Here is a 229,516-nt window from a genome sequence, read left to right as displayed (position 1 = left end):
ATCGCCTCGTGTACGAGCCCCATTCCGTGGGTGCGTCCGTGCGAGAGCTGACCTCCGTGGGTGTTCAATGGCAACCTTCCGTCGAGCGCGATGTTCGTTCCCCTGTCCAGGAAGTCTCTGGCTCCCCCGATGTCGCAGAATCCCAATGCCTCGATCCACGACAGGCAGTTGAAGGTGAATCCGTCGTAGAGTTCCGCGACGTCGACGTCGTCGGGACGCAGTGTGGTGCGGCTCCACATGTGCGCGGCCTGCCCGAGAACCTGAGGTTCGTGGGTGAGTGTGCTCTGGTCCCAGTCGAGCCGCTCGAGTATCTGTGTACCGACCGCTTCGACGAAGACCGGCGGTTGGGCGAGGTCACGCGCGGTGTCGCGGGCCGAGACGATGACCGCCACCGCGCCGTCGCAAGGCACGTCGCAGTCGTAGAGACCGAACGGCGTCGTGATCGGGCGGGCGCCCAGGTAGTCATCCATCGTGAGGGGATCGCGGTAGATCGCCTCTGCTGTCCGGGCGGCATTCGCACGTTGATTGAGCGCTATCCAGCCGAGCGTTTCGCGATCTGTCCCGTATCGATGGAAATGGCGCTGCGCGGTCTGGGCCAGCAGGTGTGCGGCCGACACCGCGCCGAACGGCGCGAACCACTCGTCCGACAGCGCTCCACCCGGCGCCGTGCGACCCGTACGCACGAGTTCGCTGTAGGTCGATTCCCACACCGTCCGGAAACACAAGACATGCCGCACGAGACCCGATGCCACCGCGAGCATCGCTGCGATCACCGATCCGCCAGGGCCGAACGTCTCCGCTGCGCCGTTGTGCCAGGTGGGTTCCAGTCCGAGTGCCGATTCGACCGCGGTGACCCCGCCTTCGGTGAACGGGCCGAGCGACCCAGCGCCCGGGTAGGTGGACAGTCCGTCGATGTCGTCGACGGTGAGACCCGCGTCGTCGATCGCGGCGCGGCAGGCATCGACGGTCAGCGACAACGGATCGGCCATGAGCCGACGGCCGAGGCGCGACATCCCGATTCCGGTGAGTGCGACCCGGTCCTCGAACTTGTCGGGACACGTCATCGGTCGAACCTTGCGTCGGAGCGCATCGACGTCCGGGTCGCTCACGGGCAACTCGGCGATCTCGCCGCACTCGGCCGGACGGAACAGCGGAAGCCACACGTCCTCGGCCCGTTCGAAGACCACTTCCATCCGCATTCCGAGCACAAGGGCATCGGCGTCGCAATCCACTGTGTTGGTGGTCAACCGCACGCGTGGATCGTCTTCGAGGGCCACCTGCGCAACGACATACGGTGGGGGCATTCCGGGTGGAGCGAAGCGATGATTGACAGTGAAACCCACGAGGGTCGCGAATCCCGACACGACGCGGATTCCCATGTCGTTGCCGTGGCAGTACCGGCAGACCGGGCGCGGTGGATGGATCAGCGCAGAGCAGCCTCGACATTCCTGGATCCGCAGGCTGCCGTCTGCACCGGATACCCAGAAGAACTCGGTTTCCGGAGATACCTCCGGACCCGGCCGAGTGGTCGGTGCGTTCACGACAGCACCGCTCCTCGAGCCTGCACTTGCTGAGCGGCCCAACGATAGTCCGGCTTCCCGTTGCCGAGTCGCTGTATCGAGGGAACGAACATGAACTGCTTCGGAATCTTGTACCTCGCGAGCGATTCTGCGCATGCGCTCTTCAACTCTTCTGTGGGGCACTGTGCCTCGTCCGCCGCGTGCACCAGCGCGACGACTTCTTGTCCCCACCGCTCGCTGGCGCGCCCGACCACCAGGGCGTCGATCACGGTCGGATGTGCCCGCAGGACTTCCTCGACCTCTTCGACGAAGACCTTCTCACCGCCGGTATTGATCACGAGAGAGTCCCTGCCGAGCAGTCGAAGCGACCCGTCGTCCGCGAGCCTCACGCGGTCGCCCGGTATCGCCATCCGCACGCCGTCGACCACGGGGAAGGTGCGGTCCGTCGCTTCTCGGTCGCGGAAGTATCCGAGGGGGACGCGGCCCGAACGGGCAGCCCATCCGATCTCGTCGTCGCCCGGCTTCAACAATCGGGTACGATCGTGCGACACCGCCGAACCCCCGGGCATCGGGGCGAACGTGTCGACCTCGGCACCGCGGCTGCTCCGCCCGAATCCCATACCACCGGTCTCGGTCGATCCGTATCCTTCGACGATCGTCGCGTGCGGGAGCAATTCGAGGAATGCCTTCCGGTGGACGGCATTCGTTGCGGCTCCACCACTCGCGATGACCATCAGAGAATCGAAGTTGTGTCTGCGCTTGCGCATTTCGTCAACGAGGGGTCCGGCATACGCGTCGCCGACGATGGTCATCAGCAGTACCTTCTCCTTCTCGACGATTTCCAGGGCCGACCGCGCGTCGAACGCACCTCGATCGTCGTAGAGCACGACGGTCTGGCCCGCCAGCAGTCCCGAGAACGCGGTCCAAGTCCCAGCCGCGTGCGACAGCGGCGAAGCGGCAAACCAACTCTGGCCTGTCAGTGCGGTGAGTGCCTTGATCGGCTCGGCCGATTCGTGGTCGGAACCGTTCATCGACGACACGTACGCGTCGCCCTGTCGCCAGAGCACTGCCTTCGGACGGCCCGTGGTGCCGCCGGTGCACATCATCAGCAGGTCGTCGGGCGATCCTGCGATCCTTCGGTGCGGGTCGCCCTGCGCGACGGCGTCGTCGAACGAGACGGCACCGTGCAGCTCGGGAGTGTCGGTGCCGTCGTCGACCGACACCAGCAGCTCTACACTGCCCTTCAGTTCTGCACTGCCGTCGACTACTTCGGCAAGCGCCGGACCGAACGACCGGTGATAGACGATTCCCCGTGGCGCAATGTATTCGAGGAGACCGCGGATTTCCTGCGAGGTGTAGCGAGGGTTGATGTTGACCGGTACGACCCGTGCTTTGAGGCAACCGATGAGCACATCGGGGTAAAGATCGTTGTACATGAGCATGGCGACGCGATCCTGGCCGCACTCCCAACGCTCGAGCCTGTCACTGGCTGTGTGGGCCCCGAATCCGCGTTCGGCGAGGAAATTCCCGAACTGTCGGGTGCGCAGGGCGGATTCGCCGAAGGTGCTCCTTCGACTCCCGCAAACGGTCATGGTCCGGTCGGGTACTGCATCTGCGACGGCGTCGAAGACTTCGCCGAGAGTCCATTCTGTCAACGCATTTCTCCTCGTGGCACTGTAGATCAGCGAGAGTCGGTCGGCAGCGAAGATCAAGGGATGATCGCGCAGCGGCTGACGGGTTCCGCCACTGCTTGTCGTGCATAGATTCCCCGCTGCAGCGATGTGAGCAGGGCGTTGCGCGTCTCCTCGGGACTGATGAGTTCGTCGAAACCCATATGCTCCGCGGAACGATAGGACGCCTCGAGTTCCATTTCTCGAAGGGACGCCGCGAGGCCGTCATCCGCGTGCGACGCACCGCTGAGAGCATCGGCGCTCATCGCACCCATCGTCGCGCCGGGGTAGGCGTACGCGGCGACCTGGCCGTCGAAACCGATCAGCGACATCACCATGGACCCGAATCCGTACGCCTTCCTCAGGGTCACATGCATTTTCATCGTGGTGGCGGTGGTTTGTGCCACGAACATGCGGGCACCACTGCGCAGCACGCCGTCGCGTTCGGATTCACTGCCCGGCAACATCCCCGGATTGTCAGCGAGGAACACGAGCGGCAGGTGGAAGGCATCGGCGACCGAGATGAAATGGGCTGCCTTGTCGGCCGCGTCGGAATCGATCGAACCTGCGATCACCTGCGGCTGATTCGCGACGACCGCCACCGGGTGCCCTCCCAAATGCGCCAACGCGCAGATGATGGCCCGTCCGAAATCGGGTTGCACCTCGAACCAGTCCTTCGTGTCGACCACCGCGTCGATCACGGCTCTCATGTCGTAGGTGCTGCGGTTGTCGCGGGAGATGATGTCGAGAAGCTCGGGAGTGTCGCGCGGCTCGGAGAACTCGTCGGGCTCGGTGGAGATGGGGTACGACCACGCGCTCGGCGGGAAATACGACAGGTAGCGGCGGATCTCGTCGAGCACCTCTTCGTCGGTGTCGGCCACGTTGTGGATCAGTCCGCTGGCCACGGCCACATCGGGACCGCCGAGATCCTCTTTCGAGACATCCTCCCCGGTAGATACTTTCACGACCGGAGGGCCGGCGGTGAAGATCGCGCCCTGACGGCTCATGATGGCGAAGTCCGAGACGGGTGCGATGAGCGCGCCGTGCCCGGCAGAAGGACCCAGAACGGCGGTGACCACCGGCACCTTCCCCGAGCACTGCGCCTGTGCGAGCAGATCGGTCGGGGTTCTGCCGTAGTGATCTCCGGTGGGGCGAAACCCGGCGCCTTCGAGGAGCATGATGAGTGGAACTTTGTTCCGGACAGCCAGTTCCGCCAGTCGGTAGCGTTTGGAATTGCTACCGGGCGAGATCGTGCCGGCCAGCGTGGTGAAGTCCTCGGCCCCGACCATCACCGGCATTCCGTGGATGAGTCCCGAACCGGCGACGATGGCGTCGGCGGCGATCTCACCGCCGACCAGCGTGCCGAACTCGTGGAAGCTGCCCTTGTCGAGCAGGTGATCGATCCGAGCACGAGCATCGAGTTTTCCTTTGCCGCGATGCTTCGCCACTCGCTCCGGGCCGCCCATTCCGTGCGCGTGTGTCCTGCGCCGGGATAGGTCCTCGAGGGTGTCGTCCCAGATCCGCGCCTGTCTCATGTGAGGTCCTTCGGATGTCGTCATGTGGCCGTCGAGTAACGGATCGGCAGGTGCTTGAGCCCGCCGACGAAAGTAGTTGCGGTCAGTTCGGGCTCGCCTGCGAGTTCGATCGATCCGAGGCGGGGCAGCAATTCGGCAAAGAACTTCTTCATCTCCATCCGTGCCAGGCCCGCGCCCAGGCAGAAGTGCACACCGAACCCGAACGCGACATGGTTGTTCGGGTCGCGCCGGATGTCGAATGTGAAGGGATCGTCGAAGACGGCTTCGTCGCGGTTGGCCGAGGCGTAGGACAGCAGAAGGGAATCACCCGCCGCAATGCGAACACCTCGGATCTCGGTATCTTCGGCCGCGGTGCGCATGAATGCCTTGACGGGCGTGACCCAGCGGATCATCTCCTCCACCGCGTGCGGCAGCAGGTCGAGGTCGGTGCTCAGCGCCCGACGTTGGTCTGGATTGTCGATCAGTGCATGAAGACCCCCGGAGATGGAACTGCTGGTGGTGTCGTGGCCTGCGGTCGCGATGATCGTGTAGTACGACATGGTGTCGATGTCGGAGAGCGGTTCGCCGTCGATACGCGCGTTCGCGATCGCGGACGCCATGTCGTCGGTGGGGTTCTCGCGCCGGGATGCCGTGAGAGCGCTGAAGTACTCGAACATCTCGAGGAGCGCGTTCATGGTTTCGTCCGCGGGCTCGGTGCGCTTCAGCTCGTCGTCGTCGCTCCCCACAAGCTCCTGCGTGAGGCGCAGCATTCGGGGAAAGTCGGATTCGGGCACCCCGAGCAGCGACATGATGACGTAGAGGGGGAAGTTCACCGCGACCTCGGATACGAAGTCGCATTCGCCACCGGCCGCGAGCATCCGATCGACGTGATGCTTCGCGAGTTCCTCGATTCGAACCTCCATGGCTTTCATGGCCTTCGGGCGAAACCAATCTGTTGCGATCGAACGAAGCACACGATGTTGCGCACCGTCGAGATGAATGAGGGTGCGAACACCGACCGCGGCCTGCATATCGTCGGACTCGGCTGTCATGAGCACCGGGCGGGGCCAGTTGGTGAAGAGTGTGTTCTCGCGTTCGACGGCCATGATGTCGGCGTGTTTGAGGAGGGCCCAGAACGGCCGATAGGACGGCGCCTGTACCCGAACCACCGGCTCCGTCGCGCGGGCCTCTGCAAGTACCGCATGCAGGTGGCTCTCGTCTTTGTATGCGGCCGGGTCCGCCAGGACCTCGGCACCTTCTCCGACGATTCGCTGGTTCACGAACGATGCTCCGTTCCCGCGCATTGAGGCGGCGTTTTCATCGACGCCGCAGGCCGTCGAACCCTGGCCTTCTTGCCCCAGAGTGATTTATAGTGTGCCTTACTGTCAAGCATTCTATATAGCTTTCGTCGGGTTGTTCCCGGAAAGGCGTGCAGCCACATGGCAACTGATCAGCGCAGGATCGTCGTCGTCGGAGCCGGGTCGGGAATCGGTGCCGCCACCGCCGCACATTTCCACGAACGGGGCGACCACGTACTCGCCGTCGATCTCCGACCGGACGGTGCAGCCGCATCGGACCATGCACAGCTCGACCTACGTGATGCGACACAGATCGAGACACTGCTCGGCACGATCGGAGGAGACTGGGATCTGCTCGCCTACGTCGCCGGAGTGCCCGGAACCGCACCCGCTGCCGACGTATTGAAAGTCAACTACCTCGGTATGCGACTGTTCGTCGAAGGCATGCTGCCGCTGCTACGCGAAGGTGGATCCGTCGTCACCGTCGCATCGGTCGCGGCACTCGGCTGGCAGGACCGCCTGAACGAACTCACCGGGCTCCTCGAAGCGACCGACAGCGAAAGCGTCGAACGCTGGCAGGCAGAGCAGGATCCGAACTACCCCGTGTACAGCACCTCGAAGCAGGCGGCGATCATCTACGCAAAGCGTCTCGCCCCCGCTGCGTGGCAGAAGTACGGAGTCCGGGTGAACACCGTGAGCCCGGGGCCCACCGAAACCCCCATACTCGGCGACTTCGAGGAATCGATGGGCAAAGATGTTCTCGACTCGGTGAAAGCCACCATCGGCCGTCACGCCACCGTCACCGACATCGTGCCGGTCATCGCGTTCCTCGGGTCACCGGCGGCGCGGTGGGTGAACGGTCAGGACATCCATGTCGACGGCGGGTTCGTCGCCCCGCTCACCGTCGGCGCACCGATCCAACTCTGACCACTCTTCGACATCCCGAGGTGACCATGCCCGACAACGCCGTGAGCTCCCCCGGACCGCTCCTCGCCGAACAGCACGCCGGCATCCTGACACTCACTCTCAACCGACCCGAACGGAAGAATGCGATCACGCCCGAGGTGTGGGCGCGTCTCCGCGACCGTCTCCGCGAAGTGAGCGCGAGCAACGAGGTCCGCGCAGTGGTACTCACCGGTGCAGGCAGCACGTTCTGCAGCGGCGCCGACATCGCCGACACCGCGGGCATGGACGAGTTCCCCGACCCGTCCGATCTGATCGACACCATCAACGACACCATCCGCCTACTCCACGAACTTCCGGTACCAACCGTCGCGAAGGTACGCGGGGCCGCAGTCGGGGCAGGCTGGAACCTCAGTCTCGCATGCGACCTCGTGGTGGCCGCGTCGGATGCGCGGTTCTCCCAGATCTTCGCGCGACGCGCGTTGTCGCTGGACACGGGCGGGTCGTGGCTGCTTCCACGCCTCATCGGACTTCAGCAGGCGAAACGGCTGACCCTCCTGGCCGAGATGATCGGAGCCGACGAAGCGCATTCACTCGGCCTCGTCACGTGGGTGACACCGCCCGACTCGCTCGACGAGTTCACCAACGACCTCGCGACAAGGCTCGCAGCCGGGCCCCCGCTCGCACTTGCACAAACCAAAGACCTGCTCAACCGCGGACTCGACAGGTCGCTGCCCGAAGCGCTCGAGTACGAATCACGAGCGCAGTCGGCGAACCTACAGGGTCCTGATGTATTGGAGGCTTTCGCCGCATTTGCGGAGAAGCGCAATCCCGACTACACCCGCGCCGCGGCCACGCGGTGAGTTCACCGGACCCCGACCTCGTTGCAGAAGGAAGCACAGTGACGTTCGAGACCATCGAGTACGCAGTCGACGGCCACACCGCGACCCTCACCCTCAACCGGCCGGAGGCACTCAATGCGCTGAGCCCGCACATGATCACCGAGCTGCGTGCGGCGTACGACGAGGCCGAGAACGACGACAAGGTCTGGACTCTCGTCGTCACCGCCAATGGCCGGGCATTCTGCACGGGTGCGGACGTCAAAGAGATTCCCGGCGACGGCAAGGTGATCAACGAGCGACCATATCTGTCCACCTACGAGCAATGGGAAGCGCCGCAGGAAGGCACGCCTCCGTTCCGTTCGATGACCAAACCGATCATCGTCGCCGTCAACGGAATCTGTTGCGGCGCCGGCATGGACTGGGTCACCACCGGCGACATCGTCATCGCCTCCGAGAAGGCCACCTTCTTCGACCCCCACGTCAGCATCGGACTTGTCGCGGGACGCGAGGTGGTGCGCGCCGCACGAGTTCTCCCGCGAACCGTTGCGTTGCGCATGGCTCTGATGGGCAAGCACGAACGGATGACCGTCCAGCGTGCATACGACCTGGGCATGATCACCGAGATCATCGAGCACGACCTCCTGTTGGAGCGGGCACACGAGATCGCCGACATCGTGAACTCCAATGCACCACTGGCGGTTCGGGGAACCCGACTGGCCATCCTCAAGGGCCTGGACATGCCGCTGCACGAGGCCGAGATGCTCGCCGAATCGTTCCGCGAGCGCGTGACGCGTACCGAGGATGCACTCGAGGGCCCCCGCGCATTCGTCGAGAAGCGCGCACCCATGTGGCAGTGCAGATAGACGCCTCAGGGCAGATCGACGGTCACGTGAAATCCGAGCCGCCGTCGATGTTGATGTCGGCTCCGGTGATGTACGAGTTGCGCCGCGAGGCGAGAAATGCCACCAGTGGGCCCACCTCTTCCGGCAAACCCGCACGCGGCATCTGCGCGGGGTGCCCGAAATGCGTTCCGATAGCGTCCATCAAGGCGTATGGATCATTCGACTCGACTCCCACCGACCGCGCCCACTCGATCAGCGACGGGGTGACGATGGTTCCGGGGGAGACGACGTTCACCAGGATTTCGTCGGGCGCCAGGAGCTGCGACAGGTTCTTCGAGGCACTCGACAGCATCGATTTCGCCGCCGTGTATGCCACGAGCGGAACACTCTGTCGCTGAGTGGATTGCGCGGAGAAGTTGACGATACGTGCCCATTCCGCAGCTCGCAGGAACGGGAGGGACGCTCGCACGCACCGCACCATCGACAACACGCCGTCTTCGACGGCCTCCCGCCATTGGTCGTCGGTCAGGATGTCGAATGCCCCCTGCACGTTCGGCCCCACCGTGTTGACGAGCACGTTGAGCCTCCCACCCCAGCGTTCTCCGAGTTCGGTGAAGAGCCCCGATATCGCATCGCCGTCGCGCGCATCTGCGACGAGTCCGACGGCATCGGGACTTCCGTACTGGGACAGGGCCTCCGCCGCAAGCTTCACATCCTCCCGAGACCGGCCGACGACTGCGACGCGCGCACCCTCTTCTGCCAGGCACCGGGCGGTCGCGAAACCCATTCCACGACTTCCGCCCACCACGACCGCCGCAGCATCTTCCAGCCCGAGATCCATGGGAATCCTTCCCGCAATCGCAATCCAGATCGATACCGAAGACTATACGGTAAGCATATCCACAAGTGAGTGCGTCGGCACACTACAGACGGAACGTACAAAGGCGGCATCCATCATGGCGAAGCGGGCACGGCTCGAGCGAGGGTCCCTCAATCCCGACGACATCCTCCGGGGCGCATTCGAACTCGCGGCGGAGGTCACCGTCGACAATCTGAGCATGCCCATGCTCGCGCGACACCTCGACATCGGCGTGACAAGCATCTACTGGTACTTCCGCAAGAAAGACGAGCTCCTCACCGCGATGGCCGACCACGTGCTGCGCGAATCCACACGTTCCATGCCCGCCGTGGAGGCAGCGAACTGGCGCGACACCCTGCGCACCCACGCACGCACGGTCCGCCGCACGTTCCTCGACAGTCCGATCCTGTGCGACCTCGTCCTGATCCGGCCGTCCCTGAGTTCCAATGCCGCTAGACTCGGTGCCAGACACAACGAAAATGTGATCACCGGTCTCGTCGAGTCGGGTTTCACACTGGCCGACGCGGTGAACGTCTACTCCTCCGTGCAGTTGCACGTCCACGGCATGGTCGTACTCCAGCGACTACAGGACAAGAATCGGCAGTCGCAGGAACCGTCCGGGGCGTACTACGAGATCCTGCCGATCTCTCCCGAGACCACTCCCCTGCTCGCAGAAGCGAGCGAGTGCGGTCTCCAGAGTGGCGAGCCCAACGACCGGAACTTCGAATACGGGTTGGAGTGCATCCTCGACCATGCCGCGCACGCTCTCCGGACGCCGGACCATCAGGACGCGATTCGAGCGGCGTCCGAATAGTAGCCCGGCATCAACGCTCCTCCGCCCGGCTCGAGTACATCTCGTGCACGGTCATTTCGCGGTGAAGCGGGTTGCGTCGAGGATCATGACCACGCGGTCGTCGACATCGCCGGGTGGCTGCGGATCGGTCTGGCCGTACCGCCTCGCCAGTGACACGTAGAACGACCCCTCGCGGTCGCCTTCCACCGTCACGAGCCACCCGCGCACTTCGAGGCACCGCTCCCGATCTTCGGGGTCGGTGATCAGGAACGAGTAGTTGGGATTCGCCTGCAGACTCACGAATTTCTTGCGAGGGATGGTGTGACTCACCCTCAGATGCGCCCCATCCCAGGTGAATCGCATCGGAGTCAGGCTCGGCGACCCATCGGGACTGACCGTGCCGAGCACGCCGACGATCGGCCGTTCGAGAAGGTCCTCATACCCCGGCGGCACTTTCGACATCATGTCCCCAAGTTACCGTAAGGCCGACTGTTGACATAACCGTTGTGCGCTGCAAGGCTCGAAATCACACGCGGGCACGAACGAGGAGGCCTCCATATGACCGGGTCCGGCGACGCACCGATCTTCGATGCCGACACGCACATGTACGAGACATCCGAAGCACTGACTCGGTACCTACCCGACAAGTACGCACATGCCGTCCAGTACGTACAGATCGGACGTCGCACCCGCCTGGCGATCAACGGCAAGATCACCGACTTCATCCCGAATCCCACATTCGACCGGGTCGCCGCCCCCGGCGCCCACGAGAAGTTCTTCGCCGGGGAGAACGTCGACGGACTCACACTTCGCGAAATGCAGGGCTCCGCAATCGACTGCCCGCCCGCCACTCGCGGTCCCGAAGAACGCATCGCGGAGATGGACCGGCAGGGAGTACGGGAATCTCTGGTCTTTCCCACACTTGCCAGCCTTGTCGAACACTCCTCCGCCGACGATCCCGAATTGACGCTCGCAATCGTTCACGCCCTGAACCGATGGATGCTCGAGCATTGGGGCTTCGCTCACCAAGGCAGAGTGTTCACCACCCCCGTGATCAACTGCGCGGAAGTCGACGGTGCCCGTCGCGAACTTGCATACCTTCTGGAGAACGGCGCGAAGGTGGCGCTGATCAAGCCCGCTCCGGTCAAGGGCCTGCACGGTTGGCGCTCTCCGGCCCTCCCCGAATTCGACCCCTTCTGGCGCGAGGTCGAAGAATCCGGCCTGCCGATCGCGCTTCATGCGAGCCAGCCGCCGCTCGACGAGTACGTCAACAAATGGGAACCACCGAATACCCAGAACTTCATGTCCATGAGCGCATTTCGCTGGCTGGCACTCGGTCACCGCGAGATCGCCGACATGCTCGGCAGCCTGATCTGCCACGGAACCCTCACCCGCTTCCCTCGACTGCGGATCGCCAGCGTCGAGAACGGAAGTTCGTGGATCCGTCCGCTGTTCCACGACCTCGAAGATCTGACCAAGAAGATGCCTCAGAACTTCCCGGAAGATCCGCTCGAAGTATTCCGACGCAACGTCTGGGTCAGTCCCTTCTGGGAAGGGTCGGTGGCCGATGTCGTCGACATGGTCGGCTGGGACAAGGTCATGTTCGGCTCCGACTATCCACACCCCGAAGGACTTCCCGAACCCAAGGGCTACTGGAAGTACGCGGAGGGAATGGACCGCAGGCGCACATGGGATTTCATGGGCGACAACGCTCGCCGTTTCATGGGCCTGCAGATCGCTAATCCTGATCCGGATGCCGCGCAGCCACCGAAGCTCGCCACAGCAATGTAACCACCGACGAAGTGCACCAGCCCGCGTACGGCCCTCGGAAGGAACGAGCATGGACAAGAACGACATGATCCTGGTCAGCGTCGACGACCACATCATCGAACCGCCCGATATGTTCGCCAACCACCTCCCCAAGAAGTACGTGGACGAGGCACCGCGCCTGGTGCATATGGACAACGGCGCGGACATGTGGAGATTCCGCGATCGCGTCATTCCCAATGTCGCGCTCAATGCAGTGGCCGGACGGCCGAAAGAGGAGTACGGCCTCGAACCCGAAGGCCTCGACGAAATTCGACCGGGTTGTTACGACGTGCACGAACGCGTCAAGGACATGAATGCGGGCGGCGTTCTGGCGCAGATGAACTTCCCGTCGTTCCCCGGATTCGCCGCGCGCCTCTTCGCGACAGAGGATTCGGAGTTCTCGCTCGCACTGGTACGAGCCTACAACGACTGGCATCTCGAAGAGTGGTGTGGCGCGTACCCCGGTCGGTTCATCCCGATGGGCCTGCCGGTGATCTGGGACGCCGAACTGTGCGCTCAGGAGGTTCGGCGGCTCGCAAAGAAGGGCGTGCATTCCCTCACCTTCACCGAGAACCCGGCTGCACTCGGATACCCGAGTTTTCACGACGAGTACTGGAATCCATTGTGGAAGGCGCTCGTCGACACCGACACCGTGCTGTCGATCCACATCGGATCCTCGGGCAAGCTCTCGATTCCGTCGACGGACTCTCCGCCGGATGTGATGATCACGCTCCAGCCGATGAACATCGTGAACGCCGCCGCGGATCTTCTGTGGTCGCGGCCGGTGAAGGAATACAAGGACCTCAAGATCGCGCTGTCCGAGGGTGGTACGGGCTGGATTCCGTATTTCCTCGAACGCGTGGACCGCACCTTCGAGATGCATTCGACGTGGACGCTGCAGGATTTCGAGGGCAAGCTCCCGAGCGAGGTGTTCCGGGAGCATTTCCTCACGTGTTTCATCAGCGACCCGCTCGGTGTGAAGCTTCGTCACGACATCGGAATCGACAATATCGCGTGGGAAATGGACTATCCGCACAGCGATTCGATGTGGCCGGGTGCACCCGAGGAGCTGAGCGGTGTCTTCACCGACGAGCACGTGCCCGACGGGGAGATCGACAAGATGACCCACCTGAACGCGATGCGCTGGTATTCGTTCGACCCCTTCGCACATGTTCCCCGTGAGCAGGCAACTGTCGGAGCACTGCGCGCTGCAGCGGCGGGTCACGATGTGAGCATCCGTGCGCTGAGCCACCACCAGACGAGCGCCGAGGAAAAGCTGGCGGCCTGGGAGCAGCAGATCAGCGCCGCCTCCCAGATGCAGCGATCGAGCTGAGCTCACCTCACCGGACCGTCAGGAGCATCCGTTGGACGTACCGTTCACGTGGAAGGTCACCGGCTGGTTCGTCATCGGCTGGTCGGAAGAGTTCGAGTCGGGACGCAGCAGAGCCCTCCGGTACTTCGGAGAAGACCTCGTCGCATACCGGGACGACTCGGACGAACTGCACGTCATGACCGGCCACTGTCGGCATCTCGGCGCACACCTCGGGCACGGCGGGAAAGTCGTGGGTGACTGCATCGAGTGCCCGTTCCACGGGTGGCGATGGGGACCGGACGGCACCAACCGGTACATCCCCTACGACCCCGACCGTCCCAACAAGGCATTGAAGCTGCGGGTCTACCCGATTCAGGAACAGCACGGAATCGTCTACATGTGGCATCAGCCCGACGGAAAGCCCCCGCAGTGGGAACTGCCCGACCCGTTCACGAAGTTCCCTGAGATCACAACCGGGCCCGACAGCTACTACCGCATCTATCCGGAATTCTCACGCCGCGCCGAATACGAACCGGTGCACCCGCAGATCGTGGCCGAGAACGGGCCCGACAGCGCACATTTCCGGTATGTGCACGGCGCGAGCGTGACGCCGGTGTCGCTCGGGTGGGAGGCCGTCGACAACGAATGGCGGTTCCTCACCGGCTGGCCGGACACCACCAGCGACGACCCCGACAAGATGGCTCTTCGTATCCACAGCCACTTCTCAGGACTCGGGTACGCCATGAGTGCATTCGAGGGCACCCAAAACTATCGGCTGATCTTTGCCTGCACACCCGTCGACGACGGACATTCCGATCTCTTCTATTCGATCTGGTGGCCGCGCAACGACGGGGACACATCAGAGGTTCCGCCGCCGGCCGTGCAGGAGAAGGTCGAACGCAGATTCCTTCACACCGTCTTCGAAGATCTCAGCATCTGGCGCTATCAGATCTACATCGAGAATCCCCCGCTCGGTCGTGTCGACGCCAAGCCGTACATGGCGATGCGCCGGTGGGCGAAGCAGTTCTACGAGGTACCGGCTGAGAGCAACGTCGAGGAGCCGGTGTGAGCGCACCGCCGCTGGCCGAGCTCGTGGATCCGGATCGCACAGCGATCGTCACCCAGGAGTTGCAGGGCGCGGTCGTCGGTCCGGATTCCGGAATGCCGGCACTCGCGCAGGAAGCGGGACGTCACGCTCTTCCCAATATCGCCCGGCTCCTGCCTGCGGGGCGACAAGCCGGTGTTCGGATCGTGCACTGCCTCGTCCACCGCCGCGAGGACAACCAGGGATCGAACCACAACGCAAGACTGTTCGCGTTCGGGCGCCGCACGACGTCGATGGCCCCTGGAAGTCCGGGAGCAGCCCTTCTGCCGCAATTCGGTCCTGCCCGATCGGATCTGGTGTTGACCCGGATGCACGGTCTCGGTCCGATGGGAGGTACGGATCTCGATGCTGTCCTCCGCAATCTCGGCGTCGACACGATCGTGGCGGTCGGGGTGTCGTTGAACGTCGCGATCCCCAACCTGGTTATGGACGCGGTGAACAAATCGTATCGGGTGGTGGTCCCCCGCGACGCCGTCGTGGGGATCCCCGCCGATTACGGCACCGCGATGATCGACCACACCCTGAGTGTGCTGGCCACCGTCACCACGACCGACGACGTCCTCGCCGCGTGGGGACGATGACCTGCGTGGTGCAGGTCCGACGCTCCAAGCGAGTACCCGTCTTGATCATCCGCCTACTCTCCGATTCTCACTCGTCAATGCAATCGGGCCTTCTCCCACCACAGAACCGATCCAGCCGAGGTCGACACCGGCGTCCTTCGCGGCTGCGTCACACGCGGCAACGTCCTTGCGCAGGAACGGAGACGCAACCTCGGAGAATGCTTCGACGCCACCGATCTTCCGGATCGAGGCGAGCGCATGACTGCTGCCACTACTCAACGACACAGCGTCGAGCAGTTCCGTGTGTCCGATTCCGAGCCGATCGCCGAGTTCCACTGCCGCTGCCGCAAGTTGCGCGTTCGCAGCAAAGAGAAGATTGTTGACCAGTTTCAGATTCAACGCAGTGCCGAACTCCCCGGTCCTGATCACCGGATCGGCATAGGCACTGACCACGGGTTCCACCCGGTCCAGCACGTTCTCGTCGCCGCCCAACAGGACGGTCAACGTTCCGGCCGCGATGTCGTCGGCCGAACCGCTCACCGGCGCATCGACAAGCACTGGTCCGCTCGGATGATCGGCGCGGATCTTCGCGAGTGTGCCGACGGTGCCCGTGGTGTGCGATACGACGATTGACGTCTCCTTCGCGTTCTCCATGAAACCGTCGGGGCCGCCGGCCAGGTCGATCAGTTGCTCATCCGAGAACAGGCAGACCAACAGGATGTCGGCTTGTCGTGCCACGTCGGCCACCGAGTCGGCGAGGTATGCGCCCGCGCTCCCGAGACGCATGCGTACCTCCTCGCGGCGGGCGTAGAGGCGGACGTCGTATCCGGCGACGAGAAGTCGGCGGACCATGGGTTCACCCATCTGTCCGGCCCCGAGGAATCCGATGACTTCGGGCATGGCGATACTCATCCTTTCCAGGGCACGGACTTCACATAGCCGCCGGCATCGATCCTCAGCTGGGTTCCGGTGATGAAACGCGACGCGTCGCTCGCGAGGAAGAGCACGGCCTCGGACACGTCGCGCGGTTCGATGTACGGAACACGCATCGCCTGCATGGCCGGAAACGCCATCTCCGCCTCCTCCCGGGTCGGGTGCTCGAGGTCGGGCCTGAACACCCGGTACATGCCCTCGTTGTGGAGCATGTCGGTGTTCACATTCGTCGGGTGCACCGCATTGATTCGGATGTCCTTCTTCGCCAACTGCACTGCGAGGTCGTTGACGTAACGTGCCACCATCTGTTTCGCGAGGCTGTACGCCGAACCGCCCGGCCCCTGATTGGTGGCGCTACCCAACTGTGCGGCCAGAGAGCCGGTCGCGATGATCGACGCGCCATTGCCGAGATGGGGAATGCTGCCCTGCACCACGTTGAATACGCCGGCCAGGTCGGTATCGATGGTGTCGGACCAGGATTGCAGCGTCTGCCCGTCGCCCATCGGGCAGATTCCCGCGTTGGCAACGACGATGTCGAGCCGTCCGAGATCATTCACTCCCTCGGCAATCGCGTGCCACACGTCGCGTCGTTCCCGCACATCGGCGACCACGGGGTGAACACGGACTCCTTCCTTCTCGACGAGACGTGCGGTCTCGTCGAGATCCTCTCGGCGCGCCAGGGGGTATGTGTTGCCGTCGAGGTCTGCGCAAAGGTCGAGAGCGATGATGCTTGCGCCCTCCGCGGCCAGGTGGACCGCGTGAGATCTTCCCTGTCCGCGGGCTGCTCCCGAGACCAGTGCAACCTTGTTGTCCAGCTTGCCCATCCGTATGCCTTTCGTAGCCGTATGATCAGCTCCCGCGCGGCAGCCTGCCTGCGACAGTTTTCGTTTCGAGATACTGATCGAAACCTTCTATCCCGCACTGCCTTCCGATACCGCTGTTCTTGTATCCACCGAACGGCGCGTCGGCCCCGTAGAACATTCCACCGTTGACGCCGACAGCTCCGGTACGCACGCGCCGGGCAAGTGCCATTCCTCGTTCGGCGGTGTCCGACATGACTGCGCCGGCAAGACCGAAGCGACTGTCGTTGGCGAGCCGTACGGCTTCGTCGTCGTCCGCGAACGGGATCAGTATCGCGACCGGACCGAACACCTCGTCCTGGGCGATGGCGGCGCTGTTGTCGACTCCGGTGACGAGGGTGGGCGCGACGAAGTGGCCTCCCCGCAGGTGCTCGGCCAGACCGTCGACCTCACCACCGCCGGTGAGGAATCGCGCACCGTCTGCGCGTGCCTGATCGAGCATGCCGAGCACCTTCTGTTTCTGGGCGGCGCTGATGAGTGGCCCCACGAACGTTCCCGGATCCACCGGGTCGCCGACCGGAATCTGCTTGTACGCCTCGGCCGCACCTGCCGCCAAGTCGTCGAACAAAGACTTGTGCACGAGGATTCGCGTATTGACTGCGCAGGCCTGCCCCGCGTGGGAACACGCGCCGATCGTCGCCATGACAGCCTTCGACAGATCGGCGCCGTCAGTCACGATGAGAGCGGATTTACCGCCGAGCTCGAGAAACGTCCGCTTCATCGTCGCGGCTGCTCGCTGCATCAGAATGCGCCCGACGGCGGTCGATCCGGTGAACGAGATGAGATCGACCCGGGGATCGTCGACGAGTAGACCTGCAACGTCATTGTCGGGTGTGGTCACCACATTGAATACGCCAGGGGGAATATCGGTCTTCTCCGCTACTAGCCGACCCAGACGAGCCGCGTTCCACGGTGTATTCGGATCAGGCTTGAGAATCACAGTATTGCCCGCAGCCAGGGCGGGTCCGATCTTGTTGAGGATCACTTCGATCGGGTAGTTCGACGGCGTGATGGCTGCGACCACTCCGGCGGCTTCCTTGACGACGGTGCGCACATTGCGCGGGCCGAACAGGCCCCCACCGTCGAGGGTCCGCTCCCATTCGAAGGTGTCGATCAGCGACGCAGGGTAACGGAGCGAATCAGTCAGTGGCCAGTCCAGCTGTGCGTCGGAGGTGGCCATCACCGGGCATCCCACCTCCGCGACGAGTTCGGCACGCAGGTCTTCCTTCTCGGATTCGATCGCGGTCTGCAGCTGTTCGAGGCAGTGCCGCCGCAGACCGCGGTCGGTCGACCAGGAAGTCTCGTCGAATGCACGTCGGGCAGCGCCGATCGCCCGTTCCATGTCCGGTGCGCTCGCCGCGGCAGCATCTCCGAGTACGAGCCCGGTGGCAGGACTGAGATTTCGATAGGTCGCACCGCCTGTCGCTTCGGTCAGCGCTCCGTCGATGAACAGACGGGTTTCTGCTCGGTGCGCGACGCGACGGCCCAATTCCACACTTGTCGCGGTCGCGAGGCTGTCAGCGACTCCACTCATACATCCTCCTCGACCCACAGACCGGATGACTAACTGTAATCAATACAGTAATGTCTTGGGAAGCTGTGCAGCCGACTTTCCGCAAGAAGGGAACGCCGATGTCCGATCTCCTCAACGGTGTCACTGTGGTGGAACTTGCTTCCTGGACCTATGTTCCGAGTGCCGGTGTCGTTCTCCGGGATTGGGGGGCCGATGTCATCAAGATCGAAGACACCCGCGGCGGCGACCCCTGTCGTTACCTGACTGTCGGTGGCCTCGACCCCGCGGAGTCGCGCGTGAAGGCGAACTTCATGATGGAAATCGGCAACCACGGAAAACGCAGCATCGCGATCGACATCAAGACACCCGAGGGCCGTGAGATCTTTGCCAAGCTCATCGCCAAGGCCGATGTCTTGTTGACGAACTGGCTTCCCGGCGCGCTCGAACGCGCCGACCTGTCGGTGGACACCCTCCGCGCGTACAATCCGAAGCTGATCATCGCGCGTGGCAGCGGCCAGGGTCCCCTCGGCCCCGACCGCGACAAAGGCGGATTCGATGCCTCCGGATATACCGCTCGCGCAGGCGTTGCTTATGCACTCACCCCGGACGGCCAGGAGTTCCCGTTCGCCCAGGGCCCCGCATTCGGCGACTTGCAGGGCGGCAGCACCCTTGCCGGTGGCATCGTCGCCGCCCTGTTCCATCGAGAACGGACCGGAGTTGCACGCACGGTCGACGGATCTCTTCTGGCCCAAGGAATGTGGGCCGTGGCGCCGGACATCTGCGCTGCCGACTACTACGGCATCGACCGCATCCCTGCCTACGCGCCGGGCGAAGCACCGAATCCCGTCGTGAATCGGTACAAGACCCGCGACGACCGGTGGCTCCAACTCGTCTTCCTGCAAGCAGACCGCTACTGGAAGGGATTCTGCGAGCGGATCGGACATCCCGAACTCTCGGACGACGAGAGATTCACCCCGCTGGCCAATCTCATAGCCAACAAAGACGATGCCACCGCCATTCTGCGCAAGATCTTCGCCGAGCGCGATCTCGCAGAATGGCAGGAGATCCTCGCCGACGAGCCCGGCGTATGGGCGCCGCTCGCAACACCGGCGGAAGCACTCACCGACGCGCAGGCCGTCGCAAACGGGTATCTGATGACAGTCGCCGACGACGACGGCGAATTGTTCAAGACGGTCTCCGCCCCGATCCAGTTCGACGAGACGCCCCCGAAACCGGGGCGCTCACCCGAGCACGGGGAACACACCGACCAGATCCTCGAGGAGCTGGGGATGAGCTGGGACGACATCATCGCCGCGAAGGTCTCCGGCGCCGTTCTGTAAACCCCTTACACACAACTCCGGCCGGACCATACTGGTCCGGCCGGATTTCGCGTCGCGACGATTCAGCTCTTCACCGGCGCGTACACCGGCCGACCCAAGCCCAGCATGTACTGGCCGATCATGTTGCGGAACACTTCCAGTGTGCCGCCGTATATTCCACACAGAGGAGCCCACCGGTACAGGTACTCACTCGCGCCGTCGTCGATTGCCCCGTCGGTCTCCACCGGCAACACGGATGCGGGGCCCAGGATGTCCATCAACTCGGGGGCGACATCGCGCATCGTCTGTGCGATCGCCACGCGGCCGTACATGTTCGATGTACTGAGCGCCACCTCGATCCGGGCGACGGCCTTGCCCAGACGGTGTGCGACGGACTCGTCGTCGATGCGTCGCCGCCCGTCTGCCCCGGGGCGCTCGACGATGGTCGCGACCTTGTCGACAGCGGTACCCATGAACATGCCCTGATGCTGGAGGATCGCGATGTCGTCGAGACCGTCGGCGTCCGCCGCGACCACACCGTGCTCAGCGTCGAGCGGGCCGCGCAGAACGGCCCAGCCCCCGTTCACTTCTCCGAGCCGATACCTGTCGGGAATCCGCACCTCGTTGTAATAGACGATGTTGGTGCGATCGCCGTCGACGGTCCGCAGGCCCTGTATCTCGATACCCGGCGTATCCAGCGGGACCAGGAACATCGTCAGGCTCTTGTGCTTCTTCTCCGCGTTCGGATCGGTGTTCGTGATCAGGAAGACATACCGGCAATTGTGCGCGCCGGTGGTGAACATCTTCGAACCGTTGATCACCCACTCGTTGCCGTCGCGCACCGCCCGGGTCTTGCAGGTCGCGATATCCGAGCCGCCCTCGGGCTCCGTGTAGCCGAGGCACATTCGCACGTGACCGCTGAAGACACCGGGCATCACTTCCTCACACAGCTCCGGGGAGCCGTATGCCTCGACGGAATGCGAGACCAGGATGGTGGTTCCCCACGTCACCCACGGAACATGAGAACGTCGACGCTCGAGAGCCCACAGGCGACTCTCGACCCGCGAGAAACCGCCCTCGTCCGCCTTGCGGTACTCGCGTTCCAGATAGCCGGCTTCGCCCATTGCGAGGTGGACACCCTCATCGAAGTTGTCGCCCGTTTCGCGATCACGTCGCCGGACTTCGTCGGTGACATTCTTGTCGAGAAATGTGCGGATCTCATCGAGAAACGCCTGTCCGTCGCCCGTCAGCTCAACCCGTGAAAAATCCATGGTCCCCTCCTCTACACCGCGACCGGAGCCGCATGAGCACTCGCCGACCGCTTCGCCGCCACGATCCGAGCAACGTGTCGGGCGGTGTCGGCCGGATCTCCGCCCGCCAGCGACCAGCCCCGCGCCCGCACCAGATACGAACTTGCCGCGGCCTCGGTGGATACTCCGAGACCGCCTTGAACATGTACCGACATCGTTGCTGCGCGCGACGCCTCGTCGGCCATGAAAACGAATGCGGCTCCGGCAAGCTCGGGGCGCACCTCCGGCTCGTTGTCGAGGAACCACGCTGCCTTGCGTGCCAGCGCCCGGCCACCCTCGACCGTGATCGCCATATTCGCCAAGGGGTGAGAGATGCCCTGCAGCGACGAGATGGGAACTCCCAGTGTGTAGCGCGACTTGGCGAACTCGGCCGCGATACGCATGGACTGCTCCACCAACCCGACGAGAGCCGAGGCCGTCAGCAGACGCCATTCGGCGAGAGCTCGATCGAATTCTTCGAGGGCAGCGGGCCCGCATGCAAGAGGGGTCCTGCGAGTTGCCTCGGCGGGGTCGACCCACGCCATCGGAAGCTTCCCGAGATTCTCGACCCGGTCCGGAGCGGGGTCGAACGTGAGAAGCACGATGTCGTCGCCGTCGCGGACGATGAGATCGTCGGCGACCGACGCGGTGGGTATCAATCGCGGGCCGGACAAGGCGCCGAGGTGCGGGTCGAGCCCGACGATTCGCTTCCCCGATGCGATCGCACCGAGGTCCTGGACGTCCAGACGCGCCAACAGACGTGCGGCACAGACGTGGTCGATCCACGGCACGGGTGCCAAGTACCGGCCTACTTCCTCGGCGACCAGCGTCAGATCGACCAGGGTCGCTCCGTCGCCACCTGCGTCCTCTGGAAGGGCCATCGTCGTGGCACCGGTCGAACAGAGCCGTTCCCAGAGCACGCGATCGAGCCCGTCGATTTCGGCTGCGTGCACCGTATCGATCGTGCAATGGGTCTCGAAGAACCTCGCATACGCGTTCTGCAGATCCAGTTGGTCCTCGCTCAGGCTGTAGTCCTCGCGCCGTAGCTCGTACCGATCCATCTCTACTCCTCTGTGTCTTGTCGAGATCAGGCTCGTGCCGAGATCAGGTGAGGGGCTCCCGGTCGCCGAAGAAGAATTCCTCCGCGTTGTTGAACAGGTAGTTGTCGAGCACGACCTCGGGTAGATCGAGCTCGAGCGCTTCGGGAACGATCCTGCGCTGCGTAAGAACCGGCCAGTCGGATGCGAAGATCACTTTGTTCTGTCCTCGTGTCCGCATGAAGTGCAGCAGATTCTCCGGCAGCCGCTTCGGCGACCACGCCGATGTCATGAGCCTCAGGTTCGGGAATCTGATCAGCATTCGGATTGCGACGTCCCACCACGGGTCCGCTCCGTGGATCATGCAGAGTTTCAGTTCCGGGAAGCGCACGCACACCTTGTCGAGATGTATGGGGTTCTGTGCTTCAGCGGGGAGCGGCGGGCCCGGGATCCCGGTGTTCACGCACAGCGGCAGGCCCATTTCGGCACACTTCGTGTACAGCGGGTAGTAGACCGCGTCGCTGGGCGGGTAGTCACCGTCGCCCCAGAAACTCGGTCCGATCGCGGCGTAGCTGACCGGCAGGCCCTGTGTTACCGCGGTGAGTTCGCGCAACATCCCGATCGGCCGGAGCAGACTGCCGACCCCCATCGCCAGGGAAAACCGTTCCGGGTGGGCCTCGGCGAATTTCCGGGCGGTCACGCGTGGCGTGACCAGGGAGTCCATCAAGATCGCCTTCTGGACGCCCATCTCGTCCATCTCGTCGAGCAGTTGCGACATGTCGACGGCCTCGAACATCGACTTCGGTCCCTTGAAATAATTGTCGCGGACCGCGGTCATCCACTTCGGTTGCGTCTCCGTCTCCCCGAAGTGGACGTTGACCAGACAGTCGATGACCTTGCGCGGCATATGAACTCCGTTCATGCGGAAGTGTGGACGATCGCGCGATAACCGCTCCTACTGTATACCTATCGGTATGATATACCGCAATATCTGACCAGGTGGCCCGCACGCCACCATTGCCAGTGCCAGCAACCCGAGGACGGACCGTGCAGAGAGCAATCGCCCCAGAGATATCGACTTGGCCCGACGACCGACCACAACTCCTCGCGAGCACGTGCGACGACTGCGGCGCTACGGTTTTCCCCGTGCAGCCGCTGTGCCCCCGATGCAGCCGCGATCAGATGACGGACGTCGCGCTGCCACGCACGGGGACACTCGTCGCCTGGACCACGCAGGGCTTCCTTCCGGGCGCGCCGTATCTCGGCGACGAGACTCCTGAGACATTCGTGCCGTTCGGCGTCGGACTCGTGCAGTTGGGCGACGTGGTCCGAGTGGAGGGGCGGCTCACCCAGAACAGCCCGGCGGTCCTCGAGTTCGGCATGGAGGTGGAACTGACGATGATTCCGCTCGGACACGACGAGAACGGCGACGAAGTCCTCACTTTCGCGTTCCGGCCGATCGATCCGAAGGGAGTATCGCAATGAACGAGGTAGCCATCATCGGAGTCGGGATGCATCCCTTCGGGCGATTCGACAAGACAGCGATGGAGATGGGCACCGATGCCGTCCGCGCAGCCCTCTCCGATGCCGGTCTCGAATGGAAAGACATTCAGTTCGCCGTCGGTGGCAGCTGGGAGGTCGCGAATCCCGACGCGATCGTGGGCCTGATGGGACTCACCGGGATCCCCTTCACCAACGTCTTCAACGCCTGCGCCACGGCGGCAAGCGCCACCGAGGCATGCGCGGATGCGATCCGGCTCGGCAAGTACGACATCGGCATCGCCATCGGACTCGACAAGCACCCCCGCGGCGCCTTCACCGTCGACCCCACCCTGGTCGGGATGCCCTCCTGGTACGGCGAGAACGGACAGTACCTCACCACACAGTTCTTCGGGATGAAGGCGAACCGGTACCTGCACGATCACGACATCTCCGTGCGTACCCTGGCGAAGGTCGCCGCGAAGAACTATCGGAACGGTGTGGACAACCCGAACGCGTTTCGGAGAAAGCCGATATCGGAGCAGCAGATCCTGGATTCTCCGATGCTCAATTACCCGCTCACGCACTACATGTTCTGCGCACCGGACGAGGGTGCAGCCGCGGTGATCATGTGCCGGGCAGACATCGCCCACCGTTTCACTTCGAAGCCGATCTATGTGCGTTCGGTGGAAGTGCGCACGCGGACCTACGGCGCGTACGAGGTCAACACCACCTATGCGCCCGTCGAGGAAGTCCCCTCGCCGTCGGTGTTCGCCTCTCGCGCTGCCTTCGAAGCCGCCGGGATCGCGCCGCAGGACGTCGGCGTTGTCCAACTCCAGGACACCGACGCCGGTGCTGAGGTGATCCACATGGCAGAAGCCGGCTTCTGCGCCGACGGCGACCAGGAGAAGCTGATCGCAGACGGTGCCACCGAAATCGGCGGAAGCCTCCCGGTCAACACCGACGGCGGACTGATCGCCAACGGCGAACCCATCGGCGCCTCCGGCCTTCGACAGCTGCACGAACTCGTTCTCCAGTTGCGCGGCGACGCAGGCCCACGTCAGGTTCCGGGCAGACCGACTGCAGGATTCGCCCTGCTCTACGGTGCTCCGGGCACCGCCGGCGCGACCGTGGTGTCCACATAGGCAGTGTCCACATAGGCCGTGTCCGCTTAGACGCGATCACACCTCACAGCGGGAGTAGACAGAAACAACGTTCCGGGCAGGTTGTTTCTGTCTACTCGCCGTGTGATCACCGTCCGTATCACTGCCGGGCGCGAACCCTGACCGGCACGTGGTCGTACCCCGCCACGTTCTGCATGCTCACGCGGGTGCAGTTATCGAAGTCGACCTCGAACTCCGGCATGAAATCGAGTAGATGGTCGAGAGCAAGGGTGCTTTCCATCCGCGCGAGTGCTGCCCCGAGGCAACTGTGGATTCCCAGGCCGAAGGCGAGACTCGGCGGCCCTGAACGATCCCGCTCGATGTCGAACACGTCGGCGTCCTCGAACGCAGCTGGGTCGCGGTTCGCCGATCCCAGAAGCAGGAATACCGGCTTGCCTGCGGGAATGGTGACCCCGTGCAGTTCGACATCGCGCATCGAATACCGCACGTTGTACTGATTCGGCGACTCGAAACGCAGCAGTTCTTCGACTGCATCCGGAATCAAGGAGCGGTCCTCGCGCAGCTGGGCCCACTGGTCCGGATATCGAGCAAACGTCACCGGGGCTCCACCTATCAGCTTGGCGACCGTCTCCGCCCCGGCTCCGCCGAGCAGCGACGCGAACATCGCGATCTCCATCGTGGTCAACTGCGGAGGCTGATCGCCGTCGCGTTCGATCTCGGCCGCGATGAGCTTGCTGATCATGTCGTCCCGGGGATTCTCACGACGTTCTTTGACGAGCCCATAATAGAAGCGCATCGCTTCGACGACGGCATCGGTTCCGGCCTCACTCATCTCGATCTGACCGATCTCACGGTGCAGCGACGTATCGGTCCACAGACGCAACTGAGTCCGGTACTCCTGTGGGACACCGAGCATCTCCGAGATGATCTCCATGGGGAAGTATGCCGAGAAGTCCTGGACCATATCGAAACCCGCGGGATCCACACGGTCGAGAAAACGGACGATCTGCGCGTCGACCATCTCGCGCAGGTCGTTGATTGCACGAGGCGTGAACACCTTGCTCACGAGACGTCGCATGTGACGGTGCTCGGGCGGGTCGAGGACGATGATGGACTTGAACGACGAGATCTCGCCCTTGCGCACAGTGGACAGATCGAGTCCTCTTGCCGAGGAGTATGTTTCGAAGTCCCGGTATGCCGGGGCGACGTCCTCGTACCGGCTCAGCGCATAGAAGTCGTATTCTTCGCTGTAGTAGACGGGGGCCTCGTCGCGCATCCGGGCGTAGGTGTCGTACGGACCGTCGAAGAACTCCTGCGAGAACGGGTCGAAGACGAGCTTCGTGTGGGTCACTGAATCCTCCTGTGGGAACTCACGTCAGGTCCGGTTCGGGGACGTGGAAGTGCTCGTCACGAAGACGGAATGCGTCCTTCGTCCCGTGCTGGGCGCGTGTCTTCACGAAATTGAACTCGCCGGAGGCGAACTGGAGATTGGTGCCGAATGCGTGGAAGAGGTAACTCGCGACCTCCTCCCCCTGGTACGCCTGGCTCTGCTCTACCAGCCGGAATGCCTCCTTGGCGATGACGACCCCATCGGCGGGCATCTTCGCCGCCTTCTCCGCCCAGTACCGTGCGCGTGCCGTCACGTGTGCGGGCTCGCAGGTTTCGGTGAACACACCGCGGTGCTCGACGGATTCTGCGGTGACGATGTCGCCGGTGAGGAGCAATTGTCGTGCCAGGACCGGGCCGAGGCGATGGAAGAACATGTGCAGGCTCCCGAGCGCCGGACCGAGGAAGCGGGTCGCGGGCATGCCGATTCGCGTATCGCGCGCGATGACCGAGATGTCTGTCATCAGGGCCATCTCGAATCCGCCACCCAGCGCGAATCCGCTGATCTCACCGACCGTGACCTTCGGGAAGCCCAGGAACTCGTGATAGAAGCCGAAGGTCTTACGGTCCACCGTCAAACGGCGCCGTTGACTCGGTCTGCGCTTCTCGGAGATCGGAGTGTCACCATTGCCGTCGCCGTACCAACCGTAGGCGTTGTTCATGTTTGCACCCGTGCTGAACACACCTTCGGCTCCCCTTAGCAGCACGACGGTGATGTCGTCGTCGTCGACAACGATGTCCAGATACCGCGCGAGGTCGTCGCGCATCGCCTGGTCGTAGGAGTTCCGCTGCGCCGGATTGTTCAATGTGACGGTTGCGATTCGGGTATCGCGATCGATGTCGAACAGCACTCTGCCGTCGGACGCACTGGCCTCGGTCATCTGACAATCCTTCCGAATAGTGTGTTCCTGCGGCGAGATACGGTCGGATGCCGCGTCATCGGCGACAGCCGAAACCCGTGGTCTCCAGGTGATCGATCTGCTTCGCAACCGAGTCGAGTTCGGCGACACACAACACCTCGCCCTCCCGGATGAGACGTGCTTCGGACACGAGGCCTCGCTCGGTGGTCCGGCGGACGACATCGAAATCCAACGTGGTGAGCAACGGAGTGGGTCGCCGGTAACGGATGCTGAGCAAGCGCGTCTTACCCGCGACGCCGACCTCGCAATTGTGTTGCTGGATTACGCAGTCGAAGAACACTGCGAGAAATCCACCGTGGACGAGACCGGGTGGCCCCTCATACACCACGGGGAAATTCACCGTACCGGACGCGGTGTCGGTGTCGAACGTCCGCAGTTCGTATTCGGGAAAGGTCGGGTTGAACGCGCCGATGTCGATGGCATGGTCGAGGTAGACGCGCCGCTCGCCGCTGGCGTCGTCGGCGCGGCGGAGCCGAGAACTGGCCGGCACGGCCGCTGCCAGAATCTGCTCCCACTCCGCGAAGCGGGTGAGCATCTCGTCGACCACGTCGTGTTCGTGTTCGAGCGACAGCAGCAACCCGGTGAGCCTGCGGAGTGACGCCGCAGCTTGTTGCGTCTGCGGCAGGGGTGCCTCGCCGAACCGCCCCGGAACATAGCGTCCGCCCGGGTGGGATGTCGGCTCCACCTCATTGCTGGTCATTGCGTCTCTTTCGGCCGACCCGGTTCCGTCGGCCCGGGTTCCTTGCTAACTTGTGTAGAACGCAACGGTACTACATACCGTATACGTAACAGTATAGGTTGTGAGGGGTGGTTGCCACGGTGAGGAACGAAGACGGTTCGCCCGGAAGATCCGGTGAAGTGCGCGTCGAACACGACGGGCAGATCCTGCGACTCACCCTCGATCGCGTCGACGCACTCAACTCGCTGAACCCCGCGATGGTGCAGACTCTCATCCGCGAACTCACCGAGGCGGCACACGATGATTCGCTCCGCGCGGTGCACATCACCGGTGCCGGCCCGAACTTCTGCGGCGGCGCCGACTGGGTCGCGACGAACCGGAAGAATGCGCCCCGACCGCGCGCTGGGAATCTGGTGCGCCGTGTCCCTCACCAGGCTCACCGCATCGTCGAGCTGGTCCACGACCTTCACCTACCCGTGGTCTGCACTGTCCGCGGGTGGGCCGTTGGGCTGGGCTGCAACCTCGCGTTCGCAGCCGACTTCACGGTCGCAGCCGACGACGCGGTGTTCTGGGAACCGTTCATCACGCGCGGGTTCAGCCCCGACTCGGGCGCCACCTGGCTCATCCCTCGACTCGCCGGAACGGCGAGGGCAAAGCAGATGCTGTTGCTCGGCGAGAAGATCGGCGCATCCGACGCGTGCGACTGGGGCCTCATCTACCGCTCGACTCCGGGAGCCGACCTCGACGCTGCCACATCCGAACTGTTGAATCGGCTCGCGTCCGGCCCCACCGTTGCCCTCGGCCTCGCCAAGCAGGCCATCAACCGCAGTCACACGACGTCGTTGACCGACGCCATGAACCAGGAGCTCTACTCGCTGGAGTTGGCGTGTCGTACCGATGATTTCAAAGAGGGACTACGCGCGTTCAAGGAGCGCTCCGAACCCGAATTCCGTGGCCGATAGCCCACCGCCGACCTGATCGAGAATCGGAGACCCGCAATGGCACAACCGACGACCGTCGACGAGTCGACGATTCCCGAGTTCGAGACGATCCTCCTCGAGGTCGATTCCGACGAACACGTCGCCACGATCACTCTGAATCGACCGGATCGGTTGAATTCGTTCGACCGCACGATGTGCAACGAGATGCGCGAGGCGTGGCGCATCGTCAAGTTCGACGAGCGGGTGCACGCGGTGGTCCTGCGCGCCGCCGGTGACCGCGCGTTCAGCGCAGGCCTCGACATCAAGTCCTCCTACGGTCAACCCGACAACATCTGGAACCACGAGGATCCGGGTGAGCTTCTCAGCCCGAAATGGCAGAAGATGTGGAAGCCCGTGGTGTGCGCCGTCCAGGGAATGTGCACGGCGGGCGCGCTGTACTTCGTCAACGAATCCGATGTCGTCATCTGCTCCAAAGACGCCACCTTCTTCGACTCTCATGTCTCGGCCGGGTTGGTCTCCGCTCTCGAACCCGTCGGGTTGATGCGCCGCGTGGGTCTCGCCGAGACCCTGCGGATCGCACTGATGGGCAACGACGAGCGTGTCGGGGCCGAGACGGCCCTCCGAATCGGGCTCGTCACCGAAATCACGTCGCGCGAACAACTGTGGACACGCGCTCGTGAGATCGCTGCCGGGATCGCAGCCAAGCCCCCGACGGCAACGCAGGGGACCGTGAAAGCCATCTGGGAATCCCTCGACAAGCCGTATCGGGCAGCGATGGATCAAGGCCTGATCTACACACGACTCGGCAATCCGATCGCGAAGGACGAACTCGCCACCCGCGACCCCGAGACGCAGGCATCCCGCGTCACACACTCACCGAGGATTCGATGATGACCCGAACCGTGCTCGGCGAAGCCGTCACCGACCACCGGCTCACCCGCCGCATCGCGGCCGTGCTCGGCCTCGATCCCGGCGCAGGCGCGATCGAGTACGACGGTGAATGGGTCACGTGGGCACAGATTGCCCGGTTCGCCGACCGTATCAACACGATCTGTCGACAGTACGGTCCCGCCGATGGAGCGGGAATCGGCGTGCTGCTGCGCAACCGCCCCGTGCATGTGGCCACGCTCCTCGGAGTGCTGCTCTCCGGGCGGTGCCTCGTGGTCGTCAACCCGTCGCGCGGGGACGAGCGGACCCGCACCGACATCGCGGAGCTGGGCCTACCCGTGGTCATCGGTGAGGCCGACGACCTCGGCGCGCTCGTCGGCAGGCCGCCCGGTACGACCACGGTGACGGTCGGCGAGGTCTCGCACGAACCCGAAGTCGTGCCCGCAACCGAACGCCCGGGACCATCCGAGAACCGCCCCGGGACGGCGGTCCTCATGCTGACCAGCGGCACCACCGGACCCCCCAAGCGCGTCGAACTCACCCACGACATGCTCGCCCACAGTGTGCTCGGGCCTCCCACGGCCGGCGACACGCCTCCCCGCAAGCTCAGCTCGGGTGTTGCGATCGTCAACGCGCCACTCGTCCATATCGGCGGGGTGTATCGAACGTTGCAGTGCATCGTCGCGGCACGACCGTACGTTCTCCTGCCACGGTTCGAACTCGCAGCATGGGCGGACGCGGTCCGCCGACACCGCCCCCGCGCCGTCTCCCTCGTCCCGACGGCACTACGGATGGTGCTGCACTCCGATCTCACCCGCGACGACCTCTCGAGTCTCCGGGTGGTCACCTCGGGCACCGCCCCGCTGTCGGCAGACGACGCCGACGCCTTCACCGACAAGTTCGGTATCCCGGTACTGACGTCGTATGCCGCAACGGAGTTCGGTGGTGGTGTGGCCGGATGGAGTCTCGCCGATCACCGGCAATACTGGTCGACGAAGCGAGGGAGCGTGGGGCGCGCCGAATCCGGTTCTCTGCTGCGCGTCGTCGACGAGTCCGGGGCCGAGGTCGATACCGACACCGTCGGGCTGCTCGAGGTCAAACCCGCGCAACGCGGCGAGGCAACGGACTGGATGCGGACCACCGATCTCGCACGCATCGATGCCGACGGGTTCCTCTGGATCCACGGTCGCGCCGACCAGGCAATCATCCGAGGCGGATTCAAGATCATGCCGGACGCCATCCGGACAGCACTCGAAACCCACCCCGCGGTCGAGAACGCCGCTGTCGTCGGTCGCCCCGATGAGCGATTGGGAGAAACTCCCGTTGCCATGGTCGAACCCCGCCCCGATGCACACGTCACGTCGGCCGATCTGGTGGTCTACCTGTCCACCCGGCTCGCCCGCTACGAGATTCCGACCGCGATCGCAGTCGTCGACACCATCCCGCGCACCCCCTCGGGCAAAGCAGACCTCACAGCCGTCCGCAGCCGGCTCCTCACACAAACGCGCGCGGGGGACGGGGCGCAGCATGCCTGATCTTCCCCCGGGGGCTACGGTAGCGTCGCTGGTCCGCACACGGGCATCCGAAACACCGACGAAGGACATGGTGGTGGACCCGGTGAACAGGGTCGGCTACCGCGAACTCGACACCTCCACGCTCCGCATCGCCGCAGCACTCATCGAGGGCGGAGTCAGCGCAGGCACCCGGGTCGGGCTGATCATGCCGAACAACACCGGGTGGGTGCAGATCGCCGTGGCGATCACTCGGATCGGCGCCGTACTGGTTCCACTGAGCACTCTGCTCACGGGAGCCGAACTCCGCGCACAGATCCGGACTGCGTCGATCGCCCACCTCGTCACCGTCGACGAGTTCCGCGGTCGCCGCTACCTCGACGCCCTCGCCACCGAAGTCGGACTGCCCGAACTCGAACCGGGCAATGTTCTCGACCCCGAACTGCCGTCCCTGCGGAGGATCTGGCGAGTCGCGGACGTACTCGACACGCAGCCGGAGACCCGTTCTCACGCGGTTGCCGCTGCAATGGGCGACGCCGTGGTGCCGTCCGACACGATGGTCATCGTCTTCACCTCCGGAAGTAGCGGTGCACCCAAGGGCGTCATGCACTCACACGGCAGTGCACTCGGTGCCGTCGCCTCCGGCTTGGCCGTTCGCTGCATCACCTCCGACAGCCGGCTCTATCTGCCGATGCCGTTCTTCTGGGTCGGGGGTTTCGGTGCAGGGATCCTCTCGGCGCTGATGGCAGGCGCCACCCTCGTCACCGAGGAGATACCGGTGGCCGCCACGACCCTGCAACTCCTCGAACGAGAACGGGTGACCTTGTTCCGGGGGTGGCCCGACCAGGCCGAAGCCTTGGCGCGCGCGGTCGACGAAGCGGGAGCCGACCTTTCGTCGTTGCGGCCCGGCAGCCTCGCTGCACTGTTACCTGTCGGCGAACGCGGCGAACCCGGATCCCGCGCGAATCTGTTCGGGATGACCGAGACCTTCGGACCCTACGTCGGCTACCCCCTGGACACCGATATGCCGCGAATGTCCTGGGGCAGTTGCGGTATACCGTTCGACGGCATGGAAGTCCGCATCACAGACATCGAATCGGGCACGCAGGCTCGCACCGGCCGAGAGGGCCGGATCGAGGTCCGAGGACCCCATGTCCTGCAAGGTATCTGCGGCCGCAGCCGCGAGGATGTCTTCACACCCGACGGCTTTTATCCCACGGGCGATCTCGGCTGTATCGACGATGCGGGTTTCCTCTTCTACCGCGGACGGATCGACGACATGTTCAAGGTCAGCGGAGCTACCGTGTATCCGAGAGAAGTTCAGGCGGCCTTGAAAAGGATCGACGGAGTGGAGAACGCCTTCGTCACGCAGGTCGGCGACGATACCGGTCCACGAGTGGCTGCCGCGGTGATCTGCTCACGCCCGTTCGATCCGTCCGAATTACACTCGGCAGCAAAAGAACTGTTGAGTTCGTTCAAAGTTCCGACGGTGTGGCTCGTACTCGATTCGGACGAGACCATTCCGCGCGGAGGCACAGGGAAAGTCGACGCGACTCGACTTCGACGCCTACTGACGACCGGCAATACATAAACCACAGCCCCGGCCAGACCGAAAGGACGACATGAAGAAACGATTGACCTGCCCATGCGGCGTGTACGTGCGCGGTACCGACGAGGACGATCTCGTCGAGAAAGTGCGGCAGCACCTCGGTGAACGCCACCCCGACCACGAGTACAGCCGCGACGAGATTCTGTTCATGGCGTACTGAATATGAATTCCACCGATCCGGAAAGGAGTGACACATGCGTGTCGAAGTCGACAGCGACAGGTGCGTCGGCCACGGCTTGTGCGAGGCCACCGCACCAGACGTGTTCGAGGTAGGCGACGGAGGTTACGTGATCATCGATGACGAGGCCGCGTCTTCCTGCGCCGAATCAGACCTGCGCACAGCAGTGAACAACTGCCCCTCTGCTGCACTGCGTGCCATCGAATGAGCTGACTTCCCGGCGGTGTTCCGGTATGCGCTACAGTGAGCCACCATGGGGTCGGCAGCACTCGGTGCCACCGGCAGTCCGTACTACCGCGGGCCGCTTCAGGCCTGCGCTGCCCGACTCTGCGGATCAACTGTGGACGGAAGTCGGAGAGCAATGGCGCGAAAAGTAGAACCTCAGAAACGCGAACGGCGTGAGCGCGGATCCATCAACCCCGAGGACATCATCGCCGGCGCGTTCGAACTCGCCGAGGAGATCCCGGTCGACAATCTGAGCATGCCGCAGCTCGCGAAGCACCTCGGGGTCGGCGTCACAAGCATCTACTGGTACTTCCGCAAGAAGGACGAGCTCCTCAATGCGATGACCGATCGCGCCCTCGAGCAGATGCAGGTCGAGGCCGTGATGGGCGACTCGGGTTCGGACTGGCGGGAGCGTCTCTACAATCACGCGCACGCGGCGCGCAAAGCCTTCCTGGAGAACCCGATCCTCTGCGACCTGATCCTCATCAGATCGTCGCTCAGCCCCCGAAACGCCACGTTGGGCGCGCGCGAGATCGAGCACATCATCGCCGATCTCGTGAAGGGCGGGCTGTCGCTCGACGACGCATTCGACGCGTACTCGGCCGTCCAGCTACATGTGCGCGGATCCGTCGTGCTCGCACGTTTGCAGGAGCGCGGCAAGAAGTACGACCCGACATCGCAGGCGTACTACGAGAATTTGGTCATCACCCCGGACAGCACACCGCTTCTGGCGGAAGCCGCAGCACGCGGCCGGGTCGGCGGGGCACCGAACGACTACAACTTCGAGTACGGCCTCAACTGCATCCTCGACTACACGAGCCGACTCCTCGAGCAGGAGAAGCCGGCTGCGAGCAAGACCAAGAAGACCACCGCGCGCGCATCCCGGGCAAAAACCGCGCCCGCAGAATAGGAGAGCAGTGTGTGCTCGCCGGGGGCGAGCACACACTCCCCGGAATCAGCGGGTGTACGAGATACCCAGGTAGTCGAGAACGTTGGTACGCATGATCGCGTCCTTCTCGGTCTCGTCGAAATCGTCCAGTTCTTCGACGAAATCCGTCGGCTTCGCGAGGCCTTCACCGTGCGGCCAGTCGGAACCGAACAGGACGCGATCTGCACCGACGAGGTCGGCCAGCGCTCGAACGTCGTCCTCGTAGTACGGCGCGACCCACAGATGCCGACGGATCGTGTCGGCCGGCGCCTCCGTGAATGCCCACGGGGTCTGGTTCGCCTGTTTGTTCAGTCGCTTGACCAGCAGCTGCACCCAGTCCGAACCGTTTTCGATGCTGGCGATGCGCAGCTTCGGATGGCGTGTGAACACACCGCCGAGGATCAAGCTCGCCATGGTGTCGTGAATGGCGCGATCGGAGACGACGATGTTCGCGAGTGGGTTCGACGTCTTGAACGGCACGAACCGTTCCGGCGCACCCCACGCTCGTGCGATCGAGCCGTTGTATCCACTGTCGCTGAGATGGAACGCGACCGGAATATCGGCTTCTTCCAGTTTCGCCCACACCTTGTCGTAGGTCAGGTCGCCCAGCGACTTCGATGTCCCGTGGCCGGCGGGCACCGGCGCGGGACGGATGTAGACGAGTTTCACGTCGCGTTCGAGAAGCCTGTCGATTTCCGCGACGGCCTCGTCGGGGTCTGCCAGCGCCAGCATGGGCGCGGAGAAGATGCGGCCCTTGTAGTTGAATCCCCAGTCCTCGTCCAGCCACTTGTTGAATGCCGTCACGCTCGCCATGGTTGCGGGGATGTCGTTCTTGAGCGCCTCCTCGACACCGCATGCGAGCGTCGGAAGCAGAATGACCCCTGACATTTCCTGTTGCTCGATCATGTCGAGGCGAACGTCGCGATCCTGGTAGGCGGGGTTGAGCGGCTCTACCTTCATCAGGCTTCGCGGGTCGACATCGTCCGGGACCTGCCCGCGGAACAGCAGGTCCAGCGCTCCGGGGACGATCACAGGATCGAAGGTCGGGTTCGGTACGAACTCGAAAAGCTTTCCACCGGCCAGTAATTCGGTGTGGGTGCCACGTTTGATCACTTCGATGCCGCGATCCTTGAATGCGGGATCGAGGTGCCGTGTGAATGCATCGATCTTTTCGTAGTAGTGGTTGTCGCAGTCGACAGGCCGGTCGTACACGACTTCGTCGATGCGGGTTGAATTCTCGGACACGACGGTCATCGTCGTTCACCTCCGGTCGAAGTTTCAGTACACGGTGCGCGCGCAGATCAACCCCCGCGTCGAACCCAGAATACACCCTTACTGTTGTCAATACAGTATGTTGCCCCGCAGGCGCTTTGCGCTGCGGCGTCGGGCAATCCGCATCGTCAGTGACACGATCGCGCGCGGCACCCACCCGAACGGCGGTACAGCGCTCGACGTCGCGAGCATGAACGGGAGATCTGTCCCCACGACAGACCTGTGGTGGCTGAACGTGTCGAAACCCGCCTTGCCGTGATAGGCGCCCATCCCGCTGTTCCCCACACCACCGAACGGCGCGGCAGCCGGAAGCATGTGAATTCCGAACTCGTTTCGCGCCACCCCACCGGTGCGGGTACTACGAACGAACCTGCGGAAGTCCTCGTCATCAGGCCCGAACCAGTAGGCGACGAGCGGTGAAGGGTGCGTGTTCACGTAGTCGGCAACCTCGGAAAGATCGCGATAGGTGAGGAGCATCAGCGCCGGACCGAAGATTTCCTCCTGGGTGATCCGCATGTCGTCCGAGACACACGACACGAGGGTGGGGGGAATTTTGCGCGTCTCCGGATCGGGAAGCCGTTCACCGCTCGGCGCGACCGACTGCACGACCGCACCTCGGGATCGTGCGTCGTCGATCAAATGCACCACGCGACCGTAGTTCGCGGGGTTGACGCACGAGGGATATTCCGGGTTGGTGATCATGGTGGGGAATCTCTTACGCCACGCGGACAGCACTGCCGTGGAAAATCTTTCGGCCTCGTTCTCATGCACCATCACGTAGTCGGGACAGATGCAGACCTGACCGCCGTTGACCATGCGCCCGAGAGCCACTCGTTCGGCAGCCCGCTCTACATGTGCACGTGGCCCCACCACGACGGGGTTCTTTCCACCGAGTTCGAGCGTGACGGGCACCAGATTCTGCGCCGCCGCAGCTTGGATCTGCTTCCCGACACCCGGCGAACCGGTGAAGAAGAGATGGTCGAGCGGGAGGGCCGAGAATGCGGCACCCACGTCGGCTCCGCCGGTCACGACCGCCAGTTCCGCCTCGTCGAAATACTTCGGAGCGAGGGAGGCGAACAGGTCCGATGTTGCAGGGGTGATCTCGGACATCTTGATCATCACGCGGTTTCCCGCCGCGAACGCTGCCGCTGCGGGCATGATCACCAGATGGAGCGGAAAGTTCCACGGCCCGATGATCCCGACCACCCCGAGAGGCGACGGCACCACCTCGGCGCGCAACCCCGCCAGTCGTCCCGCGCGCATCAGCGGCGCGGTTCTCATCCACTTCGCCACGTGCGCGCGGGTGTGCTCGATCGCGTCGATGATGCCGACGAATTCCATCGACATCGTGCCGAGCCGCGATTTACTGCCGAAGTCTCGAACCAACGCATCGACGAGCGCATCGGCGTTGTCGAGCATGAGTGCGACAAGCCGGTCGATGCGATGGCGCCGTATCTCCGCCGACGGAAAGCCGTCGGCGATGAACGCATCCCGCTGCAGCGCGAGGATGCGCGGCAATCCCCCGCCGGAATCGCCCGGTGTTGTGCGGTCGAGGCTCTCGATCGTGCTCATCGCAATCCCCGTTCGACTGTGAATCTCCCAGCACCGAACCCTACCGCAATAGTTGCCGTATACATTACAGTCTGGCTCATAGTTCATGTGACGGGTTAGCTGATCTCACAGGAGTCACCTTGACCGACCTCACCGCCCAGTCCGCGACAGCCACCAGAGAATTCACCATCCCGGAACTCGTGGATGCTGTCGCGTCGTCCATCCCGGACAGAGACGTCGTCGTCTTCCGCGACCGGCGGATCACACAGGCCATGCTGGCCGATCGATCTCGCCGACTCGCCGCCTACCTGGCTTCCCGTGGGCTCGGCGCCCACACCGAGCGCGACCGACTCGACGGACACGAGATCGGCCAGGACACCCTCGGCATCTACGCCTACAACGGCAACGAGTACCTCGAGACGATGCTGGGTGCATTCCGCTCGCGTGTTGCACCGTTCAACGTCAACTACCGCTATGTGGAGAAGGAACTCGAATATCTGCTTGCCGACGCCGAGGCGAGCGCCATCGTCTACAACGCGGCGTTCGCGCCCCAACTGGCTCGGGTCCTGCCGGCGCTTCCCCACATCCAGGTCCTCATCCAGATCCCCGACGACTCGGGCAACCCGCTACTTCCCGGCGCCGTCGACTACGAGGCCGTACTCGCCGAAACCTCGCCCGACACAGCGCCGACCGCGCAGTCACCGGACGATCTCTACATCCTCTACACCGGCGGCACCACCGGTATGCCCAAGGGTGTGCTCTGGCGCCAGCACGACATCTACATGGCTTCGTGCGGTGGCCGGAACGTGTACACCGGCGAGTGCATCACCTCACCCGGTCAGGTGGCGCAGGCCGCGGCCGAGAATGCCGGATTCACGATGCTCGTGCTGCCCCCCTTGATCCACGGCGCTGCTCAGTGGGCGTCACTGACAGGCATCCTCACCGGACAGACCCTGGTGTTCTCACCGGTGGTCGACCGATTGGATCCGGCGGCAGTGGCGCAGACGATCGAAGCGGAGCGTCCCACCGCGGTGATGATGGTGGGCGACGCCATCGCACGACCACTCGCCACCGAGTTCGAGCAGACCGATGCCGACCTGTCGTCGCTGTCGATCCTGGCGAACGGCGGAGCGGTCCTGTCGCCCCCGGTCAAGCAGCGCCTCCTCGACGTCGTACCGGGCGCCGTGGTGATCGACGGTGTCGGTTCCTCGGAGGCCGGAACGCAGATGACGCACGTCTCGAGCGCAGGTTCTGTGTCGACCGGCCTTTTCACTCCCGGGTCGAACACCTGCGTCCTCACAGAGGATCTCGACGGACTCGCCGAACCCGGGCACGACGACCTGGGCTGGCTCGCCCAACGCGGGCATGTTCCGCTCGGCTACAAGGGCGATGCGAAGAAGACCGCGGCAACCTTCCCGGTTGTCGGGGGCGAGCGATTCGTACTGCCCGGAGATCGAGCGCAACGACTCGACGACGGATCGATCCACTTGCTCGGCCGCGACTCGGTGACCATCAACTCCGGTGGCGAGAAGATCTTCGTCGAGGAAGTGGAAATGGCGATCAGTTCGCACCCGGCCGTCGCCGATGTTCTCGTCGCCGGGCGTCCGAGCGACACGTGGGGCGAGGCCGTCGTCGCGATCGTCCAGCTTCTCCCCGACCACGCAGCAACGGCCGGCGAACTGATCGAGCACGCCGCGAAGTCAGTTGCACGATACAAGCTTCCGAAGTCGGTGATCTTCACTGAGGCGATCCAGCGGAGTCCCGTCGGCAAGGCCGACTACCGATGGGCACGGCAGCAAGCTGCATCGCTCGGTACCGAATGACCTCGGATTCATGACCCTCGGAGTATGCCACCAGAGCATGACCCCAGAGTCGGACTTTCCCCCTCTCCTCCGGGTTTCCGCCGGTTCAGAACCAACGGAAACCAGGAGGAGAGGGGGAAACTGCGTTTCGTAGGCGCCTCGTCTCAGCGAGTCTGGAACCGCTGCGCCCCGTCGAGACGCACGACCTCACCGTTGATGTACGAGTTCTCCAGCAGATGCTGGGCAAGGAACGCGTACTCATCGGGCGTGCCGAGGCGCTTCGGGAACGGGATGTTCTTGGCGAACTTCTCGAGCCCTTCCTCGCCGATCAACTCGAGCAGCGGGGTACGCATGGTGCCCGGCGCGATGGAGTTGAGCCGGATCCCGACCGAGCTCAGATCACGGGCGCCCGTCAGCGTCAGGCCGATGACACCTGCCTTCGCCGCCGAGTAGGCCGACTGCCCCATCTGCCCTTCGAAACCGGCGATGGAGCTGGTCATGACGATGGCGCCCCGCTCACCGTTCGGCTTGGGCTCCAGCTTCGCGATCTTCGCCGCGGCCAGTCGGAGCACGTTGTATGTGCCTGTGAGGTAGAGCGAGATCGTGTCGGTGAATCCCTTGCGCGTATGCGGAGTGCCGTCGCGGTTGACGACTTTCTCCAACACCCCGATTCCGCCGTGCGCGATGACCGCGTACCTGAGGGTGCCCAGTTCATCGGCTTTCGCGAGTGTCGCCTCCACGGAGTCGTCGTCGAGCACGTCGGTCCGCATGTATACGGCCTTGTTGCCGAGTTCGTCGGCCAGCTTCTGCGCCTGCTCGTCGGCAATGTCGGCGATCACCACAGACGCCCCCTCGGCGTGCAGCTTCCGTACCGTCGCTGCCCCCAGACCACCGGCGCCGCCCGTGACCAGTACAACTTCACCTTCGAACGACATATGTTCCCCTCCTATGAGATCGATTGCTCTTGCGCCGGTCAGCTACCGGTCCAGTTCGGTTTCCGCTTCTCCGCGAACGCCTTCGCCCCCTCTGCGGCGTCTTTGGACATGAACACCGGGATGAGCAGGTCCATCTGTTTCTTCCACTTCTCGTCGTCCGACCAGCTCCGCGACTCGGCGAGTATCTGTTTGGTTGCGGCCACTGCCAACGGCCCGTTCTCGGTGATGCGTTCCGCCAACCGGATCGCTTCGGCCAGAGCCTGACCCGGCTCCGATACCACGTTGACGAAACCGTAGCCGGCGCCTTCCTCCGCACTGAATGTGTCGCCGGTCAACGCAAGCTCGACGGCCTTCTGATACGGAATCCGGTCGGGCAGCCGCAGGAGACCGCCACCGCCGGCCACGAGACCGCGCTTGACCTCCGGCAGACCGAACTTCGCGCTCTTCGCCGCGACAACGAGGTCGGTGGCGAGGACGATCTCGGTTCCCCCGGCCAGGGCGTTACCTTCGACAGCCGCGATCAGCGGCTTCCTCGGCGGCTTCTCGGTGAACCCGAGACCACGACCTTCGACAGCGGCAATCTCACCCGCCGCGAATGCCTTCAGATCCATTCCCGCGCTGAAGTTTCCACCGGCGCCGGTGACGATACCGACGGACAGTTCGGGACTCTCGTCCAACTCGTCCATCGCATCGGCGAGCCGCTGACTGACCGCGCGATTCACGGCGTTTCGTGCATCCGGCCGATTGATCGTGGCGATCAGTATGCGCCCGCGGCGCTCGACCAGTACTTCGTCCGACATACGGTTTCCTCTCAACCTTCGACTTCGAACACCACGGCACCGCCCTGGCCGCCACCCGCGCACATCGCTGCGACGCCGATCCCGCCACCACGGCGTGCCAGTTCGTAGACCATCGTCGTCACCATGCGTGCACCCGACGCCGAAATCGGATGCCCTAGGCTGCAACCACTTCCCGACACATTCACGATGTCTTCGTCGATGCCGAATTCTCGGCAAGCAGCAATCGGGACGGATGCGAACGCCTCGTTGATCTCCCACAGGTCGACGTCGGATACGGCGAGCCCGGCGCGGTCGAGGACCTTGCCGATCACCGCCACCGCGCCGAGTCCGCAGTCGCGCGGCGGCACTGCGGATGCCGCCCACGCCTTCACGGTCCCGAGCGCCTTCAGCCCCTTGTCGCGCGCGAGTTCGCGGCTCGCAAGAGCGATGACAGCCGCGGCGTCGTTGATACCACTGCTGTTGCCTGCGGTCACCGAGAACCCCTCGATCTCGGGGTGCAGGACGGGCAGAGCAGCGAGCCGTTCAACGGTGGTATCGCGGCGCGGGTGCTCGTCCACACTGAAGTCGACGAGAGAGCCGTCTGCGCTGGCAACCTTGAGCGGCATGATCTCGTCGACGAACTTCCCGGCGTCGATTGCAGCAACAGCACGCTGATGTGATCGTGCCGCCCACGCATCCATGTCCTCACGGGAGATCCCGACGGCTTTCGCGGTGTTCCAGCCCACCGTCACCGCCATGTCGAGGGTCGGCGCGTCGGGCGTCTCCGGGTGGCTCGGAGGAATCCACGGCTCACGGTATTCCGTACCACCGGGAGTCGGAACACGCCATTTCATCAGTGGGCCGGTCGACAGTGACTGGACACCGCCCGCGATGAGGGCTCGTTCCATACCGGAGCCGATCTGTGCCGAGGCGTTTCCGATCGCGGTCAGGCTGCCCGCGCAGTGCCGATTGACGGCCTGTCCCGGAACACCTTCCAGGCCCGCGGCAACAGCGGCGTACCGGGCGAGGTCGCCCCCGCCATAGTTCGCTTCGGCCAGGATGATGTCGTCGATGTCCGCGGCATCGAGGCCGGACCGGCGAATCACTTCCGGGAGGACGGCGGTGGCCAGTTCCTCCGCTGATGTGTTGACCAGAGAACCTTTGAAGGAACGTGCGATCGGGGTGCGGACTGCACCGACGATGACTGGTTGTGGCATGGGTGAACCTCACGTAGTCGGGGGCGAGTGTGCCCCACCTCGGTTGTCGAAGTCGATCGGTGAGAGGTCAGAGTTTTCTGACCGACATCCTCTTGATTCCGTGAACGAAGTCGCTGTGCACGTATTCGGGCTCGGCTACCTCGATCTCCGGAAGCCTCGACAGGAGCTCTCGGAAGAGGTGTTTCAGTTCCAGGACGGCCAACTGTTTACCGAGACAGAAGTGCGGGCCGCCACCCCCGAAACCGACGTGCGGGTTGGGTGTTCGACCCACATCGAACTCGAGGGGCCGGTCGAAGACTTCGTCGTCGAAGTTTCCGGAGCAGTAGAACATGACGAGCTTCTCGCCTGCCTTGATCGGCGTGCCCGCAACCTCGGTGTCGACCACTGCGTGGCGCGCGAACTCGATCACCGGCGTCGACCATCTGACGAATTCGTCGACGGCCTCCGCGCCGCGTTCGTCCCAGTCGTCCAGCAGCCACGAGATCTGCTCGGGATTGTCGGTCAGCGCCTTGAAGGCGTGAGAGGTGGCCTGTTTGGTGGTGTCGTTGCCGGCGGATGCCAGCAGAACCATGAACGATCCGGCTTCGTCGTCGGTGAGTCGGTGACCGTCGACTTCGGCCTGCACGATGTTGGTCATCAGATCGTCCTGCGGATCGGCCCTGCGCTTTCTGCGCGAGTTCGACGCCTGCCTGCGTCAGCACACCGAGTTGGGTCATCATGTGCGTTGCACGCTCTTCGATGCTCGCGTACTCGTCGTCGCTGGTGCTGAACAGCGCTTCCGCTGCGTAGGCGACGGCTTCGTGGTGCGCCGGATCGATACCGATCATCTGCGACACCGTCCTCATCGGCAGTTTCTTGGACACCGACCGGACGAAGTCGACGGGGTCACCCGAGTCGAGTTCGCGGAGAAACTCGTCGACGATTGCCGCGGCGTTCGCGATGATCTGCTCTTCGATCGTGCGCACCTGTTTGGGCGTGAACGCCATGCTGATTAAGCGTCGATAGCGCGTGTGCTCCGGCGGATCCATGGTGAGGAAGAAGCTGATCCCCTTCTGGATCTCGGCAGGCATGGGATCCATACTGATACCCGCCGACGAACAGAACAGCTCGGGATGGGCACTCACATAACGAATATCGGCGTGTCGCGTGACGGCCCAGTAGCCCTGTTCCTCATGGGGGAAGAGCGACTCGGTGGGGCGATGCCAGGTGAGCCCTTCGGCGGCACGCAACCGCGCGAACGTCTTCTCACGCTCGAAGAAATCCTGGTCCCAGAACCACGACGCGGAGATGTCCAGCGAGTGGTACGGCCGAGTCGACGCAGTGGAGACGTTGCTCATGCTACCTCCGGATACCGGTTGGTTATGGCGACGAAGCTGTGGGTGAAGCAACGGGCCCGCGCTCATCCGCGCGGGCCCGGACACCCATACCGTATACCATTCCGTAAGGAAGTCGATAGAACAACGGCTCACATTCTCCCGACCTGCTCCCGCGCGCCTTCCTGCTTCCCACAACGGCTACAACACGTGGCGGAAACTGGAAAGCGCGCGGGAAAGCCGATCGGCAATACCGAACGTCATGCCTCTCGACAGCGGCGCACCAGCCCCTTCGTCATATGCGCGAGCACCGCGCTCAGGCCCGCACCCGCAACCTTGTGCACAAAGGCAGGCCCTACCGGGTCCATCGCCGCACGCCAGGTGAAGCGGGTACCCACACCCTCGGGCTCGAGAATGTAGTCCTCTGCGAAGGCACGACAGATCGGCCGGCTGATGCTGTCGGCGGTGAACGTCATGCGACGGTTCTCGTCCCAGCGGTAGAAACGTTCCTCGACGGTTGCCGCGCCGAGAAGTGTCACGTTGCGAACGGCTCCGACGCCGCGGGTGACCGAGCCGTCCCACTCCGCCTGTGTCACTCCGGGGCTCCACGACTGCACGGCGTCGTCCGCAGACAGTTCCCGCCACAGTCGTTCAGGCGGGACCGGCACGAATGTGGTGTGGGAACCGCGCACAGGAGCCGTGTCGAAGAACGAGTCGTCGGTGGCGGTCAATGAATGCATACCGGTCATAGCGCTGTCCACTTCTGGGAGGTCTGTGTATTCGTCGAGTTCTCGAGGTTCGGAGCACAGGTGCCGACGCAGGAACGCGGCCGCGTCGACGACAGCGGCGTGCGCCTCGGGAAGCCGCCGGCACAGGGAGACGAACGAGTGCACCTGTCCGGGCACGGTGGACGTCGCGCTGGGAACACCCGCGTCGAGTAGCGCGGCATTCAGGCGCGCGGCGTCGGATCCGACGCATTCGGTGGAGCCGACGAAGCTGGCGATGGGTGGCATTTCGGCAAGCATCGACGGCGGGGCGTAGAACACGTCGATGTGCGGCGAGCTCCGATCCTCGTTGCCCACATAGACGTCCGCGCAGCGTTGCGCGAAGACCGGCGGCAGGAACGGGTCCCGGGCCAGGTTGTCGGCGCGCAGAGCCTCCTCACCGGATGTGTCGAGCAGCGGAGAGAACAACACGACCGCGCCGGGCCCGGCTTCGCCGTTCTCGATCAACGTGGTCAACATGCTCATCGCGAGATGCGCTCCGGCCGACACTCCGACGATCGCGATGCGGTCCGGTGAATGGCCGCGGGCGATCAGCGACCGGTATGCGGCGAGGGCATCTGTGCGAGCGGCAGGGAATCGATGTGCGGGCGCGAGCCGGTAGTCGAGTGCGAGCACCCGCATTCCGGTCGCAATGGCGAGATCCGAGGTGACCGCCCGCTCGAGTCGCGCCGACCCTGCGACGTAACCGCCGCCGTGCAGATACAGGATGATCTCGTTGTCGAGGGCATCCTCAGGCACGATCATCTCGCCGGGCACGACATCTTCGACCACCCTGGTCCCCGATGCGGCACTCATCCCTCCGAGCACGGAACCCGCAGCAACCGTGCTGCGCAGTACGATACGCCCGGGACCGGCCGGGTTCACGTGCTCGAAGATCGGGCGCAGTAGCATGCGGGTGGTTGCCGCGAGCGCTGTACTACGGCGACTCACGTTCATCGATCGGCTCCGGTCATCGCCCGACCGACTCACGTCGTTCGAGGTCCTCGATGAGGGTGTGCACCGTGCGGTTCCGCACGACCCACTCGTCGATCAGAGGGTTGACGATCCCACGCAACGCTGAATACGCAGACCACAGTCTCGGCGTGACGACCCGTGGCGCCCGCCGTTCGATCGCGCGCACAGTGACGGCAGCAGCGTGGTCGGGGCCCACCCGCCTGTTCATCGGCCACGGCAACAGCTGGCCGACACGCACTCCCAAGGGATCGCGGTCGAGCGTGTTGCGTGCCAGTTCCGTGTCGACGAATCCGTAGTAGGCCACCGTGACGGTCGCACCGGCGTGGGCCAGTTCGAGTCGCAGAGCGCGTCCGACCTGTTCGACGGCGGCCTTGCTCGCCATGTACGCGGAGCCGCCGAGACCCGGACTGAAGGCCGCAGCCGAGGACACGACGACGACGTGCCCTCTGCGCGCGACGATCCCGTCGAGAGCGGGGTGAATCGTATTTAGTGCGCCGGTGAGGTTGACCGCCATCACGCGGTCGAACTCGGCGAGATCGGAGGTGCGGATGGTCGCGGGCGGCGGGGTGATACCCGCGTTGGCGATGACCACGTCGATCGGCCCGAAGTCCACCGCGGCTCGGGTGACGACGTCGGCCATCGCGTCACGGTCTGTGACGTCGGCGACCGCGACGAAGGTCGAGTTCACGTCGAGCGTGTCTGCGGCGTTCTTCAGCGTGGTCTCGTCGCGGTCGACGAGCACCACCCGGGCACCTCGTCCGAGAAGCTCTCGGGCCATGGACAATCCGATGCCCTGCGCAGCCCCGGTGACGAGTGCGACTTTGCCCGCCAGGTCGAGTGAGCGCGTCATACCGTCGCCTCCTTCGAAGCGCGCCGCGCGGTGGAGCCGAGGACCTTGCCGAGCCGGTAATCGGCGAGGTCGAATGTCGACATCCGTCGCCGGAACGACGCGTTGAAGCCGGGCCAGAACGTGAAGTTTCGGCCCGACGGACTCAGGTAGTAGCTGCTGCATCCGCCGGAGTTCCACACCGACCCGGTGAGACGACGGTCGGTGTCCTCGACGAAATCCTGCTGGACATCGGCGCGTACCTCGACACTGTCGATTTCGGCGGCATCCATGGCATGTAGGCCCGCGAGTAGGTAGTCGATCTGCGTCTCGATGGTGACCACCTGGGAGGTGTAGACCACGGAGTTCGGGCCCAGCAGCATGAACATGTTGGGGAAATTCTCGATCGTCGTCCCCAGGTAGGCGCTCATCTCACCGCCCGCCCACTGCTCCGACAGCAGGCGGCCGTCACGGCCGCGCAGTCGGGAGAAGCCACTGTTGTTCGTGAGCTTGAATCCGGTGCCGAACACGATGGTGTCGACCTCGTGCCTGGCGCCGTCGACGGTCACGACCGCGTCGCGTTCGACGTGATCGATCCCGGCGGTGACGACGTCGACGTTGTCGGACGCGAGAGCCGGGTAGTACTTGTTGGAGAAGGTGGGCCGCTTACATCCGAATGCGTACGTGGGGGTGAGCTTCTCGACCAGCGCCCGGTCTTCGACCTGACGACGCAGGTGCCAACGTCCGAGTGCCGCAGCGCCACTGAGCAATCCGGGTCGGTAGACGAGCCCGGGCACGAGGGCTTCCTGGACGAGATCCAGGGCCTTGCGCGCCGCCCGCTGAGTGGCGGGCACCTTCGCGAAGAGTCGCTGTACACGCGGGGCCACCGGCCGGTCGGGGTGCGGGAGGATCCAGGTGGGTGTCCGCTGGAACACCGTCATGTGCTCGACCTGTGGTTGCAGGCGCGGGATGAACTGCACGGCAGACGCCCCGGTGCCGATCACCGCGACACGGCGTCCCGTGATGTCGTGCTCGTGGTTCCAGTCGGCCGAGTGGTAGGTGGAACCGTCGAACGAGTCGAGGCCGGGCAGGTCCGGCACGGAAGGTTCACTGAAAGGGCCCATCGCAGCCACGAGGATGTCAGCGGTGTAGTTCCCTCGACCGGTTTCCACACGCCAATGTTTCGCTGTGTCGTCCCAGGCTGCCTCGATCACCTCGGTCCCCAGATGCAGGTGGGGGCGAAGTCCGTGCTTGTCGGCGCAGTCCTCGAGGTACTGCTGGATCTCCTCTTGCAGCGGGTAGAGCCTGCTCCAGTCGGGCTTGGGCGCAAACGAGAACGAGTAGAGGATCGACGGTATGTCGCACTGAGCGCCCGGGTAGGTGTTGGCCTGCCAGGTCCCGCCGAGTGTCTCGGCGCGTTCGAAGATCGCAAAGTCGTCGATTCCGTCCTGCAGGAGCCTGATTCCCGCTCCCAGGCCACCGAATCCGGCACCGACGATGGCAACACGCAGGTGTGTATCAGTCATGATTCGGCTCGTTTCACAGATCGATTTCGAGTGCGGACCCCGCCGCGCGCGACACGCACGGGAGCATGGATTCCGCCCGTTGTTCGCCCAAGAGGCGCGTGTCGCGGTGATCGACGTCGCCGGACAGCACACGCACCTTGCAGGTTCCGCAGAACCCTTGCCTGCACGAGTAGGTCGCACCGGGGACGGCACGCCGGATGGCGGAGAGGGTGGTCTCGTCGGCAGCGACCTGGACGGTGCTGCCGGTCCGGGCGAGACGCATTTCGAAGGGTTCTCCTCCGACGACGGGAGGCGGGCTGAATCGTTCGGTGTGCAGCGAGCAGGTGGGCGCCACGAGCGGGGCCTGCTGGTGTGCGTCCTTGGCCAGGGGCGCCGGACCGCACAGGTAGATGGCACCGTGAGGTTGCGCGTGATCGAGTATTTCGGCGATCGGGGTGATGCCGAATTCGTCGTCGGGCCGGATCATGACGTCGCCACCGGGGAGTGCCGACAGTTCGTTCCGGAACGGCATCGTGTCGAGGGAGCGGCCGAGGTAGTACAACTTCCACGGCCTGCCGGCACCTGCGACACTGCGGATCATCGGGAGGATCGGGGTGATTCCGATCCCGGCGGCGACGAAGAGATACGACGGTGCCTCAGCGAGAGGAAAAGCGTTGCGGGGTCCGCGGACTCGGATCGTGCTGTGTTCGGCGATCGTCTCGTGGATCTCTGCGGAGCCCACGCCGTCGTCGACGCGGCGGACGGCGATTCGGTAGCGGGTGCGATCCGCGGGGTCGCCGCACAGGGAATATTGACGCTGTAGACCCGACGCCAGGAAGACATCGACGTGCGCACCGGGAACCCAGCTGGGCAGAACCCCGCCGTCCGGGGAGACCAGCGTCAGAGAGACGACTCCGTCGGCCTCCACGGTGCGCGTCTCGACGCGAAGCACTCGATCGTAGTCGCTGTGCCGCACGGGAGCGGGTCGAGACAGGATGGGCGCGAACCTGCTCTCGCTGAACAGCTTCGAGTAAGCTCTGGTTGCGTGCATCACCGCGCCGAGGAACGGCGACGGGGTGGTTGCGGTGCTCATGCTGCGGCCTCCCTGGCGGCAGGGGACTGCGCGAGGTAGCGAACAGCCTTGTCGATGTCGCCCATCCGCGACGGATGGAAGTCGCGCTTGAGATAGGGCGGGATCTGCTTCGCGAGGAAGGTCAGGGTCGGGATCATCGATGCCTTCGCCGAACGTCGATAGGCGCGGGGCCAGGACACACGACGCGTTTCGGTGGTGTCGATGCGGTACATGTAGGCGGTGGTGCTGAACCACAGGAGCGCCAGGCCCGCGAACGCGATGAATGCGGTGCGCACGCGGCGGGCGTAGCTGCCGTCGACGTACTGGAAGGCGTCGTACGCGACGTTGCGGTGCTCCATCTCCTCGGCGCCGTGCCAGCGCAGCAGGTCGAGCATCGTCGGATCGACACCGCGGCGGTCGAACGGTGTGTTGTCGATCAGCCACTCGCCGACGACGGCGGTGAAATGTTCGGCGGCGGCGTAGATGCCGAGGCGTTCGCGCAGCCAGAACCGTCCCGCGCGCCCTGTGAGGCCGTGGTCGCCGAAGATCTGGTCGACGATGTATCCGATTCGGTCGAGGACGGGCGCGATGTCGACGTCGTGCTCGGCGAGGTACCTGCGGAAGCTCTCGTGGGAGCTCGCGTGCGTTGCTTCCTGGCCGACGAATCCGACGACCTCTTCGTGCAGACGCGGGTCGTCGATGTAGTCCAGGGATCGACCGAAGACATCGGCCATGGCGCGTTCGCCTTCGGGTAGGACGAGGTGCATGACGTTCCAGAACTGCGTGGCGTACGAGTCGCCGGGAACGTACTGCAGGGGCACCCCCGACCAGTCGAAGCGCACGTTGCGGGCGGTGATCGCCAGCGCTTCCTCGGTGTAGGGCGTCGGAGCGCCGTGATGTGACGGCATGACATGTCTCCTCGGTCGGATACGTGTAACCACTCGATACACAGAAGATACATATGTACATCAGATGTTTCAATGTTCCAGCGCGACCGGAGGATAATCTGTATCGATGCCTGCCGAACAACCCGTCACACCCGCGCCACCCGCGATCGGCGCGACGAACCCTCCCGAGATCGAATCGATTCTCGACGCGGCAGAGGTCCAGTTCAGCGAGGTCGGTGTACGGCTCACGACGGTCAATGACATCGCGCAACGCGCGGGAGTCGGGCGGGTGACCGTATATCGCCGAATCGGAGGTCGCGACGAGATCGCGCAGGCCGTGACGGCACGCAGCGCAGCACGCCTGATCGAGGAGGTTGTCGCCACAGCCCGGGCGGCCGAGACCATCGACGACATGATCGGCAATGTATTCGCCGCCACCGTCCTGCGCATGCGTGAGCATCCGGTCTGGAACCGGATGCTCACCCTCGAGGCCGCGAGTTCCCTACCTCGACTGACGACCGACGGGGGTTCGCTCCTGACCACCGCGACCCACGCTGCCGTCGCCATCCTGGAGGAAGCAGTGAAATCAGGGCTGATGCCCGCCGTCGACGACCTCAGCGCACGCGCCGAGGTCGTCGTCCGGGTCGCCCACTCCGTAGTGCTCACTCCGCAGGCGGTGGTCCCCCTCGGATCGCGCGACGAACTGACATCCTTCGCGCGATCCCACCTGCTGCCGATCGTGGTTCCTCACCGGCCGTGACGCAGCCCCAGCACCCGCCGCAGCACCGGCAGCAGATACGCCTTGCGGCGAAGCGCGATCAACTCGAATCCGGGCAACGGGAAACGCTGACGCACCACACTGCGCGTACGAACGAACTCACGCATCCCGTCGATCCCGTGGACACGCCCGAACCCACTGTCTCCGACCCCACCCATCGGGACTGCACCCATACCCGCGAACGCAACGACGGAGTTGATCGTGACCTGGCCGGCACGCAACCGCTCGGCGATCTCGACACCGCGCCGAAACGAGAACACCGATGCACCGAGCGCGAAGTCGCTCGCATTGGCTGCCTGCACGGCCTCGTCGACGTCCGTGACCGTCCGCACGGTCACCACCGGACCGAACGTCTCCTCCCGGACCGCGACCGAGTCCTCGTTCGCATCGAGAATCACGACCGGTTCGATGTACCGCTGACCCACCGACTCGGGACCGCCGAGCAGCAGATGTCCACCGTCCTTCACGGCAGCTGCGATGTGACGACGTACCACGTCGATCTGGGCGGGCATCGTCATCGGCCCGTACGTGGCGTCATCACCATCGCCCGGGCGCACCTGGCCGAGCTGACCACGCAATTCCGCTAGAAACCTGTCTCGGACCTCACGAACGACGTAGACACGTTCGACACCCACACAGGTCTGCCCGGCATTGGAGAATGCTCCCCACGCGATGGCACGCGCAGCCGCCTTCACATCGGCGTCTTCCGCCACCACAGCCGGGTCCTTACCGCCGCATTCGAGCAGCACCGGCGTGAGGGTCTGCGCGCATTGCGCCATGATCTTCTTGCCGGTGCGCGTCGACCCGGTGAATCCGATCTTGTCCACCCCGGCGTTGCAGAGCAGGGCACCGGTCTCCCCGAACCCCGTGGTCAACTCCAGAACACCGGTCGGCGCAGCAGGATTCGCTCGATAGAATGCTTCGACGTACCACGCTGCGACGGCAGGTGTGTACTCACTCGGTTTCAGTACGACGGTGTTTCCCGCGGCGAGCGCGAACGACACCGAACTGTTCGGTGCGTAGAGCGGATAGTTCCATGGCGAGATGATGCCGACGACCCCGAGCGGCCTGTACTCCACGTCTGTCGCGTAATTGGCGAACAGCAGCCCCGGACCCGACTTCGGCGGACGCAACGCGGCGGCGGCATTGTCCTCGGCCCAGCGCATATGCTCCACGGCCAGAACGACTTCGATGAAGGCGTCGTCGCGCGGCTTGCCGTTCTCCCGGTGGATCAGGTCGATGATCTCGTCTGCGTTGCGCCAGATCCACCTGCGCCACCGTCGCAGGTGGGCAGCCCGACCTCTGATCCCCTGGTGCTGCCACCACGGAAGCGCCGATCTCGCGCGATCGACCCGCAGCCGTACCGCGTGCTCGTCGTGGACCCGGAAACGCTCGACCTCCTCGTCCGTCGCCGGGTCGAGGGAGCGGAATTCTTCCTGCGACAGTCGGATGTCTGCGGTCATCCGATGCTCTCCGGCACTGCGGCGGGCCTCCCCGCGAGCGTTTCCCGGAGCTCACGCTTGAGGATCTTGCCCGCACCCGACATCGGGATGGCATCGACGAAGTCGAAGCTTCGCGGGGTCTTGTAACCGGCGATGTGCTCCTTGCAGAACGCCTGTAGTTCCTCGGCCGTGACCTCGGCACCTGCTGCCAGGATCACCACGGCGTGCACAGTTTCGCCCCAGGTCTCGGACGGCAATCCGATCACCGCGGACTGCGCAACTGCGGGGTGCTTGCTCAGTGCGCTCTCGACCTCGGCGGAGTAGACGTTCTCACCGCCGGTGACGATCATGTCCTTGAGGCGGTCGACGACGAAGACGAATCCGTTCTCGTCGAGGTAGCCACCGTCGCCGGTGTGGTACCAGCCGTCGCGCAGGACGGCGGCGGTCTCGGCAGGCTTGTTCCAGTAGCCCTGCATGACATGGCCACCGCGCACACAGATCTCACCGACCGTGCCGGTGGGAACCGGATTGCCGTCGGTGTCGACGATGCGCAGTTCCGAGTGCGGTGCGGCCTGCCCACCCGAGCGCAATGTGGCACCCTTGTGGTCGTCCGGCAGCAGGAGCGAGGCGACGGGCGCAACCTCGGTCATGCCGTACGCCTGGGTCATTCGCACGCCCGGGAACATCGTCAGGATCCGATTGGCCAATCCCTCACCGATAGGCGAACCGCCGTAGAGGATCCGCTGCATCGCCGACAGGTCGTGCTCGCCGACAGCCGGATGGTCGACGAGAAGCTGCAGCATGGTCGGGACGAGCAGGACGTCGGTGGGGCGATGCTGCTCGATTGCCTTCAGCACCGCAACCGGTTCGAAGAACGGCACGATGATGTGCGGTCCCCCGAGCATGACCTGACCCGCCCACGCGGCCAGGTCCGCGAGGTGGAACATCGGCGCCGCATGCAGGAAACGCGCGTCACCGGACAGCAGTTCACCGGTGGCAACCGTTCCGGCTGCCGAGGTCACCATGTTGGTGTGGCTGAGCATCACGCCTTTGGGGAAGCCTGTGGTTCCACCGGTGTAGAAGATGCCTGCCAGTTCGTCGCCGGAACGTCGTGCGTCCTCGACCGGTTCGTGGGTGGCGATCAGCTCTTCGTATGACACGGTGCCTTCGGGAGCGTCGTTCTCCCCCGCGTACGCGACGGTGGTCAGGTCGGGGCATGCGGCACGCAGAGCCGGTACTGCTGCGGCGAATGCGTCGTCGACGAGGAGCACCTTCGTGCCCGAATCATTGAGCGAGTAGGCGATCTCGGCGGGGCTCCACCGGATGTTGACCGGGTTGAGGACCGCGTCGGCCCACGGGACCGCAAGGAGGTATTCGGCGTAACGGTCGCTGTTGAGTGACAGCATCGCGACGCGATCGCCGGAGGTCACACCGAGACTGTGCAGACCGGCGGCGAAACGAGCGATCCGGCCGATGTGTTCGCGGAACGTGTACGTGCGATCGCCGTAGATCGTGGCGGGCGCCTCGGGGGTGCACTGCAGGGCACGGTGCAAGCCTTGGGTCAGGTACATCGACGCTCCAGGTGTTCGGGAAACGGTGAGGGTCTCAGAGGGAACGGGCGATGATGTCTTTCATGACCTCGTTGGCGCCGGCATAGATTTTCTGTACGCGGCTGTCGGTGAACATGCGCGCGATCGGGAACTCGGTGGTGTACCCGTAACCCCCGAACAGTTGCAGGCATCGGTCGACGATCGCGCACTGCTGGTCGCTGGTCCAGTACTTCGCCATCGCGGCAGTGGGGACATCGAGTTCACCGCGTAGGAACTTGGCGATACAGTCGTCGACAAAGGTCCGTGCGATGCAGGTGACCGTTGCGCACTCGGCGAGCTCGAAGCGGGTATTCTGCATCGCCATCAGCGGCTTGCCGAAGATGTTGCGTTCCTTGGTGTATGCAGTGGTCAGCTCGACAGCGTGCTCCATCATCGCGACGCTTGCCACCGCGCAGATCAGGCGTTCGTTGGGGAGCTGCTCCATGAGCTGGACGAAGCCCCTACCCTCCGCCGGGCCGAGGAGGTTCTCCGCGGGGATCCGAAGGTTGTCGAAGAACAGTTCGGCGGTGTCCTGCCCTTTCTGCCCGATCTTGTCCAGCACACGCCCACGTTCGAAACCCGGTGTTTCATCGGAGACTTCGGCCACGAGCAGCGACATGCCCGACGCGCGCGCCTCGGGGTCGGTCTTCGCAGCGATGATCAACAGATCGCAGTTCCGGCCGTTGGAGATGAAAGTCTTGGCGCCGGAGACGAGGTAATCGCCCCCGGTCGCGACAGCACGGGTGCTGATGGCCTGCAGGTCGGATCCGGTTCCGGGCTCGGTCATCGCGATTGCGCCGATCCACTCCCCCGACGCCAGCTTCGGCAGCCAACGCTGCTTCTGCTCTTCGGTGCCGTACGCGAGAATGTAGTGCGGAACGATCCCGGTGTGCACACCGAGTTGCATCGCACTGTCGCCGGAGCGGATCTGCTCTTCGAACAGGACTGCTTCGTAAGCGAAACTGCCGCCGCCACCGCCGTACTCCTCGGGAACGGACATGCACAGAAGTCCGAGTTCACCGGCCTTGCGGTACACAGATCGGTCGGGATAACCCTGCTCGACGAACTTCGATTCGAGCGGCGCGACTTCCTTGGCGAAGAAATCGCGCGCGAGTTCCCGAACAGCTGCAAGTTCGCTCGCATCGGGTGTGGTGACGACTGCTGTGGACACGCTGCCTCCGGTGTCGCGCGATGATCGGGTTCGCATTCCGTCCCCGTGAATGCACCTAAGGTAATGTCCTTGTTGGCACACTGTCAATAATAGATTTCGGGCAGATTCTCGGCCGCTCCGAACGGTTACGAGCAGAAGTGAGAAGGTATTTTCATGAGCTTGGATGCCGAACCTCGGCGACAGCGTCTAGAACCCGACGCGCGTCGCCGCCAGATCCTCGATTGCGCGATCCGGTTGTTCGGCGAACGCCCGTACGCGTCGGTGTCCGCCACTGAACTGGCGAAAGAAGCCGGGGTCGCGCGGGGCCTGATCAATCACTACTTCGGAGGCAAGCGCGACCTCTACCTCGAGGTCATCAAAGCGATGGTGACCGTGCCACCACCGGACCGAGTCACCGTCCCCGACGGCACTCTCGCCGAGCGGGCGGACGCCTTCATCGATTGGTTCCTGACCATCCTCGAGCGACACGGCAAGACCTGGCTCGTCGCGGTCGCCGGCGGGGGGATGGCAAGCGACCCGGACGTCGGCAAGATCCTCAGCGACGCAGACGACCTTGCCGCAGATCGCCTGCTCGAAGCCCTGGGGCCCACCATCACCGAAGAAGAGTCCCTCGCACTTCACCCGATGATCCGTGCCTACGGCGGCCTGATCAAGTCCACCGGCCGGGAATGGATCGAACGCCGATCATTGACCCGGGAACAGGTGCACACCCTGCTCACCGACACCCTCGTCGTGATCGTCGAATCGACCACTTCGACATCCCGCTCCGCGCGAGGGCATCGTCGGACACACACGGTGGACTAACCTGGAAACATGTCGGATCGGGACCGGACCGCAGACGGGAAACCGCAGAACGCACGACCTCGCGACGCACTGGGTCGTCCCCTGCCTTACGGCGAAGAGGGAGTCGAGGGGATCCCTGAGGACGCGCGCTTCACCCCCGACGAAGCGATCACCGAAGGTCAACGACTCCTCGACCACGGGTATCCGTTCCACGCACACGAGGTGTTCGAGTCCGTCTGGAAGTCCTGCGAACCCGAGGAACGCCCGCTGTGGCAAGGACTCGCTCAGCTCTCCGTCGGCCTCACCCACCTGCTGCGCGGCAACCCGAAGGGCGCGACGTCGCTGTTGCAACAGGGGCAAGCGCGGATTCGCCATTACGAGGACGTGCCGCCTCACGGACTCGACATCGACGGCCTGGCCGCGTGGGCCGATCATCTGCTCACCGAGATCGAACGCGGCGACCCGATCCCCGAACCCCCGACACCACGGTTGAGGATGCCCTGATGCCGATTCGCCCCATGTTTCCGCTGGGTACAGCGCTGCTCCCCGGCGACCACCTTCCCCTGCGCGTGTTCGAGCCGAGGTATCAAGAACTGGTCCGCGACTGCATGGCCGCACCCGACGGTCCCCGTTTCGGGGTCGTACTGATTTCCCGCGGGCACGAGGTGGGTGGCGGCGACCAGCGCACCGACGTCGGCACCATGGCCCGCATCATGGTCGACAACGAGCTCGGCGGTGGGCGCCATACACTCGAATGTATTGCCGAAGAACGTATTCGAATCATCGAATGGCTTCCCGACGATCCGTACCCACGTGCAGAGATCGAGGCGTGGCCCGATACCGGCTCCGACGCTGTGGATCTGAGCGAACTCACCGTACATCTGGGCAGGCTCTACGGTTTGCTCGACAGGCTCACCGAGGGGCGCGCGACGCCCCCGCCGGACGATCTCCCGACCGACCCGGGCGAGCGGCTCTTCGCTCTCGCTCGGCACATTCCGATGGGCGAGGCCGATCGCTATGCAATTCTCAGCGCACCGGGACCCGAGGAGAGACTCCCTTTGCTCATCGACTCCATCTCGAGCACAATTGATCTCGCGGAGTGGCGGCTGAAGAACGGCTGAACGGTGCCCACCTGACAACCGCGAACGTTACAGACAGATACGCCCCGCCGACGTCGTGTATCTGTCCGTCAGGTACGCGGCGGTATCGCCGAGGTGTTCAGACGATCACCACATCGAGGGTCCGCGGACCGTGCACCCCCTCGACACGTTCGAGTTCGATGTCGGAGGTTGCCGACGGTCCGCTGATCATGGTGGTGGGCCGCTCCGGCACCAGCCTGGCCAGCGCCTCCGGCACCCCGACCTCGACGCTGCCCATCGGCACCACGCACACGTGAAGGTCGGGCACCAGCGTCAGTGCGCGGCGCCCCTGATCGGGGCTGCCGTCGAGGAAGATCGTGCCCGTCTCGGCACACGAGACCGTCGATGCCGTCACGACACCGTCGAGACCCTCGAGGGCCGGCGCCGGGACATCGACGCTGTCGACGACCACCTCGCCGTCGAACTGCGACAACCACGAAGAGTCCAGCCCCGCAGGTATTCCCACTCGGCGGACACCTCGAGCGGCCAGCACACGCGCGATCGTGGCGGGCAGTTCCTCCACAGTGCTGCGATGCACGTTGGCCTTGTAGTCGACGAGCCTATCGACGAACAGTTCGTAGCGTTCGTCGTCGGGAAGCCTTCGACCGGTGCGATACTCCCGCGGAACCTCCACGCACTCAGGAGGCGCGAGCACCGACGCGTCGCGGATACGGCCGAGGATCGTCTCGCGCGACGTCATTGCGCGTCTCCGTTCTCGCGCGCCTGCGCGATCGCTGCTGCACCCTCGTCGGACTGCCACCATTGCCGGAAGGTCTGTTTCGGAGGAGCCGGGATGTCGCGGGCTGCCGTCCATCCCGCGAGCGGCCCAGGCAGATTGGAGATCTTGCCCTTCTTACCTGCGACGATCCTCAACGCCCCAGCAGCCTTCTGCGCCGCAGTCCAGCGAGTCGACGACGACATTGCCATCGACGCCGCCTTCATTGCTGCCGCTTCGGGACCGAACTTGGCCTGTTCGACCTTCTGGTGCCGCAATTCGACCAGGAGCGAGGGTATGTCGATCTTCACCGGGCACGCGTCGAAGCACGCGCCGCACAGGCTCGAAGCGAACGGCAGGGTCGCGTTGGGATCCCCGGGTTCGCTCATGCCCGCCAGTTGGGGGCTGAGCACTGCACCGATCGGGCCGGGGTAAGTGGATCCGTAGGCGTGTCCGCCGGTGCGTTCGTACACGGGGCACACGTTCAGGCACGCCGAGCACCGAATGCAGTGTAGTGCTTCGCGTCCCACGCGGTCGGCGAGTGCTGCGGTGCGGCCGTTGTCGAGGAGCACGAGGTGGAAGTTCTGCGGTCCGTCGCCGGGAGTGACCCCAGTCCACATGGAGGTGTACGGATTCATTCGCTCACCGGTGGACGATCGGGGCAGCAACTGCAGGAACACTTCGAGGTCGCGATACGTGGGCAGCAGCTTCTCGATACCCATGACGGTGATCAGCGTGTCGGGCAGGGTCAAACACATGCGGCCGTTGCCTTCGGATTCGACGACGGCGAGGGTGCCTGTCTCCGCGATCCCGAAGTTCGCACCGGACACCGCGACGGGAACGGTCATGAATTTCCGGCGGAGGAACTTGCGGGCCGCTTCGGCGAGATGCGCGGGATTGTCGTCGAGATCCGGGTCCACATCGGCCATCTCGCGCAGGAAGATCTCGCGGATTTCGGTGCGGTTCCGATGGATGGCAGGCACGAGGATGTGCGAGGGCTTGTCGTGTCCGAGCTGGACTATGAGCTCGGCGAGGTCGGTCTCGTATGCGTGGATCCCCTCGTCTTCGAGATGCTCGTTGAGGCCGATCTCCTGTGTGGCCATCGACTTGACCTTGATGACCTCGTCGGATCCGGTCTCGCGGACGAGCCGCGTCACGATGGCGTTGGCTTCGGCGGCGTCCGTGGCCCAGTGCACGATTCCGCCGCGCGCGGTCACTGCGGCTTCGAGCTGTTCGAGTAACTCGGGAAGTCGGTTCAGTACATCGGTTTTGACAGCGGCACCGGCGTCGCGCAGCTGCTCCCAGTCGGGTACCTCGCCGGTGACGGCGAGACGTTTGGCGCGGATGGTGTGCGTCGCTTTGCCGATGTTGCGTCGTAGCTGACCGTTTGCGAGCTCGTGATGTGCTGCGGCCGGAAACGTCTCGGTTCCTCGTAGATTGCCGAATCCGCGCGGCGGGATCGAGGGCAGTCCGAGTGCTGTGGCCGGGCGGGTCCGGGGGGCGGGTCGGGAGGTTGTCATGCCGGAACCGCCTTCGACTCGGTGGCGCAGAGTATCTCTGCGAGGTGAATGGTTCGGGTTCCGGTCTGCAATCGCGACATGCCACCGCCGATGTGCATCAGGCAGGACGAATCGCTCGCGCTGCAGAATTCGGCACCCGTGGTCGAGACGTTGCGGATCTTGTCGGCCAGCATTGCGGTGGAGGTCTCCGCGTTCTTGAGCGCGAAAGTGCCCCCGAAGCCGCAGCACGAGTCGGCTTCGGGGAGTTCGACCAGGTCGATTCCCCGAACCGCGCGGAGAAGCTGCAGTGGTTTGTCTCCGACACGCAGCATCCGCAGTGAGTGACACGTCGGGTGGTACGTCACGCGATGCGGGAAGTAGGCGCCGACGTCGGTGACGCCGAGGACATCGACGAGGAACTCCGACAGTTCGTACGTCTTGGCCTTGACCGTATTCACGCGACCGCACAGGCTCGCGCTGCCGTATCGCGACGCGACGATCTCATGCTGATGCCGTACCGATCCGACGCAGGAGCCGGACGGCGCGACCACGGCATCGATGGAAGGGTCGCCGAACGTACCGGCGTAGTTTTCGACCAGCGGCAGCGCGTCGGGCTGGTAACCGGTGTTGACGTGCATCTGACCGCAGCAGGTCTGCGAGTCGGGGAACACGACCTCGTGCCCGAGCCTGGCCAGCAGAAGAGCTGTGGCTTTGACTGCATTCGGGAACAATGTGTCGCCCAGACACGTGGCGAACAGCGCGACTCGCATGGGAAACTCCGCATCGGCTTGTGTGGTCTGACCACACCCTAGCGGATGAACGTGGACGCCGTCACGGGATTTCGAATTTTCACGATTTCGCCCCCGGGGCTCGATTGTGACACGCATCATGGTGTAGCTTCCCCTGTGGTCTGACCACGTGGTCCGACCACACAGCCAGTCGCCGCACACTGCGGCCGCGATCTCAGGAGCCCCCTTGTGGAAACCGACCTGCTCGCGGTGACCTTCACACCGTCGACGACCGCCGTCGCCGACAGTCTCACCGCCTCCGCACTGCTCGGCCTGGTGCCGCTGCTGACATTCTTCGTCCTGCTCGCGGGATTCAAGCTCAAGGCCTGGTATTCCGGCCTCGGCGCGCTCGCCGTTGCACTGGTCGTCGCGGTACTGGGGTTCGGGATGCCCGCACAGCTCGCCGGACTATCGGCCCTGCAAGGCATTGCGTTCGGCCTGTTCCCCGTGATGTGGATCGTGGTCACCGCGATCTGGTTCTACGAGCTCACAGTCGTCAGCGGCCGGTTCGAAGATCTCCGGCAAGTGTTCAATTCGGTCGGCCGCGGCGACATGCGCGTGCAGGCGATGCTCATCGCGTTCTGCTTCGGCGGAATGCTAGAGGCACTCGCCGGTTTCGGCGCACCCGTGGCGATCACCGGCGCCATGCTCATTGCCATCGGAATGCCTCCCATCCGCGCCGCGGTCACCGTCCTTGTCGCGAACACCGCGCCGGTCGCCTTCGGCGCGATGGCAATTCCGATCACCACCGCCGGCAACCTCACCGGTATCCCGGCCACTGAGATCGCTGCCGTCGTCGGACGCCAGACCCCACTGCTGGCGTTGTTCGTGCCGATGCTGCTGCTCTTCCTCGTGGACGGTCGTCGCGGCTTCCGTCAGGTGTGGCCGATCGCGCTGGTCACCGGCGCTGCGTTCGCGCTTGCCCAGTTCTGGTGCTCGAGCCACTTCTCCTACGAGCTGACCGACGTCGTCGCCTCCCTGGTGGGCCTGGCCGCCGCAGTGATCATGCTGCGCTTCTGGGGCCCTCGCACCCCTGATGACCAACTCTCGCAGGCGTCGGCCGAAGCCATCGGCCCGACCCGCACGATGTTCGCCCTGTTCCCGTACCTGCTGGTGATCGTGGTGTTCGGCATCGCCAAGCTCTGGACACTCGGCGTGGACATCCCGAAGTGGCTGGCATCGACCGATATCAAGATCGAGTGGCCCGGCCTGTACGGGAATCTGCTGAACGAGGACGGCTCCGCGTCGACCGGCGCGATCTACACGCTGCCATGGCTGTCCACTCCGGGCACGCTCCTGCTCATCTCGGGCGCCATCGTCACCGCTGTCTACGCGATATGGAACAACGCCGGAAAGTTCCCGATGGGCGCACGCCTGGCCGTGGTCACCCTCGGGAGCACCGCATGGAAGATGCGCCTGGCCATCGCCACGGTCGCTACCGTGCTCGGCTTGTCGTACGTGATGAATCAGTCCGGGCAGACCGTCGCAATCGGCACGTGGCTCGCGGGCACAGGGGCCGTCTTCGCACTGTTCTCGCCGATTCTCGGCTGGCTGGGTACCGCCGTCACCGGATCCGACACCTCGGCCAACGCACTGTTCGCCCGCCTGCAGCAGGCTGCAGGTCAGACCGCCGGGATCGACCCGACACTGCTGGTTGCCGCAAACACCTCCGGTGGTGTGGTCGGCAAGTTGATCAGTCCGCAGAACCTCACCATCGCGGCCACCGCCGTCGACCGGCCCGGTAGCGAGCCGGAACTGCTGCGCAAGGTGGTCTGGTACAGCATCGGCATGCTCGCCGTCCTGTGTGTGCTTGTGTACCTGCAGTCGACGCCAGTGCTGTCCTGGATGCTGCCCTGACCTGCCCCGACACATAGGCTGTCGAGTCATGTCGCCACAGTCCGAGCCACGCGCGTGGGAACACGTGCTGAACCATCTCGAGCAGATGCTGGTCTCCGGGGAGCTCTCCCCGGGCCAGCGTCTGCCGGGTGAACGCGTACTCGCCGCCGAGCTCGGAGTGGGGCGGTCGTCGGTCCGGGAAGCGCTGCGCGTGATGGAGGCGCTGGGTCTACTCAAGTCGCAGACCGGGTCGGGGCCCACCTCCGGAGCGATGATCGTCTCGCGGCCGACGGGCGGGATGACGATGCTCATGCGGATGCAGGTCGCGGCCCAGAACTTCCCGGTCGCCGACGTCGTGCAGACCCGCCTCGTCCTCGAAACCGAGGTGATGCAGCTGCTCGCCACCCGCAACCCCACACCGGATCTGAGCAACGCCGAAGAACTGCTCGACGCGATGGACGACACCGCGCTGGAGGCGAACGAGTTCCTGGTACTCGACTCGCAGTTCCACATCGCTATGGCAGACGCCGCAGGCAACCAGGTGATCGCGGCGATGATGGCGGGGCTGCGCGAATCCATCGAGGGATACGTCCTGGCCGGGGCACCGCTCGCGATCTGGCCCACGACGTGCGGGCGGCTGCGGCACGAGCATCGTGGTCTGGTCGAGGCAGTGCGTGCGGGAGATGCCGAACTCGCGCGCCGACGGATCGAGGGTCATATCCGCGGGTACTACTCCGAAACGATCGGCGCTCCTCGCCTGTAGAGCGGCCCTGGTAATTGCTCCCCGAAACATCGTGTACTGTAGGTCAGNTTGCTCCCCGAAACATCGTGTACTGTAGGTCAGGCAACGCGGGGTGGAGCAGCTCGGTAGCTCGCTGGGCTCATAACCCAGAGGTCGCAGGTTCAAATCCTGTCCCCGCTACCACGACTTCAGGCCCGGCTTCCCACGGAAGCCGGGCCTGAAGTCTTTTTGTGTCCACTCCCGCCGGGTGAATCCGAACGGTCCGCCCTATTACTTATTACTAGCAGTTACTGTAACCTTCGCTCACATGAACAACCGCAGCCGCGCGCACGGGCCGGACCCTTCCGTGAGCACTGTGATGCCCGTCGCACCCGATCGCGTACTCCTGCACGCCCGCGACGTCCATTTCGACTGGAGTGCGTTGCCCGCGCATTGGGTCCCCGGTGATCCGTTCAGCACCCACGTGCTCAACGTGCTGCATCTTCTTCTTCCCGCCGGTGAGGAGTGGTTCGTCGAGACCTTCGAAGAAGCGCTCCCGCACATCCACGACGAGGAACTCCGCGAGGACGTCCTCGGGTTCATCGGGCAGGAAGCGGTCCACGCCAACGCACACCGCGGTGTTCTCGAGCACCTCCATGCCCGAGGACTCGATCCGACGCCGTTCACCGACCAGATCCAATGGCTGTTCGGACGTCTCCTCGGACCACGCCCCCTGACCGGCTTGCGCGCCGAGAACTACCTCGTCGAGCGACTCGCCATCATCGCAGCAATCGAGCACGTCACGGCGTTCCTCGGCGACTGGGTCCTCAACGCACGAGGACTCGACGCAGCGGGAACGGATCCCACGATGCTCGATCTACTGCGGTGGCACGGCGCGGAAGAAGTCGAGCACCGCAGCGTCGCCTACGACCTGATGCGCTACTTCGACCCCAGTGAGGCACGCCGCCTGCGGACGCAGATCATCGTCGCCCCGATTCTCACCTGGTTGTGGATCCGCGGAACCCGATTCCTCATGTCGCACGACCCCGAGCTCACCGATGCTTCCGGGAGGGCGCGCACACCGCACGTCTCGGATTGGCTCGCCGCGAGCCGGCGCGGCACCATGCCCGGACCGTCCGACCTCGTCAGGCGACTGTCCCGGTACTTCGATCGCACGTACCACCCCAGTCGGGAGGGGTCGACCGCCCAGGCCGTCCGCTACCTCGCCTCCTCCCCCGCGGCCCGCGGAGCACACCGGTGACCGGCCTCCCCGTTCGGCAGGAACGTCCGCACGACCTCCGTGGACGTAGACGGCCCGACCGCGCGATGAGGCTCCTGAAAGTGCTCGTCGACCGGTACGTCGGCGTGGTTGCCCCACTCGGTGGCGGGACCGGACACCTTCCGCAGACGGACCCGGAGATCCGACTCACCGTGTCGCGCAAGGAGGTCGTGGCCGCCGACGAGGACGTGGTGCAGTTGACATTGCAGGCGCCGGATGGCGCAGCGCTGCCACTGTGGCACCCGGGGGCGCATCTCGACGTGCACCTGAAGTCCGGACGGCGCAGGCAGTATTCGCTGTGCGGTGATCCTGCCGACACCGGCAGCTACGTCGTGGCGGTGCGCCGTGTGCCCGACGGCGGTGGCGGATCACTCGAAATGCACGCGCTCGAACCAGGAGACACAGTGTCTGTGCGGGGTCCCCGCAACGGATTTCCGTTCGTGGCCGACGAGCGAGTGCTCTTCCTCGCGGGCGGCATCGGGATCACGCCGATCCTGGCGATGATTCGCGCTGCGGAGCTCACCGGTATCGACTGGCTCCTGACATACACGGGCCGAACTCGCAGCGCGATGCCGTTCGTCGACGAGCTCGAACAGCGCTACGGTGAACGGGTTTTCATTCGTCCCGACGACGAGTACGGTGCCCCCACCGGCGACGACCTCCTGAGCGCGGCGCCTGCCGGAGGTGCCGTCTACTGCTGCGGTCCCGCGCCGATGCTCGACACCGTGCAAAACGGATTCGGCAATACCGGTGCCCACGCGCTGCACTTCGAACGGTTCGGCGCACCGCCCATCGTCGACGGCCGCCCGTTCGAGGTGCAACTGGCGAGCACCGGGGCAGTTCTTCCGGTGGCCGCAAACGAATCTGTACTCGACGTGATCCGCCGACACCGTCCCGACGTCCCCTACTCGTGCAGGCAAGGTTTCTGCGGCACGTGCCGCACACGCGTCCTGTCCGGCAGCCCCGACCACCGCGAGAACCGGCTCACCGCAGACGAACGCCGCGAAGAGATGCTCGTCTGTGTCTCCCGCGCCGACGGCCGGCTCGTACTCGACCTCTGAGGAACCGCATGCGCACACGTATCGTCACCAATGGGCCGATCCGCCTTCATACCGTCGAAGAGGGAAACCCCGAGGGGCCGGTCCTGATCCTCGTCCACGGCTGGCCCGACACGCATATGCTGTGGGACCGGGTAGTGCCTCACCTGGCCGATGAGTTCCGCATCATCCGATTCGACAATCGCGGTGCGGGCGCCTCCACCGTTCCCCGGGATGTCGCCGCCTACCGGTTGACGCACCTCGCCACCGACCTATTCGCGGTGATCGACGCGATGGGCCCCGATACCCCCGTTCACCTGCTCGCACACGACTGGGGTGCAGTGCTGTGCTGGGAAGCGGTGTGCGAACCGGGGGCCGCCGAACGCATCGCGTCGTACACCTCGGTGTCGGGACCCAATCTCGACCATCTCGCGATGTGGATGCGTCGACGCCTCCAGCAAGGACGCCCGCTCGGGCCACTCGAGCAAGCACTGGCTTCCGCCTACACCGTTCTCTTCCAGATTCCGGGGCTACCCGTGCCCGCGCTTCGTTGGTGGTTCTCCCGCCACTGGCCGAGCTTCGTCGGGGCCTTCGATCGCACCGATTCCGCGGCGATCGGGCCGCTCGCACCCACCGTCGCCGACGACATGGTGCACGGACTGAAGCTGTACCGGGCGAACGTGCGCCAGCGTCTGCTCCGGCCGCGCGAACGTCGAACCGACGTTCCGGTGCAGCTCGTCCAGAATCTTCGTGACCTGGCAGTGCGCCCTGTCGGGTACGAGGACACCGAACGGTGGGTGACGGATCTGCACCGCGAGCCGCTCGACGCAGGCCACTGGTCGCCGCGGTCGCACGCCGGCGAACTGGCGGAGCTCACAACCCGCTTCGTCCGGTCTGTCGACGCCGGTACCGCCGCGCAAAGCAGGAACGCCGAGTAGATTTCGCGTCAGAGCAGATCGCCCGAGGAGGTGCGATGAGCAATGACGCCGATGCTGCGGACCGTCCACGTGCACCTCGGTGGTTACGACCGACGATCATCGCGGTGTTCTTTGCGATCGCGTTCTACCAGATGTCGGGCTGGTTGTTCCACAACCTGAAAGGCTTTCTCGGCCTGCTCTTCCTGGCGTGGCTATTCAGCGTCACCATCGAGCCGATCGTCGACCTGCTGGAGCGTCGAGGCCTCCGACGAGGGGCCGGTACCGGGTTGGTCATGGTGAGCCTGTTCGTGCTCACCGTCGGGTTCTTCGCGCTGTTCGGCACCATCCTCGCCGAACAGGTGGCACAGTTGCTCACCACACTTCCCGACGCTCTGTCGCGTGTGACCGATTGGGCGAACCGCACATTCGACACCAACTTCAAGACCGGCGACGACCTGCTCCACCTCACGCCGGACACGATCCGCGATCTCGCGCAGCGATTCACACCGGGCGTGCTCGGCGTCGTGAGCACCCTGGTCGGCGCGCTCTTCCAGTTGCTGACGATCCTCCTGTTCGTGTTCTACATGTCTGCAGAGGGCCCGAAGATGCGGCGGGCGATCTCGAGTTGGTTTCCCGCGCGGCAGCAGAAAGTGATCGCGGAGGTATGGGAAACGTCCGTCGAGAAAGCAGGCGGCTACGTCGTGTCGCGGTTGATCCTCGCTGCGGCGAGCACCATCGCGACCGGGATCTTCCTGCTGATCATCGGTGTGCCCTACTGGTTACCGCTCGCGATCTGGACCGGAGTCGTCTCCCAGTTCATCCCGACGCTCGGTACTTATCTGGCGATCGCACTGCCCGCGATCATCGCTGCCGCATCGCAACCACTCGATGGGGTGTGGGTGGTCGTGTTCGGCACGCTCTATCAACAGGTCGAGAACTATGTGCTGCATCCCCGGATCACGGCACGCACCGTGTCGATCCATCCTGCGGTGGCCTTCGGTTCGGTGATCGTCGGGGCGACCCTGTTCGGCGCGGTCGGAGCACTCGTTTCGGTGCCGGTGGTCGCAATCCTGCAGGCTCTCGTCGAGTCCTACGGAACGCGCTACGCGCTGATCGAACAACCCGACTCGACGGCGCCACCCCCCGATCCGGACAGCACAGCGCCTCCGGGCCCAGAGGACCCGAAGGCGCGCTGACGCGGCAAGGCCAGGCCGTCAGACGATGAGCTTCGCGGCCGTCGCAGCGACCACTTCTTCGGTGGTGACACCGGGCGCGGTCTCGACGAGCTTCAGCCCCTCGTCGGTGACATCGATGACGGCGAGATCGGTGATGATCCGCTGGACGCACCGTTTGCCGGTGAGCGGCAGTGCGCATTCCTCGAGAATCTTCGGGTCGCCCTTCTTGGTGACGTGATCCATCATCACGATGACGCGCTTGGCGCCGTGCACGAGGTCCATCGCGCCGCCCATGCCCTTGACCATGGCGCCCGGAATCATCCAGTTGGCGATATCGCCCCTGGCCGAGACCTGCATCGCACCGAGCACTGCGACATCGATCTGACCGCCGCGGATCATGCCGAACGATTGCGACGAGTCGAAGTACGAGGCACCGGGGATCGCGGTGATCGTCTCCTTACCCGCGTTGATGAGCTCGGGATCGAGCTCCTCCTCGGTGGGGTACGGACCGACGCCGAGCACACCGTTCTCTGCGTGCAGGATGACCTCGATGCCGGGCTCGATGAAGTTCGGCACCAGCGTGGGCATGCCGATACCGAGGTTGACGTACTGACCGTCGCGCAGTTCTCCGGCGACGCGCGCGGCCATCTGTTCGCGGGTCATGCCCTTTGCCGACTGTGTCATGAGCGCACCGTCCGATTCTCGATTCCGACCTCGATCTTGCCGACGTGCACCACTCGCTGCACGTGGATACCGGGGGTGTGAATCTCGTTGGGATCCAGTTCGCCCGGCTCGACGAGGTGCTCGACCTGAGCGATCGTGATCCGCCCCGAGGCCGCGGCGGGCGGGTTGAAGTTGCGGGCCGAGGCCCGGTAGACGAGGTTGCCGTGCCGATCGCCCTTCCAGGCGTGCACGAGTGCGTAGTCGGCGGCGATACCGCGTTCCATCACGTAGGTCTGGCCGTCGAACTCGCGGGTTTCCTTGGGCTGCGAGGCAAGCTTGATGCCGCCGTGCCCGTCGTAGCGCAGCGGCAGGCCGCCTTCTTCGACCGCGGTACCGACACCTGCGGGAGTGAAGAACGCGGGGATACCGGCGCCACCGGCCCGCATCCGCTCGGCGAGTGTGCCCTGCGGGGTGAGCTCGACTTCGAGCTCACCCGAAAGGTACTGACGGGCGAATTCCTTGTTGGCACCGACGTACGACGAAATCGTGCGACGGATACGGCCCTTCTCGAGAAGAAGACCCAGACCGAAACCGTCGGTACCGCAGTTGTTGCTGACAGTCTCCAGGTCGGTTGCGCCCTGCTCGAGAAGCGCGTCGATGAGGATCTCGGGGATGCCGACCAGGCCGAATCCACCGACGGCGATGGTCACACCGTCGGGGATGTCGGCTACTGCCTCGGCGGCGGAGGCAACGACTTTGTCCATGCATGCCAGAATAACCGGCGACGTACGTAATGTGAACCCTCGTCCGCAATACGAACATCTCCGCCCAAGACCGTTGCTTCACGCTCAGGACCGCACTAGCCTGTCCGCATAGCGTCCATCCGTCCTCATTGCGAACAAATGGAGCATGCATTGACTGTCACGCTGCACTACGAACAGCACGGAGACCCGTCCGCGCCGACTGTGCTCTTTCTCGGCTCGCTCGGATCCGACCTGTCGATGTGGCAGTCGCAGATCGACGCACTGTCCTCGACCTGGCACGTCGTCGCTGTCGACCACCGCGGGCACGGTTCGTCGCCCACACCGCCCGGCCCCTACACGATGAGCGCACTGGGAGCCGACATCCTCGCGCTGCTCGACTCCCTGGACGTGCAGTCCATGCACTACGTCGGACTCTCCCTCGGGGGTGCCGTGGGCCAGTGGCTCGCGGCGAACCATCCCGAGCGCGTCGACTCGCTCACGCTGTTGTGCACGTCGTCGGCGTTCCTGCCCGCCCAGCCGTGGCTCGATCGCGCCCGCACCGTGCGCGCCGACGGACTAGGCTCCATCGCCGCATCCATCGTGTCGCGCTGGTTCAGTCCCGGTCGCGCCGAGAGCGATCCAGACCTCGTCAGCAGGCACGTCGCGATGGTCGAGGGCACCACCGACGAGGGCTACGCCGCATGCTGCGAAGCCCTCGCGACCTGGGACGGCCGCGACGGTCTTGCCCGCATCACCGCACCCACTCTCGTGATCGCAGGCGAAGAAGACCCCGCCACCCCGCCCGCCGTGATGCAGGCCCTGGCCGACGGCATCGCCACCGCCGAGTTCCACGTCGTCGCACCCGGCGCGCATCTCGCGAACGTCGAACAGGCAGACACGGTCACGCAGCTGATCACCGAGCACTTGAAGAAGAACCTGTCGTGACCGATACCGATACGAGCCCGGTCGTGAAGGACGCCTCCCCCGACTACGTCCAATCGCTCGCCCGCGGGCTGTCCGTCATCAAGGCGTTCGACGCAGAGAACCCGCGCCGTACCCTGTCCGACGTCGCGCGCGCAACCGATCTCACCCGCGCGACCGCGCGCCGTTTCCTGCTCACGTTGACCGAGCTCGGGTACGTGCGCACCGACGGATCCCATTTCTGGCTCACCCCGAGGGTCCTCGAACTGGGATACAGCTACCTGTCGGCACTGTCGTTGCCCGAGGTCGCGCGACCGCACCTCGAGTCGCTCGCCCAGAGAATCCACGAGTCGACGTCGGTGTCGGTGCTCGATCGCGACGACGTCGTCTACGTCGCCCGTGTTCCGGTCAACCGCATCATGACCGTCACCATCACCCTCGGCACGCGCTTCCCCGCCTACGCCACGTCGATGGGCCGTGTCCTACTCGCAGGCTTGCCCGACGGCGAACTCGACGACTACCTCGCCCACGCCGACCTGGAACCCATAACCGGTACCACCGTGCAGACCCGCGACACGTTGCGCACAGAACTCGAGAAGGTGCGCCGCGACGGATTCTGCATCGTCGACCAGGAACTCGAAGAGGGACTGCGGTCGCTCGCCGCACCGATCCGCGACGCATCCGGCGCCGTTGTGGCCGCGGTGAACATCTCCACCCATGCCGCCCGCTACTCGATCGAAATCCTCCGCGACCGGCTGGTCCCCGCCCTCGTTTCCACGGCGGACGAGATCTCGTCGGATTACGCCCGCACCCAGACGAATTGATCGGAGAGAGAACTGATGACCGACGTAGTGATCTGCGAACCGCTTCGCACCCCGGTCGGCCGCTTCGGCGGCGCCCTGAAGGACATCGCACCGGAAGACCTTGCTGCCACCGTCATCCGCGAGATCGTGTCGCGTACCGGTATCTCGGGATCCGACATCGACGACGTCATCCTCGGGCAGGCGTCCCCGAGCGGCGAGAACCCGGCGATCGGACGTATCGCCGCACTCAACGCCGGCCTCGGCGTCGAGGTTCCGGGCATCCAGGTAGATCGACGCTGCGGCTCCGGTCTCCAAGCGATCCTGCAGGCCATCATGCAGGTGCAGACCGGCGGCAGCGATCTGATCCTCGCCGGGGGCGCCGAGTCCATGAGCCAGGCAGAGTTCTACGCGACCGGGATGCGCTGGGGCGTCAAGGGTGAGGCAGTCGCCCTCAACGATCGGCTCGCGCGTGCCCGTGTCACCGCCGGCGGCCGCGACTTCCCCGTCCCCGGCGGCATGATCGAGACCGCCGAGAACCTGCGCACCGAATTCTCCATCAGCCGTGAAGACCAGGACGCGCTCGCCGTGCAGTCGCACCAGCGTGCCGTCGCCGCACAGAAGAACGGTGTGTTCGCGCAGGAGATCGTGCCCGTGTCGGTGCCGCAGCGCAAGGGTGAGGCGCTGGTCGTCGACACCGACGAGCATCCCCGCGCCGACACCACCGTCGAGACCCTCGCGAAGCTGCGCCCGATCCGGGGCAAGATCGATCCCGAGTCCACCGTCACTGCGGGCAACGCGAGCGGCCAGAATGACGGCGCCGCACTCGCGATCGTCACCACCGCGGACAAGGCCGCCAAGCTCGGCCTGCGTCCCCTCGCCCGGCTCGCGAGCTGGGCGGTGGCCGGAGTTCCGCCGCGCACCATGGGAATCGGTCCGGTCCCTGCCAGCGAGAAGGCGCTGGGCCGTCTCGGCCTGACTCTCGCCGACATGGACGTCATCGAACTCAACGAAGCATTCGCCGCGCAAGCACTCGCCGTGACCCGCACGTGGGGTATCGGTGCGGACGACAGCCGGCTCAATCCCAACGGTTCCGGCATCTCGCTCGGTCATCCCGTCGGCGCGACCGGCGGCCGAATCCTCGCTACGCTGCTGCGCGAATTGGACCGCCGCGAAGGACGTTACGGGCTCGAAACGATGTGCATCGGCGGCGGGCAGGGTCTCGCTGCGGTATTCGAACGCATCGCCTGATCGGTGCCCGGTCGTGCCGGCGCGGACGTCACCGCTCCGGCGCGACCTGCACCAGCAGCTTCCCGAAGTTCTTTCCCTCGAGCAGACCGATGAACGCCTCGGGGGCGTTCTCCAGACCGTCGACGATGTCCTCGCGGTACTTCAGATCGCCGCTACGCACCCAACCCGACACGTCGCGTAGGAAATCGCGGTACATCTCGGACACGAACTCCGATTGGATGAATCCCCGGATCGTGAGGCTCTTGACGAGCACGAGCGAGAAGAACCCGGGCAGCCGGTCGCGACGTTCGAGGTCGGCGCCGTTGTACTGGGCGACGAGCCCGCACACCGGAATCCGCGCATAGAGATTCAGCAGCGGCATCACCGCGTCGGCGACATGCCCGCCGACGTTCTCGAAGTACACGTCGATGCCATCGGGTACCGCGTCGGCGAGTTTCTGCGCGAAGTCGGGGTCGCGGTGGTCGACAGCTGCGTCGAATCCGAATTCGTCGAGCAGCGCCTTGCATTTCTCCGGTCCGCCCGCGATACCCACTGCGCGGGCACCCTTGCGTTTCGCGATCTGGCCGACCGCGGATCCGACAGGCCCGGTCGCAGCCGCCACGACGACGGTCTCGCCTTCCTTCGGCTGCCCGATCTTCAACAGTCCCGAGTAGGCCGTGAACCCCGGCATCCCCAGTACACCGAGTGCCGTGGACAACGGCGCTGCACCGGGGTCGAGCTTGCGCACCTCGTCACCATTGATGACTGCATGGGATTGCCAGCCTGCGCCCGCGAGGACATAGTCGCCGACAGCGAGGCCCGAGTGTCGCGATTCGACGACCTGGCCGACCGTGCCCCCGACCATCACGTCGTCGAGCTCGACCGGCTCTGCATACGACTTGGCGGTACTCATCCGGCCGCGCATATACGGATCGAGAGACAGGTAGACGGTCCGCAGCAGGACCTGCCCGTCGGACAGGGCGGGGAGGCCGACGACCTCGGTTCGGAAGTTGTCGGTCGTGGGCGTCCCGTCGGGGCGAGACGCAAGGACGATACGTGTGCTCTGGATCTCCGACGATGCGCTCATACTCTCGCAGTCTGCCCTAACTGTCTCGTCGACGTCAGGCCGCTCCGGGACGATCACCTCGCGGAGGCTCGTAGTTCGAGAACAAGCGGGAATGGATGGCCTCGGTGAACGAAGGACCGTCGTGCTCGACGGTGCGGTGCGGACGCTGATGCTGGGTCTGCGACCTGACCTTGGCGTTGGACGTGGATCGGATCGACACATCGACTCCTCTCGGATATGGGAGGAGGGTGCTGACTACCGCACACCATGCGTGACCTGGTGTGCGCCCCCCTTTCGCATACATATACCCGGTCGGGTCGCGGGGCGCACACGTCAGTCCCGCACCGCACTCCCATCAGCCGATCAACGTCTCCAAGCATTCACGGCCTCACACGGATTCACGTGCGATAGGCATCGGCGCGGTGGGAAGTCGCCAGCGCACCGAGCGCGCCATCACCAACCGATACCGGTCATCTGGCGGCGTAGTCACTCTCCCGACGACCGGGCATCGCGCATCATCCGGGACAGGTCCTGAGCATCGACTACTTCCCCGCTCTCGACTTCGTCCCGCCCGGTGCGATGCGCCGCCAGCAGGTCGGTATCCGACAACACTGCGATCGTCTCCCGCAACGCGTCGTAGTCGTCGGCACCCAGTAGGACCGCAGCACGGCGTCCGTTGCGGGTGATCTCGAATCGTTCATGGGTGTGTTCGGCCGCATCGACCAGGCGCGACAGCTGCGCCCGGGCATCGGCAACAGGAAGAGTCGACATGTACATAATTCTGGCCTAACCCTCGCGCACGTCGCTCCGAACTCAACGGCCGCCTACACAAAACGCTCGGCTGGGATACCCAGCCGAGCGTCTTCGCGATCTGATCACCACCGACCGGCAGCAGTGTCGGGTGGCCCCTTGCAACTGTCTGCGATCGGGCCTCGTTCGTGGAACTTTCGTTGAGGCGCCGGGGTTCCTACGAGACCGGGACAGGTTCCCGTGCGGCCGCCGCAGCCTTCTTCTTCGCCCGTTTGCTCAGGTTCTTGGTTGCGCCCGTCTTGGGCGCAGCAGCCTTCGATGCGTCCGACTTCGGCGCGTCGGCCGGCTTCTCTTCTTCGGCAGGGGCTGCCGGTTCGAGTTCCTGCGCGTAGTAGAAGTGCGGGCGACGGTGGCCGAGGAACGAACCGCACCACGACATCACCGCGATGTACCGGTTGCGGAATCCGACGAGGTACACCAGGTGCACAGCGAGCCACAGGACCCACGCGATGAACCCGGTGAGTTCGATCTTGCCGACGCGGGTGATCGCGCGGAAGCGGTTGATGATCGCCATGCTGCCCTTGTCGCGGTACTGGAACGCGGTCCCCGCGGGCGCCTTGCCGAGGATCAGCTTCGCGACATGCCGGCCGCCCTGCATCGCGAACGGCGACTGCGCGGGCAGGTTGTCGAGCGTGACCATGTCGCCGATGGCGTAGATGTTGTCGGCGCGTCCGACGGTGAAGTCGTTGTCGACGAGAAGTCGCCCGCTCCGGACGGTCTCGCAACCCGTGCGCTCGGCGAGCACGTCGGCGAAATCGTTGGCCTGGATTCCGGCCGACCAGATGATCGTCTCGGCCGTGAGGCGGCGGCTCTCGCCGGTGTCCGCCGTCTTCAAGGTGGCGCCGTGTTCGTCGATGTCGGTGACCATCGTGCCGACAACGACATCGACACCGGCCTTCTCGAGCGATTCCTTCGAATACTCGCTGAGCTTGCCGCCGAACGGCGGGAGCACCTTGTCGGCGCCCTCGACGAGCGTGACGGTGACGTCCTCGCCCTTGATGTTGCCGATCGACTCCGCGAAGTAGCGCTGGGCGAGTTCCTTGATCTGCCCGGCCAGTTCGACACCCGTCGGGCCTGCGCCCACGACGATGAAGCTGAGCAGGTTCTTGCGGAGCTCCGGGTCGGTCGTGATGTGCGCTTCCTCGAAGCAGCGGATGATCTGGCGACGCAGGCGTTCGGCGTCGTCGACCGTCTTGAGAGCGAAGGTCAGGTCGGCGAACTCGTCGCGGCCGAAGTAGGCCTGCCGAGCGCCGGTCGCGGCGACGAGGTGCTCGTAGCCGAGGGTGTGACGCTTGCCGCCGGCCTCGTACACGACGGTGTTGTCGTCGGGGTTCACATCGACCACGCGGCCGAGACGCACATCGGCGTTCGGGTACTTCGCGAGGATGGCGCGCACGGAGGGAGCGATCTCGCCGGGCGAAATGACGCCCGTCGCGACCTGGTACAGCAGGGGCTGGAAAAGGTGCTCGGTGGTCTCCGAGATGAGGACGAACGGCGTGCCTGCCTTGCCGAGCTTCTTCGCCACGGCGAGAGCACCGAATCCGGATCCGACGATCACTACCTCGGTCCGGTCGACGACGGTCGTCACTCCCTTGTCTGCACCACCCATGCTGTCGATACCTCCACATTGAAGTTCATGTATGACCTCCAACCTAGGTATCTACCTCCCTTGGTATCCAGTAACCTGGGATATTCGAAAAACTGTTATCTGTTCTGCTCATAAATGAGGTGAGATGGACTTCCGGCAGCTACGTTATTTCCTCGCGGTCGGCGAGGAGTCCAGCTTCTCCCGCGCGGCCGAGCGGTGCTTCATCTCGCAGTCCGCGATCAGCCACCAGATCGCGAAACTGGAGCATGAGCTGGGCACGAGCCTGTTCGACCGCTCGACGCGATCGGTCAAGCTCACCGCTGCCGGCCTGCGGCTGATGCCGATCGCGTCGGAAGTTCTCAGCCTCGAAGCGCGCGCCTTCGAAGTCGCCACCGAACCTCGCGACAGCATCCGCATCACTGCCAACATGAGCTTCGCAACGCAGAGCCTCGACGCAATCTCCCAGGTCCGCGAGCGTTACCCCCACATCGACGTCGAGTTCGTCATCAAGGATTTCACCGACCGCGTCAACGCTGTCGCCTCGGGCGAAGCCGACCTCGCCCTGATCCGCGGCGAGGTGGATCGCCCGGGCCTCGAAACGGTGCGACTCGGCATCGAGGATCTGGTGATCGTGACCTCGGGCCACCATCCGCTGTCCGCATTCTCGACCGTCGACCTGGGCGAGCTGGCCCACTTTCCCCTGTTGCTGCCGCCGCGGAACAGCCAGGTGCTGCTGCACCGCGTCATAGAGGACGCGTTCGTCGAAGTGGGGCGACGTGTCCGCCTCGGTCCGGCGATCGCAAGCGATCACACGGCCACCCTCGAGGTCCTCACCAATCCGCGCGCCTGGACGGTGCTGTACGCCAGCACCGCCTCCGAGACCCCCAGCAAAGGGCTGAAGTTCATGCGCGACAACCGTCGTCTGCTGCGGGTGCCGGTATGCGGCGTGGTACGGAGCGGCACGGCCCCGACCCCCGAACTCGAGTTCTTGGTCCAGGCCCTCGCGTATTCGATCGTGCCTGCGAGCAACAGTGTTGTTCCCGCGCGCGACGCCGGTAGCTGACTCCTCCGACCGACGGTCCGTCCCCGAAGTCGGGACTTCCAGCTCTGGACGAGTGACCGAGCATCTGACAACATCAATTGTCACAGTTCGGACGCTGAAAGGCTGCGCATGACCACTCCGATTCCGTCGCGCCACCCCGACGCACCATGCGCTGTTCCCACAGGGATCAAAGCGTTCGGCCTGATCATGGGGCTGCGCAAGCCCGACGAGGCACAATTTCGCCGCATGGGCGAATGCCTTCTCGTCGGGGACGCACCCGCCGACCGCCTCGTCGACTGGATGTACTCGGTCGGATCGGCAGACACCAGACCGCTGTTCGAGAAGGCGCTCGCCGACGGCATCGACAGCATCGACGACGCGCCCCCGCCACTCCGAGATTTCTTCACCGAAGTCGAAACCGTGCCCGACTGGGTCGACTGGGACAAGATCGAACTCGGGGCGCGCGTGATGCGCAGCGGCGGCGCCGATGGTCTGTACATCGCCCGCGACGTCGCCTTGCTCGGCGGCTACATGTTCTCCGGATTCAACCGGACACTCCTGCGGACCGGAGCGCTCGAGAAAGGGTCGAACGCGCGATTCGCCGAAACATCCCAATGGGCGATCGACGTCATCAGCCCCGGCGGGCTCACCCCGCGAGGCATCGGTTACCGCTCGACCGTTCATGTCCGGCTCATCCACGCGATCGTCCGGCGCCATGTCTCGGCCATGCCCGACTGGAGCACCGAAACGTGGGGTATACCCATCAATCAGACCGACATGGCCGCGACCCTCGTCGGCGCGCTGGTCGCACCGGTCATGGGCGGAATCGGCATGGGCATGGTGAATCGCCCCGCAGAGTACGAAGCCGTCGCGCACCTGACCCGATACGTCGGGACGCTGATGGGAGTAGCCGACGAGTTCCTGCCCATCGGCTTCCGCGATTGCGTCCGAGTGCTTCTCCACACGTCGTATGCACTGTCGACGCCGGACGAGACCACGAAGCAGCTTTCCGTCCCCATGGCCGACGACCCACTGGCCTGGAACTATCCGACCGGGCAGAGCTTTCGCCGCCGGCTCGCGCGATCGCAGCACCTGTCGATCACGGCGGCCTTCCTCGGCCCCGGCGCCATGCGGGAACTCGGCCTGCCGATGTTCGTCCTGCCCTGGTACCCGGTACTCAAACTGCCACTCAACCTCCTGCGGTCGTGTGCTGCGCTACGCCGTGACGGACGCGAACGTGCCGCCGCGCGGGGTGTGCGCGAACAGCAGCACTTCATGAAGACGATGCTCGACGGGGGCGCGACCATCGGCCACTCGGCGACACTCACCCACCCCGCTGCGTAGGGTCTGCGGCCCGGGCTCCTGTACGAAGCCTTCCGCTCCACTGCTCAGTGCGAGTAGTCCTCTCGTCCTGCCCAGCACCGACTTCGAGATGATGACACCCCATATCAGCCTTCGGATGACATGATCCGACCATGACTGCACCCATCGCACTGCCCCGCATCATGCGCATCGGTGGCGGCGCCGTCGGCGAGATCGGCGACGTTGTCTCGGGCCTCGGCCTGTCACGCCCGCTGGTGGTGACCGATTCGTTCCAAGTGGGCACCGGCGCCGCCCAGAAGATGCTCGACAACCTCGAGGCAGCCGGCGCCACACCACGCCTGTTCGCCGACGCCGTACCCGACCCGACCACCGACTCGCTCGCGGCGGGTGTCGCCGCGCTCACCGAGCACGACGCCGACTCGGTGATCGGGTTCGGTGGTGGCAGCCCGATGGACACCGCGAAGGCACTCGGCATCCTCGGGCGGCAGGGCGGGCAGATGCGCGAGTACAAGGCCCCGCGCAACAACGTCGGGCCGGCCCTCCCGATCATCGCCGTACCCACCACAGCCGGAAGCGGCTCGGAAGCAACCCAGTTCACCGTCATCACCGACAGCGCCAACGACGAGAAGATGCTCTGCCCCGGTCTGGCGTTCCTTCCGGTCGCCGCGGTGATCGACTACCGACTGACTCTGTCGATGCCGCCGAGACTCACCGCCGACACCGGTGTCGACGCCCTCACCCACGCCATCGAGGCCTACGTCAGCCGCAAGGCCAACCCGTTCTCGGACAGCCTTGCGCTCATCGCCATCGGCACGATCGGTCGCATGCTGCGACGTGTGTATGTCGACGGCAGCGACGACGAAGCACGCGAGCAGATGATGCTTGCCGCCACCCAGGCCGGGATCGCGTTCTCCAACTCGTCCGTCGCCCTCGTGCACGGTATGAGCCGACCCATCGGTGCGCATTTCCATGTCGCGCACGGACTGTCGAACGCGATGCTCTTCCCTGCCGTCACCGCCTTCTCTGTCGGAGCAGCAGAATCCCGCTACGCCGACTGCGCGCGAGCGCTGGGCGTGGCCATCAGCAGCGACGACGACACAGCCGCGGCGAACAACCTCGTCGAGGCACTACGCGAACTGTGTCGCGATGTCGAGGTTCCCACACCGAAGGTCTACGGCATCGACAAGGCTCGGTGGGACGAACTGATCCCGCTGATGGCCGAGCAGGCACTGGCTTCCGGCTCGCCGAACAACAATCCGCTGGTTCCGACCGACGCCGAGATCCGCGACCTCTACGCACAGGTGTACGGCTGAGAAAGTGTGAATTCAGGAGACCTTTCCCAGTTCGAGATGCGGCCAGTCGGCGATATCGCGTCGCAGCTGCCGGTCGTGTGTCGCGAGCACGACCACCGCATCGGTCACTCCGAGCGCCTCGGTCAGCTCGTCGACGAGCGTGATCGACAGATGGTTGGTGGGCTCGTCCAGCAACAGCACATGGGGGCGGGCGGCGAGTACCATCGCGAGATCCAGTCTGCGTTGCTGCCCCATCGACAGATCCCGAACTCGTTGATCCAGGTCATGATCGGTGAACAGACCCAGCTCCTCGAGCGCCACCACCTCCGCGCCCGGCACGACACCTGCGGATTCGAGCGCGCCGACGTGCCTGTCGTAGACGTCTCTCACGGACGCCCCGGACGGCATCGGTGACTCCTGGGCGAGCCGCCCGACCCGCACGTGCTCGACGATCTCCAGATCTCCGGAGGTGGGCGGTAATTCGCCTGCGAGCACACAGAGGAACGACGACTTGCCGGCCCCGTTGGGTCCGGTCACCGCGAGCCGGCTGCCCGCGCCGAGCGTGAGTGAGACCGGCGTGCGGAGACGACCCGACACGGCAACGTCCTCTGCTCGAATCAGCGGGGCGTCGGTACCGATCCCGTCGAGCTCCGCGCCGAGCGCGGGCATCGAGAATTTCAGCGGCGGTGGTGGAGTGGTGACGGCATGCTCGTCGAGCGTCTCCTGTCGTCGATGCACCGACTGCACCAGGGCGGGGGCGCGGGTGGCGCGCTGGTGCTTGCCGGTCCCCTTGTCGGGGCGCCAGCCGGAGACGAGCCGGTTCCGGGCTGCCTCGAGATCGACGGCAAGACGCGCATGCTCCGCCTGCTGACGGTTGTACTCGTCGACCCACCGCTCGTACTCCGCGACTCGCCCCTTGCGATATCCGGCGTACCCGCCGCCGTACAGGCGTGGACGACCGTCGACACTGGGGTCGAGGTCGAGAATCGACGTCGCGACGTCAGTGAGCAGAGCACGATCGTGACTGACGAGGACGACGCCACTGCGGGTGGTACGCAGCCGCTCGGTGAGGTACTCGAGCCCTGACGCATCGAGGTGGTTGGTCGGTTCGTCGAGGAGCAGGAAATCGTGCTCGGCGCCGAGCAGAGCAGCCAGCCGAACGCGGTAGCGTTGCCCCACCGACATTTCGGTGAGCAGCCGCGACCGATCGGTTATCGCCCCCAGGGCATCTAGGGCGGAATCGACCCGGCGGTCGGCGTCCCACGCGTCAAGCTGCTCGGCGGCATCGAGGATGTCGGTATACACCTCCGCCGCACCGGGTTCCTGCTCGGCGAGGGCAACTGTTGCCTCGTCGAGCAGGCGCAGCACTTCACGAACATGGACGAGCTCGATGTCGATGAGGTCACCGACCGTGCGGGTCTCGGTGACGGCCATCTCTTGCTCGGCGACCCCGAGCGACCCGAAGCACCGCACTGTGCCCGAATCTGGTTCGAGCCGGCCTGCCAGCACATTGATCAGAGTCGTCTTACCGCGACCGTTGTCGCCGGCGACACCGAGCCTCGCACCGGGCGTCAAGGCGAGGTCGACGCCCTGCAGTACAGGACGGCCACCGCGTGCGACGTGCACGCCGGTCGCTCCGAGTTGCGCACGCGCACGTCGGGGCAGGGTGATAGTGATGGTCATTCTTCCTCCGGATGGAGGCGCGTCGACCACGGCAATATGGACGACTGCGCTTCTGACGAACGGCCGCGCGAGCGGCCTACGGACACACGTCGGCCCCGCCCGGCTACATCACGGGTCGCGGGGCCTGTGTCGTCAGTGGAAAAGAAGCGCTTGGATCACGTTGCCCAGAATACCGATCACTGCGACGACGTCAATCGAATTGATTGTTCATGCTTTCGGGCGAACACCTTCGAGAGCAGCGGTGAACCGCTCCTCGTATGCCGCGGCGAGCTCCCCGAGAGCCGCGACGCAGTCTTTTTCGTAGGCCGGTGCATGCATCGGCGCGAGCGTACGCGGCCGTAGATCGGCCAGAGCACGGATGGTGGGCGCCAATTCCGGCGTCAGGCACGTCGGGTGCCCCATGTCTTCCGCAGCCAGCGCAGGACCGACCACCTCACTGTCCGTCTGCGCCGGGTACTTCCCGAACGCTGTGAACAGGTCGCCGCAGAGCAGGGTCGACGTAGTCTCCTCGAACATCAGTCCGGCGTCCCATCCGTGTGGAACGTGGGGAGTATCGATGTGACGGACTCGGCGGAGGCCTGTGTCCAGCACGTCGCCGTCCTGCAGCGGCCGCGGTGGCCTGTCGGCAAGGTCGTTGACCTGAACGAAGCACGCCATTGCGCCGTGCGCGACTTCGGCAGCCGGTGCTACGGCGAGCCACGAGTTCATCGAGCCGCATTCGTCCGCTTCGACGTGGCCGAACGTGATCCACCGCAACCGATCCAGCGGGATCAGTCGCGTGACCGCATCAGAGACGGAAGGAAACAACGAGCGATACCCGGTGTGGAACAACAGCGGTTCGTCGCCACCTATCAGGAATTGGTTCATCGTCAGGTTCGCCTCGTCGACGAACGTGGACAGCCGGTAGACATCGGGAGCAATTTCGGTGATCACTGTGTCCATCACGATCTCTCTCGCTATGAGGTCCCCTTTCCGAGGTTCCTCCGGTCTCGTCGAGTCCACAAGCCCGGAAGGTGCCCCCGTGGAAAGATGCGGAGGACGGCCATGTGACCACCCGGTAGGAGATGCCCATGCAGCACACCGAGTCCTCGTTCAGCGGGGGCAACGACACTCGGATCGTGTACGACCGGTGGTCGCCCGACAACGCCGAGATCGCCGGGGTGATGGTGCTGGCACACGGACTCGGCGAGCATGCACGCCGCTACGATCACGTCGCTGAGCGCCTGAGCGAGTTGGGGCTTGCCGTGTTCGCGCCCGACCATCGCGGCCACGGTCGCTCGGGCGGCAAGCGACTGCACGCACGGGAGATGTCGGATTTCACCGGCGACCTCGATTCGCTGGTCGATATCGCAACGCAGGCGTATCCGGGTCTGCCGGTCTTCCTGCTCGGCCATTCGATGGGTGGAGCTATCGCGTTGGCGTATGCGCTCGACCACCAGGATCGTCTGACGGCGCTTGTGCTGTCCGGACCGGCGGTGATCGTCACGTCCGGGACGCCGAGCATCGTCGTGGAAATCGGCAAGGTGATCGGCCGGTTCCTCCCCGACCTGCCCGTGCAGAAACTCGACAGCAATGCTGTATCGCGGGATCCGGCGGTCGTCGCGGCGTACCAGGCCGATCCGCTCGTGCACCACGGATTGGTTCCCGCTGGGATCGCGCGTGTCCTGATCGACAACGAGCAGAGCCTGCCGCAGCGTTTGCCCTCGCTCACGTTGCCGGTCCTGGTGCTGCACGGCACCGCCGATGCTCTCGCCGACCCCGCGGGCGCTCAGCTCATCGCCGACCGCGCGGGATCGCAAGATCTGACGCTGAAGCTGTACGACGGGCTGTTCCACGAGGTGTTCAACGAACCCGAGAACGACAGGGTGCTGGGCGATCTCGTCGACTGGTTACGTCCTCGCATCGCCCCCGAAAGGTGAGACGCTCATGACGATACGCATGCCCGTCGCATTCATCGGCCACGGTAGCCCGCTCAATGCACTCGAATCGAACCGGTATACGCAGGCGTGGGCCGCGGTCGGTGAGTCGGTGCCGACACCGCGCGCGATCCTGTCCATCTCGGCGCATTGGTTCATCAACGCCACCGCAGTCACTGCAATGCCGTCGCCGCGCACGATCCACGACTTCTTCGGATTCCCGCAGGAGCTGTTCGACGTGGAGTATCCGGCGCCCGGGCTCCCCGAGCTGACGGAGGAGATCGCGGATCTCGCACGACCGAAATGGGTGGGCGGCGACGTCGATTCGTGGGGTATCGATCACGGCACGTGGTCTGTGCTCACCCACATGTTCCCGGATGCGAACGTACCGGTGGTGCAATTGAGTCTCAACGCGTACAAGCCGCTCGAGTATCACGTCGAGCTCGGGGCTTCGCTGGCGTCGCTTCGCGATTCCGGTGTGCTGATCGTCGGCAGCGGCAACATCGTGCACAATCTCCGCAGTATGGATTCGTCGAAGCCGAGCGAAGGGTTCGACTGGGCCCGGCGTTTCGACGAGGCAGCCGGCGAACTGCTGCGCGACCGGCCCGGCGACGCAGCCGCATTGCAGGACCATCCCGATTTCCCGAAAGCCGTACCTACGCCGGACCATTTCCTTCCGATGCTGCATTTCGCGGGCCTGCTCGCGGCGTCCGGGGAACAACCCGACACGCTCGTCGAGGGGGTCGACTACGGGTCGTTGTCGATGACGGCGTACACAGCCGGTGCGCAATGCCCTTCCGGTACTGGGAACGACGGACACGGTGCGAGGCTTTCCGATTCGACGGATCCGCCGAACACGAATCTGTGATGGGTCAGGCGGCGCGACCGTCATCGACGGCGACGACAGCGCGCCGCGCGAATCGGGTGCTCAGCCCGATGAGTTCCATCGCTTCGGGTAATGCTCGCGCGAGGACCGGCCACGCGTGGATCTGTTCGCGCCACAGGTGCGTCTCCACCACGTTTCCCGCCTCTGCGAGGCGTTCGGTCATGTCCTCGACGTCGGGTCGGGTGAGTTCGAATTCGGCTGCACACAGGAACACCGGAGGGAAGAGAGCCGGGTCTGCATCGACGGGGTTCATCTCGCCCTCGATCGCTTCCTGACCCGCGAGCCAGCGCGGGCGCAACTTCTCGAGTGCTTCGATCGGCAGGTAGGCGTCCTTCTTCATGTACTCGAGGTCGTGGCCGGAGTCGTCGAGGTCCAGGCTCAGCAACGGCGAATAACCGATGATGGCGGCCGGTCGCTGGAGGCCGCGTCGCGCAGCGAGTTCGGCGACCTTGACGGCGAGATACCCGCCGGCCGAGTCGCCACCGACGATGATCCTGGTGGGGTCGACCGCTGTCTCGACCAGAGCGGTGTACGCGTTCATCGCGTCGTGGACCGATCCCGCGATGGGGACAGTCGGGACCTGCCGATAGTCCATCGAATACACGGGCGCCCCGGAGTCGAGAGCAAGCTGCACACACAACTGCCGGTGTGTCGAGGGTCCGCAGAAGATGAAACCGCCGCCGTGGAAGTACAGGATGGTGGCATCCTCGAGAGGGTCGTCGACGGGCTTGGGCGAGATGATGCACTCGCCGGGCACTCCGCCGAGATCGGTGTCGACGATCTCCACCGACCGCGGCTTGGGCGTGACCTTGTCGACCACCCACGAAAGCCTGCCGAGGAGGCCGATCCCGAAGTCGTTGCTCGGCCAGATGCTCAGAATCGGTTTGACGAGAATCCGGACGACCCAGAGAAGAATCAGCGCGATCCGACTCGTGCGATCGTGCCAGGTCACAGAAGCACTCGAGCTCATGTGCACACACTATGTGACAAATGTGTTCGTGGGTACGCGACATTGCACACGTCATGGCCAGTTCTGCGGTTCACCACACTCGGCCCTTCACTGGAGATGCCCTGTCACTGAAGACACAGAAGTGGCACGAGCAGTTCGTCGTCGGTGAGTGCACCGTGTTGTCCGGGCAGTTCCGACATCACCCGTTCACCGTCCGTGCGGATCACCGACGACTCCCCCATTCCGATCGCAACGATATCGCCGATGCGGCCGACGAGCGACGGTGCAGGCTCGGAGCCGAACAGGCCGGCGGCGAGAACTTCGTCGCGGGTGCCGACCCACATGTCGTCGCCGAGTTCGTTTCGCCAGCGCTCGAGCACCTCGCCGACGCTGTCGGTGTAGACGTGCCTGCAGCGTGGCTCACCTGCAATGACGCTCACGTCCTCACCGAGCCCTGGGGTGTGGTCGAAGTCGATGCGTCGCCCGCGGGACGCATCGATCATGCCGTGATCGGCTGTGACGAGCAGCCGGGTGTCGCGGGGAAGCGCACCCGCAAGTTGCTCGACGAACCGGTCGACGACAGTGAGCTGCGCGAGCCACGCATCGGATTCGGGCCCGTACACGTGGCCGAGTGTGTCGACCTCACCGAGATAGCAGTAAACGAGGCTGCGTTCGTCGGCACCGATCGCCGACACGACACGGGCGAGCAGATCACCGTAGGCGGAGACCCCGACGAATGCGCCGCCGCGCAGAACCGCGCGGGTCAGGCCGCTGCCGTCGAATTGCTTCGGAACGACGGTGGTGACGGCGATGCCCGCATCGGCGCCACGTTCGAACGCCGTCGGGTGCGGTTGCACGTCCTCGGGGACCAGTTCGTCGCGCTTGTCTATGGCGGTGCCCGCGAGTGTCCAGCGCAACCAGTTGAGGGGTGCTTCGATCTCGTCGACATACGACTGGTAGCCGGTGATGCCGTGACGGCCGGACGGGAGGCCGGTGCCGAGCGATGCGATGCTCACCGCGGTAGTGGTGGGGAAGCCGGCGCGGATCGAGTGTCCGGGCACCGAAGTGAGGAACGGTGCAGCCTTCTTGTTTCGTTGCAGCAGTTCCCAGCCCATACCGTCGACGAGAAGCACGACCGTTCGGGAGCACTCGGCAAGCCGGAGACGGTTCATCTCGCCGGCGACGCCCGCGGAAGCGAGCACCGATGGCAGGAGGTCGGCGAGGGTGGGTTCGGCGTACACATCGCGCAGCGGCAGGCTCATACCCCGAGTATGGCCCGAGCACCCGCATGCCGTCAGTACTCGCTCGACAGCTCCCCTCTCTGCCGGCACCTCCCTCGACGACCCCTATCCGGCCCATGCACTGCGGCCCGGATAACTATCCGTACGGCAACATCATTGATCCGTTGCCTTCTGGTGAGCAAACGTGAGTCGAGCAGTTCTCAACCCTAACGAGGACCGACTCCCGGTACGGTCATTTCCGATGGTCGGGGCAGCGTATGGGGGGCGGAATGCCCGAGCAGCTGAGCGAGGCACAGATCGTGGGATTGTCGCTGGTGATCCTCGGCGCCGTACTGGTGTTCGCGTGGTTCGTGCGAAGTCGGGTGCGCGCGCTCAGCGCGCTCTTCATACCGGCGAGTGTCGTCGCGGGGTTCGCCGTGTTGCTGCTCGGCCCACAGGTGCTCGGGGAACTCACCGGCACCAACGGCCTGATCCCCGAATCCGTCATCGAGGTCTGGCGGATGATCCCCGGACTGATGATCAACGTCGTGTTCGGCGCGATCATGATCGGAAAGACGCTGCCGAAGCCTCGGCAATAGTGGGACGCCGCCGCGCCGCACGCCCTCTTCGGCGCATTCCTGTCGTTCGGCCAGTTCGCACTCGGCAGACTGGCCGTCATCGTGCTGCTCCAGCCTGTGTTCGGGCTACCTGCCGAGGCAGGCTCCCTACTCGAAATGTTGTTCACAGGCGGTCACGGAACGATCGCCGGCATGGGTCAACTCTTCGACGACACCTTGGGCGTCATCGAGAGCTCGCAGCAGTTCCCGCGGTGCCGAACCGCGGGCCGACACCGCATCTACAGGCACGTCAGGGAAGCGACGCCGGAAGGGTGCGAGGATCTCGGTAAGCCTCGTCTCCTCCGTGCGGGCGACAGCATCCCCAGTCCACGAGCAGAGAGGTCGGGCCCGACTGGCGCAGCGTTTCGGGTCTGGCGGCGCCGATCGCGTACTCGTCGGTCCAGGATCGAACCGCGGTGATGGGTACACCGAGCAGGTCTGCGAATGTGAGCGCAAACTCGGCGGCGGTAGACGTAGCGCTGCCGTCGAGCCCGACTACGAAAGCGCCCGTATCGGGCCCGCGATCGGCGGGGTCGCCTCGCCAGACGACGACAGGGCATTCAGCGTGGTTGACCACCCTCACCGCGGTCGATCCGAGCAACCAACGCTCGACGGTCCCTCGGCCCGTCGCTCCGAGCACAACCATGGTGGCGCCCTTCGCGGCAGTGAGCAGCGCTGTCGTAGCGGGTTCGTCGCCGAGCATCGTCGTCAAGCGACTGCCGGCCGCATACTCGCGAACGGCGGCGACCGCAGAGGAAAGCACTTCGGCTCCCTCCGCGGCGAGACTGACGATCAACTGTTGCGTAGATCGTCGCCGGAGAAGTGAGCAGGACTCGGCGTGGAGTGCACGAGTTGCATTGGCTGACTCATTTTTTGGGCGACCGTCACGGCCCATTTCGCAGCGCCCAGCGAAGTGTCGGAGCCGTCGATTCCGACCACGACGTGCGTTCCGGTGTTCACGAACGGCTTGCCTCCGCATAGTCTCCGTACGGTGTGGCGCAGCCGCCCACAAGGCGTCCTATCCATCCCCGCTCTCAGGCTGTTCGGCTTGACAACCCATTCGGGCATCGATCAAGATCGACGGGAAACCGGCGGGAGGGGGGAAACCCGCCAGGTGACCATCAGGGGAATTGGACTCAGCAGGCAGCCCGGCATCTGCCCAGGCACTGCGCCAGTCAAGACAAGCCCGCCAGACCGGCGGGCGGGCGGGCGGGGGGAAGCTTGAATACATCCGAATCATCTGTGCCGTACGGAAATGTCCTCGTCGACGGCCTACGAGCACAGCGCGACAACCGACCCGAGCACACGGCGGTAACGGACTTCCGGACATCGACGCAGCGCTCGTTCTCAAACCTGTGGCTCGCCGCCGAATCGGCAGCGATGCACCTGTACCGTTCCGGCGCACGACCAGGGCAACACGTGGTGATGACGCTGCCGCTCGGCTCCGAACTTATCGCATACTGTTACGGCGCAGCAATACTCGGTGCTGTTCCCGCATTCGTCGACCCCAATCAGCCTCTGGAGTCACTCGCCCCCTGTTTGGCTGATCTCGATGCTGCAGTATGGGTATCGTCGATTCCCGATCCGGCGCGAGGACTGTACCGCGGCTCCATATGCCCACCCGACAACACCATCTTCGACGCGGGTGACAGCGCCTCGACCAGCAACAAACAGCCCTGGGAACAGCGCGCGTGGAGTGTAAACGACACCGTCCTGATGCTCTACACCTCCGGTACCACAGGGATTCCCAAAGGAGTGCCCTGGACCTCCCGGGAGCTCTCCTCTCAGATGCGGTACTACGGCGACAATGACATTCGCTCAGAATTCTGTCTTTTCCCTCACCTGGCCTTGGTATCTCTGGCGATCGGTCGCCGAGTCGTATTACCTGACCTATCCAACGCTCAGCCGGCTCATCTCGATATCGACGCGTTCTATCGCCAACTGGCCGGCTCGGGCAGTGATTATCTCTTCGCCTCGCCTCTGGTATGGCACCGCCTCGTCGCCCACATGCAACGCCACAGTCTGCCTGCTCCGACTCTTCGTCGGGCCGCGACCGCCGGCTCAGCGATCGGCGTCCGGTTGATCGAACGAATGCGCGCCGCACTCGATCCGACAGACGTGGTCGTCCCGTATGCAAGCACCGAAGCGTTGATGCCGATCACTGTCGTCGGCGCCGACGAACACATCTACCTGTCGCAGTTGAAAACCTGGAACGGCAAGGGGACACCGCTCGGTCGTCCAACCGAGGAGATGCAAGTCCGCATCATCTCCCCGTCGTCGAAGGGCGCGAATTTCGACGTGACAACTGCAAGTCTCGACACCGGCGTCGCAGGTGAGATCATCGTTGCGGGACCGCGGGTGGTCAGAACCTATCATCGCCGTGACGATGCCGTGGCCGCATCGAAGTTGCGGGATTCTCCAACGGGCGAAATATGGCACCGCACTGGAGATCATGGATATATCGACGACTCCGGGCTTGTCTGGTACCTGTGCAGGAACAGGGATGTGGTCGACTCCCCGCATGGGCCCATCTACCCCGACGCACTCGAGCAGATGTGGAACATGGTGACAGGGTTTGCACTCAGTGCTGTGGTCTACGATGCCGATGCGGACCGGCTCTTTTATGTCTTTCCTCATGACGAGGATCCGTCAGCCGTCGACATCGGCACCATGTCCATCCTCGCACAGCGCTTGCATTTTCCCGGCCCCACACCGCTACAGTTGCCCGGCGCGTTGCCAACAGATCCTCGCCACAACAGCAAGATCGACCGCGATGCTGTGACTAGGCTGGTCAGGCAGATCACCGCGTCGGGGTGCTCGTGACAAACACATTCGCCGTGGATCATCCGGCCGAGGTCATCGATATCTATCTGAATGTCTGCGCCGACGAGAATCGCTTTGTCGCACAATCGATCGCGGCATTCGACACAATCGGATTGAACGGGCCTGTCCTCGATTGCGCTGTCGGAACGGGGTTCGGGACCATCAGGCTCCTGGAGTTGGGCTATTCCCTCGTATGTTCCGACGGAAGCACCGAGATGCTCGACCGATTTCGACACAACTGCACCGAGGCAGGGCTTTCCAACGATGCGATCTGCGCTCGCTGGGAAGACCTCGGCCGGATGTTTCCCGAGGTGTTCGACATGGTGATGTGCCGCGGAAACTCCCTCGCATACGCCGACACGTGGGATTCCGACTCAGCGCTCGAGTTCGACCCCGGTCGCGTGATCACCCATGTGGCAGGTATGGCAGGCGCCCTCCGTCCCGGCGGCGCACTTCTGGTGGATCTGCCGTCCGCTCGGCCGGACACTTCCCCCTCTGTTCTCGAGCATCAGGGGTTCTGCCCTGCGGGACGACCGGTAACCGTCATCGAAGAGATCTCCACCGACCACGAGACCCGCATCCGGCATTGGGATGTCGCGATGACCGTGGGACATCGAAACTACCGGTTCGCGCGATCGTCTTATCTTCTCGATCTGAACACTCTGCGAGATGCACTCGACGCATGCGGATTCACATCGGTCAGGTCACTTCCGGGCTCATCGGTGCGCGATCACTACCAGACTGTCGTTGCGATCAAACAGCGATCACAACCGACCCGCCGGATCGCCGCAGGGCGGTGACGTCACTACTCCGACCGCGGCGGTCGAGTCAGTCCTTGACGTCCGACCCGTGCTTCGTCAGCGCCATGACCTCGATGTCCATGTACGGGAAGAGTGGCAGGTTGAACAGGATCTCGTGCAGCTCGTCGGCCGAGTCCACGTCGAAGATGGAGATGTTGCTGTACTTGCCGACGATGCGCCAGATCTCGGGCCACTTACCGGCCCGCTGGAGTTGCTGACTGTAGGCCTTCTCCTTGGCGATCGTCTCGGCGCGCACCTCGGGGTCGAGGTCGCGGGGAATGTTGACGTCCATCCGAACGTGGAACAGTGCCATGGGTTTTCTCCTTCTTCGAGTGTGGGTTCAGTCTCGCGCGTACTTCTTGACGACGTCCATGTCGAGTTCGACACCGAGGCCGAGGCCCTCCGGCAGGTGCACCTGGCCATCGGAGTATTCGAGGGGCTTCTTCAGCAGCTCGACCGCGAACAGCTGAGGACCGAACAGCTCGGTGCCGTAGTTGATCCCGGGCTCGGAGCATGCGAAATGGATGGACGCGGCGGTACCGATCGGGCCTTCGATGGACGTCGCGCCGTGGCAGCGCAGACCAGCGGCCTTGGCGACCGCGACCACTTCCTTGCTGCGCTGCAGACCACCGCACTTGGTGGTCTTGAGGGCGATGACGTCGGCCGCGGCGAGCTTGGCGACCTCGTATGCGTCGTGCGGGGTCTGGACGGATTCGTCGGCCATGACGGGGGCCGAGACGCGGCGGTTGATCTCGGCGAGGACATCGAGCTGGTCGGCCGGGGTCGGCTGCTCGATGAGTTCCACACCACCGTCGACGAGCTGCGGTACGTGACGCAGCGCGGTGAAACGATCCCAGCGCGCGTTCACATCGATGCTGAATCCGACCTTGCCGTCGAACGCCTCCACGATCTTCACCACGCGGTCGGTGTCGACGACGGGATCGAGCGCACCCATCTTGAGCTTGAACGAGAAGTTGAGGCGCTGCTCCATCTTGTGGGTGACCTCTTCGACGATCTCCTCGAGAGGCGCCGCGCCGAGCGCCCAGCGTACGTCGACTCCGGTGCGGAACGCGCCACCGAGCAGTGATGCGACCGGCACGCCGAGGCTGCGGCCCCACGCGTCATGCATCGCCACATCGACCGCAGCCTTCGCGAAACGCGCGTTCGCGACGATCCGTTCGATGTCGAGCATCACGCCGCTGATCTCGTCGACACCACGACCGATGATGTAGGGACCGATGTAGCGATCGACGATCTGCTTCATCGTCTCGACGGATTCGCCTCCCCACCACGGGCCTCCGGGCACGACGCCTTCGCCGTAGCCGGTGACTCCGCCGGCAGTGGTAACGGCGACGAAGAGGATCGGTTGCACTTCCGATGTCGTGGTCGCGAACTTGTGCGGACGAATCAGGGGCACGTCGACGATCGTCGATTCGACGGAGACGATCGCCAGGTCGGGGTCGGACATCTTCGGTCAGCTCACAATCAGTTCTGGGTGTGACGGTCGATACTGTGCAGGTGCACTCGCGGCGAATGCCGGCGCCCCTGTGGGACACCGGCATTCGAGATCAGATGTGGATCACGCTTCGGGATCGAGAGCGAAGTTGTACGTCACCTCTGCGATGCCGTCGGCGTTCGTCTGCGGATCCAGGATCAGCTCCGGCTTGGTTGCGGTCGCGACGTCGTTCTCGACCCACTCACCGCCCTTGAAGTAGAGCTGAGTGGTGACGGCACGCTTGCCCGGGGCCGACACCAGCAGGTGCAGGTGGGCGGGACGCCACGGGTGGCCACCGTACGACTTGATGAACCAGCCGGTCGGGCCGTCGTTCGGAATCTGGTACGGAGCCGGCTTGAGGGTGGTGATCTCGTAGTTGCCGTCGTCGTCGGCCTCGATGGTGCCGCGCAGGTTCCACTCGGGGATGTCGGGGGCGAACTGCGAGTAGTAGCCGTCCTCGTCCGCGTGCCACAGTTCGACGGTGGCGCCGGCGATGCCGTTGCCTTCGAGGTCGGTCACCTTGCCCTTGAAGATCAGCGGAGGCGCGACCTTGTCCTTCTCGCGCATCGGCATGGTGCACTTCGACGGCAGCTTCGGAGCGTTCGGCACATAGTAGGGGCCTTCGATGGATCCCTTGGTGCCGGTGAAGTGCTTGCGGTTGTAGTGCACTTCCTCGACCTCGTGCTCGACGAAAACGTCCAGCCACAGCGGCCACTCGCCGTACTCGCCGACATCGATCATCCACTGCTTGAGCACCCGGTACTCGTCGTACGTCACCTCGTGTTTGTGGACGACGCCGGCGAGGGCCTCGAGCACGTCCTTGTAGATCGCGGCCGCACGCTCGACGGACGTGTCGGACGATGCCCGCTCGGACTTGAACTTGTCGGTGGCGGCGTTGCCGGAACCGTGAGCGGTGGGGTTCTCGGTGGTGGTCATGGACTCTCCTCGTCGGGGCTGAGAACGGTGTGGAAAGCGGTTGGCAAAAGCATTGGTCCGGTCGGTTCCAGGGCTTCGAACCGACGAAGTACGCTGTGCGTACTTGTGGATCGCAATGCGTACACCACATACTGTGCGTGTTGTCACATCGCTTGTCAACACCGAATGAGGCAACATCGACGAGTCCCGCAGGTAGGAGATGCAATGCCGAGCACCGACCTAGGCAACAGCCGGAGTAACGACCGCGATTTCGTTCAGAGCATCGAGCGTGGTTTTGCGGTATTGCACGCCTTCGACGACAAGGATCCGAAACCGACCTTGGCCGAGGTTGCGACCAAGACCGATCTGTCGCGGCCGGCGGTGCGTCGAATCCTGTTGACACTGCAGCGGCTCGGTTACGTCACATCGACCGGAACGCGCTGGTCACTGACTCCGCGAGTCCTGAGCATAGGGCAGCACTACACGGCCTCGCACACCCTTGTGGATTCCGCGCTGCCCAAATTGGTGGAGATCGCCGACCATACGCACGAATCGGCGTCGCTCGGCGTACTCGACGGGACCGAGGTCGTGTACGCGGCCCGCGTACCGGTGCGACGGATCATGAGCATCAACGTCTCGGTCGGCACTCGCGTACCCGCATACGCAACGTCGATGGGTCGCGCGTTGCTCGCCTGGTCACCACGCGAACAGCTCGACACCGTGATCGCAGAGACCCGGTTCGAGAAACTCACGCCCACCACCATCGACAACGCCGACGCCTTCCGCGTCGAACTTGCGGAGGTCCGCAGCCAGGGTTACGCGATGGCATCCGCCGAGCTCGAAGACGGCTTGATCTCGCTCGCGGCACCCGTGTTCGACCCCGCCGGCCATGCAGTGGGCGTGCTCGCGTGTTCGACGTCGACGGGACGCCACACCCTCGATTCCTTCCGGGATCTATGCGCCAAACGCGTGGTGGACTGCGCCGAGACATTGAGCGCAGAACTCGGCTACCGACACCGCTGACCAGTACCGATACCGAATCAGGCGCCCATCGTTTTCAGGAACGCAGCGTGGCGGAGGGCGCTAGTCCGTACTTGCGTTTGTACGCCGCAGAGAACCGCCCGGTGTGTGTGATCCCCCATTTCAACGCCACATCCGTCACCGACAGATTGCTACCGGATCCCGCGGAGAGTTCCTCGTGGATGCGCGACAACCGCAGATCGAGCAGGTAGTCGCGGGGGCAGACACCGAGGTACTCCCGGAAGCCCTCTTGCAGACGACGCACACTCACCCCGGCGACCTCCGCCATGTCCGCTGACGTCCAGGGCAACGACGGATCGTCGTGCACCCGGTCGAGGACCCGCTTGATGATCCGAGGCCGCGCACCTCCCGTCGGATCGGCGTCGTCGGGCATCACCGCGAGAATGAACGACGAGGTCAGGGCGCCGGAGAGTTGATCGGACACCAGTGGGTTGTGCCAGAGGGATTCGTCGGATTTGAGCTGCTCGATGACCGAACGCAGTAACGCCATCCAACTCTGCCCCGCGTCGGTCGACAGGTCGACCTGAGGGGGAAGGTGCAGGTCGGGGCGCCCGAGGATGCGGGCCATCTCCCGGTGCAGGTAGTCGCGTTCGAGCTTGACCCCGACGATCTCGCAGTCGCCACTCCACCGACGGATCGTCGCGTCGATGTCCGGTTCGAAGACGGTTGCCTGCCCCACCCCGGATGCGGTCTCGACGCCACTGGCGATCGACTCGATCGTGCCCGACAAGGGAATGTTCACGGCATAGGCGCCCGGGTGCGAACTGTGCACCGACGCCTCGGCACCCCAGCCGATCCGGGCCAACCGGATCGGCCCCAAAGGCAATGTGCGCAGGTTCAGGCGAGGTTCGACCTTCTCGAGGGGGGTGAGGTCATGCGAGAAGTACGCATGCGACACCACCTCTTCCACCTCGTCCCAGTCGGACGGGTGTCGAGTCGAATCCTCTGCCATTCTGTGATCCACCCTCGCGTTTTCGGATACCGGGGACCTTGATTCCAGTGTGATCAGGGACACGTCCCCTGGCAAACAAGGACTTTATACCTACCCGCCGCGCCAGGTGGATAGTGACCGCGCTCACTGGATCGCACATCCCTTCCGGTGTCCATATGGTCTGTGTCACACCAGATCGAACCGGACAGGGAGGACGCAGACATGGAACAGCGAGACCTGCGAAACATCTTCGGACAGTTCGCAAGTGGCGTCACCGTCATCACCTGCGCCAACCGGGACGGCGAACCGCACGGCGCCACTGTCACCGCGTTCACCGCAGTGTCGCTCGAGCCGCGACTGTGCCAGGTCACCTTGACTCGCACCTCGAAGGCGTGCGGGTTCCTGTCGGGTGCACCGTTCGCCGTGAACGTCCTCGCCGCCGACCAGGTCGACACCGCGATGCACTTCGCAGGCAGGCCGCAGTCGCCCGAGCCGACATGGGAGGACGGCCCCACCGCACCGGTCCTCGCCGGTACCGCCGCGACGATTTCGTGCATCCCGTGGCGCGAATACGACGGCGGTGACCACATCATCTACATCGGCGAGATCGTCGATGCCTCGAGCCGCGACGTCGATCCCCTCCTCTTCTTCCGCAGCACCTTCCACGACCTCGGCGCCCCCAGCGCGTCTGCGGCCTGGAACGGCTGCCTGGACGATCCGCACAGCGGATGGTTCGACGCCCAGACGAAGTTCACCCCGCTTCACCTGGCCACATCCCCGGCCTGACCACCACTGACACAGCGAATCCCTGCCCCACCGGACTAGGAGAAATTCCATGACCACCACCGAACCGCGCCCGGACACCCTCGACCGCTCCAAGGTCAATGTCGCCGCAGAGTGCGAAGCGAACCGGACGAAGAATTTCGCAACCCGCCCCATGACCGGCGACGAGTACATCGCCTCGATCGACGACGGCCGCGAGATCTTCCTGCACGGCGAGAAGGTCAAGGACTTCACGAACCACCCGGCGTTCCGAAACTCCATCCGGATGACCGCGCGCCTCTACGACGCGCTGCACACCGGCGAGCACGTCGACACGCTCACCACTCCCACCGACACCGGCAACGGCGGCGTCACGATGCCGTTCTTCCGCACCCCGAAATCCTCTGCCGACCTGGTCAAGGACCGCGATGCCATCGCCACCTGGGCACGCCTGACCTACGGCTGGATGGGCCGCTCCCCCGACTACAAGGCGTCCTTCCTCGGCACCCTCGGCGCAAACGACGAGTTCTACAACCCGTTCCAGGACAACGCGAAGCGCTGGTACCGGGAATCGCAGGAGAAGGTGCTGTACTGGAACCACGCGATCATCAACCCGCCGGTCGACCGCCAGCTGCCCCCGGACCAGGTCGGCGACGTGTTCATGAAGGTCGAGAAGGAGACCGACGCCGGCCTCATCGTCTCCGGAGCGAAAGTCGTCGCGACCGGCTCGGCCATCACCAACTACAACTTCATCGCCCACTACGGCCTGCCGATCAAGAAGAAGGAATTCGCGCTGATCTGCACGGTGCCGATGGATGCACCCGGCATCAAACTGATCTCCCGCGCCTCCTATTCAGAGAACGCCAACATCGTCGGCTCGCCGTTCGACTACCCGCTGTCGAGCCGCATGGACGAGAACGACGCCATCTTCATCTTCGACAAGGTCCTCGTCCCGTGGGAGAACGTCTTCATGTACGGGGACGTCGAGAAGATCAACCAGTTCCTGCCGGGTTCCGGCTTCCTCCAGCGCTTCACCCTGCAGGGCTGCACCCGCCTCGCCGTGAAACTCGACTTCATCGCCGGTCTGCTCATGAAGGCCCTCGACGCCACCGGCGCCGGCGGATTCCGAGGAGTACAGACCCGCGTCGGTGAGGTCATCGGCTGGCGCAACCTGTTCTGGTCGCTGACCGACTCCATGGTCAACAATCCCGAACCGTGGATCGGCGACACCGTCATCCCGAAGCTCGAATACGGCCTGACGTACCGGATGTTCGCGATGCAGGGCTACCCGCGCATCAAGGAGATCATCGAGCAGGACGTTGCCTCGGGCCTGATCTACCTGCCCTCGTCCGCCGCCGACTTCAAGAACCCCGACGTACGCCCGTACCTGGACAAGTACGTTCGTGGATCCGACGGCATCCAGGCGGTCGACCGTGTCAAGGTCATGAAGGCTCTGTGGGATTCGATCGGATCCGAATTCGGTGGTCGTCACGAGCTGTACGAGCGGAACTACGCAGGCAACCACGAGAACGTCAAGGCCGAACTGCTGTTCGCAGCCGAGACCCGCGGTGATGTGGCTTCCATGAAGGGCTTCGCCGAGCAGTTCATGAGCGAGTACGACCTCGACGGCTGGACCGTGCCCGACCTGGTCGGCAACGCCGACGTCTCCGCGTTCTACAAGTAACGACACCCCACACCACCGCGCGCAGGCGGACGACCCCCACCTACCCGCCTGCGCGCGGTACCCAACCATCCACCCCACGCGAAGGAGCGTCCGAGATGTCCGCCGCTTCGAATTCCGGTGCCCCTGCCCCTATCCCGGAGTTCGACGCCGTGATACTCGGGCGCTCCTTCGCTTGCCGGCGTGCGGCGGACCGCCTTCGTGACGACTTATATCTGTCGGTCTGCGAGCTGGTCAGCGTAACCTCGGCCACATACGACGACATCGACAATCGCTGGGAATTCCACTTAGGAAGGTTCGTCATCGCCCGCGCCAAGTTCGTGATCGATGGCGACGGCACGATCCACCTGCAGGGGCGTGAGGACACCGCCATCGATCCTGCAGCCGTGACCGCGCACGGATTTCCCAACCTGTTCCGCCCGGTCGGCACCGACCGGATCGATTCCCTCGGTTACACGGTGGCGTGCATCGAGTACATGCGCACGCACGGCCACGACTACTCGGAGCGGCGGTTGCGGACACCGGTCGCCGATGACGACTTTCCCGAGTTGTCCTTCGACCGGCCGATCCCGGCCATGTGGATCGGATAGAACGTGTCAGCGCCCGTAGTGATACCGGCACGCCGCAATACGCACCTCGGTGTCGGCGACCTTGTAGACAAGACGGTGTTCGTCGGTGATTCGCCTGGACCAGTACCCGGCGAAGTCGTGCTTCAGCGGCTCCGGTTTGCCGATGCCGGCGTTTCCGTTTCGTAGGATGTCCTGCACAAGAGAGTTGATGCGCTTCAACACCTTACGGTCCTGAGTCTGCCACCAGAGGTAGTCCTCCCAGGCGTTGACATCCCACACCAACCGCATCGTCAGTCGTCACCGTCGATCAGCTCGTGCGGCTGACCCTCTCCGGCTTCGAGTCGCTCCATCGCGTCGAGCAGGCGTCGCGCATTTGCCGGTGAACGCATCAGGTAGGCGGTCTCGCGAAGCGACTCGAAATCCGCCAGCGACACGATCACCACGGGCTCGTGGCCCGATCGGGTGATCACGATTTCCTCGCGGTCATTCACCACCGAATCCAGAACTTCGGCGTAACGAGCACGGGACTCGCTGTAACTCATGGTCCTCATGACAACCTCCTAACTGTACGGAAAATTGTACGTCTTATCGGACATGGCAGCAATGACCACGACACATCGGCACCGATTCCGCCGAGACGTCCGCGATCGGCTCGGATGACGCAGTCCTGCTGTCAGGAGTCGCGCAACGCTTGACTCGGCGTCATCCCGTACCGCTTCTTGAACGCCGCCGCGAATCGGGCGGGGCTGCTGAAACCCCACCGGAACGCAACGTCGGTCACCGTGACGCCGGAGCCACCGGCCGCGAGTTCTGCGTGCGCGCGGTCCAATCTGATGTCGAGCAAGGTCGCGGACGGGCTGCTTCCCACATAGTCGGCGAACGTCTCCTGCATCCGCCGCACGCTGGTGCCTGCAATCTCGGCCATATCGGCCGCGGTCCATGGACGTGACGGATCGTCGTGCAACGCGTCGAGGACACGTCGGACCATCCCCGGCCTAGCCGCCGGGGCGGCATCTTCGCTCGGAGGTGCCACCGCCAACACGAACGCGGTCGTGACGGCACCCGCGAGTTGCTGCGACACGAGGGGGTTGGCAAGCGAACCTGCGCCTTCTGAGAGCTGATCCGACAATGAGGCAACCAGGCGGCGCCAATCACCGGCCGAGCCGGTCAGATCGATCTGATCAGGCAGAACGAGCCGGGACCGCAAGGGGGCGCCCAGAATGCGGTCGGCCTCTCGCTCGAGATGATCGCGGTCGAACTTGACGCCCAGAACGGAACATGTTGCGTCCCAACGCGTGATCCGATTCGGAGTATCCGCACTGAACACGGTGGCCTGCCCCGGCCCGGAGACGACCTCACCGCCCTCACCCCTGGATTCCAGGGTGCCCGCGAGCGGAATGTTGATCTCGTACGCTCCGGGATACTCGCACTCGATCGCCACATCGACGCCCCACGCGAGCCTGCCGATCATCACCGGACCGAAATCCACCGACGACAAATGCAATTCGGGTCGCTCGGCGCCGGACATGACGGTCAATTCGTGCGGGAAGTACACGTCGGCGACCACTCGGGAGACATCCTCCCAGTCCTCGAACTCTGCCACCTCAATCACCTCCCGACTCCTGCTCGGCGACTTTCCGCGCGATGCGTATCGACTCCGCGCAATCGGTGTAGAAGCGAAGTGATCTGAATCATATGGTCCTCATCACAGCGTACGGAAGGCCCGAGCGACAGGGCCCCACGACCCACCCGAGGAGCATCACATGACGAGCACTCTCTCCTGGATCGACGAAGTCACCATGGCCCAGCTCGAGCGAAACCCGTACCCGATCTACGAGCGCCTTCGGGCCGAAGCTCCTGTCGCATTCGTACCCGTGCTGGGGGCATTCGTCGCGTCGACGACGCACGCGTGCCACACGATCGCGAACAGCGACGACTTCGAAGGAATCATCACTCCGGCCGGTGGCCGCACCTTCGGGCATCCGGCGATCATCGGAGTCAACGGTGATATCCACAAGGATCTGCGATCGATGGTCGAGCCTGCGCTGCAGCCCAGCGAAGTGGACCGCTGGGTAGAGGACCTCGTCCGACCGATCGCTCAGCGCTACCTCGAAGAGTTCGAAACGGACGGCAAGGCCGACCTCGTCACTCAATACTGCGAACCCGTCAGTGTCCGCGCACTCGGAGATCTGCTCGGTCTGAAGGACGTCAGCTCGGACAAACTTCGCGAATGGTTCCACAAGCTGTCCGACTCGTTCACCAATGCCGCCGTCGACGCCGACGGCAACTTCACCGATCAGAAACGGTTCGACGAGGGTGACGCCGCAAAGGCCGAGATCCAGTCGATCGTCGATCCTCTGATCGACCATTGGATCGAGCATCCGGACGACAGCGCCATCTCGCACTGGCTGCACGACGGCATGCCCGAGGGACAGACCCGCGACCGCGACTACATCTACCCGACTCTCTACGTCTTCCTCCTCGGTGCCATGCAGGAACCGGGGCACGCCATGTCGTCGACGCTGGCCGGACTGTTCACCCGCCCGGAACAGTTCGAGGCCATCGTCGACGAACCCGACCTGATTCCCCGGGCCATCGCCGAGGGAATGCGCTGGACGTCGCCGATCTGGTCCGGCACCGCCCGAATCGCCAAACGCGACACCGTGGTGTCCGGAATCGAGATCGCCGAGGGGTCGGTGGTCATCCTCTCGTACGGATCGGCCAACCACGACACCGACACTTTCGAGGCACCCACCGAGTACGACATGACCCGACCGCCGCTTCCGCATCTCGCGTTCGGCACCGGCAACCACGCGTGCGCCGGCATCTACTTCGCGAACCACGTCTGTCGTATCGGCTTGGAGGAATTGCTCGAAACCATCCCCAACCTCGAACGCGACACCGGTGCAGACGTCGAGTTCTGGGGCTGGGGCTTCCGCGGCCCCACCTCACTGCACGCAACCTGGGAGGTTTGACATGTCGTACACCGTCACCACCGGCACGACGTCGGTCGACTGTGGCCCTGAGCAACCGATTCTCGACGCGTTCCTGCGCAGCGGAGTGTGGATGCCCAACTCGTGCAATCAGGGAACGTGCGGCACGTGCAGGGTCAAGGTGCACTCCGGGTCGGTCGATCACCGGAACTCGCCCGAGGGCACCCTTTCGCAGGCCGAGCGATCCGACGGCTACGCACTCGCGTGCCAGGCCACACCGTGCAGCGACACGTCGATCGACCCCCCTGCCGCCGACGAGGTCGCGACCACTCACGCGCTGCGCGACTTCGTCGCCACGGTCTCCGAAGTACGAGACATCGCCGACGACACACGGCGGGTGCTGTTGACTCTCGACGAACCGCTCACGTTCTCGGCCGGACAGTACGTGGAGGTCACCGTCCCAGGAGGTTCGGCGAAGCGTCAGTACTCCCTCGCGAATCCTCCGACAGAACCGAAGCTGCTCGAACTGCATGTGCGTCGGCAGCCGGGTGGCGTGGCCTCCGAGTGGCTGTTCGGCACAGTCGAGGTAGGCGATCGGATCGACATCACCGGCCCGTACGGCGACTTCACGTTCGATGAGGACTCCACCGGCCCGATGGCGCTGCTCGGCGGCGGCACCGGCCTCGCACCGCTCAAGGGCATCATCCGTCATGCGCTCGCACTCGACCCGGAACGGGAGATCCTGCTTTACCATGGGATTCGGACCTGCGCCGATGTGTACGACGCCGACTTCTTCCGCGAGCTCGAGGACAAGCACCCGGGCCTGCGATACGTCACCTGCGTAAGCCGTGAGAACGGAGGCGACCGGGAAGGCTACGTCACCGATGCCTTCGTGAAGGATGTCAGCTCTGCGAAGGAGTTCACCGGCTACATCTGTGGGTCGGAGAAGTTCGTCGAAGCCGCGGTGAAGTCGTTCAAACGGCGCAGGATGTCCCCGCGCCGGATCCGGCGCGAGAAGTTCACCGCAGCCGGGTAAGGTCCCGCGCCCCGAATGGGCCGAATGTCACCTTCATGCAGCTCGAGCTCATGAAGGTGACATTCGGCCATTCTGTTCGTCCAGGGTCCTTCGTCCTCCGACCTCGGGGTCCTAGGTATCACTAGGCATTTACCCGGTGTGACCGCAAACACAGGATGTCAGGGTAGTAGTAATGCCGGACACAGCCCGTCCGAGCCCCACCCCGACACAGCCTGTCCGACCGCCGCCACGGCAACTGTGTTCGGACCGGAATCGGACACCGACGCTGTTCGTCCCGGGAACTACGCCGACACTGGAGGATCCCCATGACCGACATCGTGGAGCACGTGCGCACTCATCTCGACGGAGCCCTCGTCGAAGACCCCGCAACCGGACGGCACCAGGTCCGACGCGACGTCTTCACCGACGAAGAGATCTTCGAACTCGAGATGAAGTACATCTTCGAGGGCAACTGGGTGTACCTCGCGCACGAGAGCCAGATCCCGAATGTCGGCGACTACTTCACCACCAACATCGGTCGTCAGCCCATCGTCATCAGCCGCGACAAGGAAGGCGAACTGCACGCCCTGATCAACGCGTGCAGCCACCGCGGCGCGATGCTGTGCCGCCGCAAGACCGACAACCGCACCACCTTCACGTGCCCGTTCCACGGCTGGACCTTCCGCAACAACGGCAAGCTGCTCAAGGTCAAGGATCCTCGCGACGCCGGCTACCCCGAACAGTTCAACACCGACGGCAGCCACGACCTGCGCAAGGTGGCGAAGTTCGAGAGCTACCGCGGCTTCCTCTTCGGTTCGCTCAATCCCGACGTCAAATCCCTCGAGGAACACCTGGGCGACTCCGCCAAGATGATCGACATGCTCGTCGACCAGTCCCCCGAAGGACTCGAGGTGCTGCGCGGTTCCTCCACCTACACCTATGACGGCAACTGGAAGCTCCAAGCGGAGAACGGTGCGGACGGCTACCACGTTTCGGCGACGCACTGGAACTACGCGGCCACGACCGCGCGTCGCACCGCCGGTGAATCGGCCAACGAAACCAAGGCCATGGATGCAGGCACGTGGGGCAAGCAGGGCGGCGGCTACTACTCGTTCGAGCACGGCCACCTGCTGCTGTGGATGTGGTGGGGCAACCCGGAGGACCGCCCGCTGTACCCGCGCAAGGACGAGCTCGCCAAGGAATTCGGTGAGAAGAAGGCCGAGTTCATGGTGGGTGCATCGCGCAACCTGTGCCTGTACCCGAACGTGTACATCATGGACCAGTTCTCGTCGCAGATCCGGCATTTCCGCCCGATCTCCGTGGACAAGACCGAGGTGACGATCTACTGCATCGCACCCAAGGGTGAGAGCGCCGAGGCACGCGCAGGCCGCATCCGCCAGTACGAGGACTTCTTCAACGCCACCGGCATGGCCACCCCCGACGACCTCGAGGAATTCCGGTCCTGCCAGAAGACGTACCTCGCGACCGCAGCTCCGTGGAACGACATGAGCCGCGGCGCCACCCACATCCTCAACGGCCCGGACCAGGTCGCGAAAGACCTCGGCATGGACAACGTCCTGTCCAGCGGCGTGAAGACCGAGGATGAAGGCCTCTACCCGATCCAGCACGGCTACTGGCTCGACACGATGCGCAAGGCCGTCGACGCCGAAGCTGCAGCATCCGCCGCCGGCGAGCCCACCGCGCTCTGAGAGGTACGAAATCATGACCACAGCAACCAATTTGACGCAGACCGACATCGAACAGTTCCTCTACAAGGAAGCGCGGTTGCTCGACGACCGCGAGTTCGAGCAGTGGCTCGAGTGCTACCACCCCGAGGCCGAGTACTGGATGCCTGCGTGGGACGACAACGGCAAGCTCACCGAGGATCCGCAGTCCGAGATCTCGCTGATCTACTACCCCAACCGAGGCGGACTCGAAGACCGCGTTTTCCGCATCCGCACCGACCGTTCGTCGGCGACGTCGCTTCCCGAACCGCGTACCGGCCACAACATCACCAATGTCGAGGTCCTCGAGCGCCGCGGCACCGAGATCGATGTGCGCCACAACTGGTTCTCGTTGTACTTCCGCTACAACACCACGGATACCTACTTCGGCACGACCTTCATCACGCTCGATGTCTCGGGTGATCAGCCGGTCATCAAGAAGAAGAAGATCGTCCTGAAGAACGACTACATCCACCACATCGTCGACGTCTACGTCGTCTAGTACCCGGAATCACGAGAGGAGGCTTGGGCACCATGACATTCCAGGTGGCATTGAGCTTCGAGGACGGGGTCACCCGCTTCATCAAGGTCAAGCCGAACGAGACCGTCGCAGACGCGTCGTACAAGGCGCGGATCAACATCCCCCTCGACTGCCGCGACGGCGCGTGCGGCACCTGCAAGGCGTTCTGCGAATCCGGCACTTACGACGGCGGCGACTACATCGAGGATGCGCTGACCGACGAGGAAGCAGAACAGGGTTACTGCCTGCCGTGTCAGATGATGCCCGAGTCGGATCTGGTGGTGCAGATCGCCAGCACCTCGGATGTCGCGAAGACCGCGGCGGCCTCGTACACCGCGACGATCACCGAACTCAATCGATTCTCCGAGAGCGTCGTCGGCTTCACCGTCGAGATCGACAACCGGGACGACCTGGTGTTCCTGCCCGGGCAGTACGTCAACATCGGGGTTCCCGGTAGCGACGACGGCACCGGCAAGCTGGCGACGCGGTCGTACTCGTTCAGCACCGGCCCCCACGACAATTCGCTGGCATTCCTGGTGAAGATCACCGAGGGCGGCCTGATGTCGGAGTACCTGCGCGACCGCGCTCAGGTGGGCGACACTCTCGAATTCACCGGCCCCTTCGGAAGCTTCTTCCTCCGCGAGCGCAAGCGCCCGTCGCTGCTGCTCGCCGGCGGGACCGGACTCGCCCCGCTGTTGTCGATCCTGTCGAAGATTCAGAGTGAGGGCACCGATCATCCGGTGCACCTCATCTACGGCGTCACGTTCGACCACGACCTCGTCGAACTCGAGAAGCTCCAGGCCTATGCGGAGTCTCTGCCGAACTTCACGTTCGACTACTGTGTCGCCGACAAGGATTCGTCGGCCCCGAACAAGGGCTACGTGACCGGACTGTTCGAGCCGCAGCACCTCAACGACGGCGACGTCGACATCTACCTGTGCGGACCACCGCCGATGGTGGAAGCGGTGCGTAATCACCTGTCGGAGAACAGCATCACTCCCGTGAACTTCTACTTCGAGAAGTTCAACACCTCCGCTACCCCGGGCGGGGCGACCGCCCCGGCCCCCACCGACGCGGAGAAGGCAGCTGCCGAGAAGGCCGCTGCCGAAACAGGACGGCCCGTCGCACTCGAGACCCCTGCATCGCCGGGCAACTACGAGATCGGCGAGGAGCACCCGCCCGTCGCCGAGTCCGACGAGCAGTTCGACGCCCGCATGGCGCTCGAACTCGGTGTCCTCGAGCTCACCATCGGCCGCCTCACCCCCGAGCAGCTCGTGGAGTTCCGGATTCTCGCTGAGGCATCCGGCGCGTCCGTCGAAGGTGATCACTTCACCGACGCCGCCGCGTTCACAGACACCACCGCGGCGTTCCACGAGTACTTGTTCCGCTGCTGCACCAATCCGGTGCTGCTCGAGGCCTACAACCGCCTCGAGGTGACACAGTTGATGCACCAGGTGCTGCGTGACGCGCACTGGATCGAGGGACACATCATCGACGAGCACCTGCAGCTCGTCGAGGCGTTCGAGAAGGGCGACAAGGCCGCAGCACGCGACCTGATGATCGCGCATTCCGGCCACGCCAAGGAGACGATGCGTCGAGCGATCGCCGAGGGCGCAGCAGCGGGTGCACGATGAGCGACGTGAAGTTCTTCCCGGGACGGTTCGACGGCCGGTGTGTGACGATCACCGGCGCCGCACAGGGCATCGGTCTCGCAGTTGCGACCCGCGTCGCGGCCGAAGGCGGGGAGGTCGTCCTCGTCGACCGCGCCGAACTCGTCCACGAGGTCGCCGAAACACTGCGCGCCGACGGCGGCAAGGCACATTCCGTGACCGCAGACCTCGAAACCCTCGAGGGGGCGGAGGAGGCACTCTCGTTCGCGGTGCAGGCGGCCGGACGACTCGACGTGCTCATCAACGTGGTCGGCGGCACCATCTGGGCCAAGCCGTACGAGCACTACGCGCCCGACGAGATCGAGAAAGAGATCCGCCGGTCGTTGTTCCCCACGTTGTGGTCGTGCCGCGCGGCTGCGCCGTACCTGATCGACCAGCGTTCCGGCACGATCGTGAACGTGTCGTCCGTGGCGACGAGCGGGGTGAACCGGGTTCCGTATGCCGCGGCGAAAGGTGGCGTCAACGCCATCACCTCCGCGCTTGCGCTCGAGCTGTCGCAGTACGGCGTTCGCGTCGTCGCCACCGCCCCGGGCGGGACCGTCGCGCCGGAGCGGCGGGTCGCGCGGGGGCCTGCCCCGCAGACCGAGCAGGAGAAGGCCTGGTACCAGCAGATCGTGGACCAGACCGTCGATTCTTCGCTGCTCAAGCGGTACGGCACGCTCGAGGAGCAAGCCGCGGCGATTACTTTCCTGGCCTCCGATGAGGCCTCGTACATCACCGGTTCGGTCCTTCCCGTAGCCGGAGGCGATCAAGGCTGACAGCCGTTCGACCGGGCCTCGCCAGTGGGCCTTCCCCTGCTGGTGAGGCCACTTTTCTGCCCGAATTCATTTGTGACCTCTCACACAAACCGGAGCATGTAATGACCCGAACCACACAGACCTGGGCCAGCCCACAGCACAAACGAAGCGTCATCTGGATCGTCGCTCTCGCCACCGTCGCGATCATCTTCGACGGATACGACCTCGTCGTGTACGGAACTGTTCTTCCGACACTCATGGGCGACCCCACCCAGCTCGGCGAAATCTCCGCGCAGCAGGCCGGGGCACTCGGCTCCTACGCCCTGATCGGTGTCATGGTCGGTGCTCTAGTCACCGGCGCGTTCGGCGACCGCGTCGGCCGCCGCAAGATGATGCTGATCAACATCGTGTGGTTCTCGGTCGGTATGGGCGCAGCAGCCTTCTCGACGAGCATCGCGATGTTCGGTGGCCTCCGGTTCTTCACCGGTATCGGTGTCGGCGGCCTGGTCGCCACCGCCGGTGCCGTCGTCGCGGAATTCGCCCCGCCCGGCAAGCGCAACCTGTTCAACGCCATCGTCTACAGCGGTGTCCCCGCCGGAGGTGTCCTCGCATCACTGCTCGCGATCCTGTTGCGTGACGTCATCGGGTGGCGCGGACTGTTCCTGATCGGCGCTCTGCCGCTCGTCATCCTGTTTCCACTCGCGCTGGCCAAGCTCCCCGAATCACCCGCGTGGCTGGCCTCCCGCGGTCGCCTCGACGAAGCGAAATCCACCTGCGACAAGTTCGGCTTCCCGATGCCCACGGCCGCGCCTGCCGCACCCACCGAGAAGGTCGGCTTCGCTGCGCTCGCCACCAGGAAGTACGCGCTCGGCACCGGTCTGCTCGGCCTGATGAGCTTCGCCGGCCTGCTCCTGACCTACGGCCTGAACACATGGTTGCCGAAAATCATGGCCGACGCCGGCTACAACGCCGACGGCTCGCTCGCATTCCTCCTCGTCCTCAACGGCGGTGCCATCATCGGCGGCCTCATCGCATCGAAGATCGCCGACGGTCGCGGTCCGCAATCCGTCATCGTGACCACCTTCTTCCTCGCCGCCGTTGCCCTGGTGACGCTCACGCTCGGGTTCCCTCTGTCCGTACTCCTCACCGCCGTCGCGATCGCCGGTGTCGGCACGATCGGCACCCAGGTGCTCGTCTACGGGTTCGTGTCCAACTACTACGACACCCCCGCTCGCGCAGCCGGTGTCGCATGGTGCGCCGGGTTCGGCCGACTCGGCGGGATCTTCGGCCCGATCATCGGTGGCCTTTTGATCGGCGCCGGCTTCGCGAACAACGTGAACTTCTACATCTTCGCGGTGATCGCTCTCGCCGGTGGCCTCGTCACGTTCTTCGTTCCCCGACCGCTGCAGCACAACACGCGGATCGACGTTCCGGACGCCTCGACCGGGACTACCGTGGATGCGTGACGGACAATTCGATGCTGGTAGGACGTGACACCGAGCTCTCGCAGCTCGACCGACTACTCGACGGGGCGCGCGCCGGGTCTCCCGTGCTCGCCCTCGTCGAGGGTCCACCCGGCATCGGAAAAAGCGCTCTCGTGCGGTCTTTCACGAGCAGGCACCGTGATATACACGCACAGTTCGCATCAGGGGCGCCGTGGGAGTCGGACCATCCGTGGGCGGTCCTCGAACAGTTGACGCACGCCCCGGAGCCGGGGGCCGACCCCATCGATGCTGCGCATGCGTACCTGGACACGATCCACAGCACCACGATCATCGTCGTCGATGACGCCCACTGGTCGGATATCGAGTCGTTGCAGTCGCTTTCGTCGATGATCCGCCGCGCACACCAACGCCCGATCCTGATGTTGTGGGTGATCCCCGACGTCCTGCCCGACGGCATCGACGACACCACCGCACGAATCCTGTCGTCGCAACGGGCCGACACCATCCATGTCCGCGCCCTCACCTCCGGCGATGTCGCCCAGCTCGCGCTTCTCCGCGCGGGCGTGGACCTCTCACCCTGGACGGCTCAACGCCTGCACGAGCACACACTCGGGAGTCCCCGGCCGGTGTTGCAACTCCTCGACGAGATCCCGCGCGCCCAATGGCAGCGGTGGCAGGCGCGGTTCCCCGCACCTGCGCAACACGCCGCAGCAGTCCGACGCGTCCTCACCGCCTGCTCACCCGACACACGCGCCCTCATCGAAGCAGCGGCGATCCTGGGCACCGGATCGCCGCTCGCTCCGGCTGCCGCACTTGCCGAAGTCGACGACCCCACACCGTTGCTCGACGAAGCACACACCGCCGGTCTGCTGACGATGCGGGAACGGCAGGGCATCGTCACCCTGCTGTTCCCCGACCCGATGACCAGCGCCGCCGTCACCGACGAGATCGGGCCGGCGCGGTGGCGCGAACTGCATGCGCGAGCGGCCACACTTGTCGACGACGAGGGCAACGCCCTGTTCCATCTGGTGTCGGCCACACCCGCCGCCGACGGCACCCTCGCGGACAAACTCGATCGGTTCGCTCGGCAACGCGCTGCCGACGGTGCATGGGCGCAGGCCGCCGAGGCGCTCATCACGGCAGGTCGCATCACGCCCGAACGCGACCTCCGCACACAACGTTTGATCCGCGGGGTCGACGCACTCACCGGCGCCGCCGATCTCCCCCAGGCTCAGACCTTCGTTCCCGAGATCGAAAGCGCCCCCGGAGGTCCGATGCGCAACGCGGTCCTCGGCTACCTCGCAATCCAGCGGGGCCGCGCCGCCGAGGCGCACTACCTGCTCTCGGAAGCCTGGACGATGGTCGACGAGTCGGAGAGCGACCCCGAACTGGCAGCGATGATCTGCCAGCGGATGGTTCTGCACTCGCTGGCCAGGATGCGCGGCGACGAACTCGTGGCCTGGGCCGATCGCGCCTCGTCGCTGGTCCCGGGCAATGCACCCGCCGTCGTGGAGTCCAACGCCATCCGGGGCCTCGGCCTGGGCATGACCGGACGCATCGACGAGGCCCGTGCTTCGTACGCCGGCCTTGCCGACCACGTCCGTCTCGGAGCACAGAGCCAGCGCATCCGCATGGCCGAAGGCTGGCTCGCGTTGGCGTTGGATGCGCCCGATCGTGCCCGTACCGAACTGGAAGCCTCCGAACCCACCACGTTCCGCGGTGGCTCTCTCCGGATCTCCCTGTGGGCGCAAGCGTGGCTCGCCCGCACCCAGTTCACCCTGGGGGCGTGGAGCGATGCCCTGCGCACCGTGGATCGGGCCGCTGCACAACTCGATTCGACCGGTCTGGATCTGCTGCGGCCACTCGTCCATTGGACGGGAGCCCAGGTGCATGCGCTGCGCGGCAACTGGGATGCCGCGCGCGAGCACCTGCGGCGCGGCCGCGCCGGGAGCAATGACTACACGCTCATGCTCGTCCCCTCCTGCATCTCCGCAGCCCAATGCGCAGAGGTAGCAGCAGATTACGACGGGGTGCTCCGCCAACTCGACCCCCTCGTGACCCTGCGGCACAGAGAAGCCCTCGACGAACCCGGATTCTGGCCGTGGCCCGACCTCTACGGCAACGCGCTGGTGATGACCGGCCGCGTCGACGACGCCGACGCCTTCCTGCGCCCCCACGAAGAACGTGCCGCCGAGCGAGGTCACCGTTCCGCGAAAGCACGACTCGGGTACGTGCGCGGACGCATTCACGGCGCGCGCGGCGACATCGACGCAGCCCGCGACTCCTTCGAGAGTGCATTGTCCGAAATCGACACCCTCCCATTGCCGTACGATCGCGCACGCATCAATTTCGCGTACGGGCAGACCTTGCGCCGCGCCGGACGGCGACGTGACGCAGACAGTGTGATCCGCACCGCGCGGGAGCTGTATGCCGTGCTCGGCGCGGGCTCGATCGTCGCGCGCTGCGACCGCGAGCTCAAAGCGGGCGGGTTGAAGTCCGGCGACGCGGTGAGCATTCGGAATCACACCGACGTGTCCGCGTTGACACCGCAGGAACGTGCTGTCGCCACACTCGTCGCGTCGGGCCACACCAACAAGGAAGTGGCGGGAGAACTGTTTCTCTCGGTCAAGACCGTCCAGTACCACCTGACCCGCGTCTATGCGAAGTTCGGCATCCGCTCACGCAGCGAGCTCGCAGCACGTTTCCGCCAAGAAGAGTAAGGAAGAAGCAGCCCGATGACAGCTGTCGACGACGTCACACGCCCCGACACCGACCTGTTCGAGCGGCCCCCTCGGCCATGGCTCCGGCCCGCGGCGGTGTTGCGTGACTTCGGACCCAGGTACGTATCGAACGGGCTCATCGGACTGATCTTCTCGTGCACCGGGCCTGTCGCCGTGATTCTCGCGGCAGGCGCCACCGGCGGGCTGTCACAGGCGGAGTTGGCGTCGTGGATCTTCGGGGTCTTCGCGCTCAACGGCATCCTCACGATCGCCATGAGCCTCGCCTACCGGCAGCCGCTCGGCTTCTTCTGGACGATCCCCGGCACGATTCTCGTCGGCGGGTCCCTCACCCACCTGAGCTGGGCCGAGGTGGTCGGGGCGTTCTTCGCCACGGCCGCATTGATCACCGTGCTGGGAGTGACGGGCCTCGTCCGCCGCACAATGGAAGCGCTCCCCATGCCCATCGTGATGGCCATGGTCGCGGGTGTGTTCCTGTCGTTCGGGACGAACCTGGTGAAGGCCCTGGGCTCCGATTTCGCGATCGCAGTGCCCATGATTGTGGTGTTCCTGCTGCTCAGCACGGTAGGAGCACTGGGCCGGTGGATGCCGCCCATCCTGGGGGCACTGCTCGCCGGCGCCGTCGCGGTCGCGTTCTCGGGCCGGTTCGAACCGCAGCCCGGCAGTGGAAACGTCTTTGCAGCACCGGTCTTCACCGCGCCGGTCTTCACCTGGTCGGCACTTCTCGAACTGGTGGTTCCGCTCGCGATCACCGTCATCGTCGTTCAGAACGGGCAAGGTGTGGCCGTGCTGCGCTCGGTCGGGCACAACCCGCCGATCAACGTCTCCACGATCATGTGCGGGCTGTGGTCGTTCCCCGCTGCCTGCGTCGGAGCAGTGTCGACCTGCTTGACCGGCCCTACGAACGCGCTGCTGACCTCGTCCGGTGAGCGGTCCCGCCAGTACACAGCGGCGTTGACGTGCGGCGCGCTGGCAATCATCTTCGGGCTGTTCGCACCACTGTTCGTGCGTTGGATGATCGCGGCCCCGGCGTCGTTCGTCGCGGTCCTGGGTGGCCTCGCAATGCTCAAGGCCCTGCAGGGTGCGTTCGTCGCCGGGTTCAGTCGCCGCTACACAATGGGTGCGCTCGTCGCGTTCATCGTCACGGCGTCCGACGTGATGTTCTTCAACATCGGTGCGGCGTTCTGGGGGATCGTCGGTGGTGTCGCGGTGTCGTGGTTGCTCGAACGCCAGGATTGGACGGATCCCCACGGCGAGTAGGAAGTCCGGCTTCTGGCAGCATGCGTGAATGGCCTTCCGCTCCCGCGTCACAGCGCTGATCGTGTCGATCGTCGTGCTGGTACTGATCGTCGCCGCATTCACGGCGTATCGCCTCATGGATTCGAGGAGCACGCAACTGTTCGGCACCCTCGTCGACCGCGTGGACACCGACGAGAAGGTCGTGGCGCTGACGCTCGATGACGGGCCGAGCCCGCTCACACCCGAGGTGTTGCAGACTCTCGCGGACGCCGATGTACCTGCCACCTTCTACGTCACGGGCACAGAGATGGCCGAGCGACCCGAACTCGGTCGAGCGATTGTCGAGGCCGGTCACGAACTCGGGAACCACACCGCAACACACCGCAGGATGGTTTTCGTCGGCCGCGACACCGTCGCGGAGGAAATCGAGAGCACCGACGCTGCAATCCGCGACGCCGGTTACGACGGAGAGATCACCTTCCGGCCGCCCTACGGAAAGAAACTGATTGCGCTTCCCCGCTATCTCGACGAACACGACCGGACCACCGTCATGTGGGACGTCGAACCGGACTCGGCCTCGTCCGACACCGGCGAGATCGTCCGGACAGCACTCGAGGAGACACGCCCCGGTTCGATCATCCTGCTGCACGTGATGTACCCATCCCGGACGTCGTCGCTCGAGGCGATTCCCGACATCGTCGACGGTCTGCGCGCCGAGGGGTACCGGTTCATGACGGTGTCGGATCTGCTCGGCCGGTGAGCTCGACGCAGCGCGAACTGGACGAACAACGAAGGGGATACCGGCACGATGTCGGGTAAAGAGCACTCACGACAGCGCAGTGCCTGACAATCTGTTCTTCGAAGACCACCGACGGAAGGATTCCGATGGCACGTCCGGTTCGCGTCGTCGTTCTCGGTTCCGGATCGTGGGGCACCACGGTCGCGGGGCTCGCGGCTCGCAACACCCCGACTCTGCTGTGGGCGCGCAACCCCGACACTGCAGCCGAGATCAACGAGACCCATCGCAACAGCCGGTACCTCGGCGACCGGGAACTGCCGAAGGATCTGCGTGCGACATCGGATCTCGTCGAGGCGGCCCACGAGGCCGACGTGATGGTGGTGGGTGTGCCGTCGCACGCGGTGCGCGCGACCCTCGAACCGATCGCCGACGAAGTGCGGGCCTGGGTGCCGTTGCTGTCCCTGGCGAAAGGACTCGAGCCTGGCACCCGGCTGCGGCCGACGCAGGTGGTCTCGGAATGCCTGCCCGGGCACCCGGTCGGCCTGCTGTCGGGGCCGAACATCGCCAGCGAGATTGCCGACGGCATGGCTGCGGCATCGGTCGTGGCGATGCAGGCCGAGTCGGTGGCGACGGCGCTACAGCCGCTGTTCGCGTCGAAAGTGTTTCGTGTGTACCGCAACACCGATGTACTCGGGTGTGAACTCGGCGGCGTGTTGAAGAACATCATCGCGATCGCCGCGGGAATGGCCGAGGGGCTGGGGGTGGGCGACAACACCCGGGCGATGGTGCTGGCGCGTGGCCTCGCCGAAATGACCCGGCTCGGGGAAGCAATGGGTGCCGATCCGCGCACGTTCGCGGGCCTGACCGGGATCGGTGATCTGATCGCCACCTGCATGAGCCCGGCATCGCGGAACCGGCGTGTGGGCGAGTCGCTCGCACGCGGCCTGACATTGGACGAAACCCTCGCCGAGCTCGGTCAGGTCGCAGAGGGCGTCAAGACCGCACCGACGGTGATGGAACTCGCGCGCGAATACGACGTCGTGATGCCGATCGCGGCGGAGGTGGAGGCGGTGGTCGCGGAGAGGCGCTCGCCTGCCGAGGCGTACCGAGGGCTACGGAGGGTTGCGGCCGGACACGAGCAGGACATCGTGTGATTTCCACTGTCCGGCCGCTGCATGTCAACTGCGGGACCGTAGCCGCTCCACGACGGACGATAATGCGCTGATCTCACTCCGGTCCAACGCAATTCCGAGTTCCAGTACCGTGTCGACGACTTCGGCGACCGATAACTTCGTGTGTTCGGTGGCCCTTCCTGGGGTTCGGGTCGTGCGCGCAGCTTCGGTGAGTGTGACGTGAGCGTGCGGCATGTGGCGCATGACCATGAGGTGATTCACGAACGGCGAATTCTCCTCGCGCGAGGTGATGAAATGCCCGGTCCTGACGTCGGCTGGATGGACCGGGCTCTCGTCGACGTAGTGTTCGGCGTCGCCCTCCCGTGTGAGCGCCCAGACGGTGGTGCCCTGATCGGTGAGCCCTCGCACGCCGAACTGCCGGTCTCCCTCCGCGCGTGTAGCACCGTCCTTCAGCGCGATGGGTCCGGTAATGCTGAATCCGAAACCCGGGTCGCACAACCATCTCTCACCATCGAGCTCGACGTGGATCGTCATGTGGGTCCGGGTATTGGTCGGCTCGTGCACTCGCCCCAATGCCCGGCGCACAGAGAATCCGAGGTGTTCGAGCGCCGCTGCGAAGATCTGCGAATGCTCGAAGCAGTAACCACCTCGGCTTCGTCGCACCAATTGTTCCTGGATCGCGTCGGGCGCGACGCCGGGATGGGTGCCGAGCAGCACGTCCACGTTCCCGAAGGGAAAGGTACGCACGTGGGCGCCGTGCAATTCCTCGAGCAGGTCGAGGGTCGGCGCGGTGGGCCGAACTCCGACGGCGGCGAGATACTCCGGGACATCGAAGAGGTCGGTGCGCCACGACCGTCCCATGAGCGGCTGTTCGTCCATTCCCACGCCCTTCTGCGAGACATGCGGTCGGCGGATATTCCTGCAGTCTCACACAGCGTGGCTCTCGGCGACAGAACGCACGTCCCCATGGGAATATTCCAATATCTCAGCTGTGCGCTAGATATGCGTATATTCCTCGATTCTTCGCATGCAACCGGTGGTGGATCGAGGCGCAAGCCGAGGACGTCGACCATCCTGGTCCGCACGCCGGATCACCGACCCTGAACGAGCGCTAAGTCCTCGCTTGTGCCATCGTGGTCGACATGACCAGCAACGCAGAGATGTTGTCGACCCTCCTCGACTCCCGCTACAGCTGCCGCGGCTTCCTCGACAAACAGGTACCGCGCGAGGACATCGAACGCATGCTGCAGATGGGACAGCGCACCGCGTCGTGGTGCAACTCCCAGCCGTGGCGCGTGCATCTCGTCAACGGAGACGCCATCGAACGCCTTCGTGAGGCGCTCTACGCGCAAGCCTCGTCCGGCGAACTCGACCCCGATATCCCGGGTCCGGTCGAGTACCGGGGCGAGTACGCCGAACGCCGCCGCGGAGCGGGATACGCGCTGTACAACGCGCTCGGCATCGCCCGCGACGACTACGCGCGCCGCACCGAGCAGATGCTCGAGAACTACCGATTCTTCGGCGCACCGCACGTCGCGATCATCACCACCGACAAGGCCCTCGGTGTGTACGGTGCGGTCGACTGCGGTGGCTATGTCTCCACGCTGCTGCTCGCCGCGGAGTCCCTCGGCATCGCTGCCGTCCCGCAGGCCGCCGTACCCATGGCCGGGACGGCGTTGCGGCGCGAACTGAACATCGGCGACGACCGCGACGTCGTCTGCGCGATCGCCTTCGGGTACGCAGACGACGCTCATCCGGCCAACACGTGCCGCACCGATCGGGCATCGCTCGACGACACCGTCGAGTGGGTGGACGAATAACCCACCCGAGGGTCGGTATTGCTCGGCCACGCCGCGACGGAAGGTGGTGTGACATCCACACCACCCGAGAGGACCACCGCCGTGGCCGACAAGAACACCGAACTCCTGCTCCGCCACTGGGTACCGCGCGCCGTCGCCGGCGAGCCGCACGCCGTCGGCACCGTGGTGAGCTGTGTACGCCCGCACATCCTGCAGTTCTGCACCGCCCGCATGGATGAGCAGACCCGGGCACACACACCCGCCGAAGACGTCGCGCAGGAAACCTGCCTGGCCCTGGTACGCGCGCTGCCCCGATACGACGATCGAGGCGGGTCGGTGTTGCGGTTCGCCTTCGCGATCGCAGCAAACAAGGTCGTCGACGCCCGGCGCAAAGCACCGCGCCCGGTTGCGCCCGTCCACGAGGTACACGAACCCTCACCCGACGAGGATGTACTCGACAGCGAACTCGCCGCTGCTGCACGTCGTTTCGTCGACCTACTGCCGGAGCAACAACGCCAGATCGTGATTCTGCGAATCTTCCGCGGCTACAGCACCGAACGCACCGCACTCATGCTCGGCACCACACCCGGCGCTGTGCGCGTGGCGCAGCACCGTGCCTTGACGCGTCTACGCACACAGATCAGTCTGTTTGAGCACGAAGATACTTCCCGAAGTGCGGCACGGTGAAGCCGATGAATCCTCGTTCGGCTGAATAGATCAGGCCCTTCTTGATGAGTCCGTCGCGAGCCGGCGACAGCGACGCCGGTTTGCGTCCGAGTTCCACTGCGATCTTCGACGTGGGCACCGGGCCGTCGTCGCCGGAGAGTTCGGCCATTGCGCGCATGTATTCGCGTTCGGCGGGTGTTGCCCGCTCGTAGCGGGAGCCGAAGAAGCCGACGGCAAGTTCCTCCTCCGCGTCGGGGGACCCGACTCGCACATCGTCGGGGGTGATCGGACTGGCCGCGGCGACGTCCCACGTGGCTTTTCCGTAGGCCTGAACGAAATACGGGTAACCATCGGCCATTTCGTACAGCACGTCGAGCGCTTCCTGCGTGAATTCGACGTCTTCGCGTTCCGCAGGGGCGATCAGTGCGTGGTCTGCCGCTTCGCGGTCGAGTCGGTCGATGCGGTGATAGGTGAACAATCGCTCGGAGTACGACTTGGACGCCGACAGCACGGCGGGCAGATGCGGCAGCCCCGCGCCGACGACGATGAGCGGCGCAGCATCCTGACTCAATTCGTGGCACGCGCCGCAGATCGCGGAGACGTCGTCGGGGCCGAGGTCCTGCATCTCGTCGACGAACAGGGCGATCCCGACGCCCACGTCGCGCGCGAGTCCGGCAGCGTCGACGAGCAGTTCGACGAGATCGATCTCGATGTCGCCGGAGTCGGCGCGACCCTTGACCGCAGGGGCGTCGATGCCGGGTTGCCAACGTTCGCGCATGCCCTTGTCGGCGGTGGCGCGCAGCGCAAACGACTTGAGGACGCCGAGGAAGTAGTCGACCGATTCCGGATCCGGATGGCCCGCAGCTATCTCGCGGACAGCCATGTGGAGCGCGGACGACAGAGGCCGGCGCAGACCTTGATCGGGGCGGGCTTCGATCTTGCCGGTACCCCAGCTCTTCGCGATCGCGAGCGAGCGCAGGTGGTTGAGCAGGACGGTCTTGCCGACTCCGCGGAGGCCGGTGAGCACGACGCTGCGCTCGGGTCTTCCTCGTGCGATGCGTTCGAGCACCACGCCGAAGGCTGTGAGCTGTTTCTCTCGGCCGGCGAGTTCGGGTGGGCGCTGCCCCGCGCCGGGGGCGTACGGGTTGCGGACCGGGTCCATCGGTCGATGGTAACGACGATGTCAGGGGATTCTGAGTTCCTCTAGCGCGTGTCTTGACTTCCTCCTCCGCGTGAACACGAAGGATTCCTACGCAGCCTCACCATCCGGCAAGATCTGTTCAGCGGGTTCCTGCTTCACCGGGTCCGCGCATGCAAGCACACGTCTTACGCTCCCTCCACAAGCGTTTACCCTCTCCACCAGCCCAGCGGCGAGCATCACATTCACAGCGGCGTTGTAATCCCGATCCAGCACCAACCCACACGACGAGCACACCCACACCCGCACATCCAGCGGCTTCTTCCCGTCCCGCACCCCACAGCCCGCGCACACCTGCGACGTCGGTTCCCACTGACTGATCGTGTGCACCACCGCGCCATACCGGGCGGCTTTCTCCTCGATCAACCGCCTGAGGGTCGACCAGCCGGCATCGTGTACCGACTTCGCCAACCTCGTGCGCGCCAAACCCGCCACCGACAACCCCTCGAGGGCGACCGCTTGGTTCTCGCGGACCAACCTCAGTGCCAGCTTGTGGTGGTGATCCAGGCGGGTCTCCCGCACCTTCCGGTGCGCCGCCGCGACCTTCCGGCGAGCCTTATCCCGATTCTTCGACCCCTTCATGGTGCGTGAGTATGCCCGCTGCGCACGGGCCAATCCTCGCTCCTTCGACCGCAACCAGCGAGGATTGTCGATCTTCTCGCGAGTACCGTCGTCATAGACGATCGTCGCCAGATCCGTCAACCCCACATCCACACCGGCAGCCCGAGCCGGCGAAGCCGGAACCACCGCCGGCGCCGGCTCATCAACGACGAAGGACACATAGTGCCGACCGTCGGCCTCCCGGATCACCGTCACACTCGACGGGTCCGCCGGCAACGGCCGTGACGACTCGTACCGCACCCGCCCGATCTTCGGCAACCGCACAAACCCGGCACCGGCGCCCGGCTCGAGGACACCGAAACCCGCGTTACGGGTGAAACGAGCGGACTGGCGATGTGTCCGCCTCTTGAAGCGTGGCGCACCGACCTTGCGGCCCTTGCGTTTCCCGGTATGGGAATCGAAGAAATTGGCGTACGCGCGATGCAGGTCCGCCAGCGACTGCTGCAACGGCACCGAGGACACCTCGGCCAACCACGCCCGTTCGGGTGTCGCCTTCGCGGCGGTCAGCGCTGCCGACAACTCGCCTTTACTCGGGATCGGCCGGCCCGCCCTGCGGGCGGATTCCCGCGCGGCGAGGGCATCGTTGAACACCACCCGGCAGCACCCGAACAGTCGCGACAGCGCCCTGTGCTGCTCCCCTGTGGGGTAGGCACGGCAGCGGTATCGCTTGAGCACACCCCGACGATAACTTTTGGTGTCATGGATGAGATTGGGTTTGTCAGATGTGGCAGACACGCAGTGTGGGACTGTCACGCACATTTGGTGCTCGTCACGAAATATCGGCGTGGCGCGTTCACCGGCCCGATCTTGGCGGACTGCGAGGAGGTGATGCGGGAGGTGTGAGTGGACTTCGGATGCGAACTGCCGGAGTTCTACGGCGAGGACGATCATGTGCACCTGCTGATCAGCTCTCCCGCGACTGTGCAGCTGTCGAAGCTGGTGAACTCGCTCAAGTGTGTCATCGCGGCACTTGCGGCGCGATCACGCGGAGCACCTTTCCCGGTACCTGTGGGGCGGGCATTTATGGTCCCGCTCGTATTGCTGCGGGACCGCGGGCGGTGCCCGTTGTCGGTGGTAGCCGACTACGTGAAATCCCAACGTCGCCCTGGGTGACAGTAGAGACACGAATGCAAGAGTACGCATTATATACTTTGACATTCATTTTCATTAATGACTGAATTCTCACCATGAAACCGATCCACCACGGCAGCCTCGCGCTGTCTGCAGCGCTCGCAGCCGCACTGGTTGCAGGCTGCTCCTCATCGCCCCAGCCAGCCGATGCCGCACCGATCAACGCAGCACCGGCCGTCGAGGTCACCTCACCCGAGCCGCGATTGGCCCTCACCTACGACGGCGGCATCCTCGTCGTCGACGCGACAGAACTCGACATCGTCGCGAATCTGCCACTCGACGGATTCAACCGACTCGGTCCCGCGGGCGACGACCGCCACGTGTTCGTTTCCACCGCCGGAGGCTTTCGCGCCTTGGACACGGGCAGTTGGAGCGACGCCCACGGCGACCACAGCCACCACTTCGCAGGAACACCGGCGCTCACCGACCTGACGTTTCCCGCCGACAAGCCCGGCCACATCGTCGCCCACGCGGGCACAACCGCACTGTTCGACGACGGCACAGGAAATATCGCACTGTTCGATTCCGACGAACTCGACCCCAGCGGCCCACGCCCCGACACGGATACGTACACGACACCCGACGCCCACCACGGTGTCGCCGTGCCACTCGAAGACGGATCACTCCTCGTCACCGAGGGCGATAGCGAAAGCCGCAGCAGCGTTGTTCTTCTCGACGTCGACCGCAACGAAGTCGCGCGAACCGACGAGTGCACCGGAGTCCACGGAGAAGCCGTCGCAGCCGACTCGGTCGTGTTCGGATGTGAGGACGGCATGGTGACCTTCCGCGACGGCACCTTCACGAAGGTCACCGCCCCCGACCCGTACGGACGGCTCGGGAACCAGGCCGGATCCGACGAGTCACCGATCGTGCTGGGCGACTACAAGACCGACCCCGACGCCGAGCTCGAACGCCCCGAACGAGTTGCGCTCGTCGACACCCGCACCGCGCAGATGAAACTCGTGGATCTGGGGACGAGTTACACGTTCCGCTCGCTGGGACGGGGGCCGCACGGCGAGGCACTGGTGCTCGGTACCGACGGTGCGCTGCACGTGATCGACCCTGAGACGGGTGATGTCGTCGACCGCATCGCAGTCCTCGACCCGTGGACCGAGCCCGACGAGTGGCAGTCGCCGCGACCAGCATTGGAAGTGCAGGGCCACACCGCGTACGTCACCGATCCGGCGAACGACGAGTTGCACGCCGTCGACCTCGAGTCGGGCGGGATCCGCACGACGACCCTGCCGCACACCCCCAACGAGATCAGCATCCCCTGACCTCCACAGTCGGGGCGAGCGAAGCGAGGGGAAGCGCAACCGCTCGATGCGGTGGCAGACGCACCCGGTCGACAGGCGGTCTCTGCCACCGCACCGCGCGGCTGCGTATCCGTCAGCTTAAGTGGTGGACTTCCTGGAGCCCGTAGACAGGCGTCGGGATTCCCTCGTACCGCGCCTTGAGCTGGAGGGCGAGATAGAGCGAATAGTGCCGCGACTGATGCAGATTTCCGCCGTGGAACCACAGCCCGTCCTGCTGCGTGGGCTTCCACATGTTGCGCTGCTCGCCCTCCCACGGCCCCGGGTCCTTGGTGGTGTCCGAGCCCAGGCCCCAGCACTTTCCGACCTTGTCGGCGACGTCCTGACCGATCAGGTCGGCGACCCAGCCGTTCATCGAGCCGTATCCCGTCGCGTACACGACGAGGTCGGCTTCGAGTTCAGTGCCGTCCTCGAGGATGACGGAGTGCTCGGTCAGCTCCCGCACGTTGCCGTGGGCGAGCTTGATGTCGCCGTTCGCGACGAGCTCGGAGGCTCCGACGTCGATGTAATAACCTGACGCGCGGCGCAGGTATTTCATGAACAGGCCCGATCCGTCGTCGCCCCAATCATGAAGGAATCCGGCCTTTTCCAAGCGGTCGTAGAAGTCGGCGTCGCGTTCGGCAATCTTCTGATAGACCGGGATCTGGAACTCGTGCATGATCCGGTACGGCAGCGATGCGAACGTCAGATCGGCCTTGTGCGTGGTCACGCCGTTGGCGAGTGCACGTTCGGAGTAGAGGTCGCCGAGTCCGAGGTCCATGAGCGAATCTGATTTGACGATGTGCGTCGACGAGCGCTGCACCATGGTCACGTCGGCGCCGACCTCCCAGAGCGCACCGCAGATGTCGTGTGCGGAGTTGTTGGCTCCGATCACCACCGCCTTCTTGCCCGCGTAGGCGTCCGGTCCCGGGTGCGCACTCGAATGGTGCTGGTCGCCTTGGAAACGGTCCATGCCGGGGAAGCTCGGAATGTTCGGTTTACCCGACATACCCGTCGCGATCACGAGTTGCTTGGGCCGCAGCACGAGCGGTTCTCCGTCGCGCTCGACGTTCACGGTCCACTCGCCGGCCGCATCGTCGTACGACGCCGACGTGCACAACGTCTTCGACCAGTACGGCACTTCCATGATGCGGGTGTACATCTCGAGCCAGTCGCCGATCTTGTCCTTCGGCGCGAACACCGGCCAGTTCTCGGGGAACGGCAGGTACGGAAGGTGGTCGTACCAGACGGGGTCGTGCAGGCACAGCGACTTGTACCGGCCGCGCCACTGGTCGCCCGGGCGGTCGTACTTGTCGAGGACGAGCGCCGGTATCCCGAGCTGACGCATCCGCGCGCCGAGCGCGATACCGCCCTGGCCACCACCGACGATGACGACGTACGGCTGAGTCTTGTAACCGAGCTCGCGTTCCTCCGCTTCGCGCTGTTCCGACCACGTGACGCGGTGGCGGTCGGCGCCGTGCTTCGTTCCGCGCGGGCGGCGTTCCTTCTTCCCTTCCTCGTGCCCCTTCAACTCTTGGAGCGTGGTGAGCAGCGTCCACGCGCCCTCGTCGTTCAGACGCAGGTGCCCCTCGCCGCGACCGACGGCGGTCTCGAAAGCGATCCAGGCGCTGACCACGCCGTCGTCCTCGGTCGGCGTCTCGGTGGTGCGGAAGCCGCTGGGATCGGTATCGGCGAGGCGTTCGCGCAGCATCCCGGCGACACCGTCGCGTCCCTCGACAGTCTTGAGGTTCCAGGTGAAGGACACGAGATCACGCCAGAAGCTGTCGGTGGCGAACATGCCTGCGGCCGCCTCGACGTCACGTGCAGCGAGCGCCGCTTCGAAATCTCGCAGCCATACATCGACCCGCTGCTGCGGGCCGGTGACGCGATCCGAGGGGTGCTCGAGAATGTCGGTCATGGCCGATCCTTTCCGGTCGTTGATGTGATCCAGCACACTCTCGATGCAGCGGCGCGGCAAGCGTTGCATCACGTTGCGTGTGGCGCGCGACACAACGTGGGACCTATGCTGCGGAGACCAGCAGGAACACGGAGGGACAGTGACGCGGATGGACAGGAGTACGTTCAGCGCGATCACACCCGGCACCGATCTGTCCCGCTACGCCCGCGACCTGATGCGGATGCACGACACGGTCATCGGTGGCGGTAAGCCGACGATGCAGCCGCGCAGCGTTGTCGCCCGGTCGTGGTCTCGAGTCCTGCGCACAGGTCTCGACCCAGTGGGCAGCAACGTGCGCGTTCCGTATTCGCCAGAGGAGATCGAACAGCGTCGGCGGTCGTCGCCGCTGGCCTCGATCATCGGCGACCTCGAACAGGTGATCTCGCCGGTTGCCGACGCTTCACAGATGTTGCTCGTCGTGACGGACGCGGACGGCGTCATCCTGTGGCGCAGCGGTTCGGCACGCGTGCGGTCGCGGGCCGATGCGCTGGGGTTCTGCGTGGGGTCCGTCTGGACGGAAGAGAAGGTGGGCACCAACGCGATCGGCACCGCGCTGGCCGAGACCGCGCCGGTGCAGTTGTTCTCCGGCGAACATTTCGAGCAGTCGCAACACCCCTGGTACTGCACGGCAGCGCCGATACATGACCCCATCAGTGGCGATCTGCTGGGCATCGTCGACGTCAGCGGGCCGGCCATGACGCTGCATCCCGCAATCGGAGCGTTGGTCGACACCGCGGTGCGCCTCGCCGAATCGCAGTTGTGGCGGCAGCACGAACAACGACTCGATCGTCTGCGCACCGAGGCCGCGCCCCTGCTGGCGGCGGTCAGCGGTCCGGTTCTGCTGGTCGACGATCACGGTTGGGTCGCGCACGCGTCCGGGGTCGCCGCGACCCGTCGCGTCGGTGCTCCCCGTACCGACCGCGCCCTGACAGTGCCCGGTCTCGGACTGTGCGTGCCGGAGCAGTTGTCGCACGGATGGTTGATCAGGCCGTCCGAATCTGCGGCGACGATCCGCATGACGTTGCGGCTGTCATCGTCACCGACCGTCGAGGTAACGGGCACGGGGCGTCAGTGGCGCAGCGCTGTGACGGTCCGACACGCTGAGATCCTGCTGCTGTTACAGATGCGTGGCCGAATCGGGATGTCGGTGACGGAGTTGAGCCACACGCTGTTCGGCGATGCTGATCACGCCGTTGCGGTACGCGCGGAGGTGTCGCGGTTGCGCCGTGCGTTGGGCTCGGTCGTGGATAGCAGGCCTTATCGTCTGGCCGAGTCGGTGGAATTGTCGTTGGATCTCTGCGGAGCCGAGGACGTGAGCGAATCTGCATTCGTGCTGCACTGTGCCGGTTTCGGCGTGCGAACCCGGATCTCGGAGAAGTATTCGGCAGTCTAGTGATAGGCCGATACACCTGGATATTCATAGGTGGAGTACGCGCTATCGGAGTCTCTACCTATATCTAGCAAATATACGATAAATAGGTATATATCGGATACGCCTCCGTATCAAGCCTTCGGAAAACGCCTGAAAGGGATAAACCGAACAGCTTATGTGGCAGAACCGTCCGGACTCGGCTGCGCCGTACAACGTTTGTGTAACGTGACCACGGGGTCGCCCCGACGGGATCCCGAAACGTCGTCGTCCCCGGAGGTCTACCCCGTGCTGTTGTCCGAAGTCCGCGCAAGGCCCGTGCACTCCGCACTGATCGCCATCGGACTGTTGGTCACGGCGTACGCGGTGGCGGGATATGTCCAGGACGCGTTCACCGAATACCTCATGGATCTCGACGTCTTCCGCGACGCCGGGTACGCGTTCCTTCACCACACCCCCCTGTACACGGAGGGCTTCTACAGCCACTCGGGCTTCCGATTCATCTACCCACCGTTCGCCGCGTTCCTGTTCGCGCCGATGGCGATGGTCGGCAGCACAACATTGCAGGTGCTGTGGACAGCCGGCCTCATCGCCCTGGTGTGGTGGATCCTCAAGGTCGTCTACCAGCGTCTCGACGTCACCCGCGCGAGCCTCGTCGCGTCCGCCTCCCTCGGTGTGGTCCTTCTGCTCGAGCCGTTCCGGTCGAACTTCGCGTTCGGCCAGATCAACATCATCCTCATGGCACTCGTGGTCGCCGACGTCCTCGGCGTGATTCCCGCCCGCTTCCGCGGGGTCGGTATCGCAGTGGCCGCAGCAATCAAGGTGACGCCCGCCGCGTTCGGTCTGTTGCTCCTGCTCCGCAAGGACATCCCGTCGGTGGCCCGGGCGTTCGGCGCGTTCTTCGCGACGGTCGCGTTCGGCTACTGGCTGCGACCCGACTCCTCGGTGTTCTTCTGGACCGAAGAATTCTTCGCGACCGACCGCGCCGGCGACCAGGAATTCTTCCGCAACCAGGCACTCACCGGCTTGATCGCCCGGTTCGGATTCTCCGAGGGCACCAGCAAGATCCTGTGGATCATCGGCGCCGCGCTCATCGTCGCCGCGACCGCGTGGGCCGCGCACCGCTTCCTCCGCGCAGGAGAAACCGTGCCCGCCCTCGCCCTGGTGGGCCTCGCGACGCTGCTCGCCGCACCGATCGCCGTCACCCACCACTGGGTGTATTCGCTGTTCCTGGTGCCGCTGCTCGTCGCCCCGCGCTACCGCCGCTGGTGGCCCGTACTCGTGCCCGCGACGTTGATCTTCCTGTTCGGGCCCAACAAGCTGCTCACCGATGCGTCGTCGCGCGGCTGGGTGGAACAGATGGTGCTCGAGACCCTCGGCAACTCGCAGGCCATCATCGCGGTCGTCGTGTTCGTCGCCGCGGTCTTCGCCGCACGCACCCGCCGCGGCGAGATCATGACCCCGATCCCGCCGGTCACCATCCCGACAGCGGACGCTCAGCTCCAGAAGGCCGACGCCACCAAGTAGAGGCCGGTCCCTGCCACGGTGCTCAGTGCCGCGTTGCGCCGCCACAGGTGCATCGCGATCGTGCCGGACAACCCGATCGTCGCGGGGAGCCACGTCGTCGCACCCACGTCCCGCAGCGTGTACATGACGAGGATGATCATGACGCCGACGGGCATCGTCCGGCCCAGAAAGTCGACGACGGCCGAATGCTTCAGGGCGGACAGCGCCACGAATGGCGCGGCGCGCAGCGCGACCGTCACGACGAACATCACCAGCAGCGCGCCGAGCACATATCCGGCGCCGGGTACCGATTCAGGCACTGGCAGCCCTGTTCCGATAGACGAACCGCGCGAGCAGACACGCGACGAACAATCCGAGTCCGACGATGAGCATCTGTTCCTTCGCGATCAACATCGCCACCAGCCCGCACACCACCGCGATCACCGTGGCCGGAATGTCGCGGTTGACTCGGAACGCGTCGATCGCGAGCACCGTGAACAATGCGGTGAGCGCGAACTCGAGGCCCGTGAGGCCGGCCGGCAGCACCGCACCGATGAGTGCGCCGACGGTGCCCGACACCACCCACATGGCCTGGCACAACACCTGCACGGTCAGCACGCGGGTGCCGGCCAGCTCCTGACCGGCCTTCGGCGCAATGATTGCGTAGGACTCGTCGGTGAGCGCGTAGACGGCGTAGAGGCGGCCGATTCTGCTGCCGATCGAGTGCAGGGGAAACGACAGACCGTAGAACACGTGCCGGAAGTTCACGAGCAGCGTCGCCGCCGCGATCGATGCGAACGGTGTCACCGCGCTGACGAGACCGATCGCCAGGAATTCCATCGAGCCGGCGTAGATCACGATCGAGAAGATCGGCGCCCACCACCAGTCGAAGCCGCCCTGGGTGAGCACCACGCCGAACGCGAGGCCGAGCGGAATCAGTCCGAGTCCGACGGCCCACGAGTCCGCGATACCCGCGCGGACCGCGATGGCACGACTGTCAGGCATGCTCATGAGGCTATCGAGGCCGGCGACGTGTCGTGCCTCACCTGCACCCGACGAAAGGTGACCAGTGGCATCGAGCCCTGACTCGTCCACGAACACAGACTCGTTCACAGACGTGATGGAATCCGCATGGCAGGCCGTCTCTGCCGTCGACGAACCCGCGTCGACAGCGCTGGTGATCGTCACGGCGGTGATCGCGCTGATCCTGGTGACGGTCCGGCCGCTGTGGCTGAAAACCCGGCACGTGATCACGCAGGCGCACGAGGGTTCGCATGCGCTCGTCGCAGCGTTGGTGGGACGCAAACTGTCGGGCATCCGACTGCACAGCGACACCTCGGGTGTGACGGTGTCGTCGGGAAACCCGCGCGGCCCCGGCATGGTCGCGACGGCGTTCGCGGGGTACACCGGCCCGGCGGTGCTCGGTTTCGCCGCGGCCACACTGCTGACCCTGAACCGGCCGGCGGCGGTGTTGTGGTCGATTCTCGCTGCGTTGGCGCTATTGCTCCTGTTGATCCGCAATCTGTACGGGTTCGTAACCGTCGTGATCGCGGGTGCGATCGTGGGTGCCGCGGCATATCTCGGTGATCCGGTCGTGCGCTACGCCGCCGCGTATCTGATCACCTGGGTGTTGTTGCTCGGCGCGACCCGTCCGGTGTTCGAACTCGCCCGTACTCACATGCGAGGGCGTGGCCAGGGCTCGGACGCCGATCAGCTGAGGTGGCTGACGCGGATCCCGGCAGGTGTGTGGATCGTGGTGTTCGGCCTGATCACGGCGGGGACCGCGGTGTACGGGACGGCTCGTGTCGTGGTGACGCACCTGCCCTGACTTCACTGCGCGAGCTGCATCGCCACCGCGCGCACAGGCGCCCCGTCGGCGCCCTCGAACGGAATCGGCAGCATGCTCACCAGCGGGTCGTCGAAATCGATCCCCGCGAGGTTCTTCAGATTCTCACAGATCACGCCGCCCGCATCGGCGATCACGTGGTGCGCGGCAAGTATCTCGTCACCCGTCGGATCGATGCTCGGGGCGTCGATGCCGATGGTGCGCACACCGCGGGTCAGCAGCCACCGGCAGGTGTCCGGGCTCAGCGCCGGATGCCGGAAGTACTCATCGGTGCCGAAATACTCCGACCAGCCGGTGTGCACGAGGGCGATGTCGCCCGAGCGGAGTTCGGTCTCACCCCACTGGTCCGGAGTGATCAGCTCGCCCGGGCCGACGCGTCCGCGCACGTCCAGTACCACTCCCCTGCCCACGAACGCCGTGGGCGAGAGTTGCTCGACGGAGTCGCCGTCGTCGCGGATGTGTCGCGGTGCGTCGACGTGGGTGCCGGTCTGCGACCCCATCGCGATGTGCAGCAGGTTGTAGCCGTCGCCGGCGATGCTCGCGTGCGACGTGAATACGGGTGTCGGGTCTCCCGGATACACCTGCGTGCTCGGCGACACCGGGTGACTGAGGTCGATGACCCGCACTACTCGCATGGCGCACATGCTAGTTCGGCATCGTCGCCCTCAGCCGAAATCGACCTGCCGGTGCGGATCGGCCAGTGCGGTCACCGTTCCGGAACCGAACGGCCCGAGTCGATCGAACAGCACCGACGTGCCGACGGAGATGCCGTCGGAGCTGATGTGGTGGTCGGCCTCGACACCCACTTCCGGTCCGACGGGTAGCCGTGACAGTGTGATGGTGAGGTCGGCGTTGATGAATCCCACACCGCGGTCGCTCCAGTTGGTCACCAGGCTCGTTGCCTCCCCGACCGTCGCGGTGCGCACGAACGGCGACATTTCTTCGCCGACGACGACGGGCAGCTGGCGCGCCCACAAGCGCTTGCGACTCGCGTTCTGGTGTTCGGATCGCGTGGTCGACCACCCGTCGGGATGAGCGTCGCTACCGAACCAGGTGGGGAAGACGAATCCGGTCTCCGGATCGGCGGGGGTTTCCGCGGGCGGCTCCGGCCGGTCCTCACGGACCCACACCACACCCGGCGGCTGCTCCGATGGCCGCAGGAAGACGACGGTCGCGCGGGCGGAGATGTCGTCCCCCTGCTTCAGCAGCGCATCGGCGACACGGATCCGGTTACCGTCGCGCACGCGCGTGGTGGTGAATCGGATCTCGGCGTTGCGGACCGGCTTGAACAGGTCGACGGTCAGGCGCGCGGGCACCATCGTGTCGTCGCCGTGCAGGTTCTCGAGCTCGCGGGCGATCAGCCCGCACACGCACGGCCCCGCGAGCATCGTGGACGACCACGGACTCTCGGCGTACTTGGTGGGCAGGTATGTGCCCTCGGCGTCCGTGAAAAATCCCCAGGCCTTCTTCTGCATCGTCGAATGTTCCCAAGCCGGGATCGGCGGCAGACCGGGACCCCCGGGTGCACGATGCCGATGCGATGTCGCAAGATGTGTGCTGTGGGCTCCCCCGACCTCCCGAACACACCGGCTCGACTCGTCGTCGACGTGGACACCGGCATCGATGATGCCCTTGCGCTGCTGTATCTGCTCGCGAGCCCGGACGCCGACATCGCTGCGGTGTTGTGCACGGCCGGAAATGTTCCCGTCGATCAGGTGACCGCGAATACCCTTGCGGTGCTTGAAATGTGCGGCAGATCCGACATCGAGGTCGCGGTCGGGGCGCAGGTTCCGCTCGTCGCACCGTTGATGACCACCGAGGACACCCACGGACCGCTGGGGGTCGGGTACGCCGAGCTTCCGCCGGCATCGCGCGCGCCGTCGGCACGCAGCGCAGCCGAGGCATGGGTCGAGCTCACACGCACACACCCGGGCGAGCTGACCGGACTGGTGACCGGGCCGATGACGAATCTCGCGCTGGCGATACGGATGGACCCGGACCTTCCGAGACGACTGCGCCGACTGGTGATCATGGGCGGTTGTTTCAACCATCCCGGAAACACGACGCCGACGTCCGAATGGAATGTGGCGGTCGACCCGGAGGCCGCGCGCGAAGTGTTCGATGCGTTCTCCGGTCTACCCGACTCGCAGCGTCCGATCGTGTGTCCGCTGGACGTCACCGAGACCATCGAGATGCACGCCGTGCATGTGGCGAGGATCGCGGAGGCAGCGGAAAGCCTTCCTGCCGAAGTACTGTCGCCCGACGATCCGCGGGGGCTGCGGTCTCGGGCGTCGAACATGGTGGTGCGTCACCTGTCGGATTCCCTTCGCTTCTACATGGAGTTCCACCGCGACCAGAATCTCGGGTTCCTCGCGCACGTGCACGATCCGTTCGCGGCAGCCGTGGCGCTGGGAACAATTCAGTACACGACAAAGCCCGCGACCGTGGATGTCGAGCTGGAGGGACGCCTCACCCGTGGCACCACGATCGCCGACTGGGCGGGCATGTGGGGGCGCGAACCGAACGCGGATATCGTGACCGGCACCCGGCCCGAGGCATTCTTCGAGCACTTCGTCGCCCGGGTTGGTGCATTTGCCCGGAATTTGAAGCTACCCTTCAGTAACAACTAGCGTCTTGGTTGAAAGTTCGGGGACAAGGAGACAGTGTGGCGCAGCAGGTGCGTGTCGAGTATTACGACGATATCGACGGCGAACCGATTACCGACGGTCTGGCGCAATCATTCCGGATCACGGTCGACGACGTGGAATACGAGATCGATCTTCGCCCCTCCAACGCAGACAAGTTCTGGGCCGTTCTGCAGCCATGGCTCAGCGAGTCGAAGCGCAATCGGACACCGAAGCTACCCAGCATCCCTCCCACAGCCCAGGTAGCGGCACCCACTCCGGCACGGAAGCGAAAGCCACGCGATCGCAAGGTGATTCCCGGTCGCTCACCCGAGCAGCTGGCCGCGGTCCGTCATTGGGCACGGGGCCAGGGCTTCGATGTCAGTTCACGCGGACGAATTCCGTCGCACATTCTCGAGAGTTTCGAGGCAGCTCACGCGTGACCTCGGTCAGGTGAGCACGGTCGCCGCGCTGGAGGGTCAGCGCGGCGACGATCACACCGACCACAACGCCGATCAAGGTGTCGCCGACGCGACTGAGTGCGACATCCGGACCGAGACCGGTGCCCAGTCCGGTCAGCATCAGCGCCATCGCAGTGACGAACACCGACGCGAGCGCGTAATTTCGCGTGACGACCATTTCGGTGGCCGTCTGGAGCACCACGATGACGACGACCAGCGGCCAATAGCCCAGATCCAGCACGAGCAGCACCGCAGCAAGCATTGCTCCGAACGCATTGCCGATCAGTCGTTGGATCGCACGCTGCACGGTATGGCGGTAGTTCACGCCCTGTAGTGCGGCCATCGCGCCCATCGTCGCCCAAAGCGGATGGTCCATCCCGACGGCGGCGGCAAACCATCCCGCAAGCAGAGACGCGATCGCAACCCGTGCGACACCCATCAAGATCTCACCATCGCGTAGGCGCCGAACACCGTCTCCGACGAAACCCCAGAAGCGCCCGGCAACTCCGGCACCGCCGACCACGACCCCCTCCGCATCGATTCGGGGAATGTCGATGTCGCGCCGCACCTTGCGCAATTCCGTCTCGAACCGGCGGAAGTCGTCGCGCCGCGCACGCACCGTGTCGTGGGACCCACTGTCGAGCACGTTCTCGGCGGCGTCGAGCAGTGCGAGCAGCTCGCGGCTGTGAGTTCGTATCCGGCGGTCGCCACCGAGGGCGATCACCTCACGGGCAGCGGCGATGTTCCGGCGGGCCGTAGCAACTTCTGCCGCGCCGTCGGATTCCACCGCGACACTTTCGAGCGCAGAAACAGAGGCCAGCGCACGGGCAACTGCGACTCGCGCCGGACTCTGCGGGTGCGACAGCGCGGGGAGCATCGCGATAGTCCAACCGACCATCGAACCGATGGCGGCTGCAGCGGTGACGAGACCCACGTCCGCAGCACTGTGGGCGAAACCGGCCGCACCAGCTGCGGCGAAGATGAGGATCACGGGGCCGGGGCCAGTGAGACGGAAGGCTGTGAACAGCCAGAACGATACGCCGGCAGCTCCCGACAGAAGAAGAATCTGCAACCACATCGGCAGCCCCACGGCGCCGAGCGTGGCACCGAATGCGGTGAAAGCGATGAGTCCGCCGGCAACGCACGCAAGCTTCGTGGCGAGCCTCGGAAACGGTTCGTAGCGGAGAAAGGCCGAACAGAGCGCACCCAGCGCGGCGAATCCCGCAACTTCCGGGTGGCCGAGCAGGCCACCCCCGACCAGCGCGATCAAGGTGGCGACGCCGACACGAACGGCCACAGCGATCGTGGGATCACCCCTGCGTATCTCGAGAGCTTCCCGCCACGCGGTGGCCGACACCGAATGCGCCAGAGCGCCGCCCGAATCACGGAGGCGGTCGCGGTCGGAGAGTCGGCGTGTCGGAAGCATGATTCCAGGTTAATACTTCACAGGTAAAATATCTACGAAGTTGTTGGTTCTCGGACGTTAGAATGCACACATGCCCACGCACCCCACCCCGCCCGACTACGTCGAACGCATACGTCACGCGTGGGCGGCCCGCTACCCCGAACTCGATCTCCGCGCAATCGACGTGATCGGCCGTATCACCAGAATCGGCTCGCTCGCGCTTGCGCAGCTCGAGAAAGAACTCGAGCCGAGCGGCGTCGGACGCACCGAATTCGAGGTACTCAGCGCACTCGCACGCAGTGAACACCCACTACGTGCCAGCGAGGTCACCTCCGTCACCGGCATCTCGGGGGCCTCCACCACCAAGCACACCGAACGACTCGTGAAGATCGGCCTGATCGAACGTCAGCGTCTCGAACGCGACGGACGCGTGGTCCTGCTCTCGCTGACCGATGAGGGGCGCGAGGTCGTCGAGCGGGAACTTCCGCGCCGCGTCGCAAGCGAGAAGAAGATGCTCGACGGACTCAGCGACGACGAACTCGACGTGCTCACCGGACTGCTGCAGCGCATCGCGCGCAATGTCGAAGAGCAGACGCTGCGCTGACGCGCGCCCGGGACAGTGTCGGTCAGGGCATTTCCATGGTCTCGGACCGCTCGATCTCGGCGACAGCACGTCGCAGATACGGGCCCGGCGTAGATCGGCGCGCGGCAAGAAGGTCGGCGAGCACCAGTACACCCGCGCTCAGGTAGTCGGCCGGTCGCACTTTCGGCGCTTCCTCGTCGTGCACACCCAAGGTGCCGGTGAGCACGGCAACCACCGCGTCGGGCTGCAGCGACGGCAGCCAGCGCATCCCGTGCCGAAGGGCTCGCTCGAGCACGCTCTGGACATCCTCACCCGTCAATCCGTCCGGGTGAAGCTCCTCGAGCAACTCGCGCACCATCCCCGCGTGCACCGCGGTGACCTGCTCGTACGGAAACGCGACCAGCTCGGCGAGCGCTTCGTCGAACGCGGACACCGCCTCGCTGCGGGCCGCCGTCACCGCGGCGTCGGTCTCAGTGGCGATCTGCCGGGTGATCGTCGGCCAATGTTCGGGCCACACGTGCTACTCCTCCAGACGCTCGGTCCCGGCGGTTCCGGGTCGTAGCCGGCGCTGCGATGACAGCGCGTCGTACGGGGCGAATCCTTTCATGCCGCGCCCCGCGACTACGGCTGCATTGGTCCATCGGTATGACGGTCTCGATTTCCCCTACGAATCAAGGTAAGCCGACCTATTCTGAGGACCATCAACATCGGACCATCAAGATCGCGTCGTCATACGCAAGGAGCCGTCATGTCCGCGAATCCGGAGTCAGCATCCGACCTGTTCCGTTCGGTGTTCAAAACAGTGTGGTGGGTGGTGCTGATTCGAGGCATCCTCGCGGTCCTGTTCGGCATCGTCGCCCTGGTATGGCCGGGGATCACCGTGTGGGCCCTCGTTGTCGTATTCGCCGCGTACGCGATCGTCGACGGGGTGGTCCTCGTGTGGCATTCCATCCGCGATCGAGCAACGCTCGACGGCTGGGGGCTGTGGCTGGCCATGGGCATCCTGTCGGTTGTTGCCGGCCTGGTCGCGCTGTTCTGGCCGGGAATCACAGCGCTGGTACTGCTGTACCTGATCGCGTTCTACGCAATCCTGTTCGGCATCATCGGCATTGTCGGTGCCCTGCGGTTCCGTAAGGTCCCGGATTCCGGGTGGGTGTGGTCGCTGATCGCCGGGGTAGTTGCAGTGATCTTCGGCGTGATCCTGCTGATCTTCCCCGGCTCCGGCATCCTCGGCCTGATCGTCCTGCTCGGCATCTACGCGATCCTGTTCGGCATCCTGCTGATCGTCATGTCGTTCCAGGTTCGCAGCGCCGCCAAGAAGGCCGGCATCATGTGAGCAGGCCGCTCCCCGGCGCCGGCCTCACGCGTTCATCAACCGGCCCCACGCATGCCAGCGGTCGATCTCGATCCACGCGCTCACACGCTTACGGTCGCGAACATGATAGGGCTGCCCGGTGTAGTGCCGGGCGATCCGATCGATGTCGGTCAGGTCGGGGTCGTCGACGAATTCGACGACCCTGCCCTGAATGCTCACGTGGGTGACCCAGTCGTCCGGATCCATCGCACTCAAAGCCACTCGCGGATCATTGCGGAGATATTCGAGACGCTTGCGGCCCTCGTCCATGTTCACGAGGATGCGGCCGTTTTCGTAGATGTACCAGGTGGGGACCGAAACGGGCTGGCCGCTGGCGCGCAACGAAGCAATCGTTGCGTGGTTGGGACGAGCGAGTAGTTCTGCAACGGCGTCGGGAAGCGGGGGCTTCGGCACGGTGAAACTCCTCCAGGACGGTGGTCTGTTCGAGTTCGAAACCCGAGCGTAGCGAACACCGGTCTCGAGACCATGCCTCCCGCACGGTCATTTGGGGAGCGCAGCGAAACCGCCGTGTTCGGCCTGCTCCCCCGGATCCCGCAGCGCCTCGTCCACACCACTGCACGGAACGCCCCAGGACTTGGCGCGCTGCATCAGCGTGGCCTCCGCGGGAGTACACAGTCCGTCGAGGACGTTGTCGGTCGCGACCGCGTAGACGACCCGCTCATCGAGTTCCCGGGTCGGGGTGAGCCCGTGCTCGACCGCCCATCGCCGCACAAGTTCCCATCGGGTGAGCTCCGCCAGGCTGGCCGGGGTCCCGATCAGCAGCACCCGTGGTCGGGTTGCGCCCGGCCGCACGGGTTCCGGGGAGACGAATGTGTCGGGACGGACTGCGGTCATGAGTTGCCTTTCGGAGGTCTCCACGGATCCAACGTGTCAACAACTAATGGGTGAAATCACAAACACATTTCATTGTGATTGGCATTACACCACAATCGGGTCACACGCCACCCAGCCGACACGCCCAGGCTCCGGAAGGCTACACATCTCTCCGTCCTCCATCGGCAACCGTGGTTGCGCCGGCAACCTCTATCCGTCGGCAGCCGACGACGTCATGGCAGCCACCGCTGGGGCCATCCGATCCAGCGCCCACAACCATCGCGAGTACGGCGTCGGATGCTCCGGAGTGGAACCCATCGTGTCCCAGGTCCACAACGCCACACGCCAGGCGCTGAAAGCCAATTCCGCGTGGAGTCGCGCTTCGCCCGCGTCGAAACTCGGGGCCAGTGCACGCAGGACCGTGACGGCGACACGGGTCAATTCACCATCCTCGCTCGAGAGATGGGCACGCAGTTCCGGTTCCGCATCCAGCAGCGCGCCGATGCGCCGATGTTCGTGATGATCGATCGGATCGTCGCGGATGAGTTCTCCGAGCCTGCCCATCAAACGTCCTACGGCGTGCCGGGGAGTCAGCGCAGCATCGGCGTCCGGGGGGTGATTCGCCGCGAGGGCAAGCAGGGCCACCCTGAGTTCACCCTGCCCGGGCAGGATCGCAGCCTCCTTGGATGGGAAATAACGGAAGAAGGTCCGTGCGGAAACGCCGGCCGTCTCCGCGATCCGAGCCACCGTCGTCGCCTCCAGCCCATCGCGCTCCACGCAATCGACAGCGGCCTGGTGGATCAGCGCAGTGGTCTCGCGTCGGCGGCGCTCGCGCAATCCCCGCGCGGGTGCGGATTCAGACATATCGACATCCTGCCGCATCGATCCTGTGGGGCACCACACCATTCTGTCGCATTACGCCAACTTGGCAGAGTGTGTCATAATTTCCTGTCTCCGCATCCCACTCGGAAATCAGGTACCTCCTTGACCACGACGGCCCGAACCGCCGCACCCACAGCACTCGCGCCGGCTGTGAAGGGCACGATCACCGTGCTCGCCGTAGCCGCCTTCGTCATGATCCTCAACGAGACGGTCCTGGCAGTGGCCATGCCGCAACTCATGATCGACTTCGGCGTGGACGCCACAGCAATCCAGTGGCTCTCGACGGGATTCCTGCTGACCATGGCCGTAGTCATCCCGACGACCGGCTTTCTCCTGCAACGCTTCACGGTCCGCGCCCTGTTCACGAGCGCGCTCGTACTGTTCCTCGCCGGTTCGCTGATCGCCGCGTTGGCCCCCAGCTTCCCCGTCATGCTCGCTGCCCGTGTGGTCCAGGCCGGCGGCACCGCGATCATCATGCCGCTGCTCATGACCACCACGCTCACCTCGGTACCCCCGGCCCGACGCGGCGCGATCATGGGCATGAACACCATCGTCATCGCATGCGCCCCGGCCGTCGGCCCCACGCTCTCCGGAGCCATCCTGGGTTCGGTCGGCTGGCGCTGGATCTTCTGGATGATGGTCGCCATCGCCGCCGTGACGCTGCCGATCGGACTGACCTTCATCGCCAATGGCGGCGAGCCCCGGCGCGCCCCGCTCGATGTGCTCTCGGTAGTCCTGTCCGCGTTCGGTTTCGGTGGCATCGTCTACGCCCTGTCGGGCGCGGAGGCCGCACTGAGAGGCGCATGGATTCCCACGGCCATAGCCCTTGCGGTAGGAGCCGTCGGGCTGGTGCTCTTCGTCGCGCGCCAGCGGATGCTGCAGGACCGCGGCGCGTCACTACTGGATCTGCGCCCTTTCTCTGTGCCGACGTTCCGCTACTCCGTCATCACCGTGGCAATCGGCTTCGGCCTGCTCTTGGGTTCGGTGGTCCTGCTGTCCATGGTTCTGCAGCACGGACTCGGAATGAACTCGCTCGAGGTCGGACTGTTGTTGCTACCCGCCGGGCTCGTCCAGGCGGTGCTTGCACCCTTCGTCGGCCGGGCTTTCGATCGCGTCGGCCCCCGCCCTTTGGTCCTTCCCGCGACCGTCCTCCTGGCCGTGTCGATGTTCGCACTGGCCTTCATCTCCACCTCCACCCAGATCTGGTACGTGCTGCTTTTCAACACCCTGTACGGAGCCGGTATGGCCTTCGTGCTCACATCCCTGCTGACCGTCTCGCTCTCGTCGCTACCGCGCCACCTCTACGGCCACGGTTCAGCGATCATGAACACCTTCCAGCAGCTGGCCGGAGCTGCCGGCACCGCACTGTTGGTGGCGGCCATGACATTCGGTGCCTCCAAGGCGACCGAAACGGGACCTGCCGCGGAGATCGCGGGAGCCCGCTGGGCATTCCTGATCTCGGGGGTGCTCTGCTTGATCGCGATTCTCACCGCGACGAAGATCCACCCGGCAGCAGCCGAATCGTCTCGACCCGAGTCCCTGGTCCCCGTGGAAGACGACGACAAGGTTCGCATCGTCTAGGGAAGCGCACTCCCGAAGGTGCCTCGTCGACAGGTGGGTCTCTTTCCTCGAAACCACCGCGCGTTGCGCGCGAGGTGTCCGACCATGGAAGGCGACAGCAACGCCGGCCGAGGAAAGCAGGAACCATGCCGACATACCTGTGGCAGGTCACCTATACCGCAGAGGGCGCAAAGGGACTACTGAGCGACGGCGGGAGCGCCCGCCGCGATGCGATCGTCGCCATGGTCGAAAGCGTCGGCGGCACCGTCGAGTCCGTGCACTTCGCGTTGGGAGGGCACGATCTGTACGTGCTCGGTGAGGTGCCCGACGAAATTGCCGCCGCCACTTTGGAACTGCGCACCATCGCGTCGGGTGCAGCGCGGTCGAAGCCGATCGCGCTGCTCACCCCCGAGCAGGTCGATGAGGCTTCGCGCCGCGATGCGTCCTATCGAGCGCCCGGCAGCTGACCTGCTCCGAGCACCTCGGCGGTGTGCTCCCCGTGCCGAGGTGCTGGACGCGCATCGGTGTACCGGCCGTTCCAGCGCAACGGAGACCGCGCGGTGAGCACAGGGCCGATATCCGGCTGATCGATGTACTGCACCACCGAGTCGGGGCGGGCGGCGAGATCTGCGGCCACTTCGTCCATCGTGCGGTACGGCGCCCACAACACCCGCGTGCCCGCGAGGTCCGCTTCGATTCGAGCGAGGGTTCGTCGCGAAAACCAGGGTGCAAGGATTGCGGTGATCGCCTCGCGCGCCGCATAGCGGTCGCCCTCGAGATCGAAGTCGAGCCCGCGCTGCGCACCGAGCGCGTCGAACACCGCTCCGGTGCCGGTGACCTCGACAAGCGCCCGCCACTGTCCACGAGTCAGACCGACGATCATGACGTAGCGGCCGTCTGCGGTTGCGAACTCGGAACCGTAGCTGCCGTACAGGGCGTTGCCCTGCAACTCACGCCCCGACCCACGTGCCTGAGCTTCTGCAAGCCAGCCCATGCTCGCGACCGCAGCATGTGCGACGTCGTCGAGCGCGAGTTCGAGATACGCTCCCTCGCCGGTCTGTTCACGGCGACGCAGCGCGGTGACGATGCCGAGTGCGGCATGCACGCCGGTGAGCAGATCCCACGCGGGCAGCACATGGTTGACCGGTGCACCGAGACCGGTCGGGCCCGTCATCAGCGGGATGCCCGCGGCAGCGTTGACGGTGTAGTCGACCGCCGGGGTGCCGTCCGCATTGCCCGCGATATGCACGTGGATCAGGTCCGGCCGATGCGCGAGGAGCACATCGTGGGCGAGCCACGGGGCGTGCGCCGCGTTCTCGAGGACGATGCCTGCGTCGGCGATCAATTCGATGACGCGGGCGCGATCCTCGTCGCTGCGCAGATCCACCGCGATCGAACGTTTCGCCTGATTCAGCCCCGTCCAGTACAGGCTCGCGCCGTTCTCGGTCACTGGCCAGCGGCCTCCGTCGACGGCACCGCCGACCGGGTCGACGCGAATGACGTCGGCGCCGAGTTCGGCGAGCATCCGGCCTGCCGTCGGCCCGGCGACGAAGCTGGACAGATCGATTACGCGGACGCCGTCCAACGGCCGCACGGTCACGCGACCCGCTCGAAGATCGCGGTCAGGCCCTGACCACCGCCGATGCACATCGTCTCGAGGCCGTAGCGCGCGCCGCGACGATCGAGTTCACGCAGCATCGTCGCGAGGATCCGCACGCCGGTCGCGCCGACAGGGTGACCGAGGGAGATCCCGGATCCGTTGACGTTGGTGCGCTCGAAATCTGCTGCGGTGAACTTCCATTCGCGCGTCACGGCGAGGGCCTGTGCGGCGAATGCCTCGTTGAGTTCGATGAGGTCGATATCCGACAGGTTCAGTCCCGCACGATCGAGTGCTTTCGCGGTGGACGGCACCGGGCCGATGCCCATCTCGGCGGGCGCCACTCCGGCGGCAGCCCATGTGACGAGCTTGCCCAGCGGGCGCAGACCGAGCCGGTCCGCGGTCGCGCGGTTGGTCACGATGCAGGCTGCGGCACCGTCGTTCTGCCCGCTGGCGTTGCCCGCAGTGACGGTGGCGTCGGGATCCTGCTTGCCCATGATCGGGCGGAGCTTCGCGAGCGTCTCGACGGTGGTGTCGGCGCGCGGGTGCTCGTCGCGGTCGATCGTCTTCGGATCACCCTTGCGCTGCGGCACCTGCACGGACACGATCTCGTCGGCGAACTTCCCCGATTCGATCGCGGCAACGGCACGGCGGTGCGATTCGACAGCCAGTTCGTCTTGTTCTAGGCGGGGGATGTCGTACTTCCGCCGCAAGTTCTCGGCGGTTTCGAGCATGCCACCGGGCACCGGATAGTTGCGGCCACCGGCGGTGACACGGCCGCGGGCGAGGCGGTCGTGCAACGCGGCGGGCGCACCCTTCGCTCCCCAGCGCATCGATTCGGTGTAGTACTCGGAGCGGCTCATCGATTCGACTCCGCCGGCGATGACGATGTCGGCGACCCCGGTCTGCACGCGCATCGCGGCATCGAGCACCGCCTGCAGACCGGAACCGCATCGACGGTCGAGTTGCAGACCGGGGACGGTGACGGGCAGGCCCGCATCGAGTGCCGCCACACGACCGATCGCGGGTGCCTCACCGTTGGGATAGCACTGGCCGAAGATGACATCGTCGATCTTCCCGGGGTCGAGCGCTGTGCGCGACAGTAACTCCGAGATGACACGCGCGGCCAGGTCGGTGGCGGGCACGTCGATGTACATGCCGCCGTAGCGACCGACGGGGGTACGCAGTGGCTCGCAGATCACCACATCGTTCGCGTTGGAATCAGTCACGACGGAAATCCCTTTCACGGTCGGTCCAGTTCTGCGCCCATTCGCGCAGTTCTACGGCCCGGATCTTCGAGCCGTTCCCGCCCACAGTGGTGGGCATGCGGTCGATGACATGGATGGCCGCCGGCACCTTGAATGCGGCGAGTTCGCTCTTGCACCAAGCTTTCAGGTTCTCGGCATCCGTGTCGGCGGGCGCATCGTCCGTCGGTACCACGAAACCGACGGCCTGCGTGTAGCCACCGTCGCCGGTGATCCCGACGACCTTCACGACACCCACCCCCGGGTGCTGTGCGAGGCGACCCTCGATTTCGGCGGGGTCGACGAGGAACCCTCGCAGGCGCAGCACGTCGCCCATGCGGCACACGTAACGGTAGCCGCCGTCGCCCAGTGCCACAGCGAGGTCGCCGCTGCGAAACCAGCCGTCCTTCGTGAAGGCGCGCACCGCAGCCTCGGGATTACCCAGGTAGGCGTCGACGACGTTGGGGCCGCGGAACTGCAGTTCACCCTGCTCGCCGTCTGCGACCCGCGTGTCGTCGAGAGGATCCGCGACACGCAGTTCGATCGCAGGCTCGACCGCGCGGCCACCACCGTTCCAGCGCACCGATTCCGGGTCGTCTGCGTTCCACAACATCGTGAGAGCGAACACCTCGGACGACCCGAAGACACCGGAGGTGTGCGTGCCGAACTCGTCGCGCGCCCACCGTGCGATCTCGTGCGATCGTCCGAGGAAATCGGCGATCCCGATCCACCTCAGGGTCGACAGATCCATTCGCTCTCCGTCATGCCACTCGTCGTAGAGGCGGCCGAACAGGTCGTCGGCACCCACCGCATGGGTGACCTTCACCTGCCGCATGCGGCGGAGCACCGCCGACGGATCGAACACCGTTTCCATGAGCAGTGCTCCGCCCCCGGCGATCATCGCCATGGCGGTGCTGAAGCCGAACACACCGGAGACGGGAAGAACACACAGCCCCACGTCACCCTCCCCGACCTGCATGATCGCAGCATCGGCATGGCCGTGTCGCACGATGGCGCTGTGACGGTGGGCCGCGAGCTTCGGGACACCGGTCGAGCCGGAGGTCGTGAACGCGACAGCCAGCCTGTCGTCGGGGTCGTCGTCGACTCCGGCTGCGGTGAGGGTTGCCCGATCGGGTGTGTCGGGAACCCGGATGCCTCCCGTGACTCCGCTCCCAGCGATCCAGGATCCCCCGCCGAGATCGAATTCTCTGTCGATGGTGGAGGTTTCGATGGGTCCGTGCACCACCGCGACGACCGGGGTCGCCACATCGGGAACAGATGCGGCGGCTTCGGCGAGGCGACCGAACAGGTCCAAACCGTGGAATGCAGCCGGGACGGCGACCACGGCCGGACATGCAGCAGTGAGGATGTGGGCGACCTCACCGGTGTTGTACCGGGTATTGACACCGATGACGTGAGCGCCCACCGTGGCTGCGGCGAACTGCCAGACAAGCGCGTCGGACCAGTTGGGCAGCATCACCGCGATGCATTGGCCGGGACGGACTCCGACGGCGTCGAGTTCGGCGCACAGCGCTTCGGCGCGGTTGCGCAGATCGGCTCTGCTGCTGACGATGACGTCGTCGCCGACCACGTCGTACGTGATTGCCGATTCGGGGTTTTCGGAGACGAGTGTGTCCAGTAGCGCCGAGAGAGTCTCGGTTCTGGTGCTCACAGCACTACCTCCTCGGCGACAACCGACTGCTGCAATTCGTTGATCCAGGTATCGACGAGTACTGCGAAGTCGTCGATCTCTTCCATCGGGTAGTGGCCGATCCCGTCCAGTACGGTGAATCGTGCACGACCGGGCGTGGTTTCGTTGGCGATCTCTGCGACGCGCGCGATTTCGTCGACATTGATCCACGGGTCATCACGGCCCGCGACGACATGCAAGGGTGCCGTGACCTGGTTCAGCCGGTCGCGCACGTCATGAGTGCCCCAGCCGATCAGGTCGGACGACGAGATCTCCGGGTCTTCACGCTTGTGCATGAGCGCTATCAGGTGGGCCTTGCGCTCGGGAACCGAACGTCCCACCGATGCAAGAGTACCCAGGTACGTCCGTTCGGCACGAGCAGGACCGGCGACGTCTTCGAGTTCTCGACGGAGACCGTTGACGTTGACGCGACCGGGACCTGCTTCGGCCTCCATGGCGATCGCGCCGGAGAGTGGCCGCTCGGGGCGGGTTGCGAGTTCGAGGGTGAGTTTGCCACCGATCGAGCAACCGATCACGTAGGGGCGTTCGATCTCCAGAGCGTCGAGTACGCCGCACAGCCAGTCGCCGTAGTCGACGATACTGGTCACCGGACCGGACGGTGCAGGCTCGGAGCGTCCATGACCGGGCAGGTCGGGCACGATCACGCGGTAACCCCGGTCTGCGAGGTCGCGCGACACGTGCCGCCACTGCACGCCGCTCTGACCGGCAGTGTGGATGCACAGGACCGCAGGCAATGCCTCGACGTCGAGGTGGTCGGGTGTGACGATCTCGACGAAGCCGAGAGCGCCATCGATTTCGAGATAACGTGCCTCGATCATGAGTCGGCCTTCCGGGCGATGAGTCGCGCATGCGCGATGATCATGTTGAGCGGTTTGGTCAACCTCAGGTACTCGTATCCGTCTCCGGTGGAGGAGAACTCACCGCTGATCGCGCGCCGCATGAAATCGTCGGCATCCGACAGCACGAGGTCGACCCAGGTATGGGCCGGTGCGACGAAGGTGAACGTGGCGCCGTGAGGGACACGGCGGGTGACATCGATGATGTTGCCCTTGTAGACCCGGAGGTGGAGTTCCCTGTCGCCGCAGCGCAGACCGATCGTGCCGTCCCAGGTGGACAGTGACGAGGTAAAGCCCCGATCGTCTTCGAGGCTGTCGCTCAGAAGGTTTCCCCATTCAGCGCTGCAGAAGTCGAGTTCCGGGGCGGATACGGCCGCGGCGGGGTCGTCGAGAATCCATGTTTCGGTGCCGCTCTCGAGAATCGCCCCGGCTTCGTCGCGCAGCCTGATGTGCCGCTCGATGCGGCCACCGGCAACGCGGGTGATCACGGACTCGATGATCACCGTGTCGTTCACGCCCACTGGACGGTCCGTCTTCCATTGGGCTTGCGTCCGGTTGGCATCGGGTACGGCGGGGACGACGATGTCTGCGGCAGTCACACCGACACCGGGGGAGCCGGCGGGCAGGGACACCCCGGCAGCCGAGAGGATCTCGGACACGAGGAACGACTGCGGCCCGGTCCGGTCGCCGACCGCGGCAAGTTTCGGGGACATTGCGGTGCTCATGCTTTTTCCGGCCTTCCGAGCAGTTCGTCCGAGATGATTCGCATCTGGATCTCGCTGGTGCCTTCGAAGATCTTCGTCAGGCGGGCGTCGCGCCAATGCCTTTCGACCTGGAAGTCGGTGGTGTAACCGGCGCCACCGTGGATCTGCACTGCCTCGCTCGTGACCTGTTCGGCCATCTCGGTTGCCACCAGCTTGCACATCGACGCTTCGAGCGAGCAGCGGCGTCCGGAATCGATGTCGGTAGCCACCGAGTACATGAGCTGGCGGGCCGCTTCGATATCGGCGGCCATCTTGGCGATCTTGAACCGAAGATGCTGGAAATCGCCGATGGGGCGCCCGAACTGACGGCGGGTGTGCATGTATTCGATGGAGTCCTCGAGCGCGGCGCGGGCCAGGCCGATCGCGCGGGCAGCGGTGTGGGCGCGGCCTACTTCGAGGCCGGATACGGCAAGGTAGAAGCCCTTGCCTTCTTCGCCGAGCATCCTGCCTGCCGGGATGCGGTAGTTGTCGAACGCCAATTCCCAAGTGCTCCAGCCGAAGTAACCGATCTTCCGGACCTTCGTGCCCGAGATTCCGTCGGGGAATCCGCCGCGCTCCTTCTCGATGAGGAACGCGCTGATCCCGCGATGCGGCTTGGCCGGGTCCTTGTTCGGGTCGGTACGAGCGAACAGCACCATGTAGTCTGCCTCGTCGGCGTATGTGCACCACATCTTCGTGCCGTTCACGACCCATTCGTCGCCGTCACGCACGGCTCGGCACGAAATGTTGGCAACGTCGGAACCCGCTTCGGCCTCGGACAGCGCGTAGGCACCGAGGTATTCGCCGCGCGCGACCTTGGGGAGCAGGGCTTCCTGCTGTTCCGGCGTGAAGCCACCGCCCATACCGTTACCGCGCGCAAGCAGACCCGACACGCTCATCCATGCACGGGAGAGTTCCTCCGCGACGAGGCAGTACTCGAAGACGCCGAGCCCGAGGCCGCCGTACTCCTCGGGGATCATGATCCCGAAGAAGCCGATCTCGGCCATCTCCTTCTTCAGCGAATCCGGGATCGTGCCCTGGACGGGGTCGAGTTCGTTCGCCACGGGCAACACCCGCGTCATCGCGAAGTCGCGGGCGAGATCTCGGATCTCGAGGCGCTCTTCGGTCAAGTAGCGCGGCGAATCGGTGCGGGGCTGAGACGGCCGGTGAGTCATGGGTACTCCCTCTATGGACCGGAGTAGGTCATTAACGCTTGTTCACCCAGTACAGCACGAGACCTATCGGCCGTCAATGTCCCGGGGTCAGGCTTTCCGGTATCCCACGAGGTTGAGCGCATATCGCCCGTAATCGTCGGCCACTTCCTGCGCAGTGAGCGGGCCGTCCGCACGGAACCACAGCGGGATCCCCGCACACATCGTCAACACCGCCGTGACGGCCTGATGCACGTTCGGGAGATCGAATAACCCCTGTTGGGAGGCCGCTTCCGCAATCCCGACGAACAATTGCTCCTGCGCGTCACGCGACCCCACGACACGTCGGCGATTGAGATCGTCGAGATAACGCAGCTCCGTGTTGGCCACCAGACAGGCCCGCGGATTCCGCGCAGTGAACAGCGCATGGGCGACGACGGCGACCTTCCATCTCTCCGCCGGATCCGAACCGGCCTTCCGCAGAGCATTCCGGGTCGCGGTGAACTGCTCATCGCTCGCTCGACGCAGGATCTCGACCAGCAGTTCCGACTTGTTCTCGAAGTGGTTGTAGACATTTGCAGCACTACAACCTGCACTGTTCGCGATATTTCGCATGGTTGCACCGTGAAATCCGGAGGCATAGAACTCGTCGAGAGCGGTCTCGAGAATTCGCTCCCGGACGGACGACAGTGTCGCAGTTGACCGCGTGTTCATCTTTCGAAGGGTAGAGGTACATGCGTCGACCAGCAACAACGCCCTGGTTGACCGCATACCTACCCCTTGCTATGGTTCGCATCACATGAACATGCGTTAATCCAAGCGCTTCCGGAGGCTCTCCCGTGACCAACCCCGAATCCGATCGCTCTCTCATCGAGCGCATCACTCGCCTCGAAGACCTGGAGGCGATCCGCACGCTCGATGCCCGGTACTGCCGCCATCTCGACGACGGAAACTGGGACGCCCTGATGGACCTGTTCACCGAGGACGGCGAGTTCGACGGCCTATCACATCCCAAGGGCAAGGACGAGATGAAAACGTTCTTCGCCGGACTTGCCGACGGCGGCCTCACTGCGTTCTGGCATTTCATCACCAACCTCGAAATCGACCTCAACGGTGACCGCGCCACGGTCCGCTCGTTCCTGTGGCAGCCGTGCGTCACCGACGGCACGGCAAGCATCGCGGCCGGACGCTACACCGACGAGGTCGTCAAGATCGACGGCCGGTGGCTCTATCGCGTCAAACAGGTCCGATTCCATTTCTTCGGGCCCCTCGAAGCCGGCTGGGACGAGAACCTCTTCGCGCTCGACACAGCACGCCGGGCGGCGGTGCGGGCATGAACGGCACCGTCTCCAACCAGGGCACCTTCGCTGCGGACGATCTGATCTGGTCGCGGATGCTGCAGCTACCCGAGGTCGCCGAACTGCGGCATCGACGCAAGATGGTCACCACCACCCTCGGCGGCATCACCATCGCGTTGTTCACGGGCTTCCTCGTGGCCTGGATCGGATTCCCCGATCAACTCGGTTCCACATCCGTCCTGGGAATCCCGCTTTCGCTCTGGGTGGTTCTGAGCCAGTTCGCTGGAACCTGGGTCCTCGTATGGGCGTATTTCCGACTGTCCCGCACCTACATTCAGCCCGCCGCCGACGCCGCGATCCGCGCTGTCGCCGACAACCGGCCCGAGACCGAGGAGGTCGTCGCATGACCGGCGACGCCGATTACCTGGCCATCGCAATCTGCAGTGCCGTCATCTCACTGACCCTGTGGGTGACGTTCGCGGCATCCCGGCGCGCCAAGAGCGCCGATGGTTTCTTCGCGGCCGGCCGCTCGATCTCTAGTTGGCAGAACGGATTTGCCATCGCCGGTGAGTTCATCTCCGCCGGTAGCTTCCTCGGCACCACAGGCCTGATCTTCTCCAAGGGCGTCGACGGCACCGTCATCCTGTTCACGTCCGTCATCTCTTTCCTGCCGGTGCTGTTCCTGCTCGCTGAGAAGATGCGCAATCTCGGCAAGTACACCCTCGCCGACGTGCTCGTCTTCCGCACCGAATCCCGCAATGTGCGGGTCGTGGTGGCGCTCAGCACCATCGCGACCGGCACGTTCGTGTTGCTCGCCCAGCTCGTCGCCGCCGGCGTGTTGCTCGAATCGGTGTCCGGTATCCCGTTCTGGCTGTCGGTGATCGTCGCGGGTTCGCTCATGGGTATCTACGTGTTCGTCGGCGGCATGCTCGCCACGACCTGGGTTCAGGTCATCAAGTCGTCGATCCTGTCGGTCCTCGCGCTCATCGTGTGCTTCGGCATTCTCGCGCAGTTCGGCTTCAGCTTCCCCAAGGTTCTCGGCGACGCCACCGACAATGCTGTTGCGGGCGAAGCCATCCTGTCACCGGGCCTGATCTTCGGCGAGACCAGCGCGATCAACCTCGTCTCCTACGCCTTGGCGTTCGCACTCGGCACCGCCGGCATGGCGCACATCCTCATCCGGTTCTTCACCGTCCCTGAGGCACAGACCGCACGACGCTCGCTCGGCTGGACAGTCGCGCTGTGCAGCATGTTCTACCTCATCGTCATCGTGATGGGCTTCGGCGCCGCGGCGCTGCTCGGCCCGAACGGTACCGATCTCGTCGGCCCCGGCGGCAACCTCGCCGCTCCGGTCCTCGTCACCGAACTCGGCGGCGGCATCGGCACCACCGGCGGTTCGATCGCGCTCGCGCTCGTCGCCGCGGTTGCCTTCGCGTCCATCATCGCCGTCGTCGCAGGTGTGGTCATCTCCGCCGCAGGAACATTCGCCCGCGATGTGTGGCCGGCCCTGACCCGCAAGGAACCCGTCGAGCATCTCGACGTCGCGGACCGGCGGCGCGAGGAGAACGCCCAGGCGCGAATCGCCCGATACGGCGCGGTCGTATTCAGCATCATCGCCATCGGTCTGACCATGCTGATCGGCGACGACACCAACATCACGTTCTTCATGGGCATGGCGTTCATGGTCGCCGGTAGCGCCCATCTCCCCGCCCTGGTCCTGAGCCTGAACTGGCGACGGTTCAACAGCACCGGCGCGGTGTGGGGCGTGCTTACCGGGCTGATCTCGACCGTCGTGAGCCTGATGTTCACCGAGGCACTGTGGATGGGCAGCGGACCCGCGCCCTTGACGATCCAGCTGCCGGTGATCTTCACGATGCCGCTCGGCCTGGCCGCCTGTGTCGTCGGCTCGCTCGTGGCCGAGAAGCGCCATGGTCGCGGCGTCCACGACGACGAGAAGTTCGCCGAGATGCTCGTCCGGGCAGAGACCGGCATCGGCGCGGAGCTCGCCGGCACCCACTGACGTCTGCGAGAAGATCAGTCGAAGGTCATGCCGGCATCGGCGCCGCGTTGCATGGTGGTGTTCGCACCGTCGAGCGACTCGCGAATGATGTCGGCATGACCGCTGTGGTGGGCTGTTTCGCGGATGATGTGCAGCAACACCTTTCGCGCACTCCACCATTCCCGCTCCGGCGCCCACGGTGCGGTCGGGAGCGGAACCTGCAGGTCGAGGTCGAGGCGTGCGACGAATTGCTCGGTCGCGGCCGCCACCTTCGCATACTCGTCCAGCAAACCGGCCAGGGTCTCGTCGTCGCTCATGTGGTACGACTCCGCTGCAGAGTCCATGTCGAAGACGGCGTTCTCGTCGAGCTGGCGGATCCTGTCGATCCAGCCGCTCTCGGTGCCCGATACGTGCTTGATGAGTCCGCCGAGGGTGAGGTCGCTGGCGGTGCTTCGGGCGCGAGCGCCCGCGTCGTCGAGTCCGCGCACGGTGATGAGGAGCATGTCTCGTTGTTCCGCGAGCATGGCCAGAATATCGGCGGCTTCGACGGTCATGTTTTCGGTCATGCAGTCAATGTAAGAACAATCGCGGTCGATTTCGGTCCGCAATCCTTTGATCCGACGAAATCTACGCCGCGAATCCGACCGCGCCGATCACCGGGATGACCGTCATGAACACGATCGCGATGACGAACAGGGCGATCGTCAGCTTCCGGTTCCACTTGGCTCGCGCTCCGCTGGCCGCGGCGAGGAAGAATACGAAGCCCAGACAGATGGAGCCGATTCCGATGATCACAGGTGTTTCGAGCATGTGTCCATCATTCCGTACACCGGGCGAACCGATGCCACCGGTTGGGTAGTGCGATACGCGCACCGATATGCAACCGGGGGGTTGCAATAACGGCCATGCGCTGCAACCATGGAGTTGCACTTCATCCGGAGATCCACCCTCAGGAGGAATCATGACCGACCAACTCGGCACCATCGAACGACAGATCACGATCGACGCCCCGGCCGCACGAGTATGGGAACTCGTCGCCGAACCCGGCTGGTACATCAACGACAGCAGGATCACCGAACACCGGATCGAACGCAACGGCGACTTCACTGTAGTCCACGACCCCGTCCACGGCGCCTTCACATTCCGCACAGTCACGCTGGACGAACCGAAGTATGCAGCATTCCGCTGGCTGTCCGACCACACAGACCCCGGCAGCCCCTCCACGCTCGTCGAATTCCGACTCGATGCCGTCTCCGACACCTCGACCGTCCTGAGCGTGACGGAGACCGGGTTCGATTCACTCCCGGGTGACGCCGTCGAACGCCGCGCAAAGTACGAGGGCAATGTCGAAGGCTGGATCATCGAACTGGACCTCGCCAAGGCTCACCTGGAGAAGGGGAAAACGGTTGCAGCACACTGAGCCCGATCAGGAATCCGAGACCACACGCGTTTTCGCGGCTCTGGCCGACGAGACGCGGTGGCGGATCCTTCAACGCCTCGGGCGATCGCCCGCGTCCGCGTCGGGCCTCGCATCCGAGTTCACGGTGTCGCGCCAGGCCATCGCCAAACACCTGGCAGTACTCGAAGCATGCGAACTCGTCACATCCGAACGCGTCGGCCGCGAACTCCGGTTCTCCGCCGCCGGTTCCAGGCTGAGCGCGGTGGGCCGGGCATTGGACGCTGTCGGCTCGGGCTGGGATCGCAGGCTCGATGCCATCAAGGCGGCTGCGGAACGTTCTCGTTGAGTTCGGAGTAGCGTGAGAAAGCCGAACTTGTCGAGGGGGAGCGCATGTCGGAGTCGGGACTGACACAACTAGGCGACGGGGTGTGGGCGTTCCTGCGCCCGTCGGGCGGCTGGGGCGAGGCCAACACCGGGCTCGTCGTCGCACAGGGCACCGCGTCGCTCGTGGTGGATACCGTGTGGGACGTCGCGTGGGCAAAACGTGTCGCCGAAGTGCAGCAACCGCTCGTGGCCGACGCACCGATCACCGAGGCCGTCAATACTCACTCCGACGGCGACCACTGGTGGGGCAACGACACACTTCCCGCCGGGACACGCATCACGACCAGTGCGGCGGCACTGGACGGAATGCACGAGGATCTGCCTCCGGCGGCGCTGACCGCGATGGCCTCTGCCGGCGAGCTGATCGGGTGGATGCCCGGACCGGTCGGCGCGGCCGGGTCCTACATGGCCCGGGTACGGGCCGGCGCCCGGTTTCCGCGCCGGACGCCCCGCTTCCCCGACCACACCTTCGACGAGACCCACCGGCTCACGATCGGCGACCGAACCGTCGACCTCGAACGGCTCGGACCGTGCCACACCGCGGGCGACCTCGTGGCGCACGTGCCCGACGCGGGCGTGGTCTTCGCCGGCGACATGCTGTTCATCGGGACGACGCCCATCCTGTGGCACGGCCCGCTCGAGAACTGGATCGCGGCGCTCGATCGGCTGCTCGCGTGGGACGCCGACGTCTACGTTCCGGGTCACGGACCACTGTGCGGCGCCGACGAGATCCGTGAACTACGCGCGTACTGGGTGTGGTTGAGCGAGGCCGCCCGCGCACGATACGACCGCGGAATCGCGGCCCACCAGGCGGCACGAGAACTGGCTCGCAGCACCGAATTCGAACGATGGAACCACTGGAGCTCACCGGAGCGGATGGTGCTGAGCCTGAGCACCCTGTTCGACCAGTGGCACGGAAACCCACCCGGACCACCCACTGTGCTGCGCCGTGCACGGGCTTTCGCCGACGCCGAAACTATTCGGCGCGAGGGTGTGTTCTAGGACCAATACAGTTCAGTTCAGTTCAAGATGTTTCGGTAATTGAGTGATGGAAGGTCATAAGGAAGCCCGGTGTGGTCGAGGAAGCCGTGACACACGGTTCTAGTCCGACCCGATCCGGGTCAGCCCTGCCTCGGTGGCCACACGGACCTCGCCGAGGGTGTCGGGGCACAGGTTGGCCAGTTCAGTGGATTTCAGGCTCTCCCGACTTGATGGGGGTCTGACATGACCGATCCGGATCGTGTCGGTGATTGATCAGGGCTCGCGCCCTTGTGAACTGGGTGTTCCTACGCATCCAGCAGCAACAAAGGCGCGAGCATGCCCAACAGTAGTTCACGGCTGTTCGGTCCCGACGGCATTGTCGTCGAGACCGTTCGTGTCGATGGCGACGGAACCCGTGTGGTCGAGATCCGCACCGCACCCCAATGGGTCGGACGGTGCCCGAAGTGTGCGCACCGGTCGACGCGTTCGAAGAGGTGGGTCAGCACCCGCCCACGGGACATCATGATCGGTCCAGACCGGCCGAACCTGGTGTGGCGCAAGCGGAAGTGGTTGTGCACCAACATCGTGTGTGACCGGAAGGGGGTTCACCGAGTCGGTGCCGCAGATTCCACCGCGGTCACGGGTGACAGCGTGGGCGAAGTCCGAGATGGCACTGGCGGTCCTCGACGACGATCGGTCAGTGCAGGCGGTCGCCGCGTACGGCTGCACGTGGAACACCTGTCATCGTGCGGTGGTGGCGGTCGCCGACCCCGTCCTTGAAGTCGCTCCCGCACCAGTGCGGGTCCTCGGCATCGACGAGACACGCCGCGGCCGAGCCCGCTGGGAGATCTGCGAGGAGACCGGCCGCCGGACGCGGGTCGATCGGTGGGACACCGGCCTGGTCGACATCTCCGGCGATCAGGGACTGTTGGTGCAGGTGAACGGGCGCACCTCGGCGGTGGTCACCGACTGGTTCGCGGGGTGCGACCCGGACTGGAAAGCCCCGATCACCCACGTCGCCATCGACATGTCCGCCGTCTACGCGAAGGCCGTCCGTGAAGCTCTTCCGCACGCCCGCGTCGTGGTGGACCGCTTCCACCTGGCGAAGAAGGCCAACGAGATGGTCGACGCGGTGCGCCGGCGGATCACCCAGACCCGGCGAGGCCGCCGGGGCCGCAAGTCCGACGTCGAGTGGATCAACCGGCGCCGGCTACTGCGGGCCGCGGAACGGCTCACAGACGAGCAGCGGCGCGTCCTGTTCGACAAGCTCACCTCCGCGGACCCGAACGGGGACATCGCAGCGGCTTGGATCGTCAAGGAGTTGCTTCGAGATGTGTTGGCGTGCACCGATCGTGGTGGGCTTCGCTACGAGGTTCGAGATGCGTTGTATCGGTTCTACGAGTTCTGTGCCGCCTGCTCGGTGCCCGAGATCGCCGCGTTCGCGAACACCATCACCACGTGGCAGGACCCGATGGTCCTGGCGATCACCACCGGCCTGTCGAACGCCCGCAGCGAGGGCTACAACCGGATCGTCAAGCACGTCGGCAGGATCGCGTTCGGGTTCCGCAACCCGGAGAATCAACGTCGGCGGGTACGGTGGCCTGCACCCGCCAGTCTCGGCGGGCGTCAAGTGTCAGGCAGCTCCGCCCCTGCTAACTCGGAAGAGCCGGATTCGTGGGGCATTGGCACATCGAGAACAAGATCCACTACGTGCGGGATGTGACGTTCGATGAGGACCGCTCCACCGTCCGCACCGGTCATGGTCCGCAGGTGATGGCGACGTTGAGGAACGTTGTGGTCGGTCTTCATCGTCGGGCTGGGAATCGAACATCGCCCGGGCGTGCCGGCGATTGGCCGCCGACCCTCATCGCGCTGTCGACCTGGTCCTGTGTGCATGAAACCGCAGTTCACAGACCTGGAAGTCAACAACTACGGCACCCTGACGGTTACCCCGTGTGTGATTCGACCCGAACGTCTCGATCAGAAATATAAAATGCCATCAGGTCTTCGCCCACAGTCAATGGACCGTCGTATGTTTCGCGGGTGCGCTCGACAATCACTTCGATTGGCAGATCCGGGATCCGAGGCGGTGCCCCGTGCACGATGTGGGAGTACGCAGCCATCGCCGGTCGCGTACGAGCAAAAATCTCACCAGCCTGCTGGGGGTTGGTGTGATGCGAATACACATTCTGCAGAGCGGGAAGTGACGGATCGACGAAGTCTGCAACCTCGTGGATGAGCAGGTCGACGTCCTCACCGTACTTCAGTATATTCGGAGTCGGTCGGGTATCTCCGCTGATCAGAACCGAACTCTCGCCGTAGTCGATCCGGTAACCCACTGCCGGATCTATTGCGCCGGCCGCATCGTGTTCGACCTCGAACATCGTCACACGCACATCATCCCTATCAAAGATGACGCCTTCGTCGTCGAACTCATGGGGGGTGATGGCCGCGGTATCGCGAAGCAAATTCTCGTCCGCGACACGGACATCGATATCGTTCTGGTGCGTGAGCAGAAGGCCATCGCTGATCTGGCTGACGCCTGGAGGACCATATAGGTGGAATGAACCTTCACGACCGCCCAGCGCCGGAATATAGCCGGTGAGCCACAGGTCAGCGAGCCCATTGACGTGGTCAGAATGGAAATGGGTGAGGAACACTCCGTCGATTGTGCCGATCGGGACGCCCAGCTGATTCAAACGGATCGAGGCACCACGGCCTGCGTCGAAAACGAGGTTGAGCCCATTTGCCCGGACCAAGGTCGAATTACCGAACCTCTCGACGCTCGGAACGGGACTTCCGGTACCCAGAAGCACAACTTCGATGTCCGCTTGGTCAGCACCTGCAGCAGAGGCCAGCTCAGCCGGTGGCGAGGATGTTCGGCCCGATACGGCCCCGTCCTGCGAGGCAGGTTCGGACGTACTGCATGCGGCTAGCGTCAGACAGAGCGCGCCAGAAATGACCCCTGCAAGCCCGAGACGTGTTCCGATTCTCATTCGATTCCCTTCGCCAGAACGTTGACAGTGCTGCCGGCCGATGAAACACCGGGCAAATTGGGCCGACTCGGTTGGAAACCGAGAGTCGACAGCGCGAATGCGTACACCTTGCGGCGGCGATCGAAACCGTCAAGATGTACGCATTCGGGGGCGGATCGATCAGAGCGGAGACCCCGCGACCGCGCGCGAGCGGTCGATGTCGTCCGGAATCGCCTGTTCTGCCGCGATCACATCAGGATCCTCAACCGGTGTGCCCGGCCCGAAGTGGGAAAACTTCTCGATGTGATGATCCAGTTCGAGGGGGCTCGGCGTGCCGTAGGTGAAGTAGGTCTCCCACGGCAGCTTCGCGCCACCGACCGCCAGTCCGGTATCGATGTCGGACATCTGCCAGGTCTTGGTATCCGCATCCGGATCCAGATGAAGATATCCCGCCTCGCCGAACAGTTCGATGCGGTTGCCACCGGGTTCGAACACATAGAGGAACTGCCCTTGGGTGATGCCGTGCTTGTCCGGTCCGGCCTCGATTCGGATGTCGTAGTCGCGAAACATTTCCACCGCATCGGCGAGGTGCTGCCCGGTGCCGTAGTAGAAGGCCAGATGGTGCAGCTTGCCGTGTCCACCGGTCATGTCGCGCATGCACGCGACCTCATGGCCGAGCAGGTTCGAACTCATCCACGCCCCGATCTCGACGTTGCCGTCCACCACGCGCTCGGTGGTGCGGAACCCGAGGTGCCGTTCGAACGAATCCTTGATCGCTGTCACGTCCGAGGCCATGAGGTTGAGGTGATCGATCCGCTTGACCGGAATTCCCGACAGCGGCTTCTTCGAGGGGCGCGAGAGAATCTTGCTTCGCAGTTCGTCCGGAGCCTTGTACTTCTCCACTTCCCACAGCAACTGCAGGTTGTGGCCGTCGGGCGACTGGAACTCGAAGGTCTTGCCGTAGCCGTATTGGTCCTCGGTCCACTTGCCGTCGATATTTCCCTGCTTCAGCGACGCGACGCGGCGTTCGAGCGCATCGGGTGAGCTGGCCCGCAGCGCGGCGTGGCCCATACCGGACTCGGCGGCCTCGGTGACCTTGAGGCTCCACTGGTAGGGGTCCTCGTAACCACGGAGGTAGACGGACTGTCCCTCACGGTGTGTGACGTACATGCCGAGGAACTTCGTAAAGAAGTCCAGGGTCTCCTGCGGCTTCGGGGTGAACAGCTCTGCACGGGCAAGGTGCGCGATGTCGAAGCGGGCGTTCGGGTCGGTCATGATTACTCCTGATCTCCGCGGGCCGGGCAGATCTGCACCGGTTGTGGTCGATGTCACGAGCTTGCGATGAAGTGATTGCCCCCGGCGCCGCTGTTCCGGATAGCCGAACACCACTCGGATTCGCACCGCGCACGTCCGTACCAACCGGATTCGGGGCCTTCTGGCTGCTTATAGTCCCTAGCTTCGAGCTCATCACCTCGCGCTCAGGGAAGAAGGCACAAGATGAGTCGATTGAAAGCTGCGATCGTCGGTTCCGGAAACATCGGAACCGACCTGATGTACAAGTTGCTGAGGTCCCCGCACGTCGAGCCGGTCTGGATGGTCGGTATCGATCCCGCCAGTGAAGGCCTCGTCCGCGCCCGGAAAGAAGGACTCGAGGCGTCCGCCGAAGGCGTCGACTGGCTCCTCGCCCAACCTGAGCTACCCGACATCGTCTTCGAAGCCACCTCCGCAAAAATTCACGCTGCAGCGGCACCCCGTTACGCGGAGGCCGGCATCACCGCCGTCGACCTCACCCCCGCCTCGATCGGCCCCTACGTCGTCCCCGCAGTCAACCTCGACGCGCACCTCGACGCCCCCAACGTGAACATGGTCAGCTGCGCCGGCCAGGCCACCATCCCCATCCTCTACGCCATCAACGAGGCCGCCGACGCCTCCTATGGCGAGATCGTCGCCGCCATCGCCTCCCACAGCGCCGGCCCCGGCACCCGCCAGAACCTCAGCGAATTCAGCGAGAAGACCAGCAAGGCCCTCGCGCAGGTAGCTGGCGCCGACCACGCCAAGGCCATCTCGGTGATCAACCCGGCCGAACCGCCCATGAACATGCGCGACACCGTCTACGCCAAGGTCCGCAACCCCGACGCCGACGCAATCGAACGCGCCGTGATCGACATGGTCGCCAAGGTCCAGCAGTATGTCCCCGGCTATTCATTGCGCTTCGTCGACGTCGAAGGCGATCTCGTCACCGTCATGCTCGAGGTTGTCGGAGCAGGCGACTTCCTGCCCACCTACGCCGGAAACCTCGACATCATCACCGCAGCCGCCGTGCAGGTCGCCGACGTCATGGCACAGCAGAACCTCATCCAGGGAGCAGCCCAGTGAACACCGACAACACCGACGCTAGGCGCAAGGTCACGCTCGTCGACACCACCCTGCGCGACGGCATGTCGTCCGTTTCGCATCAATTCACACCGAGCAATGTCGCGGACATCGCCCGCGGGCTCGACAAGGCCGGTATTCCCACCATCGAGGTGGCCCACGGGATCGGCCTCGGGGCCTCGTCCATCCAGTACGGCTTCGCTGCCGCGACCGACCCCGAATACGTACGGGCTGCGGTCGACGCAGTGGACAACGCCGACATCGCCGCGCTCTACGTCCCCGGCATCGCCACTCTCCCGGAACTGCAGAAGGCCATCGACGCCGGAATCAAGACCGTGCGGGTCGCGGTGCACTGCACCGAGGCCGACTGCGGTCAACAACCCATCGAATGGTCCAAGGACAAGGGCCTGAACGTGATGACGTTCCTGATGATGAGCCACAAACTCGAACCCGAACCGCTCGCCGAGCAGGCCGCGAAACTCGACTCCTACGGCGCGGACGTCGTCTACGTCGTCGACTCGGCCGGAGCGATGGTGCCCCAGCACGCCGGCGACCGGGTCGCTGCCCTGCGACAGGCAATCTCCGCAGACATCGGATTTCACGCCCACAACAACCTCGGCGTGGGCATCGCCAACGCGCTCACCGCCGCCGAGAACGGCGCCACGTTCATCGACGGCTCGCTGCGCGGCCTCGGCGCCAGCGCGGGCAACGCCCAAACCGAAGTCCTCGCTGCCGCGTTCGAACGCGCAGGATGGGATACCGGCGTCGATCTGTTCCCCCTCATCGACACCGCCGAGCATGTTGTCGCCCCTTTGATGAAGGATCCGCAGATCGTGGACGAGACCGCCCTCGTTCTCGGCTACGCCGGGGTGTACTCGACGTTCTTCCACCCCACCAAACGCGCCGCGAAGAAGTTCGGCGTCTCCACTGGCGAGATCCTGCTCGAGCTCGGCCGCCGGGGCGTCATCGGCGGCCAGGAGGACATGATCATCGATGTGGCCTCCGAACTCGCGGGACGCACCTACGAGGTTCCGGCGCAAGCCGGAGTCTGACACCCACCAGGAGATCCCGAGATGACTCAGACACAGAGACCAGCGCAGGTCGGCGAAGTCCGCCACCTCATCGGCGGCGAATGGAAGCAAGCCTCGGACGGCGCGACCTTCGAAACGCGTGACCCGCACGATGGCTCGCTCCTCGGGCTCGTCCCGAAAGGCACCGCCGACGATGGCAGAGCAGCGATCACCTCGGCTCGCACCGCGTTCGACGAAGGTCCCTGGCCGCAGATGTCCCCGAAGGAACGGGCGAAGATCCTGCATGCGGTCGCCGACAAGGTCGACGAGCACCGCGACGAACTCGCCCTCCTCGAAACCCGGGACGGCGGCAAAGGAATCAACCAGTCGCTGCACGCCGAAATACCCCGTGTTGCCCATAATTTGCGGTTCTTCGCCGACTATGTCTCATTGGCAGCCAACGAGGCCTACCCGGATGGCGACCTGTTCTCCTATGTGCTGTATCCACCTGCCGGAGTAGTGTCGGCGATCAGCCCGTGGAACGCGCCGCTCATGCTGGCCACCTGGAAGATAGCGCCGGCCCTGGCCTTCGGAAACACGACTGTCCTCAAGCCAGCACCTCAGACGCCGCTGACCGCGCATCGTTTCGCCGAGCTCGCGCTCGAGGCAGGCCTGCCCGAAGGTGTCCTCAACGTGGTGCACGGTTTCGGGGGCGAGGCCGTCGCCGGGCCACTGACCTCCGACCCGCGGGTCGACCGGATCACCTTCACCGGCTCCAGCGCCACCGGGGTGAAGATCCTGCAGTCCGCTGCCCCCAACCACACGCCGGTGTCGGCGGAGATGGGCGGTAAATCAGCGAACATCATCTTCGACGACGCCGATCTCGATGTGGCGGTACCCATGTCGATCCGGGCGATCTTCGCGGGCAACGGACAGGTATGTCTGTCCGGGTCGCGGCTGCTCGTTCAGAACAGCATCATGGACGAGTTCCTCGCTCGTTTCACCGAGGAGGCGAGCAAGCTCACTGTCGGCGACCCGAAGGACCCGTCGAACTTCATCGGGCCACTCATCGAGCAGCGGCACCTCGAGAAGGTCCACAGCTACGTCGAGCTCGCGCAAGAAGAAGGCGGCAAGATCATCACCGGTGGAGCGCGCCTGACCGGTGCAGATCACGCCGCGGGCTTCTACTACCCGCCGACAGTCATCACGGGCTTGACCAACGAGTCCCGCACCGCACGGGAAGAAATCTTCGGGCCCGTCGAGACCGTCCTCGGGTTCGACACCGAGGACGAGGCACTTCGCATCACCAACGACTCTCCATACGGGCTCGCGGGAATGCTGTTCACTCAGAACCTCGACCGAGCCCACCGGATGGCTGCTCGATGGAAGGCCGGCACGGTGTGGATCAACACGTTCTTCGAACGCGACCTTCGACTGCCGTTCGGCGGTGAGGGCAGCAGTGGGCTCGGCCGCGAGGGTGGCCAGTACTCGCGCGACTTCTTCACCGAGCCGCGGGCAGTAACGATGCGCCTGCGCCACTGACCGAATCGACCGCACCTGCGCGGCCGACGCGAAGACACCGCGTCGGCCGCGTCGTTGTCTCACAGAGGAGCACTCCATGGACACCAGCCCCACATCGTGTGTGGTCGTGGGCGCCACAGGCGCGATGGGACGCGAGTTCACACGCAGGTTGACCCGCCAAGGGCTTCGTGTGGTCGCAGTCGCTCGCAACCACACCGAATTGGATGAACTCGCATCCGGAAACGCGCTGGTCATACCCTGCGTAGCCGATATCGCCGACGACAGTGCGATCGAGGCGATCGCCGCACAGCTCGATACTCCGGTGCGCATGGCCGTCTTCGCTGCCGGGCTGCCCGTTCGCGGATCTGCCGACACGATCGCGCCGAGCGACCTTGCGATCGGGGCGAACATCAAGGTCGGAGGGCTCGTACGGCTACTGCACGCGGTCCGCGGTCATCTCGTCCCGGGGTCGCGATTCGTCACTGTCGCAGGTTCGCTCGGACTCGAGCCGGGTCCGCTCGATGCCGGGCCCGGTACCGTCAACGCGGCAGTCTTCAACCTCATGCGGCAGCTCAGCGCCCTCTACGGCCCGAAAGGCATCACCACTCACACGATCGCCCCGGGCCCGGTCGATACACCGCGGCTGCACAGATTCGTCGACGCCGAAGCGGCCGAAACCGGGCGCGATCCGGAGGAGATCTGGAGTCGCTACCGCGCCAGGACAACACTCGGCAGACTCCCGACACTGGACGAACTCGGGTGGGTGCTCGAAACGTTGCTTGCTCCGGAAGCCGGAGTCCTCCACGGGAGCGTACTCAACGTCGACGCCGGTACCCAGCGCGGAATCCACTAGTTCGAACAGTCGACCACTCGAGGAGTTTTCATGCCGGTAGCCCATTTCCACCTCGTCGATGGTGTATACACGTCAGACCAGCATCGCCGTCTGCTGATCGAGGCAAGCCGCGCATATGCGGAGGTTCTCGGCGCTCCGATGGATCGGGTACGGATGTTCATCGTCCGATATTCACCCGAGGACGTCGCTACAGCCGGCACCATCGTCTCTGACGGTGGTGTTGCGGCACCCTATTTCACCGCCGTTGTCCTCGCCGGACGTCCCGTCGAGCAGCGGCAGGAACTCGCTGCCCGATTCACGAACCTGATCGTCGAGATCCTGGGATCGACGAAGGAACCGGTCCGTGGTCGGATCATCGAGGTCGATCCGGAGAATTGGTCCATAGCAGGAACCTCCGCTGCAACACTCCGCGCGGACGAGATCGCGACCCGTGCGGCCCGGTAACTTCGACAACGGATGGAAAACACCGAAGCGGCCGCGACATTCGTCGCGGCCGCTGCACTGCTGTGCTTGTCTCAGAACCCCCACGGGTCGTCACGAACCAATTCGAGCGAACGGAAACTACCGGTGTAGAAGACCAGCGGATGCCCATCGTCGTAACGGAGCTCTTCGACCCTCCCCACATGCAAGGTGTGATCTCCCGCCGGATGCGAATCGACCACGGTGCATGCAAGGTGAACCAACGCGCCTTCGAGCAACGGCACACCTTTTCGCCACACGAAGCGGACAAGATCGGGTTCGCTGGCGGCTCCCGCAAAGTGCAGCGACAAGGGCTCCTGGTCGCCGGCCAGAATGGATACCCCGTAGCGGCCTGTCTCGGTGATGCGTTCGTTCATCTTGGCCCGGTTGGCAATCGACACGAGTACCAGCGGCGGGTCGAGAGACACCGACGTGAATGCGTTCGCGGTCATTCCGTGCACCGCCGACTCGTCCTCACGCTCCGCCGTGGTCACGATGGTAACGCCACTGACGAACCGCCCGAGGGCCTTCCGCATATGCAACGGTGTGACGTCGAGTTCGGTGTCGACTGTTCCATCGGTCGTCATTGTGCTCCTCCTCCGTCGTACCGCTCAGCTCCGGATGATCTTCAGATCGTCGTTGTTGATCAGATCGGGGCGCTTCCAGCCGTCGACGCCGTACTCGGACATGCACTGTTCCGCAAATCCCTTGAGCTGCGTATCCAACCCCTGTGCCTGATAGGCGAACAGAGTCTGGAAGCGCACGGCCTCGTGGTCACCGCCGTAGTTGCGTTCGTACAGTTCGTGCCGGCCTCCGAACTCGGTACCGACGGCATCCCACAGCAGTTTGAGCAGCTGCACCCTGTCGATTGCGGCGATGCCGTTGGATCCGCGCACGTACTGGTCGAGGTACGGCCGGATGTCCGGGTTCGCCCAGTCGCTCGAATGAGAGTTCAGGTAGATCAGGCTGCTGCCCAGGGTCTGCTGGATGATCTCCTTGATCCGCGGGTAGCCCACTCCCATGAATGTGCGGTAGGCAAGACCGTAATTCAGGTTCGGTTGTACGGCCCCGTTCACCCACTGGTCGGGCGTCTTCGCCATGGCATCAGACAGTCCCCAGAACATGTCCCGCCAATTGAGGATCTCACCGATCTGCATCTGTACACCTCGGAACCCGTTGGTACCGGTCATTTCCACAGCCTTCAGCACACAGCCGGCGATGAAATCGAGCTTCACCGCGAGGCGGGCACATCCGTGGAACATGAACCGCGCCATGAAGCCCGACTTCATCACGAATCCGTTGGTGGTATCGGTGTCGTACGCGAAGACGTTCTCCCATGGCACGAGGACACGGTCGAACACCATGATCGCGTCGTTCTCGTCGAAGCGGCTCGACAACGGATTGTCGAACGGGCTGCCCATCACGGCAGCATTCATCTCGTACGAGGTCCGGCAGAACAACTTCAGCCCGGGAGAATCCATCGGAACGGTGAAGATCAGCCCGAACTCTTTCTTCCGCAGAGGAAGTCCGTAGTGGGCGATGAAGTTGGCGTTCGTGATCGCGGAGCCGGTCGCCACGACCTTTGCCCCGGAGACGATCAATCCGGCATCGGTTTCCTCCTCGACGTGGACGCAGATGTCGGCGGTCTCGTCGGCAGGCTTGTCACGATCGATCGGCGGGTTCACGATGGCGTGGTTGAGGTACAGCACCCTTTCCTGGGACTTCTTGTACCAGTCGAGTGCGTTCTGCTTGTAGTCGCCGTAGAAGTCGGCGTTTGCACCGAGCGTCCCCAGGAACGAAGCCTTGTAGTCGGGCGAGCGGCCCATCCAGCCGTAGACTTCACGCTGCCATGTTGCGATCGCGTCCCTGGCCAGCAGCAGATCGTCCGCCGACTTCGAGGTCTTGAAAAACGGGTGCGTGAAGCCGCCGTTGCCGGTGTCGGTGGGAACGGTGAGGATCCCGGCGGACGCCGGTTCGTGCAGCGCATCGTACATACGCGCGATCGATCGCACCGAGTTCCGGAAGGCCGGGTGTGTGGTGACGTCGTCGACACGCTCACCGCGGAAGTAGACCTCGCGGCCGTCCTTCAACGACTCGATGTATTCCGACCCCGTCATCGGCCGCACGTCGTTGGGTGTTGCGGCGACTGCGTCGAGGGGTGCTTGAATCGTCATGGGTGATCACTCCTGTTGTCGGTTCTCGACCGGGATCCCTTCGGTCTGTTCGAGTTCGGCTGCTGCGCACCGTTGTCTCCATCGCCGGACACGCGTGGATCCTGTGATATCGAACACTAGAAGGTGGAGGTGCAGGGCAACATGACTGAGCGCGAACATAACGATGACTCCACGCGCAACTACACGAAATCGACAGTCGTATCACTCGATACGCGCGAACTCGACACCACCGAGGGACGCAACAGGTGGGCCGATACGCTCGACACGCTGTACTGCGAGATGGATGTCGCGTGGCCCGAACGCACACCGTTCGATGGAGAGTGGGGCGGTCATCCGTTCGGAGGTCTGCACGTCAGCAGCATCCACGCCGGATTGCACACCGTGGTCCGCTCACCGGCGATGATCCGCTCCGACAGCGTCGACGGATTCCTCGTGTGCGTGGTCACCGAGGGAAGCGTGGCCGTGACACAACACGGTCGTACCACCCGCCTCGACCAGGGGGCACTCGCGCTCCTGGACCTGTCGGTTCCGTTCGACTTCGACGCGCCGACCGACTTCCGTCAGGCGGTTGTGAGGATTCCCCGGGAGCTATTGACAAGTCGGCTTCCCGAACGCGTTGTCGAGCACCTGACCGCTCGAACGATCCCGGGCACCTCGGGCGCCGGTAAACTCGTCGGCCGGTTTCTCGTCGAGCTCTCCACACTGGATCAGGAGGTTCCCGACGGTCCCGCAACAGCACTGTCCACATCAACGTTGGACATGCTGGTCACGGCCCTGTCCGGGGCTGCGGACACGACCAGATCCGTCGACTTGCATCATTCCCGCGATCTTGCGCGGGTTCAGCAGATCGTCGAGGAACGTCTCCATGATCCCGAACTCACGCTGAGCGACGTCGCGGCCGAGGCGAACATATCGGTGCGTCAGATCCAGAAGCTCTTCAGCGATGCGGGGACGACACCGCGCGCGTGGCTCTACCGCACTCGTCTCGAACGAGCACGCAGATACCTGCTGACCACCGCGTTCACCGTTGCAGAGGTGAGCATCGCATCCGGATTCCGAGATGTCTCACACTTCAGCAGAACATTCCGAGCCGCCTACGGCACCAGCCCCGGCCGATACCGGAGCCTTTCCATGTCGGAGAGTTAGATACGGCGTCCCCGACCGCCGAAGCTGCTCGGGGACGCCGCACAGTACTCGAGAATCCCATCACACCGGGACGGACACGACATCCTGCTGCGTGGTGAATGCTTCACGGAAGATCAGCCTCGGCGCCATCCGTCGCCGCTTGAGAGCCTTGACTGCGGCGGTGATCATTGCCGGCGGCCCACACAGATACCCGCGGTAGCCTTTACAGCTGGCGAAATTGTCGACGACGGCGCCGGTGACCATCCCGGTCGCCCCATCCCATTTCTCCTCGCTGAGCACCGGGTGATAGTGGAATCGGCAATCGGCCACTTCAAGTGCCCGAAAATACTCCACGTCGTAGAGGTCCGTCTCGCGCCTACCACCGTGGAACAGGTGGATCTCAGGCAGAAGATCGTTGCTCAACGCGTGCCGCACCATCGATTTCAAGGGTGCAAGCCCGGTTCCTCCGCCGATCAGGATGGCAGGTTCGGGGTACGTGTCTTGTATTACGAACCTCCCGAACGGACCCCGCAGATCCACCCGGTCCCCTTCGGCCAGAGACGCGAAGATCCATCGCTCTGTGGCCAACCCACCTTCTGTGAGCCGAATATGAAACTCGAGACGTGTGGACTCGGACGGCGGGTTGGCCATCGAATACTGCCGTGCGATCCCGCGTCCCGGCACGATCAGCTCAGCGTACTGGCCGGCCGAGAACTCCATCGGATCATCGAGTTCGATCACCAGACGTCTCGTGCGGCAGGCAATTTCGGACAGCTCCACCACAGTGCCGCGATGATCTCGGAGCATATGAACGGGGCCGTCCGGCGCTCCTTCATCGAGCGGCGCCACCGTGACATCGGTGCGTGGACTCGACTGGCAGGCCAGCGCCAACCCGGCCTGTCGATCCGCCTGCGACAGGATCGATTCGTCGGCAGTGCCGTACTCGACCTCACCGCAGACAACCCGGATCTTGCATGTACCACAGGTTCCCTGCGAGCATGCGTGGGGAAGCCACTGATTCGCCCGGAGCGCCGCTTCGAGCACCGACTGCCCAGAGCCGGCCGGGAATGTGGCGTCACGACCGGAAATAGTGATGGTGTGGTCCATCGTTCACACCTCCCACTTGATGTGGAGGCTCTGAGGTCCGCGGAAGGTCCATCCCCAGAACGTCGGCGTGTGTTCCGGGTCGGGTTCGATGTTCGGAATGGTCTCGAACAGCTCCTCGAGTGCAATCCGCACGACCGCAGATCCGAGATAGGTTCCGGCGCAGGCGTGCGCACCCGATCCGAAGGTCAGATGGGGCATCATCGGCCGATCGACGTCGAACACGTCCGGGTCGTCCCACGCGGATGTATCGCGGTTGGCCGAACCGTATGCAAGCATCACAGCCGTTCCGGCAGGCAGATCGACACCGGCCAGCTCGACGTCCCGGTTGGCGACCTTGACCGCAGCACTCCAGATCGGTGCAACCCAGCGTGCGCCCTCGTTGATCGCCCGGGGAATCAGCGTCGGGTCGTCGATGACCCGTTCCAACTGATCGGGATTTTCGAGGAGTCCGGCCAGGGTCGTAGTCATGACATGACCCGGCTCCTGCAGCGCCCCGAGCAGGAACACGTAAATGTTCGGGTAGATCTCCGCTCGATCTCTGGTCTGCCCGTCAGGCATCCCGTCATGCAGCCAGTGCGAGATGAGCGTGTGATCCGGATACACGGTCCAGTGGTCGAGCAGAGGGTCGACGGTCGCGATGATCTCGTTCTTGATTTCGTCGCCGGCCTCGAACGGTTCATGGTGGACGAACTGGCCGTTCTCGTCGACTTCCGCGTTGCCGTAGGACTTGGCCAATGTCTGGAACCACCGCACCAAGGTTTTCGAGGGCACCGTCGTCAAGCCCATAAGGTCGCCGACCGCGCGTACGCTGACCGGCGCGAAATAGGCTTCCTGGATGTCGACGGCACCGATCTCCTCGATCGCTTCGAGGATCGTGCGTGCGCCGGGCCGGACCAACGCCTCAATATAGGAGTCGACAGCGGTAGGGCGCAGTTGGGGATCGATCCATTCGCGTAGCTTCCGGTGCGTCTCACCGTTCGAGTCGAGCACCGTCCCCTTACCGAATGTCCGCCCCCCTGAAGGCGCGATCACTGTGGACCAGGCCTCCGAATCCTGGGTAATCTGCAGGCACAATTCGCGGGTGGCGACAACATGCATGCCGACGGCCGGGACGAAGGCGACCGGCGCCTCACGCCTCAGTCGCTCGTAGATCGGATTCGGGTCACGGTTCAGTTCCTCCATCGTGATCGCTTCGATCCAGCGGGTAGCGCTTACCGTCATGGTCTCGTCTCCTTCGGGCTCATCAGGATTCGTAGGTGTGCAATATCCGTGGAAGTGAGCGCATGGGCGGCGATGGTGTGCGGGATGCCCGTCGCTCGAACTCCTGTGATCTGGAACACTAGAAGGTGGAGGTAGGTATGGACATGACCGACAGTGCACCGATAGATGACTCCGTTTGCACCGACGCCACCGGCCGGCAAATAGTGCTGAGCACACATGAACTCGCATCGACAGAGCGGCGTGTGCTCTGGGCAGATACGCTCGACGCAACGTACTGCGAGATGGATGTCGACTGGCGCGACGGGATGAGTCCATTCGAAGCCGAACTCGCAGTGCGCCCGTACGGCGAGTTGACGATGAGCCTCGTGAAAGCCGATCCCCATACCGTCGTACGGACACCTGCGATGATCGCATCGGACCCGAACGACGACTACCTCCTGTGCCTGATAACCCGCGGTTCCGTGGCACTTCTGCAGAACGGGCGGGAGGCTGTACTCGAGCAAGGTGCGTTCGCGATCCTCGACGCAACGGCCCCGTTCGTCGTCGACGGTGTGACCGAATTCGAGCAGGTCGTAGTGCGCGCCCCACGCGAACTACTGGACGCGCGCTTGCCCCCGCACACCATGCACGACGTCACCGGTGCAGGATTCTCCGGCCGGGCGGGCATGGGTCGCATCGTGTCACGGCTTCTCGTCGAACTGGCAACCACCTCCGACCCGCTGTCGACGCGGTCGGCCGCGTCGGTCGCCGAATCGGCGCTCGATCTGCTCGTGACCACGATCGGAGATGCGGCACCTACGTCGAACTCCACACAGCGCGTGCACTATCAGGACCTTCAGAGTGTGCAGCGGATGATGGAACGGTATCTGCACGACCCGGACCACACGACTACCGAGATCAGCGCCGAATTGGGAATGTCTGTGCGGTACATCCACAAGCTGTTCAGCACAGCCGGAACGACACCGCGGACGTGGCTCTACGGACTGCGTCTCGACCGGGCCCGGACTCGGCTACTGACAACCGATCTCACAGTGGCGGAAATCAGTGAGCACGTCGGATTTCGAGACGTGTCCCACTTCAGCCGTGCCTTCCGACGCCGATTCGGCGCAAGTCCGGCTCAGTTCCGTCGCCACGGCACAGCCGCTCAGTCGAAACCACATTCCGGAGCAGTCGCTCGACCGGACGCACAACCATGACAGTCGCGTAGGCCGACCGGAGACACTTCCGGTCGGCCGACACGGCACACCTGACCTATCCCGTGTGGTCACGTCCGAAGATCTGCCGAGCCAGCACCCAACGCTGGATCTCGTTGGCGCCCTCGTAGATTTCTCCAATCTTACTGTCCCGATAGATCGCCTCCACCGGTCCCTCGGTGCCGTCCGCACCCAACTCACGCACGAAACCGAGCCCACCGAATGCCTGTACCGCATCACGTGCGATCCGGGCCGCGAGATCGGTTCCACGCAACTTCGCCATCGCTGCCTCCGGCTCAGGGAACCGCTCCCCCGCATCGAGCCTCAGGGCCGCCTTCAGATACAGAGTGCGCGCAACGTCGAGATCGGTCGCATAGTCGGCCATAAGGAACTGCCAATGCTGTTTGGACGCCAGCGACCCACCGAACGCGCGCCGTGATTTCAGGTGCGCGACAGTGCGATCGAACGCTGCCTGCGCCATCCCGACACCAGCGGCTCCGATGCCGATCCGGCCGTAGGTGAGCGTCTGCAGTGCAATACGCAGTCCGCCGCCGACCTCACCCAGTACCGCGTCCGGCCCGAGCCGCACGCCGTCGAGAATCACGTCTGCGGTGATCTGTCCACGGTTGCCCAGTTTACGGTCGGCGGTACCGATCGCCACTCCAGGAGTGTTCGTCGGCACGATGAACGTGGTCAAATTGTCCCCGGTACGTGCCAGGACCACCACGACCCCCGCGACCACCGAGTTGGTGATCCATCGCTTCCGCCCTGTGAGTATCCACTCGTCGCCGTCCGCCACCGCAACCGTCTGCACCGCGACGGGCGAGAGGTCGCTCGAGGCCCCCGGTTCGCTCGTCGCGAACGATCCGACGAGCTCACCCGCAACGATCGGGCGCAACCACCGACGGCGCTGCGATTCGTCGCCTTGATCGAGAGCAGTGCCCGCGAGGATGCAGTGGACGTCGAAAATCGCTGCCACGCTGTTCGAATGGTAGGCCAGCTCCTCGACGGCGACAGCCGTTGCCGTAGCGCGGTACGTCAGATCGTCACCGCCGACGTCGGCAGCGAAGGGGATGCGAAAAAGTCCGTCGCGGCCCATCGCTTCGAATGCATCCCGAGGGAAACCGTCCACGCGCTCGTCTCCGCCGGCAATACGCGCCGCGATCGGAGCGATCGCCCGCGTGGCAGACCGCCTCACCTTGGAGCGGATCTCCTGCACCTCCGGCGGAGACAGTAGGTCGTGGTACATCCGATCCGCGAGTCGCTCAGGAGCGGACTTCGGCTCGCCGATCGTCGGCACCTGCTGGTCTGTCGTCGTCATACTGGTCACTCCGGTTCGAAAGTCATGGAATACCCTGTCTATCGCCGTGGGACACATCGGAACGGACACTGGCACGATGACGGAATGCGCGCATCCGTTGAGCACTCGATATTCGGCATACTCGGATCCGGCCTACTTCGCCGCATGTCGTTCGGCGATCGTCACGTCGCCCGCCGCGAAATGTGTCAGCGGCGTTTCCCGCAGCACCACCCGGATATTGGCCAGTGGGGCGTCCAGGGCACGCTGCGCCGCAACCGTCAGTTCGTGGATCAGGGCCCTGAGCTGGTCGGGTGACCGCCCCTCCGAGATCGTCACATCGATGAACGGCATCATTCGACTCCCGTCACTGTCACGGTTCCGAGACTGGTGAAGTGCGCCGCGATCCCCACGCCGGGACGCACCGGGACCGCGTCGGTCATCCCGCCGGTGAGCACGACCCAACCCGGTTCGATCGCCAATCCACGCTCTGCGAGCGTATTCGCGGCGAACGCAAGTGCTTCGGCCGGATGACCATGGACCGCAGCGCCCGTCGCCGAGTCGACGACCTCGCCGTCGACCTCGAGTAGGCACGCCTCCAGCCCCAGATCCAGCGACTCCGGACGCACTGCGATCGGACCGGTCACGTACAGTCCGGACGAATTGTTGTCTGCGACGGCGTCCATCATCGAGAACTTGTAGCCGGAATAGCGGCTGTCGATGAGTTCGATCGCTCCGACCACGTGATCCACTGCCGCCAACGCCGTCGCCGCGGACACCCCTGGACCTTCCAGACGACGTCCCATCACGAACGCGATTTCCGGTTCGGCACGCGTGTGGATCATTCTCCCCAGCGGAACGGGCTCTCCGATCGGAAGGATCATCGCGTCGGTCAGCCACGCCGTCGACGGGGAATCGACCCCGACCTGCTGCTGTTTTGCCTTCGACGTGACACCCAGCTTCACACCGGTGATCGTCTCACCCCGGGCGACGCGAATACGCAATGCGATATCCTGTGCCTCGTAGGCCGTTTCGAGGTCGAGTCCGTCCCATTCGGCCAGAATCGATGCCTGGGCCGTCACGGTGCTTTCCGCCCGCAACAGTTGGTCCGCTATCCGAGCCGCGCTCCAGCCTTGTCCGCTCACTTCTCGTCCTTCCCGAGCACGGCGGTGACGCTGCCGAGTCCATTGATCGTCGCCACCACTGAATCCCCCGGCGAGACCGCATGTGCCGCGGTCATCGAACCCGGCAGCACTATGTGGCCGGGTTCGAGTGTCACGCCCAGAGGTCCGACGGTGTTGGCCAACCACACCAGAGCGTTGAGCGGCGAGCCGAGGACGGCGCCGCCCGCTCCCGTTGCGACAAGTTCGCCGTCGATGTGCAGGTTGCATCCGGCCAGCCGCAGATCCAGTGAGTCGAGTGCGACGGGTCGGCTACCCAGGATCACTCCACCCGACGATGCGTTGTCCGCGATCGTGTCGAAGATCCCGATCTTCCAGTCCCGAATCCGGGAGTCGACGATCTCGAGCGCAGGGAGCACGAAATCGACGGCGCGGGCAGCCTCCGCCACTGTGACGCCGGGCCCTGTCAGTGGCCTGCCGAGAACGAATGCCACCTCCGGCTCGATTCGCGGCTGCAGGAACGTCCCCTCAGGAATCGGGTGATGTTCGAGGTGGAACATGCTCTGGGTGAGGTGACCGAAGTCGGGTTGATCGACTCCCATCTGACGTTGGATCGCACGGGAGGCCAAACCCACTTTGTGGCCCTTGACGATATCCCCGGCGAGCACCCACTGCTCGACCTGCCTCTGCTGGATGCGATATGCGAGCTCGAGGGTCGCGTCGGGATGCTCGGGAGTGAGCGGGTCGATCGGCTCACCGGTGCGATACACCTCGAGCAGACGATCGGCGGCCTTCTGGACAGCGGTATCCATTGCTCCTCTGTTTCTGTCGGTACTGCCTGTTCGAGCTCCCCGCCGGGTCATGAGGCACGAATGTCCGGGACAGGCTGTAGCGCGGGGTAGTCGCGAGACACCGACGGCTCGGCATCTGCGGCGTCAGCGACCGCACGGGTGACCTCGTGCGCCGCCGCCACCACCGCACGTTCGAGCTGATGCCGGCGGGCAGTGAAGCGCGTGGCGGGCACGCTCAGGCTGATGGCTGCGACCACCGACCCGAGGTCATCACGAACCGGGGCCGCGACACAATGCACCTCCGACACCGTTTCACCCATGTCTGTAGCGAACCCGCTCGAGCGCACGGTGGTGAGTGCGTCGGCGAGGGCGTGGGGACTCGTGGTCGTCGAAGGTGTCAACCGGCGGAGCGGATGCTTCGCGAGGTAATTGGCCAACTCCGGCTTGTCGAATTGGGCGAGGAGAACCTTGCCCACCGCGGTGCAGTGGGCGTCGAGGCGGGCCCCCACCCGAGCACCCTGGACGGTGATGTTGTGGGTGCCGATCACCTTGTCGACGTAGAGGACGTTCCCGCGTTCCATGATCGCCAGATGCGTTGTCTCACCGAAATCATCGACCACTCGTTCGAGGATCGGTGCCGCGCACGAGCGAACGTCGACGGTGCTGCGCAACGCCTCGCTCATCTCGACGATCCGCCAGCCCAGCCGGTAGCGTCCCCGCGCCCGGCACTGCAACAAGCCGATGTCGACGAGGCTCGCAAGTAGGGCGTGGGCGCTCGATCGCGGAACCTCGATCGCCGCAGCAACCTCGGTGACACCCCATTCCGGTCGCTGGCTGGTGAAAAGGTCCAGTACCGGACCGATCTTCTGCACTGTCTGCAGGCTCGCCACGTCGAGACCCTCTCTTCCGGATCACCGGGCCGATCGATCCGGCCGGCACACGCCCTATCCTTGTGATGCATAACACTAGGTATCCGGAGGTGGAACGGGCCATGGCTGCAAATGCACGGATATATGACCCGGAGCGCACCGACGCGACGGCCGAGGCCGAGGGCTCCAAGTCGTTGAGCCTCACGACACGAGGCCTCGACACTCGCGAGGGCAAGTCGCGGTGGGTCGACACGTTGTGGAGCACGTTTTGCGAAATGGATGTGTCGTGGCCACTCTCGCGGAACGGTTTCGACGCCGCGATATCCGTGCAGCCGGTCGGAACGCTGGCCGTCACCCATGTCCGCGCCGACCCTCACACGGTGGTGCGCTCGCCCGCGATGATCGCGTCCGATTCCGATAGCGATGTGTTCATCTGCATGATCACGAAGGGATCCGTGCAGGTCGAACAGTCCGGGCGTTCTGCAGTCCTCGAACGGGGCGCCTTCGCGCTTCTGGACAGCACGATCCCTTTTGCTCACGTCCCAGGCTCGGAGTTCGAGCAGGTTGTCGTGCGAGCACCGCGTGACGCTTTTGCCTCCAGGATGTCGGAGCGTGTCCTCTCGGACATCACAGCGCGCGGTATATCTGCAGCCGGCGGAGTCGGAGCAGCGGGCGTCGTCAGCAGGCTCCTCCTCGATATCGCTACGACGAAGGCCCCCCTGTCGCAGATGACGGGGTCTGTGTTCGCGAGCTCGGTCGTCGATATGCTCGTGGCGACGATCGGTGACGTGATGGTCCCCGCGAACCGCGCCGAAGTTGCGCACGCCCGAGACCTGATGCGTGTGCGGCAAGTTCTCGAACAGCACTTGTCGGATCCGGATTATTCGCTCTCCGATGTCGCGACGGAAGTCGGCATGTCCGTCCGTTACATCCACAATTTGTTCAGCGGAACGGGCACCACTCCGCGCGCCTGGCTCTACCAGCAGCGCCTCGATCGGGCACGCGTCTATCTGGAATCCACGCCACTCACAGTGGCGGAGATCAGTATCCGGGTCGGATTCCGCGACGTCTCGCACTTCGGCCGAGCATTCCGGACACGGTTCGGTGTGAGTCCTGGCCGTTGCCGGAGGGTCGAACAGGAACCCGGCCGCAGGTAGTGAGCCGCGCCGAACCTCCTCTCACAGTTACTATCTCAATCTTCTGCATCGTCATCATCACGTCATGAGAGAAATGAACGACTCCGCACCGGCCGAAGGAAATGGATGCCCTATGGCAGGCTTTTGAACCAAGCCAGGATTTCCTCGAAAACCACACGTGCATTCTCTGGAAACAGGGCGTGGCTGGTATCAGGGACAACAGACACGGTTACCAGTTCAGGGAACCGGTCCTTCAGCTCGATTCCGGACGGACGGGTCGGCGCCGGCCTGAAGATCGAGTATGGGGCGTCTGCAAGACTCCTGATCGGTGGCATCGGAGGCAGCGAGTTGCTGCACAGCAGCAATCATCGTCACGATGTACCTGACGATTGCTCGCAACAAGAACTCGGCGCCGGCGGGGGTGGCCACACCGATGTCAGAGAGGCGGCGGCGGTCGTCAAGGCCGCCCCGATCATCGTCCTGTTCCTCGCTGTCGTCGGCTCGATCTATCTGGGTGCGGCGACCCCGACGGAGGCGGCGGCCCTCGGATGTCTCGCGGCGTTCCTGCTGGTGATCGTCAAAGGCCGATGCACGCTCATCGGGCTGGGCAGGGCGGTCATCGACACGGTCAAGTCATCAGCGATGATCTTCGCGTTTGTCATCTCGGCGCATGTGTTCGGGCATTTCATCACCGAAACGCAGGTGGCCCCGACGATCGTCAACTGGATCGAGGACCTGGCCTTTCCTGCGCTCGGTGTGATGCTGGTGATCGGCCTGTTCTACGTGGTCCTCGGGTTCTTCATGGATCAGATCGCGATCATCGCGTTGACGGTGCCGATCATGGTGCCGGTGGTCGAGGCGTTGGGGTACAGCCCGGTGTGGTTCGGTATTTTTGTGGTGTTGCTCGCTGAGATCGGGTTGGTGACGCCGCCGCTCGGGTTGAATGTGTTCGTGGTGGCGAAGTCGGCGAATCGTCCTGTCGGGGAGGTTTTCCGGGGGGCGTTGCCGTATGCGGTGGGTCTGTTGGTGTTGGGTGTGATTTTCCTGATGTGGCCGGACATCGTGATGTGGGTTCCGGAATCACGTTGAGCCGTCGACAGGTACTGATGCCGCTTGCCTACGCTTCTCCGTAGCGCTCACCGACACTCCCCGTCCATGTGCACTACAGAAGAGTCTCCTTCAGCGCTTATGGCCTCTGACCACCTACCAGCCAGTCGAAAGAGGCCCACATTCCGCGCTTCGGGTCCTCGGATGCCGGCAGGTGTGGGCGCGACGGTCCTCGGGCATGACCGGCGGCCGGGGGCATCCAGGTTCCGGCGGAACATGCGAATGCTCTGCTGAAGACCCGCTGGAAGGTCTTGCAACGAATCAGACTGTGTCCGTGAAGGATCGACACGATCACCGCTGCAGCCCGCTCGTGATCGAGGTTCCCGGAGACACCGCTGCCTCGTTCGACCCGCAGATCGTCAAGAAACGCCAACGACGCCTGACCGGGATGCCAAAGCGGACCCACCGTTCATCGGACACTCCCTCCTGCGGCCACCGGACGTTCGCACGGAGCACGTTGCGGAACCGGTGTCTCGGAATTTACGGCCACAGCACGCCGAATCCGCGCCCGAAAGGTCGGTTTTCCCTGATCAAGGGTGGGTTCAGGAAGGCCCGGCACGATGGCGGGTCTAATGTGCGACAACGTGAATACACGCACGAGCGCGTGGCCGCGGCCGCTGCGGCGGGTCGGCGCGCAGGTGATGCGCAGTCCGGCCCGGGTGGTGGCGTCGAGTTTCGCTCTCGCCCTGCTGGTGGGGACCGCCTTGTTGCTGGTGCCGGCCGCGACGCAGTCCGGGGTCGGTGCCGCAGTGTTGCCGGCGTTGTTCACCGCCACGTCCGCGGTGTGTCTGACCGGGCTGATCGTCGTCGACACCGCCACCTACTGGTCCGGATACGGGCACGCGGTGATCGTCGCGCTGATCCAGGTCGGGGGTTTCGGCATCATGACGATGGCCTCGCTTATCGGCTTGGTGCTGGCCAACCGCATCGGTTTGCGGGCCCGGCTCAACGCCGCCGCGGAGGTCCGTACCTCCGGACTGGGGGATGTGCGATCGGTCGTTGTCGGGGTGGTGCGCACCAGTGTGCTCATCGAAGCGGTCGTGGCTACGGCGTTGGCGGTCCGGTTCGTGATCGGCTACGACGAATCCGTCCCACGGGCGGTGTGGCTCGGGGTCTTCCACGCGGTCTCGGCGTTCAACAACGCCGGTTTCGCGCTATACAGCGACAACATCATCGGGTTCGCCGACGACCCCTGGATCTGCGTGCCACTGCTGGTCGCGGTGGTGCTCGGCGGTATCGGCTTTCCGGTGTTGTTCGAGATCGGGCGGCACCTGCGCGGCCGCAGTCGCCGGTGGTCGCTGCACACCCGGCTGACGATGACGGTGACCGCGGTGTTGCTGGTGCTCGGCCCGCTGCTGGTGATGGTGCTCGAGTGGGGTCACACCCTCAGCGGCCACCCGCTCGGGGCGAAACTGCTGATTGCCACTTTCCAGGGGGTCATGCCGCGCACTGCCGGGTTCAACAGTGTCGACTACGCCCAGATGGACGAGGCCACGCTGCTGGTGACCGATCTGCTGATGTTCATCGGTGGCGGCAGCGGCGGCACCGCCGGCGGTATCAAGGTCACCACCTTCGCGGTGCTGCTGTTCGTCATTCTCGCCGAGGTGCGCGGAGAGAAATCGGTGACGATCTTCGACCGGCGCATCGATCCGCGGGTGCAGCGCCAGGCCCTGTCGGTGGCGCTGATCGGGGTCGCGCTGGTGGTGTTACCGACCCTGGCCCTGCTCGCCGGCACCGGATTCGACCTCGACGCGCTGCTGTTCGAGGTGATCTCCGCGTTCGCCACAGTGGGACTGTCCACCGGCATCACCGCGCAGCTACCGGCCTGGGGACAGGTGATCCTTGCCATCTTGATGTATCTGGGCCGAATCGGTCCGATCACGCTGGTCGGTGCGCTGGCGGCCCAGGAGAACAATCGACGTTTCGAACGTCCCGTAGAAAGGCCCTTCATTGGCTAGAAAACCCGCTGCCGACGTCGTCGTGGTCCTCGGTCTGGGCCGCTTCGGCAAGTCACTGGCGCTCGAGCTGATGGCGCAGGGCACCGAGGTGCTCGGCATCGACTCCAGCGAAGCGGTGATCGACAAAGTGTCGAGCCGGCTCACCCATGCCGCGGTCGCCGACACCACCGACGAGGAGTCCCTGCGACAGCTGTCGGTGCATGAATACGACCGGGCGGTCGTGGGGATCGGCTCCGATCTCGAAGCCAGCCTGCTGACGGCCTCGGCGCTGATCAACATGGCGGTGCCGAACGTGTGGGCCAAGGCGATCAGCAATGCGCACGCGAAGATCCTCACCCAGATCGGGGTGCATCATGTCGTGCGGCCCGAGCACGACATGGGCAAACGTGTCGCGCATCTGGTGCGGGGCCGGATGATGGATTACATCGAGTTCGATGACGGTTTCGCCATGGTCAAGACCAGCCCGCCGGCGTTCATGGTCGGCCGGCCCTTAGCGCAGACCACCATTCGTAGCCGGTACAAGGTCACGGTGGTGGCGATCAAACGTCCCGGCGAAGGGTTCACCTATGCCACCGCCGACACGATTGTCGCCCCGGGCGACACCATCATCGTCTCCGGTCAGGTCCGTGACACCGAGCTTTTCGCCGAGCTGACCTGAGCTCCGTCTCGTTGTCGGATCGGGGGCTCTGCGGGTCGGGCTGGTCAGCGGCAGCAGTTCGGGTCGAGCACCGCGCGCAGGGCGTCGAGGGCTTCGGTGTGCACTCGGTGATAGACGTTCATGCCCCGGCGGGTCGAGTCGACCATCCCGGCTTTGCGGAGTTGTCCGAGGTGGTGGCTGACGGTCGATTCGGCCAGACCCACCGCGTCGGCGAGGTCACAGGTGCATACCTCGCCGTCTTCGGCAGTGAGCAGGATCGACATGAGCTGGATGCGGGTGGGATCGGCCAGTGCCTTCAGTCGCAGCGCGACCTCGAGAGCCGCTGCGGTGTTCATCGGAGCCGCCGAGACTGGGGTGCAGCAGATCGGCGCGGTGATGTCGACGACGGGCAGAGTCTTGGGCATGGTTTCCATGCTCCCACCTTCTTGACATATGTCAAAAAGGGGCGGACAGTGAATCTCGTTAATTCGATGTATGTCTCACAGGTGGAGGTTCTCATGTCCCGCGTTCAGCTCGCCCTCAACGTCGACGACCTGCAGCAGGCCGTGACGTTCTATTCGAAGTTGTTCGGTGCGGCGCCGAACAAGCTCGAGCCCGGCTACGCGAACTTCGCACTGACCGAGCCGCCGCTCAAGCTCGTGTTGCTCGAAAACCCTGGCAAGGGCGGCTCGATCAACCACCTCGGCGTCGAAGTGGAGTCCTCCGACAAGGTCCATGCGGAAATCGCACGACTGACCGGCGAAGGGTTGTTCACCGACGAGGAGATCGGAACCACGTGCTGTTTCGCCACCCAGGACAAGGTGTGGGTGACCGGCCCGGCCGGGGAGAAATGGGAGGTCTATACCGTCCTCGCCGACTCGGAGACGTTCGGTTCGAGCCCGCAGCATCTCGACGGCCCGCAGGCGTCCGAGGCCGGTGTGTGCTGCGGTACCGCTTCAGCAACCCCGGAACAGCAGGAGGAGAAGTCGGCGGCCACCGAGGCCTCTTGCTGTTGAAGTCGCGACCGTCAGCCTGCGGTTGGCCGCGTGGCCAGCTCCGCGATCAGGGCCTCGACCTTGGCTTTGATCTCGTCACGGATCGGGCGCACGGTCTCGACGCCTTGGCCGGCCGGGTCGTCGAGCACCCAGTCGCGGTAGGACTTACCCGGGAAGACCGGGCAGGTGTCCCCGCACCCCATGGTGATCACCACATCGGAGGCCTGCACAGCGTCGACAGTGAGAATCTTGGGGTTCTGCGCGGAGATGTCGATGCCGACCTCGGACATGGCCTCGACGGCGGCGGGGTTGACCTGGTCGGCCGGGGCGGATCCGGCGGAGCGGACCTCGACCCGGTCCCCGGCGAGGTGCGTGAGGAATCCGGCGGCCATCTGGGAGCGGCCGGCGTTGTGCACGCACACGAACAGCACCGAGGGTGTGGAGTTGGCGGTCGTGGAGTCGGTGGTCATGTAGGTAGAGGGCCCTTTCGTGAGGGAAGGTCCAGTGGAGACGGTGTCGAGTTCGGTGAGCAGAGCGCGCACCCTGGCGTCTCGGGCTACGGCGCGGTGGGGGTGGCTTGGTCGGCGAAGCGTTTGCGCAGCGCCAACGAGACATAGATCAGCGCAACCAGGATCGGCACTTCGATGAGTGGGCCGACCACCCCCGCCAGCGCCTGTCCGGATGTCACGCCGAAGGTGCCGATCGCCACGGCGATGGCGAGTTCGAAGTTGTTGCCTGCCGCGGTGAATGCCAGGGTCGTAGTGCGCTCGTAGCCCAGACCGATCGCGGCGCCGAACAGGAACCCGCCGCCCCACATCAGGATGAAGTACGCCAGCAGGGGCAGGGCGATGCGCACGACGTCGAGCGGCTGCGAGGTGATCTGCTCACCCTGCAAGGCGAACAGGACCACGATCGTGAACAGCAACCCGTAGAGCGCCCAGGGTCCGATCTTCGGCAGGAAGGTGTCCTCGTACCAGGTGCGGCCCTTCGCCTTTTCACCGAAGTGGCGGGTGAGGAACCCGGCCACCAGGGGGATGCCGAGGAAGATCAGCACCGACTTGGCGATCTGCCACGGCGAGACGTCCAAGGTGGTCTGCTCGAGGCCGAGCCACCCGGGCAGCACCGACAGGTAGAACCAGCCGAGGACGGCGAACATGAGCACCTGGAACACCGAGTTGATCGCGACCAACACGGCGGCGGCTTCGCGGTCACCGCACGCAAGGTCGTTCCAGATGATCACCATGGCGATGCACCGGGCCAGACCGACGATGATCAGGCCGGTGCGGTATTCGGGCAGGTCCGGCAGCAGCAACCAGGCCAGTGCGAACATCAGGGCGGGGCCGAGGATCCAGTTGAGGATCAGCGACGAGATCAGCAGTTTACGATCGCCGGTGACGGTGTCGAGTCGGTCGTAGCGCACCTTCGCCAGCACCGGATACATCATGATCAGCAGACCGAGGGCGATCGGCAGTGACATGTTGTCGATCTCGAGGACGCCGAGCGCGTCACCGAGGCCGGGGATCATCCGGCCGAGCAGCAGGCCGGCGACCATCGCGATGCCGATCCACACGGCCAGGAAGCGGTCGAGGGTCGACATCTTGCCGGCGACGGACCGCTTGTTGGTAGTGGTGGTCACGAGCGGGTCTCCTCGAGGACGATGGCCGGGGTGCAGGCCGAAGTGGGCAGCACGCCGGATTCGGTGGCGAGCACCGCGGACAGCTGTTCGAGCGCGGCGGGGATCACCCGGTAGTACACCCAGGTGCCGCGACGTTCGCAGTCGAGCAGGCCGGCTTCGCGCAGCACCTTGAGGTGGTGCGAGATGGTCGGTTGCGACAGGTCGAAGGCGGGGCTGATGTCGCACACGCAGCTCTCGCCGCCCTGGTGGCTGGCGATGATGCTGAGCATGCGCAGGCGCACCGGGTCACCGAGGGCCTTGAACATGCGGGCCAGGTCGCCGGCCCAATCGGAGGTGAGGGGCTCACGCGACAGGGGTGGGCAGCACGGCTCACCTTCACTCGGCAGCTGATTCGACATACGTCTATATTGACCATCATCAATTCAAGCGTCAACTCGAGTTCATCCCGGAAGGCCGCCTACCGCGAACGCATCGTCGGCCCGGTGCGGTCGAGGCGCTTTCGGACCGATTTCCTGACCGCAGGCCTGCGGACCCGAACGCCCGCCACAGCATTCGCTCTGGCGGGCGGGAAACGGGTGAACGCGCCTACTTGCGCCCGGCCTGCCACTGCATGCCCCATCCGTACTGACGGTCGAGGTCGGACTGGCTGCCGTTGACGTACTCGACGAGACGCTGCACAGTCACACCCTGCCCGGTGCTCTGCAGCATCGCGATCGCGCAGATGCGGGCGCCGTTGTTCGGCGAATCGAGACGGACCTCGATTTCCTGGCCCGAAGGCTGGGTGAGAGTGATGACGCCATCGACGGCGGCCCAATTCGCTGCGCCCTCGTAGATCATGGCGAAGATCAGCACGCGCTTGAACAGTTCGGGGCGTTCGAGGTTGATGTGCATGTTCTCGCCGCCCTGGGCGGAGCCGGTGCGGTCGTCGCCGTCGAGGTGGATATACGGCGCGGAGTTCAGCGCTCCGAAGCTGTTCCCGAGTGCCTGGATGACGCCCTTCGAACCGTCGGCCAGCTCGTAGAGGCACCCGAGGTCGAGGTCGACCCCGCCGGTGGCACCGGTGAGCTTGGCGAGGAAGCCCTTCTTCTGCTCACCGCGCGACCAGTTGAGATTCACGCGGACCACGCCCTGTCCCGCACCGCCCTTACTGAGGCTGACGGTCGGGGATTCTTTCGTCAGGTTGATCTTGCTGAGGTTCACTCCACTGGACCCTTGCTCGGGCTTCTTGTTGTAGTCGATGGCCATGTGCGTGCCTTTCGCTGAGTGGTGTGCAGGTGTGCAGGTGCCGGATACGGAAAATGGGAGCCCTCGGCCCGAAATCAGGTCGGGGGCTCCCATCGGGCTCAGTGCGATCAGACGGACACTTCCGCCTTCGCTTCCTTGCGGTTTCGGTAGATGCTCGACCCGAACGCCGCACCGATCAGGACGATGCCGACGAGGCCGGTGATGAGCTCCGGGACATGAGTACCGATCGAGTACAGCAGGATCAGTGCGAGCGCACCGATCGCCCAGTGGGCTCCATGCTCGAGGTAGACGTACTCGGACAGCGTCCCCTTGCGGACAAGGTAGATGGTGATCGACCGGACGAACATGGCACCGATGAAGCCCAGACCCAGCGCGATGATGATCGGGTCGGACGTGATAGCGAAAGCACCGATGACACCGTCGAACGAGAACGAGGCGTCGAGGACCTCGAGGTAGAGGAACAGGAAGAAGCCGGCTTTACCGGTTGCCTTCGCGAGGCCGCTCGGCCCGCCGGTCGGTTCCTCGTCCTCTTCGGGGATATGGAACATCTCGCCGAGGCCGTTGACCGCAATGTAGGTGATCATGCCGAGTGCACCGGCGATCATCACGGTCGAGACCTTGTCGTCCGGCGCGATGACCGTAGCCGTGATGAGGAGCAGCACGACCGCGATGACGACCTCGAGCTGCTCGAGTTTGCCTGCCTTCGCCAGTGGCCGCTCGAGCCATTCCAGCCACTTGATCTCACGTTCTTCGAGGATGAAGTGCAAGAACAGCATCAGCAGGAACATGCCACCGAATGCCGCGATCTGCGGGTGGGCGTCGGTGATCAGCGTTTCGTAGCTGGGGTCGCCGTTGGGGAAGTACGCCGCGCCATCCGCAGGGGGATTGAGCGCGAGGTCCAACGCTGCGATCGGTCCCAGGCCCGACGCAACCCACACGATGAGCAGCGGGAAGACCAGACGCATACCGAAGACGGCGATGAGAATGCCGATAGTGAGGAAGATCTTCTGCCAGAACTCGCTCATCCGCCGCAGGACGGTCGCGTTGATGACCGCGTTGTCGAACGAGAGCGATACCTCGAGGATGCCGAGGATCACACAGAGGAACAGGGCTTGGGGTCCGCCATAGAGGAAGGCAACCACCAGAGAGACGACGGTGACGGCGAAGGACGCACCGAATATTCGCAGTACCACGAAGCGTGGCCTTTCTTTTCGACTTCAGGGCTATGCAGGGTGGTTACTGCAATCCGGCGAATGCAGATCCGGTCCCGGCATCGAGGCACAGGACCGGATCCGATTTTCGGCGACTGTCAGACGTTGACGCCGTAGTCGCGGGCGATGCCCGACAGGCCGGAGGCGTAGCCCTGGCCGATCGCACGGAACTTCCACTCTGCGCCGTGGCGGTAGAGCTCACCGAACACCATGGCGGTCTCGGTGGAGGCGTCTTCGCTGAGGTCGTAGCGGGCCAGTTCGGTGCCGTTGGCGCGGTCGACGACGCGAATGTATGCGTTGCGGACCTGTCCGAACGACTGGCTGCGAGCGTCGCCGTCGTAGATCGACACGGGGAAGAAGATGGACTCGATGTTCGCCGGGACGGCAGCCAGGTCGACGTTGATGACCTCGTCGTCGCCTTCGCCCTCACCGGTGCGGTTGTCACCGGCGTGCTCGATGGAGCCGTCGGGCGACTTCATGTTGTTGAAGAAGACGAAGTGCTGGTCGGAGACCACCTTCTTGTCGGCGCCCGTCGCAATGGCACTCGCGTCGAGGTCGAAGTCGGTGCCGGTGGTGGTACGCACGTCCCAGCCGAGGCCGACCGCAACTGCGGTGAGGTTGGGGGCTTCCTTCGTCAAGGAGACGTTTCCACCCTTGGTCAAGCTGACGCCCATGCGGGGTCCTTTCGATCGGTCGTCGACGCACCGAGGCGGTACGTCCGGTTTCGCGCGTGTTCCACCACAGTAATAGGTGGGAATCAAGTACGCTCCCGTCCACTATGCCCAGTGTCGCGGGCCACGGTGGCGAAGACCGGACGACCAGTACCATTCGGTCTTGTGGCGAGCCGATGGACGCGCCGCCTCTTCGGCGGCGGGCACTCCGAAGACCCCGCGGCTCGTCGGGCCCATGACGCGATGGTGGCTGCGTTCCTCGACATGGATCGACGTCAGTCGGTCGCCGAAGCAGGCGTTGCCGAGTCTCACGAACTCGCTCCCGAGCGGAATCTGCGCCGGCAGTGGGAACCGATCAGACAGAGCTGCTATCGCGCAGCCGAAGAATACCTACAACTCGCGCACACCGAACCCGACCAGGAATTGGCGTCGACGGCCGACTACGAACACGCCATTCGTCGAATAGGCGACGCAACAAGAATTCTCGATGAATTCTACGAGAACAATCGCGGTCACCTCGAGCATGTTTCCGCACTTGCCCAGACGGTTCCCCAACTTGCACATCGGGTTCGGGCGGAAGCCCGAGTCGCGCTCGAGTCGTTGCAGGCCCCCGAACGCGCAGCGTTCGCGCACTATCGATCGGTGGCTATCGCCACCGAGACACTCGAGAACGCGCTGCGTTCCCTGGACTCCGCTCGCGGTACCAGCGCTCTGCGCGCAGGAGCACATGCGGTCGAGGAAGCCACGAACACTCTGCGGCAGGCTCTGGCCGACGCCCCCGGACGTCAGAATGAGGCGCGCAACACCGTGGCGTCGGTCACCACCAGGTTGAACGCGGTGCGTACCCGGGCAGAGGGTCTGCCACCTGCATATTCGTCATTGCTCCGTGAATTCAATTCCGCGAGCTCCGCCGATCTGTCCGACAATGCCCGACAGGCCGAGGCACTCCTCGAGCGCGCAGACGCACGCCTCGACGAAGCACGCCGAGCTGCGGACGACGCCCGGCCCGAACTCGCACTCGATCTCGCCACCGAGGTCCGCGTCGATCTCGCCGCCGCCGAAGAACTGGTCGACGCCGTAACCGGCCGACTGGCGACTTTGCGCGCCGTCCGGAAGAATCCGGAGGCCAAGGTCGACGAGGTACGGTTCCGCTTGCGTGATGCGCAGCTTCTTGCCGTACAGCGTGACCTGACCGCGGAGTGGGGGTCGGTTCTCGACGCTCAATTGGACCGGATCGACAGGGCGGTCGATTCGCTCACCGGCGTCCACCCGGATTACTGGGCCTACGTGCGCGATCTCGATGCGGTGTCGGATTTCATCGCCACAGTGGTAGAACGAATGAGAGGACGGGCCAACGGCCGATGACGGGGGCAACCTTCACGAAGGCGCAGACGATGCGCCATTTTCACCACTTGGATCGGACCACGCTCGAGAGGTTGTTCTTTCGTGCGCCGCAGTCGTTCGGCGATGGTGACGACCGCGAGCGCCTCGCGGTCGCTCTCGGTGCCACGCTGTACGTGCCCGCGACCCGCAGCGACCTCACCGCAACGATCCTGCGCCGGGCGAGCGAGGGCGTCACGTCGATGGTCCTCGATCTCGAGGATGCCGTCGCCGATCACGAGGTGGAGCAGGGACTTCGCAACGCGGTCGCCACGCTCGACGAGCTCGCCGCGCAGGGTGACGACCCGATGCTTCTGTTCATCCGCGTCCGCACGGCCGACAGCATCGACGGCATCGCGGACATCCTCGGCGACGGTGTGCGAGTGCTCACCGGGTTCGTGCTACCCAAGTTCGATTCCGCCGGCGGCCGCGAGTTCCTCGAAGCAGTGGTGCGCGCATCCGGCCGGCTCCGCAAGCATCTCTACGCAATGCCGGTCATCGAATCCACCTCGGTGGTGCACAGAGAGACCCGCGACGAAGAGTTGCGCGGCATCTCACAGTTGCTCGCCGAATTCCGGCAGCAGGTGCTGGCCGTCCGAGTCGGGGCGACCGACATGTGTGCGACGTTCGGAATTCGGCGCGACCGCGACCTGACCATCTACGACGTGCGGGTCGTCGTAGATGTGATCGCCACCATCGTCAACTATCTCGGCCGCACCGACGGCACCGGATTCGTCATCACCGGCCCGGTCTGGGAGTACTTCGCCGACCACGAGCGGATGTTCCGGCCGATGCTCCGGGCCACTCCGTTCGAGGAGCAGGACGCCGTGCTCTTCCGGCAACAGCTCGTCAGCCGCGACCTGGACGGGCTGCTGAGGGAGATCGCGCTCGACCGCGCCAACGGCATCCAGGGCAAGACCGTGATCCATCCGTCGCATGTCGCGGCAGTACACGCATTGTCCGCGGTGACACACGAGGAATACCACGATGCCATCGACATTCTCGAAGCCGACACCGGCGGTGTCCGAGCGTCCGGGTACGGGAACAAGATGAACGAACGTCGGCCGCACCGAACTTGGGCACAACAGACCCTGGTACGTGCATCCGTGTTCGGGGTCACCAACAAAGGAGTCTCGTTCGTGGACCTGCTGACCGCACTGGTGGTCCGATGACCGACACACTTCGTCCCAGCTGGGCAACAGAGACATTCGGGCTCGAGTTGCATCATGACCTGACGTCGACGGGATACACCGTCCCCGAACTGGTCGAGCCGGGCCTGCGCCGAAACCCGCGCCGCGCACACCTGCTGGTTTCGACAGTGCTCGGCAAACACCTGCCCACCGATCCCGCTGTGGTGCTCGCCGCAGGCGAAAGGCTCGGCGAGCTCGTCGCCGACGCGCTCGGCCTCGAGGCCTCCGATGCGGTTGTGTTGGGATTCGCCGAAACCGCAACGGGATTGGGCCATTGTGTTGCCGACAGCGTGGCGGCGGCGTGCTACCTGCACTCCACGCGCCGCCACGTTCCCGGTGCCGACGTGTTCGCAGGATTCGAAGAAGGCCACTCGCACGCCACGTCGCACCTGCTGCAGCCCACCTCGGGAGAATTGTTTGCAAACACTGCACCGTTGGTGCTCGTCGACGACGAGATCTCCACCGGCGCCACCGCACTCGACGCGATCCGGGCCCTGCACCGGCAGCAACCGCGGCCGCGCTACGTCGTCGCGTCCCTGGTCGATATGCGCTCGGACGGACACCGCCTGCGCACCGCTGCCGTCGCCGAGGAACTCGGCGCTCACATCGATCAAGTGAGCCTCGCCTGCGGACACACCGAAGTCCCCGACGGTCTGACCGCGCGTGTGACGGCACTCCCGGATCCGGACTTGAACCCCGTTGCACCACAGCGGGGAATCAGTCGATTCGTGACATTGCCGTGGCCGGATCACGTGCCCGACGGCGGTCGGCACGGCGTTTTGCGTGCGGACGTCCCGGCGTTCGACATCGCCATCACCGCCGCCGCCAATGCGCTGTCGGACGCGCGGGACACCACCCGTCCGGCGATCGTGATCGGTCACGAGGAACTGATGTATCTGCCGTTGCGGCTTGCGGATGCACTCACCTCACGTGGAACACCGACACGGTTTCAGACCACCACGCGGTCCCCTGCGTATGTCCTCGATGTTCCCGGATATCCACTGCGGCGAGGATTCACCTTCGCCGCACCGGAATACATCGACGTCGGCCTCGAAGCGGAATCACCTCGCTACCTGTACAACGCGCAGTGGACCGACGCCGACGCGCGTCCCGAACTGATCCTGGTGATCGACGACCCGGCCGACACCGAACGCTTGCGTGGCCCGGGCGGGATACTCGATGTACTGACGGCAGCGGGCGAAGACGTACTCGTCGCCGTGGTGCCGTCCACGGATCCGGTGAAGTTGCGCCGATCCAGGGAAGGTCGTGTCAGGGAGGACAACAAGTGACCACACCGTTGACCGGGCCCGATTTCGGGTCGTACGCCGCCGAGGAGGTGAGCTGGCTCCTCAAGGACCTGTCCCACGTCGACCTCGAAGGCGGCATCACCGAGCGGGAGGCCAGAATCCAGGCGGGACTTGCCCACTACGCCGAGTCCCTCCCCATCGAGTACCAACCCGACGCCGCCTACCGTGAGCTGTTCGACAAGGCCCTCGCCACTACCGCGCCCCGTCTTGCGCAGGCCGTCGGCACCGTCACCGAGTTGCTGCTCGCCGAACGCGGCACCGACCTGACCCTCGTGTCGCTGGCCCGAGCAGGCACCCCGATCGGAATTCTCATCCGGCGCTGGGCACAGCAGCATCACGACCTCGACCTTCCGCACTATGCCGTCTCTATCGTGCGCGGACGCGGAATCGACAGGGCAGCACTCGATTACATCACCGAGAATCACGACCCGAAATCCGTGGTGTTCGTCGACGGCTGGACCGGAAAGGGTGCCATCGCACGGGAGCTCGCGGCAGCGCTCGCCGAGTACAGCGCCTCTGGCGGTCCGGTCCTGTCGAGTGATCTCGCCGTACTCGCCGACCCCGGACATTGCGTGCGCACGTTCGGCACACGCGATGACTTCCTCATCGCGTCGGCGTGCCTGAACTCGACCGTGTCCGGCCTCGTCTCACGCACCGTGCTCAACGACGAGTTCATCGCACCGGGTGAATTCCACGGCGCCAAGTTCTATGCCGAACTCGCACGAGACGACGTTTCCGGTGTCCTTCTCGACACCGTGGCCGCCGAATTCGGCGATCGCGGCGCCGCCGTTGCGCAGGCCAGGAAGGTCTCGGACTCCGATCGCGAACCCACCTGGGCCGGTTGGGAATCGGTCGAGAAGATCCGCATCCAGTTCGGCATCTCCAGTGTCAACTTCGTCAAACCCGGTGTCGGTGAAACCACGCGTGTGCTCCTGCGGCGCGTACCGTGGAAGGTACTCGTGCGCGACATCCACGCCGACGAACACGCCCACATCCGGATGCTCGCTTCAGCTCGGGACGTGCCCGTGGTGGAAGTCCCCGACCTGGCCTATTCGTGCATGGGCCTGATCAAGGATCTCCCGTGACCGCCACCGCACTCATCGCGACCGATCTCGATCGCACGATGATCTACTCGCGCGGCGCGATGGGCGAAGACCGTTTCGCCGCAGGCGGGCTCGTGTGCGTCGAATACTACGAGGGTGCTCCGCTGTCGTATGTGACCGAGAAAGCGGCGCTGGGGCTCCGGGAACTCGCCGCGACTCTGCCGGTGGTGCCCACCACCACGCGCACTCCCGAACAGTTCCGCCGCATCGATCTCCCTGGCGGTCCCTGGCCGTACGCCATCACGAGCAACGGGGGAGCGATCCTCGTCGACGGCGACGCCGATGTGAGCTGGCGGCGAGGCATCGACGACACGGTGCGCGCATCCTCCGCGAGCCTCGACGAGGTCGTCACGGAGCTCAGGCGACGCATATCCGACGATTGGGTCTCGAAGCTCCGGATCGCCGAGGACCTGTTCTGTTATCTCGTCGTCGATGTCGCCGCCCAGCCCCGGGGCTTCATGAGCGACTGGAGCGCGTGGTGTGCGGGTCACGGCTGGAATGCCTCACAGCAGGGACGCAAGATCTACTCGATGCCCGACCCCGTGTGCAAGAGCCGCGCAGTCGCGGAGGTGCACCGACGGCTGACGGATGCGGGACTGCTCGCCTCTGGCGCGCAGGTGTTCGCGGCAGGCGACGGTGCACTCGATGCCGAGATGCTCGCGTCCGCCGACTCGGCGATACGCCCCCGGCATGGAGAGCTCGAGTCCATGAACTGGCAGCATCCGACGCTTACCGTCACGGAGAGCACGGGCATCACGGCCGGTGAAGAGATCCTCACCTGGTTCACCCGGTCAACAGCAGTACCCGTCGCTTCGTAGAGTTGGTGGCGGTGTCATCACCGCCGACCCCGCCCCTATGCTCAACCGTCCACCCGCCGACACAGTGAGGACTTCGATTTGTCCAGCCCGCTCGCCAAAGGCCAGAACGGCCCCCTCAGCGCAAACGACGTCGTCGTTTCCCTGGAACTGACGACACCGGCAGACCTGTCTGCACTGTTGGTCAAGGCCGACGGCAAAGTCCGATCCGACGCCGACTTCGTCTTCTTCAACCAGCCCACAGGCCCCGGTGTCAACCTTGTGCCCGGTGCGCCCGGACAGGCCGCGTCGCTCGCGGTGTCGCTCGGTGCGGTTCCGGCCGATATCGAGCAGGTACGCGCAGTGATCACCCTCGACGACGCGTCGAGCAGCTTCGGGCGCTTCGCGCCTCCCACTGCGCGAGTGTCCGACGCGAACGGCACGGTGCTCTACGAATACCGGATCGAGGGCTTGAGCAGTGAATCCATCGTGATCGCGCTCGAACTGTATCGCCGCCAGGGTGCATGGAAAGTCCGGGCGGTCGGCCAGGGTTACGCCGGGGGATTCGCGGCGCTGGTGACCGATCACGGTGTTTCCGTGGACGATGCGCCGGCAACCCCCGCTGCGTCACAGCCTGTACAACCCGTGGCGCCCCCGCCGCCTGCACAACCCGTTGCACCCCCGCCGCCTGCCTACAACCCGCCCCCACAGCAGCAGTTCAACCAGGCACCCCCCGCGCCCACCGGGCCGCCCGAGGTGAGCCTGACGAAGAGTCGTCCGGTGAGCCTGGTCAAGGGGCAGAAGGTCACGCTCCGCAAGGATGGCGGTGTCGCACTCACGTTCCTGCGGATGGGACTCGGCTGGGACCCCGTCAAGAAGAGCGGCCTGTTCGGCAGCCGATCGGCCAACATCGACCTCGATGCGTCGGCGGTGATGTTCGCCGATCACAACATCGTCGACGTCGCCTACTACGGGCAGCTCACCGCGAAAGACGGCTCGATCCAGCACCAGGGCGACAACCTCACGGGTGAGGGCGCAGGCGACGACGAGGTGGTCCTCGTCGACCTCACACGCGTGCCCCCGCACATCAACACGGTGATGTTCATCGTCACCTCGTACAAGGGCCACACTTTCGAGCAGGTCCAGAACGCATTCTGTCGCCTCGTCGACGGCACCACCAACGACGAACTCGCCCGCTACACACTGCAGGGCGGCATGCCGTTCACCGGCATGGTCATGGCGAAGGTCTACCGCCAGGGCAGCGAATGGAAACTGCAGGCCATCGGCGAGGGCATCCAGGCCAAGCACCCGGGCGAGGCGGCGCCGCAGCTCGGTCGCTTCCTGGCGTCGTAACCGTGAACGGAGTGTTCTCTCCGGGGCAGAACGCTCCGTTGACAGCCCGAGCCGTCCGTTTCACCGTCTCGGCCGACATCCCGACCGACCTGTGTGCGTTCGTGGTCGACGACCGCCTGCAGGTCGCTTCGTCGGACGACGTCGTGTTCTACAACCAGCCTCGGACGCAGGGCGTTCGACTCGACGGCGACGCGATCGTCGTCGAGTTGGACGCCCTGCGCAGCGGTGCTCGCGTGTTGTGCGCGGTGGGCACGGATTCGGCCGTCGCCGTCTCCACCTCGTTGACAGATCCGGCGGGTGCACCGCTCGCCGCATTCGATGTGGAACCATCGGGCACCGAAACCGCACTGTTGTGCTGGGAGCTCTACCCGCACAGCGGAAACTGGAAAATGCGGGCCCTCGGTCAGGGCTATGCAGGTGGTCTGGGCGAGATGTTCACCGCGCACGGAGTCGAGGTCGACGACGATCCGCCGCCGCGAGAGCAGCTGCAGCCATCCGCACCCGCCACGAGCGATGCCACACCGTCGTTCGAGTGGTTGTGGAAGATCTTCGAGGATGCCTCACGATCCGCGGCGGCCTACGTGGCGGCCCACGAATATGCGCAGCACCGCCTCGACGACGAACTCTCCGCCGCAGTCTCCGATCCCGCGACCCGCACCGGCGCGGCAGCGGAAGCAGCACGCGCACTGGCCCACCGACGGTGTGAGGAACTGAACGCTGCCGCGGAGAAGCGGCACCGTGAGGACACTGCGAGTCTCACCGACGAACTCCGCGCAATCGACGTCACGCTTCACGCGTCGCTGGCATCGTGGACGTCCCCGGCCTGGAACACACTGCGCACGACCAGTGACGGAATCCGAGTGGGCGAGCTATCGGCACCCGAACGCGGAACACTCCGGGTGCCGCTGTGCGTGCCGTTGCCCATGCGCCGGCCGCTGTGGATCGACGGCGATGATGCGGCCTCACAGCAGATCGTCACTGCACTCGCGTTGCGTCTGCTCGCCGCGCAGCCCGGCACACGTATCGACGTCATCGACCCTGCGGGTGCGCTCGTCGAGCTCAGGGAGCTGACTGCCCCGGTGCTCGCAGGACCACCCGTCCTCGGTATCGGGGGTGTCGCGGCGAAACTGAAGGGCCTGGCCGACAGCGCCGAGCTGACAGCCCTGTCGATGTCCACCGATCCTGCTGCAGCACACTTGGAACCGCGCGTTCTCGTATTGGCAGGCATGCCTCACGGATACAGCAGCGACGACCTCATGCAGATCATCCGCCTCACCCAACTGTCCGGTGCGCAGCACATCTCGATCGTGATCGCCGGCGCATCCGACTCCGTGGTCGATGATCCCGCATACCGGATCCTGCTCGAGCAATCCCAGCACCTGCCGTCGAGTGACGATGGGAATTTTGCGGATCCGTGGACCGGAAACGACTGGACTTTCACTCCCGATGTGATTCCCGCCGACGCGGTCCGGTTGCGACGCGTGGTCGCAACCCTCGGCACGGCGTAGCGCGAAGGGGAGGTTGTGTGCGACTTTCGTCGAATCTCCGCACACAACACCCCCTTCGGCTACGGTCACGGCACCGGCTCTAGCACCGCATCCATACTCGCAGCCCCCGTGTCGGGCACTCGGGGTTGATGCCATGCCTCCACGGGGAACGAGATGTTGATCAACGAGTAGCAGACGTGCAGGAGCCGGGTGGCGTCCTCGGGCAGGTTCTCGAGGTCGAACGTGTCGAGATACGCTGCGGCATCGGCGAGCCGGGGGAGAGCTGCGTCGTAGAACGCTTGCAGTTCGGGCATCGTGCTCTCGAGACGCCGGCCGTAGCGCTGCGCCTCGGTCGGTAGCGCCCAGTCGGCCCACGGCTCGAGGTCGGAGAACTCTTCGGGAAGCAACTGTGTCATAGCGGCTTTGACTTCCTATCCGGCCGAGGCCGTTGCAGGGGTGTGCGTCGCCCGGTACTCGTCGACGATTTTCTGCGCCGACGAATGCAGATGACGCAGCAGAATCTCCTGATCGCACAGTGGGAATTCCGATACCACACGGGTTTCGAGCATCTTCTGGGTCGCTTCGAGCGTGTTGGAATCCTGCAGTGCGAATTCCTTGAACGTCACCGCAGCGATCTCCTGACGCAAGCGGTCCGTGGCGTTGCGAGGCGGCGCCATGTACATAGTGCCTTCGAAGATGTGGCGGTTGTACGCGGTCGGCCAGTAGTGATAGGTCAGGAACCAGCCCGGCTCCCACATGACGAGCATGAAGTTCGGGAAGAACACGTAGGAGTCGAGGCCCCACGAGGGATGCCGAGCGGGATTGAGTCCGGTGGGCAGATCGGCGAGACCGGGGATGTCGGGCTTGTCCCACGGACCGAAATTGCCACTGCGCAGGATACGTTCGATGGGTTTGACCATCGAAGGGTCCTTCGGCGGAGCCATTCCGCCCCACGACGACACCATTCCGTGCGGGCCGTCCACGTCGTAGTGCAGGGCTTCGAAGCCGTAGCCCTGGAGTTTTTGCGCTTCCTCCGTCACGTACTGCTTCGAGTGGAGAACCGGGGCGTGGTAGAACTCGGCGAACGCGTCGATGTAGAGCTTCCAGTTACTTCCCACCTCCGACCGGTATGTGAACCGTTGGGTGAGTTCACCGAACGGGAACCCTTCGAGTCCGGCCGCGAACTTGCCCAGGCTCTCGCGCAGCGGGTTCGTGTTCGAGTCGTCGAGGTTGACGAAGATGAACCCTTCCCACACGTCGACCTGGACGGGAGTGAGGTCGGCTGTGGATGGGTCTTCACCGATCGGGAATCGGCAGGCAGCGATCGTCCCATCGGTGTCTTCGATGATCAGCACGGTGACCTCTGCGATCACGATGTCTTGCGTGTAGCGGCGTTTATCATTCCGGAGTTGGTTGATACGACCGACATTGAGCCACGAGCGCTCGAAAATTGCCTCGCGTTCGAGGTCATAGTGTTCGGGGCTGATCGAATCCTCGTACGACATCGGCGCGGTACCGAGTCCGTAGTGCTCGGTCCAGCTTCCTTCTTCTGGTTTCGGAAAGTGCGACATGTTCTCCAGGTCCTTCCGACCGGTGACGCTTGTGCGATGCAGTGTCTCGGGCCGGACTCGATAACATGACTGCCGGTCCAATTCGACGTGCAGCCGACGATATGGACCGACGGTCCAGTTGTCAACGGAAGGCTTCACGATGGCGGATCCACAGCCGAAGAAGGAGCGGAGCGACGCAGCACGCAATCGTCGCGCGATCCTCGACACCACCGACGCCCTCCTGGCCGCCCACGGCTCCGAGCACGTGTCGATCGACCAGATCGCGGCAGCGGCAGGCGTCGGCAAGGGCACGATCTTCCACCGCTTCGGAAGCCGTGCGGGCTTGATGCGAGAACTCGTGCGCGAGCGCGCCCTGGACCTGCGTGATGCCGTGACCGACGGTGAGCCGCCCCTCGGCCCGGGAGCACCTGCACCCGACCGGCTCCTGGCCTATTTCGATGCGATGTTCCGGCTCATCGTCGACAACGTCGAGCTCATGATCGCGTACGGCAATTCCACCAGCGAAGCTCAGGAAGACGAGATCAACGTGTTCTGGGCGCGACACATCGCCGCACTGCTGGCAGAAGCGCGGCCCGACGTCGACGCCACCGTCCTCGGTCGTCTACTCCTCGGCGCCCTGAACCCCGATGTGATCCTGCAGCACATCCGGGCGGGACAGACCGAACGACTCGCCCACGCTGTGCACAGCCTCGTGACGTCGGTCGTCGGTGAACCCGGACGCACCGACCGACGCACATAGGATTGCCCTATCGCTTGATGCGGTCGCAGGTCTTTGTCGCCGTCGTCACGGTCGTGATCGACTGGGAATCCCCGGACCGGTAGTCCGTGTGGACAGATGTCGACCAGGAGTGTCTCGTGAGCGAACTGCACCTTCCCAACCGTATCCGGCAGCTGGCGGTCTCCCAGCCGTCGGCGCCTGCGGTCACGGCCGAAGGCACAATCCTCACGTACGCGGAGTTCGACTCGTACACCAACAAGGTGGCCACAGCACTGACCGCGCTGGCGACGTCACCCGGCCGGGTCGGTGCACTGCTCCGCATGGGTCTACCCGGCGCGGCGGCATTCGTCGGTTGCGCGAAGGCCGGACTCGTCTTCACCCCCATCAACTGGCGCCTCAACCCCGACGAGATCGCGTGGATCGCAGCGGACGCGCAGCTCGGTGTGCTCATCGTCGAGGCAGACTTCGCCGACGCCGCCCGCGCTGTCGCCGCCGCGCTTCCGGATGTGCGCACCATCGTTGTCGGTGAGGCATCCCTCGACGGTGCCCGCAGCTGGGACGAACTTGTCGCATCGGGCGACGACACCGACCCGGGCCTCGGCGACGACCCTGAGACCGCGGTCCTGCAGCTCTATACTTCCGGCACCACCGGAAAACCCAAAGGCGTTGTCGCCGTGCATCGCAACCTCTACAACGTGCCCGAGAACCTCGAGCTCTACGAGTTCGACGACGATTCGGTGTCGTTGAATGCCCTCCCCCTGTTCCACATTGCCGGTTCCGGATGGACCAGCACATGCCTGTCCGCGGGTCTGCATCTGGTGCTGCTCGGCGAGATGCGCCCCGCGCTGGTGGCCGCGACGATCGCCGAGTACGGCGTCACCCACGCATTTCTCGTGCCCTCCGCGATCGGCATGATCCTCGAGTTGCCCGACCTCGCCGACTACGATCTGTCGAGCCTGAAGGTGGTCGCATACGGGGCGTCACCGATCACTCCGACGATGCTCGCGCGCACCATGGACACCCTCGGATGCCGCCTCGTGCAGCGCTACGGGATGACCGAGACGATGGGCGCACTCACCGCGTTGCGCGCCGAAGACCACGACCCGCACGGTCCACGCACGTATCTCCTTCGATCCGCAGGCACGCCGCTTCCAGGCACCGAGGTGCAGATCCGCGACATCGTCACGGGCGTGGCACTTCCGCAAGGCGAAACCGGCGAGATCGTCTCGCGATCGCGCAACAACGTCTCGGGGTACTGGCGCCGCGACCTCGAGAGCGCGTCGCTGTACACCTCCGACGGATTTCTGCGCACCGGCGACGCCGGCCACATCGACGAGGACGGCTACCTGTTCGTCACCGACCGTGTGAAGGACATGATCATCACCGGTGGGGAGAACGTGTACCCCGTCGAGGTGGAAGCGGTACTCGCCGAGCATCCCGCTGTCGCGGAGGTCGCCGTGGTCGGCCTACCCGACGAGCGCTGGGGCGAGGCGGTCACGGCGGTGGTGCGCTTGGTGAACGGCGTCGAGCGCCCCTCGGAAGCCGAACTCATCGCGTTCACGGTGGGTCGACTCGCGTCGTACAAGAAGCCGCAGCGGATTCATATCGTCTCCGAACTGCCGCGCAATGCGAGCGGCAAGATCCTCAAGCGCACTCTGCGCGACACTCTCGGCACCCGAGTGGAGGCAACATCATGATCATCACCGAAGACATCGGTGTCGCCCAGCGCGAGGCGTGGGCCGCAAAGACCCTCCCACCGGTCGAGGAGGTGCGGCCGGGGCTGTGGTCGATTCCCGTCCCCATGCCGGGAAATGCATTGCGCTACGTCCTGATCTACGCACTCGCACTCGATACCGGACTCGCGTTGATCGACGTCGGCATGGACACCGAGGAGTCCTGGCAGGCTCTCGTCGACGGCATCGCCTCGACCGGCCACCACATCTCCGACGTCCGGTATGCGGCGATCACACACTTGCACCCCGACCACTTCGGTCTCGCTCCTCGACTACGTGAGACCACGGGCGCTGCGATCGCGATGCACACCGCCGAGGCAGCAGCACTGGGCCACTTCACTCCCACCGATGTGGCCGCCGACGTGGAAGCCTGGCGGGTGGATCTGACCGACCTCGGCGCTCCACCGGAGGTCGTCGCGGCACCCCGATTCGACCTCGTCCGGTTCAAGGCGGGTGAGTCGGCCGATTTCGTGTTGTCGGGTGGCGATCGCCTCGACCTGCCCGGATGGAACATCGAGGCGGTGTGGACACCCGGGCACACTCCGGGCCACCTCGCCTTCGTCGACCGCGACCACGACCTGCTGTTCAGTGGCGACCACATGCTGCCGCGCATCAGCCCGAACATCTCGTCCGGTCCTGGCGAACTCGAGTCCCCGTTGCATCGGTACCTGTTGTCGCTGCATGCGACGACCTCGTTGCCGGACTGCGAGGTGCTGCCCGCACACGAATACCGGTTCCGCGGTGTTGCCGAGCGCGCCCGGGAACTGATGGGACACCACGACGATCGTCTCGAGGAGATCCGCGCCGCGATCGAGGCACGCCCGGAGTCGACGGCGTGGGAGGTCACCACGCACATCACCTGGTCGCGGCCGATCGATGCGATGGACCCGAGGCTGCTCCGGCTCGCCGTCCGCGAGACACAGGCCCACCTGATCGTTCTTTCCGAACGAAATGTCATTCTCTCTGATGGAGGGACTCCTTCTCGATGGAGTCTCGCCACACCCGTCGCCGACCAGTAACGAAGGAAAAGCAGACATGAGCGTTGTTCTCACCGAGTTCGCCGACGGCATCGCCGTCTTCACTCTCAATCGCCCCGAGGCCAAGAACGCCGTCACCCTCGAGGTGTCCGAGGCACTCGCCGCCGCGATGGACGAATTCGAGGCACGCCCCGACCTGACCATCGGCATCCTCACGGGCGCGGGCGGAACGTTCTGCGCCGGCATGGATCTCAAGGCGTTCTCGCGCGGTGAGCGCCCCTCGATTCCCGGTCGCGGTTTCGGCGGCATCACCGAGGCACCGCCCACCAAGCCGCTCATCGCCGCGGTCGAAGGCTGGGCACTCGCGGGCGGATGCGAACTCGCGCTGTCCGCCGACCTGATCGTCGCGTCGCGCGAAGCGAAGTTCGGCATCCCCGAGGTCAAGCGTGGCCTCGCCGCCGCGGCCGGTGGCCTGCTGCGCCTGCCGAAGATCCTCCCGTACCCGCTGGCCATGGAGATGGCCATCACCGGCGACCCGCTCACCGCCGAGGTCGCCCTGCAGCACGGTCTCGTCAACCGGGTCACCGAACCGGGTGAGGCGCTGACCGTCGCGAAGGAACTCGCTGCACGCGTGGCTGCCAACGGACCGCTCGCGGTGAAGGCAACCAAGCAGGTCGTGGCGATGTCCGCGAAGTACACCGACCCCGACGCGTTCGTCGCGCAGCGCAAGTTCATCGACCCCGTGTTCGCATCGAACGATGCTCAGGAAGGCGCCAAGGCATTCGCCGAGAAGCGTGCTCCGGTCTGGACAGGCGCATAGAAAGAGCTTCCCGATGGAGCATCCGGCGGTGCGTTCGTGCGCACCGCCGGGCACCACAATCCGCCGACCGCCTAACATGAACGGGTGGACCTGCATCTCGTGACTTATTTCGTGGCCGTCATCGACCACGGCGGAATCACGAAAGCAGCTCAGGCTCTGTATATTTCACAGCCATCACTGTCGCAGGCCATCCGCACCTTCGAACGAAGGCTCGGCACCACCCTGTTCGACCGGACAGGTAGGCGCCTCACCCTCACCGAGGACGGCCGCACCCTCGAGATCGCGGCACGCCGCATACTCGTCGACGTCGAACGCGCGAAGAGCAAGGTCGCTGCGGTCCGCGAGCTCGAGGCAGGCCGAATCCAGATCGTGACCTACTCCGCGTTCTCGATCCATCCCGTCGTCGAACTCGTCCGACGGTTCCGAAGCCGCCACCCCGGCATCATGGTGTCGATCTCCGACTCCGACGGACCGGCGGGTGTGCACTCCGCCCTCCGGCGCGGCGAGGCCGAGATCGGAGTGACCGATCTGTCGGCCGAGCACGCAGGCATGATCACCGTTCCACTTCTCGAGCAGGAGATGGTCCTCGCTCTGCACCCCGACCTCGCGGCCGGCCTTCCCGACCCCGTCCCGCGCGAGATCGTCCGCAAGGTTCCCCTGGTCATCGATCTGGGATCACCCGCCGATGCCGCGAAGACCGGCGAGCTGCTGGGCTCCGACAATGTCGTTGTCGATTGCGCCCACCCCACTGCCATCTGGGGGTTCGTGATGCGCGGCACCGGAGCGACTGTGGTGCCCCGGCAGGTCGCCGAGAAGCAGATCCCCGGCGCGACCGTCCTGCGCCTCGACCCGCAGCTGCACCGTCCCGTCGGACTCGTTCTGCGAGCCGGGGAGCCGTCACCGGCAGCGGCCGCATTCATCTCTGCCGCAACCGGCACGAAACCGGGAGCGTAGACACCATGGAATTCCGCCAGATCGAATACTTCCTCGCAGTCGTCGAGAACGACGGCATCAACGGCGCGGCTGCCGCGCTCGGCGTCGCGCAGCCGACCGTGTCACAGGCGCTGCGCAGCCTCGAACGCGAGCTGAGTGTGCAGTTGTTCCACCGCATCGGCCGCGGCATGGTGCTCACCGCTGCCGGACACAGCCTCATCGGGCCGAGCCGCCAGATCCTGCGTGACGTGGCCGGGGTCGAAGAGCTGCTGACCTCCTCGTCGGCCGAGGTCACGGGCCGTCTCGACCTGATGGTATTCCCGGCGCTCGCAACCGGCCCGATCATCGATCTGGTCGCCCAGTTCAGGCGTGCTCACCCGAAAGCCACGGTGCGCTTCGGTGATCTCCGCACCGAGGGCGACTCGGCTTCGTTGATCCGCGACGGGCACTGCGAATTCGTGGTCGCGCATCTGCCGCTCGAAGGCAGGCTCGGACTCGACGTCATCGAGCTGGGCGAACAGGAGTACTGGATGGTGTATCCGCCGGGAACCGAGCTGCCACCCGGCCCGGTCACGCTCTCGGCGATGCCCCCCATTCCGATGGTGTTCGTGCCGCGCGGAGGCGGAACGTTGAGCGACGAGTTCGATCACGAAATGCGCCAGGGAGGCCATCGGCCCCGCATCGCCGCACTCGCCAATCACCGCGAGGCGCGTCTGCCGATGGTGCTGGCGGGGGTCGGCGGGTCGCTGGTGGAGCGTTCGCTCGCCGAGTCCGTCCGTGATATTGCGGTCGTGCGGCCCTGCGAACCCACCTTCACCCGTACATTCGGCCTGGTGTTCGATCCCGCAGCGCTGTCGAAGGCCGGACGCGCGTTCGTCGACCTGGCAAAAACGGCAACGAACCGGACCTGAAGCGATCAGTGTTCCGTGAGCCACGCGAGGGCGGCGACGACGAGCGCTTCCACCCCGGTGTCCAGTGTGGGTTGCACGACCGGTGCGAACGCCGGTGAATGATTGACCGGGATGTCCTGCGCGACCCGGCCGCGTTCCACGGCGTTCCGATAGGCCGACGGGTCGATGCCACCGATACCCCAGTAGGTGTAGGGAACGCCGAGCGCATTCGGGATGTCGCTGAAATCCTCGCTGGCCGTCTGCCGGGGCAGTTCCCGGTACCGGTCACCGAAATGCTCCGCGAACGCGACCGCCACCCTTGCGGTCACTTCACCGTCGTTGCGTGTCAGCGGAAAACGTTCGTAGAGTTCGAATTCCGGTTCTATCGGCGAATCCGAGGCCTGACATTCGGCAATCACGATCCTGCGGATCGCGCGTAGCATCGTCTCGCGGGTGCCCTCATCGTAGGTACGCATGTTGAGTTGCAGCACCGCACTGTCGGGGATCACGTTGCCCTTGCTGCCCGCATGGACACTGCCCACGGTGAGCACTGCGGACTCGCCGGGCGCGGTCTCCCTCGATACGACGGTCTGGAGGCGCACGATGATCATCGCGGCGAGCACCACGGGATCGACCGCGGCCTGCGGCATGGAGCCGTGCGCTCCCCGCCCGTACACGGTGATGCGCATGCTGTCCGCGGCGGACAGGACCGCCCCGGATCTGGTGCCGACGTCGCCGGCCGGTGCCGGAAGGACATGCTGAGCGAGCGCGACGTCGACGCCGGGCAGCAGTTCGGCGAGGCCGTCGTCGACCATGGCACGGGCGCCGTCGCCGGTTTCCTCGGCCTGCTGGAACAGCGTCACCAAGGTGCCCTGCCAATGGTGGGAGCCCTGCCGGAGCAGATCCGCCGCCCCGAGCAGTGCCGTGACGTGCACATCGTGCCCGCACGCGTGCATCACCGGCACATCATTTCCGTCTCCGTCGACCGTCCGGACGGTACTGGCGTAGGGGAGACCGGTCGCTTCTGCCACAGGCAGGGCGTCCATATCGGCGCGGAGCAGAACGGTGGGTCCGTGCCCGTTGCGCAGAATCCCGACGACTCCGGTGCCACCGATTCCCTCGTGCACCTCGTATCCGGTGTCGCGGAGCCGGCTTGCGACCTTGTTCGCAGTGGCGTGTTCCTGATGTGAGAGTTCCGGGTGCGCGTGCAGATCGCGGTAGAAGTCCTCCAGCCCACTGCGCACACTCGGTAGTGCGTCGAGGACCGCTCCAGCACGTGAAGACGAGATCATGCCTGACCACGGTAGCCCTCCTGGACATGATTTGGACGGCGAACGACCGGTGACACAGGCCTGCCCGCGGACGACGATGGAAACAATCACTCGTCCTCCTGCACGGAGATGACCGCTATGTCCACATCGATACCCGAACAGCCCTCGGCTTCCGTTGCCCGAACCGAATCCGTCGACGACTTCGCACAGCGCATCCTCGATGCCACACTCGGCGCGATCGACGTGTTCTCCATCTATCTCGGAGACCGGCTCGGGTGGTACCGCAGTCTGGCCTCGGACGGACCTGCGACGGCAGACGAACTTGCCGACCGCACCGGCACGCATCCGCGGTATGCGCGGGAATGGCTCGAGCAACAGGCTGCCACGGGCCTGCTCTCGGTCGATGATGCGGAACCTCCGCGGTTCACCCTCTCTGCGGCCGGTGCGGAAGTACTCACGGACGAGCGAAGCCTGTCGTACATGACTCCGCTGCCGCGGATCCTCACCGGCGGTGCCATGCAGATGCCTGCGTTGCTCGAGGCGTATCGCACGGGCAGCGGCGTCGGCTGGGCGCAGTACGGCAGCGATGCCCGGGAGTCCCAGGCCGACGTGAATCGTCCGTGGTTCGAACAGGCCCTGCCCGGCGCATTGCACTCCGTACCCGATCTCGACGAGTTGCTGCGCACCCCTGGTGCCGCGATCGCAGACATCGGGTGCGGCGGCGCATGGTCCACTCTCACGCTCGCGCGCACCTACCCGGATGCCTCAGTGCACGGTTTCGACATCGACGCCGCGACCGTCGAAATGGCCCGGTCGAATGTCGCGTCCGAACCCGAAGTAGCACAGCGCATCACGATTACCGAGACGGACGCAGCCGGGCTGCCGGAGTCGACGTTCCTGGCGGTGTTCGCATTCGAGTGCATCCACGACATGCCGCAGCCCGTCGAGGTGCTCTCGGCGGCACGCCGGTCACTGGCTCCCGGTGGCGTGGTGATCGTCATGGACGAGGCCGTAGCCGACGAATTCACGGCGCCCGGCGACGAGGTCGAGCGGCTCATGTACGGATACAGTCTGATGTTCTGTCTTCCCGACGGTATGAACCATCAGCCCAGCGTGGGGACAGGAACGGTCATGCGGCCCGCGACGCTGCGGCGATATGCGCACGAGGCCGGATTCGCCCGGATGGATGTCCTTCCCATCGAGAATTTCGGTTTCTTCCGTTTCTACCGGCTGTCGGGCGGGTGAAAGTCTGCAGCGTCCGGTAGACAGACGACCATGCCCACCGACTCGACGCTGTTGCTCGTTCTGGATCTGACCGGCACCTTCGTCTTCGCCCTCAACGGTGCACTGACCGCGGTCCGCGTCGCACGGGTCGACATCGTCGGCGTGGTGACCCTTGGCATGTTCACCGCGCTGGGCGGCGGCACGATCCGGGATGTCCTCCTCGATGCACTGCCCCCGGCCACCTTCCTCGACTGGCGTTATCTCGCGATCGCCGCGGCGGGCGGGTTGATCGCGTTCGGTCTGAGTCGCGTGCTCGACCGCCTCTCGTTTCCCATCACGGTCCTCGACGCGATCGGCTTGAGCGTGTTCGCGGTCCTCGGCGCCGCGAAAGCCCTGGCTCTGGATTTCGGCGTCGTGCAGGCCGTCATCGTCGGCACGATCACCGCGGTCGGCGGTGGCACGATCCGCGATGTCATGGTCATGCGGATTCCGACGGTGCTGACCAGCGAGCTCTACGCCATTCCCGCGCTGGTCGGTGCGGCCGGATTCGCCACCGCCCACAGTCTCGGTTTCGGTGGAACGGTAGCTCTTCTCAGCTCTGCCGCATTGTGTTTCGCAATTCGGATGCTCGGCGTGCAATTCTCCCTGCATGCTCCGAGACCACCCGGACAACATCTCGATCCGTAGATCGATGTCGACCGTCGTTCATCGCCGCGTCATCGGATGAGCAGCTCCTTGAGCGTATTCAGGTGGGTACGGGTGAGGGTGGCTGCGAGCCCGGCATCACGTGAGTCGATCGCGTCGTAGATGCGTTCGTGCGTGGCCTGGTCGGCGTCATCGCCGTGATCGCCTCGGTCGCGGAGCATGTCGACCATCGCCCGCCGGTTGCGCGGCGCGAAATGAGTGAACAACTCGAGAAGGATCGGACTGTGCGCCGCACGGAGGATGCCACGGTGGAACGCCATGTCGGTGTCGACGTGTTTCTCGACGTCGACGCGATGGTGCGCGCGGTCGGTCAGCGCGCGGCGCAGGTCCTCGAGTTCCTCCGGTGTGCGACGTTCAGCGGCCAGTGCCGATGCCTCCACCTCGATCGCGATGCGCGCTTCGATGACGGCGACGATGTCGGCTCGACGCAGCACTGCATCCCAGTTCTCCGGAATATCGAGGGCGGTGACGAACACCCCTGCCCCTTGACGCGAAACGAGCACCCCCTGGCCGGCGAGTTGCCGGATCGCCTCACGCACGGTCGAGCGGCCGACTCCGAGCGCAGGGGCGAGTGTCGTCTCCCCGGGTAACTTGTCTCCCACGTTCCACTCGCCGTCTCTGATTCGCGACAACAGCAGGTCGGCAGCCTGTTCGGCGAGTGACTCACGACGGACGAGTGACATGTCGGCATTCTCCCATGCCGGACTCAGCACCCTCCAGCTCCTCAGCTTGTCTGAGTAGTTGTGGTAGCGTCGCCGCATGCTCATCCTCGGATTCCTCCTTCTTCGCCGCCACGGCGGGGTGTAGCCCGACCGGCTCCCGTCGTGGAGCCCGATCGCGCCGGTCGACATTTCACGACCCGTAGAAGGAACCACGAACATGACCGCCTTCCCCAGCATCAACACTCCAGCCGGACCGGTACCCGCCGATGCTCCGTCCTGGAATCGGCAGACGCACTCACAGATGCCCTCCCACCGTTACCGTGATGTGTACTCACGTGTGGAAGTGCCACTCACAGAGCGTGACTGGCCGTCCAAGCGCATGACGGCAGCTCCCCTGTGGGTGCCGGTCGACCTGCGCGACGGCAATCAGGCGCTGGCCGAGCCGATGGACCCCACCCGCAAGCGCCGTTTGTTCGAACTGATGGTCGCGATGGGTTACAAGGAGATCGAGGTCGGCTATCCGTCGGCCTCGCAGACCGACTACGACTTCATCCGTCTCATCGCCGACACCGACATCGCACCCGGCGATGTCACCATCGTCGTATTCACCCCTGCCCGCCGCGACCTCATCGAGCGCACCGTGGAGTCGATCCGCGGTGTCCGCAATGACGTTGTCGTCCACATGTACACGGCGACCGCACCGACATGGCGCGATGTCGTGCTCGGGCACGGCCGCACTGCACTCACAGAGTTGATCGTCTCCGGCGGACGCGACGTACTGGAGTTCGCCGGCGACCTGGAGAATGTGCGCTTCGAGTTCTCGCCCGAGGTCTTCAACCTCACCGAACCCGACTACGCCCTCGAGGTCTGCGACGACATGACGACGCTGTGGGATGCCTCGGCGCAGCGTCCCGTCATCGTCAACCTTCCCGCGACCGTCGAGATCGCAACGCCGAACGTCTATGCCGATCAGATCGAATACATGCACAAGAACCTCACTCGCCGTGATGCAGTGATCCTGTCCGTACACCCACACAACGACCGCGGTACCGGGGTCGCGTGTGCCGAACTCGCCGTCCTGGCCGGAGCACAGCGCGTCGAAGGCTGCATTTTCGGCAACGGGGAGCGCACGGGCAATGTCGATATCGCCACCCTCGCTCTGAACCTGCATGCGCAGGGCGTCGATCCGATGATCGACTTCTCCGACATCGACGAGATCCGCCGCACCGTCGAGCACGCCAACCGTATCGAGATCAATCCCAGACATCCGTATGTCGGAGACCTCGTGCACACCGCTTTCAGTGGCACTCACCAGGACGCGATCAAGAAGGGTTTCGCCGAGCACCATGCCCGCGCGGCCGCCGAGGGCCGTCGAGTCAGCGAGACCGAGTGGCGCGTGCCGTACCTGCCCATCGATCCCGCCGACCTCGGCCGCAGCTACGATGCCGTCATCCGGGTGAACTCGCAGTCCGGTAAGGGCGGAATCGCCTACCTGCTGGAAACCGAGTACGGCATCGAACTGCCCCGGCGTCTGCAGATCGACTTCGCCCGCCACGTACAGAAGCACACCGACGCCACCGGCAGCGAGGTCACCGCATCACAACTGTGGGACATCTTCGAGGCCGAGTACATCGTTACGCCGGGTGGCAAGCCCGCCATCGAACTGACGGGCTTCGATACCACCGAGGAAACCACGACTCTCACACTGCGCGTGGATAACTCCGAGCACTCCAGCTCGCATCACGGCGTCGGCCCGGTGGAGGCCGTCACCGAAGCACTCGCTCGTGTCGGGATCTCGCTGGACGTCCTCGCCCTGCATCAGACCAGCATCGGCTCCGGCAGCGGCGCTCCGGCGCCGTCAGCGCTCGAGGACAGCGACGCGCTCACCCTGATCGAGTACCGCAGGGGCACAGTCACGCGGTGGGCTGCCGGCAAAAGCCGATCCGTGCTGACCGCCACCCTCGAGTCCCTCATCGGCGCCGCGAACACCGGCCCGAGTGCAGCCCTCACAGGTGATCAGACCTCGGTGGTCACCGACTGCGTCAGTACCGATTTGGCCCACCGGTAATCTGCCTTGCCTGCGGGGGAGCGGACGATCTGCGGCATCACGACGACGTGCCGGGGGACCTTGTACCCGGCGATGACGGTCCGGCAGTGTTCGGCGAGCTCCTCCTGCGTCGGCTCGTGCGCACCCTCGCGTAGCTGTACGACCACCGACACCGTCTCGCCCAGACGGGGATCCGGTACGCCGGTGACGAGTGCATCCTCCACTGCGGGATGCCCCTTGACCGCCTCCTCGACCTCCTCGGCGTAGATCTTCTCGCCACCACTGTTGATGCACGCCGAGCCGCGGCCGAGCACGATGATCGAGCCGTCCGCCTCGACCGTGGCGAGGTCGCCGAGCAGCGACATCCGTGTGCCGTCCACGACGGGAAAGGTGGCGGCGGTCTTCTCGGGGTCGTTGAAGTAACCCACCGGTACGTGACCGACCCGCGCAAGGTAGCCGATGGCGTCCGAGCCCGGTTCGATCGTCGAATAGTCGGTGTCGACGACGCGCACCTTCGGGGACGCGGGCAGTCTCTGTTTGCCGTCCTCGCCGGGGGTGAGGGCACCATTGGCTCCCGATTCGGACGAGCCGAAAGAGTTGAGCAGCATGACGTTGGGGAGCAGTTCCTTCAGGCGGTCGCGCACGCTGACCGACCACAGCGCACCTCCCGAACCGATGACGATCAGCGAGCTGAGGTCGAACTCGTCGCGACGCTCCGCGAGGACGTCGGCGATGGGCCGGCTGATGGCATCTCCGACGACCATGAGCACGGCGGCCTTGTGCTCGTCGATCCGACGCAGCGCCTCCGCGGGTTCGAAGTTCCGCATGATCACCTGGGGGAAGCCCATGAACAGGCCCATGAACACGGCGTACATGGCAGCGCCGTGCATGAGCGGAGCGGTGACGACATACGTCAACGGGTGTTCGTTGGCGGCGGCCGCGGCAGCGAGCGATTCGGGGCTGTCGTGCGGGTCGCCGTACGCGTTGCCTCCGCCGAGTGCGGCGAAGTAGAAGTCCTCGTGCCGCCACATCACGCCCTTGGGCATGCCGGTGGTGCCGCCCGTGTAGAGGATGTAGAGGTCGTCGTCGCTGCGCGGAGCGAAGTCGCGCTCATCCGAGGCGTCCGCGACGGCGTCGTCGTACCGCACGACGGTGACCTCGGCGAGCGCTGCTGCGTCATCGAGCGCCGGCGTGGGAGCATCTCCGACGACCACGATGTGCCGCAGGTGGGGACAGTCGGGCAAAACCTCGGCGACGACGTCGGTCAGGTCTGCGTCCACCACGAGCGCGACGAGTTCGGCATTGTTGTAGAGGTAGTCGAGTTCGGCGCCCACGTATCGGAAGTTGATATTGATCGGGACGGCCCTGATCTTCATTGTGCCGAGCATCGTGTCGAGGTATTCGAGACTGTTGCGCATGTGCAGTCCGACATGGTCGCCGGGTGCGACCCCCGCTGCGGCGAGGTGATGACCGATCCGGTTGGCGGCGGCATCGTATTGCGCGTAGGTGTGCGATCGGTCGCCGCAGACGATGGCCGTGCGATCGGGAATCGCGTCGACCACCGCTTCGGTGAGGTCGGCCAGATTCAGAGACATTGTGCTGTTCCTTCCGATCGGTCGTGCAACGGCGCCGCTCGCATCTCTGCCCGAAATGTGCCGTACGCCACTCTGGGCAAAAGTAGAACACATATCAGTTCTGGCATCAATGGGTGCGTCCGACCAGCGGAAACAAGCAACGGTCGGCCGGCAGATGCCGGCCGACCGTTGTCGGGGGAACTCAAACGTGACGACGAATCAGGACACGCGTTCGAAGATCGCAGCGAGGCCCTGGCCGCCGCCGATGCACATGGTCTCGAGGGCGTAGCGGCCCTCACGTCGGTGCAACTCGCGGGCCAGTGTCGCGAGCATGCGACCACCGGTCGCGCCGACCGGATGACCGAGCGAGATACCGGAACCGTGGATGTTGGTGCGCTCGAAATCTGCGGCACCGAACTTCCACTCACGGGTCACGGCCAGCGCCTGCGCCGCGAACGCCTCGTTGAGTTCGATGACGTCGACATCGGCAAGCGTGATACCGGCCTTCGCGAGTGCGATCTCGGTGGCGGGCACGGGGCCGATGCCCATGATCTTGGGCGCAACACCAGCCACACCCCACGACACGATACGCACGAGCGGGGTCAAGCCGAGCTCCGCAGCCTTCTCCGGTGTCGTGACGATCGCCATCGACGCGGCATCATTCTGCCCGCTGGCGTTGCCGGCCGTGACGGTGGCGCCGGGATCCTGCTTGCCCATGATCGGCCGCAGCGACGAGAGGGTCTCGACAGTGGTGTCGGCACGGGGATGCTCGTCGGTGTCGATGGTCTGGTCGCCCTTACGCGAGGGCACGGTGACCGGGATGATCTCCTCGGCGAGGATGCCGGCCTGCTGAGCGGCCACCGCGCGGCGGTGCGACTCTGCGGCGAGCTCATCCTGCTCCTGACGGCTGATGCCGTACTCGGCGCGCAGGTTCTCGGCGGTCTCGATCATGCCGCCGGGCACCGGGTAATGCTTGCCGCCCGCAGTCGAGCGGGCCCGGACCAGGCCATCGTGCATCTGCACACCGGTGCGTGCACCGCCCCAGCGGATGTCCGTCGAGTAAAACGCTGCGTTGCTCATCGACTCGGTACCACCGGCCACGACGAGTTCGTTGTCGCCGTTGCCGACCTGCAGCGCGGCCTGGATCACGGCCTGCAGACCGGAGCCACACCGGCGGTCGATGTGCATGCCGGGCACGGTGACCGGAAGCCCTGCGTCGAGAGCGACGACACGACCGATGGCCGGGGCCTCGCTGTTGCCGTTGCAATGACCGAGAATGACGTCGCCGACCTCGTCGGGTGACACACCCGTCCGTTCGAGCAGACCCTTCAGTGCCGTGACACCGAGATCGACAGCGGTGAGGGACTTGAACATTCCGCCGTAGCGACCGATCGGGGTTCGGACGGGCTCGCAGATGACTACTTCGCGCATGATGACCTTTCGAGGTGTGGGTGACGGAACCGTCACATGAAACGGCCGCCGGTGACCTCGAGGACGGTGCCGGTCATGTAGGACGACATGTCGGAAGCGAGGAACAGTGCAACAGAAGCAATTTCATCGACCTCGCCCGGACGGCCCATCGGGATCTCGGCCATCTTGCCGTCCCATGCCTTCTGCGGCATGGCCTCGGTCATCGCCGAGCGGATCAGGCCGGGCTGGATCGCGTTGACACGGACGCCGTGGTGCGCCATCTCCTTCGCTGCCGCCTTGGTGAGACCCACGATGCCCGCCTTCGCCGCGGAGTAGTTGGTCTGGCCGACCATGCCGACCTTGCCGGACAGCGACGAGATATTGACGATCGCGCCGCGCTTGGCGTCACGCATGATCGCGGCAGCCTTACGGGTGCCGTGCCACGTGCCCTTGAGGTGCACCGAAATGACGAGGTCGAAATCCTCCTCGGTCATCGTGCGCATCGTCGCGTCGCGGGTGATGCCTGCGTTGTTGACCACGACATCGAGAGAACCGAATCCGTCGACCGCCTCCGCCAGGAGGGTGTCCCAATCCGCAGATTCGACGACGTTCGCCTTCACCGCACGGGCCACGTCACGACCGCCGAGCTTCTCCGCTGCTGCGGTAGCGGCGTCGAGATCGAGGTCGCCGATGACGACACGGGCACCGGCATCGACGAAGTTCTGGGCGATCGCGAAGCCGATACCCTGGGCACCACCTGTGATCACGGCGGTACGGTTCTCCAACAGCGACATCTGAAATCCTTTCGAGGGGACCTGAGTTGTCCCCGAAACGGGTCGATGTCTTCGAATATATCCACGCAACGACCCGAATCACCCCCCGGAATCCATCGAGACTGCCTATATGGGAATGGCGCCATTCGTATTGGACACGGCCCGAGGCGGCCTCGAAAGTGGTAGTCATGACACTTGCGACTCCGACCCCCGAGGTCGACGAAGACGACTTCCGCGAGATCCTCGCCCAGACCCGCGCATTCGTACGCAACGTCGTGGTCCCCCGCGAGCAGGAGATCGCCGACACCAACGCAATTCCAGACGACATTCGACAGGCCGCCAAGGACATGGGCCTGTTCGGGTACGCCATCCCGCAGGCGTGGGGCGGTCTCGGCCTCAACCTCCAGCAGGACGCCGAACTCGCCATGGAACTCGGCTACACCACCCTGTCGCTTCGCTCGATGTTCGGCACCAACAACGGCATCGCCGGTCAGGTTCTCGTCAATTTCGGTACCGACGAGCAGAAGCAGCAGTGGCTCGAGGGCATCGCCTCCGGCGACGTCGTCGCGTCGTTCGCGCTCACCGAGCCCGGCGCCGGCTCCAACCCGTCGGGCCTGCGCACCAAGGCCGTCCGTGACGGCGACGACTGGGTGATCACCGGCGAGAAACGCTTCATCACCAACGCGCCGCTCGCGAACCTGTTCGTCGTGTTCGCCCGCACCCGCCCGGCCGACAGCGACGGCACCGGTATCGCGGTGTTCCTCGTCCCCGCCGACACCGAAGGCGTGCAGGTCTCCGGCAAGGACGCCAAGATGGGCCAGGAAGGCGCCTGGACGGCAGACGTGCACTTCAACGAGGTACGTGTGCCGAATTCGGCTCTCGTCGGCGGCAGCGAGGACGTCGGCTACAAGGCCGCGATGGTTTCCCTCGCGCGCGGTCGCGTCCACATCGCTGCGCTGTCGGTCGGACAGGCACAGCGCGCGCTCGACGAGTCCGTCGAGTACGCGGCCACCGCGACTCAGGGTGGCAACCCGATCGGTAATTTCCAGCTTGTGCAGGCGATGATCGCCGATCAGCAGACCGGCGTGATGGCCGGTCGCGCCCTCGTGCGCGACGCAGCACGGGCATGGGTCGAGGAGACCGACCGCCGCATCGCTCCGTCGGTGGCGAAGCTGTACTGCACCGAGATGGTCGGCAAGGTCGCCGATCTCGCCGTGCAGATCCACGGCGGCACCGGCTACATGCGCGAGGTGCCGGTCGAGCGCATCTACCGAGACGTGCGTCTGCTACGCCTGTACGAGGGCACCAGCGAGATCCAACGCCTGATCATCGGCGGCGGGCTCGTGAAGCAGGCCCAGCGCTCGTAGGCGTTTCACACCCGTGCGCGGTTCCGGTAGTGGGGGCTACCAGAACCGCGCACGGGCAGCGGAGCTGCACTTACAGCTGAGCGCGCAGATCGGTCTTGAGGATCTTGCCCGCCGCCGAGGTCGGCAGTGCATCCAGGATGACGACCTGCCGGATCTTCTTGTACGGCAACACCCGTTCGGCGACGTAGGCCATGAGGTCTTCCTCCTCGACACTGACACCTGCGGCCGGCACGACGAACGCCACAGGCTCCTGCCCGGCCGCGCCGACCTCCCGCCCGACCACGGCCGAGCCGGTCACGATGGCTACCTTGTTCTTCAGAAGTTCGGACATGACAGATCTCTTTTGATCTGTCTCGTGGGGGAAGTGTCTGGGCGGAGGCCCTCGCGTGTGGAGCAGGTGTCAGCTCTGGATATAGGAGTCGCGCAGGACTTGCGTCCCCAGAAACTCGCACACCAGCAGTGCGAGAGCGAGATCGAGTTTGCTGTGACGGGACAGCCCAGTAGACGGGTCGCCGAGCATCTTGTTGATGCGGTACTTGATGGTGTTGCGGTGGAGGTTCAGGCGCTGCGCCGTGCGCAGGTGACTCTCGCCCGTCTCGAAATAGGTGCTCAGTGTCGTACGGAGAACGGCGGCCTGATCGGTATCGTCCGCCAGGGGACCCAAGAGGCCCCACACCCAGGCACGCGTGGAGTCGAGGTTGTCGGCGAGCAGTGCAACGACGGCTACCCCAGGATCACCGAAACTTGATACCCGCTTCTCCCGCGAGGAAAGCCGGCTGATCACCGAGTACGCGGTCCGGGCCTGCTCGTGGGACCGGCGAAACCCGGTGACTCCCTGCTCTCCGAGCCCAAGAACGACGCGAATGTCCTGCGGAACAACAGAGTCAAGCTCGGCGGTGTCGATCGACGGGTGTCGACGACCGAAAGGCACCCACGCCCATAAAGTGCTTCGGTCGATCGCCGTGACGACGGGCGCCCCATCGGCATGCAGCGCACGAGCGATGCTGTGCACAGCCCGGTCCAGGTGATTCAGGTCGGCCGTGTGGTCCGAGTCCGTGATCCACGCAATGACCGCAACGTGAGTCTGACCCAGGATGTAACCCAGCTCGCTCTCGAATGCATCCACTCCGGTATCGGTTCCATTGAGCAATCCGTGGATCGTCGAGGAGTGGACATTGCCCTTCGCCCCGAACCACTGCTGCCGCTCCTGCTCGTAGGCATCAAAGACATACAGGGTAATCCAGTCGATGTAGCTGTAGACCACCTCGGAGATGTGCTTGAGAACCGCGATAGCCTTGTCCACCGGCAGCGTCAGTTCTTCGACTTTGCGGTAGAAAGCGTGCATGAGGTTGTCCTGCCCCATGTGGTACGCACGAACAAGCGAGTGCGGGGACACGTCACGCTGCGCGAGCCGCAGTGCGTACTCTACCGCGGCAGTCGTGGGTTGAAGATGCTCCACCGAGATGTTGTTGCTCAGAATGTGCAGGATCGTAGAAACATTGCCGTGCACACTTGATTCGAGGAGTGCGACGAGCTGCGGATCCGTGTCGAGTTGCTCTATTTCCTCGGCGAGCAGACTCGTCATGGAGCGAACGAGGTCATCGCGCTGCTCAGTGAGATCAAGTGCGATACCGGCGACAACATCGAGCACATCGAGTTTCGCGGAAGCCGGTACGCGAGCAAGATGGCCGGTCCGTCCCCGATTGTGGCCTCGTGGCTCGGCGTTGTCCATGATCAGAGGTGTCCCTTCTTTCGCAGGTGGCGCAGGGCGGACTCGGCTGCGTTGTGACCGCACATTCCGTGCGCACCCGCTCCAGGGGGAGTCGATGCCGAGCACAGGTACACACCGGGAACCCCGATGCTGTACGGGTTCAGAGCCATTCGCGGACGGAAGACCACCTGGAGCCCCGCATTGGATCCCCCAATGATGTCGCCACCGACCTGATTGGGATTGTCCTGCGCCAGGCAGGACGGTCCCGTTACCGTCTTCGCCACGATCGTGTCACGGAAGCCCGGTGCGAACCTCTCGATCTGGCCGACGATCGCCTCGGTCGCATCTCCGGTGTAACCCGCGGGGACGTGCGCGTAGGCGTACACCGGGTTGATTCCACCCTCGGACCTGCTCGGGTCGGCCACGTACTGCTGCCCCACGAGCACGAACGGATGCTCGGGAAGTCGTCCTAGCGTGACGTCCCGCTCGGCACGGGCGATCTCGTCGAAGTCGCCACCCAGATGCACCGTCCCGGCCCGACCGCACTCTGGGTCCGTCCACGGGATGGGACCGTCGATCGCGAAGTCCACCTTGAATGCACCGGGAGCACGACGAAACTTACTGTACGCCTTAGCAATTCGCGACGGAACGGCATCACCCACGATGCGCAGCGCCGCATCCGGCGCGACGTCGAGTAGCACCGTGTCGGCGTCGGGCACATCCGCCAGGCTGCGGACGTGCACTCCCGTGTGGATCTTCCCACCGTGATCCGCCAGTTGCGCAGCGAGCGCCCGCGCGATCGCAACCGATCCACCCTCGGCCACGGGCCACCCGTAGCGGTGGCCGGCCGCCGCGATCATCAATCCGACGGCAGAGGTGGCCGGTCGATCCAGTCGGGTGTAGGCGTGGGCGGCGACGCCTCCGAACAGGGCGCGCCCGCGGCGCGTGCGGAACCACTTGGCACCGAACGTTGCCGGCAGGAGTGCACGCGGCCCGAACATCGCTAGCCGCACGGGATGTCTCGGGATGTTGAGGACAGGACGCATCAGGTCCGATGCGAGGTCGTCGAACCCGGCGGCGAGGTCGGACAGCAAACGTTGCCATCTCGGTCCGTCCGCGTCCAGGCCGGCGGCGGTCGTCTCGAGCGACCGGTACAGCAGGGCCGCGGGTTCGTCGTCCAGGGGGTGAGCACAGTCGATCTCCGGATACCTCCACCGCAACCCGTATCGCCCGAGATCGATGGTGGCCAGGTACGGCGATCCGGCCCCCATCGGGTGGAACGCCGAGCAGTGGTCGTGGATCAGGCCAGGCACGGTGAGTTCGCCGGATCGGGTTCCGCCCCCGATCTCGTCGGCCGCCTCGAACACGTCGACGTCGACGCCCTTGCGTGCGAGGTGGACCGCGGCAGCGAGCCCGTTGGGCCCGCTGCCGACGACGACCGCGGTGCTCACTGCCGAGTCCCAGGGTTGTCGAGCGATCCGGTGCCGACGGCGCCGCGTGTGACGGCGGCTTGCGAGCCGGAGTCGACGACCGGGCCCCGGTCGGACGCCGCGAGGGACCATTCGACGTCGAAGGGAATGGGGCCGTTGGGCAACCACGGCTGCTCGGCGACGGCATCGGACACCTTGTAGGTTCCGGACTCGATCACCCCGAGCGCCGCATCGATCACCAGATACTGCTGGACACCCTTGTGAATGGGCTGCGACTCGATCCACGCGACCACGAACTCTCCCGGAGCGAAGTTGCAGCGCTTCTGGATGGCATCGATGAGGTGCTTGTTGTGCAGGTGCCCGTCGCCGAAGTTGAAGGCGATGATCGAGTTGCACGAGAACTCGGCCTCACGCAGGATGTATCGGTCGATGTCGTCCCCCAGGTGCCGCGACATGAGGGAAAACAGCGCACGCCCCTGGCTGTGCAGCGACCGCCAGCCGAGCAACTGGTGCATGACCACGTCCGCCACCTCCGGTGGGTAGCTCTCGAGCAACTGCGTGCGCGTGTTCTTGGCACCCCTGACGATGTGCGTGTCCAGCTTGTCCTCTGCGCCGGGAGCGAAAGCCCACACCGCCGATGCCCAGTTTCCAGCGTACTGCCGCATCGAGGGCAGGAACGAGACCAGATCCGGGCGCAGGTTTCCGAGGATCGGAAAGAAGCACAGCGCGCCGGCGATCGCGAACATCAGCCACAACGACGACGAGTCTGCCAGGCCGAAACCGTCCCAGTTCGGGAAACCCCAGAACAGGAAGACCGTCGCGTAGGCGAAGAGCAGGTTCCACTCGAGGGGCACCGCGAGCGGGAACGTCGAGGCGATGAAGAGGTGGAACGCCACCATCAGCAGGACTGCCAGCAGGGTGACGGTGCGGTTGGTGGAGAACAGCAGCACGAGCGGAGTCGCGATCTCGACGAGAGTGCCCAGTACGTGTCCGACACCACCGGCCAGCTTCGAGGGCCGCAGGTCCTCGGGGAAGCTGCGGTAATGCGAGCGCTTCACGCTCTTCGCGCCCAGCCACGGGGTGTTGCTGATCATCGGCGGGATGACCAGCGAGAAGTGATGTCCGAACTTCGAGACACCCGCTCCGACCCACACCACGACGATGAGGAGTTTGAGAGCCAGAATCATGTCGACGAACGGCAGGAAGGTGAAGAACACCACCGCCGGCAGATACTGCTCACTCCGGCCGGCCAGGAAGATCACCTTGTCCCGAAGACCGATCACGACGTAGAGCGCGATGATCGAGTACAGCACTTCGGGACGCACCAGACCCGCATTGTCACCGAGAACCGAGTCGATCGACGCGGAGTTCACGCCCGGCAGCGTCACGGCGACGACCAGGTTGACGATAATCGCCACGTACACGGCAACATCGAAGACGGTTCTGGTGTCACCTGCGGTTCCCGGCACCTTCCCCGGCCAGGGTGGGAGCCGGATGGTCTTGGGCTTGAGCCAGTTGTGGAATCCACCGGTCATCGGTGTGAAGTGGCCGGCGAGCGGGCCCCAGGATCCGCCGAGGCCGAGGATTTCCAGCAGCATCGTCCAGAGCACGAGCTTCTGGTAGACGACCGGCTGGTTCCACCAGGACGCGACGTCGAACCACGACAGTCCGGAGGTCAGGGTCGCAATCGCGGTGCCTGCCCCGACATACAGGACGAGCAACTTGAGAACGTAGATGGTGTGCACCATCTTCGGCGTCCCGAATCCGTAGTCGACCCAGTGCGTGGACATGGCACGGATACGGTCGAAGAAGGGCCGGTCACCGAACGTGGCGGGGTCGACTTCGGGGAAGTTCCCGGTCTTGAATCCCATGGGGATCACTCCTGACGATGGTATGAGGGCAGGGGACATCGACTCGGTAACCGTCCGGTCTCGAGTCACGCCGTGGGTTGAGTGGGTCGCGCCGTTCAGATCTGGTCGACGCCGACCGTCGATCTCTTGCGCAGGGCTGGCTTGTCGATCTTCCCGACGGGGTTTCGCGGTAGTGCCTCGACCACGTGCACCGACTCGGGTACCTTCACCCTCGTGAGGCGTTCGGCAACGTGCGCGAGCAGTTCGGGTCCGGTGATCTCGCGATCGGGATAGGCGACGACGTAGGCGACGGGGACCTCGCCGTACGTCTCGTGGGGCGCGCCGATCACGGCGGCCTCGAGCACCGCGTCGTGACTGGCGAGGGCGTTCTCGATCTCCTTGGGGTAGAGGTTCTCCCCGCCGCGGATGATCATGTCCTTGATCCGGTCCACCAGGGTGAGGTAGCCGTCCTCGTCGAGGCGGCCGACGTCGCCGGTGTGCAACCACCCGTCGACCACCGTGCGCCCGGTCTCCTCGGTCCTGCCGAGGTAGCCACGCATCACGTTGGGGCCCTTGATGATCACCTCCCCGGTCGCGCCCACCGGAAGGTGTTCACCGGAGACGCCGGCGATCGCGATCTGCTGGCCAGGCAGGGCGGGGCCGACCGTGCCGAGTTTCCGCACCCCGGTCACCGGATTGCAGGCCGACGCGCAGGTGCCTTCCGTCAGTCCATAGCCCTCGACGATCGCGAGCCCGAACCGGTTCTCGACGCGGTCCAGGAGCTCCTTGGAGATCGGTGCGGCGCCGCAGACCGCGAAGCGCAGCGACGACGTGTCCGCCTCGGGGAGGAGCGGCTGCGAGGCCAGCAGGGCATAAATCGTTGGTACCGCGGAGAAGTAGGTCGGTCGCAATCGGGTGACATCGTCGAAGAATCGGCCGGGCGAGAAACGGCCCGTGATGCTGAGCTGCGCTCCGGCGAGCATCGGCGCCAGGAAGCTCAAGCAGATGGCGTTGACGTGGAACAGCGGAAGGATCAGCAGGCAGTGATCGGTCTCGGTCAGCTGCAGGTGATCACGGAACGTCTCCGCCATGAACTGGAGGTTCGCATGCGTGAGCTGAACGCCTTTCGGCCTGCCGGTCGATCCCGAGGTATAGATCAGCAGGGCGGTGTCGGCGCTCGCCGGCGCTCCTCGCCGGGGCCAGGTGGCCGGCGGCACCGTGGCCATCGACTCCACCGGAATGGTCGGCCGTCCACATCGATGCGACTCCGATCCCTCGGTCACGAGAATCACCGCGCCGGAGTCGTCGATCTGGTGCTGGGCTTCGATCTCTGTGAACGCCGGGTTGATCGGGGTTGCGACAGCGCCGACACGCCACGCCCCCATGATCGCGACGAGCAGCTCCACCCGGTTGGGCAGCATCACCGCGACGACGTCGCCGCCGCTCACTCCGACACTAGTCAGCTGTGCCGCGAATCCATCCACACGATCAGCGAATTGACCGTAGGTCAGATTCATCTGGTCGTCGCGCACCAACGGCTCTTCTGAACGCGATGCCGCGAGCGCCCAGGCAAAGTAGCCAATATCCAACACGAGGCAGATCACCCTTTCCAACGTCTTGTGATCCACAACACTAGATAGGCCCAAGTGTGAAAGATACGGCCCGGCTGGCTCAATTTATCCCCCTCATTTGGCCTTCGAGCACAATGCCCGAACGCTGCTTGGGGCGAATTGCGAGCAGTCCGCCGACACGGTACGAAGGGGGTGGAAGACACTGCAGTCAAAGCTGGTGCTCGTCGGCGCGATCAGGAGGTGCAGGCGGAGACTATCGCTGCCCGCACCGAAGTCGAACATAAGGCTGCCGTTGCGGCGGAACGTCCGCCCGTCGATCGCCCCAGCATTTCGCCGAATCCCTGGCTTTGCCCGAGGGCGAGCGAGATGGGTGCGGGCGTCGTATTCGCGTGGCTGTCATGCGCGGCCATCGCCGTGAACGACAGCTGCACTGTACACGTTTGTCGTCGCCGATGCCCTCGTGCTGAAAGTTCGAGCGAACGGGGCGCGTGGTGAACGTCCATGCCCTCGTCGCGGTCGGGCATCAACGCCGAAGGCTACCGTGAGATCCTGGGCATCGATGTCGCCTCCGCCGAGGACGGGGCCGGCAGGCTCACATTCCTTCGCGGACTAGATGATTGATTCCGTGGACGGGATCAGTGGTCATAGGCGATCAATGATCGCTTGGCGGGAGTGCCGGTATTCCAATTGTGCCAGATCGCGCCCGCCGTTGCGTAGCCCGTTCCATACAGGGGAGGTGACGCTTACGGTGAGCCCGCCGTCCATCACGAGGTCGAGGCCAGTGACATACTTTACACGGTCGCTGGCCAGGAACAGTGCGAGGTTGGCTACGTCCAGGGTCGCCCATACGCCCCATGGGCACCTGACCGTCGCGCTTGCGTCACATGTCCTCGATGTTGTGGCTGGAGTAGGCGTCCGCAACGCCAGCGACGTTCGAGACCATCGGAGTCTTGATCAGGCCGGGCAGAACCGTGTTGACACGGACGCCGCGGGAGGCGAATTCGACAGCGGTGGTGCGACTTAGGTGGTTGAGGGTGGCTTAGAGGGCATCTGAAAACTCCAGACCGAGGTCACGCATTGCGGGCGAGTCGGCGTGACATGGTCGCGATCATGGCGATGTAGACGGTGGCTTCGTGGTGGTCGGGTCGGGTCTCGTAGTCGCGGAGGCAGCGGCGGTGTTTGCTGATCCAGGCGAAGGTTCGCTCGACCACCCACCGCCGGGGCAAACCGTGAACCCTGTGACGTCGTCGGTGCGTTTGACGACCTGAACCGTCAGGGACAGAAAGTGTTTCGCCCAGTCGATCAGCCCACCGGCGTAGCCGCCGTCGGCCCAGACCAGGCTGATCGTCGAGAAGCGGGCCTGTAGCGCGGCCAGCAACCGGAAGGCGGCGTCCCGGTCCTGGATCCCGGCCATGGTCACCACGACCGCGAGCAGCAGCCTGTTGGTATCGACGGCGATATGGCGCTGCGGCCGTTCGTCTTCTTCCCCGCGTCGTATCCGTGACTCGACCGGGGGCACGGTGTCGGCGCCGGGCACCGATTGGGAGTCGACGATCGCCGCGGACGGCAGCGGAAGTCGGCCGGCAGTTGCCGCCAGGCGATCCCGCCTCGCACGAGATAGAAGATGGCGTCGAGTACCAGACGGCGACAGTGCTTTTCGGGACGACCGCCACGCCCTCCGGTGTTGCCGGGAGGTGGAAGCAGAGATTCGAGAATCGCCCCTGGGCATCGGTCACCGAGGAGGGCGAGTACACAGCGCGATGAGCGATGATGGCAAGTGAACTCCTGGTCGGTCGTGACGTAGACACTCACTGACCTACCAGGAATTCACCCATTCCTCACCCGTCACACGCCGATCACTCCGAGTATTCAGCCGCTCTCTTACTGGAGTAGTAGGCGGCGTATGCGACCCCGCCCCATCGGATGCCGGCCACTGACAAAATACTGACGATGCGGCCGCCGCCAGTGTGGATCATGTGTGGAATGACCTTGCGCATAGTGTTGAAGCGGAGCTGCACTTACAGCTGAGCGCGCAGATCGGTCTTGAGGATCTTGCCCGCCGCCGAGGTCGGCAGTGCATCCAGGATGACGATGTCCCGGATCTTCTTGTACGGCAGTACACGTTCGGCCACGTACGCCATGAGTTCGTCCTCATCGACCTCGGCACCCGCGACAGGCACGACGAATGCCACGGGCTCCTGCCCTGTCGCGCCCACATCGCGGCCGACCACCGCAGCGGTCGACACGGACGGATGCGTCACGAGGATCTCCTCGAGCTCACGCGGATACACGTTGTAGCCCTTGTAGATCAGCATGTCCTTCGCGCGGTCCGCGATGAACAGATAACCGTCGTCGTCGCGGTAGGCGATGTCACCGGTCGCGAGCCAGCCGTCCACGTACTGCTCCGCCGTGATCTCGGGGTGACCGAGATACCCGTCGGTGACCTGTGGGCCACGAACCCACAGTTCGCCACGTTCGTTCGGACCGGCCGTCGCCGTCATGTCACCTTGCGGCCGGATCTCGATCTCGGTGTCGAAGACAGGAAGGCCGACGCTTCCGATCCGATATCGGAGACCCCGGGCCAGTGGCATGGCGGTGACCACGCATGTGCCCTCGGTCAGCCCGTAACCCTCGGCAACGGTCGCGTTGGGGAACGCGTCGGCAAGTGCCTCGAGAGTGACATGGTCGATCGGAGCCGCGCCCGACGACACCACCCGCACCGTCGACAGGTCGCGGGTCGCGACATCCGGGTGCGTGGCAAGCGCGTGCCACATCGCGGGGCTGCCCGTGATGTAGCTAGCGCGATGGATCTCGATCAGTTCGAGCATGCGGGCCGGGTCGAAGCGGCCCGCGAGCACCTGTGTGAGACCGCAGGCCAGCAGGAACGACGTATTGATCAGCGCATGTGCGTGGAACAGAGGCGACACGACGATCGTCGACCCCTCGCCCGGAACGACGCCCGCGATGTCGAGGCCGTCGATCTTCTCGAGCGACACCAGACCATCCTTCACCACGGTCTGGTACCCGGCACGCCACCCGCACATCTGCGTCACGTTGCCGACGACGTTGCGGTGCAGAACCCGTACGCCCTTCGAAATGCCGGTGGTGCCACCGGTGTACGCGATGTGTGCGACATCGTCACCGCCGACCTGCGCAGGTGCGAACTCGGTGGCGTGACCGGCCAGCAACTCGTCGAACCGGACCGCCTCGACAGCACCGGTCTCGACAGGCTCGTCGGACACGACCGCGACGAGACGGATCGTGGTGCCTGCCGCAGCACCGAGCAGCGTGGGGAGCTGCTGCGGTTGGGACACGGCTGCGACGGCTCCGGTCTCCTCGATCTGACGCCGAAGACCCGGCTCGGGCTGAAGCGGATTCACAAGGGTCACGGCCGCACCGACACGCAACGCGCCGTAATACGCGATGTGGAACTCTGCGCAGTTGCCGAGATGCATGAGCACCACGTCGTGTTCGGCGACACCGGCGGCGCTCAACGCACCTGCGAACTGCGCCGACTTCTCGTCGAGCTCGCGGTACGACAGAACCCGATCACCATCGACGACCGCAGCGCGGTCGCCGTACATGGCGGCGAGACTCGGCGCCCACACTGCCATCGAAACCTGCGGGTAGGACAACGACGTGTCTGCCCAACCGAATTGAACGGAAGTCATCTTCGATCCCGGGATCAGCGCGGGGCCATACGGATGGCACCGTCCAGGCGGATGGTCTCACCGTTGAGGTAGCCGTTCTCGAGGATCGATGCGGCGAGACGACCGAACTCCTCCGGACGGCCCATACGCGACGGGTTCGGCACAGTGGCCTCGAGCGATGCACGGACGTCGTCGCGCAGACGCGCGAGCAGCGGCGTGTCCATGATGCCCGGGGCGATCGTGTTGACTCGGATGTTCTTGCTCGCAAGATCGCGGGCAGCGACGATCGTCATGCCGACGATGCCCGCCTTGGACGCCGAGTAGTTGATCTGGCCGATCTGGCCTTCGTACGCTGCTGCAGACGCCGTCATCACGACCACTCCGCGCTCACCGTCGATCGGCTCGAGCTGCGCCATGCGCTCGGCGCCCAGGCGCAGCGCGTTGAACGATCCGATCAGGTTGAGGCGGATGACGAACTCGAAGTCCTCGAGTGAGCCGGCCTTGCCTTCCTTGTCGAGGATCCGCATCTTGCGACCGGCACCGGCGCAGTGCACGACGCCGCGCAGTCCGCCGCGCTCGTGCGCGACATCGAGTGCGGCAGCGAACTGCTCCGCATCGGTGACGTCCGCACCCGCGAACGTCGCACCGTCACCGAGATCCTTGGCGACATCGGCGCCGTTCGACGACGGCAGATCGATGAGGGTGACGTTGCCGCCTGCGGCGAGCACGCGCTGGGCGGTGGCAAGTCCGAGCCCGGAGGCACCACCGGTGATTGCGACGGAAAGACCCTTGAGTTCCATTATTTTCGATCCTTGATGTGAGTTATGTGGATATCAGAGCAGTTCGAGGATGGTGGCGTTGGCCATACCGCCGGCCTCACACATCGACTGCAGTCCGTAGCGAATTCCGTTGTCACGCATGTGGTGTACGAGTCGGGTCATGAGGATCGCCCCGGAGCCGCCGAGCGGGTGCCCGACACCGATCGCGCCGCCGAGCGGGTTGAGCCGGTCGAGCTTCGCGCCGGTCTCGGCGAGCCAGGCGAGCGGCACGGGCGCGAAGGCCTCGTTGATCTCGAACGCGCCGATGTCGTCGATCGACAGACCCGAGCGCTTCAGCGCCTTCTCCGTGGCGGGAATCGGGCCGGTGAGCATGACGACCGGGTCGTCGGCCGCGACGACAGCAGTGTGGATGCGTGCGAGGGGAGCCCATCCCTGCGCGGCCGCGTACTCACTGGTGGTGACGAGCAGTGCGCCGGCGCCGTCGGAGATCTGCGACGAGTTACCCGCGTGGATGACGCCGTCGTCCTTGAACACGGTCTTGAGCTTGGCGAGCGACTCGAGGCTGCCGCCCCGGCGGATGCCCTCGTCAGTGGTGAGGCCGGCGAGCGGCGCGAGCTGCCGGTCGAATGCGCCTGCGTCGGTGGCCGTTGCCGAGAGTTCGTGCGAACGCAGAGCGAACTCGTCGAGCTGGGTGCGGGAGAAACCCCACTTTTCGGCGATCATCTCGGCACCGATGCCCTGGCTGAATCCGGAGACGCCGAACCGCTCGAGCACCTCGGCCGGGTAGTTCTCGTTGGGGGTCTTCACGGCGCTGCCCATCGGAACCTGCGACATGGACTCGACACCACCGGCGATCACCACGTCGGCCTGCCCGGAGATCACCGATCCTGCCGCGAACGACACGGACTGCTGGCTCGAACCGCATGCACGGTTGATCGTGGTGGCAGGCACCGTCTCGGGCCATCCGGCGGCAAAGACCGCGCTCCGCGACACGATTCCGGCCTGCGCTCCGACCTGGCTCACACAACCCCACTGGACGTCGTCGACGGTGGCGGGGTCGAGACCGGTGCGCTCGGCGAGTGCGGTGAGCACGTGTGCGGACAGGTTGACGGGGTGAACTTCGGACAGTGCACCGTTACGGCGCCCGATGGGGGTACGGACGGCATCGACGATCACGGCATCGCGCATGGGGATCGGGTCCTTTGTGAAAGCGAACAATCGGGTCTTGTGGGCAACCGGTGGAGCGAGCACCGGAGAAAAGCAGCCGGCCGGGTGGTGGCCCTCACTTCGAGGAGACCACGCACCCGGCCGGTGAGGATAAGTCTTTCGGCGGAAGCTTCCGTTAGGCGGAAGCTATGCCGACTTCGTTCAGGCCACGCCGCGGATGATCTTGCGGTCGCGTTCGGGGTTGGCGAACACCAGCACGAGCACCGCGGCGATCGCACCGAGGACACCGATGATCTGGAACGATGTCGCGTAGCCCTCCGCCGCGGTTGCAGCGTTGTCGACGATGAGGCCGGTGCCGTAGGGAGCGACGAGGCCACCGATCGCCATGAGCGCGAGGAACACACCCATCGTGCCTGCGGTCTGCTGCGGCGGGCACAGCTCGGAGATCGCGGCGTTGATCAGCGGGAAGGCGATGGCACCGAAGCCGTAGCCGATCGAGACGAGCGCGACCGCCAACGCCGGAGTACCGATCGACGGGAGGAACACCAGGACTGCACCGCAGACGAGGACACCGACGGCGGGAACGATGATGCGGACCACGCGGGAGGTGTGGCCGCGGCTGCGTAGGCGGTCGGTGACGGTGCCCGACGAGATCATCAGGAACAGTCCGACGATCGAGGGCAGCGCGAACATCGAGCCTGCCTGCAGAGCGCTGTAGCCGAGACCCAGTTCGAAGTACGACGGCAGCCAGGTGAGGACCACGGTGGTGAGCGCATACACGACGATGATCATGAAGGCGCAGCTCGCGAAGGTGCGGGTGAAGAAGATCTTGCGCCACGGCACGGACGGCTCCGTCGGAGCGGACGCCACCGCGGTATCGGCACCCTTGACTGCTTTGGACGTGAACGGACCCTCCTTGAAGCCGGGGATCCAGCACACCATCCACACCAGGCCGAGAACCGACAGCGCAACGATGGCCATCCGCCACCCGTATTGAACGGTGATGAAGGTCAGGACCGGAGCGAGCGCGATCTTGGCGACCGAGGCGGAGCCGGCGAGGAATGCGCCGGGCAGACCGCGTTTGGCCGGTGGGTGCCACGAATACGCGGCGGTGTGCATGAGGGCCGAGCTCGGGCCTTCACCCAGGCCGAGCAGCATGCGGCACACGACGAGGACCACGAAGCCCCCGGTGACGACGAGCGGCAGCATCACGACCGACCAGGTCAGGCCGAGCGCGAGCAGTGCCCACTTGAGGGTCATCTTCTTCTCGAGCGGCCCGGCCAGGAAGCCGCCGACGGTGAAGGTCACGAAGAACAGCGAGCCGACGAGGCCGATCTGCGACGAGGTCAGCCCGAACTCTCGAGCGAGCGGTTGAGCGATGATGCCGAGCACGGCCTTGTCGGCGTAGTTCACCACGTACAGGAAGATGACAAGACTGGTCATCCCCCACGCGCGGCCGGGAGTCACCTTGAACGGTGATCTGGATTCGGATGGCTGGGGGCCATCGTGGGTACTGGACGTACCGTTCACGATTTCACCTGTAGTCACGTGGGAGTCCCTTCAGACTCGGAGGATAACGACGCAGGCCGCACTCTGACTCGCACTCGGCGTGGACCGTCACGCCTGGCGTTGAATTCATTGAACGTGACCGAGCTCACCGAACACAAAGAGCCTTACGCGAACCAATCGATCACCAGAACCTATGACCCATCACAAGTGGTCGGGATATTGGTCTGCGCTAACCGAGCAATAGCCGATCCGGTGCTGGTCCGCCCCCGAAAGCTGTTGCATGCTGGCTGGGAACCGATTCGGGTCGCGTGTGCCCGGAACACGCGACGGACGAGGACAGGACGCCATGAATTCCACCGCTTCCACAGACGAGTTGCCCTCGTCCACCGCCCCCCTCGCGGGAGTCCGTGTGGTCGAAGTGTCGAGCTTCGTGGCCGCGCCCCTGTGCGGAATGACGCTCGCCGCTCTCGGTGCCGACGTGATCCGTGTCGACCCGATCGGCGGAGCCGCCGACTACAAGCGCTGGCCCCTCACTGCGGACGGCGAGTCGATCTACTGGGCGAACTTGAACAAGGGCAAACGCTCGTTCGCCGCCGACTTCCGAAATCCACAGGCGCACAAGCTGATCAGAGACCTCATCATCGACGCCGGTATCCTCGTCACCAATGCGGCCGGACGCGATTGGCTCGATTACGACGAACTCGCCGCCATCCGCCCCGACCTGATCCACGTACAGGTCCTCGGGCGCGCCGACGGCACCGGCGCCGTCGACTACACCGTCAACGCCGCAGCCGGATTCCCCCAGGTCACCGGACCCGAGAACCTCGACGGCCCGGTCAACCACGTACTGCCCGCATGGGACGTCTCGTGCGGCCTCTACGCCGCACTGTCCGTCGCCTCCGCCGTGTACCGCCGTGAGATCACCGGCGCCGGAACCAAGATCGTTCTCCCTCTCGAAGACGTCGCGTTCGCCACCGTCGGCAACCTCGGCTACATCGCCGAGGCCCAGCTCGGCCTGACCGGCCGCGGCCGGGTCGGCAACGCCGTCTACGGCACCTACGGGTGCGACTTCGCCACCAGCGATGGCGCCCGGTTCATGACCGTCGCACTGACCCCGCGACATTTCCGCGACCTCACCGAACTGACCGGCACGACCGCCGCCGTCACCGCCGTCGAAGCTGCACTGGGCACCGACTTTCGCGACGAAGGCGAACGCTACAAGCACCGCGCGGTCCTCAACGGCCTGTTCGCACCGTGGTTCGCCGCGCGGACGGCAGGAGAGGTCGAAGCCGCACTCGACGGCACCTCGATCCTGCACGAGCGCTACCGCACCTTCGCCGAGCTCGCCGCCGACCCGCTGATCACGAACAATCCGATGTTCCAGCAACTCGACCAGCCGCGCATCGGCACCTACTCCGCGGCCAGCACCCCCATGTCGTTCGACGGCGTGCACCCGGCCGTCCGTCCCGCCCCCGCCAACGGTGACGACACCGCCGGGATCCTCTCCGAACATCTCGGCCTCACCGACGACGAGATCGACGCACTCGCCGCCGCCGGCTCTGTCCGCACCCAGCAGAAGGACCACGCATGACCCGCCTCGCCCAGACCATCGGCCTGACCGAGTTCCAAACCGAGATCCTCGACAACGTACGACGATTCGTCGACCGGGAGATCATCCCGAACGCACAGGAACTCGAACACTCCGACACCTACCCGCAGGCCATCGTCGATCAGATGCGCGAGATGGGCCTGTTCGGTCTGATGATCCCCGAGGAGTACGGCGGACTCGGCGAATCGCTGCTCACCTACGCCCTGTGCGTCGAGGAACTCGCGCGGGGTTGGATGAGTGTCTCCGGCGTCATCAACACGCACTTCATCGTCGCGTACATGATCCGCCAGCATGGAACCGAAGCACAGAAGCAGCATTTCCTGCCGCGCATGGCCACCGGCGAGGTGCGCGGCGCGTTCTCGATGTCCGAGCCCGAACTCGGCTCCGACGTCGCCGCGATCCGCACCAAGGCCAAGCGCGACGCCGACGGCGACTACGTCATCAACGGCCAGAAGATGTGGCTGACCAACGGCGGCAGCTCCACTCTCGTCGCCGCGCTCGTCAAGACCGAAGAGGGCTCCGACAAAGCCCACAAGAATCTCACGGCGTTCCTCGTCGAGAAGCCCGCCGGGTTCGGCGAGGTGGCGCCGGGTCTGACGATCCCCGGCAAGATCGACAAAATGGGCTACAAGGGCATCGACACCACCGAGCTCGTCTTCGACAACTACAAGGCCTCCGCCGATACGATCCTCGGTGGCGAGCCGGGTCGCGGCTTCTTCCAGATGATGGACGGCGTCGAGGTCGGTCGTGTGAACGTGTCCGCTCGCGCGTGTGGTGTCGCGATCCGCGCATTCGAGCTCGCAGCGCGCTATGCGCAGCAGCGCACCACGTTCGGCAAGCCGATCGCACAACACCAGGCGATCGGGTTCTCTCTCGCCGAGATGGCGACCAAGGTCGAGGCCGCGCACCTGATGATGGTCAACGCTGCGCGCCTGAAGGATTCGGGTGAGCGCAACGACGTCGCGGCAGGTATGGCGAAGTACCTGACGAGTGAGTACTGCTCCGAGGTGACGCAGGCGAGTTTCCGCATCCATGGTGGCTACGGCTATTCGAAGGAGTACGAGATCGAGCGGCTCATGCGTGAGGCTCCGTTCCTGCTCATCGGTGAGGGCACCAGCGAGATCCAGAAGACGATCATCAGCAAGGGCATCCTCCGCGAGTACGCGCTGTAATCCAGCTGCTCTGTCATACATAACCCGGAAGGAAAATCCGTGCAGCGTACGGTGTTCAACGAGGATCACGAAGCATTCCGCGATACGGTTCGCACCTTCATCGCGAAGGAAGTCACGCCGGTCTACGAACAGTGGGAAGAAGAGGGACATCCCCCGCGTGACTTCTACCGCCGCATGGGTGAACTCGGTTTCCTCGGCATCCAGGTACCCGAAGAGTACGGCGGAGGCGGCGAGAAGTCGCTGAAGTTCAATGTGATCCTCGCGGAAGAGGCGTCGGCTGCGGGTGCGTCGTTCGGTTCGTCGTCGGTGCACTCGAACCTGATCCTGCCGTACATCATGCAGAATGCGACCGACGAGCAGAAGCAACGCTGGCTTCCCGGATTCGCTTCGGGCGAGCTGATGTTCGCGATCGCGATGACCGAGCCGGGCACCGGCTCCGACCTCGCGAACATTGCAACCAGCGCAAAGCTTTCGGAAGACGGCAGCCATTACGTCCTCAACGGATCGAAGACGTTCATCACCGGCGGCGCACTTGCCGACCGCGTGCTCGTCGTCGCCCGTACGACCCCGTACAACCCGGAAGACCGTCGCGGCGGCCTCTCGATCCTGGTGGTGGATGCCTCGAGCGAGGGCTACTCCGTCGGCCGCAAGCTGAAGAAGATCGGCCTCAAGACGTCCGACACCGCAGAGCTGTCGTTCGACGATGTCAAGGTTCCGGTCACGGATCTGCTCGGTGAAGAAGGTAAGGCCTTCTCGTACCTCACCCAGAACCTCGCGCAGGAGCGTCTGACAATTGCGTTCGGCGCGGCAGCCACCGCGTCGGCCGCGATCGCCCACGCCATCGCATACACCAAGGACCGCAAGGTTTTCGGTAAGCCGGTGGCGTCGTTCCAGAATTCGAAGTTCGTGCTCGCAGAGTGCTCTGCGGAGCTTCAGGCGTTGCAGATCATGGTCGACAACGCGATCGAGCTCAACGATCGTGACGAACTCACCGTCCCGGATGCCGCTCGCGCGAAGCTCTTCGCAACAGAGACGGCCGGCCGGATCATCGACAAGTGCCTGCAGCTGCACGGCGGATACGGCTACATCACCGAGTACCCGATCGCGCGCCTGTACGCCGACACCCGCGTCACCCGCATCTACGGTGGCACGAGCGAGGTCATGAAGACGATCATCGCGAAAGATCTCGGCCTCTGACCTGATCCGGCCGCGAACCGGAACCACACAGAAATCGCGGATCATGCTCCCTCACAGGAAACATGGTCCGCGATTTCTCGTCGGTGCTAGAGGAATGCCTGATCGATCACCAGCACCGCTCCGAGCACGATCATCACAACGCCCGACACTCGGCTCACGACACTCGCCAGCGACGGACGGGCGCGCAGCACCCTTCTCGCGCCGGCACCGACACCCAGATACACCACAGCACACGTGATCACGTGCACCACACCGAGCATCGCGATCTGCGCGGCGAGCGGCCACGGGCCCGCCGGATCGGTGAACTGCGGCAGCAGCGCCAGGAGCAACAGAAACACCTTCGGGTTGAGGCCGCTGACCCCCACACCCTTGACGGTCTGCCGCGCCCACGAGTCGGCGCCACCCGGTCCGCCTTCCTGCGGAGCCGACGGACTCGTGAACATCCCCACGCCGAGCCAGATCAGGTATGCGGCACCGATGGTCGACAGCACCGCGAGCAGGACCGGCGACTGTGCGAGCACAGCCGCGACACCGGCCGCGACGATCGCGGTCATCGCAAGGTGCCCGAGCAGCATTCCGCTGACGGCAGGCACGACACTCCGATAGCGCAGTCCCGCAGTGATCGCATAAGCCCAGTCCGCCCCCGGCGTCAGTACGAACAGTATCGACACCATCCAAAACGCAGCAACGACACCGGCAGCCATGGTCACCTCATTTCCGTGAATTGAACGGGACGATCAGCCCCAAGGAAAGATTAGGAATCCTTGCCTGGAATGTGTTTGCGAGTATTACCTCGACGAGGGTCATTTGAGGGAAGATCTTCGTCATGGACGCAATCGACAGGGAAATTCTTGCCGAGCTACAGAAAGACGGCCGCCTCACCATCACCGAGCTCGCCGACCGCGTGCGTCTGAGCATCTCGCCCTGCCACCGGCGCCTGCGCGCACTGGAGCGCGACGGAGCGATCAGCGGCTACCACGCCCAGCTCGACGCGAATGCCCTCGGCCTCACCTTCGAATCCCTGGTGTTCGTCACGATGCACACCGCGGAACGCATCACCCTCGACGCATTCGAGACGGCCGTGGCGACGATTCCCAACGTGATTCAGGCGCAACGCTTGTTCGGCGACCCGGACTATCTCCTGCGCGTCCTCACCCGCGACCTGTCGGCCTACCAGACGCTCTACGACGAACAGCTCTCCGCGCTGCCCGGCGTCCAACGCCTCAGTTCGACGCTCGTCATGAAACGTGTCGTGGAGAATCGGCCGCTGCCGCTGTGAACTGCTCCGTCGCCGAGTGGTAGGGGACCCGCAACGACAGCGTCACCACCAGCCGCTACTCTTCGCGCCATGCGACTGCTCGAGAAATCGAAACGGGTGATCGAAGCCCAGCTGAACAACTCCACAATCCGCGCATTGTCGGGGTCGATGGTGGCGTACGAAGGGCAGATCACGTTCAAATCTGCGGGGTTCGGCGGAGGTGACGGGGTACTCGCCGGCCTGCGCCAGCGCGCCGCCGGCGAAGGCCTGTCCCTCATGGAATGCACGGGTACCGGCGTCGTGTACCTCGCCCACGAGGCACAGGACACGACGGTACTCGAGTTGAACAACGAGACGTTGCAGGTCGAGTCCGAACAGTTGCTCGCCTTGAACGGAAACCTCAACACCAACGTCACATTTGCCGGTGTGCGCGGCGGGATGAGCGGGCAGGGCCTGTTCACGACGACGGTGTCGGGATCCGGACAGGTGGCCTTGCTCTCTGCCGGCGGCCCGCTGATCCACCTCGAAGTGTCTCCGCAGTACCCGCTCGTCGTCGACCCTGATGCGTTCGTCTGCGCGAAGGGGATGCTGACGCAATCGTTCGTGACAGATGTGTCGTGGCGGTCGGCAATCGGCCAAGGCAGCGGCGAGGCATTCTCGCTCCGCTGGGAGGGCTCCGGCATCGTGTCCATTCAGCCGGCGGAACGGTAAGGGGCAGGACATGGCATTCACGAAGATCAACAGCAAGGTCGTGCGGGTCGACCTCATGCAATCGGGGCCCATCGTCGCGCGCCGCGGCGCAATGCTCTTCTACACGGGCGAGGTGCAGTTCGCTCCACACGGCAGCCCGGGTGGGGCGGGTGGCGCTCCCGGCCTCGGAGGGATGGCAGGAATGGCCGGCCGGATGCTGCAGGGCGAGCACGAGGCCACGATGCTCGCCCAGGGCAAGGGCAGCGTGCACTACGGCTTCAAGGGGCTCGAAACACACGTCGTCGACATGTCGGCCGGCGGTGAGCTCCGCGTGGAAGCGTCGCGGATGCTCGCCCACACGGTCGGTCTGCAGAGTTCGGTGGTGTCGGCGAATGCGACGCCGTCCGGCGGTGGTGGTGGCGGCGGACTGTTCGGCGCCCTGCGTGGCGCCGCGACCGGCATGGTGACGGGACAGGGCATGTTCACCACCCAGCTGTCCGGCTACGGCGCAGCCGTACTGCTCGCGCACGGTGGGGTACTCGAACTGCAGGTGGGCGGGCCGTCCCCGGTGGTCGTCGACCCGCAGGCCTTCGTCGCCTCGTACGGTCCGGTGCGGACCGAGCTGAAGTCGTCGATGACCTGGCGCAATGCGGGCCGCACCGGCGGCGAGTCGATGCAACTCGAATGCACCGGTCAAGGAATCGTCTACGTGCAGGCATCGGAGGAGAAGCTGTGAGTGCCGTCCTGAATCCGTCACACCTGGTGGGCAGCGACAACGTCCCCGGCAACAACTATGCGTTCAGCATCGATCTGCAGTCGCCGTGGTTCCTGTCGAAGGGCGCGATGATCGCCTACTACGGTCAGGTGCAGTTCAATGCGCTCACTCAGTTGCACGGCCAGATGCTGCACATGGTGGCTCGGTCGTTCTCGGCGCCGATGTATCTCGGCGACTACGTCGTGGCAGAAGGTTTCGGAAAGCTGATCCTCGGGGATCGGGGATACGACATCAATTCGTTCGACCTCGACGATGGGAACCTCACCGTTCGGCAGGCCAACCTACTTGCGTGGGAGCCCGGTCTGGCACTGAAGCAGTCCATCGTGCCCGGGTTTCTCACCTTGATCGGGACCGGCAAGTTCCTGGCGTCGTCGAACGGGCCGGTGATGTTCGCCGAGCCACCGTTGCGCGTCGATCCGGAGGCGTTGGTCGGATGGGCGGACTGCCCGTCGCCCAGCCACCACTTCGACGAAGCGTGGATCACCGGGTTCATGTCTGCGGGTGCACGCTTGTTCGGGGTGCAGTCCGGCGAAGAGCGCCAGTTCGATTTCACCGGTGCGGGCACGGTGCTGATCCAGTCGAGCGAGAAGGTCATCCACGATTCGTCGCTCGTGCGCACCATCGAGGGACAGATCCCGGGCTTGTCGTCAGGCGGGTTGCAGCGAATCAACCAGGTGGTGTCACAACAGCTACAGCAGCAACAGGGGTAACACTCCCTGGGTCGATCCTGGGTCTATCACGGATCAGCTATTCCGATTTTGTGACTACGATCACACGCTAGGGTAGCCTAACCAGATGTAAGGTTTGGACAACCTAAGAAAGTGTCTTCGGCAACAGGAATGGTGGCTCATGATCGTCTGCAGTTGCCACGCACTCACGCATCATCACATCGAGGCGGAGGTCGCAGCCGGTGCGCGCTGCACCCGCGAGGTGAGTGCAGCCTGTCGAGCAGGCACCGATTGCGGCAACTGCGTCCGCAACATCTCGGCGATCATCCGGCACGCCCGCGCTCAGAGTGAGATCATCGAACTCGAGACCGCCGTGTAGCCAGCCCCTACCCGGCGGTGAAACCCGATGGTTCACCCGGGAGGTGCCATGAAGGGCGACAAGAAGGTAATCGAACTACTCAACGAGCAGCTCACTGCCGAGCTCACAGCGATCAACCAGTATTTTCTTCATTCGAAGATGCAGGAAGATCGCGGATGGACGAAACTCGCCTCGCACACGCGCGCCGAGTCGTTCGACGAGATGCGGCACGCCGAAAAGCTCACCGACCGGATTCTGTACCTCGACGGACTCCCCAACTATCAGCGGCTCGGGTCGCTGCGACTGGGCCAGACCGTGAAAGAGATGCTCGAATCGGATCTGGTCGTCGAGGTCGAGGCACGTGATCGGCTCCGCAAGGGATCCGAGTACATGCGTTCGGTCAGCGACATCACGTCGGCGAACATCTTCGAGGCGATCCTCGCCGACGAAGAAGAACACATCGACTACCTGGAAACCCAGCTCGACCTGCTGGAGCAGCTCGGTGAGCCGCTCTATCTGGCCAAGCACGTGACGCCGGAGGAATGACGGCGTAGCAGCAAGAACATGTGAGGGCGGCCCCATCGGGGTCGTCCTCACATGCGTCTGCGATGAGTTCCGGCCGATCCGACGGTCGGTATCCGGTGGATGGCACGGCACACCGCCGGGCCCCGTCCGGAAGGAGACCTCATGGCCGCACCCTCCCTCGGCAGCATGCTTCTGTCGAGCACGGATCCCGAGCGCCTACGCGACTGGTACACCAGCGCATTCTCGGTGAAGTCCGAGCGCACCCCCGGCGAACCCGCATACGACGTCCTCGATTTCGACGGCTTCTACGTCATGCTCGACCGTCGCGCCGATATCGGTGCGCTCAATCCCGAACCCGGACGTCTGATCATCAACCTCGAAGTGACCGGTGCGCGAGACATCGTTGCCCGCCTCGACGAACTCGGCACCAAGTGGCACTCGCCCCTGGAAGATCGCGACGGCAGCCTTTTCGCGACCGCGATCGACCCGGACGGCAACTACGTGCAACTCGTCGAGCTCAGCGACGAGGCAAAAGCTGCAATGACATGAGGTCGATCGCGTCGGACTGTCGGCGATGGCATCCTGGAGGACGTGACCGAGCGCAAGCGTCCGGACGTGAGTTTCGAGACGTGGGTCGAGCGACAGATCCGCGTCGCGCAGGAACGTGGCGACTTCGACAACCTTCCCGGCGCCGGAAAACCGATCCCGAACCACGGGAACGACGAAATGTGGTGGCTCAAGACCTATCTCGAGCGCGAGGGTTTGTCGGGGGAGGCGTTGCTGCCGCCGGAACTACAGTTGCGCAAGGAGATCGAACGACTACCCGAGTCGGTGCGGACGATTCCGACGGAGAGGGACGTGCGGCGGGTCGTCGCCGATCTGAACCGCCGTGTCGCCGCGTGCCTGCTCTCTCCGGAACGCCTCCCCGTTCCACTGCACAAGGTCGATGTCGACGACGTGCTCGAAACTTGGCGCACAGCGAGAGAGCGACGGCGCACGGAAGCGAAGAATTCCTTGGCCGAACAAGTGAGCGCTGCGCAGCCACCGGCGAGCACCGAACGCCGGCGACGGTTCCGATGGTTTCGGGCGCGATAAACCCGTAGGCATCCATCTCGCGTTCGATAGCGGCCCAATCCCCGGATGCCACACGATCAGGCCACGGGCACCCTACGGTGCCCGTGGCCCTGTTCGTTCGATCCGTCATGGGTCATGCCGAATGTGAGGTCGGTGCAAGTGTCCGACTCAAGCCAGGGAGGCTCCGGTGGCCGCTCGGACCTGCTCCTCGGACACGCCGGGCGCGGTCTCGACCAGCTTCAACCCATCGTCGGTGACATCGATGACGGCAAGATTCGTGACGATCCGCTGCACCACACCCTCACCCGTCAACGGAAGCGAACACTTCTCCACGATCTTCGGGTTGCCCTGCTTGTCGGTGTGCTCCATCAACACGATCACCTTACGGGCACCGTGCACCAGATCCATCGCACCACCCATACCCTTGACCATCTTGCCCGGCACCATCCAATTCGCCAGATCACCGGTGGCCGAGACCTCCATGCCACCGAGCACAGCCGTATCGATGTGGCCGCCACGGATCATGCCGAAGCTCAACGACGAATCGAAGAACGCCGCACCCGGATTGACCGTCACCGTCTCCTTACCGGCATTGATCAGATCAGGATCGATCTCCTCGTCCGTCGGATACCGGCCCGTGCCCAAGATCCCGTTCTCACTGTGCAACGTCACTCGCACACCCTCGGGCAGATAGTTCGGGATCAACGTCGGCAAACCGATACCGAGGTTGACGTACTCACCCGGAGACAGTTCCTGCGCGGCACGCGCAGCCATCTCGGTACGCGACCACCCGACGGTCTCGGCGGTGTCCACACTGGTGCTCATGCTCACGCTCCCTTTCCGGCG

Annotated in this window: 221 protein-coding genes, 1 tRNA gene and 8 pseudogenes (1 of these 230 cut by a window edge); 119 read left to right on the top strand and 111 right to left on the bottom strand. The window is 64.7% G+C overall.

The annotated features are described in order from the left end of the window. The 4 genes in view from HCA61_RS18070 to HCA61_RS18055 are tightly spaced (at most 53 nt apart) and all read right to left on the bottom strand, a layout consistent with a single transcriptional unit that may run on beyond the window. Positions 1-1,541, bottom strand: partial view of an OB-fold domain-containing protein gene (locus HCA61_RS18070; RefSeq protein WP_169689567.1) — the 5' portion only. The gene continues 115 nt to the left of window position 1, outside the view; 1,541 of the gene's 1,656 nt are visible here — the first part of the coding sequence; its start codon is at positions 1,539-1,541; its stop codon lies off the left edge, out of view. After that, entirely contained in the window at positions 1,538-3,175 is a 1,638-nt protein-coding gene (locus HCA61_RS18065; RefSeq protein WP_169689566.1) for an AMP-binding protein, read from the bottom strand. Before HCA61_RS18065 ends, HCA61_RS18070 begins: the two co-directional genes overlap by 4 nt. A 53-nt stretch (positions 3,176-3,228) precedes the next feature. Continuing rightward, entirely contained in the window at positions 3,229-4,725 is a 1,497-nt protein-coding gene (locus HCA61_RS18060) for a carboxyl transferase domain-containing protein (protein WP_169689565.1), read from the bottom strand. 20 nt (positions 4,726-4,745) lie between these two features. Further along, positions 4,746-5,984, bottom strand: coding sequence for a cytochrome P450 (locus HCA61_RS18055; protein WP_346777587.1), 1,239 nt, complete (start codon positions 5,982-5,984; stop codon positions 4,746-4,748). A gap of 159 nt (positions 5,985-6,143) precedes the next feature. Here HCA61_RS18055 and HCA61_RS18050 point away from each other — a divergent pair, with 159 nt between their 5' ends. Genes HCA61_RS18050 through HCA61_RS18040 form a run of 3 tightly spaced genes read left to right on the top strand, consistent with a single transcriptional unit; the run spans position 6,144 to position 8,610 of the window. Next, entirely contained in the window at positions 6,144-6,929 is a 786-nt protein-coding gene (locus HCA61_RS18050; RefSeq protein ID WP_169689563.1) for a coniferyl-alcohol dehydrogenase, read from the top strand. A gap of 26 nt (positions 6,930-6,955) precedes the next feature. Further along, complete coding sequence (locus HCA61_RS18045; RefSeq protein ID WP_169689562.1) at positions 6,956-7,768, top strand: enoyl-CoA hydratase; 813 nt, start codon at positions 6,956-6,958, stop codon at positions 7,766-7,768. A 38-nt stretch (positions 7,769-7,806) separates the two neighbouring features. Further along, positions 7,807-8,610: an enoyl-CoA hydratase-related protein gene (locus tag HCA61_RS18040; RefSeq protein WP_169689561.1), complete on the top strand. Its 804-nt coding sequence runs from the start codon at positions 7,807-7,809 to the stop codon at positions 8,608-8,610. 22 nt (positions 8,611-8,632) lie between these two features. Here HCA61_RS18040 and HCA61_RS18035 read toward each other — a convergent pair whose 3' ends face one another. Then, positions 8,633-9,430 carry an SDR family oxidoreductase gene (locus tag HCA61_RS18035; protein ID WP_169689560.1) on the bottom strand — a complete coding sequence of 266 codons (798 nt, stop codon included), beginning with the start codon at positions 9,428-9,430 and terminating at the stop codon, positions 8,633-8,635. Positions 9,431-9,545: 115 nt separating this feature from the next. Between HCA61_RS18035 and HCA61_RS18030 the strand changes: the two genes are divergently transcribed. Continuing rightward, complete coding sequence (locus tag HCA61_RS18030; protein ID WP_169689559.1) at positions 9,546-10,262, top strand: TetR/AcrR family transcriptional regulator C-terminal domain-containing protein; 717 nt, start codon at positions 9,546-9,548, stop codon at positions 10,260-10,262. 51 nt (positions 10,263-10,313) lie between these two features. On the opposite strand, the gene HCA61_RS18025 is transcribed toward HCA61_RS18030, so the two are convergent. Further along, positions 10,314-10,706 (bottom strand): pyridoxamine 5'-phosphate oxidase family protein, encoded by a 393-nt coding sequence (locus HCA61_RS18025; protein ID WP_169689558.1) that lies wholly within the window; start codon positions 10,704-10,706, stop codon positions 10,314-10,316. A 93-nt stretch (positions 10,707-10,799) separates the two neighbouring features. Between HCA61_RS18025 and HCA61_RS18020 the strand changes: the two genes are divergently transcribed. From HCA61_RS18020 to HCA61_RS18005, 4 genes are read left to right on the top strand one after another with little or no spacing between them, the layout of a single operon-like run. Continuing rightward, positions 10,800-12,032 (top strand): amidohydrolase family protein, encoded by a 1,233-nt coding sequence (locus HCA61_RS18020; protein WP_169689557.1) that lies wholly within the window; start codon positions 10,800-10,802, stop codon positions 12,030-12,032. 49 nt (positions 12,033-12,081) lie between these two features. After that, on the top strand, positions 12,082-13,383 hold the full coding sequence (locus HCA61_RS18015; protein WP_169689556.1) for an amidohydrolase family protein: 1,302 nt from the start codon (positions 12,082-12,084) through the stop codon (positions 13,381-13,383). A gap of 31 nt (positions 13,384-13,414) precedes the next feature. After that, complete coding sequence (locus HCA61_RS18010; protein WP_169689555.1) at positions 13,415-14,431, top strand: Rieske 2Fe-2S domain-containing protein; 1,017 nt, start codon at positions 13,415-13,417, stop codon at positions 14,429-14,431. Further along, positions 14,428-15,048, top strand: coding sequence for a cysteine hydrolase (locus HCA61_RS18005; RefSeq protein WP_346777586.1), 621 nt, complete (start codon positions 14,428-14,430; stop codon positions 15,046-15,048). Before HCA61_RS18010 ends, HCA61_RS18005 begins: the two co-directional genes overlap by 4 nt. 45 nt (positions 15,049-15,093) lie before the next feature. Here HCA61_RS18005 and HCA61_RS18000 read toward each other — a convergent pair whose 3' ends face one another. From HCA61_RS18000 to HCA61_RS17990, 3 genes are read right to left on the bottom strand one after another with little or no spacing between them, the layout of a single operon-like run. Next, positions 15,094-15,927 (bottom strand): NAD(P)-binding domain-containing protein, encoded by an 834-nt coding sequence (locus HCA61_RS18000; protein WP_169689554.1) that lies wholly within the window; start codon positions 15,925-15,927, stop codon positions 15,094-15,096. Positions 15,928-15,935: 8 nt separating this feature from the next. Beyond that, entirely contained in the window at positions 15,936-16,784 is an 849-nt protein-coding gene (locus HCA61_RS17995; protein ID WP_169689553.1) for a mycofactocin-coupled SDR family oxidoreductase, read from the bottom strand. A gap of 25 nt (positions 16,785-16,809) precedes the next feature. Next, entirely contained in the window at positions 16,810-18,354 is a 1,545-nt protein-coding gene (locus tag HCA61_RS17990) for an aldehyde dehydrogenase family protein (protein ID WP_169689552.1), read from the bottom strand. Between the two features lie 98 nt (positions 18,355-18,452). On the opposite strand from HCA61_RS17990, the gene HCA61_RS17985 reads away from it, so the two are divergent. Then, positions 18,453-19,673, top strand: coding sequence for a CoA transferase (locus HCA61_RS17985; protein WP_169689655.1), 1,221 nt, complete (start codon positions 18,453-18,455; stop codon positions 19,671-19,673). A gap of 62 nt (positions 19,674-19,735) precedes the next feature. Here the strand turns inward: HCA61_RS17985 and HCA61_RS17980 are convergent, their stop codons facing one another. From HCA61_RS17980 to HCA61_RS17970, 3 genes are read right to left on the bottom strand one after another with little or no spacing between them, the layout of a single operon-like run. Then, positions 19,736-20,923, bottom strand: coding sequence for an acyl-CoA dehydrogenase family protein (locus HCA61_RS17980; protein ID WP_169689551.1), 1,188 nt, complete (start codon positions 20,921-20,923; stop codon positions 19,736-19,738). Between the two features lie 11 nt (positions 20,924-20,934). Next, on the bottom strand, positions 20,935-22,002 hold the full coding sequence (locus HCA61_RS17975; protein ID WP_169689550.1) for an acyl-CoA dehydrogenase family protein: 1,068 nt from the start codon (positions 22,000-22,002) through the stop codon (positions 20,935-20,937). Between the two features lie 43 nt (positions 22,003-22,045). Beyond that, entirely contained in the window at positions 22,046-22,885 is an 840-nt protein-coding gene (locus HCA61_RS17970; protein WP_169689654.1) for an amidohydrolase family protein, read from the bottom strand. Between the two features lie 140 nt (positions 22,886-23,025). On the opposite strand from HCA61_RS17970, the gene HCA61_RS17965 reads away from it, so the two are divergent. Continuing rightward, positions 23,026-23,463: an OB-fold domain-containing protein gene (locus HCA61_RS17965; protein ID WP_169689549.1), complete on the top strand. Its 438-nt coding sequence runs from the start codon at positions 23,026-23,028 to the stop codon at positions 23,461-23,463. Then, positions 23,460-24,602 carry a thiolase family protein gene (locus tag HCA61_RS17960; RefSeq protein ID WP_169689548.1) on the top strand — a complete coding sequence of 381 codons (1,143 nt, stop codon included), beginning with the start codon at positions 23,460-23,462 and terminating at the stop codon, positions 24,600-24,602. Before HCA61_RS17965 ends, HCA61_RS17960 begins: the two co-directional genes overlap by 4 nt. A 118-nt stretch (positions 24,603-24,720) precedes the next feature. Here the strand turns inward: HCA61_RS17960 and HCA61_RS17955 are convergent, their stop codons facing one another. The 3 genes from HCA61_RS17955 to HCA61_RS17945 are packed head-to-tail and all read right to left on the bottom strand — an operon-like array spanning position 24,721 to position 27,587. After that, positions 24,721-25,932, bottom strand: a complete 1,212-nt coding sequence (locus tag HCA61_RS17955; RefSeq protein WP_169689547.1) for a cytochrome P450 — start codon at positions 25,930-25,932, stop codon at positions 24,721-24,723. A gap of 19 nt (positions 25,933-25,951) precedes the next feature. Next, a complete protein-coding gene (locus HCA61_RS17950; protein WP_169689546.1) occupies positions 25,952-26,848 on the bottom strand; it encodes an enoyl-CoA hydratase/isomerase family protein in 897 nt (298 codons plus the stop codon). A 55-nt stretch (positions 26,849-26,903) separates the two neighbouring features. Next, positions 26,904-27,587: a hypothetical protein gene (locus HCA61_RS17945; RefSeq protein WP_169689545.1), complete on the bottom strand. Its 684-nt coding sequence runs from the start codon at positions 27,585-27,587 to the stop codon at positions 26,904-26,906. 119 nt (positions 27,588-27,706) lie between these two features. Here HCA61_RS17945 and HCA61_RS17940 point away from each other — a divergent pair, with 119 nt between their 5' ends. From HCA61_RS17940 to HCA61_RS17910, 7 genes are all read left to right on the top strand, one after another. After that, positions 27,707-28,528, top strand: a complete 822-nt coding sequence (locus HCA61_RS17940) for an enoyl-CoA hydratase-related protein (RefSeq protein ID WP_169689544.1) — start codon at positions 27,707-27,709, stop codon at positions 28,526-28,528. Between the two features lie 36 nt (positions 28,529-28,564). Further along, a complete protein-coding gene (locus HCA61_RS17935) occupies positions 28,565-29,398 on the top strand; it encodes an enoyl-CoA hydratase/isomerase family protein (RefSeq protein WP_169689543.1) in 834 nt (277 codons plus the stop codon). Then, positions 29,398-30,930, top strand: a complete 1,533-nt coding sequence (locus tag HCA61_RS17930; RefSeq protein WP_169689653.1) for an AMP-binding protein — start codon at positions 29,398-29,400, stop codon at positions 30,928-30,930. The genes HCA61_RS17935 and HCA61_RS17930 overlap by 1 nt, the downstream gene beginning before the upstream one ends. Next, positions 30,923-32,497, top strand: coding sequence for a class I adenylate-forming enzyme family protein (locus tag HCA61_RS17925; RefSeq protein ID WP_169689542.1), 1,575 nt, complete (start codon positions 30,923-30,925; stop codon positions 32,495-32,497). Before HCA61_RS17930 ends, HCA61_RS17925 begins: the two co-directional genes overlap by 8 nt. A gap of 31 nt (positions 32,498-32,528) precedes the next feature. After that, positions 32,529-32,675, top strand: a complete 147-nt coding sequence (locus HCA61_RS17920; protein WP_169689541.1) for a DUF1059 domain-containing protein — start codon at positions 32,529-32,531, stop codon at positions 32,673-32,675. A 34-nt stretch (positions 32,676-32,709) separates the two neighbouring features. Further along, positions 32,710-32,901: a ferredoxin gene (locus HCA61_RS17915; RefSeq protein ID WP_169689540.1), complete on the top strand. Its 192-nt coding sequence runs from the start codon at positions 32,710-32,712 to the stop codon at positions 32,899-32,901. 153 nt (positions 32,902-33,054) lie between these two features. Then, the gene (locus tag HCA61_RS17910; RefSeq protein ID WP_169689539.1) at positions 33,055-33,828 is read left to right on the top strand and encodes a TetR/AcrR family transcriptional regulator; all 774 of its coding nucleotides are present in this window, start codon (positions 33,055-33,057) and stop codon (positions 33,826-33,828) included. A gap of 45 nt (positions 33,829-33,873) precedes the next feature. On the opposite strand, the gene HCA61_RS17905 is transcribed toward HCA61_RS17910, so the two are convergent. Together HCA61_RS17905 and HCA61_RS17900 are read right to left on the bottom strand one after the other, a co-directional pair. Next, complete coding sequence (locus HCA61_RS17905) at positions 33,874-35,100, bottom strand: amidohydrolase family protein (protein WP_169689538.1); 1,227 nt, start codon at positions 35,098-35,100, stop codon at positions 33,874-33,876. 87 nt (positions 35,101-35,187) lie between these two features. Beyond that, positions 35,188-36,627, bottom strand: a complete 1,440-nt coding sequence (locus HCA61_RS17900) for an aldehyde dehydrogenase family protein (protein ID WP_346777596.1) — start codon at positions 36,625-36,627, stop codon at positions 35,188-35,190. 182 nt (positions 36,628-36,809) lie between these two features. Here HCA61_RS17900 and HCA61_RS17895 point away from each other — a divergent pair, with 182 nt between their 5' ends. Continuing rightward, positions 36,810-38,492, top strand: coding sequence for an acyl-CoA synthetase (locus HCA61_RS17895; protein ID WP_169689536.1), 1,683 nt, complete (start codon positions 36,810-36,812; stop codon positions 38,490-38,492). A 143-nt stretch (positions 38,493-38,635) separates the two neighbouring features. On the opposite strand, the gene HCA61_RS17890 is transcribed toward HCA61_RS17895, so the two are convergent. The 9 genes and pseudogenes from HCA61_RS17890 to HCA61_RS17850 all read right to left on the bottom strand — a co-directional run bounded on the left by HCA61_RS17890 (position 38,636) and on the right by HCA61_RS17850 (position 48,765). Beyond that, entirely contained in the window at positions 38,636-39,406 is a 771-nt protein-coding gene (locus HCA61_RS17890) for an SDR family NAD(P)-dependent oxidoreductase (RefSeq protein ID WP_169689535.1), read from the bottom strand. A gap of 38 nt (positions 39,407-39,444) precedes the next feature. Continuing rightward, positions 39,445-40,206, bottom strand: a complete 762-nt coding sequence (locus HCA61_RS17885) for a crotonase/enoyl-CoA hydratase family protein (protein WP_169689534.1) — start codon at positions 40,204-40,206, stop codon at positions 39,445-39,447. 11 nt (positions 40,207-40,217) lie between these two features. Then, positions 40,218-41,402, bottom strand: coding sequence for a thiolase family protein (locus HCA61_RS17880; protein WP_169689533.1), 1,185 nt, complete (start codon positions 41,400-41,402; stop codon positions 40,218-40,220). A 67-nt stretch (positions 41,403-41,469) separates the two neighbouring features. Continuing rightward, a pseudogene (locus HCA61_RS17875) lies at positions 41,470-42,739 on the bottom strand (cytochrome P450). A gap of 236 nt (positions 42,740-42,975) precedes the next feature. After that, complete coding sequence (locus HCA61_RS17870) at positions 42,976-44,436, bottom strand: alpha/beta hydrolase fold domain-containing protein (protein ID WP_169689532.1); 1,461 nt, start codon at positions 44,434-44,436, stop codon at positions 42,976-42,978. Between the two features lie 13 nt (positions 44,437-44,449). Next, on the bottom strand, positions 44,450-45,304 hold the full coding sequence (locus tag HCA61_RS17865; protein WP_169689531.1) for a short-chain dehydrogenase/reductase: 855 nt from the start codon (positions 45,302-45,304) through the stop codon (positions 44,450-44,452). Then, positions 45,301-46,806 (bottom strand): NAD(P)/FAD-dependent oxidoreductase, encoded by a 1,506-nt coding sequence (locus HCA61_RS17860; protein WP_169689530.1) that lies wholly within the window; start codon positions 46,804-46,806, stop codon positions 45,301-45,303. The genes HCA61_RS17865 and HCA61_RS17860 overlap by 4 nt, the downstream gene beginning before the upstream one ends. Positions 46,807-46,819: 13 nt before the next feature. Then, positions 46,820-47,878 (bottom strand): PDR/VanB family oxidoreductase, encoded by a 1,059-nt coding sequence (locus tag HCA61_RS17855; protein ID WP_169689529.1) that lies wholly within the window; start codon positions 47,876-47,878, stop codon positions 46,820-46,822. Further along, positions 47,875-48,765, bottom strand: coding sequence for a metal-dependent hydrolase (locus HCA61_RS17850; protein ID WP_169689528.1), 891 nt, complete (start codon positions 48,763-48,765; stop codon positions 47,875-47,877). The genes HCA61_RS17855 and HCA61_RS17850 overlap by 4 nt, the downstream gene beginning before the upstream one ends. A gap of 106 nt (positions 48,766-48,871) precedes the next feature. Between HCA61_RS17850 and HCA61_RS17845 the strand changes: the two genes are divergently transcribed. After that, positions 48,872-49,504 (top strand): TetR/AcrR family transcriptional regulator, encoded by a 633-nt coding sequence (locus tag HCA61_RS17845; protein ID WP_169689527.1) that lies wholly within the window; start codon positions 48,872-48,874, stop codon positions 49,502-49,504. Here HCA61_RS17845 and HCA61_RS17840 read toward each other — a convergent pair. Genes HCA61_RS17840 through HCA61_RS17830 form a run of 3 tightly spaced genes read right to left on the bottom strand, consistent with a single transcriptional unit; the run spans position 49,492 to position 53,724 of the window. Continuing rightward, positions 49,492-50,985, bottom strand: a complete 1,494-nt coding sequence (locus HCA61_RS17840) for an aldehyde dehydrogenase family protein (RefSeq protein WP_169689526.1) — start codon at positions 50,983-50,985, stop codon at positions 49,492-49,494. The two genes, HCA61_RS17845 and HCA61_RS17840, sit on opposite strands and share 13 nt — an antisense overlap. Continuing rightward, positions 50,982-52,535: a long-chain fatty acid--CoA ligase gene (locus HCA61_RS17835; protein WP_169689525.1), complete on the bottom strand. Its 1,554-nt coding sequence runs from the start codon at positions 52,533-52,535 to the stop codon at positions 50,982-50,984. Before HCA61_RS17835 ends, HCA61_RS17840 begins: the two co-directional genes overlap by 4 nt. Before the next feature lie 34 nt (positions 52,536-52,569). Further along, on the bottom strand, positions 52,570-53,724 hold the full coding sequence (locus tag HCA61_RS17830) for an acyl-CoA dehydrogenase family protein (RefSeq protein WP_346777585.1): 1,155 nt from the start codon (positions 53,722-53,724) through the stop codon (positions 52,570-52,572). Positions 53,725-53,877: 153 nt separating this feature from the next. Here HCA61_RS17830 and HCA61_RS17825 point away from each other — a divergent pair, with 153 nt between their 5' ends. Genes HCA61_RS17825 through HCA61_RS17815 form a run of 3 tightly spaced genes read left to right on the top strand, consistent with a single transcriptional unit; the run spans position 53,878 to position 55,628 of the window. After that, positions 53,878-54,528, top strand: coding sequence for a TetR/AcrR family transcriptional regulator (locus tag HCA61_RS17825; RefSeq protein ID WP_169689523.1), 651 nt, complete (start codon positions 53,878-53,880; stop codon positions 54,526-54,528). Positions 54,529-54,537: 9 nt separating this feature from the next. After that, on the top strand, positions 54,538-55,011 hold the full coding sequence (locus HCA61_RS17820) for a DUF309 domain-containing protein (protein WP_169689522.1): 474 nt from the start codon (positions 54,538-54,540) through the stop codon (positions 55,009-55,011). Next, entirely contained in the window at positions 55,011-55,628 is a 618-nt protein-coding gene (locus HCA61_RS17815) for an LON peptidase substrate-binding domain-containing protein (protein WP_169689521.1), read from the top strand. The genes HCA61_RS17820 and HCA61_RS17815 overlap by 1 nt, the downstream gene beginning before the upstream one ends. 97 nt (positions 55,629-55,725) lie before the next feature. Here the strand turns inward: HCA61_RS17815 and HCA61_RS17810 are convergent, their stop codons facing one another. The 3 genes from HCA61_RS17810 to HCA61_RS17800 are packed head-to-tail and all read right to left on the bottom strand — an operon-like array spanning position 55,726 to position 58,630. Further along, on the bottom strand, positions 55,726-56,346 hold the full coding sequence (locus HCA61_RS17810) for an LUD domain-containing protein (RefSeq protein ID WP_169689520.1): 621 nt from the start codon (positions 56,344-56,346) through the stop codon (positions 55,726-55,728). Beyond that, a complete protein-coding gene (locus tag HCA61_RS17805) occupies positions 56,343-57,881 on the bottom strand; it encodes a LutB/LldF family L-lactate oxidation iron-sulfur protein (protein ID WP_169689519.1) in 1,539 nt (512 codons plus the stop codon). The genes HCA61_RS17810 and HCA61_RS17805 overlap by 4 nt, the downstream gene beginning before the upstream one ends. Beyond that, positions 57,878-58,630: a (Fe-S)-binding protein gene (locus HCA61_RS17800; RefSeq protein WP_169689518.1), complete on the bottom strand. Its 753-nt coding sequence runs from the start codon at positions 58,628-58,630 to the stop codon at positions 57,878-57,880. The genes HCA61_RS17805 and HCA61_RS17800 overlap by 4 nt, the downstream gene beginning before the upstream one ends. A 207-nt stretch (positions 58,631-58,837) precedes the next feature. Between HCA61_RS17800 and HCA61_RS17795 the strand changes: the two genes are divergently transcribed. The 7 genes from HCA61_RS17795 (at position 58,838) to HCA61_RS17765 (ending at position 65,634) form a co-directional block, all read left to right on the top strand. After that, positions 58,838-60,505: an L-lactate permease gene (locus HCA61_RS17795; protein ID WP_169689517.1), complete on the top strand. Its 1,668-nt coding sequence runs from the start codon at positions 58,838-58,840 to the stop codon at positions 60,503-60,505. 28 nt (positions 60,506-60,533) lie between these two features. After that, entirely contained in the window at positions 60,534-61,247 is a 714-nt protein-coding gene (locus HCA61_RS17790; protein ID WP_169689516.1) for a FadR/GntR family transcriptional regulator, read from the top strand. An 85-nt stretch (positions 61,248-61,332) separates the two neighbouring features. Beyond that, a tRNA-Met gene (locus tag HCA61_RS17785) sits at positions 61,333-61,409 on the top strand. A gap of 175 nt (positions 61,410-61,584) precedes the next feature. Continuing rightward, the gene (locus HCA61_RS17780) at positions 61,585-62,466 is read left to right on the top strand and encodes a metal-dependent hydrolase (protein WP_169689652.1); all 882 of its coding nucleotides are present in this window, start codon (positions 61,585-61,587) and stop codon (positions 62,464-62,466) included. Continuing rightward, positions 62,463-63,545, top strand: a complete 1,083-nt coding sequence (locus HCA61_RS17775) for a PDR/VanB family oxidoreductase (protein ID WP_346777584.1) — start codon at positions 62,463-62,465, stop codon at positions 63,543-63,545. The genes HCA61_RS17780 and HCA61_RS17775 overlap by 4 nt, the downstream gene beginning before the upstream one ends. Positions 63,546-63,553: 8 nt before the next feature. After that, entirely contained in the window at positions 63,554-64,459 is a 906-nt protein-coding gene (locus HCA61_RS17770) for an alpha/beta fold hydrolase (protein ID WP_169689515.1), read from the top strand. 35 nt (positions 64,460-64,494) lie between these two features. After that, positions 64,495-65,634 carry an AI-2E family transporter gene (locus HCA61_RS17765; RefSeq protein ID WP_169689514.1) on the top strand — a complete coding sequence of 380 codons (1,140 nt, stop codon included), beginning with the start codon at positions 64,495-64,497 and terminating at the stop codon, positions 65,632-65,634. Positions 65,635-65,652: 18 nt separating this feature from the next. Here the strand turns inward: HCA61_RS17765 and HCA61_RS17760 are convergent, their stop codons facing one another. Next, positions 65,653-66,297, bottom strand: a complete 645-nt coding sequence (locus HCA61_RS17760; protein ID WP_169689513.1) for a CoA transferase subunit B — start codon at positions 66,295-66,297, stop codon at positions 65,653-65,655. Then, on the bottom strand, positions 66,294-67,040 hold the full coding sequence (locus HCA61_RS17755) for a CoA transferase subunit A (RefSeq protein WP_169689512.1): 747 nt from the start codon (positions 67,038-67,040) through the stop codon (positions 66,294-66,296). The genes HCA61_RS17760 and HCA61_RS17755 overlap by 4 nt, the downstream gene beginning before the upstream one ends. 150 nt (positions 67,041-67,190) lie before the next feature. Here HCA61_RS17755 and pcaD point away from each other — a divergent pair. From pcaD to HCA61_RS17740, 3 genes and pseudogenes are all read left to right on the top strand, one after another. Beyond that, a pseudogene (gene pcaD / locus HCA61_RS17750) lies at positions 67,191-67,946 on the top strand (3-oxoadipate enol-lactonase); the annotation flags it as partial. 14 nt (positions 67,947-67,960) lie between these two features. Then, a complete protein-coding gene (locus HCA61_RS17745; RefSeq protein WP_169689510.1) occupies positions 67,961-68,764 on the top strand; it encodes an IclR family transcriptional regulator in 804 nt (267 codons plus the stop codon). A gap of 15 nt (positions 68,765-68,779) precedes the next feature. Next, complete coding sequence (locus HCA61_RS17740) at positions 68,780-69,991, top strand: acetyl-CoA C-acetyltransferase (RefSeq protein ID WP_169689509.1); 1,212 nt, start codon at positions 68,780-68,782, stop codon at positions 69,989-69,991. A 28-nt stretch (positions 69,992-70,019) separates the two neighbouring features. Here the strand turns inward: HCA61_RS17740 and HCA61_RS17735 are convergent, their stop codons facing one another. From HCA61_RS17735 to HCA61_RS17720, 4 genes are all read right to left on the bottom strand, one after another. Continuing rightward, positions 70,020-71,057, bottom strand: coding sequence for an NADP-dependent oxidoreductase (locus HCA61_RS17735; RefSeq protein ID WP_169689508.1), 1,038 nt, complete (start codon positions 71,055-71,057; stop codon positions 70,020-70,022). A 34-nt stretch (positions 71,058-71,091) separates the two neighbouring features. Continuing rightward, entirely contained in the window at positions 71,092-71,256 is a 165-nt protein-coding gene (locus tag HCA61_RS17730; protein WP_169689507.1) for a hypothetical protein, read from the bottom strand. A 266-nt stretch (positions 71,257-71,522) separates the two neighbouring features. Continuing rightward, a complete protein-coding gene (locus tag HCA61_RS17725) occupies positions 71,523-71,813 on the bottom strand; it encodes a type II toxin-antitoxin system Phd/YefM family antitoxin (RefSeq protein ID WP_169689506.1) in 291 nt (96 codons plus the stop codon). Between the two features lie 190 nt (positions 71,814-72,003). Further along, positions 72,004-73,455, bottom strand: a complete 1,452-nt coding sequence (locus HCA61_RS17720) for an NAD(P)/FAD-dependent oxidoreductase (protein WP_240959756.1) — start codon at positions 73,453-73,455, stop codon at positions 72,004-72,006. 124 nt (positions 73,456-73,579) lie between these two features. Between HCA61_RS17720 and HCA61_RS17715 the strand changes: the two genes are divergently transcribed. The 3 genes from HCA61_RS17715 to HCA61_RS17705 all read left to right on the top strand — a co-directional run bounded on the left by HCA61_RS17715 (position 73,580) and on the right by HCA61_RS17705 (position 77,112). After that, complete coding sequence (locus tag HCA61_RS17715) at positions 73,580-74,497, top strand: LysR family transcriptional regulator (RefSeq protein ID WP_169689505.1); 918 nt, start codon at positions 73,580-73,582, stop codon at positions 74,495-74,497. Between the two features lie 108 nt (positions 74,498-74,605). Further along, positions 74,606-75,820 (top strand): oxygenase MpaB family protein, encoded by a 1,215-nt coding sequence (locus HCA61_RS17710; RefSeq protein ID WP_169689504.1) that lies wholly within the window; start codon positions 74,606-74,608, stop codon positions 75,818-75,820. A 131-nt stretch (positions 75,821-75,951) separates the two neighbouring features. Then, the gene (locus HCA61_RS17705; RefSeq protein WP_169689503.1) at positions 75,952-77,112 is read left to right on the top strand and encodes an iron-containing alcohol dehydrogenase; all 1,161 of its coding nucleotides are present in this window, start codon (positions 75,952-75,954) and stop codon (positions 77,110-77,112) included. Positions 77,113-77,124: 12 nt separating this feature from the next. Here the strand turns inward: HCA61_RS17705 and HCA61_RS17700 are convergent, their stop codons facing one another. Together HCA61_RS17700 and HCA61_RS17695 are read right to left on the bottom strand one after the other, a co-directional pair. Further along, positions 77,125-78,774: an ABC-F family ATP-binding cassette domain-containing protein gene (locus tag HCA61_RS17700; protein WP_169689502.1), complete on the bottom strand. Its 1,650-nt coding sequence runs from the start codon at positions 78,772-78,774 to the stop codon at positions 77,125-77,127. Between the two features lie 207 nt (positions 78,775-78,981). After that, positions 78,982-79,716 carry an MBL fold metallo-hydrolase gene (locus HCA61_RS17695; RefSeq protein ID WP_169689650.1) on the bottom strand — a complete coding sequence of 245 codons (735 nt, stop codon included), beginning with the start codon at positions 79,714-79,716 and terminating at the stop codon, positions 78,982-78,984. Positions 79,717-79,844: 128 nt separating this feature from the next. Here HCA61_RS17695 and HCA61_RS17690 point away from each other — a divergent pair, with 128 nt between their 5' ends. Together HCA61_RS17690 and ygiD are read left to right on the top strand one after the other, a co-directional pair. Continuing rightward, entirely contained in the window at positions 79,845-80,693 is an 849-nt protein-coding gene (locus HCA61_RS17690) for an alpha/beta hydrolase (RefSeq protein ID WP_169689501.1), read from the top strand. A gap of 19 nt (positions 80,694-80,712) precedes the next feature. After that, on the top strand, positions 80,713-81,558 hold the full coding sequence (gene ygiD / locus HCA61_RS17685; protein WP_169689649.1) for a 4,5-DOPA dioxygenase extradiol: 846 nt from the start codon (positions 80,713-80,715) through the stop codon (positions 81,556-81,558). 4 nt (positions 81,559-81,562) lie between these two features. Here ygiD and HCA61_RS17680 read toward each other — a convergent pair whose 3' ends face one another. Together HCA61_RS17680 and HCA61_RS17675 are read right to left on the bottom strand one after the other, a co-directional pair. Continuing rightward, entirely contained in the window at positions 81,563-82,546 is a 984-nt protein-coding gene (locus HCA61_RS17680) for an alpha/beta hydrolase (protein ID WP_169689500.1), read from the bottom strand. Between the two features lie 104 nt (positions 82,547-82,650). Continuing rightward, on the bottom strand, positions 82,651-83,787 hold the full coding sequence (locus HCA61_RS17675; protein WP_169689499.1) for a nucleotide pyrophosphatase/phosphodiesterase family protein: 1,137 nt from the start codon (positions 83,785-83,787) through the stop codon (positions 82,651-82,653). A gap of 248 nt (positions 83,788-84,035) precedes the next feature. Here HCA61_RS17675 and HCA61_RS26395 point away from each other — a divergent pair, with 248 nt between their 5' ends. Beyond that, positions 84,036-84,344, top strand: a complete 309-nt coding sequence (locus tag HCA61_RS26395) for a hypothetical protein (RefSeq protein ID WP_240959752.1) — start codon at positions 84,036-84,038, stop codon at positions 84,342-84,344. A gap of 268 nt (positions 84,345-84,612) precedes the next feature. Here the strand turns inward: HCA61_RS26395 and HCA61_RS17665 are convergent, their stop codons facing one another. Both HCA61_RS17665 and HCA61_RS26640 read right to left on the bottom strand, forming a co-directional pair. Further along, positions 84,613-85,125: a universal stress protein gene (locus tag HCA61_RS17665; protein WP_169689498.1), complete on the bottom strand. Its 513-nt coding sequence runs from the start codon at positions 85,123-85,125 to the stop codon at positions 84,613-84,615. Positions 85,126-85,154: 29 nt separating this feature from the next. Next, positions 85,155-85,322, bottom strand: coding sequence for a universal stress protein (locus HCA61_RS26640; protein ID WP_169689497.1), 168 nt, complete (start codon positions 85,320-85,322; stop codon positions 85,155-85,157). Positions 85,323-85,604: 282 nt separating this feature from the next. Between HCA61_RS26640 and HCA61_RS17655 the strand changes: the two genes are divergently transcribed. Together HCA61_RS17655 and HCA61_RS17650 are read left to right on the top strand one after the other, a co-directional pair. Further along, the gene (locus tag HCA61_RS17655; protein ID WP_346777595.1) at positions 85,605-87,185 is read left to right on the top strand and encodes an AMP-binding protein; all 1,581 of its coding nucleotides are present in this window, start codon (positions 85,605-85,607) and stop codon (positions 87,183-87,185) included. Next, positions 87,182-87,985 (top strand): class I SAM-dependent methyltransferase, encoded by an 804-nt coding sequence (locus HCA61_RS17650; RefSeq protein WP_169689496.1) that lies wholly within the window; start codon positions 87,182-87,184, stop codon positions 87,983-87,985. The genes HCA61_RS17655 and HCA61_RS17650 overlap by 4 nt, the downstream gene beginning before the upstream one ends. 28 nt (positions 87,986-88,013) lie before the next feature. On the opposite strand, the gene catC is transcribed toward HCA61_RS17650, so the two are convergent. From catC to catA, 3 genes are all read right to left on the bottom strand, one after another. After that, positions 88,014-88,298 carry a muconolactone Delta-isomerase gene (gene catC / locus HCA61_RS17645; RefSeq protein WP_169689495.1) on the bottom strand — a complete coding sequence of 95 codons (285 nt, stop codon included), beginning with the start codon at positions 88,296-88,298 and terminating at the stop codon, positions 88,014-88,016. Between the two features lie 27 nt (positions 88,299-88,325). Then, positions 88,326-89,453 (bottom strand): muconate/chloromuconate family cycloisomerase, encoded by a 1,128-nt coding sequence (locus tag HCA61_RS17640; RefSeq protein ID WP_169689494.1) that lies wholly within the window; start codon positions 89,451-89,453, stop codon positions 88,326-88,328. Positions 89,454-89,564: 111 nt separating this feature from the next. Continuing rightward, positions 89,565-90,416 (bottom strand): catechol 1,2-dioxygenase, encoded by an 852-nt coding sequence (gene catA, locus HCA61_RS17635; protein WP_169689493.1) that lies wholly within the window; start codon positions 90,414-90,416, stop codon positions 89,565-89,567. A 204-nt stretch (positions 90,417-90,620) separates the two neighbouring features. Between catA and HCA61_RS17630 the strand changes: the two genes are divergently transcribed. Beyond that, a complete protein-coding gene (locus HCA61_RS17630; protein ID WP_169689492.1) occupies positions 90,621-91,418 on the top strand; it encodes an IclR family transcriptional regulator C-terminal domain-containing protein in 798 nt (265 codons plus the stop codon). 34 nt (positions 91,419-91,452) lie between these two features. On the opposite strand, the gene HCA61_RS17625 is transcribed toward HCA61_RS17630, so the two are convergent. Then, entirely contained in the window at positions 91,453-92,388 is a 936-nt protein-coding gene (locus HCA61_RS17625; RefSeq protein ID WP_169689491.1) for an AraC family transcriptional regulator, read from the bottom strand. Positions 92,389-92,589: 201 nt separating this feature from the next. Between HCA61_RS17625 and HCA61_RS17620 the strand changes: the two genes are divergently transcribed. The 3 genes from HCA61_RS17620 to HCA61_RS17610 all read left to right on the top strand — a co-directional run bounded on the left by HCA61_RS17620 (position 92,590) and on the right by HCA61_RS17610 (position 95,400). Beyond that, positions 92,590-93,153: a flavin reductase family protein gene (locus HCA61_RS17620; RefSeq protein WP_169689490.1), complete on the top strand. Its 564-nt coding sequence runs from the start codon at positions 92,590-92,592 to the stop codon at positions 93,151-93,153. A gap of 49 nt (positions 93,154-93,202) precedes the next feature. Beyond that, on the top strand, positions 93,203-94,813 hold the full coding sequence (locus tag HCA61_RS17615; protein WP_169689489.1) for a 4-hydroxyphenylacetate 3-hydroxylase N-terminal domain-containing protein: 1,611 nt from the start codon (positions 93,203-93,205) through the stop codon (positions 94,811-94,813). Positions 94,814-94,908: 95 nt separating this feature from the next. Further along, on the top strand, positions 94,909-95,400 hold the full coding sequence (locus tag HCA61_RS17610) for a hypothetical protein (RefSeq protein ID WP_169689488.1): 492 nt from the start codon (positions 94,909-94,911) through the stop codon (positions 95,398-95,400). A gap of 6 nt (positions 95,401-95,406) precedes the next feature. On the opposite strand, the gene HCA61_RS17605 is transcribed toward HCA61_RS17610, so the two are convergent. The 3 genes from HCA61_RS17605 to HCA61_RS17595 all read right to left on the bottom strand — a co-directional run bounded on the left by HCA61_RS17605 (position 95,407) and on the right by HCA61_RS17595 (position 96,982). Then, positions 95,407-95,667 carry a Txe/YoeB family addiction module toxin gene (locus HCA61_RS17605; RefSeq protein ID WP_169689487.1) on the bottom strand — a complete coding sequence of 87 codons (261 nt, stop codon included), beginning with the start codon at positions 95,665-95,667 and terminating at the stop codon, positions 95,407-95,409. Positions 95,668-95,669: 2 nt separating this feature from the next. Further along, positions 95,670-95,930: a type II toxin-antitoxin system prevent-host-death family antitoxin gene (locus HCA61_RS17600; RefSeq protein ID WP_169689486.1), complete on the bottom strand. Its 261-nt coding sequence runs from the start codon at positions 95,928-95,930 to the stop codon at positions 95,670-95,672. A 122-nt stretch (positions 95,931-96,052) separates the two neighbouring features. Next, entirely contained in the window at positions 96,053-96,982 is a 930-nt protein-coding gene (locus HCA61_RS17595) for an AraC family transcriptional regulator (protein WP_169689485.1), read from the bottom strand. A gap of 160 nt (positions 96,983-97,142) precedes the next feature. On the opposite strand from HCA61_RS17595, the gene HCA61_RS17590 reads away from it, so the two are divergent. The 11 genes from HCA61_RS17590 to HCA61_RS17540 all read left to right on the top strand — a co-directional run bounded on the left by HCA61_RS17590 (position 97,143) and on the right by HCA61_RS17540 (position 111,293). After that, on the top strand, positions 97,143-98,354 hold the full coding sequence (locus HCA61_RS17590) for a cytochrome P450 (RefSeq protein ID WP_169689484.1): 1,212 nt from the start codon (positions 97,143-97,145) through the stop codon (positions 98,352-98,354). A 1-nt stretch (position 98,355) separates the two neighbouring features. Continuing rightward, positions 98,356-99,348 carry a 2Fe-2S iron-sulfur cluster-binding protein gene (locus tag HCA61_RS17585; protein WP_169689483.1) on the top strand — a complete coding sequence of 331 codons (993 nt, stop codon included), beginning with the start codon at positions 98,356-98,358 and terminating at the stop codon, positions 99,346-99,348. A gap of 305 nt (positions 99,349-99,653) precedes the next feature. Continuing rightward, complete coding sequence (gene benA, locus HCA61_RS17580) at positions 99,654-101,036, top strand: benzoate 1,2-dioxygenase large subunit (RefSeq protein WP_169689482.1); 1,383 nt, start codon at positions 99,654-99,656, stop codon at positions 101,034-101,036. A gap of 13 nt (positions 101,037-101,049) precedes the next feature. Next, positions 101,050-101,553 carry a benzoate 1,2-dioxygenase small subunit gene (gene benB / locus HCA61_RS17575; protein WP_169689481.1) on the top strand — a complete coding sequence of 168 codons (504 nt, stop codon included), beginning with the start codon at positions 101,050-101,052 and terminating at the stop codon, positions 101,551-101,553. A 32-nt stretch (positions 101,554-101,585) separates the two neighbouring features. Next, the gene (gene benC, locus HCA61_RS17570) at positions 101,586-103,205 is read left to right on the top strand and encodes a benzoate 1,2-dioxygenase electron transfer component BenC (RefSeq protein ID WP_169689480.1); all 1,620 of its coding nucleotides are present in this window, start codon (positions 101,586-101,588) and stop codon (positions 103,203-103,205) included. Then, a complete protein-coding gene (locus HCA61_RS17565) occupies positions 103,202-103,999 on the top strand; it encodes a 1,6-dihydroxycyclohexa-2,4-diene-1-carboxylate dehydrogenase (protein WP_169689479.1) in 798 nt (265 codons plus the stop codon). Before benC ends, HCA61_RS17565 begins: the two co-directional genes overlap by 4 nt. A gap of 101 nt (positions 104,000-104,100) precedes the next feature. Then, a complete protein-coding gene (locus HCA61_RS17560) occupies positions 104,101-105,444 on the top strand; it encodes an aromatic acid/H+ symport family MFS transporter (protein ID WP_054715625.1) in 1,344 nt (447 codons plus the stop codon). An 11-nt stretch (positions 105,445-105,455) separates the two neighbouring features. Then, a complete protein-coding gene (locus HCA61_RS17555) occupies positions 105,456-108,143 on the top strand; it encodes a LuxR family transcriptional regulator (protein ID WP_169689647.1) in 2,688 nt (895 codons plus the stop codon). 15 nt (positions 108,144-108,158) lie between these two features. Then, the gene (locus HCA61_RS17550; protein ID WP_169689478.1) at positions 108,159-109,421 is read left to right on the top strand and encodes a benzoate/H(+) symporter BenE family transporter; all 1,263 of its coding nucleotides are present in this window, start codon (positions 108,159-108,161) and stop codon (positions 109,419-109,421) included. Positions 109,422-109,449: 28 nt separating this feature from the next. Further along, positions 109,450-110,160: a polysaccharide deacetylase family protein gene (locus HCA61_RS17545; protein WP_169689477.1), complete on the top strand. Its 711-nt coding sequence runs from the start codon at positions 109,450-109,452 to the stop codon at positions 110,158-110,160. A 125-nt stretch (positions 110,161-110,285) separates the two neighbouring features. Continuing rightward, positions 110,286-111,293, top strand: coding sequence for an NAD(P)H-dependent glycerol-3-phosphate dehydrogenase (locus tag HCA61_RS17540; RefSeq protein ID WP_169689476.1), 1,008 nt, complete (start codon positions 110,286-110,288; stop codon positions 111,291-111,293). A gap of 24 nt (positions 111,294-111,317) precedes the next feature. Here HCA61_RS17540 and HCA61_RS17535 read toward each other — a convergent pair whose 3' ends face one another. Beyond that, positions 111,318-112,151 (bottom strand): arylamine N-acetyltransferase, encoded by an 834-nt coding sequence (locus tag HCA61_RS17535; RefSeq protein WP_206040244.1) that lies wholly within the window; start codon positions 112,149-112,151, stop codon positions 111,318-111,320. A gap of 263 nt (positions 112,152-112,414) precedes the next feature. On the opposite strand from HCA61_RS17535, the gene HCA61_RS17530 reads away from it, so the two are divergent. After that, a complete protein-coding gene (locus tag HCA61_RS17530) occupies positions 112,415-113,092 on the top strand; it encodes a nitroreductase (RefSeq protein ID WP_169689475.1) in 678 nt (225 codons plus the stop codon). An 81-nt stretch (positions 113,093-113,173) separates the two neighbouring features. Continuing rightward, positions 113,174-113,758 (top strand): sigma-70 family RNA polymerase sigma factor, encoded by a 585-nt coding sequence (locus tag HCA61_RS17525; RefSeq protein WP_169689474.1) that lies wholly within the window; start codon positions 113,174-113,176, stop codon positions 113,756-113,758. Here HCA61_RS17525 and HCA61_RS17520 read toward each other — a convergent pair. Together HCA61_RS17520 and HCA61_RS17515 are read right to left on the bottom strand one after the other, a co-directional pair. Then, entirely contained in the window at positions 113,712-114,899 is a 1,188-nt protein-coding gene (locus HCA61_RS17520; protein ID WP_169689473.1) for an ATP-binding protein, read from the bottom strand. The two genes, HCA61_RS17525 and HCA61_RS17520, sit on opposite strands and share 47 nt — an antisense overlap. A gap of 87 nt (positions 114,900-114,986) precedes the next feature. Beyond that, positions 114,987-116,231, bottom strand: a complete 1,245-nt coding sequence (locus HCA61_RS17515; RefSeq protein WP_247273892.1) for a transposase — start codon at positions 116,229-116,231, stop codon at positions 114,987-114,989. A 24-nt stretch (positions 116,232-116,255) separates the two neighbouring features. Here HCA61_RS17515 and tnpA point away from each other — a divergent pair. The 3 genes and pseudogenes from tnpA to aztD form a co-directional block, all read left to right on the top strand. Beyond that, a pseudogene (tnpA, locus tag HCA61_RS26390) lies at positions 116,256-116,513 on the top strand (IS200/IS605 family transposase); the annotation flags it as partial. Then, positions 116,512-116,634: a transposase gene (locus HCA61_RS26385; protein WP_346777594.1), complete on the top strand. Its 123-nt coding sequence runs from the start codon at positions 116,512-116,514 to the stop codon at positions 116,632-116,634. The pseudogene tnpA and the gene HCA61_RS26385, both read left to right, overlap by 2 nt. Before the next feature lie 109 nt (positions 116,635-116,743). Continuing rightward, positions 116,744-117,964, top strand: a complete 1,221-nt coding sequence (gene aztD, locus HCA61_RS17505) for a zinc metallochaperone AztD (RefSeq protein ID WP_169689472.1) — start codon at positions 116,744-116,746, stop codon at positions 117,962-117,964. A 112-nt stretch (positions 117,965-118,076) separates the two neighbouring features. On the opposite strand, the gene HCA61_RS17500 is transcribed toward aztD, so the two are convergent. Then, positions 118,077-119,897 carry an NAD(P)/FAD-dependent oxidoreductase gene (locus tag HCA61_RS17500; protein WP_169689471.1) on the bottom strand — a complete coding sequence of 607 codons (1,821 nt, stop codon included), beginning with the start codon at positions 119,895-119,897 and terminating at the stop codon, positions 118,077-118,079. Between the two features lie 148 nt (positions 119,898-120,045). Between HCA61_RS17500 and HCA61_RS17495 the strand changes: the two genes are divergently transcribed. Beyond that, positions 120,046-121,329: a GAF domain-containing protein gene (locus tag HCA61_RS17495; protein ID WP_169689470.1), complete on the top strand. Its 1,284-nt coding sequence runs from the start codon at positions 120,046-120,048 to the stop codon at positions 121,327-121,329. A gap of 204 nt (positions 121,330-121,533) precedes the next feature. Next, entirely contained in the window at positions 121,534-122,832 is a 1,299-nt protein-coding gene (locus tag HCA61_RS17490; RefSeq protein WP_346777583.1) for a glycosyltransferase 87 family protein, read from the top strand. Here the strand turns inward: HCA61_RS17490 and HCA61_RS17485 are convergent. After that, positions 122,802-123,131, bottom strand: a complete 330-nt coding sequence (locus HCA61_RS17485) for an AzlD domain-containing protein (protein ID WP_169689468.1) — start codon at positions 123,129-123,131, stop codon at positions 122,802-122,804. The genes HCA61_RS17490 and HCA61_RS17485 overlap by 31 nt on opposite strands. Then, complete coding sequence (locus HCA61_RS17480; RefSeq protein WP_169689467.1) at positions 123,124-123,822, bottom strand: AzlC family ABC transporter permease; 699 nt, start codon at positions 123,820-123,822, stop codon at positions 123,124-123,126. The genes HCA61_RS17485 and HCA61_RS17480 overlap by 8 nt, the downstream gene beginning before the upstream one ends. A gap of 58 nt (positions 123,823-123,880) precedes the next feature. Here HCA61_RS17480 and HCA61_RS17475 point away from each other — a divergent pair, with 58 nt between their 5' ends. Further along, a complete protein-coding gene (locus tag HCA61_RS17475; RefSeq protein ID WP_346777582.1) occupies positions 123,881-124,639 on the top strand; it encodes a M50 family metallopeptidase in 759 nt (252 codons plus the stop codon). 2 nt (positions 124,640-124,641) lie between these two features. On the opposite strand, the gene HCA61_RS17470 is transcribed toward HCA61_RS17475, so the two are convergent. Both HCA61_RS17470 and HCA61_RS17465 read right to left on the bottom strand, forming a co-directional pair. Further along, positions 124,642-125,292: a cyclase family protein gene (locus tag HCA61_RS17470; protein WP_169689466.1), complete on the bottom strand. Its 651-nt coding sequence runs from the start codon at positions 125,290-125,292 to the stop codon at positions 124,642-124,644. Between the two features lie 30 nt (positions 125,293-125,322). Then, entirely contained in the window at positions 125,323-126,132 is an 810-nt protein-coding gene (locus HCA61_RS17465) for an acyl-CoA thioesterase domain-containing protein (RefSeq protein WP_169689465.1), read from the bottom strand. Positions 126,133-126,216: 84 nt separating this feature from the next. On the opposite strand from HCA61_RS17465, the gene HCA61_RS17460 reads away from it, so the two are divergent. Together HCA61_RS17460 and HCA61_RS17455 are read left to right on the top strand one after the other, a co-directional pair. Next, entirely contained in the window at positions 126,217-127,287 is a 1,071-nt protein-coding gene (locus tag HCA61_RS17460; RefSeq protein ID WP_346777581.1) for a nucleoside hydrolase, read from the top strand. Between the two features lie 35 nt (positions 127,288-127,322). Continuing rightward, complete coding sequence (locus HCA61_RS17455) at positions 127,323-127,724, top strand: Lsr2 family protein (protein WP_169689463.1); 402 nt, start codon at positions 127,323-127,325, stop codon at positions 127,722-127,724. Here the strand turns inward: HCA61_RS17455 and HCA61_RS17450 are convergent. Then, positions 127,663-129,168 carry an FUSC family protein gene (locus HCA61_RS17450; RefSeq protein WP_169689462.1) on the bottom strand — a complete coding sequence of 502 codons (1,506 nt, stop codon included), beginning with the start codon at positions 129,166-129,168 and terminating at the stop codon, positions 127,663-127,665. The genes HCA61_RS17455 and HCA61_RS17450 overlap by 62 nt on opposite strands. Positions 129,169-129,238: 70 nt before the next feature. Here HCA61_RS17450 and HCA61_RS17445 point away from each other — a divergent pair, with 70 nt between their 5' ends. Beyond that, on the top strand, positions 129,239-129,751 hold the full coding sequence (locus HCA61_RS17445) for a MarR family transcriptional regulator (RefSeq protein WP_169689461.1): 513 nt from the start codon (positions 129,239-129,241) through the stop codon (positions 129,749-129,751). A gap of 22 nt (positions 129,752-129,773) precedes the next feature. On the opposite strand, the gene HCA61_RS17440 is transcribed toward HCA61_RS17445, so the two are convergent. Next, entirely contained in the window at positions 129,774-130,247 is a 474-nt protein-coding gene (locus tag HCA61_RS17440) for a hypothetical protein (protein WP_169689460.1), read from the bottom strand. 231 nt (positions 130,248-130,478) lie between these two features. Here HCA61_RS17440 and HCA61_RS17435 point away from each other — a divergent pair, with 231 nt between their 5' ends. Next, positions 130,479-131,066 carry an HdeD family acid-resistance protein gene (locus tag HCA61_RS17435; protein ID WP_169689459.1) on the top strand — a complete coding sequence of 196 codons (588 nt, stop codon included), beginning with the start codon at positions 130,479-130,481 and terminating at the stop codon, positions 131,064-131,066. Between the two features lie 24 nt (positions 131,067-131,090). On the opposite strand, the gene HCA61_RS17430 is transcribed toward HCA61_RS17435, so the two are convergent. From HCA61_RS17430 to HCA61_RS17420, 3 genes are all read right to left on the bottom strand, one after another. Beyond that, positions 131,091-131,498: a TIGR03618 family F420-dependent PPOX class oxidoreductase gene (locus HCA61_RS17430; RefSeq protein WP_169689458.1), complete on the bottom strand. Its 408-nt coding sequence runs from the start codon at positions 131,496-131,498 to the stop codon at positions 131,091-131,093. Positions 131,499-131,585: 87 nt separating this feature from the next. Continuing rightward, a complete protein-coding gene (locus tag HCA61_RS17425) occupies positions 131,586-131,963 on the bottom strand; it encodes a hypothetical protein (RefSeq protein WP_169689457.1) in 378 nt (125 codons plus the stop codon). Positions 131,964-132,128: 165 nt separating this feature from the next. Then, positions 132,129-132,782: a TetR/AcrR family transcriptional regulator gene (locus HCA61_RS17420; protein ID WP_169689456.1), complete on the bottom strand. Its 654-nt coding sequence runs from the start codon at positions 132,780-132,782 to the stop codon at positions 132,129-132,131. A 120-nt stretch (positions 132,783-132,902) separates the two neighbouring features. On the opposite strand from HCA61_RS17420, the gene HCA61_RS17415 reads away from it, so the two are divergent. Together HCA61_RS17415 and HCA61_RS17410 are read left to right on the top strand one after the other, a co-directional pair. Then, the gene (locus tag HCA61_RS17415; RefSeq protein WP_169689455.1) at positions 132,903-134,381 is read left to right on the top strand and encodes a DHA2 family efflux MFS transporter permease subunit; all 1,479 of its coding nucleotides are present in this window, start codon (positions 132,903-132,905) and stop codon (positions 134,379-134,381) included. Between the two features lie 125 nt (positions 134,382-134,506). After that, positions 134,507-134,827, top strand: a complete 321-nt coding sequence (locus HCA61_RS17410) for a GYD domain-containing protein (protein WP_169689454.1) — start codon at positions 134,507-134,509, stop codon at positions 134,825-134,827. On the opposite strand, the gene HCA61_RS17405 is transcribed toward HCA61_RS17410, so the two are convergent. The 7 genes from HCA61_RS17405 to HCA61_RS17375 all read right to left on the bottom strand — a co-directional run bounded on the left by HCA61_RS17405 (position 134,806) and on the right by HCA61_RS17375 (position 142,356). Further along, entirely contained in the window at positions 134,806-135,960 is a 1,155-nt protein-coding gene (locus HCA61_RS17405; protein ID WP_169689453.1) for a CoA transferase, read from the bottom strand. The two genes, HCA61_RS17410 and HCA61_RS17405, sit on opposite strands and share 22 nt — an antisense overlap. Beyond that, a complete protein-coding gene (locus HCA61_RS17400; RefSeq protein WP_169689644.1) occupies positions 135,957-137,195 on the bottom strand; it encodes an acetyl-CoA C-acetyltransferase in 1,239 nt (412 codons plus the stop codon). The genes HCA61_RS17405 and HCA61_RS17400 overlap by 4 nt, the downstream gene beginning before the upstream one ends. After that, on the bottom strand, positions 137,179-138,873 hold the full coding sequence (locus tag HCA61_RS17395; protein WP_169689452.1) for an AMP-binding protein: 1,695 nt from the start codon (positions 138,871-138,873) through the stop codon (positions 137,179-137,181). Before HCA61_RS17395 ends, HCA61_RS17400 begins: the two co-directional genes overlap by 17 nt. After that, positions 138,870-139,730, bottom strand: a complete 861-nt coding sequence (locus HCA61_RS17390) for an alpha/beta hydrolase (protein WP_169689451.1) — start codon at positions 139,728-139,730, stop codon at positions 138,870-138,872. Before HCA61_RS17390 ends, HCA61_RS17395 begins: the two co-directional genes overlap by 4 nt. After that, the gene (locus HCA61_RS17385; RefSeq protein WP_169689450.1) at positions 139,727-140,473 is read right to left on the bottom strand and encodes a hypothetical protein; all 747 of its coding nucleotides are present in this window, start codon (positions 140,471-140,473) and stop codon (positions 139,727-139,729) included. Before HCA61_RS17385 ends, HCA61_RS17390 begins: the two co-directional genes overlap by 4 nt. Beyond that, positions 140,470-141,666: an acyl-CoA dehydrogenase family protein gene (locus HCA61_RS17380; RefSeq protein ID WP_169689449.1), complete on the bottom strand. Its 1,197-nt coding sequence runs from the start codon at positions 141,664-141,666 to the stop codon at positions 140,470-140,472. Before HCA61_RS17380 ends, HCA61_RS17385 begins: the two co-directional genes overlap by 4 nt. An 87-nt stretch (positions 141,667-141,753) precedes the next feature. Further along, positions 141,754-142,356 carry a TetR/AcrR family transcriptional regulator gene (locus HCA61_RS17375; RefSeq protein ID WP_169689448.1) on the bottom strand — a complete coding sequence of 201 codons (603 nt, stop codon included), beginning with the start codon at positions 142,354-142,356 and terminating at the stop codon, positions 141,754-141,756. Positions 142,357-142,481: 125 nt separating this feature from the next. Here HCA61_RS17375 and HCA61_RS17370 point away from each other — a divergent pair, with 125 nt between their 5' ends. Genes HCA61_RS17370 through HCA61_RS17360 form a run of 3 tightly spaced genes read left to right on the top strand, consistent with a single transcriptional unit; the run spans position 142,482 to position 144,960 of the window. Continuing rightward, positions 142,482-142,979 (top strand): nuclear transport factor 2 family protein, encoded by a 498-nt coding sequence (locus HCA61_RS17370; RefSeq protein WP_169689447.1) that lies wholly within the window; start codon positions 142,482-142,484, stop codon positions 142,977-142,979. Then, positions 142,976-143,347 (top strand): DUF485 domain-containing protein, encoded by a 372-nt coding sequence (locus HCA61_RS17365; protein ID WP_169689446.1) that lies wholly within the window; start codon positions 142,976-142,978, stop codon positions 143,345-143,347. Before HCA61_RS17370 ends, HCA61_RS17365 begins: the two co-directional genes overlap by 4 nt. After that, positions 143,344-144,960 (top strand): cation acetate symporter, encoded by a 1,617-nt coding sequence (locus tag HCA61_RS17360; protein ID WP_169689445.1) that lies wholly within the window; start codon positions 143,344-143,346, stop codon positions 144,958-144,960. Before HCA61_RS17365 ends, HCA61_RS17360 begins: the two co-directional genes overlap by 4 nt. 14 nt (positions 144,961-144,974) lie before the next feature. On the opposite strand, the gene HCA61_RS17355 is transcribed toward HCA61_RS17360, so the two are convergent. Further along, a complete protein-coding gene (locus HCA61_RS17355) occupies positions 144,975-145,505 on the bottom strand; it encodes a DinB family protein (RefSeq protein WP_169689444.1) in 531 nt (176 codons plus the stop codon). A gap of 61 nt (positions 145,506-145,566) precedes the next feature. After that, entirely contained in the window at positions 145,567-145,749 is a 183-nt protein-coding gene (locus tag HCA61_RS17350) for a hypothetical protein (protein ID WP_169689443.1), read from the bottom strand. A gap of 151 nt (positions 145,750-145,900) precedes the next feature. Between HCA61_RS17350 and HCA61_RS17345 the strand changes: the two genes are divergently transcribed. The 5 genes and pseudogenes from HCA61_RS17345 to HCA61_RS26380 form a co-directional block, all read left to right on the top strand. Continuing rightward, a complete protein-coding gene (locus tag HCA61_RS17345) occupies positions 145,901-146,359 on the top strand; it encodes an SRPBCC domain-containing protein (RefSeq protein ID WP_169689442.1) in 459 nt (152 codons plus the stop codon). After that, a complete protein-coding gene (locus HCA61_RS17340) occupies positions 146,346-146,684 on the top strand; it encodes a metalloregulator ArsR/SmtB family transcription factor (protein WP_240959745.1) in 339 nt (112 codons plus the stop codon). Before HCA61_RS17345 ends, HCA61_RS17340 begins: the two co-directional genes overlap by 14 nt. Before the next feature lie 44 nt (positions 146,685-146,728). Then, on the top strand, positions 146,729-147,724 hold the full coding sequence (locus HCA61_RS17335) for an MBL fold metallo-hydrolase (RefSeq protein ID WP_169689440.1): 996 nt from the start codon (positions 146,729-146,731) through the stop codon (positions 147,722-147,724). A gap of 269 nt (positions 147,725-147,993) precedes the next feature. Further along, positions 147,994-149,359, top strand: a pseudogene (locus HCA61_RS17330) (ISL3 family transposase). 33 nt (positions 149,360-149,392) lie between these two features. Beyond that, positions 149,393-149,494 (top strand): annotated as a pseudogene (locus tag HCA61_RS26380) (ISAs1 family transposase); the annotation flags it as partial. Between the two features lie 155 nt (positions 149,495-149,649). Here the strand turns inward: HCA61_RS26380 and HCA61_RS17325 are convergent. Continuing rightward, entirely contained in the window at positions 149,650-150,699 is a 1,050-nt protein-coding gene (locus tag HCA61_RS17325) for an MBL fold metallo-hydrolase (protein WP_169689439.1), read from the bottom strand. 159 nt (positions 150,700-150,858) lie between these two features. Next, the gene (locus tag HCA61_RS17320) at positions 150,859-151,953 is read right to left on the bottom strand and encodes a VOC family protein (protein ID WP_169689438.1); all 1,095 of its coding nucleotides are present in this window, start codon (positions 151,951-151,953) and stop codon (positions 150,859-150,861) included. Between the two features lie 222 nt (positions 151,954-152,175). Between HCA61_RS17320 and HCA61_RS17315 the strand changes: the two genes are divergently transcribed. The 5 genes from HCA61_RS17315 to HCA61_RS17295 all read left to right on the top strand — a co-directional run bounded on the left by HCA61_RS17315 (position 152,176) and on the right by HCA61_RS17295 (position 156,879). Beyond that, positions 152,176-153,054 carry an acetaldehyde dehydrogenase (acetylating) gene (locus HCA61_RS17315; RefSeq protein WP_169689437.1) on the top strand — a complete coding sequence of 293 codons (879 nt, stop codon included), beginning with the start codon at positions 152,176-152,178 and terminating at the stop codon, positions 153,052-153,054. Further along, positions 153,051-154,103: a 4-hydroxy-2-oxovalerate aldolase gene (dmpG, locus tag HCA61_RS17310; RefSeq protein ID WP_169689436.1), complete on the top strand. Its 1,053-nt coding sequence runs from the start codon at positions 153,051-153,053 to the stop codon at positions 154,101-154,103. The genes HCA61_RS17315 and dmpG overlap by 4 nt, the downstream gene beginning before the upstream one ends. 21 nt (positions 154,104-154,124) lie before the next feature. Then, positions 154,125-155,603: an aldehyde dehydrogenase gene (locus HCA61_RS17305; protein ID WP_169689435.1), complete on the top strand. Its 1,479-nt coding sequence runs from the start codon at positions 154,125-154,127 to the stop codon at positions 155,601-155,603. A 76-nt stretch (positions 155,604-155,679) separates the two neighbouring features. Continuing rightward, positions 155,680-156,435: an SDR family oxidoreductase gene (locus HCA61_RS17300; protein WP_169689434.1), complete on the top strand. Its 756-nt coding sequence runs from the start codon at positions 155,680-155,682 to the stop codon at positions 156,433-156,435. Positions 156,436-156,465: 30 nt separating this feature from the next. Next, positions 156,466-156,879, top strand: a complete 414-nt coding sequence (locus HCA61_RS17295; protein ID WP_169689433.1) for a tautomerase family protein — start codon at positions 156,466-156,468, stop codon at positions 156,877-156,879. 71 nt (positions 156,880-156,950) lie between these two features. On the opposite strand, the gene nphA is transcribed toward HCA61_RS17295, so the two are convergent. Together nphA and HCA61_RS17285 are read right to left on the bottom strand one after the other, a co-directional pair. Beyond that, the gene (nphA, locus tag HCA61_RS17290; RefSeq protein ID WP_169689432.1) at positions 156,951-157,481 is read right to left on the bottom strand and encodes an NADH-dependent flavin reductase; all 531 of its coding nucleotides are present in this window, start codon (positions 157,479-157,481) and stop codon (positions 156,951-156,953) included. A gap of 24 nt (positions 157,482-157,505) precedes the next feature. Beyond that, entirely contained in the window at positions 157,506-159,068 is a 1,563-nt protein-coding gene (locus tag HCA61_RS17285; RefSeq protein WP_169689431.1) for a 4-hydroxyphenylacetate 3-hydroxylase N-terminal domain-containing protein, read from the bottom strand. Positions 159,069-159,209: 141 nt separating this feature from the next. On the opposite strand from HCA61_RS17285, the gene HCA61_RS17280 reads away from it, so the two are divergent. Continuing rightward, positions 159,210-160,214 (top strand): AraC family transcriptional regulator, encoded by a 1,005-nt coding sequence (locus tag HCA61_RS17280; RefSeq protein WP_169689430.1) that lies wholly within the window; start codon positions 159,210-159,212, stop codon positions 160,212-160,214. Positions 160,215-160,274: 60 nt separating this feature from the next. Here the strand turns inward: HCA61_RS17280 and HCA61_RS17275 are convergent, their stop codons facing one another. After that, positions 160,275-161,300, bottom strand: coding sequence for a 2Fe-2S iron-sulfur cluster-binding protein (locus HCA61_RS17275; RefSeq protein ID WP_169689429.1), 1,026 nt, complete (start codon positions 161,298-161,300; stop codon positions 160,275-160,277). Between the two features lie 3 nt (positions 161,301-161,303). Further along, positions 161,304-162,521, bottom strand: coding sequence for a cytochrome P450 (locus HCA61_RS17270; RefSeq protein ID WP_169689428.1), 1,218 nt, complete (start codon positions 162,519-162,521; stop codon positions 161,304-161,306). 143 nt (positions 162,522-162,664) lie between these two features. Here HCA61_RS17270 and HCA61_RS17265 point away from each other — a divergent pair, with 143 nt between their 5' ends. Continuing rightward, complete coding sequence (locus HCA61_RS17265; RefSeq protein WP_169689427.1) at positions 162,665-163,717, top strand: helix-turn-helix domain-containing protein; 1,053 nt, start codon at positions 162,665-162,667, stop codon at positions 163,715-163,717. A 55-nt stretch (positions 163,718-163,772) separates the two neighbouring features. On the opposite strand, the gene HCA61_RS17260 is transcribed toward HCA61_RS17265, so the two are convergent. The 5 genes from HCA61_RS17260 to HCA61_RS17240 form a co-directional block, all read right to left on the bottom strand. After that, entirely contained in the window at positions 163,773-165,035 is a 1,263-nt protein-coding gene (locus tag HCA61_RS17260; protein ID WP_169689426.1) for an acyl-CoA dehydrogenase family protein, read from the bottom strand. Between the two features lie 132 nt (positions 165,036-165,167). After that, the gene (locus HCA61_RS17255; protein WP_169689643.1) at positions 165,168-165,365 is read right to left on the bottom strand and encodes a tautomerase family protein; all 198 of its coding nucleotides are present in this window, start codon (positions 165,363-165,365) and stop codon (positions 165,168-165,170) included. Continuing rightward, a complete protein-coding gene (locus HCA61_RS17250; RefSeq protein WP_169689425.1) occupies positions 165,365-166,156 on the bottom strand; it encodes a fumarylacetoacetate hydrolase family protein in 792 nt (263 codons plus the stop codon). The genes HCA61_RS17255 and HCA61_RS17250 overlap by 1 nt, the downstream gene beginning before the upstream one ends. Next, positions 166,153-166,944, bottom strand: a complete 792-nt coding sequence (locus HCA61_RS17245) for a 2-keto-4-pentenoate hydratase (protein WP_169689424.1) — start codon at positions 166,942-166,944, stop codon at positions 166,153-166,155. The genes HCA61_RS17250 and HCA61_RS17245 overlap by 4 nt, the downstream gene beginning before the upstream one ends. Positions 166,945-166,991: 47 nt before the next feature. Next, a complete protein-coding gene (locus tag HCA61_RS17240) occupies positions 166,992-167,813 on the bottom strand; it encodes an IclR family transcriptional regulator (RefSeq protein ID WP_169689423.1) in 822 nt (273 codons plus the stop codon). A gap of 101 nt (positions 167,814-167,914) precedes the next feature. On the opposite strand from HCA61_RS17240, the gene HCA61_RS17235 reads away from it, so the two are divergent. The 4 genes from HCA61_RS17235 (at position 167,915) to HCA61_RS17220 (ending at position 172,651) form a co-directional block, all read left to right on the top strand. Further along, entirely contained in the window at positions 167,915-168,949 is a 1,035-nt protein-coding gene (locus HCA61_RS17235; protein WP_206040240.1) for a helix-turn-helix domain-containing protein, read from the top strand. A gap of 327 nt (positions 168,950-169,276) precedes the next feature. Next, positions 169,277-170,017, top strand: coding sequence for a TRAP transporter large permease subunit (locus HCA61_RS17230; RefSeq protein WP_169689422.1), 741 nt, complete (start codon positions 169,277-169,279; stop codon positions 170,015-170,017). A 659-nt stretch (positions 170,018-170,676) separates the two neighbouring features. Continuing rightward, positions 170,677-171,993 carry a potassium transporter TrkG gene (locus HCA61_RS17225; protein WP_169689641.1) on the top strand — a complete coding sequence of 439 codons (1,317 nt, stop codon included), beginning with the start codon at positions 170,677-170,679 and terminating at the stop codon, positions 171,991-171,993. Continuing rightward, positions 171,986-172,651, top strand: a complete 666-nt coding sequence (locus tag HCA61_RS17220) for a TrkA family potassium uptake protein (protein WP_169689421.1) — start codon at positions 171,986-171,988, stop codon at positions 172,649-172,651. The genes HCA61_RS17225 and HCA61_RS17220 overlap by 8 nt, the downstream gene beginning before the upstream one ends. Positions 172,652-172,695: 44 nt before the next feature. Here the strand turns inward: HCA61_RS17220 and HCA61_RS17215 are convergent, their stop codons facing one another. Further along, positions 172,696-173,055 (bottom strand): Rv2640c family ArsR-like transcriptional regulator, encoded by a 360-nt coding sequence (locus HCA61_RS17215; protein ID WP_169689640.1) that lies wholly within the window; start codon positions 173,053-173,055, stop codon positions 172,696-172,698. 93 nt (positions 173,056-173,148) lie between these two features. Here HCA61_RS17215 and HCA61_RS17210 point away from each other — a divergent pair, with 93 nt between their 5' ends. Next, positions 173,149-173,646 carry an ArsI/CadI family heavy metal resistance metalloenzyme gene (locus HCA61_RS17210; protein WP_169689420.1) on the top strand — a complete coding sequence of 166 codons (498 nt, stop codon included), beginning with the start codon at positions 173,149-173,151 and terminating at the stop codon, positions 173,644-173,646. A gap of 11 nt (positions 173,647-173,657) precedes the next feature. Here HCA61_RS17210 and HCA61_RS17205 read toward each other — a convergent pair whose 3' ends face one another. The 6 genes from HCA61_RS17205 to HCA61_RS17180 all read right to left on the bottom strand — a co-directional run bounded on the left by HCA61_RS17205 (position 173,658) and on the right by HCA61_RS17180 (position 178,391). Continuing rightward, entirely contained in the window at positions 173,658-174,095 is a 438-nt protein-coding gene (locus tag HCA61_RS17205; protein WP_169689419.1) for an arsenate reductase ArsC, read from the bottom strand. Positions 174,096-174,181: 86 nt separating this feature from the next. Further along, positions 174,182-175,261, bottom strand: a complete 1,080-nt coding sequence (gene arsB, locus HCA61_RS17200; RefSeq protein WP_169689418.1) for an ACR3 family arsenite efflux transporter — start codon at positions 175,259-175,261, stop codon at positions 174,182-174,184. Next, positions 175,258-175,659 carry a metalloregulator ArsR/SmtB family transcription factor gene (locus HCA61_RS17195; RefSeq protein ID WP_169689417.1) on the bottom strand — a complete coding sequence of 134 codons (402 nt, stop codon included), beginning with the start codon at positions 175,657-175,659 and terminating at the stop codon, positions 175,258-175,260. Before HCA61_RS17195 ends, arsB begins: the two co-directional genes overlap by 4 nt. 187 nt (positions 175,660-175,846) lie before the next feature. Beyond that, entirely contained in the window at positions 175,847-176,506 is a 660-nt protein-coding gene (locus tag HCA61_RS17190; protein WP_169689416.1) for a tellurium resistance protein, read from the bottom strand. Between the two features lie 107 nt (positions 176,507-176,613). Next, complete coding sequence (locus tag HCA61_RS17185; protein WP_169689415.1) at positions 176,614-177,699, bottom strand: DUF475 domain-containing protein; 1,086 nt, start codon at positions 177,697-177,699, stop codon at positions 176,614-176,616. Positions 177,700-177,815: 116 nt separating this feature from the next. Beyond that, positions 177,816-178,391: a TerD family protein gene (locus HCA61_RS17180; protein ID WP_169689414.1), complete on the bottom strand. Its 576-nt coding sequence runs from the start codon at positions 178,389-178,391 to the stop codon at positions 177,816-177,818. 240 nt (positions 178,392-178,631) lie between these two features. Here HCA61_RS17180 and HCA61_RS17175 point away from each other — a divergent pair, with 240 nt between their 5' ends. The 7 genes from HCA61_RS17175 (at position 178,632) to HCA61_RS17145 (ending at position 187,023) form a co-directional block, all read left to right on the top strand. Then, entirely contained in the window at positions 178,632-179,753 is a 1,122-nt protein-coding gene (locus HCA61_RS17175; protein WP_169689639.1) for a hypothetical protein, read from the top strand. Then, entirely contained in the window at positions 179,750-180,940 is a 1,191-nt protein-coding gene (locus tag HCA61_RS17170) for an HpcH/HpaI aldolase/citrate lyase family protein (protein ID WP_240959743.1), read from the top strand. The genes HCA61_RS17175 and HCA61_RS17170 overlap by 4 nt, the downstream gene beginning before the upstream one ends. Continuing rightward, positions 180,937-182,247: a phosphoribosyltransferase family protein gene (locus tag HCA61_RS17165; protein ID WP_169689413.1), complete on the top strand. Its 1,311-nt coding sequence runs from the start codon at positions 180,937-180,939 to the stop codon at positions 182,245-182,247. Before HCA61_RS17170 ends, HCA61_RS17165 begins: the two co-directional genes overlap by 4 nt. After that, the gene (locus tag HCA61_RS17160) at positions 182,244-183,350 is read left to right on the top strand and encodes a cysteine protease StiP family protein (RefSeq protein WP_169689412.1); all 1,107 of its coding nucleotides are present in this window, start codon (positions 182,244-182,246) and stop codon (positions 183,348-183,350) included. The genes HCA61_RS17165 and HCA61_RS17160 overlap by 4 nt, the downstream gene beginning before the upstream one ends. Before the next feature lie 38 nt (positions 183,351-183,388). Next, positions 183,389-184,186 carry an HAD family hydrolase gene (locus HCA61_RS17155; RefSeq protein ID WP_169689637.1) on the top strand — a complete coding sequence of 266 codons (798 nt, stop codon included), beginning with the start codon at positions 183,389-183,391 and terminating at the stop codon, positions 184,184-184,186. Positions 184,187-184,264: 78 nt separating this feature from the next. After that, complete coding sequence (locus tag HCA61_RS17150; protein WP_169689411.1) at positions 184,265-185,515, top strand: TerD family protein; 1,251 nt, start codon at positions 184,265-184,267, stop codon at positions 185,513-185,515. A gap of 38 nt (positions 185,516-185,553) precedes the next feature. Beyond that, positions 185,554-187,023, top strand: a complete 1,470-nt coding sequence (locus HCA61_RS17145; RefSeq protein ID WP_240959741.1) for a TerD family protein — start codon at positions 185,554-185,556, stop codon at positions 187,021-187,023. Between the two features lie 65 nt (positions 187,024-187,088). On the opposite strand, the gene HCA61_RS17140 is transcribed toward HCA61_RS17145, so the two are convergent. Next, on the bottom strand, positions 187,089-187,418 hold the full coding sequence (locus HCA61_RS17140) for a hypothetical protein (RefSeq protein WP_169689409.1): 330 nt from the start codon (positions 187,416-187,418) through the stop codon (positions 187,089-187,091). 15 nt (positions 187,419-187,433) lie between these two features. Further along, positions 187,434-188,573 carry an SRPBCC family protein gene (locus HCA61_RS17135; protein WP_169689408.1) on the bottom strand — a complete coding sequence of 380 codons (1,140 nt, stop codon included), beginning with the start codon at positions 188,571-188,573 and terminating at the stop codon, positions 187,434-187,436. 139 nt (positions 188,574-188,712) lie between these two features. On the opposite strand from HCA61_RS17135, the gene HCA61_RS17130 reads away from it, so the two are divergent. The 6 genes from HCA61_RS17130 (at position 188,713) to HCA61_RS17105 (ending at position 194,665) form a co-directional block, all read left to right on the top strand. Then, positions 188,713-189,312, top strand: a complete 600-nt coding sequence (locus HCA61_RS17130; RefSeq protein ID WP_169689407.1) for a TetR/AcrR family transcriptional regulator — start codon at positions 188,713-188,715, stop codon at positions 189,310-189,312. Between the two features lie 116 nt (positions 189,313-189,428). Next, complete coding sequence (locus HCA61_RS17125; protein WP_169689406.1) at positions 189,429-190,988, top strand: long-chain-fatty-acid--CoA ligase; 1,560 nt, start codon at positions 189,429-189,431, stop codon at positions 190,986-190,988. After that, positions 190,985-192,043: an MBL fold metallo-hydrolase gene (locus tag HCA61_RS17120; RefSeq protein WP_169689405.1), complete on the top strand. Its 1,059-nt coding sequence runs from the start codon at positions 190,985-190,987 to the stop codon at positions 192,041-192,043. Before HCA61_RS17125 ends, HCA61_RS17120 begins: the two co-directional genes overlap by 4 nt. A gap of 16 nt (positions 192,044-192,059) precedes the next feature. Beyond that, positions 192,060-192,821: a crotonase/enoyl-CoA hydratase family protein gene (locus HCA61_RS17115; protein WP_169689404.1), complete on the top strand. Its 762-nt coding sequence runs from the start codon at positions 192,060-192,062 to the stop codon at positions 192,819-192,821. Positions 192,822-192,905: 84 nt separating this feature from the next. Further along, positions 192,906-193,775 (top strand): LysR family transcriptional regulator, encoded by an 870-nt coding sequence (locus HCA61_RS17110; protein WP_169689403.1) that lies wholly within the window; start codon positions 192,906-192,908, stop codon positions 193,773-193,775. 5 nt (positions 193,776-193,780) lie between these two features. Next, positions 193,781-194,665, top strand: a complete 885-nt coding sequence (locus HCA61_RS17105; RefSeq protein ID WP_169689402.1) for a LysR family transcriptional regulator — start codon at positions 193,781-193,783, stop codon at positions 194,663-194,665. A 5-nt stretch (positions 194,666-194,670) separates the two neighbouring features. On the opposite strand, the gene HCA61_RS17100 is transcribed toward HCA61_RS17105, so the two are convergent. Beyond that, positions 194,671-195,936 (bottom strand): amidohydrolase, encoded by a 1,266-nt coding sequence (locus tag HCA61_RS17100; protein ID WP_169689401.1) that lies wholly within the window; start codon positions 195,934-195,936, stop codon positions 194,671-194,673. A 108-nt stretch (positions 195,937-196,044) separates the two neighbouring features. Here HCA61_RS17100 and HCA61_RS17095 point away from each other — a divergent pair, with 108 nt between their 5' ends. Both HCA61_RS17095 and HCA61_RS17090 read left to right on the top strand, forming a co-directional pair. Beyond that, positions 196,045-197,160, top strand: coding sequence for a methyltransferase domain-containing protein (locus HCA61_RS17095; protein ID WP_169689400.1), 1,116 nt, complete (start codon positions 196,045-196,047; stop codon positions 197,158-197,160). A gap of 30 nt (positions 197,161-197,190) precedes the next feature. Continuing rightward, positions 197,191-197,826, top strand: coding sequence for a trimeric intracellular cation channel family protein (locus HCA61_RS17090; protein ID WP_169689399.1), 636 nt, complete (start codon positions 197,191-197,193; stop codon positions 197,824-197,826). 29 nt (positions 197,827-197,855) lie between these two features. Here the strand turns inward: HCA61_RS17090 and HCA61_RS17085 are convergent, their stop codons facing one another. Then, positions 197,856-198,527 (bottom strand): FadR/GntR family transcriptional regulator, encoded by a 672-nt coding sequence (locus HCA61_RS17085; RefSeq protein ID WP_169689636.1) that lies wholly within the window; start codon positions 198,525-198,527, stop codon positions 197,856-197,858. A gap of 196 nt (positions 198,528-198,723) precedes the next feature. Between HCA61_RS17085 and HCA61_RS17080 the strand changes: the two genes are divergently transcribed. After that, complete coding sequence (locus HCA61_RS17080) at positions 198,724-200,574, top strand: 2-isopropylmalate synthase (protein ID WP_169689398.1); 1,851 nt, start codon at positions 198,724-198,726, stop codon at positions 200,572-200,574. Here the strand turns inward: HCA61_RS17080 and HCA61_RS17075 are convergent. The 3 genes from HCA61_RS17075 to fabG form a co-directional block, all read right to left on the bottom strand. Further along, positions 200,523-202,148 (bottom strand): acyl-CoA synthetase, encoded by a 1,626-nt coding sequence (locus HCA61_RS17075; RefSeq protein ID WP_169689397.1) that lies wholly within the window; start codon positions 202,146-202,148, stop codon positions 200,523-200,525. The genes HCA61_RS17080 and HCA61_RS17075 overlap by 52 nt on opposite strands. 198 nt (positions 202,149-202,346) lie before the next feature. Continuing rightward, a complete protein-coding gene (locus tag HCA61_RS17070; protein ID WP_169689396.1) occupies positions 202,347-203,558 on the bottom strand; it encodes an acetyl-CoA C-acetyltransferase in 1,212 nt (403 codons plus the stop codon). A 32-nt stretch (positions 203,559-203,590) separates the two neighbouring features. Continuing rightward, positions 203,591-204,331: a 3-oxoacyl-ACP reductase FabG gene (gene fabG / locus HCA61_RS17065; RefSeq protein ID WP_169689395.1), complete on the bottom strand. Its 741-nt coding sequence runs from the start codon at positions 204,329-204,331 to the stop codon at positions 203,591-203,593. 167 nt (positions 204,332-204,498) lie between these two features. Here fabG and HCA61_RS17060 point away from each other — a divergent pair, with 167 nt between their 5' ends. Then, positions 204,499-205,677 (top strand): acyl-CoA dehydrogenase family protein, encoded by a 1,179-nt coding sequence (locus HCA61_RS17060; RefSeq protein WP_169689394.1) that lies wholly within the window; start codon positions 204,499-204,501, stop codon positions 205,675-205,677. Between the two features lie 70 nt (positions 205,678-205,747). Here the strand turns inward: HCA61_RS17060 and HCA61_RS17055 are convergent. The 5 genes and pseudogenes from HCA61_RS17055 to HCA61_RS17035 form a co-directional block, all read right to left on the bottom strand. Further along, positions 205,748-205,975, bottom strand: a pseudogene (locus HCA61_RS17055) (long-chain fatty acid--CoA ligase); the annotation flags it as partial. A 102-nt stretch (positions 205,976-206,077) separates the two neighbouring features. Continuing rightward, positions 206,078-207,409: a helix-turn-helix domain-containing protein gene (locus HCA61_RS17050; protein WP_169689392.1), complete on the bottom strand. Its 1,332-nt coding sequence runs from the start codon at positions 207,407-207,409 to the stop codon at positions 206,078-206,080. Positions 207,410-207,411: 2 nt separating this feature from the next. After that, the gene (locus HCA61_RS17045; RefSeq protein WP_169689391.1) at positions 207,412-208,839 is read right to left on the bottom strand and encodes an NAD(P)/FAD-dependent oxidoreductase; all 1,428 of its coding nucleotides are present in this window, start codon (positions 208,837-208,839) and stop codon (positions 207,412-207,414) included. After that, positions 208,836-210,689 (bottom strand): DUF3556 domain-containing protein, encoded by a 1,854-nt coding sequence (locus HCA61_RS17040; RefSeq protein WP_169689390.1) that lies wholly within the window; start codon positions 210,687-210,689, stop codon positions 208,836-208,838. The genes HCA61_RS17045 and HCA61_RS17040 overlap by 4 nt, the downstream gene beginning before the upstream one ends. Positions 210,690-210,784: 95 nt before the next feature. After that, positions 210,785-212,260: an AMP-binding protein gene (locus tag HCA61_RS17035; RefSeq protein WP_169689389.1), complete on the bottom strand. Its 1,476-nt coding sequence runs from the start codon at positions 212,258-212,260 to the stop codon at positions 210,785-210,787. A 412-nt stretch (positions 212,261-212,672) separates the two neighbouring features. Here HCA61_RS17035 and HCA61_RS17030 point away from each other — a divergent pair. Further along, a pseudogene (locus tag HCA61_RS17030) lies at positions 212,673-212,851 on the top strand (transposase); the annotation flags it as partial. 496 nt (positions 212,852-213,347) lie between these two features. Here HCA61_RS17030 and HCA61_RS17020 read toward each other — a convergent pair. The 6 genes and pseudogenes from HCA61_RS17020 to HCA61_RS16995 form a co-directional block, all read right to left on the bottom strand. After that, positions 213,348-213,776: a transposase gene (locus HCA61_RS17020; protein WP_346777580.1), complete on the bottom strand. Its 429-nt coding sequence runs from the start codon at positions 213,774-213,776 to the stop codon at positions 213,348-213,350. Positions 213,777-213,868: 92 nt separating this feature from the next. Beyond that, positions 213,869-214,051: pseudogene (locus HCA61_RS26850) on the bottom strand (hypothetical protein); the annotation flags it as partial. A gap of 206 nt (positions 214,052-214,257) precedes the next feature. After that, positions 214,258-215,910: an AMP-binding protein gene (locus HCA61_RS17010; RefSeq protein ID WP_240959739.1), complete on the bottom strand. Its 1,653-nt coding sequence runs from the start codon at positions 215,908-215,910 to the stop codon at positions 214,258-214,260. Positions 215,911-215,924: 14 nt separating this feature from the next. Beyond that, positions 215,925-216,689, bottom strand: a complete 765-nt coding sequence (locus HCA61_RS17005) for an SDR family NAD(P)-dependent oxidoreductase (protein ID WP_169689387.1) — start codon at positions 216,687-216,689, stop codon at positions 215,925-215,927. Between the two features lie 33 nt (positions 216,690-216,722). Continuing rightward, complete coding sequence (locus HCA61_RS17000) at positions 216,723-217,856, bottom strand: acetyl-CoA C-acyltransferase (protein WP_169689386.1); 1,134 nt, start codon at positions 217,854-217,856, stop codon at positions 216,723-216,725. 180 nt (positions 217,857-218,036) lie between these two features. Then, positions 218,037-219,383: an MFS transporter gene (locus HCA61_RS16995; RefSeq protein ID WP_169689385.1), complete on the bottom strand. Its 1,347-nt coding sequence runs from the start codon at positions 219,381-219,383 to the stop codon at positions 218,037-218,039. Between the two features lie 307 nt (positions 219,384-219,690). Here HCA61_RS16995 and HCA61_RS16990 point away from each other — a divergent pair, with 307 nt between their 5' ends. From HCA61_RS16990 to HCA61_RS16980, 3 genes are read left to right on the top strand one after another with little or no spacing between them, the layout of a single operon-like run. Further along, positions 219,691-220,935, top strand: coding sequence for a CoA transferase (locus HCA61_RS16990; RefSeq protein ID WP_169689384.1), 1,245 nt, complete (start codon positions 219,691-219,693; stop codon positions 220,933-220,935). Continuing rightward, a complete protein-coding gene (locus HCA61_RS16985; RefSeq protein WP_169689383.1) occupies positions 220,932-222,125 on the top strand; it encodes an acyl-CoA dehydrogenase family protein in 1,194 nt (397 codons plus the stop codon). Before HCA61_RS16990 ends, HCA61_RS16985 begins: the two co-directional genes overlap by 4 nt. A 39-nt stretch (positions 222,126-222,164) precedes the next feature. Beyond that, a complete protein-coding gene (locus tag HCA61_RS16980) occupies positions 222,165-223,322 on the top strand; it encodes an acyl-CoA dehydrogenase family protein (protein WP_169689382.1) in 1,158 nt (385 codons plus the stop codon). 86 nt (positions 223,323-223,408) lie between these two features. On the opposite strand, the gene HCA61_RS16975 is transcribed toward HCA61_RS16980, so the two are convergent. Then, positions 223,409-224,026: a LysE family translocator gene (locus HCA61_RS16975; protein ID WP_169689381.1), complete on the bottom strand. Its 618-nt coding sequence runs from the start codon at positions 224,024-224,026 to the stop codon at positions 223,409-223,411. Positions 224,027-224,148: 122 nt separating this feature from the next. Between HCA61_RS16975 and HCA61_RS16970 the strand changes: the two genes are divergently transcribed. The 8 genes from HCA61_RS16970 (at position 224,149) to HCA61_RS16935 (ending at position 228,691) form a co-directional block, all read left to right on the top strand. Next, complete coding sequence (locus HCA61_RS16970) at positions 224,149-224,601, top strand: Lrp/AsnC family transcriptional regulator (protein ID WP_169689380.1); 453 nt, start codon at positions 224,149-224,151, stop codon at positions 224,599-224,601. 69 nt (positions 224,602-224,670) lie between these two features. Then, positions 224,671-225,291 carry an AIM24 family protein gene (locus HCA61_RS16965; protein ID WP_169689379.1) on the top strand — a complete coding sequence of 207 codons (621 nt, stop codon included), beginning with the start codon at positions 224,671-224,673 and terminating at the stop codon, positions 225,289-225,291. Positions 225,292-225,301: 10 nt separating this feature from the next. Beyond that, positions 225,302-226,006 (top strand): AIM24 family protein, encoded by a 705-nt coding sequence (locus HCA61_RS16960; RefSeq protein WP_169689378.1) that lies wholly within the window; start codon positions 225,302-225,304, stop codon positions 226,004-226,006. Then, positions 226,003-226,755, top strand: coding sequence for an AIM24 family protein (locus HCA61_RS16955; RefSeq protein WP_169689377.1), 753 nt, complete (start codon positions 226,003-226,005; stop codon positions 226,753-226,755). The genes HCA61_RS16960 and HCA61_RS16955 overlap by 4 nt, the downstream gene beginning before the upstream one ends. 139 nt (positions 226,756-226,894) lie before the next feature. Further along, complete coding sequence (locus HCA61_RS16950) at positions 226,895-227,092, top strand: (2Fe-2S)-binding protein (protein ID WP_054718585.1); 198 nt, start codon at positions 226,895-226,897, stop codon at positions 227,090-227,092. A gap of 48 nt (positions 227,093-227,140) precedes the next feature. Beyond that, entirely contained in the window at positions 227,141-227,617 is a 477-nt protein-coding gene (gene bfr, locus HCA61_RS16945) for a bacterioferritin (protein ID WP_169689376.1), read from the top strand. A gap of 141 nt (positions 227,618-227,758) precedes the next feature. Next, a complete protein-coding gene (locus HCA61_RS16940) occupies positions 227,759-228,145 on the top strand; it encodes a VOC family protein (RefSeq protein WP_169689375.1) in 387 nt (128 codons plus the stop codon). A gap of 42 nt (positions 228,146-228,187) precedes the next feature. Further along, entirely contained in the window at positions 228,188-228,691 is a 504-nt protein-coding gene (locus tag HCA61_RS16935) for a DUF1992 domain-containing protein (protein WP_169689374.1), read from the top strand. A 147-nt stretch (positions 228,692-228,838) separates the two neighbouring features. On the opposite strand, the gene HCA61_RS16930 is transcribed toward HCA61_RS16935, so the two are convergent. Beyond that, the gene (locus HCA61_RS16930) at positions 228,839-229,495 is read right to left on the bottom strand and encodes a CoA transferase subunit B (RefSeq protein WP_169689373.1); all 657 of its coding nucleotides are present in this window, start codon (positions 229,493-229,495) and stop codon (positions 228,839-228,841) included. Positions 229,496-229,516: the final 21 nt, after the last annotated feature.

Origin of the sequence: Rhodococcus sp. HNM0563 (assembly GCF_012726195.1) — a bacterium.
GTDB lineage: Bacteria > Actinomycetota > Actinomycetes > Mycobacteriales > Mycobacteriaceae > Rhodococcus.
Note: the sequence above shows the minus strand (reverse complement) of the source record. Positions and strands in the feature narration are given on the sequence as shown.

Bases quoted from the DNA above. Each gene is read 5' to 3' on its own strand.
- HCA61_RS18060 (WP_169689565.1), bottom strand. From the start codon at position 4,725: ATGAGACAGGCGCGGATCTGGGACGACACCCTCGAGGACCTATCCCGG.
- HCA61_RS18050 (WP_169689563.1), top strand. From the start codon at position 6,144: ATGGCAACTGATCAGCGCAGGATCGTCGTCGTCGGAGCCGGGTCGGGA.
- HCA61_RS18045 (WP_169689562.1), top strand. From the start codon at position 6,956: ATGCCCGACAACGCCGTGAGCTCCCCCGGACCGCTCCTCGCCGAACAG.
- HCA61_RS18035 (WP_169689560.1), bottom strand. From the start codon at position 9,430: ATGGATCTCGGGCTGGAAGATGCTGCGGCGGTCGTGGTGGGCGGAAGT.
- HCA61_RS18030 (WP_169689559.1), top strand. From the start codon at position 9,546: ATGGCGAAGCGGGCACGGCTCGAGCGAGGGTCCCTCAATCCCGACGAC.
- HCA61_RS18025 (WP_169689558.1), bottom strand. From the start codon at position 10,706: ATGATGTCGAAAGTGCCGCCGGGGTATGAGGACCTTCTCGAACGGCCG.
- HCA61_RS18020 (WP_169689557.1), top strand. From the start codon at position 10,800: ATGACCGGGTCCGGCGACGCACCGATCTTCGATGCCGACACGCACATG.
- HCA61_RS18015 (WP_169689556.1), top strand. From the start codon at position 12,082: ATGGACAAGAACGACATGATCCTGGTCAGCGTCGACGACCACATCATC.
- HCA61_RS18000 (WP_169689554.1), bottom strand. From the start codon at position 15,927: ATGCCCGAAGTCATCGGATTCCTCGGGGCCGGACAGATGGGTGAACCC.
- HCA61_RS17995 (WP_169689553.1), bottom strand. From the start codon at position 16,784: ATGGGCAAGCTGGACAACAAGGTTGCACTGGTCTCGGGAGCAGCCCGC.
- HCA61_RS17990 (WP_169689552.1), bottom strand. From the start codon at position 18,354: ATGAGTGGAGTCGCTGACAGCCTCGCGACCGCGACAAGTGTGGAATTG.
- HCA61_RS17985 (WP_169689655.1), top strand. From the start codon at position 18,453: ATGTCCGATCTCCTCAACGGTGTCACTGTGGTGGAACTTGCTTCCTGG.
- HCA61_RS17980 (WP_169689551.1), bottom strand. From the start codon at position 20,923: ATGGATTTTTCACGGGTTGAGCTGACGGGCGACGGACAGGCGTTTCTC.
- HCA61_RS17975 (WP_169689550.1), bottom strand. From the start codon at position 22,002: ATGGATCGGTACGAGCTACGGCGCGAGGACTACAGCCTGAGCGAGGAC.
- HCA61_RS17970 (WP_169689654.1), bottom strand. From the start codon at position 22,885: ATGCCGCGCAAGGTCATCGACTGTCTGGTCAACGTCCACTTCGGGGAG.
- HCA61_RS17960 (WP_169689548.1), top strand. From the start codon at position 23,460: ATGAACGAGGTAGCCATCATCGGAGTCGGGATGCATCCCTTCGGGCGA.
- HCA61_RS17950 (WP_169689546.1), bottom strand. From the start codon at position 26,848: ATGACCGAGGCCAGTGCGTCCGACGGCAGAGTGCTGTTCGACATCGAT.
- HCA61_RS17945 (WP_169689545.1), bottom strand. From the start codon at position 27,587: ATGACCAGCAATGAGGTGGAGCCGACATCCCACCCGGGCGGACGCTAT.
- HCA61_RS17935 (WP_169689543.1), top strand. From the start codon at position 28,565: ATGGCACAACCGACGACCGTCGACGAGTCGACGATTCCCGAGTTCGAG.
- HCA61_RS17930 (WP_169689653.1), top strand. From the start codon at position 29,398: ATGACCCGAACCGTGCTCGGCGAAGCCGTCACCGACCACCGGCTCACC.
- HCA61_RS17925 (WP_169689542.1), top strand. From the start codon at position 30,923: ATGCCTGATCTTCCCCCGGGGGCTACGGTAGCGTCGCTGGTCCGCACA.
- HCA61_RS17920 (WP_169689541.1), top strand. From the start codon at position 32,529: ATGAAGAAACGATTGACCTGCCCATGCGGCGTGTACGTGCGCGGTACC.
- HCA61_RS17915 (WP_169689540.1), top strand. From the start codon at position 32,710: ATGCGTGTCGAAGTCGACAGCGACAGGTGCGTCGGCCACGGCTTGTGC.
- HCA61_RS17910 (WP_169689539.1), top strand. From the start codon at position 33,055: ATGGCGCGAAAAGTAGAACCTCAGAAACGCGAACGGCGTGAGCGCGGA.
- HCA61_RS17905 (WP_169689538.1), bottom strand. From the start codon at position 35,100: ATGACCGTCGTGTCCGAGAATTCAACCCGCATCGACGAAGTCGTGTAC.
- HCA61_RS17890 (WP_169689535.1), bottom strand. From the start codon at position 39,406: ATGTCGTTCGAAGGTGAAGTTGTACTGGTCACGGGCGGCGCCGGTGGT.
- HCA61_RS17885 (WP_169689534.1), bottom strand. From the start codon at position 40,206: ATGTCGGACGAAGTACTGGTCGAGCGCCGCGGGCGCATACTGATCGCC.
- HCA61_RS17880 (WP_169689533.1), bottom strand. From the start codon at position 41,402: ATGCCACAACCAGTCATCGTCGGTGCAGTCCGCACCCCGATCGCACGT.
- HCA61_RS17870 (WP_169689532.1), bottom strand. From the start codon at position 44,436: ATGAACGTGAGTCGCCGTAGTACAGCGCTCGCGGCAACCACCCGCATG.
- HCA61_RS17865 (WP_169689531.1), bottom strand. From the start codon at position 45,304: ATGACGCGCTCACTCGACCTGGCGGGCAAAGTCGCACTCGTCACCGGG.
- HCA61_RS17860 (WP_169689530.1), bottom strand. From the start codon at position 46,806: ATGACTGATACACACCTGCGTGTTGCCATCGTCGGTGCCGGATTCGGT.
- HCA61_RS17855 (WP_169689529.1), bottom strand. From the start codon at position 47,878: ATGAGCACCGCAACCACCCCGTCGCCGTTCCTCGGCGCGGTGATGCAC.
- HCA61_RS17850 (WP_169689528.1), bottom strand. From the start codon at position 48,765: ATGCCGTCACATCACGGCGCTCCGACGCCCTACACCGAGGAAGCGCTG.
- HCA61_RS17845 (WP_169689527.1), top strand. From the start codon at position 48,872: ATGCCTGCCGAACAACCCGTCACACCCGCGCCACCCGCGATCGGCGCG.
- HCA61_RS17840 (WP_169689526.1), bottom strand. From the start codon at position 50,985: ATGACCGCAGACATCCGACTGTCGCAGGAAGAATTCCGCTCCCTCGAC.
- HCA61_RS17835 (WP_169689525.1), bottom strand. From the start codon at position 52,535: ATGTACCTGACCCAAGGCTTGCACCGTGCCCTGCAGTGCACCCCCGAG.
- HCA61_RS17825 (WP_169689523.1), top strand. From the start codon at position 53,878: ATGAGCTTGGATGCCGAACCTCGGCGACAGCGTCTAGAACCCGACGCG.
- HCA61_RS17820 (WP_169689522.1), top strand. From the start codon at position 54,538: ATGTCGGATCGGGACCGGACCGCAGACGGGAAACCGCAGAACGCACGA.
- HCA61_RS17815 (WP_169689521.1), top strand. From the start codon at position 55,011: ATGCCGATTCGCCCCATGTTTCCGCTGGGTACAGCGCTGCTCCCCGGC.
- HCA61_RS17810 (WP_169689520.1), bottom strand. From the start codon at position 56,346: ATGACGTCGCGCGAGACGATCCTCGGCCGTATCCGCGACGCGTCGGTG.
- HCA61_RS17805 (WP_169689519.1), bottom strand. From the start codon at position 57,881: ATGACAACCTCCCGACCCGCCCCCCGGACCCGCCCGGCCACAGCACTC.
- HCA61_RS17800 (WP_169689518.1), bottom strand. From the start codon at position 58,630: ATGCGAGTCGCGCTGTTCGCCACGTGTCTGGGCGACACATTGTTCCCG.
- HCA61_RS17790 (WP_169689516.1), top strand. From the start codon at position 60,534: ATGTCGCCACAGTCCGAGCCACGCGCGTGGGAACACGTGCTGAACCAT.
- HCA61_RS17780 (WP_169689652.1), top strand. From the start codon at position 61,585: ATGCCCGTCGCACCCGATCGCGTACTCCTGCACGCCCGCGACGTCCAT.
- HCA61_RS17770 (WP_169689515.1), top strand. From the start codon at position 63,554: ATGCGCACACGTATCGTCACCAATGGGCCGATCCGCCTTCATACCGTC.
- HCA61_RS17765 (WP_169689514.1), top strand. From the start codon at position 64,495: ATGAGCAATGACGCCGATGCTGCGGACCGTCCACGTGCACCTCGGTGG.
- HCA61_RS17760 (WP_169689513.1), bottom strand. From the start codon at position 66,297: ATGACACAGTCGGCAAAGGGCATGACCCGCGAACAGATGGCCGCGCGC.
- HCA61_RS17755 (WP_169689512.1), bottom strand. From the start codon at position 67,040: ATGGACAAAGTCGTTGCCTCCGCCGCCGAGGCAGTAGCCGACATCCCC.
- HCA61_RS17740 (WP_169689509.1), top strand. From the start codon at position 68,780: ATGACCGACGTAGTGATCTGCGAACCGCTTCGCACCCCGGTCGGCCGC.
- HCA61_RS17735 (WP_169689508.1), bottom strand. From the start codon at position 71,057: ATGAGCGCATCGTCGGAGATCCAGAGCACACGTATCGTCCTTGCGTCT.
- HCA61_RS17725 (WP_169689506.1), bottom strand. From the start codon at position 71,813: ATGTACATGTCGACTCTTCCTGTTGCCGATGCCCGGGCGCAGCTGTCG.
- HCA61_RS17720 (WP_240959756.1), bottom strand. From the start codon at position 73,455: ATGGGTGGTGCAGACAAGGGAGTGACGACCGTCGTCGACCGGACCGAG.
- HCA61_RS17715 (WP_169689505.1), top strand. From the start codon at position 73,580: ATGGACTTCCGGCAGCTACGTTATTTCCTCGCGGTCGGCGAGGAGTCC.
- HCA61_RS17710 (WP_169689504.1), top strand. From the start codon at position 74,606: ATGACCACTCCGATTCCGTCGCGCCACCCCGACGCACCATGCGCTGTT.
- HCA61_RS17705 (WP_169689503.1), top strand. From the start codon at position 75,952: ATGACTGCACCCATCGCACTGCCCCGCATCATGCGCATCGGTGGCGGC.
- HCA61_RS17700 (WP_169689502.1), bottom strand. From the start codon at position 78,774: ATGACCATCACTATCACCCTGCCCCGACGTGCGCGTGCGCAACTCGGA.
- HCA61_RS17695 (WP_169689650.1), bottom strand. From the start codon at position 79,716: ATGGACACAGTGATCACCGAAATTGCTCCCGATGTCTACCGGCTGTCC.
- HCA61_RS17690 (WP_169689501.1), top strand. From the start codon at position 79,845: ATGCAGCACACCGAGTCCTCGTTCAGCGGGGGCAACGACACTCGGATC.
- ygiD (WP_169689649.1), top strand. From the start codon at position 80,713: ATGCCCGTCGCATTCATCGGCCACGGTAGCCCGCTCAATGCACTCGAA.
- HCA61_RS17680 (WP_169689500.1), bottom strand. From the start codon at position 82,546: ATGAGCTCGAGTGCTTCTGTGACCTGGCACGATCGCACGAGTCGGATC.
- HCA61_RS17675 (WP_169689499.1), bottom strand. From the start codon at position 83,787: ATGAGCCTGCCGCTGCGCGATGTGTACGCCGAACCCACCCTCGCCGAC.
- HCA61_RS26395 (WP_240959752.1), top strand. From the start codon at position 84,036: ATGCCCGAGCAGCTGAGCGAGGCACAGATCGTGGGATTGTCGCTGGTG.
- catC (WP_169689495.1), bottom strand. From the start codon at position 88,298: ATGGCACTGTTCCACGTTCGGATGGACGTCAACATTCCCCGCGACCTC.
- HCA61_RS17640 (WP_169689494.1), bottom strand. From the start codon at position 89,453: ATGTCCGACCCCGACCTGGCGATCGTCTCCGTCGAATCGACGATCGTC.
- catA (WP_169689493.1), bottom strand. From the start codon at position 90,416: ATGACCACCACCGAGAACCCCACCGCTCACGGTTCCGGCAACGCCGCC.
- HCA61_RS17630 (WP_169689492.1), top strand. From the start codon at position 90,621: ATGCCGAGCACCGACCTAGGCAACAGCCGGAGTAACGACCGCGATTTC.
- HCA61_RS17625 (WP_169689491.1), bottom strand. From the start codon at position 92,388: ATGGCAGAGGATTCGACTCGACACCCGTCCGACTGGGACGAGGTGGAA.
- HCA61_RS17620 (WP_169689490.1), top strand. From the start codon at position 92,590: ATGGAACAGCGAGACCTGCGAAACATCTTCGGACAGTTCGCAAGTGGC.
- HCA61_RS17615 (WP_169689489.1), top strand. From the start codon at position 93,203: ATGACCACCACCGAACCGCGCCCGGACACCCTCGACCGCTCCAAGGTC.
- HCA61_RS17610 (WP_169689488.1), top strand. From the start codon at position 94,909: ATGTCCGCCGCTTCGAATTCCGGTGCCCCTGCCCCTATCCCGGAGTTC.
- HCA61_RS17605 (WP_169689487.1), bottom strand. From the start codon at position 95,667: ATGCGGTTGGTGTGGGATGTCAACGCCTGGGAGGACTACCTCTGGTGG.
- HCA61_RS17600 (WP_169689486.1), bottom strand. From the start codon at position 95,930: ATGAGGACCATGAGTTACAGCGAGTCCCGTGCTCGTTACGCCGAAGTT.
- HCA61_RS17590 (WP_169689484.1), top strand. From the start codon at position 97,143: ATGACGAGCACTCTCTCCTGGATCGACGAAGTCACCATGGCCCAGCTC.
- HCA61_RS17585 (WP_169689483.1), top strand. From the start codon at position 98,356: ATGTCGTACACCGTCACCACCGGCACGACGTCGGTCGACTGTGGCCCT.
- benA (WP_169689482.1), top strand. From the start codon at position 99,654: ATGACCGACATCGTGGAGCACGTGCGCACTCATCTCGACGGAGCCCTC.
- benB (WP_169689481.1), top strand. From the start codon at position 101,050: ATGACCACAGCAACCAATTTGACGCAGACCGACATCGAACAGTTCCTC.
- benC (WP_169689480.1), top strand. From the start codon at position 101,586: ATGACATTCCAGGTGGCATTGAGCTTCGAGGACGGGGTCACCCGCTTC.
- HCA61_RS17565 (WP_169689479.1), top strand. From the start codon at position 103,202: ATGAGCGACGTGAAGTTCTTCCCGGGACGGTTCGACGGCCGGTGTGTG.
- HCA61_RS17560 (WP_054715625.1), top strand. From the start codon at position 104,101: ATGACCCGAACCACACAGACCTGGGCCAGCCCACAGCACAAACGAAGC.
- HCA61_RS17555 (WP_169689647.1), top strand. From the start codon at position 105,456: ATGCTGGTAGGACGTGACACCGAGCTCTCGCAGCTCGACCGACTACTC.
- HCA61_RS17550 (WP_169689478.1), top strand. From the start codon at position 108,159: ATGACAGCTGTCGACGACGTCACACGCCCCGACACCGACCTGTTCGAG.
- HCA61_RS17545 (WP_169689477.1), top strand. From the start codon at position 109,450: ATGGCCTTCCGCTCCCGCGTCACAGCGCTGATCGTGTCGATCGTCGTG.
- HCA61_RS17540 (WP_169689476.1), top strand. From the start codon at position 110,286: ATGGCACGTCCGGTTCGCGTCGTCGTTCTCGGTTCCGGATCGTGGGGC.
- HCA61_RS17535 (WP_206040244.1), bottom strand. From the start codon at position 112,151: ATGGACGAACAGCCGCTCATGGGACGGTCGTGGCGCACCGACCTCTTC.
- HCA61_RS17530 (WP_169689475.1), top strand. From the start codon at position 112,415: ATGACCAGCAACGCAGAGATGTTGTCGACCCTCCTCGACTCCCGCTAC.
- HCA61_RS17520 (WP_169689473.1), bottom strand. From the start codon at position 114,899: ATGGACCCGGTCCGCAACCCGTACGCCCCCGGCGCGGGGCAGCGCCCA.
- aztD (WP_169689472.1), top strand. From the start codon at position 116,744: ATGAAACCGATCCACCACGGCAGCCTCGCGCTGTCTGCAGCGCTCGCA.
- HCA61_RS17500 (WP_169689471.1), bottom strand. From the start codon at position 119,897: ATGACCGACATTCTCGAGCACCCCTCGGATCGCGTCACCGGCCCGCAG.
- HCA61_RS17495 (WP_169689470.1), top strand. From the start codon at position 120,046: ATGGACAGGAGTACGTTCAGCGCGATCACACCCGGCACCGATCTGTCC.
- HCA61_RS17480 (WP_169689467.1), bottom strand. From the start codon at position 123,822: ATGAGCATGCCTGACAGTCGTGCCATCGCGGTCCGCGCGGGTATCGCG.
- HCA61_RS17470 (WP_169689466.1), bottom strand. From the start codon at position 125,292: ATGCGAGTAGTGCGGGTCATCGACCTCAGTCACCCGGTGTCGCCGAGC.
- HCA61_RS17465 (WP_169689465.1), bottom strand. From the start codon at position 126,132: ATGCAGAAGAAGGCCTGGGGATTTTTCACGGACGCCGAGGGCACATAC.
- HCA61_RS17450 (WP_169689462.1), bottom strand. From the start codon at position 129,168: ATGCTTCCGACACGCCGACTCTCCGACCGCGACCGCCTCCGTGATTCG.
- HCA61_RS17445 (WP_169689461.1), top strand. From the start codon at position 129,239: ATGCCCACGCACCCCACCCCGCCCGACTACGTCGAACGCATACGTCAC.
- HCA61_RS17435 (WP_169689459.1), top strand. From the start codon at position 130,479: ATGTCCGCGAATCCGGAGTCAGCATCCGACCTGTTCCGTTCGGTGTTC.
- HCA61_RS17420 (WP_169689456.1), bottom strand. From the start codon at position 132,782: ATGTCTGAATCCGCACCCGCGCGGGGATTGCGCGAGCGCCGCCGACGC.
- HCA61_RS17410 (WP_169689454.1), top strand. From the start codon at position 134,507: ATGCCGACATACCTGTGGCAGGTCACCTATACCGCAGAGGGCGCAAAG.
- HCA61_RS17390 (WP_169689451.1), bottom strand. From the start codon at position 139,730: ATGATCGAGGCACGTTATCTCGAAATCGATGGCGCTCTCGGCTTCGTC.
- HCA61_RS17385 (WP_169689450.1), bottom strand. From the start codon at position 140,473: ATGAGCACCGCAATGTCCCCGAAACTTGCCGCGGTCGGCGACCGGACC.
- HCA61_RS17380 (WP_169689449.1), bottom strand. From the start codon at position 141,666: ATGACTCACCGGCCGTCTCAGCCCCGCACCGATTCGCCGCGCTACTTG.
- HCA61_RS17375 (WP_169689448.1), bottom strand. From the start codon at position 142,356: ATGAACACGCGGTCAACTGCGACACTGTCGTCCGTCCGGGAGCGAATT.
- HCA61_RS17365 (WP_169689446.1), top strand. From the start codon at position 142,976: ATGAACGGCACCGTCTCCAACCAGGGCACCTTCGCTGCGGACGATCTG.
- HCA61_RS17360 (WP_169689445.1), top strand. From the start codon at position 143,344: ATGACCGGCGACGCCGATTACCTGGCCATCGCAATCTGCAGTGCCGTC.
- HCA61_RS17355 (WP_169689444.1), bottom strand. From the start codon at position 145,505: ATGACCGAAAACATGACCGTCGAAGCCGCCGATATTCTGGCCATGCTC.
- HCA61_RS17350 (WP_169689443.1), bottom strand. From the start codon at position 145,749: ATGCTCGAAACACCTGTGATCATCGGAATCGGCTCCATCTGTCTGGGC.
- HCA61_RS17345 (WP_169689442.1), top strand. From the start codon at position 145,901: ATGACCGACCAACTCGGCACCATCGAACGACAGATCACGATCGACGCC.
- HCA61_RS17335 (WP_169689440.1), top strand. From the start codon at position 146,729: ATGTCGGAGTCGGGACTGACACAACTAGGCGACGGGGTGTGGGCGTTC.
- HCA61_RS17325 (WP_169689439.1), bottom strand. From the start codon at position 150,699: ATGAGAATCGGAACACGTCTCGGGCTTGCAGGGGTCATTTCTGGCGCG.
- HCA61_RS17320 (WP_169689438.1), bottom strand. From the start codon at position 151,953: ATGACCGACCCGAACGCCCGCTTCGACATCGCGCACCTTGCCCGTGCA.
- HCA61_RS17315 (WP_169689437.1), top strand. From the start codon at position 152,176: ATGAGTCGATTGAAAGCTGCGATCGTCGGTTCCGGAAACATCGGAACC.
- HCA61_RS17305 (WP_169689435.1), top strand. From the start codon at position 154,125: ATGACTCAGACACAGAGACCAGCGCAGGTCGGCGAAGTCCGCCACCTC.
- HCA61_RS17300 (WP_169689434.1), top strand. From the start codon at position 155,680: ATGGACACCAGCCCCACATCGTGTGTGGTCGTGGGCGCCACAGGCGCG.
- HCA61_RS17295 (WP_169689433.1), top strand. From the start codon at position 156,466: ATGCCGGTAGCCCATTTCCACCTCGTCGATGGTGTATACACGTCAGAC.
- nphA (WP_169689432.1), bottom strand. From the start codon at position 157,481: ATGACGACCGATGGAACAGTCGACACCGAACTCGACGTCACACCGTTG.
- HCA61_RS17285 (WP_169689431.1), bottom strand. From the start codon at position 159,068: ATGACGATTCAAGCACCCCTCGACGCAGTCGCCGCAACACCCAACGAC.
- HCA61_RS17280 (WP_169689430.1), top strand. From the start codon at position 159,210: ATGACTGAGCGCGAACATAACGATGACTCCACGCGCAACTACACGAAA.
- HCA61_RS17275 (WP_169689429.1), bottom strand. From the start codon at position 161,300: ATGGACCACACCATCACTATTTCCGGTCGTGACGCCACATTCCCGGCC.
- HCA61_RS17270 (WP_169689428.1), bottom strand. From the start codon at position 162,521: ATGACGGTAAGCGCTACCCGCTGGATCGAAGCGATCACGATGGAGGAA.
- HCA61_RS17265 (WP_169689427.1), top strand. From the start codon at position 162,665: ATGACCGACAGTGCACCGATAGATGACTCCGTTTGCACCGACGCCACC.
- HCA61_RS17260 (WP_169689426.1), bottom strand. From the start codon at position 165,035: ATGACGACGACAGACCAGCAGGTGCCGACGATCGGCGAGCCGAAGTCC.
- HCA61_RS17255 (WP_169689643.1), bottom strand. From the start codon at position 165,365: ATGCCGTTCATCGATGTGACGATCTCGGAGGGGCGGTCACCCGACCAG.
- HCA61_RS17245 (WP_169689424.1), bottom strand. From the start codon at position 166,944: ATGGATACCGCTGTCCAGAAGGCCGCCGATCGTCTGCTCGAGGTGTAT.
- HCA61_RS17235 (WP_206040240.1), top strand. From the start codon at position 167,915: ATGGCTGCAAATGCACGGATATATGACCCGGAGCGCACCGACGCGACG.
- HCA61_RS17225 (WP_169689641.1), top strand. From the start codon at position 170,677: ATGCGCAGTCCGGCCCGGGTGGTGGCGTCGAGTTTCGCTCTCGCCCTG.
- HCA61_RS17215 (WP_169689640.1), bottom strand. From the start codon at position 173,055: ATGCCCAAGACTCTGCCCGTCGTCGACATCACCGCGCCGATCTGCTGC.
- HCA61_RS17210 (WP_169689420.1), top strand. From the start codon at position 173,149: ATGTCCCGCGTTCAGCTCGCCCTCAACGTCGACGACCTGCAGCAGGCC.
- HCA61_RS17205 (WP_169689419.1), bottom strand. From the start codon at position 174,095: ATGACCACCGACTCCACGACCGCCAACTCCACACCCTCGGTGCTGTTC.
- HCA61_RS17195 (WP_169689417.1), bottom strand. From the start codon at position 175,659: ATGTCGAATCAGCTGCCGAGTGAAGGTGAGCCGTGCTGCCCACCCCTG.
- HCA61_RS17190 (WP_169689416.1), bottom strand. From the start codon at position 176,506: ATGGCCATCGACTACAACAAGAAGCCCGAGCAAGGGTCCAGTGGAGTG.
- HCA61_RS17180 (WP_169689414.1), bottom strand. From the start codon at position 178,391: ATGGGCGTCAGCTTGACCAAGGGTGGAAACGTCTCCTTGACGAAGGAA.
- HCA61_RS17175 (WP_169689639.1), top strand. From the start codon at position 178,632: ATGGTGGCTGCGTTCCTCGACATGGATCGACGTCAGTCGGTCGCCGAA.
- HCA61_RS17170 (WP_240959743.1), top strand. From the start codon at position 179,750: ATGACGGGGGCAACCTTCACGAAGGCGCAGACGATGCGCCATTTTCAC.
- HCA61_RS17165 (WP_169689413.1), top strand. From the start codon at position 180,937: ATGACCGACACACTTCGTCCCAGCTGGGCAACAGAGACATTCGGGCTC.
- HCA61_RS17155 (WP_169689637.1), top strand. From the start codon at position 183,389: ATGATCTACTCGCGCGGCGCGATGGGCGAAGACCGTTTCGCCGCAGGC.
- HCA61_RS17140 (WP_169689409.1), bottom strand. From the start codon at position 187,418: ATGACACAGTTGCTTCCCGAAGAGTTCTCCGACCTCGAGCCGTGGGCC.
- HCA61_RS17135 (WP_169689408.1), bottom strand. From the start codon at position 188,573: ATGTCGCACTTTCCGAAACCAGAAGAAGGAAGCTGGACCGAGCACTAC.
- HCA61_RS17130 (WP_169689407.1), top strand. From the start codon at position 188,713: ATGGCGGATCCACAGCCGAAGAAGGAGCGGAGCGACGCAGCACGCAAT.
- HCA61_RS17120 (WP_169689405.1), top strand. From the start codon at position 190,985: ATGATCATCACCGAAGACATCGGTGTCGCCCAGCGCGAGGCGTGGGCC.
- HCA61_RS17115 (WP_169689404.1), top strand. From the start codon at position 192,060: ATGAGCGTTGTTCTCACCGAGTTCGCCGACGGCATCGCCGTCTTCACT.
- HCA61_RS17105 (WP_169689402.1), top strand. From the start codon at position 193,781: ATGGAATTCCGCCAGATCGAATACTTCCTCGCAGTCGTCGAGAACGAC.
- HCA61_RS17100 (WP_169689401.1), bottom strand. From the start codon at position 195,936: ATGATCTCGTCTTCACGTGCTGGAGCGGTCCTCGACGCACTACCGAGT.
- HCA61_RS17095 (WP_169689400.1), top strand. From the start codon at position 196,045: ATGACCGCTATGTCCACATCGATACCCGAACAGCCCTCGGCTTCCGTT.
- HCA61_RS17090 (WP_169689399.1), top strand. From the start codon at position 197,191: ATGCCCACCGACTCGACGCTGTTGCTCGTTCTGGATCTGACCGGCACC.
- HCA61_RS17085 (WP_169689636.1), bottom strand. From the start codon at position 198,527: ATGTCACTCGTCCGTCGTGAGTCACTCGCCGAACAGGCTGCCGACCTG.
- HCA61_RS17080 (WP_169689398.1), top strand. From the start codon at position 198,724: ATGACCGCCTTCCCCAGCATCAACACTCCAGCCGGACCGGTACCCGCC.
- HCA61_RS17075 (WP_169689397.1), bottom strand. From the start codon at position 202,148: ATGTCTCTGAATCTGGCCGACCTCACCGAAGCGGTGGTCGACGCGATT.
- HCA61_RS17070 (WP_169689396.1), bottom strand. From the start codon at position 203,558: ATGCGCGAAGTAGTCATCTGCGAGCCCGTCCGAACCCCGATCGGTCGC.
- fabG (WP_169689395.1), bottom strand. From the start codon at position 204,331: ATGTCGCTGTTGGAGAACCGTACCGCCGTGATCACAGGTGGTGCCCAG.
- HCA61_RS17060 (WP_169689394.1), top strand. From the start codon at position 204,499: ATGACACTTGCGACTCCGACCCCCGAGGTCGACGAAGACGACTTCCGC.
- HCA61_RS17050 (WP_169689392.1), bottom strand. From the start codon at position 207,409: ATGGACAACGCCGAGCCACGAGGCCACAATCGGGGACGGACCGGCCAT.
- HCA61_RS17040 (WP_169689390.1), bottom strand. From the start codon at position 210,689: ATGGGATTCAAGACCGGGAACTTCCCCGAAGTCGACCCCGCCACGTTC.
- HCA61_RS17010 (WP_240959739.1), bottom strand. From the start codon at position 215,910: ATGACTTCCGTTCAATTCGGTTGGGCAGACACGTCGTTGTCCTACCCG.
- HCA61_RS17005 (WP_169689387.1), bottom strand. From the start codon at position 216,689: ATGGAACTCAAGGGTCTTTCCGTCGCAATCACCGGTGGTGCCTCCGGG.
- HCA61_RS17000 (WP_169689386.1), bottom strand. From the start codon at position 217,856: ATGCGCGATGCCGTGATCGTCGATGCCGTCCGTACCCCCATCGGGCGC.
- HCA61_RS16990 (WP_169689384.1), top strand. From the start codon at position 219,691: ATGAATTCCACCGCTTCCACAGACGAGTTGCCCTCGTCCACCGCCCCC.
- HCA61_RS16985 (WP_169689383.1), top strand. From the start codon at position 220,932: ATGACCCGCCTCGCCCAGACCATCGGCCTGACCGAGTTCCAAACCGAG.
- HCA61_RS16975 (WP_169689381.1), bottom strand. From the start codon at position 224,026: ATGGCTGCCGGTGTCGTTGCTGCGTTTTGGATGGTGTCGATACTGTTC.
- HCA61_RS16970 (WP_169689380.1), top strand. From the start codon at position 224,149: ATGGACGCAATCGACAGGGAAATTCTTGCCGAGCTACAGAAAGACGGC.
- HCA61_RS16965 (WP_169689379.1), top strand. From the start codon at position 224,671: ATGCGACTGCTCGAGAAATCGAAACGGGTGATCGAAGCCCAGCTGAAC.
- HCA61_RS16960 (WP_169689378.1), top strand. From the start codon at position 225,302: ATGGCATTCACGAAGATCAACAGCAAGGTCGTGCGGGTCGACCTCATG.
- HCA61_RS16950 (WP_054718585.1), top strand. From the start codon at position 226,895: ATGATCGTCTGCAGTTGCCACGCACTCACGCATCATCACATCGAGGCG.
- bfr (WP_169689376.1), top strand. From the start codon at position 227,141: ATGAAGGGCGACAAGAAGGTAATCGAACTACTCAACGAGCAGCTCACT.
- HCA61_RS16940 (WP_169689375.1), top strand. From the start codon at position 227,759: ATGGCCGCACCCTCCCTCGGCAGCATGCTTCTGTCGAGCACGGATCCC.
- HCA61_RS16930 (WP_169689373.1), bottom strand. From the start codon at position 229,495: ATGAGCACCAGTGTGGACACCGCCGAGACCGTCGGGTGGTCGCGTACC.